This window comes from Pseudomonas sp. LS2P72 (assembly GCF_054897865.1).
The window spans coordinates 3,717,473-3,948,158 of record NZ_CM142708.1 but is presented as its reverse complement, the minus strand read 5'-3'; the positions used below and the strand labels follow the sequence as shown (position 1 = coordinate 3,948,158).

The following is a 230,686-nucleotide window of genomic DNA, read 5'->3' as shown; positions in this document are numbered from 1 at the left end:
CGCTTGCTGGGTCTTGAGTTGCTGCTGAGCCTCGTTGAAGCGTTCATCGAGTTCCGCGCGTGCTTCTGGCGACAGCGGTGTCACACCGGTGGCTTGATCCTGCAGAAGCTTGTGGGTTTCGCGAGCCTCTTTGGTCTTGTCGAACGCCCGGCGACCGAGGCGCGTATAGAGCGCGGTGTCGGTGAGTTTTTCCAGCAGTTCGCTCCGTTCGTTGTCGTTAGCCTTGAGGAACGCACTGAATTCGCTCTGGGCCAACAGCACCGCGCGGGTGAATTGCTCGAAGTTCAGGCCCAGTACGGATTCGAGCTGGGTTTTGAATTCAACTTTCTGACTGGCCAGCAATTGATCCAGATCGATGTCACGCAAACTCTGACGGCTGGCTTGCAGCTTGCCGCCGGCCTTCTCGCGGGCGCGATTGGCCTCCCAGCGAGCGCGGTAGCGACGGCCATCGATGCCAACGAAATCTACTTCGGCATAACCTTCGCCCGTTCCACGACGCAGCAGCGTGCGGGGGTCGCCAGTGCTGATCTCGCCGTCGGCGTCTGGCGCTTTGGCAGACACCTGAGCATTGCTCAGCCGAGGCACAGCACCGAACAACGCCAGGCACAAGGCGTCGAGCAAGGTGCTTTTGCCGGCGCCGGTCGGCCCGGTGATCGCGAACAGACCGGCGCTGGCCAACGGCTCAGCGGTAAAGTCGATTTCAAAGGGCCCGGCCAGTGAGGCTAGATTTTTCAAGCGGATCGCGAGGATCTTCATGCTGGTTCGCTCTCCATCTGCACGTCTTGCAACAGCTCGGCGAAGTCCTTGAGTGTTTGTTCATCGACCTCGCTGCCGTAGTTGTCCTGCCAGGCGCGGCTGAACAGTTCCTGAGGTGAGAGCTGGTCTAGTTCGATCAAGGTCGTGCCGTCATCGACGCCATCGCGGCTGCCGTTACCGGCGTATTCAGCGGCGATCCGCACCAGGCGCACGGCTTTGCCTTGCAGGGCGGTTTCCACTTGATAACGCAAGTCGGGTTGCGGCTCATCGAGGCGCACCCGAACTTCCAGCCACGGCTGGCGTTGGATATCGGCCAGCAGGTCGATGTTCGGCAAGTCGGCCAGTTGCAGCAGGATTTCCGCCAGTGGCGCGGAACCGATGCGTTGCAGATTCACCGCCCGGGGAATCAGTCTGGGTTCGACGCTGACCAGGGTTTCGCCTTTCAGTTGGATGTCGAGAATCTGGTGCTGATAGCCAATCTCGGAGAACGACAACGGAATCGGCGAGCCGCTGTAGCGGATGCGCTCTTCACCATTGACCTTCTGCGGCTTGTGCAAGTGACCGAGGGCGACGTAACTGATGCTCGGCCCGAACAGGCTGGCGGGCAGCGCTTCGGCGTTACCGATGATCAGGCTGCGCTCGGAGTCTTCCGAGACCGAACCGCCGGCCATGTGCGCGTGGCTGATGGCGATTAGCGCCTGGCCCGGTTTGCGCTTGGCATTGGCCGCTTCGATCAGCCATTCGTGAACCTGACCGATGCCGCGCAGGTAGTTGTCACCCAAGTGCGCGCCGGTCACTTCGGCGGGTCGCAGGAACGGCAGCGCCAGGCACCAAGCGACGGTTTTGCCCTTGGCATCCGGTAATGGCAGCAACAGGCGTTCGGCGTCGAGTTGACCGTCATCCAGCCACAGCACACGACCCAGCGCATGCGTGCGCAAACGCCGCATCAACGGCGCGGGCAGTTCAATGCGCGAGCCGGAATCGTGGTTGCCGGCGATCATCACAATGGTCAGCTTTGGCTGTTGTTCATGAGCGCTGACGATGAAATCGTAGAGACGCTCCTGGGCTTTGACCGGCGGATTGACCGTGTCGAAGATATCGCCGGCGATCAGCAGCACGTCTGGCTGGTCCAGCTTCAGCTGGCGCAGCAGCCATTCGAGGAAGCAGGCGTGTTCGAAATCGCGTTCCTGGCCATGCAGATTTTGCCCGAGGTGCCAGTCGGAGGTGTGAAACAGACGCAAGGTGAACTCCGTAGGAAATAAGGTGATGGCCGCGAGGAAAATGATGGCGGCTAAAGGGGAGGGAGTTTACTGGCAAAAGACCGGGGATGCTGAAAGCCTTGAAAGATTGCCTGTCGATTGGGTGGTGCAGCTTCAGTATGGTGGAGGGCAGTCGAACGCTGTTGCGCAGCATCAGGGAGTTTTAATGTTTAAGGAGGCGTCATGACCCAACGGTTACTTCAACTCGATCAAGTGTCGTTCAACCTGCCCGACGGGCGCGTTCTGTTCGATCACTTGAACCACACCTTCAGTACCAGGGCCACCGGCATCGTGGGCGCCAATGGCTGTGGCAAGTCCTTGCTTGGTCGGCTCCTGACGGGGGAACAACTGCCCACCAGTGGCATCGTCCGTCGAGAAGGGCGGGTTTATGCCGTGGCACAGTTACTGGAACCCGAGCGCTATCCCAGCGTTGCCGCACTGGCCGGGGTCGCCCCTATTCTGGCGGCACTGGATCGCATTGCTCAGGGCAGCGTCGACGATGACGACCATTCGCTGGCGGTCGATCAATGGGATTGCGCCACCCGCCTTGAGGCGGAACTGCAGCAGATCGGCCTGGGTCATTTGAATGCCAACGCGCGCACCGACGCACTCAGTGGTGGCGAACGGCAACGGGTGGCGCTGATGGGGGCGTGGTTGTCCAGGGCCGACTGGCTCATTCTGGATGAGCCCAGCAATCACCTGGATATTGATCAGCAACACAAGTTTGCGCAGCAGATCGCTCGCTGGCCCAACGGCCTGGTGTTGATCAGCCACGACCGGGGCCTTCTGGAGCACGTGAACGAAATTGTTGAGCTTTCACCCTTGGGGCTGGCGGTTTATGGCGGCAACTACAGTCAGTATGCGGCGGCACGCGAGCAAGAACAGCAGTCGTTCCAGTCGGCATTGCAAGGTGAGCGGGCGCAGGCCAAGCGCGAGCAACGTGAGATGGCCGTGCAGATAGAGCGTCAGCAACGGCGTAATGCGCGCGGCGACCGTCAGGCCCGTGACGGCAATCAGACCAAGCTGATCACCAACGCCCAGAAAGAGCGCAGTGAAAACAGTCAGGGAAAATTGCGCCTCAATCAACAGGTGGCCCGGGAGCAGCAACAACAACGTATCGCCGAGGCACGTGCGCGGTGCGCGCCGGACATTCAACGCATGATGTTGTCTCCAGAAAGCGTAGTGCCCAATGGCAAGCTGATTGTGCAGCTCAACGACGTCATTCTCCCGTTCGGCTACGCGGCGCCGGTCAATCTGACGCTGACGGGGCCTATGCGCATGGCAATCCTGGGCGCGAACGGCAGCGGCAAGTCGACCTTGCTGCGAGTGATCGCCGGCCAAATGCCGGTGCGCGAAGGCGAACTCATCCGCAGTTGCCATGTTGGCTGGCTGGATCAACACGCCGGATTGCAGTACCCCGAACGCACCGCGGTGCAATGGCTCTACGAGAGTAATCCGGAGTTGCCCGAAGCCGAGGCGCGAACCCGGTTGGCGCAGATGGGCATTGATGCGGATCGTGCGATGCTCAAGACCTGTCAGTTGAGCGGCGGCGAACGCCTGAAAATAGCCCTGGCTGCGCAGCTGTATGCACAGCGGCCACCGCAATTGCTGTTGCTGGACGAACCGGACAACCATTTGGACTTGCCCAGTAAAATTGCGCTGGAGCAGATGCTCAATCAGTACCAAGGGGCATTGATCGTGGTCTCTCACGACAGCGCTTTTTTACAGGCCATTCATCTGGACGCCGAGTTCCATCTCGACAGCTAGGGACCGTTACTTCGGATAAAGCGGCGGCAGGCCACTGTCGCCAACCGGGTCCTGAACCCGCTCGGCAATCGGAATCGCCTTGATCGCCCGCCACAAGTCTTCACCTTGCCAATGCTGGCCGGTTTCGCTGTAGAGCGCGCCGTTCAAGCCGTCGAGGGCGTCGGACAACGGCACAAACCGCGCCGCCATGTCGGCCAGGGTTTCCGGTTGTTGCCGGGCCCAAGCGTCGAGGGCCTGGCGGGTGGCGTGGGAGTCGTTGGCCTGACAGGCGCGCTTGAGATCGTCGAGTACGGTGCGCGGGCTCGGGCCGGTCTGCGCGGCGCGCAGGATTGCCGGTTGCCAGCGGGCGCGCCACCAGAGGCCGAAGCCCAGCAGGGTGGTGCAGGCCAGGATTAAGGTGCTGAGTTTCCACCACCAGAGGGCTTCGTTGTCGGCCGCGGTAAAGACTTGGGGCATGCCGGCCGGGGTGTCGACCATCAGGCTCGGATTGTTCGCCACTGGCAGGGTTCGGGCCGGCAGGCTGCTGTGATCCAGATGGTCCTCGAAGGTGTTCCACCAGATCACTTCAACCGCAGGCAACTCGATTGCGCCGCTACGCGTCGGGACGAGCGCTTCACGGTCTTCGCGACTGCCGATCAGTCCGCGTTCGCTGTTCTGGTTGCCCAGCACCGGTTGATCCGGGTAGCGCCGCAAGCCGTTGCCATCGGTGGCGGGCAGCGGTGGCAATTGCGAACTGTCCAGGCCTTCAGCCTTTACCGTCAGGCTGCGGGTCAACGAATCACCCACCTGCGCATGATCCGGTTCCGGATTCCAGCTTTCGCTCAGGCTGAGGCTACGGGCCGGTAGCCATGGCACGTCGGCCGGGTAGGTGGCGGGTTTGGCCTTGACCGTCAGCAGAATCTCGGCGGAGCTGACCCGCATCAATTTGCCGGATTTCGGTGCCTGGGCGGCGGCGTCCTGAGCGGGTTGTGCCTCCACCAGTGCGGCATTGAATATCTGTGGCGGAATGATCAGCTCACCGCTGTGTTGCGGGTAGATCGCGTAGCGCTTCTCGATCACGCCGTGGCGCAGGCCATTGATGTCTTTCTCGTAGGTGCGCGCCTCACCCAGTTGCTCGATGCGCACATCGGGGATTTGCAAAGGAGGCAGGCTGCTGTCGTCGTACAGCGACACCGAATGGTAGATGCGCAAGGTCAGGATCGCCTGGGCTTGTACGTACACGCTGTTTTGATCGAGGCTGGCGTCGATGAACACCGGAGCCCGTTGAGTCGGGCTGTCCTGGGTTTCGGTCTCGACCACTTGCACGGTGATCGGCTGGCTCTGTACGTCACCCAGTTGCAGGGACGGAATCACCACGCTGCCGTTCTGCCGAGGCAGCAGGGTGATGATCCAGCGGGTGGTCGCACGGTTGTCGCCGTTCAGGGTGGTCAACTGGTTGACCTGACGGCTGCCGCGCACTTCGAACAGCGACTCCAGCGGTGTCAGATCAGGCTTGCCGAACTGCGTCACGTCGCTGGATTCGAGGGTCAGTTCAATCGTTTCGCCGCTGTTCAGGCGACTGCGATCCACACTGGCGACCAGTCCCGCAGCCTGGGCCTGAAAAGTGAAAAGCAGCAAAGCGAGCAAGAAAGTGGTGAAGCGGGTCATCGAGTTTTTTCCTGATCCTGATGTTGTTGCTGTTCGTACCAGAATTTGCGTCTGAGCAATTCCCCCGGATCGTCCGGGATCTTGCGCAGCCATTGCTCCAGCGCCTGGCGCTGTTCACCGTCGATGCTGTCGCTGGCCGGACGCATCGGTGGGCGGGTGGTGTCTTCGTTCCCCAGCTCGCTGCCCGGGACTTCATTGGTGCCGGGTTTCGACGGCGTTTTGCTCTGTTGGTCGGAGTCCGTCGTGGTTTGTTGGCCGTCGGTTTTCGGTTCGCCATTGTCCGACGGTTGCGTGGCCGCGCCCGGCGGCGGTTCTTGCGTGGGGGGCTCGGTCTCGTTACCGGCGTTTTTGTCCGGCGCAACGGGCGGTGGAGTGTTTTTCTGCTTCAGCAGACTTTCCACCAGCGCCTTGTTGGTCAGGGCCGGGCGCAAATCCGGTTGACGCTCCAGCGCCTGTTCGTAGGCATCCAGCGCGGCTTCCAGCTCACCGCTTTTGGCCAGGGCGTTGCCACGATTGTAGTGGGCGTGGGCGTTGCTGCTTTCGGCGAACCGCTGGGCGGCGCCGCTGTAGTCGCCTGCCTCGTAGAGCGCCACACCTTGCCATTGTCGATCTTCGAAATGCTGCGCGGCCTCGGCCGGGCGCTTCTGCTTGAGCAAGTGCAAACCTTGTTGATCGGGGCGCAGCCACAAATCGTTGAAGTCGAAGGCATAACTCGGTTGTGGCAGCAAAAACAGCAATGGCAAGCAGAACAGCCAGCCGCGACGACCGGCGCACGCCGCCAGCAGCAGCAACGGCAACAACAGCCAGTAACCCTGATCGGCCCACGTATCGAGGCGCAGGGTCTGGCCGTCGTTGCGCAGCGCGCGGGGTCCATCGAGCAAGCCCAGTGCGCGTAGGTCAGTGTCGTCCAGGCGTGCGTGGCGATAGCTTCCGTCCAGGTCGTTGGCAAAGGTTTTCAGGCCTGGTTCGTCCAGATGTGGCACCAGAATCGCGCCCTGGTCGTCCTTCAGAAAACTGCCGTCCTCCTGAGTGATCGGCGCGCCTTCGGCAGTGCCGATACCGAGCATCAGAAACTGTGTCGACTTGCCATCCAGCGCCTGCTGAATCCCCTGGCGTTCCAGTTCGGTCAAGGTCGACCCGATCAGCAGGATCCGCCCGTCACCGAGGGCGCCCTGATCAAGCAAGGCAAGGGCCTTGGTCACCGCCAGATCGGCGCGATGCCCCACTTGGGGCATCAGCGAAGGTTTGAGGGCATCCAATAGATTGCGGCTGGTCGACAGGTCATCCGACAGTGGCACCAGCGTGTGAGCGCTACCGGCGTAGACGACGATCGCGGTCTGGGCATCGCTGCGGTTCTCCAGCAGGTCGAACAGCTTGCGTCGGGCCTGTTCCAGCCGGTTGGGTGGTACGTCGGTGGCGAGCATTTCCGGGGTCAGCTCAAGGATCACGACCAGCGGGTCGGCGGGTTTCTGGCTGGCTTGCTCGACACGTTCCCAGCTCGGCCCGAGCAGCGCCAGAACGGTCAGCACCCAGGCACAGCCAAGGATGACCCACGGCAATTTGCTGTCGCGACCGTTGCCACCACTGAGCAACGCCGCATGGAAGGCCGGTGGCAGAATCATCTGCCAGCGCCCGGCGCGCTTTTGCCGATGCCAGAGTTGCCAGAGCAACCAGCCGAGCAATGGCAACAACAGCAACCACCAGGGGCGGAACACGTACGGCCAGAGTGCACTCATCGGCGTCTCCGCAGGCGCAGGCGTTTAAGCCGCTGGCGCCAGTCGGGCAGTTGCGATTGCAAAAACAGATCCTTGGTAAACAGTCGCCGCAACGGGTTGTCCGGCCAGCGCTCGCGAACCACCAACAGCATGCTCAACAGCAACGCTATCGCCAAAGGCCAGTGGTACAACGCCTGCGCCGGGCGGGCCTGAGTCGGTTGCTGGGTCACCGGTTCCAGTTTGTCGAGGGTGTCCTTGATCGCTTGCAGCTCCTTGTCATCGTGGGCGCGGAAATACTGGCCGCCCGTGGCTTCGGCGATCGCGATCAAGGAGGGTTCATCAAGGTCGAGGCTCGGGTTGACCCCCAGGAAACCCAAGGTGCCACTTTCCTCCGGATCGGCGCCGATACCGATCGGGTAGATTTTCACGCCTTCGCTCGCCGCCAGCCGCGCCGCCGTGAGCGGGTCGATTTGGCCACCGTTGTTGGCGCCGTCAGTGACCAGAATCAGTACGCGACTGTGTGCCGGGCGTTGGCGCAGGCGTTTGAGGGCCAGGCCGATGGCATCGCCGATGGCAGTGTTCTTGCCGGCGATGCCGATCCGCGCTTCGTCGAGCCACACGCGCACCGTGTGCCGGTCGAACGTCAGCGGTGCTTGCAGATACGCCTGGCTGCCGAACAGGATCAGGCCGACGCGGTCGCCATCGCGACTTTCAAGGAAGTCACCGAGCAAATGCTGAACCAGTGTGAGTCGACTGACTTCTTCGTCCTGCCACTGCATGTCGGGATAATCCATCGAGCCAGACACGTCGACCGCTACCAGCAGATCGCGACCGCTGGCGGCGATGGGCAGCGGTTCGCCAAGCCATTGCGGGCGCGCCGCGGCGATCAGTAACAACAGCCACAGCAGAATGAACGGTGCCTGTTGGCGCCAGGCCGGCAGGTTGGCCCGGGCGCGGCGACGGACCAGACCTTCGAGGTCGCCGAGGAAGCTGACTTTGAGCGCCGGTTCGCCGCTGTCGGCCACAGGCAGCACGATGCGCATCAGCCAGGGCAGCGGCAGCAGGGCAAAGATCCACGGCCAGGCGAACTCAAACATGTTTACGAATCCAGGTGTCGACCGCTTGAGTCAGGCCGGCAATGGCCTTGTCGTCGAGTTTGCATTCGGGTTTGTAGGCGCCTTCGACCAGTACCATCCAGCGGGTCAGGCCGGCGGCCGGGCAGCGATTGTCGAGGAATGCCAGCCATTTGCGCCCGTTGAGGGTATGACTCTGGCTATAGGGGTAGTGGTTGCGGCACAGGCGTTTGAGCAAACCGTTGAGTTGCTGCAGCCAGGCACCGGCCGGAGCGCCGTCGTAGGGTTTGGGCATCCGCGCCAGTTCGGCCAGCGCGGCGAGCCGCACCGGGTCCAGCGGTTGCTCGACGCGCACGATCGGGTGCTTGTTCGCAAGGAAGCGCCTTGCCTTCCACAGACCGAAACCGATCAGCGGCAGTAACACCAGCAACAGCCACCAGCCCGGTGCCGGTGGCCAGAATTCGATCGGCGGTGGGGAGATCAGCGGTTGCAGTTGATCGAGGCTGCTCATCGGCCTTTCCCCGGTTTCTGTGGGTTCAGGTATTCGCGCAGTTGCTCGACCATCTCACTCTGGGTGCTCAGGGGCATCAGCAATACCCGCAGCTTCTGCGCCAGCAATTCCCAGCGAGCGATGCGTGCTTCGGCCTGTGCGCGATAGGTCTGGCGCAGCTCGAAATTCAGGGTGTCGAGTTCCAGTTGCGCACCGCGTTCGGCGAAACGTAAAAGTCCGGCGGCGGGCAGGGCGTGATCGAGAGGGTCAGATACCGGCAGCAGCAATAGATCGCAATGCCGCGACAACAGGCTCAGCTGTTGTTCGGCGCCCTCGGTCAGGGTGCGTTCGTCGCAGATTATGATCACCAGGCTGCCGGGGCGCAGGACTTCCCGGGCGCGGCGCAGGGCAATGTTGAAGGCGTCCCGGTCCGGCTCGTTTTCCGTGTGCAGCGACTGATTGACCCGCACCAGACGGTTGAGCAACTGCAGCAGGCTCTGTTTGCTGCGTCGTGGCTTGATTTCATAGTGTTCGTTGTTGCCGAACACCAGTCCGCCGACCCGATCGTTATGACCCAGTGCGGCCCAGCCAATCAGGCTCGCGGCCTGGGCGGCGAGTACCGATTTGAACATCAGCCCCGAGCCGAAAAACAGTCGGCGACTTTGCTCGACCATGATGAAAATCGGCCGCTCGCGCTCTTCATGGAACAGCTTGGTATGGGGTTCCTGGGTGCGGGCGGTGACGCGCCAGTCGATGCTTCGCACGTCATCGCCGGCCTGATAGACCCGCACCTGATCGAAGTCCACCCCGCGCCCGCGCAGTTTGGAGTGGTGCAAGCCGATCAGCGGGCTGCGCTGGCTCGGTGTGGAAAACAGTTGCACTTCACGCACGCGATGGCGCATCTCGATCAGCTCGGCGAGGCTGACACGGATGCCCGGCTCGGGCGGCAGGAGGGCGTTCATCGGGGTCAAGCGACGGCTACGACGTCGAGAATCCGCTGGACCACCCGGTCCTGGTCGATGCCCGCGGCTTCGGCTTCGAAGGAAAGAATGATGCGATGACGCAGCACATCGAACAGTACGGCTTGAATGTCTTCCGGGCTGACGAAGTCGCGACCGGCCAGCCAGGCGTGGGCTCGGGCGCAACGGTCGAGGGCGATCGAGCCACGCGGGCTGGCACCATAGGCGATCCACTCGGCCATCTCCGGGTCGAACTTGGCCGGGGTGCGCGTGGCCATGACCAGTTGCACCAGGTATTCCTCCACGGCGTCGGCCATGTACAAACCGAGGATTTCCTTTCGCGCGGCAAAAATCGCCTGCTGGCTGACCCGACGCTCGGGCTTGGTTTCGCCATTCAACGCTTCGCCGCGGGCCTGTTGCAGGATCCGACGTTCGACGGCGGCGTCCGGGAAGCCGATTTTCACGTGCATCAGGAAGCGGTCGAGCTGAGCTTCGGGCAGCGGGTAGGTGCCTTCCTGCTCGATCGGGTTTTGCGTGGCCATCACCAAAAACAGTGGCGACAACTCGTAAGTACTGCGCCCGACGCTGACCTGGCGCTCGCCCATGGCTTCGAGCAGGGCCGACTGAACCTTGGCCGGGGCGCGGTTGATTTCGTCCGCCAGCACCAGGTTGTGGAAGATCGGGCCTTGCTGGAACACGAAACTGCCGGTTTCCGGGCGATAGATTTCCGTGCCGGTGATGTCGGCGGGCAACAGGTCGGGGGTGAACTGGATGCGATGGAACTGAGCTTCGATGCCTTCGGCGAGTTCTTTGATGGCCTTGGTCTTGGCCAGGCCTGGAGCGCCCTCGACCAGCATGTGGCCGTCGGCAAGCAAGGCGATGAGCAAGCGCTCGATGAGTTTTTCCTGGCCGAGAATCTGCGTTGAAAGAAAGGTTCGCAGCGCTAGCAGCGCTTCACGATGTTCCATCGATGACTGTTCCTGGAAAGGGTGACCGAAGACGTTCGAATAACGCCAGGGCTGGGGGCGTTACTTTAATCTATCGCGGGGGGCGGCGACTAACGGCATTTTGTGCAAAGTGAGGGAAATGGGGAAGGGTGGGACTCTCGGGCCTCTTCGCGAGCAGGCTCGCTCCCACAGGGGATCTCCAGCGGACGCGAAATTTGCATCCGGCACAATTCCAATGTGGGAGCGAGCCTGCTCGCGAAGGGGCCGGTGCAGGCGCAGAAAACTCAGAGCTCGCTTATATAAGTGCCAGTCCCCTTGAGAATGTTCTGCAGTGTTTCTTCCACTTCGGCCAAATCCGCCGCATCAGTGCTGTGAATGATTTCCAGTGAATCATCGCCATTCAGCGCATCGGCGTCAGCGGCGGCGATCTCGATCAGCAAGCGGGTAGGGCTGAGGGTGACTTTCACGCCGTCCAGGGTCGAAGGCTCGTCGCCGAGGCTGATGTCCAGCGCGTCCTCGTCCGGGTAGCGGGTCATCAGGAACATATCGCCCTGATCACTGTGGCAGCAGAGCATGGCCATGTTGTCTTCTTCGTCGTCGCACGGGTTGACGATCAAGAGGGCGGTGGTCATTTGCATGGGAAATTCCTGGCTCGACGAGCGTTGTGAAGACGAACAAAGGGCGATTCTGCCAGCAGAAGGGAATTTCTGCTCGCCTGAGTGTCAGAGGATGTGTCGTGAGCATCTGGGGTGTTGCTGGTCATTTCTGGCACGGATGTGCCGCAAAACCGGGCCTAAACCCACCGTTTTGCCGTGCGGCTGCTAGTGTTGTTCGATGCACAAGGCGCAAGCTGCGTACCGATGACCGAATATGTCGCAGCGCTGCAAGCACGGGGCTTGCCGCACTGGTTAAGCTGCGCAACGGATGAGCACCTGTAAAGGCATTGCGCTGTACCTTGCCCAGTCGTTTTTGCAGATGCCCATTCATGGAAGGTGAATGTGACCTGAGTGTCTCGTCCAGCTTCACCCACCTGTCATCCTGTTTCCTCTGCCCGAGAATCAGGAACAGGGTGACGGATTGCCCCGAAAGGGGTTTGCACGCGACGCTTCCATCAATAACAAGCCCAAGCGGAGTACCACAGATGGCGTTCTTCACCGCAGCCAGCAAAGCCGACTTCCAGCACCAACTGCAAGCGGCACTGGCCCAGCACATCAGTGAACAGGCACTGCCACAAGTGGCGCTGTTCGCGGAACAATTTTTCGGCATTATTTCCCTGGACGAGCTGACCCAGCGTCGGTTGTCCGACCTCGCCGGCTGCACCCTTTCTGCGTGGCGCCTGCTTGAGCGCTTCGATCACGCGCAACCGCAAGTGCGCGTCTACAACCCCGATTACGAACGCCACGGCTGGCAGTCGACCCACACCGCGGTCGAAGTGCTGCACCACGACCTGCCATTTCTGGTGGACTCGGTACGCACCGAACTGAACCGTCGCGGTTACAGCATCCACACCCTGCAAACCACTGTGCTGAGCGTGCGTCGCGGCAGCAAGGGCGAGCTGCTGGAAATCCTGCCGAAAGGCACCCAGGGCGACGACGTTTTGCAAGAGTCGTTGATGTACCTGGAAATCGACCGTTGCGCCAATTCGGCCGAACTGAATGTCCTGAGCAAGGAACTGGAACAGGTTCTCGGTGAAGTCCGCGTCGCGGTCGCCGATTTCGAACCGATGAAAACCAAGGTCCAGGAAATTCTCACCGGCCTGGACAACAGCCAGTTCAAGGTTGATTCGGAAGAAAAAGCCGAAATCAAAAGCTTCCTGGAATGGCTGGTGGGCAACCACTTCACCTTCCTCGGCTATGAAGAGTTCGTGGTTCGCGATGAAGCCGATGGCGGCCACATCGTCTACGACCAGGACTCCTTCCTCGGCCTGACCAAATTGCTGCGCACCGGCCTGACCTACGATGACCTGCGCATCGAAGACTACGCCGTGAACTACCTGCGCGAACCGACTCTGCTGTCGTTCGCCAAGGCTGCGCACCCAAGCCGTGTACACCGTCCGGCTTACCCGGATTACGTGTCGATCCGTGAAATCGACGCCGACGGCAAGGTCATCAAGGAATGCCGTTTCATGGGCCTGTACACCTCCTCGGTGTATGGCGAGAGCGTGCGGGTCATCCCGTACATCCGTCGCAAGGTCGAAGAAATCGAACGCCGTTCCGGCTTCCAGGCCAAGGCTCACTTGGGCAAGGAACTGGCGCAGGTGGTTGAAGTGCTGCCGCGCGATGATCTGTTCCAGACCCCGGTCGACGAACTGTTTGCCACCGTGATGTCGATCGTGCAGATCCAGGAACGCAACAAGATTCGCGTATTCCTGCGTAAAGACCCGTACGGCCGTTTCTGCTACTGCCTGGCCTACGTGCCGCGCGACATCTATTCCACCGAAGTGCGTCAGAAGATCCAGCAAGTGCTGATGGATCGCCTGAAAGCCTCGGACTGCGAGTTCTGGACTTTCTTCTCCGAGTCCGTGCTGGCACGCGTGCAGCTGATTCTGCGCGTCGATCCAAAGAACCGTCTGGACATCGACCCGGTTCTGCTGGAAAAAGAAGTGGTGCAAGCCTGCCGCAGCTGGCAGGACGACTATGCGAGCCTGACGGTTGAAAGTTTCGGTGAGGCCAGCGGCACCAACGTGCTGGCCGACTTCCCGAAAGGCTTCCCGGCCGGTTACCGCGAGCGTTTTGCCGCCCACTCGGCTGTGGTCGACATGCAGCACTTGCTGAGCCTGAGCGAAAAAAATCCACTGGTCATGAGTTTCTATCAGCCATTGGCTCAGGTTTCCGGTCAGCGCATGCTGCACTGCAAGCTGTATCACGCCGATACGCCGCTGGCGCTGTCCGACGTGTTGCCGATCCTGGAAAACCTTGGCCTGCGCGTGCTGGGTGAATTCCCGTATCGCCTGCGTCACAACAATGGCCGCGAGTTCTGGATTCACGATTTCGCGTTCACCGCGGCTGAAGGCCTGGAACTCGACATCCAGCAACTCAACGACACCTTGCAGGACGCGTTCGTCCACATCGTGCGTGGCGATGCCGAGAACGATGCGTTCAACCGTCTGGTGCTGACCGCCGGCCTGCCATGGCGCGATGTCGCGCTGCTGCGTGCCTATGCTCGTTACATGAAGCAGATTCGCCTGGGCTTCGATTTGGGGTACATCGCCAGCACCCTGAACAACCACACCGACATCGCTCGCGAGTTGACCCGGTTGTTCAAAACCCGTTTCTACCTGGCCCGCAAGCTCGGTACTGACGATCTGGAAGACAAGCAGCAACGTCTGGAACACGCGATTCTGAGCGCACTGGACGACGTCCAGGTGTTGAACGAAGACCGTATCCTGCGTCGCTACCTGGACCTGATCAAGGCTACCCTGCGGACCAACTTCTACCAGACCGACGCGCACGGTCAGAACAAGTCCTACTTCAGCTTCAAGTTCAACCCGCACCAGATTCCAGAGCTGCCGAAGCCAGTACCGAAGTTCGAAATCTTCGTGTATTCGCCTCGCGTCGAAGGCGTGCACCTGCGCTTCGGCAACGTTGCTCGCGGTGGTCTGCGCTGGTCTGATCGTGAAGAAGACTACCGCACCGAAGTCCTGGGCCTGGTAAAAGCCCAGCAAGTGAAGAACTCGGTCATCGTGCCGGTGGGCGCCAAGGGCGGCTTCCTGCCGCGTCGCTTGCCACTGGGCGGCAGCCGTGACGAGATCGCGGCCGAGGGCATCGCCTGCTACCGCATCTTCATTTCGGGCCTGTTGGACATCACCGACAACCTGAAAGACGGCGTTCTGGTACCGCCGGTCAACGTCGTGCGTCATGACGACGATGACCCGTACCTGGTAGTGGCAGCGGACAAGGGCACTGCAACCTTCTCCGACATCGCCAACGGTATTGCCATCGACTACGGCTTCTGGCTCGGCGATGCATTCGCATCGGGCGGCTCGGCCGGTTACGACCACAAGAAAATGGGCATCACCGCCAAGGGCGCGTGGGTTGGCGTTCAACGTCACTTCCGTGAACGCGGCATCAATGTTCAGGAAGACAACATTACTGTGGTCGGCGTCGGCGACATGGCCGGTGACGTGTTCGGTAACGGCTTGTTGATGTCCGACAAGCTGCAACTGGTCGCAGCGTTCAACCACCTGCACATTTTCATCGACCCGAACCCGGAGCCGGCCAACAGCTTCGCCGAGCGTCAGCGCCTGTTCGACCTGCCGCGTTCGGCCTGGTCGGATTACGACACCAGCATCATGTCCGAAGGCGGCGGGATCTTCTCCCGTAGCGCGAAAAGCATCGCGATTTCCCCGCAGATGAAAGAGCGCTTCGACATTCAGGCTGACAAGCTGACCCCGACCGAACTGCTGAACGCCTTGCTCAAGGCACCGGTGGACCTGTTGTGGAACGGCGGTATCGGTACTTACGTCAAAGCCAGCAGCGAAAGCCATGCCGATGTCGGCGACAAGGCCAACGATGCACTGCGCGTGAACGGCAACGAACTGCGCTGCAAAGTCGTGGGCGAGGGCGGTAACCTCGGTATGACCCAGCTGGGTCGTGTCGAATTCGGCCTCAATGGCGGCGGTTCCAACACCGACTTCATCGACAACGCCGGTGGTGTGGACTGCTCCGACCACGAAGTAAACATCAAGATCCTGCTGAACGAAGTGGTTCATGCCGGTGACATGACCGACAAGCAACGTAACCAGTTGCTGGCGAGCATGACCGACGAAGTCGGCAACCTGGTTCTGGGCAACAACTACAAGCAGACTCAGGCCCTGTCCCTGGCGGCCCGTCGTGCCTTGCCGCGGATTGCCGAATACAAGCGTCTGATGAACGATCTCGAAGGCCGCGGCAAGCTGGATCGCGCCATCGAGTTCCTGCCGGCTGAAGAGGCGATCAACGAGCGCGTCGCGGCGGGCCATGGCCTGACCCGTGCTGAGCTGTCGGTGCTGATCTCTTACAGCAAGATCGACCTCAAGGAAGCGCTGCTCAACTCCCTGGTGCCGGACGACGATTACCTGACCCGCGACATGGAAACCGCTTTCCCGCCGAGCCTGGTGAGCAAGTTCTCCGATGCCATGCGCCGTCACCGTTTGAAGCGAGAAATCGTCAGTACCCAAATCGCCAACGATCTGGTCAACCACATGGGCATCACCTTCGTTCAACGACTGAAAGAGTCGACCGGCATGAGCCCGGCGAACGTGGCCGGTGCTTATGTGATCGTGCGTGACATCTTCCATCTCCCGCACTGGTTCCGTCAGATCGAAGCCCTGGATTATCAGGTATCGGCCGACGTACAACTGGAGCTGATGGATGAGCTGATGCGTCTGGGCCGTCGCGCTACGCGCTGGTTCCTGCGCAGCCGTCGCAACGAGCAGAATGCTGCCCGTGACGTCGCGCACTTCGGTCCGCATCTGGCCGCGCTGGGCCTCAAGCTCGACGAACTGCTGGAAGGCCCGACTCGCGAAGGCTGGCAGACCCGCTATCAGGCTTACGTCGCGGCTGGCGTACCTGAGTTGCTGGCGCGCATGGTTGCAGGCACCACTCACCTGTACACCTTGCTGCCGATCATCGAAGCGTCCGACGTGACCGGTCAGAACGCCGCCGACGTGGCGAAGGCTTACTTCGCCGTGGGCAGCGCGCTGGACATCACCTGGTACCTGCAACAGATCAGCGCTCTGCCGGTTGAAAACAACTGGCAGGCCCTGGCCCGTGAAGCGTTCCGTGACGATGTCGACTGGCAACAGCGTGCGATCACCATCTCCGTCCTGCAACAGGGCGACGGCACCCAGGACGTGGAAACCCGTCTGGAGCTGTGGATGGAAGAGCACGACGGCATGATCGAACGCTGGCGCGCCATGCTGGTAGAAATCCGTGCCGCCAGCGGCACTGATTACGCCATGTATGCGGTGGCCAACCGTGAGTTGCTGGATCTGGCGTTGAGCGGTCAAGCGGTAGTGCCAGTCACTGCCACTAGCACTGCCAGCGCTGAGCTGGAACCGGCGGCCTGATCAGGCGCTGAATGAAGAAGCCCCGCAATGAGAGTTGCGGGGCTTTTTTTTGTCTGAAGGTTTTGTACCGTCTCGTCGGGCCCCATCGCGAGCAAGCTCGGCTCCTACAAGTTATGTGTCCAACACAAAACCTGTAGGAGCCGAGCTTGCTCGCGATGGGGCCATTTGCCTCAATACAACTTCCGGTCTGTTTTATTATCGATCATCGACACTTTATCTGTCGGCCTGGTCAATAAATTACTGAGCGACTGGTCAAACTTCTGCAAGGCCCGAACTTGCACATTCTGTTGTTCGTTAATGTCGGCAACTATCTCTTCGCTGCGTTTATAGTCCGCCCATACCGGACTCAGTTCTTTAGCGTCATGCCCTTGTGCAGTACCGATGTAATTGAAGTTCGAATCGTAGAACGCTGCGCTGACATTCGCGCTGATGTCCGAACTGCGCGACGTCATCAGTTGACTGCGGGTATCGACAATAGCGACCACATCCGGTTTGGCGGCCATGAGACTTTGCATGTCCGGATACACCGTCACCGAGCCAAACTGACGTTGCAAGGACGCCTTGACCCAGTCCACGGCCAGGTCGGGTTTGGAGGTGGCGACGTAGGCGTCGTGAATCGACTGCACCAGCAGGCTCTGGCCGAAACCGGTGCCGGCATTGGCCTGGTAATCCTGAAGGTAGGCGCGGTTGGTCTGAGTGTTGCGGCTGTAGACGATGCCCAGGGACACGTTGCTGCCATTGCTGACATGCGTGGCGCTGCTGCGGCCCACCGGCTCGGTGAAGACGCCGTCGAGCGAGGAAACAGCCTTCGGTGCAGTGGGTATTGAACAGCCGGTTAAAAGAATCGTCATCGTCATGGTGCTGACAAGTGCAAGTTTCATGGTGTTTCTCCCGTGAAACAATTTGAGTCGGAAAGTTAATAGGCCGGACGCAGTCGGCGGAGATTCCAGACTAAACCTGTCGACGCTGAATGAAATGGCCAGTCACCGCACTTGTCAGGTGGCTACTAGTTTTGTTTGGTTTAAAAGGGCCCGGTTAATTGCGCCGAGAAATAAACAGGCCTGAATTGTTAATTCGGGCCTGTTTATTTATGGCTGGCGCAACAGCTATCAGTTTTCCAAAGGGATCAATATTTTTTCTTCTGGCGCTAACACCATAAACACCAACAGTTTGGCGGGTTTGGTGGTACTGGCATTTTTCGAGACCAAATGCTCCGAACCGGCTGGCTCGTACCAATATTCGCCGACCTTGTAAGTGATCGCCTTTTCACCTTTGACCTGGGAAATGATTTCTCCCGAAATCACGTAAGCCATGGCCGTGCCCTCGTGCTTGTGGGCGATGGACGATTGGCCGGGCAGATAGTCGACCTCGATCATCAGCGCTTTTTTATCGGGCACGTTTTTCAACATCTGGTCCTGCAACACGGTGACCTTTTCCGAAGGCGCGGCTTCATGAGCGAATGCCGAGGCGGAAAAGGTCAGGGCCAGGGCGGCGAGGGGCGCAGCGCAGTAGCGGAAGGCGTTCATGGGTTATCACCTGCTGTGGTTAGTTGTCAGGGACCACAGTAAGTCTCGGCCGAGGCCAATCAAACAGCCAATTTTCGTGAAGGCGAGGGGACCAATCATGCGCGTTGAAAAAACAAGATCGCCACCTCCAGCTACTTCTGCAGGGGTACCCATAGCCCTGTAGGAGTAGCCGAAGGCGACGACCTAATTTTTAAACGATAGGAAAACTGTTGAAGTCGACGCTGTTGGCCAGGCGGCTGTCGATCAGGCCGATAAAGCCTTGTACTTCAGGGCAGTTGAAATGCATTTGCATGGCCGCTTCCGATTGCCAGCGGGCGCTGACCGTCCAGCGGTTGTCGTCCTCGGGGCAGCGGTCGACCATATAGGAATCACAGCCCGGTAGTTCGCGCAGGGTGTCGACAATCTTTTGCAGTTGCTTACCCAGTTCGTCCGAGCAGCCGGCGGCGGCCTGCACCTTAACGGTATTGATCACTTCGTTGGACATTGCTCACACTCCTGAATCAGGCCAGACGAATCCTGCTCATTGAGGGATAACGCTTATGCAGGATAGGCCTGCGTCCCCGGACCACCAATAGCCAATCGCGGGATAAAAACGCAGACCAATCCGTCAGGCGACCTGCTGCAAAATGTCCCGCAGGCGGTCCAGGGCGATGTCGATGTCGAGGGTTTCAATGGCGCCAAAACCGAGGAAAAGTCCGGCCTGCGGCGCTTGCTGATAGTAAAAGCTGTCGATGGGGTACACCCCGACTTCGACCTTTTTCGCCAGTTCGATCACCAATGGAATATCGATAGACACTTTGCACATAACCACCATGTGGAACCCGGCGGTGGTCGGGACAGCCTCGAACCACGGTGAAAGATCGCCGGCCATGCGCTCGAGGATCCGCTCACGACGCCCGGCATAGATCGTATGGCAGCGCCGAATGTGCTTGAGCAGACAGCCTTCGGCGATGAACTTGGCCAGCGCCCATTGGGGCAGGGTGGAGGTGTGCAGGTCGGTGAGCTGCTTGGCGCGAATGACCGCTTCGAGTATTGCCGGCGGCAGGATCGCATAACCCAGGCGCAGCTCCGGCAGCAGGGTTTTCGAAAAGGTCCCGACGTAGGCGACGATGCCGCGTTCGTCCATGCTTTGCAGCGAGTCGGTGGGTCGGCCTTCGTAACGAAATTCGCTGTCGTAATCGTCCTCGATGATGATCGCGCCCAACTCATAGGCACGCTCCAGCAGCGCCACCCGGCGCGCCTGGCTCATCGGCATGCCGAGCGGGAACTGATGGGACGGCGTGACGTAGATCAGCCGGGTACCAAGGGGGATTTTGTCCACCTGAATACCTTCCGCATCCACCGGGACGCCGATCACCGTGGCGCCGTGGGTACCGAACAACAGGCGTGCGGGCGGATAGCCGGGGTCTTCCATGGCGACAAGGCTGCCGGGGCGCGTGAGCACCCGGGAGATCAAGTCCAGCGCCTGTTGCGCGCCGTTGCACACCACCACGTCTTCGTCCTGGCAATTGACCCCGCGGGAAAACGCGATGTGCCGGGCAATCGCGTTGCGCAGTGCCGGCAAGCCTTCGGGCAGACTGTAGAAGCCCTTGGACGCGGCGATCTGACGCAAGGCGTGAGCGGTGCAGCGCCGCCAGTCATCCTGGGGAAACTGGCCCTTGCTGGTGGCGCCGCCGATGAAGTCGTAGCGCATCGAGCCTTCCAGCATCGGATGGCGCAGGAACACCGGGAGGTTGCGCCAGGACTCGATGACCTCGGCACTGGCCAATTCCGAATGGCTCTGTTTACGGATGAGTTTCGCCGGTCGGGCGTTGACGTAGGTGCCTTTGCCGATGACCCCGGTGAGGAAGTTTTCGTAGGTCAGTTGGGTGTAGGTGTCGGAAATGGTCTTGCGCGAAATGCCCAGTTGTTCTGCCAGCAAACGACTGGGCGGCAGTTGCGTCCCGGCTGCCAGACGACCGGATTCGATGGCGCTGCGCAGTTGGGTGTACAACTGGCCTGCCAGGTCCTTGCGGCCGTTGATGACAACGTGAAGTTCCATACCGGCGAGGCTCCTGGGGCGATTGAGGCGCGTGTGCGTCGGGCCAGATTACCCGCATGAGCGCCTGCGCAAAAGTTGCGTGGGCGAAAAACCTCCGATTGGTCTGGTGCCTGAGTGGTCCACGGGTATTTCGTAGAATTGGATCTGTAACGCCTGCGTATCAACGCCTACCTTGAGGGGTACACATTCGGCACGAGGACACTCCATGAACGCCCGCCTGGATTACTACAGCGCATCGCCAAAAGCGATGAAAGCGATGATTGCCATGGAGGCGTTGACCAGCAACCTCAGCATCGAGCCGGCCTTGCTGCACTTGATCAAAATCCGTGCGTCGCAACTCAATGGCTGCGCTTTCTGCACCGACATGCACTCGGTGGATGCCCGGCGACTCGGCGAGACCGACCGCCGTTTGTATTCGATCGTGGTCTGGCGCGACAGCGGCTTCTTCAATGCGCGAGAACGCGCGGCGCTGGCCTGGACCGAAGCCGTCACCTTGCTCTCTGAAAGCCATGTGCCGGACGAGGTCTACGCGCAGGCCCGGGAGCAGTTCAACGAAGGCGAGATGGTCGACCTGACCATCGCCGTCACCTCGATCAACAGCTGGAATCGACTGGCGGTGAGTTTTCGGCAAACCCCTGGAGGCTGAATCGATTTTCCGCCCCGAGTGTCACATCAGGTTCATAAACGCTGCGCAGGATGAGGCTTTCAAGGACAGATCGACAGGGAGTCAGCGATGCCATTCATGGAAACCACAGGTCGTCAGCAAGTTGCCGAGTACCGCTCGCCCGTAGAAAAAATCTCATCCTGGCGCACTCTGGCGGCAGGGATCGATCCGGTGCTGGCGCAGTCTTTTCGGGTCAGTGCCCGTTGCGGCTGTTTCATGCAAGCGGCCCGCAGTCTCAACATCAAGACCACCCAGCTGCGCAAACAATTGGCGCAGCTTGAAGCGCAGCTGCAGTGTTCGCTGTTCAGCCACTCAGAGAATGGCGTTGCCCTCAGTCGTGACGGCTTGCAGCTGCAATCGCAGTTGATTGCTTTGGCCCACGAGCGCGATTTGCCGGTAACCGAACAGCCGTTGATTCGCCTGGCCGTCGCCGAATCGATCCTGCATGACATTCTCGGTCGTGATCTGGTGGCCTTGTTGCGGCGCAACGCCAGCGTGCGTCTGGACATCATCACCCTGGACAGTGAACTCTCCGTGCAAGCGGTCAGTGCCGATGTGGTGCTGTGGCTGGCCGGCACCGATTCACCGCTGCCGGGCCCGAGTTTTGCGGTCAGCGAGCCCCGGCGTCTGGCGCGGCTCGACTACTTGCCCCACATCGCCAAACGTTATTCGCGGGTCGCGTCGCGGCCAGACAGCCTCGACGACCTGACGGATTTCCTGCTGGTGCAATGGCAGCATGACCGTCAGGTCGACAGCTTTCGGCCGTGGAATACCCTCGTCGACCAGCGCCTGGCGGGGGTGGTGCAGTTGCATTCCTATCAGCTGATGCTGGAGATGATCCGTTGCAGTGCCTGCATTGGCCTGCTGCCCGGATACATCAGCCGCTTCGACCGGGGCCTGATTGAATTGCCGGGGCTGTTCAGTCAACCGATGCAGCGCCAGGTATGGATGGCGGTCAATGCCGAGTCCGAGGGGCAATCGCAGGTGCAGATGATCGTCGAGCTGATCCAGAACACCTTCAATGAACGGCGGGAGTGGTTCGAAGGCTGAACACTGTCGAATAGGTGGGAGCGAGCCTGCTCGCGAAAGCGTCGGCAAATCCGGCATTGATGTGACTGATAAACGGCCTTCGCGAGCAGGCTCGCTCCCACAATGGTTCTCGCCGCACTGGAAGATTGCGGTATAGAGTGGGCGGCCATGTCTGTATCAAGGATGAATCACCCATGCCCGCCACTGACGCTGTCATCACCCTCGAACGTTTCAACGAATCCCACATCGACGGCATTACCGCGCTCTACAACGACCCGGCCATTACCCGTCAGGTGCTGCAAATGCCGTTTCAGTCCGCGGAAGTCTGGCGCAAGCGCCTCGCACCCGACAAAGAGCGTGTGGTGCAGCTGGTGGCGCTGCATCAAGGGACGGTCATCGGCAATATTGGCCTGGAGCAGTTTTCGCGGATCCGCCGCAGCCATGCTGGCAATCTCGGCATGGGCGTCGCGGTGGCTTGGCAGAGCAAGGGCGTTGGCTCGAAGCTGTTGGCGGCGGCGCTGGACATCGCCGACAACTGGATGAACCTGCAACGGCTCGAGCTTTCGGTGTACGCCGACAACGAAGCTGCCATCGGGCTTTATCGCAAGTTTGGCTTCGACACCGAAGGGCTGTTTCGCGACTACGCCGTGCGTGACGGCGTGCTGGTCGATGCCTTGAGCATGGCGCGTCTGCGTCGTACGCCCAAGGCCGGTTGAGTCACTCGCCCAAGGCGAACGCCACTGCCGCTTGAGCATGCAGTTCGGTGGTGTCGAGCAAGGGCAGGGCGCTGTGTTCGGGTTTGATCAGCAGGCCGATTTCCGTGCAACCGAGGATGATGGCCTGGGCGCCGCGTCGGGTCAGTGACTCGATGACCTGCTGATAGACCTTGCGTGACGCCTCGCTGATCACCCCGACGCACAACTCGTCATAGATGATCCGGTGGATGGCCTGACGTTCATCGGCCTCCGGCACCAGTACGGTCAGCCCCATTGAAGTCAGGCGTTCCTTGAGGAATTCCTGCTCCATGGTGAACGCTGTGCCGAGCAATCCAATCTTCAGCGCGCCGGCCTCGACGGCAGCCTGACCCGCCGGGTCGGCGATGTGCAGAAACGGAATACTGATCGCCGCCTGAATCTGCCCGGCCACCTTGTGCATGGTGTTGGTGCACAGCACCACACAATCGGCGCCACCCGCCTGCAGCCGCTGCGCCGCATCCACCAGAATCGCCGCCGCATCGTCCCAGCGCCCGGCATGCTGGGCCTGTTCGACAGGGCCAAAGTCGACGCTGTACATTAGCAATTTCGCCGAACGCAACGGCCCGAGCCGGTCGCGTACCTGTTGGTTGATGAGACGGTAATATTCGGCGCTGGACTCCCAGCTCATGCCGCCGATTAGGCCGATGGTGCGCATGTCGTGCTCCTGTTGGTGGCAACCCTTTGTTTTTGAGCATGCCTTTATTTGAGAGTACCCGTGGGTCTTCATAGCGATCTATCAGGAAATTTCACATGCCAACGGTGCTGAGCCAGGAGCTGCTGGGCGGGAGACTCTGCCTGCAGCTTTTACCCCGTGCGGCTTACAGTGCGCGCGACCCTGTGCAGTGGCAAACCCTTGGGGTGACGCTGGAACGTCAACACGGCGTGCATGCCATCGATTCGGATCACCGGGTGGATTTCGACACCTTGCCTGGCGTACTGGCTTACACCCCGGTCGGCGTGGAAGTGTTTTCCGAGTCGGCCAGCGGTGGCGAATACCTGCTGATGCGACTGGACGAGTCGTTGGCCCATCAGCATTTACCCTCGGTTGACCACCGTATTCAGTCTTCAGGCAATCGCCGTGCGCTGATGCTGGGCCGGGAACTGCGGCGCCTGTTGCTTGCTCCGCAACCGGACAGGCTGGCGCTTGAGCAAAGGGCGGTGGAATTCGTTGGTTTGGTGAGTTCAAAGGCAGATACCGCGCAACGTGCCACACCCAGGGTTTTCACCCGAGTGCTGGATCAGATCGCCGAGCAGTTCCACCAACCCCTGACCCTTGGACAATTGGCCGCCACCTACGGGCAAAACGAGCTGCGCTTTCTGCGCGATTTCACTCGGGCGATCGGCCTGACACCCCACGCTTACCTCGTTGAAGTGCGGCTTCAGGCGGCACGCCGGATGATCGAACACACCAGCCTTTCCCTGGCCGACATCGCCCTGGACGCCGGCTTCGCCCATCAGTCCCACATGGGCAGTGCCTTTCGCAAATACCTGGCCATGACCCCCAGCCAATACCGTTCACGCTTTTAGTCGTACGCCGGCAGCGCGCATCTGCCATGCTCAAAGTCCGCAGCACCGTTTCAACAAAGGAACACCGCAATGGACGATGTACAGCAACTGGGTGAGATGCTTCGCCATTACGCAGAAAGCGAAGCACACAAGAAGCAACTGTTCGAGTCGCAATCGGCCGTGTGGGCGACGCGCATTGGTGAACTGTTCGATCAGATCCAGCAATGGCTGGAACCGGTCCAGGCCCCTAATCTGCTGGAGGTGAGCCGCGAGGCGTATGTCGCCTCGGGGCCGAGCGTTCCGGTCGAAACGTCGACCTTCAAGACCGAGAAGCTGTCCATTGTGATCGCCGGTAAACCGGTTGAATTTGTGCCGGATGTGATGGGTGCCGGTGGTCAGATTTCATTGGCCGTGATGGGCCTGACGGCCGCGCGCTACGGCAGCATTTCGCTGGTGTGCCTGCCGCCGTCCAGCAGCTGGCAATGGCGCAAGACCAATGGCTTGAAAGACCCGGATACGTTTGCCTTTGATGCGAACTTTTTGGCGCAGCAGTTGCAGAGCCTGATCCCCCGCGAGCGTAGCTGAACCCTCTGACCTGACACATACCCCTGTGGGAGCGAGCCTGCTCGCGATGGCGGTGTAACAGTCAACATAGATGTTGGATGTTATGGCCTCATCGCGAGCAGGCTCGCTCCCACAATGGATCAGTGTGGCTTCAGATATCGAGGTTGCTCCAGCCCGATTTTGCCTCTTCCGGCGCCACCGCCTTCACGGTCTTCCCCGTCGCCAACTCCACCCGCCGCGCCACCTCCGGGTCATCCGCAAACGGCATCAAACTGGCTTCATCCAGACTCTCTGCAGTCTGGTGTTTCAAGCAGTATTCAACCGCCAGCCAAAGCCCCACCACGCCGAGCACATTCAACACGACCTCAATCATCTCAAGCCCCTTGCCTCAGGCAATCTGCGCTTCTCGGTGGGCCATTTCGACGTCCGCAACCCGCACCGTGCGCCAGACGTTGTAAGCCATCAGCAACATCCCGCTGAGGAAGAACACCCCGCCAGCGAAGCGCACCACGAACCCTGGATGGCTGGCTTGCAAGGCTTCGACGAAGGAATAGGTCAGCGTGCCGTCATCGTTGATCGCACGCCACATCAAGCCCTGGGTGATGCCGTTGACCCACATCGAGGCGATGTACAACACGGTGCCGATGGTCGCCAGCCAGAAGTGCAGGTTGATCAGCGGCGTGCTGTACATCTGCTCGCGACCGAAGACTTTCGGGATCATGTGGTAGAGGGCGCCGAAGGTGATCATCGCCACCCAACCCAGAGCGCCGGCATGGACGTGGCCGATGGTCCAGTCGGTGTAGTGGGAGAGGGCGTTGACCGTCTTGATCGCCATCATCGGCCCTTCGAAGGTCGACATGCCGTAGAAGGCCAGGGACAACACCAAAAAGCGCAGGATCGGGTCGGTGCGCAATTTATGCCAGGCTCCTGACAGCGTCATCATGCCGTTGATCATCCCGCCCCAACTCGGTGCCAGCAGGATGAGCGACATCGCCATGCCCAGTGACTGCGCCCAGTCCGGCAGCGCGGTGTAATGCAAGTGGTGCGGGCCGGCCCAGATGTACAGGGTGATCAGCGCCCAGAAGTGCACGATCGACAACCGATAGGAATACACCGGCCGCCCAACCTGTTTCGGCACGAAGTAATACATCATCCCCAGGAACCCGGTGGTCAGGAAGAAACCCACTGCGTTGTGCCCGTACCACCACTGCACCATGGCGTCGGTCGCCCCGGAATACACCGGATAGGACTTGAACCAGTCCACCGGAATCGCCAGGTGATTGACCACGTGCAGCATCGCGATCACCACAATGAACGCGCCGAAGAACCAGTTGCCGACGTAGATGTGTTTGGTCTTGCGCTGCACCACGGTGGTGAAAAACACGATGGCATAAACGACCCAGACCACCGTCATCCACACCGCGCCGGAGAATTCTATTTCGGCGTATTCCTTGGTGGTGGTGTAGCCCAGCGGCAGAGTGATCAGCATCACCACGATCACCGACTGCCAGCCCCAAAAGGTGAATGCCGCGAGCTTGTCCGAAAACAGCCGCACCTGGCAGGTGCGCTGCACCGCGTAGTAGCTGGCGGCGAATTGCGCGCTGCCGGCAAAGCCGAAAATCACCAGGCTGGTGTGCAGCGGGCGCAAGCGGCCGAAGGTGGTCCACGGCAGGTCCAGGTTCATCTCGGGCCACACCAGTTGCGAGGCGATCCACACCCCCATCGCCATCCCCACGACACCCCAAACCACGGTAGCCACGATGAATTGGCGGACGACCTTGTAGTTATAGGCCTGTCCAGTTGTTGCTGTGCTCATGGTCAATGCTTCCACGGTTGCAAAGTCTTGCCAGGCCACCCGGACTGGCATGTCGCCCACTGTAGAAACCCTGCTGGAAACAAAACAGACTCAGAAAAACCGAGTTTATGCGGATCAGATTAAGCGCATGCCTGCGGTGATCAGCCGCAGTCTGATACGGTTTTTTAGTATTTAGCTGAATCTGTAACGTACTGCGCCGCAGGTCCATAGTCGCTACCACAAGCACCGCCAAACCCGTAGCAGCTGTCGAGCACAGCGGCTACGGGGCAGAACAAATGATCGACCCCCGGCCGCTGGCGGAAATCCTCCGGCAGTGGTCGACCATCAACCCGGAATTCCTGTTTCTGCCGCGCAAGTTCAAGATCGCCATCTGCTCGGCGGAACAGGACCGGGCGGCGATCATGATGCATGACATCGGCCTCTATCTTTACCCGGGCACCGACGGGCAAATGCTGCTGCGGGTTATCGTCGGCGCGGGTCTATAACCGACATGGCCGGCGGGACAACAAGTACAAGGCGCGGATCAAAATTCTGGTCAAGGCGCTGGGCATCGGCGCGGCCTAAGTGAGGTGACGGCATGAACAATTTGCTGCGGCTGGAGGAGGGTGTTGCGCGGATTGTCGCTGATGATCCCTGGACCCTGGTCAGGGATGTCAACGATGAATGGCCGGTGGGTGCAGTGATTCTGCCGTTGGCTCGTTGGCTTGAAGGTCCACCGCAAAAGGGTGTCTGGTTGGGGCCGGACGATGAGGTGGAAAGTCTCAAGCCGTGGTTTTCACACGTGCCGCTGATTGTCCTGGATTTTCCGAGTTTCCGTGATGGTCGCGGTTGCTGGACGGGCGAGTTGCGCGCCGTCGGCGATGTGCTGTATGGGCGTTCGGTGATTGAGCCGCGGCCGTTGTTTCGCCGGCGTCAGTAGAACCCCGGTGAGGATGGCGCATCCTGTAGAGCAGGATGCGCCAAGCGCTGTCAGTTGATACGGACCAGAGCAGCTCGATCGCTTGGAGAAAGCTGATCGATTTCGAGCAGTGTCAGGTTTTTTGGCGCTTCACCAGCCAATGGGTTGCCAAGATTGCCCGCGGCATTCTCGGGCAGTTTGTACATCGCGCCAGTCAGCGGGTCGACGACCAGCATGCCAATCAGGCCACCGAACACGATATTGCCCCAGTACCAGCCGCTCATGCTGGTTTCCAGTGTGGCGCTGGCATCGGCATAACCTTCTTTCTTGAAGGTAATGGTGTAGGCCTCGCCCTTGAAGTAGCCACGACCTGAAGGCAGCGTCACGGTATTGGGCGTGGAACCGTTATGAACGACCACACCGGCCTTGTTCTTGATGGTGAAGTCAGCACCGCTTGGAGTGCTCGACACGTTCACCGGGTATTTGCTGTCGCCAACGATGCTTGCACAACCCGAAGTCAGCAGTGTGGCGGTCAGGGTTGTAGCGGTGAACAGCGTGCGGAGAGCTTTCATTGATGATCCTTGAGACTGGGAGTTGCCGTCATTGGCCGAGGCGCGCTCATGCCGCCTCGTTGCGATGATTGAGGGCTGATTGCGCGGCGCGGACTCTAGCACTAATGGCATTGCGCCACCATCCAGATTTCAAGCTAATTCGAGTTAGTTGCACGACCGGGGAGATGTTGCGCGCAGGGCCAGGCATTTGGACTTGGGTCGATGATGGCTCTTTGGTAGAGTCCGCACCTCATAGGGAAGTCGTACCGAAAGGAGTCTGGTTTGAGTGTGGGCAAGAAGATTTTAGGGTTAACCGCGTTTCTGCTGATGTTGACCCTGTGGGGCGGTTACTTTTATGTGTTTCAGGAAAACCGCGGCGGGCAGTTGGGTGGTGCGTTCGACAGTTACGCCTGGTGCGGCACGCCACCGGCCGCCGATGCGCTGTCGCTGGGCAAGGATCAATTGACCCTGCGCATCACCAACAACCTGCGTGGCGAGTTCATGCTCAGCGGCGCGGTGATTGTTTCCGAGCGCACTTTCAACCGCTACGACCTGGGCCGAAACGAGCTGCGCCTGCGCCTGGAACCGCTGCAATGGTCCTACGGCACCACGCCGATTTTCCTCGAACAGGTCAGGATCAAACCCCTGAGCCGTAACCTCGCCTCTGACAACAAAAGCGCTTACGCGGAGCTCGAGTCGCGACCGATTGGCGTACAGGGGCGCGCCACCGAGTTTCCCTTCGACACCTACCGCTACGGCTACAAACCGGTGCTGTATTACCTCAAGGGCAATGAGCGCATCGATTTGCGCTTTCGCCACATCACCACGCTGATGGAGATGTCGAACACCTTTACGCCCATTCAGAAGTACAACCGGGCCGAGTACATCAATGAGAAAAACTCGTTGGTGCGCGACGAGGATTACAAGCCTTACGCCGCCAACGAATGTGCGTTCAGCGTCGAGCGCAAGGGCTCGTTCAAGGTGATTGTATTGCTGTTGCTGCTGGTGATTTGCCTGCCGCTGATGCACGTGTTTTATCGCGACGAGCCGGGCATCGATTTTCTCGCCACGCTGGTGAGTATCGGGGCGATCCGGGTGTTTCTGGTGGGGCCGTTGCAGGACTTCCAGTTGTACAACATCGACTTCCTGTTCGGCGCGGCGATTTTGCTGGTGGGGACGGTGTCGTTGATCAAGGCGATGCGGGCCAATAGTCGGCGGGAGTTGGCGTTGAAGAGTGGGTCGTCATGGTGAAGATGTGGGGTGTCATATAGATCCACCCCTCACCCCAACCCTCTCCCCACGGGGGCGAGGGGAAAGGGAGCCGATCTTCAAGCTTTTCAAACCTGAGTTCGACTCGGAATTTCAGGTCGATGTAGCTCGAAAAAAACACCTCGGTCAGTCCCCTCTACCCCTTGGGGAGAGGGTTAGGGTGAGGGGTGGATTTCAAGGATGCACACCATCAATTACTTCAACGCCGGATCCCCCATGTTCATTTTCTTCCAGCCCTGCAACAGCACCTGCGCCTTCGGCTCCTGCCCGTTTTCCAGGTAGTACTGAATCAACGACAACCGCGCATTGCGATTGGCCGGCTGCACTTTCAACAATCGCTCCAGCTCTTGGCAGGCCTCATCGACCTTGCCACTGTCGTGCAACGCCACCGCCAACACGTAACCGTACTGGGCGTTCTGAGGCTCCAGTTGTGCGGCCTTGCGCAGGGCCGGCATGGCCTGGGCGGATTTGCCCGCGCGTACCAGCGACAGACCTTGAGTGTGTTGCAGCAGGGCGGCATCCGGATGTGCTTTCAGGCTCTGCTCCAGCAGCGTCTGAGCTTCCTGACTGCGTCCGTTCGCCTCCAGCCATTGCACCAGCGTCACCAGCGCCGGGTGGAAATCAGGATCGCGCTTGAGGGCTGTGCGCAGCAGCGCTTCGACTTCGCCGCTACGACCGTTGGCCTGATAGAGCATGGCGAGATTGAGGTTGGCTTCGGCGCGTTCGGCCAGGCTTTTCTGGACCTCCTCATACTCGGCGATGGCCGCATTCCAGTGGTCCTGGGCGTTGCCCAATCCATTACGGGCCACGCTCAGCAGATCCCGAGCCACGACGATCCGCACAGCCTTCACCGGATCATGCAGCAACGGTGTCAACAGCGCCGCGCGCTCCGGTGGCGGCAGGAACGCGCTGATCGCCCGAACGGCGCTTTCACGCACTTGCGGGGCCGGGTTATTCAAGTCCAGGGTGGCCAGTTTCAATGCCTGTTCGCTTGGGTACAGCGGCAACTCGGCGAGCAGGGTCGCGCGCTGAATCGCTGGCAAATTGTTGCGTTGGAGCTGCTCGTACAAGGCATATGCCGCCCCGGGCTGACCGTTGCGAATCAGCCACAGGCTTTCGTCGTAACGCGGTGCCTGCGCGGTGGCGGTGTTCCAGAGCTTGAATTGCTCGGTGACCTTGTCGCCAGCCTTGCCCTGGTGACAGGTCAGACAAGCGTCCGGTGTGCCGAGTTTTTTCGCTCGCTCAGGGTTGGGGATGCTGAAACTGTGGTCATGCCTGAAGTCATTGCCCATGTAGAACTTGCCGGGCATGTGGCAATCCACGCACTGCGAACCCGGTTGGCCCATGGTGTGGCGGGTGTGTTCGATGGAGTCGTAATTCTTCGCTTGCAGGCCCTGGCCATCGACGCCTGCCGCCGAGGTCTTGCCGGCGGTGTTGTGGCATTGCAGACAGACACCGTTGCCCGGTGCTTTGAGCTCGGTGCTGTGCGGGTTGTGGCAGTTGCTGCAGCGCACGCCCTTGTCGAACATTTTGCTCTGGGCGAAGGAGCCGTGTTCGAATACTTCGTCCTTGATTTTGCCGTCCAGCGCATACAACTCGCGGGTCAGGGGACTCGGCAGGTAGTCATCCATCAGGCGCTTGCCGGCGGTGAAGCCGTCGCCCAATGGCGCGCGACGCGAGTGGCAGCGGGCACAGGTTTCGATTTCGACGGTGGCATTCTTGTCCTTCAGGTCGACGGCAAAACCGGCATGGACCAGGTCAGCTTTTTTTGCTGTCCATTCCAAGTGATTGGAGGCCGGACCGTGGCAGGCCTGACAGCCGACACCGAGGCTGTTCCAGTGACTGTCGAAGGTGTTTTTCGCGGCATCGAAATTGCGTTTGTAGCCGGTGGTGTGGCATTCGACGCACATGAAGTTGGCGTTCTGGCTCGGCTTGCTCCAGTGCAACGGGTCCTTGAAGTTCACGCCCTGGCCTGGATAAAGGTGAAACCAGCGGTGCTTTTCGGTATCCCAGGCTACGCCGAGGGCTTGCAGCCGACCTTCGCCGACCTCGATCAGGTATTGCTGCAACGGCGCGATGCCGAAGGTGTAGGCGACCTTGAAGTCGGCATTCTTGCCGTCAATGCCGGGAGTGTTAACCCAGAATTCGTTGCCCTTGCGCGAGAAACGGGAGGATTCGTTTTCCGCTTTGAAGGTGACGTTATTGAAGTCGCCCAGCATCGTTTCGGCATTGGCCTCCTGCATCGCCAATTGGTGATGGGAACCTTGCCAGTCCTTGACCTGCTCGCTGTGGCAGCCTTGGCATTGTTGCTCATCGACCATCGTTGCCGGCGCCACGGCGACCGGTTGCGGTTTGGCCGGCTGAGCGACCGGCGTACTGACTGGCGCATAAGTCGCGGGCGCCGGTTTGCTGCTGAACAGAAACCAGCCGATGCCCGCTATGGCCAGCAGCAGGACGCCGAGGGTGACGGGAAACAGGTAACGGTTAATCAAGGTCGGTGGCGAATCAGGGTTTGTCTGTAGCGCTTTATTTTTATGTTTCGGCATTGCGACTTCCATAGTCCGGGTGCGTTTGCCGTCAGGCGCGCGTTCAAGCTCGACGCAGCTTTGCCGGATGGCCGGCGTCTGTCAAATGACGGTTGTGGTCTACTCCCTGACAAACCACCGGAAATACGGATTCCCCCCATCCCCGCGCATCACCTCGCGAATATCCCTAGCCCACGCGTCTCGGTCACCGTCATACGCATGCAGACTCGCCCGGTAGAACTGCATCAGGCGTTGCTGGTGTGTGTTCATCCGCTCGTTGAAACCCGCATCCGCATTCACCAGCGGTGGCGCTACACGCAGGTCAAGCAGGGCCGGCAGTACGCGGCTGATCTCCTTGGCCCGCACCCATGGAGCATATTCGATACGCGGCTGATCGTCGGTGACCGGTTGGGCGTCGGCAGCGAAACGCTCCAGGCCTGCACGATCGGTGACCCAGGTCGAGAGCAACGCTGCAGCGGAGCCAATGCCCACGTCCTGTAAGGTGCTACGCACGGTGTCCTGTTGGAAGCGTTGGCTGATTTTCGCCGCATCCAGTTCGATCGGTTCCATCGAGCCCACCAGCAGCATTTCGTGGAACTCACTGGTCCACAGGGTGGCGTAGGGGAAGACGTCGAGAAAGCTGCGCACCAGTGAGCGCGAATCGTCGATGTTCTGGGTGGGCAGCGGCAACCACTGAGCGACCAGGCCTTGTTTCTCCAGGCGGCTGGCGGCCAACTGATAGAAGTCCCGGGAATACAGATTCACCACGCCCGCCGCGGAGGGCGGTGGTGGTTCGAGGGTGATCAAGTCGTAGCGTTGTGGGTTGCGCAGCAGTTCCTGTCGGCCATCGTGCAGGCGTACGTCAACGCCGGGGTCAGCGGCCGCATTGAAGTTGCCTTTGAACAACGGCGCGGCTTTGACCACCGATGGCAGCAGTTCGGCCACGACACGGTGCTCCAGCCCCGGATAGCGCGTCAGGGCGCCCGCGGTGATGCCGGTGCCAAAACCGATCACCAGCGCCGAGCGCGGTTCGCCGTTGTGGATCAGCAGTGGCAGCAACGCCTGGATACGCATGTAGCGCAGGGACGGCATGGCGTCGCCGGTGTTGGAGACGCCCTGAATGTACAAGCGCTGGAACGCTTTTTGTCCTTTGCCCTGAGTGACCACGGCCACAGTCCCGCCGCGTCCTTCTTCGTAGAACGCCAACGTCGCGTTGCGAGCGCCGGGAAACAGACTGGCGAGTTTGTTCACCGGCGTGAAAACCGCCACCGCAATCGACACCAGGCCGATAGCGACCACAGCCTGGCGCCGGCCTTTCTTGACCCCATGACCCTTGCGCACCGCGAAGTAACCAATCCCGGCGGCGACAATCGCCAGCAGACCCAGGGTTCGGACCAGCCCCAGCAACGGGATCAGCACAAACCCGCAGAGCATCACCCCGACAATCCCGCCCAGCGTATTGAACGCCACCACCGCGCCGACAGCCTGACCGACCCGCTCGCGGCCGACGCTCAAACGCAGGGCCAGTGGAAATGCAGCACCGAGCAGCAGAGTCGGTACAAACACGATGCTCACTGCCGTCACCGCAAACCGTGCAGTCATACCCAACAGATCACTCGCACCCAATGACAACACCCAGGTTTCGGCCAGGCTTTGGGCGACCACCAGCCAGCGTCCGAGCAGGGCGATTTCCAGCAACGCGACGAGCCCGGCACCGGCGATCAGCAAACCGAACACACCCCAGGGGTCGCGAATGCGATCAACCCGACGGGCCAACAGGATGCTGCCGAGAAACAGCCCGGTGAGGTACGTCGCCAGCACCACCGCAAAGGCGTAAGTACGGGTGCTCATGAACTGCACGATGGATTGCGACCAGACCACTTCGTAGCCGAGGGCCACGCCACCGGCAATTGAGTAAAGCCACAAGGCAACGCGATCAGGCGCTTTATCGGCGTGGTGCTTGACCGGCGCCTCATTCGGCAACGAGCGGTGGCGTTGGAACCACAAGGCGCCGACGGCGGCCAGCAGGTTCAGCATGGCCGCGGCCAAGGCACTGCCGCGTACACCGAGGGTCGCAATCAACACAAACGCGGCGAGCAAGGTGCCGGCAATGGCCCCGGCGGTGTTCGCCGCATAGAGCTGACCGCCGGCCTTGCCCAGCTGTTGCGGGTTCGTCGCCAACGAGCGAACCAGCACCGGCAGGGTGCCGCCCATCAGCAGCGCCGGAATGCCCACCAGCGCAAACGGCAACACCCAGGCCAGCAGGCCGACTTGCTGTTCCAGCCAGGCAAACGGGCTGGCCGCGAGGCTCATGGCGAAGGTCGCACCGACACCGAGCACGGCCACCAGCACTTCCAGCCCTGCGTAGAGCAGAACCGGCCGCTGCAAGCGATCGGCCCACCGGCCAAACAGCAAACTGCCTAATGCCAACCCTGCAAAAAAGGCGCTGATCCCAGTGGTGATGGCGTACACCTCCACGCCGACCACCAGCGACAACTGCTTGATCCACAGCACCTGATACACCAGCGCCGCGGCACCGGAGACGAATAGCAGCAGGGCGGGAATCAGCAATGCCGGGGCTTTGCTCTGAGTGGCTGGGATGGCCGACGACTTGCTGGCGACACGTGAGGACATTGCGGATTGCCTTGTTCCAATGTGAAAAAACCTTCGGCCGTGCGGGCCCCTTCGCGAGCAGGCTCGCTCCCACATTTGAAATGCGGTCCCCTGTGGAAGCGAGCCTGCTCGCGATGGGGCCGACGCGGTCTCAAGCCAAAAAAAAAAAGGGCCGCTCACCGATGAAGGCGAGCGGCGGTCAAGCGGTCTTACTGCGCAGCTTTCATTTTTTCAGCGATTTTGGCATCTACCGCAGCACGGATCTGATCGATGCTGAAGCTGGCCGGTCTCTGGCTGGGTGGATAGTCGATAAAGGTCTGGAGGAACTTCGCCGCTTTCATGGTGGCGATCTCGAACAGGTAGACGTTCTTGGTGGTCCAGTCGTAATACTGATCGGACACTATGTCGGCACGTTCATACGGGTCCATGCGCAGGTTGAAGACCTTCGGTACACGCAGGCACACGAACGGTTCGCTCCACACTTTGAAGCCGCCTGGCGCGCGTTGTTCGCAAAACACTGTTTTCCAGTTATCGAAACGCATGGAAACCAGCATGCCGTCATCGTTGAAGTAGTAAAACTCCTTGCGCTCGCCTTTAGGCTGCTGCCCGGTCAGGTACGGCAGTTGGTTGTAACCGTCCAGATGCACTTTGAAGTTGGTGTCGCCCGCGGTGGGTGCCCAGCCTTTAAGGAGTTTGTCCTTCACACCGGTGTCACCGGCAGCAGCCAGCAGAGTCGGGAACCAGTCCAGGCCCGAGAACATCTCGTTGGACACTTCACCGGCCTTGATCTTGCCCGGCCAGCGCACGATCGCCGGTACCCGGAACGCGCCTTCCCAGTTGGAGTTCTTCTCGTTACGGAACGGCGTGGTTGCCGCGTCCGGCCAGGAGAACTGGTTCGGGCCGTTGTCGGTGGTGTAGACGACAATGGTGTTGTCGGCGATTTTCAGGTCGTCGAGGGTTTTCAACAGTTTGCCGACGTCACCGTCGTGCTCCAGCATGCCGTCCGCATACTCGTTGCCGGGCATGCCGCTCTGGCCCTTCATCGACTCACGCACGTGGGTGAACAGGTGCATGCGGGTGGTGTTCATCCAGACGAAGAACGGTTTGTCCGCCTTGGCCTGTTTCTCGATGAACGCTTGCGCAGCCGCCGTGGTTTCGTCGTCGATGGTTTCCATGCGCTTGGTGTTCAAGGCGCCGGTGTCTTCGATCTTGCCGTCGGCAAAGCTGTGAATCACGCCACGCGGAGAGTTGGCCTTGACGAATTCAGGGTCGTCCTTGGGCCAGTACGGACGCTCGGGCTCTTCCTCGGCATTGAGGTGGTACAGGTTGCCAAAAAACTCGTCGAAACCGTGATTGGTTGGCAAGTACTCGTCACGGTCGCCCAAGTGGTTCTTGCCGAACTGACCGGTCGCATAGCCCTGCGACTTGAGTGCCTGGGCGATGGTGATGTCGCGTTTTTGCAGGCCGACCGGTGCGCCTGGAATGCCGACTTTCGACAGGCCGGTACGCAGCGGCGTCTGGCCGGTGATGAACGAGGACCGTCCGGCGGTGCAGCTGTTCTCCGCGTAATAGTCGGTGAACATCATGCCTTCTTTGGCGATGCGGTCGATGTTCGGCGTCTTGTACCCGACCACGCCCATCGAATAAGCGCTGATGTTGGTCTGGCCGATGTCATCGCCGAAGATCACCAGGATGTTGGGTTTTTCAGCGGCTCCGGCCGTTGCCGAAATCGCCATCACCGAGGCTGCCACCAGGGCGAATTTCGGTAGCCACTTGTGTATGCGAGTCATCTGACTTGCTCCTTTGTTCACTTGCGTCGCTCAAGCGCGACAAACGTTTTTTGCAGTCCTGCGTTACGCTTTTTTATTGCACTTGCTCGGGTGTGGCGGCCTCGAAGGGATAGATCCGGCGCCATTCGGCGGCCATATCCACGATAGTCCAGCCACGGGTTTTTGCTTCGTCCAGGGCCTTGTCCAGGCGGCCGATCTGCGATTGACGGTCATAGGCCCATTCGCGTTTAGCGTCGGTGTGATGCACCAGCCCCATGAGGCGTTTGCCCGGCCCGGCGGCGGTCCACTGCAACATTTGCAGGTCGCCGTCGGAGTTGCCGAACGCGAGGATCGGACGCCGGCCGATGACCGCGTCGATGCTTTCCGGTTTGCCCGGGCCATCGTCGTTGTGGGCCAGTTTGGCGGTGCGCAGGATCGACGGTTGGCCGTCCTTGAGCTGGTAGGCGGTGACAAACGTGGTGCCGATGACTTGTTCCGGCGGGATGCCATAGACCTTCTCGGCGAAGGCGCGCATGAACGCGGTGTCGCCGCCGGAGACGATGTACGTCTTGAAGTTCTGGCTGCGCAGGTAATCGAGCATTTCCAGCATCGGCTGGAAGATCATCTCGGTGTACGGCTTGCCGGTTTTCGGATGGCGCGCCTGGGTCAGCCAGGTTTTGGCGTAGTCATCGAAGGCTTCGGTGGTCATGCCGGTGTGGGTGGCGCCGAAGATTTTCAGGATGCCATCCATGCCCGACTCGCCCAGGGCCTTGTGATCATTTTCAAGCACTGCCTTGAAGGGCTGGGTGGTTTTCCACTCCGGGTGCTGCGGTGCGGTGCGCTTGACCTCTTCCAGGGCAAACAGCAATTCGAAGTACATCGGCTGCTCGCTCCACAGCGTGCCGTCGTTGTCGAACACGGCGATACGATCGGCGGGTTTGACGAAGTCCTTGCTGCTTTGATCGGTCACCGCCTGGACGAACTCGATGATGTTCTTTTTCGCCGGGCCGTCGTTCCACGAGGGCAGGGGTTCGCTGGTCTGGGCCAGCGCAGGGAGGCTCAGCGCAAGGGTCAACAGCAACGTCAGCCCGTAGCGGTGGCGCAGCGATATCGGGTTCGTCATGGGAAATCCTTCTCGTGAGCGGGATTGAGTGGACGCAGTGCAGGTGCGGCTGACGCTGTGTCGCGTTTGGCCTGACTATGCAGCGTAGCCAAGGATTGCTTGAGGTGGTGCAGCGCCTGTTCTTCGGTGGGTTGACGGCTGTAACAGGCGCGTAACAGGTCTTGCAGGCGCGGGCCAAGATTTGTCAGTTTCAGGCCCATGCGGCTGCGTCTGGCCCACAGGTACAGGGCGCTCAACTGCGCGGGGCTGGCGTCGATTTGCGCCGGAATTTGCCGCCAGGCGTAGTCGGCGGACTCCAGCCACGCAGCGCGTCGGGCGCGGCGTCGGGCCTGCCATTGAAGGTACGTACGATGGACGAACGGACGGGTAAGCCAGCCGAGCAACGTCACGACCAGCAGCACCGCTAAAAGCACCAGCCAGTGCCCAGAGAGATGCATGCGTCCTTGCTGGCCCAGGTTTTTCAGGTCTTCGGTGATCGAAAACACCGGCCGATAAGCGCTGTTGGCGGCGGCATCGAAGGTCACGGCCGGGACTTGGGCCGTTCGGGTCTGTCCGGTGCTGGTGTCCCACCATTTCAGCTCGATCGCCGGCAGGTTGTGGCGGCCTTCGGTATCGATCCGATAGGTCACGGTGTCGATGCGCTGGCCGCCGTTGAAATGGCCGCGACCGTCGTCGAGGTTGCTGATTTGCGCGGCTTTCGGATAACGGCTGAGGCCGGCGACATCCTCCAGTGACGGCGCGGGCAGCGACATCGCCAAGGCGTCGTCGGCCTGTAACGTCAGTTGCCGGGTGAGGCTGTCACCGACCTTCAGGGGTGTCGCCGAGTTGGCGACTGTTTGCGTGAAGCGCAGTCCTTGGGCCACCAGCACCGGCTCGCCAGGTTGGAATCCCGGCGGTTGTGTGGCAATGAAGTGCAGTGGCTGGCTTTGGGCGGTCAACGGCGTGCTTGCCTGACCGGGTGTAGCGCGCACCGTCAATGCCGGGATGTCGAAACCCTGGGGCAGATTCGGGGTGATCCGGTAGCTGTAGCGCATGCCGTTGAACGATTTGCCGTCGAGCGTCTGGTTCAGGTGTTCGGCATGGCCGTCGGGCGGCATCACCAGTGCGCCGGGAAGCTTCAGGTCGGGCAGGATGGGCGCGTCGGTGAACCAGCTGTCGGTGAGGACATCGAGTTGCAGTTGCAGAATGCCGCCGACCATGACCGAGTCGGCGGGTTGCAGGCGGGTCTGCACCCGGAGTTCAGGTTCGGCGGCCAAGGCGCTGGTGCTGATCAGGGAGAGGATCAACAAAGTGCCGAGTTTAGTGGTGAATGATCTGACGCCATCGCGAGCAGGCTCGCTCCCACAGGGGATTTGCAGCGCACACAGATCAAGTGTGGGAGCGAGCCTGCTCGCGATGGGTGCGACTCGGTCTATCAGCCGGATCATGGCTTGCCTCCCGCCTGATCCTGCAAGCTGAATTTCTGCTTCAGGAATTTCGCCGGTGACGTACTGAGGTTCTGCAACCACAGCGCATCCGACGCCGCTTGCTCGGTCTGCACCGCTTTGCTCTGGCCCTTGCCCGGCGCTTTGTCCATTTTGATGTCGTCGGGTTTGACCTCCGGCGCGTTCTGTTCGGCGCTGTCGGTGTCTTTCTGCAAGGCGATGGCCAAGGCCAGGTTGGCGGTGGCTTCAGGGAAGTGCGGTTGCACCTTCAACGCCTGGGTATACGCGGCGATGGCCTGATCAAACTTGAAGCGGCGCACGTAAATATTGCCGAGGTAGAAATACGCCTGCGGGGTGTCGAGTCGCGCAAAACTGGCCAGTGCCAGGTCGTAATCGGCGGCGTTGTAGGCGGCAATGCCTTTCCAGTAAGGATCCACGAAGTGCGCGGCAGCTTGCGGGAAGTGCCCGTGCTCGAAGGCCCATCGGCCTTGCTGGTCCGGGGTGAAAAAGGCATCGGTCAAGGCGTTGGCTTCGGCCGATGCCGGTTGCAAGCCAATGCCCAGTGCCAGCAACCACCCGGCCATCCAGTTCAGGCTCCAGCCCTTGCGTACGCTGAAGAAGGCGATCAGCAGCAGTGGCCAACACAGCCAGTAACCGGCGTCCTTCCAGTGCAGTTCGCGCTGTTCATCGCTGGCACTCTGGAAATGCTGCTGTGCGTGCAGCTCGATCCAGTCCAGGTCGTCGTCATTGAGCGTCAGGCTACCCAACGGCGCATCCAAGGTTGATCCAAGCTGTTTGAGTGCGGCCTGACCAAAACTGCCGAGTGCCGGACGACCATTGCTGTCGGTACGTGGCTGGCCGTTGGCGTCGTGGATGATCCCGCCGTCCTCGCTGCCGACGGCCAGAATCAGCACTTGCAGCGCGCTGTCGTCCAGTTTTTTGTCCAGACTGGAAAGTGATGAGGTGTCGGCGCCGTCGGTGATCAGCAGTAGGGTTGCCGGCGTCTTCTCGGCGATCAGCAGGCGTTTGGCTTGCTCGATCACCGCGCCGACATTTTTCCCCGGTTTGCTGATCAGGTCGGTGCTCAGGGCCTGAATGAAGGTGTCGAGCAGGGCCGGATCGTCAGTCGGTGGCAGTACCAGATGCGCGCTGCCGGCGTAGGCGATCAACCCGCTGCGAGCACCAGCGCGACGCTGGATCAGGTTATGCAGCTTGTGTTTGGCCGCTTCCAGACGACTTGGCTGGACATCGGTGGCGTCCATGGACGGCGACAGGTCGATGGCGATGATCAGTGGCGCGCGATTTTCCAGAAAGTCCGGACGGTCCTGTTCCCATGTGGGCCCGGCAGCGGCGACGGCGCCCAGCATCAACAACACGCACGCCAGATGCACGGGCCGAAAGCGCTGCTGATCCTGCGGCGTAATCAACAAATGCAGCAACAAGTGTTCGGCAATGTTGCTGCGCAAGCGCCGTTGCACATCACGGCTGCGGCGCCAGAGCCAGGGCAGCAGGGCACCGAACGGCACCAGCAACAGCCACAGTGGACGCAGGAAATGGAAGTCACTGAGATTGATCTCCATCTCAAGCCTCCTGCCGCTGACGCGTGAGTGACAGATGCGGACGGAGCAGGGCGCCCAAATGATAGAGCGCGAGCAAACCGATCGCGGCCCCCATTGGCCACCAGAACAGATCCTTTTTTGGCTGATGACTGAGGGTTTTCACTTGATGCGGCGTGAGCTTGTCGAGGGTGCCGTACACCTGATCCAGCGCATTGCGATCCTCAGCACGGAAGAACTTGCCGCCTGTGGTCTCGGCGATCTGCTGCAAACCCTGAAGGTTGACCTTGGCTTCGCCCGAAGCGTCAGGGTCACCAATGCCGATGGTGTGAATGACCACGCCTTTGGCGGCCGCCATGGACGCCGCGTGATCCGGGGTGATGGCGCTGCTGGTGTCGTTGCCATCGGTGAGCAGGATCAGGACTTTTTCCTGTTCGTGGGCCTGGTCGAGCAGTTTCAGGCTCAAACCGATGGCGTCGCCGATGGCGGTGTTGGGACCGGCCATGCCGATGCCGGTGTCGTCCAGTAACAGCGACAGACTGGCGTGATCGAGGGTCAGCGGCGCCTGCGGGTAAGCACCACTGCCGAACACGATCAGGCCCAGCCGATCCTCTTTACGCTTGTCGATAAAGCCATGAACCACGTCCTTGACCGCCGCCAGACGGTTGATCTTCTGGCCGTTGGCGTCGGTGAAATCGGTGGTTTCCATGGACTGTGAAATGTCGATGGCCAGCATCAGGTCACGCACCGGTTGCTGGCGCTCGATTGGCTTTTCGACGAACACCGGGCGCGCGGCCGCCAGTAGCAACAGTGCCCAGACCAGCAGGTTCAGCAGCAACTGCCAGCGATTGCTGCGGGTGCCGGCCTGGCTGGGTGCCTGGCCGACTGCTCGGCTCATGGCAGCGAAAAACGGTACGCGCACGGCGCTGCGGGCTTCGCGGTAATCGGGCAGGTAGCGGTAGCCGAACCACGGCAGCGGCAAAAGGATTAGCAGCCAAGGGTAATCAAGCTGCCACATGGTGATGCTCCACCCAGTGTTTGCAGGTGGCGAACAGGTGTTGGCGCTGTTCAGTCTTAAGCGCCAACAATGCGGCATCAGGCGCATAGGCCAGTTGCGCCAGTTGCAGGCTGAAATCCGCCGGTAGCGGCTGAGCACTGTGCAGTTCCAGGAACGCCTGCCAATCTTTCCCGCCTAACGCCGTCACCTGTGGGAGCGAGCCTGCTCGCGATGGCGTCCGGTCAGTCGACATCAATGGTGAATGTAAAGGCCTCTTCGCGAGCAGGCTCGCTCCCACAGGTTTTTTGTTCCAATCGGTGGGCATCGACAGGGCCACGCGTTTGAGTAGCTCTGGCAGTTCGCGCAGGGCTTGCAACTGATCATCGCTGTTTTGCAGCTCAGCCAGCCGCACCAACGCCTCGCGCCGATAGCGATCCCGCCGCCACTGCCAATACTTCCGTGCGCTGACCCACAAAATGGCAATCACCAACAGGCAGAGCAACACCCACCAACCCCACGTCTGCGGCGCATAACTCACCGGCGCGGGCAGGGCGATCTCCTTGAGCTGCTCGATGCTCGGGATGTTCGGGTTCATCGCCGACCTCTGCCGAGCTTGCCCAGTTCGGCGCGCAATTGTTCCTGCGCCTCGGTGGCGGTGCTGAACATCATCAACGGCACCTGACTGCGGCGCAGCAAAGTGGCGACGTCCTTGAGCCGACCACTGAGAAAGTCCCCCAGCGGCTGATGAACGCTGCGTTGCTCGACGGCCAGTTCCACCTGCAACTGGCCTTGAGTGACCAGCAAGCGGCCATTCTTCGGCAGGTTCAGCGCCAACGGGTCGTAGACCTGCATGGCAATCACATCGTTGTGAGCCGCCAATTGGCGCATCAACTGCAAGGTGCGCTCACCGGCGCCGGCAAAGTCGCTGACGATGCAAATCAGGTGATCGTGACCGGCCACCGCCAGGCAATGCTGTAACACCTTGTCGAGTTGGTCTTCGCCTTCGGCGTCCGGATTGGCCGCATTCAGTTGCTGATTCTGCTCAGCGATGCGACTGCATAGCGCTTCGACACGTTTACGGCTACGCAGCGGGGCAATGGCCTCGATGCGCAAATCGTTGAACACCAGGCCGCCGACCCGATCTCCCGCGTGGAACACCATCCACGCGGCCAACGCGCCAAGTTCGGCGGCAATGGCGGATTTGAAACTGCGCTGGGAGCCGAAGAACATCGACATGCGCTGATCGACCAGAATCAACGCCGGGCGGTCGCGTTCTTCGGTGAAGGTACGAACCACCGGTTTGCCGGTGCGCAGCGACGCCCGCCAATCCAGATGACGCAAGTCGTCCCCCGGCTGATAGCGGCGCAGCTCATCGAAGTTCAAACCACGGCCCCGCAGGCGCGAGGCATGGTTGCCGGCGAGGATGCTGCCTTGCGGCTGACGTGCGAGGAAACTCAGGTCACGCGCCTTGAACTCCAGGGCCATCAACTGCGCCAGAGAGACATAGACCAGACCGTCCGCACTGTTCATTTTCAATCTCAGGCCGGAATTGCGACTTTGTCGAGCAGGCGATCAAGCACCTGATCGGCCGTGACGCCGTCAGCGACCGCGTCATAACTCAGTTGCAGACGATGACGCAGCACCGGATGCACCACGGCGCGAACGTTATCCGGCGAGACAAAATCCTGCCCCTGCAACCAGGCATCGGCCCGGGCGCAACGATCCAGGCCGATACCGCCGCGAGGGCTGGCGCCGATGGCGATCCACCGACCGAGGTCGGCATCGTAATCGGCCGGGTGGCGGGTGGCATTGATCAGGTCGATCAGGTAGCGGTCGATGGCCGGGGACACGTGAACGGCGCTGACTTCCCGACGCGCCGCGAAGATCACCTCCTGGGAGAGCGCGAAGCCTTGCACCGCAGCCGTTTTCGCGCCCAGCGCAAACTCTTCTTCACGTAACAGGCGCAGCACCTGGCTTTCGTTCTCCGCGCTCGGGTAATCCAGCAGAACCTTCATCAGGAATCGGTCCATCTGCGCTTCCGGCAGCGGGTAGGTGCCTTCCTGTTCAATCGGGTTCTGCGTCGCTACCACGATGAACAACTCCGGCAGCCCATGACTGTTGCCGGCCACGGTGATTTGCCGTTCTTCCATGGCTTCCAGCAACGCGGCCTGAACCTTGGCCGGAGCGCGGTTGATTTCGTCGGCCAGGATCAGGTTGCCGAACAGTGGGCCCGGCTGGAACTGGATCTCGTTTTTGCCATCGATCTGATGCAGCACTTCGGCGCCGGTGATGTCCGACGGCAGCAGGTCGGGGGTGAACTGGATGCGGCTCATCTTCGCGTCCAGGTGTTTGGCCAGTGCCTTGACCGTGCGGGTCTTGGCCAGGCCGGGCAGGCTTTCGAGCAACAAGTGCCCGTTGGCCAACAGGCCAAGGATAATCTGGCGGATCACCTGATCCTGGCCGAGTACGGCTTCGGCGATGCTGGCTTGCAGGGCGTTGAGGTCTTGGAGCGCAGTCATGGGATGTTCCTCTCCTAGAAAAACGCCAACGTCAGGTTGACGCTGATGCCATTGCCTTCAGGGCGGTTCTTGGTGTCGAACTCCGGCACCCAACGCGCGCTGACGCTGGCCTGGGCATCGGCAAATTTACCGGCCCAGCCCACCACCGGACCGGCGCCCACCGAGCGGCCGCGAAAACCGTTGAGTGAATCGGCGGTCTGGCCCTTGTCATCGGTGACCTGCTGTACGTAACCGCCGACAACGCCAGCGCTCCAGCCATTGCCGAAACCGTGGGTCCACAGCGCATCGAGGGTGAAAATGTTGCCGTTGCGATAATCCGTGGCGTCGTTCTCGGTGTAGAACTCCAGGCCGCTCGACAGGGTGAACTCGCCGCCCTTGCCATCCAGATGGGTGAAGGCCGCGGTGGGCATGAAGGTGTAAGTGTTCTGGCCGGGGTTGGCCAGACGATCGTCGTTATAGGCGCCGGTCGGCACGTAGATCGGCAGGGATAACGAGAGGTGGTTGACCTCGTCGAAGTGGTAGCCGGCGGCGATCGGCGTGATCAGCATGTCGGCGAACTGTGTGCCAGTGTCTTCGTCGCCCAGTGTCCGGCCGCGCGGGCCGGTAATGCTGATGTTGACGTCGGTGTACTGCACCGGCACGCCGATGGCCGAGGCGTAGTTCCAGCGCCCCTTGCCGGTGTCCCAGATATGGGTGAAGTTGGCCATGGTGTAGGAGACTTTCATGTCCAGATCCGCGCCGATCTCACCGGAAATCGGCACACCCTTGCTGCCCTTGAGGTCACCGTCGTACCAGATGCTGGTCAGCGACATGACCCAGCCAGGTTCCGGCGGCACGATCCCGGCATTGGAAAATACCTGTTGTCCGGTGATCGGCCGGCCGACACCGCCCTCGGCCGCGAGCGCCAACGGGCTTGCACCGAGCACGCACAGGGCCACAAAAGGGCGCACAACATAAGGCCAGACCATACCGAACTCCGTTTATTGTTTTGGTTGATTGACGGGCGTCAGCAGCGGCATTTTCCATTCGCCACTGGTGACTTCCGGCATGCGGTTATTCATAAAACTTCCTTATAAAACGCTTGGGCGTCATTCCACGGCCGTGATGTCGTCGAGTTTCCAGCTTTTATCGAAATAGGCTTCGGTGGGCGCGTACAGCCGGAAGTAGCTGAACCAGTGTTTGCCCGGCACGGTTTGCACCCAGTTGCTCTCGAAATCTTTGGGCGCGGTCGGGCCGAAATACAGGTCCACCGAGCCGTCGGCGTTCTTTTTCAGATCCTGACGGGACGACAGGTCGGCCTTGCGCTGTGGGTTGTCGATCAGGCAACGGCTGTCGATGTCATAGACGGTCATCGACCAGAACTGCTTGGCCGGCGGGTTGGCGCCGACGTGCAGGCGATAACTTTTGCCGCCGTCGAGCCAGTGGCCCTTGGCGTCGGTGTAGGCGCCGAGGTAGGTCTGGCCCAGGCCCGGTGTCCTGGAAACCATGCCCTTGGTGTTGGTCACCGCTTCGTAGAACCAGGCACTGCGCTCCCACAACTGGTCGTAATAAGCCACGCGCTGCGACGGCTCGGCGATGTTCAGCACGGTGTCCCATTGCCGGTCTTTCCAGTACTGGGCGTCTGCAAAACGCTTGGCGAAGGTGTTGGCCTTGGCGATCAACTCGCCGACTTGCGCACCTTGTTCCAGTGCCTTGCGTTGGTTGTCGTTGGGGTTGAAGGGTCTGTCTTTTTCGATGCCCAGGCTGGCCAGCATGGCCATGTAGAAACGGTCCCGTTCGTTGACTGGCTCTTTCTGAATGATCTGGTGCAAGCGTTGCCAATATGCCAGGCCACGCGGCTGAGTGCCGGACCAGGCTTTGCCGCCGGGGGAGAGCAGTTGGGTCTTGCCCGGTTCGGCGCGTTTGGCGTACGGGTACATCTTGAATTGTTCGACCAGCGCCTTGCCCTTGGCCGGGTCCGGATCGAGGACGCGAAAACCCACCAGCACGTTCATCGTTTCCGACTTGGCGAGGTAATACTTGCCGGCGTCGGCCGGTGGCTCGGCACCCGGTGGCAGCACCAGATACTTGCCACCCTTGCCTTTGTCCGGGCCGGTCTGGCCCATGTCGATGATTGCCCGTTGCCAGAAATCACCCACACCGCCAGCCGTCGGGCCGGGCGGCAGTTCGATCACCAGCGGGCCGGTTTCATTGAGGTCGACGAAGCCAAGGATGTACGGCGTGGTGGCGTTGGCGGTGATCACGCCCAGTTTGTCTTCGTAGCTGTTGAGCACCATCAGGTCGCCGCCGTGGGCGCCGAGCTTGTCGCGAAATTCTTCCTGCCATTGCGCGTAGGACACCAGCGGCAAGGCCCACAGGTAACTCTGGGTCGCCTGTTGGAAATCCAGCTCGGCGTAGAGTTTGGCAATCGATTCACGTGCCGGCAGTTCGCCTTCCATCGCGATCTTGCCGATCCGCGTATCCAGCTCCTGGGCGCCGACCCCGCAACTGACGAACATGGTCATCAGGCTGAAACCGGCTGCGCGAATTGCACCGTGCATTTGAAAGTCCTTATTTGCCAAACGTGACGTTGATCCCGGTGAACAGCGTGAACTGCGGCAGGCCATCGCCTTTGCGTTCCACGGTCCACTGCGGTTCGACGAATACGTTGAGAATATTTGTCCCGGATTTCCACACTTTGCCGCCACCGAAACCGATGGGGATGTAATGGGTGTCGTTTTTCAGGTCGAACGTCCAGGTACCGGTCGAACGCAAATACCAACCTTTGGCCAGGTTATGAATGATGAAGGGCTGCATCGTTGCGGTTTCCACGTGAGCGCGATCATGGTCGCCGGCGAACGAACTCTGGTATTGCACCAATGCGCCGAGCAGGCCGCGCGGCGATGAATCAATCGCAATGGCCGCCAGGCCTGCCTGCCATTTGCCGGTGCCGAGTTCGTCTTGATCGGCGGTGGGTGCAGTGATCATTGGACCGATGCCCAGCTGCACACCGTCAGTCTTGAGCAAGAAGATGTCGAAAATGTTCAGATCACCTTCGCCGGTGCTGTAGCCGCCGTTTGGATCGGGCCGAGTGCTGATCGGCACGGTGGCGCGCAGCAATTGCGGCACACCAATGAAATCGTTGGGTGCGATGGGCAAAGTACCGCGCATCAGGACGTCGTTGGTGTGGGCATTGGTGTCGTAAAGCTTGGGTGTGTAGTAGTCCTGAAGATTGGCGCCGGGAGCCAGGTTCAGCGGGTTGTTACTTTTGTTGGCCGTCTCGGCGTTATCCGCGTGGGCATAAACGGCAGACGCCATTGAAGCCGCCAATAGAAAGGCGTGTGCTCCCGCATTCTTCGACATGAATCCCCCGTTCCTTCGTGGCTCATTGGACGACTCGGCACTTGACGGCCGTTACTGCGAAATCTCTTTCCTATCAAGCCTGTAGGACACGTCTGTTGACGCTAGCAGCTAACTCGGGGTTCGCCAGTCGAAGGGGGGAATCTTTGGTTTTTTTGTACACGTTTGCGTGAATTTGTGTGTACTAAAAAGTTAATTCGAAACAGGGGGTTAAGGAGGCGGGAGGCTAAAAAGCAATCGCGGGTAAGCCTCGCTCCTTTGGGAGACCGACATTTTGATCATTCCCACGCAGGCGCGTGGGAATGATCCGCTATTCAGGGCTTTTTCACCTGCGCACGCAGCCGTTCTTCCTGCTCCCGCAGCTCCGGTGTGAACTCGTCCCCGAAGTCTTCGGCCTCGTACACCTGGCGAATCTCGATCTCGGCGTCGGTGCCCGGCATCGGGTTGGGGCAGCGCTTGACCCACTCGATCGCTTCCTGTTTCGACTTCACCTGCCATATCCAGTAGCCGGCGATCAGCTCCTTGGTTTCGGCGAACGGACCGTCGATCACCGTGCGCTGGTCACCCGAGAAACGCACGCGGGCGCCTTTACTGCTGGGTTGCAGGCCATCGCACTCGATGAGGATGCCGGCTTTGACCAGCTCCTCGTTGTAGTTGCCCATCGCGGTCATCAATTCCTCGCTGGGCATCACACCGGCCTCGGAATCCTGGCTGGCTTTTACAATGATCATGAATCGCATGGTCTTATCTCCGCTGGATGTGAGTGATTCACAGGCTAGTCGAATGGCCGTCGCCTGGATCGACAGCTTCTTACGGAAGATCGCCGAAAAGCAGATTTGTTTCTCGACACTAAACTCGCTATGCGGTGAGGGGGCGGGTTGTATCCAATGTGTGCGACGACACTTCACAATTTGTATCTGGGCATAGGTCGTCGGGCCATTTCGTGGTTAACTTCGGCCTCTTCAAAATTCTCTACAACAACGTTCAGAAGGACTCCGTTCATGGCTCAAGTCACTCTTAAAGGCTCCCCGGTTCAAGTCAACGGCCAACTGCCACAAGCCGGTTCCAAGGCGCCAGCCTTTTCCCTGGTTGCCGGCAATCTGTCCGACGTGACCCTGGCGAGCTTCGCCGGCAAGCGCAAAGTGCTGAACATCTTCCCAAGCGTTGACACCCCGACCTGCGCCACGTCGGTTCGCAAGTTCAACGCCCAGGCCAGTGATGTCGCCAACACTGTCGTGCTGTGCATCTCCGCTGACCTGCCGTTCGCTCAAGCGCGCTTCTGCGGCGCCGAAGGCCTGGAAAACGTACAAAACCTGTCGACCCTGCGCGGTGCCGAGTTCATCGAGAACTACGGCGTGGCCATCGCCGACGGCCCGCTTAAAGGCCTGACCGCCCGTGCCGTCGTGGTTCTGGACGAAAATGACAACGTTCTGCACAGCGAACTGGTCAAGGAAATCGCTGAAGAACCGAACTACGAAGCAGCACTCGCCGTTCTGAAGTAAGCGTCGTTTTACAATTGTTAACGGCCTGGCCCTCTCCAGGCCGTTTTCATTTGTGCTTCAGTGCCTTAGATACATCTCCTGTTACGTAAGCCGAAGGTAAATTGCCGGTAAAGGCGCTTTGCTAATCAGCCTCCAGTGCTTATCGTTCAGCCTCCCGTAGAAGAAGCCCACGCGCCCAATGGTTGATCATTCCATGCAATCCTCCGTTTCCCGTAGTCCCCGTCGCTGGCTGTTTGGCCTGCTTGTCCTGTTGGTCATCGCTGGCCTGTGCTGGAAATTCTGGCCCGCCGGCACTGCCCAAAAAGAGGGCGCAGGGCAAAAAGCCGTTGCCGGGCAAACCGGCAGGGCGGGGGGAATGCGTCCCGGTTTCGGCGGGGCGACCGGGCCGGTTCCAGTGCGTGTCGCGCCAGCGGTCAAGGGTGACTTCCCGCTGTACTACAAGGCGCTGGGCACCGTGACGGCGCTGAACACCATCAATGTGCGCAGCCGCGTCGGAGGTGAGCTGATGAAGATCTCCTTCGAGGAAGGGCAGATGGTCAAGGCTGGCGATCTGCTGGCTGAAATCGACCCGCGTCCTTATCAGAACGCCTTGCTTCAGGCCGAAGGCACGTTGCTGCAGAACCAGGCACAATTGAAAAACGCCCAGGTCGATGTGGAGCGTTATCGCGGGCTGTATCGCGAAGACAGTATCGCCAAGCAGACCCTGGACACCGCCGAAGCGCTGGTGGGCCAGTATCAGGGCACGGTCAAAACCAATCAGGCGGCGGTCAACGACGCCAAGCTCAATCTGGAATTCACCAAGATCCGCGCCCCGATTGCCGGGCGTGTGGGCCTGCGTCAACTGGATGTCGGCAACCTGGTGGCGGCCAACGACACCACCGCGCTGGTGATCATCACCCAGACCCAACCGATCAGCGTTGCCTTCACCTTGCCGGAAAACAGCCTGGAGACCGTGCTGGCCCGTTATCGCACGGGCGCCAAACTGCCCGCCGAAGCCTGGGACCGTGGCGACACCAAGTTGCAGGCCACCGGCGTCTTGCAAAGCCTGGACAACCAGATCGACGTCACCACCGGGACCCTGAAATTCAAGGCTCGTTACGAGAATCGTGATCAAGCGCTGTTTCCGAATCAGTTCGTCAACGTCCACCTGCTGGCCGACACCCTCAAAGACGTGGTGCTCGCACCTTCGGCAGCAATTCAGTTCGGCACCAACGGTACGTTTGTCTACGCGTTGGACGGCGACAAGAAAGTCGCGATTCGTCAGTTGAAAGTTGGCGCCAGTGACGGTGAAAACACCGTGATTACCGAAGGCCTGGCGCCTGGGGATCGCGTGGTCCTTGAAGGCACCGACCGCTTGAAGGAGGGCAGCGAAGTGGAAGTGGTCAACGACACCAAGGATGTACCGACCACCCCGACCGGCCACCTGCAAGGCAAATCGGCCGCCACGGCACCTGACGCGACGACCACCGACAAGGTGAAAAAGGGCGGCGCATGAACATCTCGCGGCTGTTCATCCTTCGCCCGGTCGCCACGACCCTGAGCATGCTGGCCATTATCCTGGCCGGTGTGATCGCCTATCGGCTGTTGCCGGTGTCGGCATTGCCTCAGGTCGATTACCCGACCATCCGCGTCATGACGCTGTACCCCGGCGCGAGCCCGGATGTAATGACCAGCGCCGTGACCGCGCCCCTTGAGCGTCAATTCGGGCAGATGCCCGGCCTGACCCAGATGGCTTCGACCAGTTCCGGCGGCGCTTCAGTGCTGACCCTGCGTTTCAGCCTCGACATCAACATGGACGTTGCCGAGCAGCAAGTGCAGGCGGCGATCAACGCCGCGACCAATTTGCTGCCCAAGGACCTGCCGGCGCCGCCGGTGTACAACAAGGTCAACCCGGCGGACACCCCGGTGCTGACGCTGGCCATCACCTCCAAGACCATGCTGCTGCCCAAGCTCAATGACTTGGTCGACACGCGCATGGCGCAAAAAATTGCCCAGATCAGCGGCGTCGGCATGGTCAGCATTGCCGGCGGCCAGCGTCAGGCTGTGCGGATCAAGGTCAACCCCGAAGCCCTGGCGGCCAACGGCTTGAACCTCTCCGACGTACGCACCTTGATCGGCGCGTCCAACGTCAACCAGCCCAAGGGCAATTTCGATGGCCCGACCCGGGTGTCGATGCTCGATGCAAACGATCAACTGACCTCGCCCAAGGACTACGCCAACCTGATTCTCGCCTACGCCAACGGCGCGCCGTTGCGGTTGAAGGACGTGGCAGAGATCGTCGATGGCGCGGAAAACGAACGTCTGGCGGCGTGGGCCAACGAAAGTCAGGCCGTGCTGCTGAACATCCAGCGTCAGCCTGGCGCCAACGTCATCGAAGTGGTCGACCGGATCAAAGCCCTGTTGCCGAGCATCACCGACAACCTGCCGGCCGGTCTCGAAGTCACTGTGCTGACCGACCGCACCCAGACCATCCGCGCCTCGGTCACCGACGTGCAGCACGAATTGTTGATCGCCATTGCGCTGGTCGTGATGGTGACCTTCCTGTTCCTGCGTCGGGCCAGCGCCACGATCATTCCGTCGGTCGCGGTCCCACTGTCGCTGATCGGCACCTTCGGCGTGATGTACCTCGCGGGTTTCTCGGTCAACAACCTGACCCTGATGGCGCTGACCATCGCCACCGGTTTCGTGGTGGACGATGCGATCGTCATGCTGGAAAACATTTCCCGATTTATCGAAGAGGGCGACAGCCCCCTGAATGCGGCGCTCAAGGGCGCCAAACAGATCGGCTTCACCCTGATCTCCCTGACCCTGTCGCTGATCGCGGTGCTGATTCCGCTACTGTTCATGGCCGACGTGGTGGGGCGGTTGTTCCGCGAATTTGCCATCACCCTGGCGGTGGCGATCCTGATTTCCCTGGTGGTGTCCCTGACACTGACGCCAATGATGTGCGCGCGGCTGCTCAAGCGTGAGCCCAAGGAAGCAGAACAGGGCCGTTTCTACCGCTTCAGTGGCGCCGCAATTGATTGGATGATTGCGGCTTACGGGCGCAAGTTAAAGTGGGTTCTCAAGCATCAACCGCTGACCCTGATGGTGGCCATCGGCACGCTGGCGTTGACCGTGTTCCTTTACATGGTGGTGCCCAAAGGCTTCTTCCCAGTGCAGGACACCGGGGTGATCCAGGGCATTTCCGAGGCGCCGCAGTCGATTTCCTTTGCGGCGATGAGCGAACGTCAGCAGGAACTGGCCAAAGTGATCCTGGCAGATCCGGCGGTGGAGAGCCTGTCGTCCTACATCGGCGTCGACGGTGACAACTCGACGCTGAACAGCGGTCGTCTGCTGATCAACCTCAAGTCCCACAGCAATCGCGACCTCAGCGCCACCGAGGTGATCGCGCGCCTGCAACCGGAACTGGACAAGCTCACCGGCATACGCCTGTTCATGCAGCCGGTGCAGGACCTGACCATCGAAGACCGCGTCAGCCGGACTCAATACCAATTCAGCATGTCGTCGCCGGATTCCGTGCTGCTCAGTCTGTGGAGCGGTCGTCTGGTGGATGCGCTGGCCCAACGGCCGGAGCTGACCGACGTTGCCAGCGATTTGCAGGATAAAGGCCTGCAGGTGTATCTGGTGATTGACCGCGATGCGGCGTCGCGGGTCGGTGTGTCGGTGTCGAACATCACCGATGCGCTGTACGACGCCTTCGGTCAGCGGCAGATTTCCACCATCTACACCCAGGCCAGCCAATACCGCGTGGTGCTGCAATCGCAGGCCGGCGAGAAGATCGGGCCGGATGCGCTGAACCAGATTCACGTGAAAACCACCGACGGCGGGCAAGTGCGCCTGTCCAGCCTGGCGCATATCGAGGAGCGTCAGGCGCAACTGGCGATCACTCATATCGGTCAGTTCCCGGCAGTGATGATGTCGTTCAACCTCGCGCCCGGCGTGGCGCTGGGGCATGCGGTGGAAATCATCGACCAGGTGCAGAAAGACATCGGCATGCCGATCGGCGTGCAGACCCAGTTCCAGGGCGCGGCGGAGGCATTCCAGGCCTCGCTGTCGAGCACCTTGCTGCTGATTCTGGCGGCGGTTGTCACCATGTACATCGTGCTCGGCGTGCTTTACGAGAGCTACATACACCCGATCACCATTCTCTCGACCTTGCCCTCGGCGGCGGTCGGCGCCTTGCTGGCGTTGCTGTTGAGTGGCAATGACCTGGGCATGATCGCGATCATCGGCATCATTTTGTTGATCGGTATCGTGAAAAAGAACGCGATCATGATGATCGACTTCGCCCTCGACGCTGAACGCAATCAGGGCATGGACCCGGAAACGGCAATCTATCAGGCGGCGCTGCTGCGTTTCCGGCCGATTCTGATGACCACACTGGCCGCGTTGTTCGGCGCAGTGCCGCTGATGCTGGCGACCGGTTCCGGCGCGGAACTGCGTCAACCGTTGGGGCTGGTGATGGTGGGTGGCTTGTTGGTGAGTCAGGTGCTGACGCTGTTTACCACTCCGGTCATCTACCTGTATTTCGACCGCCTCGGTCGGCGCTGGGGTCGCAAGCCTGAAGCCGTGGAAGCGGCAGAACAGCCATGAACCTGTCCGGACCTTTCATCAAGCGCCCGGTCGCGACGATGTTGCTGAGCCTGGCGATCATGCTGCTGGGTGGCGTGAGCTTCGGCCTGTTGCCGGTGGCGCCGCTGCCGCAGATGGATTTCCCGGTGATCGTGGTCCAGGCGAGTCTGCCCGGTGCGAGCCCGGAGGTCATGGCCTCGACCGTGGCCACGCCGCTGGAACGCTCTTTCGGCGCCATCGCCGGGGTCAACACCATGAGCAGCCGCTCCAGCCAGGGCTCGACCCGGGTGATTTTGCAGTTCGACCTGGACCGCGACATCAACGGCGCGGCGCGGGAAGTGCAGGCGGCAATCAACGCCTCGCGCAATTTGCTGCCGAGCGGGATGCGCAGCATGCCGACCTACAAGAAGATCAACCCGTCCCAGGCGCCGGTCATGGTGCTGTCGCTGACCTCCGACGTACTGGAAAAAGGCCAGCTCTACGATTTGGCCTCGACGATTCTGTCCCAGAGTGTGTCTCAGGTGCAGGGTGTCGGCGAAGTGCAGATCGGCGGCAGTTCCTTGCCGGCGGTGCGCATCGAACTTGAACCGCAGGCGCTCAACCAGTACGGCGTGGCGCTGGACGATGTGCGCAACACCATCGCCAACGCCAACGTGCGCCGGCCCAAGGGCTCCGTCGAAGACGGCCAGCGACTGTGGCAGGTTCAGGCCAACGATCAACTGGAAAAAGCCAAGGATTACGAGTCGCTGATCATTCACTACGCGGACGGCGCGGCCTTGCGCCTGAAGGATGTGGCCAAGGTCAGCGACGGCGTCGAAGACCGCTACAACAGTGGTTTCTTCAACAACGACGCGGCGGTACTGCTGGTGATCAACCGCCAGGCCGGCGCCAACATCATCGAGACGGTCAACGAAATCAAGGCTCAACTGCCGGCGTTGCAGGCCGTGTTGCCGGCCAGCGTCAAACTGAACGTGGCGATGGACCGGTCGCCGGTGATCAAGGCGACCTTGCACGAAGCGGAAATGACCCTGCTGATTGCCGTGGCGCTGGTGATTCTGGTGGTGTTCCTGTTCCTCGGTAACTTCCGCGCCTCGTTGATTCCGACCCTTGCGGTGCCTGTGTCGCTGGTCGGCACCTTTGCGGTGATGTACCTCTATGGTTTCTCCCTGAACAACCTGTCGTTGATGGCGCTGATTCTGGCCACCGGGCTGGTGGTGGACGACGCCATTGTGGTGCTTGAGAACATTTCCCGGCACATCGATAAAGGCGTACCGCCAATGAAGGCCGCATACCTGGGTGCGCAGGAAGTCGGCTTTACCTTACTGTCGATGAACGCCTCGCTGGTGGCGGTGTTCCTGTCGATCCTGTTTATGGGCGGGATCGTCGAAAGCCTGTTTCGCGAGTTTTCCATCACGTTGGCGGCGTCCATCGTGGTGTCGCTGGTGGTCTCGCTGACGCTGACGCCGATGCTCTGCGCCCGCTGGCTCAAACCGCATACACCGGGTGAGGAAAACCGTTTGCAGCGCTGGAGTCAGCGCGCCAACGAGTGGATGGTCGGCAAATACGCCACAAGCCTTGACTGGGTGCTGCGTCATCGCCGGTTGACCTTACTTAGCTTGATTGTGACAATCGGCGTTAACATTGCACTGTATGTCGTTGTTCCTAAAACATTTATGCCTCAGCAGGACACTGGTCAGCTGATCGGTTTTGTGCGCGGCGACGATGGGTTGTCGTTCAGCGTGATGCAGCCAAAAATGGAAACCTTCCGCCGCGCCGTGCTCAAGGATGACGCGGTGCAAAGCGTCGCCGGCTTCATTGGCGGCACCAACGGCACCAACAACGCCTTCATGCTGGTGCGGCTGAAACCGATCAAGGAACGCAACATTTCTGCGCAAAAGGTCATTGAACGCCTGCGTAAGGAAATGCCCAAGGTCGCCGGTGCGCAGTTGATGCTGATGGCCGATCAGGACCTGCAGTTTGGTGGCGGTCGTGAACAGTCCACGTCGCAGTATTCCTACATCCTGCAAAGCGCCGACCTTGGCGAGTTGCGCGAGTGGTACCCGAAAGTCGTTACCGCACTCAAGGCTTTGCCGGAGCTGACCGCGATTGACGCCCGTGAAGGGCGCGGCGCCCAGCAGGTGACCCTGATCGTCGATCGTGATCAGGCCAAACGCCTGGGCGTCGACATGGACATGGTCACCGCGGTGCTGAACAACGCCTATAGCCAGCGGCAGATTTCGACGATTTACGACAGCCTTAACCAGTATCAAGTGGTGATGGAGGTCAATCCGAAATATGCCCAGGACCCGATCACCCTCAAACAGGTTCAGGTGATCACCGCCGACGGCGCGCGGATTCCGCTCTCGACTATCGCTCATTACGAAAACAGCCTGGAAGACGACCGCGTCAGCCACGAAGGCCAGTTCGCCTCCGAGAGCATTTCCTTCGACATGGCTGAAGGCGTGACGGTGGAGCAGGGCTCGGCGGCCATCGAGCGGGCCATCGCCAAATTGGGCATGCCGGAAGACGTGATCGTGAAAATGGCCGGCACCGCCGACGCCTTCGCCGCGACCCAGAAGAGCCAGCCGTGGATGATTCTCGGGGCGCTGGTGGCGGTGTATCTGGTGCTCGGTGTGCTGTATGAAAGCTACATCCATCCGTTGACCATTCTTTCGACCTTGCCGTCGGCCGGGGTCGGCGCATTGCTGTCGATTTACGCGCTGGGCGGTGAGTTCAGCCTGATCTCGTTGCTCGGGTTGTTCCTGCTGATCGGCGTGGTGAAGAAAAACGCCATTCTGATGATCGACCTGGCCTTGCAGCTGGAACGGCATCAGGGCATGGCGCTGCTGGAATCGATTCGCAGCGCTTGCCTGCAACGCCTGCGGCCGATTCTGATGACCACACTGGCGGCGATCCTCGGCGCATTGCCGTTACTGCTGGGCCGCGCCGAAGGTGCGGAAATGCGTCAGCCGCTGGGCCTGACCATCATCGGCGGGCTGATCTTCAGCCAGGTGCTGACCCTTTACACCACTCCGGTGGTTTACCTCTATCTGGACAAACTGCGCCATCGCTTCAACCACTGGCGTGGGGTGCGTACCGATGTTGCTCTGGAAACTCCGCTATGACTGACCATTCGCTTATCACTCTGGCTGCACCGTTGGTAACGGCTCGAGGCTCGCGTTTGTTGAGCCTGGCGCTGTGCGTGGCGATGCTCAGCGCCTGCGCCATTGGCCCGGATTACCAGCGCCCGCAAGCGGCTGCGCCGGCGCAATACAAGGAAGCGGCCGGCTGGCGTCAGGCCAATCCCAGTGATTCCCTGGCCCGTGGCGCCTGGTGGGAGTTGTATGGCGATCAGCAGCTCAATGGCCTGATCGAAAAACTCAACAGTGCCAACCAGACGGTCGCGCAATCCGAAGCCCAGTACCGTCAGGCCCAGGCCTTGGTACGCAGTGCCCGTGGCGCGTTTTTCCCCACTGTGGACCTGACCGTCGGGAAAAACCGCTCCAGCCAGGGCACCGGCAGCAGCAGTTCGAGCCTGACCAGTTCTTCCAGCGGGATTCGTGACACTTACACCGCGCAGGCCGGAGTCAGTTGGGAGGCCGACGTTTGGGGCAAGTTGCGCCGAGGATTGGAAGCCGACACGGCCAACGCCGAGGCGAGTTATGCCGATCTGGCGGCGATGCGCTTGAGCCAGCAGTCGGAACTGGTGCAGAACTATTTGCAATTGCGGGTGATCGACGAGCAAAAACGCCTGCTGGAAGCGACAGTCGAGGCCTATCAGCGCTCGCTGACAATGACCGAAAACCAATACCGCGCCGGTGTTTCCGGCAAGGATGCGGTGGCGCAGGCTCAGACTCAGCTCAAAAGCACCCAGGCTGACATGGTTGATCTGATCTGGCAGCGCGCCCAATTCGAGAACGCCATCGCCGTACTGATCGGGCTACCGCCGGCCGAGTTCAGCCTGGTTGAAACCAATAACATTCCTGCGTTGCCCGAGATACCGCTGAGCCTGCCTTCGCAATTGCTCGAGCGCCGCCCGGACATCGCCTCCGCCGAACGCTCGGTGATGGCCGCCAATGCCAACATCGGTGTGGCCAAGGCGGCCTATTATCCGGATTTCACCCTGAGTCTGAACGGTGGTTACAGCAGCAGCACCTCTTCCAACTGGATCAGCGTGCCGAACCGCTTCTGGTCGGTCGGACCGCAATTGGCCATGACCTTGTTCGACGGCGGCCAGCGCTCCGCGGAAGTTGACCGCAGTGAAGCGGCCTACGACGAGACCGTGGCCAAGTACCGCCAGACCGTGCTCGATGGCTTCCGTGAAGTGGAAAACTATCTGGTGCAGCTCAAGGTGCTGGAAGACGAAGCGGGCGTGCGCCAGGAAGCACTGGACGCGGCGCGAGAGTCCTTGCGCCTGACCCAGAACCAGTACAAGGCCGGCGTGATCGCTTATCTGGGTGTGGTGGTCGTTCAGGCCACCGCGTTGAACAACGAACGCAGCGTGCTGAGCCTGTTGCAGAGCCGGTTGATTGCCAGTGTGCAGTTGATCGCAGCATTGGGTGGCGGCTGGGATGGAGCGTTGCAAGTAAGTGAAAAAGAGTAGGAACCCATTCCCTGACGGCAACTCGATACTGTGGCGAGGGGATTTAGCGAAACGTCGCACCGCCCCGTTCGGCGGCGAAGCCGTCGTAAAACCTGTATCTGCGGTCTACCTGAAACACCGCATAGTCTGATCTCACGACTGCTTCGCAGCCGAACGGGGATAAATCCCCTCGCCACGTTGCGAGTGTCAACAAGTGTTTCATCGGCTTGATGGCCATTTGCTTATTTTGTCAGTGCGTTCTTTTGCGCAATCAGTACAATCGCCCGATTTGCCCCCCGAGAGCGGAGGGCTGTCACGAGTAGTCTCATGCTTATCGGTAGCTATTCCCCCACGCTGGTTGTCATCTCCCTTTTTGTGGCGATTCTCGCCTCCTATACCGCGCTCGACCTGACCGAACGCATCGCCACGGCCAAGGGCCGGGCTGTGCATTTATGGACGGCTGGCGGCGCGTTTGCCATGGGGGTTGGCGTTTGGTCGATGCATTTCATCGGCATGCTCGCGTTCACACTGCCCATCGATCTCGGTTACGACGTCGGCATCACGTTGCTGTCCTTGCTGACTGGCATCCTGTCCTGCGGCTTTGCCCTGTGGCTGGTCAGTCAGCCAAAATTGCCAGCCTGGCAATTGGCATTCGGCGCACTGGTCATGGGTTCCGGGATCAGCGCGATGCACTACACCGGCATGGCCGCCATGCGTATGCAGCCGGGTATCGATTACGATCCGACGCTATTCGGCGCCTCGCTGCTGATCGCCGTACTCGCCTCGGGCGCTGCGTTGTGGATCGCTTTCCGCCTGCGCCAGCACACACCTTATGTCGGCCTGATCCGTGGCGGTGCGGCGGTGATCATGGGTTTCGCGATCGTCGGCATGCATTACACCGGCATGGCGGCCGCGCGTTTCCCGGATGGCAGCTTCTGTGGCGTGGCCGTCAGCGGCCTGAATGGTAAGGGCCTGGACAATCTGGTGCTGATCACCACCCTGGCAGTGTTGAGCCTTGCCTTGTTGACCTCGATCCTCGATGCGCGCCTTGAGGCCCGCACCGCAGGCCTTGCCCACTCATTGACCGAGGCCAACCGCGAACTGACCCAACTGGCCCTGCATGACACCCTGACCGGCCTGCCGAATCGCGTGTTGCTGGCTGACCGCATCGATCAGGCGATGTCGATGGTGCAGGAACAGGGCGGTTGTTTCGCGCTGATGTTCATCGATCTGGACGGTTTCAAACCCGTCAACGATGCCTTCGGTCACCATATGGGCGATCTGTTGTTGCGTGAGGTCGGCTTGCGCTTGCGCGAGGATTTGCGCAGCCATGACACCCTGGCGCGGATCGGCGGTGATGAGTTCGTTTTACTGGTGCAACTCGGCGAGCAGAATGACGCATTGAACCTGGCGGCCCGTCAGGTCGGGCTGATCGGGCGTTCGTTCCGGGTCGGCGAACATGACTTGCAGATTTCCGCGAGCGTCGGCATCGCGATTTTTCCAGGCAACGGTGAAACCGCCGAGGAATTACTGATGAACGCTGACGCGGCGATGTACCACGCCAAGGGCACCGGTAAAAACGGCTACAGCTTCTTCGATGCCTCGATGAACAGCAACGCGCGCAAACAGCTGCAGTTATTGCAGGACTTGCGTATCGCCATTGATCAGCAGCAATTCCGTCTCTATTACCAACCCAAGTTCGACGCCAACAACGGCCGGCCGGTCGGTGCCGAGGCGTTGCTGCGCTGGGTGCATCCGACCCAGGGCATGCTGCTGCCGGACAAGTTCATCGAACTGGCGGAAAAAACCGGGCTGATCATTCCGATTGGCGAGTGGGTGCTCAACGAAGCCTGCCGTCAGATGCGTGAGTGGTACGTGCTCGGATACACCGACTGGCGCATCGCGGTGAACCTTTCAGCCTTGCAGTTCTGCCATGCGGGTCTGGTCCAGAGCGTCGCCAAAGCCTTGGCCACTCACCACTTGCCGGCCAACAGCCTGACCCTCGAGATCACGGAAACCACCGCCATGAGCGATGCCGATGCGAGCATGACGGTGCTTCAGGAGCTTTCGACAATGGGTGTCGACCTGTCGATCGACGACTTTGGCACCGGCTATTCGAGCTTGATGTACCTCAAGCGCTTGCCGGCCAACGAACTGAAAATCGACCGTGGTTTTGTCCGCGATCTGGAACGTGACAGCGATGACGCCGCCATCGTTTCCGCCATCGTTGCTCTCGGCCAGGCACTGGGGTTGCGGATCGTTGCGGAAGGGGTGGAGACCGACTCGCAGCAAGACTTCCTGACGCAACTCGGTTGTGATTCGCTGCAGGGCTATCTGCTCGGGCACCCGCTGCCGGCCGACCGCTTCATGGTGGATATTCTGCGTGCAGAGCAATTGGCGGTGAGCTGAGAACACTGTGATTGATGTGAGCCCATGCAAAAGCCAGCGATGGCGGTTATTCTTGGCCCCGACTGCTAACGCTTGGAATGGGGGATATTTCGCATGGACAAAGTTATCGTCATCACTGGCGGCAGCCGCGGTATCGGCGCCGCCACAGCCCTGTTGGCCGCCGAACAAGGCTATCGGATCTGCATCAACTACCTGGCTGACGAATCGGCTGCGCAAACTGTGCTGGAACAAGTCCGTGCCCTCGGCGCCCAAGCCATCGCAGTGCGCGCCGACGTCAGCATCGAAGATGAAGTGATCGCGCTGTTCCACCGCGTGGACACTGAGTTGGGCCGGGTCACGGCACTGGTGAACAACGCCGGCACCGTCGGGCAAAAGTCCCGGATCGATGAAATGTCCGAGTTCCGTATTCTCAAAATCCTCAGAACCAACGTCCTGGCGCCGATCCTCTGCGCCAAACACGCGATCCTGCGCATGTCGCCCAAGCATGGCGGGCAGGGCGGCAGCATCGTTAACGTGTCCTCGGTGGCCTCACGCCTGGGCGCGCCAAGTGAATACGTTGATTACGCAGCGTCGAAAGGTGCGCTGGATACGTTCACCATCGGCCTGTCCAAAGAAGTGGCCGGCGAAGGCATCCGCGTCAACGCGGTGCGCCCGGGTTACATCTACACCGATTTCCACGCATTGAGCGGCGACCCGGATCGGGTCAGCAAACTGGAATCGGCGATTCCGATGGCTCGGGGCGGGCGGCCGGATGAAGTGGCTGAGGCGATTGTGTGGTTGCTGTCGGACAAGGCTTCCTATGCGACCGGAACATTCGTCGACCTCGGCGGCGGGCGTTAACCCTTCAGATTTGCACTGTTTGGTCTGGCCTCATCGCGAGCAGGCTCGCTCCCACAGGGATTGGTGTTGTTCACAATTATTGTGTTCACATCCATCCAATGTGGGAGCGAGCCTGCTCGCGAAGGCGGTAGACCAGACGCCATCAAACCTTCAGAACGACCGCACAATCCGCCCCAACGTCTCCATCGCCTTCTCGGCTGTCTCATCCCAAGGACTGCCGTAATTCAGCCGAATGCAATTCCTGAAGCGCTGGGTCGGTGAAAAGATCGGCCCGGGCGCAATGCTGATCCCTTGCGCCAAGGCCATTTGAAACAACTTCAGCGAATCCATCTGCGGTGGCAATTCCAGCCACAGGAAATAACCACCGACCGGTTGGCTGACGCGGGTTTGCGCCGGGAAGTAGCGCGCGATAGCGGCGAGCATGGCGCTTTGCTGTTCTTCCAGGGCGTAGCGCAGTTTTCGCAAGTGCCGGTCGTAGCCGCCGTGTTGCAGGTAATCGGCAATGGCCGCCTGGGCCGGCATCGACGCGCACAGCGACGTCATGAGTTTCAGCCGTTCGATCTTCTTCGCATAACGCCCGGCGGCGACCCAACCGATGCGGTAGCCGGGGGCCAGGCTTTTGGCGAACGAACCGCAATGCATCACCAGCCCTTCGGTATCAAAGGACTTGGCCGGTTTCGGCGCCTGTTGGCCGTAATACAGCTCTGCGTAGACATCGTCTTCGATCAGCGGCACTTGATGGCTGCGCAAAAGCTCAACCAGTTCCTGTTTCTTCGCCTCGGGCATCGTCGCGCCCATCGGGTTCTGGAAACTGGTCATGCACCAGACAGCCTTGATCGGGTGCCGTGCCAGGGTTTGCGCGAGTACGCCAAGGTCGATGCCATCGCGCGGATGCACAGGGATTTCTAAGGCTTTGAGCTTCAGCCGCTCCAGTATTTGCAGGCACGCGTAAAACGCCGGGGCTTCGATGGCCACCAGATCGCCGGGCTCGGTGACCGCTTGCAGGCACAGGTTCAGCGCTTCCAGTGCACCGTTGGTGATCAGCAGTTCTTCCATGGGCAGCATCAGCCCGCCGACCATGTAGCGCAGGGCGATTTGTCGACGCAGTTGCGGGTTGCCCGGCGACATGTCGGTGACGACCATGCGCGGGTCCATCTCGCGGGCGGCGCTGGCCAGGGAACGGGACAGGCGCTGCAACGGGAACAGGGTCGGGCTTGGGAAGGCCGAGCCGAAGGGCACGGTGTTCGGGTCCTTGATCGAGTCGAGTACCGAAAACACCAGTTCGCTGACGTCGACTTCGGTGGACTCGTTGACCTGGCTGCTGATCACCGGCTCGGAGAAAGGGCTCGGTGCATGCGCATTGACGAAGTAGCCGGAACGCGGGCGAGCGCGGATCAAGCCTCGGCGTTCGAGCAGGTAGTAGGCCTGGAACACCGTGGACGGGCTGACCCCGTAGGTCTGGCTGGCATAGCGCACGGAAGGGACACGCTGGCCGGGGCCGAGAACACCGGAGCGGATCAGTTCAGCGATGTCGTCGGCGAATTTTTCGTAGCGTTTCATCTAAGTCCCGCAATCGAATAGGTTCAATTAGCTGTTGTGGCGAGGGGGCTCTTGTGGCGAGGGGATTTATCCCCGTTCGGTTGCGCAGCAGCCGTAAAACTTTGGGGCCGCTTCGCGGCCCAACGGGGATAAATCCCCTCGCCACAGGGGGCCCGCTTTCCACAGGGCACCGCAGTCTAAGGGATCATCGATTCATCGGCGCAACAAACCGGCTCTTCGCCACGCTATAAATCTCTGGCTCATCGCTGTCGACAATCTTGAAGCTGATCGTCTGCGAACTGCTGCTCGGCCGCTCCGTGGTCATCGCCACCGACACCGGCACATCCACAATCTCACCCGGTGCCAGGCTCAGTTCGGTCTTGCCTTGCAACTGGAAGCCTTCGCCATCGACCAGAGTCAGGCGGTAGTCCTGACGTTGCTGGGTCTTGTTGATGACTTTCAGGCTGTAGATGTTTTCGATCTGCCCCTGACTGTTCTCGCGGAACAGGCCACGGTCCTTGCTCACGTCCAGCGACACCATCGGCCGCTCCACCAGGGCCTGGGCAAGCGCACCGATCATCACCAACAGGATCGCGACGTAGCCGATCAATCGCGGCCGCAACAAATGAGTTTTGCCACCCTGCAATTGATGCTCGGAGGTGTAGCTGATCAGCCCACGGGCGTAGCCCATTTTGTCCATGATCGAGTCACAGGCGTCGATACACGCGGCGCAGCCGATGCATTCCATCTGCAAGCCGTCGCGGATGTCGATGCCGGTCGGGCAGACCTGCACGCACACCTGGCAGTCGATGCAATCACCGAGGCCGACTTCAGCCGGTGCCACGTCACGTTTGCGCGGGCCACGGTTTTCGCCACGGGCCACGTCGTAGGAGATGGTCAGGGTGTCTTTGTCGAACATCACGCTCTGGAACCGTGCATACGGACACATGTGCATGCACACCGCTTCACGCAGCCAACCGGCGTTGATGTAAGTCGCGCCGGTAAAGAACAGCACCCAAAACAGGCTGACGCCGCCCATCTGCAACGTCAGCAGTTCTTCGGCCAGCGGCCGGATCGGGGTGAAATAGCCGACAAAGGTCAGGCCGGTCAACAGGCTGATGGCCAGCCACAAGGTGTGCTTGGCCGAGCGGCGGATCAGTTTGTTCAGGCCCCAGGGTGCGGCTTGCAGCTTGATCCGTTGGTTGCGTTCGCCTTCGGTGAGCTTCTCGCACCACATGAAGATCCAGGTCCAGGAGCTCTGTGGGCAGGTGTAACCGCACCAGACTCGCCCGGCGAACACGGTGATCGCGAACAGGCCGAACGCGGCAATGATCAGCAGCGCCGACAGCAGGATGAAATCCTGGGGCCAGAAGGTTGCGCCGAAGATGTGGAATTTGCTTTCGGAAAGGTCCCAGAGCACAGCCTGGCGGCCGCCCCAGTTCAACCACACCGTGCCGAAAAACAGCAAAAACAGAAACCCCGCGCCGCTCATGCGCAAGGTGCGGAATAAACCGGTGAAGCTGCGTGTATGGATCAGGTTGTCGCTGGACTTGGCCTTCATCTTTGGACGCGAAGGCTCATAGCTCTGCACTGAAGGGTTCTTTACTAAAGGGGCGGTTTCTACGGTTCGGACGGGGATTCTATCGCTCATGGTCTTTCGCTCATCAGCCTCCATCAGGCCTGAGCACTATGAGCGGTGATCTGTTTGCATAACAGACTCACCTAATGCAATAAAAAGCGGATCAGATGGGCATTGATCCGCTGCCTGCGACAAGTTGATGCACCCGCAGCAGCGGGACGCAGACGCCTATATCAAGCGTCTGCGGGGGTTGTTGATCCGGGTCAGTCAAATCACCGAATCACTGTCGGTGGCCTTCAAATGCCTACGCCCGTCGACTGCGCCTGCTACGGTCAATGCGTCGGCTTCTGCTTCGGTAATGTAGAAGCGCTGGCCATCGAGCTCCACCGCCGACATGGCTTTTTCGGGGTCGGTAATGATGGTGACGTCGGGACACAAACGAATTTCTTCGCCGTTCTCGGTAATGAAGAAGCAGGTCTGGTTTTCGATGCGCACAGTCATGGAGGTATCCTTTTTTCTGCGGGTTCTAAAGTGTTAGGGCACAGCCGAAGATCATCGTTCTGTGCAACCGATTAATGGTCGGCGCGGTCCATCCTCAATAGAGCAACTTTCTATTCAGTCATCACAAGGACAACACCATGAACGCCTGGTGGCATGAGGTTTGGGTGACCCTGCAAGCGGAGTTCGCCGACATTGGCGACGCTTCACAACTGACGCGCATTACCGTGCGCTTGCTGATGGCAGCGGTGTTGGGCGGGATTCTCGGCTTCGAACGCGAGCAGAAGGGCAAGGCCGCCGGGGTGCGCACCCACATGCTGGTGGCCCTCGGCGCCGCGCTGTTCGTGCTGGTGCCGCAAATGTCCGGCTCGCAGGCCGATGCGATGAGTCGGGTGGTGCAGGGCGTGATCGCCGGGATCGGCTTTCTTTGCGCGGGGACTATTCTGAAAAACAACGAGGGCGACGAGGGGCACGTCAAAGGCCTGACCACCGCCGCCGGATTGTGGATGACCGCCGCCATCGGCGTCTCGGCCGGGTTGGGGCGAGAGGCGACGGCGGTGCTCAGCACGTTGCTGGCGTTGGCGATCCTCGGTGTGATGCCCTTCGTTGTGCGAATGATCGACAAGGACAAGGATCAAAATTCGTAAATTACTCCGGTGTAACGATCACCGGCGGAATCGTCTCTGGCGGGTCTTCGCGCGGAGGCGGGGTGGTGCCGGGGGGCTCTTGCTCAGGCACAGGTTCAGGCTCGGTCGGCGGAATGGTCGGGCTGTCGATGTTTGGATCAGGCGTTTCGGCAGGGATCGGAATGCTCATGAAATTCAGCCTCCAGTGGCACATGGCGTAAGTCGTGCTTAAGTGTGTTGACCACCGTGCAAAGGAATTGATTCCGCCGAAAGCCCAGGCAATTTCTCGTGAACTTTTACCGGCGCCAGTCGCTCGGAACCTAAGTGAGTTCATTCCGGGGCGGACGATCCTGCGGGATGGCTACCCTGTCACAAGCCACAGACACAAGAGCGTCCATGGGGCGTTAAGGAGAGATGCTCGATGACTGCTGAAAAACCCACAGAGCTGAACTACAACCCTCATATGCCGCTGTCGCAGGCTTTACTGCTACCGCGCATCGCCATCGAAAACACCATGCCGACCCTTGATGGCGGGCAGTTCGCCGTCAAAGCCATTGTGGGTCAGGACGTGGTGGTGACCAGCAAAGTGTTCGCCGACGGTCACGACAAATTGGCCGTGCGCGTACGCTGGCACGCCGAGGGTGAGGAAACCTGGCAAAGCGAAGTCATGGCCGAGCTGGGCAATAACGGTTGGCAGGGCCAGTTCCGGGTCGCGTGTCAGGGCCGTTATGTGTTTTGCATCGAAGCCTGGATCGATCAGTTCGCCAGCTTCTGTTATGACCTGGAGAAAAAACACGCAGCCAGAGTGCCGATCAGCCTGGAACTGCAGGAAGGACGGACGCAAGTCCAGCAAGCCGCCGAACGCACGGAAGGGCAGCTGAGCGAGCAACTGGCGGCGCTGCACCATGAATTGTCGGGTCTGCTCGAAATCGAGCAGGTCGAGCTGTTTCTGCACCAGCGTAGCGCCGAGCTGATGACGCAGGCCGATCATCGTGCCTATTTGAGCATCAGCCCCGAGTACCCGCTCGACGTCGAGCGGAACCTGGCGCAGTTCGCCAGTTGGTATGAATTGTTTCCGCGTTCGATCACCGACGATCCGGCCCGTCATGGCACCTTCAACGATGTGCATTCGCGGCTGCCGATGATCCAGGACATGGGCTTCGATGTGCTGTACTTCCCGCCGATCCACCCGATCGGCCGCAGTTACCGCAAGGGCCCGAACAACTCCCTGACCGCCGGGCCGGACGATCCGGGCAGTCCGTATGCCATTGGCAGCGAAGAGGGTGGGCATGAGGCGATTCATTCGGAGCTGGGCACGCGCGAAGACTTCCGGCGTCTTGTCGCGGCGGCCGCTGACCACGGACTGGAAATTGCCCTCGACTTCGCGATTCAGTGTTCCCAGGATCACCCGTGGCTGCAGCAGCATCCGGGCTGGTTCAACTGGCGTCCCGACGGCACGATCAAATACGCCGAGAACCCGCCGAAGAAATACCAGGACATCGTCAACGTCGATTTCTATGCCACCGATGCGATTCCGAGTCTGTGGGTCGAGTTGCGCGACATCGTGGTGGGTTGGGTCGAGGAGGGCGTGAAGCTGTTTCGCGTCGACAACCCTCACACCAAACCGCTGCCGTTCTGGCAATGGTTGATCGCTGATGTGCGGGCGCTGTACCCCGAGGTGATCTTCCTGGCCGAAGCCTTCACCACCCCGGCAATGATGGCGCGGTTGGGCAAGGTCGGTTACTCCCAGAGCTACACCTACTTCACCTGGCGCAACAACAAGTCCGAGTTGGCCACTTACTTCACCGAACTCAACGAATCGCCGTGGAGCGAATGTTTCCGGCCGAACTTCTTCGTCAACACACCGGACATCAATCCGGCGTTTTTGCATGAGTCGGGGCGTGCCGGATTTCTGATCCGCGCCGCGCTGGCGACCATGGGCTCTGGTTTGTGGGGCATGTATTCAGGCTTCGAACTGTGCGAAGCGGCACCGGTGCCCGGCAAGGAGGAGTACCTCAATTCCGAGAAGTACGAAATCCGCCCACGGGACTTCAACGCGCCGGGCAACATCATTGCCGAAATCGCCCAGCTCAACCGCATCCGTCGGCAGAACCCGGCACTGCAGACGCATCTGGGCTTGAAGGTCTACAACGCCTGGAACGACAACATTCTGTATTTCGGCAAACGCAGCGCCGATGGCAGCAATTTCATTCTGGTGGCGGTCAGCCTTGATCCGCTTAACGTCCAGGAAGCGAATTTCGAATTGCCGCTGTGGGAAATGGGCTTGCCCGACGACGCCAGCACTCAGGGCGAAGACTTGATGAGCGGTCATCGCTGGACCTGGCACGGCAAGTACCAATTCATGCGGATCGACCCGGCGCATCAACCGTTCGGGATCTGGCGGATCAGCATTTCCTGAGACTGCTTTTGTGGTGAGGGGGCTTCTGTGGTTAGAGGGCTTTTGTGGTTAGAGGGCTTTTGTGGCGAGGGGATTTATCCCCGTTGGGCCGCGAAGCGGCCCCCAGATAAACCAGGCAACCCATTCCTCCCGTCAGATTTGGATTCACAGCATTTAGGACTGCTTCGCAGCCCAACGGGGATAAATCCCCTCGCCACAGAGGCCGCCTCACCAAAATGAGTGGCGGGCCCAGTAGCTTTATCGAATTCAACAGGAGTTTCAAATGGCGAAGAAACCCAAGGCAGCCACCTTTATCAAGGACCCGCTCTGGTACAAGGATGCGGTGATCTACCAGGTTCACGTTAAGTCTTATTTCGACTCCAACAATGACGGGATCGGCGACTTTCCCGGTCTTATCGCCAAACTCGATTACATTGCCGATCTGGGCGTCAACACCATCTGGCTGTTGCCGTTCTATCCCTCGCCACGACGCGATGACGGCTACGATATTGCCGAATACCGCGGCGTGCATTCTGATTACGGCACCATGGCCGACGCCAAGCGATTTATCTCTGAAGCCCACAAACGTGGCCTGCGGGTGATTACCGAACTGGTCATCAACCACACCTCTGACCAGCACGCCTGGTTCCAGCGTGCGCGCAAGGCCAAGAAAGGCTCGGCGGCACGGGATTTCTACGTCTGGTCCGATGACGATCATAAGTACGACGGCACCCGCATCATCTTTCTCGACACCGAAAAATCCAACTGGACCTGGGACCCGGTGGCCGGCCAGTACTTCTGGCATCGCTTCTATTCTCACCAGCCAGACCTGAATTTCGATAACCCGCAAGTGATGAAAGCCGTGCTGTCGGTGATGCGCTACTGGCTGGACATGGGCATCGACGGCTTGCGTCTGGACGCGATTCCGTACCTGATCGAACGCGACGGCACCAACAACGAAAACCTGCCCGAGACCCACGACGTCCTCAAGCAGATCCGTGCCGAAATCGACGCAAATTACCCGGACCGCATGCTGCTGGCCGAGGCCAACCAATGGCCGGAAGACACTCAGCTGTACTTCGGCGACACCGACGCCAAAGGCCTGAACGGTGACGAATGCCACATGGCGTTCCACTTCCCGCTGATGCCGCGCATGTACATGGCGCTGGCCCAGGAGGACCGCTTCCCGATCACCGACATCCTGCGTCAGACCCCGGAGATCCCGGCCAACTGTCAGTGGGCGATTTTCCTGCGCAACCACGATGAGCTGACCCTGGAAATGGTCACTGACAAGGAGCGCGATTATCTGTGGAATTACTACGCGGCCGACCGTCGGGCGCGGATCAATCTGGGCATTCGCCGCCGTCTCGCGCCGTTGATGGAGCGCGACCGTCGTCGCGTGGAGTTGCTGAACAGTTTGCTGCTGTCGATGCCCGGCACGCCGACCCTGTATTACGGCGACGAAATCGGCATGGGTGACAACATCTACCTCGGCGACCGTGACGGCGTGCGTACGCCCATGCAATGGTCGATTGACCGTAACGGTGGTTTCTCCCGCGCCGACCCGGCGAGCCTGGTGCTGCCACCGATCATGGACCCGCAATACGGTTACCTGTCGGTCAACGTTGAAACCCAGGCCGGCGACCCGCATTCGCTGCTGAACTGGACCCGGCGCATGCTCGCCGTGCGCAAGCAGTCCAAGGCCTTCGGTCGCGGCACGCTGAAAATGCTCTCGCCGACTAACCGACGGATCCTGGCCTACACCCGGGAATTCACCGGACCGGACGGCAAGCACGAAATCATCTTGTGCGTGGCCAACGTGTCCCGAAGCGCGCAAGCGGCGGAACTGGATCTGTCGGCCTACGTCGGCATGGTGCCGGTGGAGATGCTCGGCGGTAACGCCTTCCCGCCTATTGGTCAGTTGAATTTCCTGCTGACCCTGGCGCCTTACGGCTTCTATTGGTTCGTGCTCGCGTTGGAAAACCAGATGCCGAGCTGGCACGTGGAACCGGCGCAAAGCTTGCCGGACTTCACCACGCTGGTGCTGAAAAAACGCATGGAAGAACTGCTCGAAGCACCGTCCCGCGGCACGCTGGAGCAGGGCATCTTGCCGAGCTGGCTGCAGAATCGCCGCTGGTTTGCCGGCAAGGACGCGGCCATTGAGCACGTCAACATTGCATACGGCGTACGTTTCGGCGATCCACAACATCCGGTGCTGTTGAGTGAAATTGATGTCACCAGTGGCGGCCAGACCAGCCGCTATCAGTTGCCGTTCGGTTTTATCTCCGAAGATCAGGTCGGTCCCGCGTTGCCGCAGCAACTGGCCTTGTCTCGGGTCCGGCGCGTGCGTCAGGTCGGCTTGATCACTGACGCCTTCAGCCTCGACACCTTTGTGCATGCGGTGTTGCAGGGCATGCAAAGTAATACCGTATTGCCATCCAGTGCGGGCGACATCTGTTTTGAGCCCACATGGGAGCTGGCGAAACTCGGTCTGACCGGGGAATCGGAAGTGCGTTACCTGTCCGCCGAACAGTCCAACAGTTCGGTGGTGATCGGCAACAGCCTGGTGCTGAAACTGATCCGCAAGGTCGCGTCTGGCGTGCACCCGGAACTGGAAATGAGCGCGTTCCTGACTCACGCCGGTTTCCGCAATATCTCGCCGCTGCTGGGTTCGGTGGTTCGCCGCGATCCGGCGGGTGAGGAAAGTCTGCTGATGATTGCCCAAGGCTACTTGAGCAATCAGGGCGACGCCTGGGAATGGACCCAGAACAACCTCGAACGGGCGTTGCGCGACGAACTGGCCGACGCCATGTCCGAGCAGGAGCAACACTACAACGCCTTGGGCGAACTGAGAGACTTCGCCGGTATGCTCGGTCAGCGTCTGGGTGAAATGCATCAGATCCTGGCGGCGCCCAGCGACAACCCGGACTTCACCCCGAAGGTCACCACCCAGAAAGATGCCCTGGCCTGCGCCAAGGACGTGTCGGCGCAACTGGAACACGCGTTAAAGTTGCTCAAACAGCATCAAAGCGAGTTGAACCCGGCAGACAAAGCCTTGGTCAGTCGTTTACTGGACAACAAAAAAGTCATCCTCAGCCATGTTCAGGAGCTGGGAAAAAAAGCCGTTGGTGGTCTGCGCATTCGCGTCCACGGCGACTTGCACCTGGGCCAGGTGCTGGTGATCAAGGGCGATGCCTACCTGATCGACTTCGAAGGCGAACCGGCGCGGCCACTGCACGAACGACGGGGCAAACACAGCCCGTACAAAGACGTCAGTGGCGTATTGCGCTCCTTTGACTACGCTGCGGCGATGGCGATCAACGTACACAACGTCGACTACACGGCCGATGCCCAAGCCGCTCGTCAGCGTGTCGCTGATCGCTATCTAAATGAAGCAAGACAAGCATTTGTCGACGCTTATCGGCTGGCGGCAGCTAGTCTTGCTCATGCATGGCAAGATCCGGAAGGCGAGGACGCCGCATTGGCGTTGTTCGGCCTGGAGAAGGCAGCGTATGAAGTGGCCTATGAGGCAGAAAATCGGCCCACATGGTTGCCCGTGCCGTTGCACGGTTTGTATGGGTTATTGAGTGGGCTTACACCCTTTTCCGATCTTGGTGGAGAGTAGTCATGAGTTTCTCGAACAAGGAACAGGGTCACGCTAAAGAAGCGTTGCTGCCCAGATCGCGGGACATCGACGCACTGGTACGCGCCGAACATCACGACCCCTTTGCAATTCTTGGCCCGCACGGCGATGGTGCCGGCGGGCAATTCATTCGGGCCTATTTGCCGGACGCCTTGAGCGTGCAGGTACTGGCCAAGGACTCCGGGGAGGAACTCGGCAACCTTGAAGCCACCCAGACGCCGGGCCTGTTCGTCGGGCACTTCGATCGGGCGCAGGCGTATCTGCTGCGAACCCGCTGGGCCGGCGGCGATCAGGTTTCCGAAGACCCTTACAGCTTTGGCCCGTTGCTCGGCGAAATGGACTTGTACCTGTTCGCCGAAGGCAATCACCGCGATCTCAGCGCTTGCCTGGGCGCGCAGCTGAAAACGGTCGACGGTGTCGATGGCGTGCGATTCGCCGTGTGGGCGCCGAACGCCAAAAGGGTCTCGGTGGTGGGTGACTTCAACAACTGGGACGGTCGCCGGCACCCGATGCGCCTGCGTCATCCGACCGGCGTTTGGGAAATCTTCGTCCCGCGCATGCAAGCGGGGGAAACGTACAAATACGAGATCCTCGGCACCCACGGCATTCTGCCGCTCAAGGCCGACCCGATGACGCTGGCCACCTCGCTGCCGCCGGACACCGCGTCAAAAGTCGCTTCGCCGCTGAACATCGATTGGCAGGACCACGACTGGATGCAATCGCGGGGTGATCGTCATCGGGTGAGTGCGCCGCTGTCGATCTACGAATTGCATGCCGGGTCCTGGCAATGTGAGTTGGACGATTTGGGCGAAGTTTCGCGCCTGTACACCTGGTATGAGTTGGCCGAGCGGCTGATTCCTTATGTGAAGGACCTGGGTTTTACCCACATCGAGCTGATGCCGATCATGGAACACCCGTTCGGCGGGTCCTGGGGCTATCAGCTGCTGTCGCAATTCGCCCCGAGCGCTCGCTACGGGTCGCCGGATGACTTCGCCGCGTTCGTCAATGCCTGCCACCAGGCCGATATCGGCGTGATCCTCGATTGGGTGCCAGCGCATTTTCCGACCGATACCCACGGCCTGGCGCAATTCGACGGCACGGCGCTGTACGAATACGGCAACCCGCAGGAAGGCTTCCATCAGGACTGGGACACGCTGATCTACAACCTGGGTCGCACCGAAGTGCACGGCTACATGCTGGCCTCGGCGCTGCACTGGCTCAAACATTTCCACGTTGACGGTCTGCGGGTCGATGCCGTGGCTTCGATGCTGTATCGCGATTACTCGCGCAAGGCCGGCGAATGGGTGCCAAACCGTCACGGCGGCCGGGAAAACCTCGAAGCCATCGACTTCCTGCGCCATCTTAATGATGTGGTCGACCTCGAAGCCCCCGGCGCGCTGGTGATCGCCGAAGAATCCACTGCGTGGCCGGGTGTCAGCCAGGGCACGCAACAGGGCGGACTGGGCTTCGACTACAAGTGGAACATGGGCTGGATGCACGATTCACTGCATTACATCCAGCAGGACCCGGTGTACCGCGCTCATCATCACAACGAACTGAGTTTCGGCCTGGTGTATGCCTGGTCCGAGCGCTTTATCCTGCCGATCTCCCACGACGAAGTGGTACACGGCAAGCACTCGCTGATCGACAAGATGCCCGGCGACCGCTGGCAGAAATTCGCCAACCTGCGCGCCTACCTCAGTTTCATGTGGGCGCATCCGGGCAAGAAGCTGTTGTTCATGGGTTGCGAGTTTGGCCAGTGGCGTGAGTGGAACCACGATCAGCAACTCGACTGGTACTTGCTGCAGTACTCGGAACACAAAGGTGTGCAGAAACTCGTCGGCGATCTCAATCGGCTGTATCGCGAAGAGCCGGCGCTGCATGATCAGGACGACGCGCCGCAAGGCTTCCAGTGGTTGATTGGTGATGATGCAATCAACAGCGTCTACGCCTTCATGCGCTGGAGCAGGGAGGGGCGACCGGTGTTGGTGGTGGCCAACTTCACGCCGGTGCCGCGTGAGGGTTATCGCATCGGCGTACCGATTGAAGGGCGTTGGACCGAGGTGATCAACAGCGATGCGGCCACTTACGCCGGTTCGAACTATGGCAACAGCGGCGGGGCGTTTACCGAGGAAGAGCCGAGTCATGGCCAGCCACTCTCGCTGGTATTGAACCTGCCGCCGCTGGCGGTGTTGATGCTGCGTCCGGGGGGTTGATCTAACACCGAGTCGCTCCCATCGCGAGCAGGCTCGCTCCCACAGTGGTTTTGTGTACGACATCAATCCACTGTGGGAGCGAGCCTGCTCGCGAAGGCGTCAGCCCTGACAAAACATTTCTTCAAGCCTGATCTCACCACCGCATCCGCACACCCAAACTTCCAATCAACCCATTCAAATCATTGTCATCCACATCACTGCTGTAGTCGGCGCTGACGTACAGACTCACGGCGGGCGTCACTCTGGCCACCAAGCCTAAACCCACTTCAACGGTCGATGAATAGCGGCTGCTGCTGATCTTCTCGACCTGATCGAGGTTCACGGTATTGCCGGTGTACACGGTGTGCCACACGTTGGTTCGCACATAGGGTTCGACCCCCAGGCCGTTGATGTCGTAACTACCTTTCAACCGTGCACCGACCCGGCCGCTCCAGGACGTCAGATCGCTGGACGAGGCGTTGCCTGAGCCGGAATACGGGGTGTCGAGGGTAATGCGTTGATTGATCAATTGCGCCTGGGGTTCAACCACCCAGTTTTCGCTCAGGCCAATGGGGAAACCACCTTCCACCGACAGTGTCACCGCGCTGCCCTCGGTCGCCAGTCGGGCGCCCTGGTCATTGCGGGTATAGCCGTTGACCCGACCGCCGCTGGCCGTAAAGTCCACGTGCCAGCCTTGGGGCCCGGTCAAACTCCAGTAGGCGCCGAGGCTCTGGCCTTCGAGGTTGAGGGTGTCGTGGCTGGGGTCAGCAAGGGCGCGGCCGGTCAGCAGCCCGTTGCTGTTGCCTTGTAACTGAGTCATGCCGCTGACCAGTCCGACCCGCTGGGTATGACCGCTACCGCTTTGCAGCGTCAGAATCGCCGGCCCTTTGAATTCGCTACTGCCAGGGATCGCAAACCCCTGAGCCAGAACATCGGTTTGCGCCTGCCGCGAAGCCTGTCCATACACCTGATCCCAGGCCGAAGGCGAAGCATCCTCGATGGTCAGGCGCGAACTTCTTGTATCGGACGCGGCGCTGAAGCGGCCGGAGTAGGGGGCGCTGAAAGTGACGGCGGGCAAGGTCATGACCGGAACGTCCTGACGGTACCAAGGCGTGGTTTGATCCTCTGTCGGCCCTGCCTGTACTTCCATGGACGAGCACAGGAGGAGTGAACTCGAGACAGTGCAAAAAGTAACTTTGATCTCTTGTTGGGTGAATGAAGTTTTCATGGAGGTTTACCTTGCAATCGCATGCCGTATCTCGCTCTGGCGTCTCTCCTACCCCGAATGAGGGGCGACCGAATGTAGTGGGGCAAGCCTCTGGCCGCCCGTTTTTGCGGGAGTCTTGGGGTTTGCCCCAGGTGAATTTCCGGGGGTAGTAACGTGTAGCTAAGAAGACCCTTGACATCGCGTCAAGAAAATGGCCGATAAGTGGTATGTGTATTTTAGGACTCGCAAGTGACTGATTTACGCCGCACATCTAAGTTCTTGTTTGTTCGAAAAATCGTCAAAAAATCCGCGTTCCAGAGCGGTTTTAATAGTGGACTACCGGTTTACCAAGTCACCCTGACACCGAGATTTGCGGCCGTTGCGCGCAGCTGATTGCTGTCGATATTGCTGGTGTAGTCGACCCCGCCATACACGCTCACGGTTTTCGCGAGACTAAGCACAACCCCCACACCGAGGTCAGCCGATGACGATTTTTGCTCGGTATCGATCCGGTCCGCGCCGTCGAAGGTTACCGAGTCGGTCCCGGAAAGGGTGTGCCACAGATTGGCTCGCAGGTAGGGTTCCAGCGGTCGTCCACTGACTTGGTAACGGCCTTTGAGTCGAGCGCCGAGGCGACCGGTCCAGGCACCGTCGGAGTCGAACGAGACGCGGGAAATGCCGTCGTCCTGGCTGTCCAGCGAGACTTTTTGATGGATGACCTGTGCCTGCGGCTCAACCACCCAGTTGCCCGTCACTTGAATCGGATAGCCGGTTTCCGCCGAAACAGTCAAGGCGTGGCCTCGGTTATCCAGTTTGAGACCGCGTTCGGAGTGGCTGTCACCGTCGAGCCGGGTGCCCATGATGACGGTGTCGACGTACCAGCCTTTGGGGTCGGTCAACGTCCAGTACACGCCGTAACTGTCGCCTTCAAGTTTGACTTTGCCAGCGCGCTTGTCTTCAAAGCCTTGGTTGAAACCGTCGACATCGCCCTGCAAACGCGTATGCCCGACAAAAAAACCAGTGCGCTGGGTCTGTCCATTGGCAGTCAGTGAGCTGTACACATCGTTACCCACCTGGAAACCGCTGAGCGAACCGTCGAGCCTTGGCGTTACGGTGCCGGCCCAGGTCTGATCGACGTTCTTGCCGTAGACCCGACCCCAGCCAGCGCCAAAGGCCCCGGTTTCGTTGAGCAGGCGCTGATCGCCCTGGCGCTCATGGAAAGTGCCGAGCGCATTCAGGGTCAGTTGCGCGGCAGCGGGTGGCAGTACCGACCAGGTCGGGACCTCGGGGCGGTACAGCGGAATCGGTGATGCGCCCGGTACGGCTGCCGGTAAAACCGCTAGCGGTGGACTGCCGGCGGGAGCGAGTGCGGCTACCGGCATTGCGACAACCGGGACGACAATCGGTGGCAAGGCCGGATCCGGGTTTGGGAGGGTGACGGTCGCGGGGGCCACAACGGCAGAGCGCAAATACCAACTGTTTTCGCTGCCTGCGCTAACGCCCCCCTTGAACAGGTAGTAATCGAAGGCACCCGCAGATACCGGAGCTTTGAGCGCAAACGCATCGGCGGTGCTGACAGCAGCGCCTTGAGCCTGCACCAACTCAATACCGTTCTGCTGCGTCAACCCGCCGGTTCCGCCCAGATTGGTGACCGTGATCGATGTGCTGCCGGTCAATGTCCCATCGTTCACCACCAGTTTGTCGCTGGGGGAGTTGTCGTTTCCTACCAGGCTTTGCAACAGCAACTGGCCGCCGTTGCCCGCGTAATTGCCTTGCACGCTCAGGGTGTCATTGGTGCGGGTATTACCGCTGCCGAGGTCGATCCGCCCGGCGTTGTTCAAGGTTGCACGCTCACCGGCAGTGAATGGCGTGATGCTGCCCTGGGTTGACGTCAGCGTGCTGCTGCCATCGATATTGAACACACCGGTGCCGCTGGCACTGTCGCCCAAGACAAAGTTGCCGGCCAGGTCCAACTGCGAACCGTTGTTCAGGTTGACCGTTTCCCAGTTGATGTACCGGGCAGCGCCCGCTGAGGTGGTGTGATTGAAGGTCAGCAGGTCTGTGCCGTTTCCACCGTCGATGCTCGGCGTGAGGGCGAGGGTGCTTTCGCCGAGATTTCTCAGGGTGACACTGTCGTTGCCGGCGCCCATGAGGATGGCCGAGCGGATGATACCGCCACCGTCCCACACCAACGTGTCGTTGCCGACGCTGGCGCGGACCTCGCCGCCGATCTCGCCACCCGTCACCGTGATGCTGTCGTTGCCGCCGCTGACACTGACGTTGCCGCCAATTCGCCCGGCGGACACGATGACGGTATCAGTGCCGAAACCGGTCACCAGGTTGCCGAGGATCTGCCCGCCGGACATGTCGAACGTGTTGTCGTCGAGTTTCATGTTGACACGACCGATCGTGCCACCCGTCATCTGCGCAAAGTCACCATCTTCAAAGCCGTCGACAATCGTGCCGCCGCTCATCAGGAATTGGTCGAAACCATCGCCCTGCGCCAGGGACTCAATACTCCCGCCATTCATGATGAAGGTGTCGATGCCGCTGTGCTGGTGGACTTCGCCGGTAATCTGCCCGTTGTCGATTTGCAGAATATTGTCGCCGTCGCCCTGATCGAGTACGCCTGCAAGGGTGCCCGAACCCATGAGCACCCGGTCGACACCCGCGCCGAAGGTTACGTCGCCATTGATGATGCCGGTGCCATTGGCGGGAAAGGTCAGGGTGTTGTTGCCCGATAAGTCGGTCAGCGGGCCACTGCTGGCGCTGTCGCACACGTAGTTGTCGTTGCCGGCGCCAGGAGCGAGCGTACAAGCCGCCTGGGCGGTCTGGGACCAGCCTATCCAAAGCCAGAGAGAAACGGCGCAGGTTGAGTAACGGTACTTGGGCGGTTCTGTCCAAAACATCATGCTCGTCTCCACGCATCGATTGGCGCCCGATCCCTTCACTCGTCGTAAGTGGAAAAGTGTCAGACGTCCTTGGCAGCGCGAATGGCGAGACGACATCGGTAATACAAGTACCCGAACTGGAAAACCTTCGGCAACGTTGGCTGCTACGGTTGATGCCCGTACATGCAACGGTTACGGGCATGCGCACCGTAACAACAGCTTGTGAAAGGCGCTACTGTCACAAATAACAGGTAGGGCCGCGAATTTCCCGAATTCAACGAAGCTGCAGGTGTTTCAAAGATGCACTTCCACCGCCAACGGCAAGTGATCCGACAAATGCGTCCAGGGCTTATGCCCCAGTATTCGCGGTTCATGACTGCTGGCATTGCGCAGATAAATCCGATCCAGGCGCAGCAGAGGAAAGCGCGCCGGATAGGTTTTCGCCGGGCGACCGTGGTGGCGTTCGAAGGCTTCATGCAGGTAGTCGCGTCGGGCGAGGGCGGTGTTGCCTTGCAGCTGCCAGTCGTTGAAGTCGCCGGCGATAATCACCGGCGCATCGTCGGGCAAGGATTCGAGCAGTTGGCAGAGTAGCTGGAGCTGCAACTGGCGATGGCTTTCCAGCAGACTCAAGTGCACGCAGATCGCATGGACTTCAGTGTGGCCCGGCACATCCAGCACGCAATGCAGCAGGCCGCGGCGTTCGGGCCCGGTGATCGAGACGTCGAGGTTGCGGTGTTCGCGGATCGGGTATTTCGATAACAGGGCGTTGCCGTGGTGACCGTTGGGGTAGACCGCGTTACGGCCATAGGCGAAGTCGCTCCACATGCTGTCGGCCAGGAACTCGTATTGTGAGGTCAGCGGCCAATCGTTGTAGCGAGCGGAATGACGGTCGTGTTCACCGACGACTTCCTGCAGGAACACCAGGTCCGCCGACGTACTGCGTACCGCTTCACGCAGTTCCGGGAGAATGAAGCGTCGGTTGAGTGCGGTAAAACCCTTGTGAGTGTTGACCGTCAGCACTCGCAGTCGATGAATCGCCAGGGGCGAGTTCAATGGAGATGATCCGACGGCCTGCCACTTGGAATCACTGGTCACGTTCACTCCTCTGAATCAGGACTGGTTATGTATGCGACTGATGCTGCGGCGGGCAGTTCAGAGCGATTCGTCGCCAGCAGCCTCCACACCAAAATGTAGCAGCTGTCGAGCTTGCCGTGGCGAGGGGATTTATCCCCGTTGGGCTGCGAAGCGGCCCTGTTTTTCAGCCACAAAGCGTCCAATGGATTACGACGGCTTCGCCGCCGAACGGGGATAAATCCCCTCACCACGGCAGGCTCGACAGCTGCTACAGAGTTGTGTCAGACGAAGACAATTTCGTAGGGTAACCGTATCCGTTCCAGAAGCACCGGGGGCAGCAGTGGGGCGAGGCCGATGGCCGGTTCGCCGTCGAGCTGGCTGGCATAGGCGTGGGTGGCGTGGCTTTTGCGCGCGACAGTCCATGTGTCCAGTCGCACTTTGCGCGCGCGATGCCAGGGGATGAGCCCTCGATCACGCGTTGGCCAGTGCCAGGCCCAGACCGGTATTTCGTTGAACGTCGCGCCGACCATGGCCGCGGCCTTGGCACTGGCACGGCCAACGGCGTCATGGTCGACAATGCCATCCTCGCGCCAGGTGCTGAACACCACATCCCCGGGGCGCAAATAACGGGCAATGAATTGAGTCATCTGAAACTCGCGTTCGGCCAGGGCGTTGTCGGTGAAGCCGCCACGAATCCATTTGAGGCTGTGCATCGGCAATCCGAGTCGGCGCAAGGCTTCGAGGCTTTCCTGGGGCCGGAACACGCTCAAGCGTTTCTCCGACCACTGTTGCGAGCCCGGATGGCTGGCGCTGCCGTCGGTAATCGAGATCAATTGCAGGGGATGACCCAGGGCGCTGAGCAACTGCAGCAGGCCGCCACAGGTCACGACTTCATCGCCGGGATGTGGGGCAATCAACACGGCGCGTGCGCCGGCGGGAACCAGGGTCTGAGTGCTGATGACAGGAATGTTGTCCAGTTGCGGGGCACTGTTCCAGATTTGTACGGGCAGGCTGCTTTCGCTGATGGAGACCGTTTTCATGGCTACGTCCTTGTTCACGTTGATAGCAATGTGCGGCGCTCCAAACCCTGGATTGCCGCGAGCAGAGTATTGCTCATGTCACGCTATTCGTCGCCCCGATGTTCCATCTGTTACGTTTTTGGGCTGGAAACCCTGAAGATTCAATTCAGTCTTCTTCCTCACGCTGCAATTCGAACAGCAGCAGTGAACGGCCAGTGACCGAATACTCGTGATCGAACTCGAAGCGTTCCTGACCCCGGATCGACGGTTGATTGGTGTCGATCATGCAGGTCCAGAAACTGCCGTCAGGCACTTCCGGAAGCAGGAAATTGACGATGTCGTGATGTGCGTTGACCACCAGCAGCAGGGTGGCATCGGCACCTTTACGGCGGATACCGGTTTCCTGGGCGCGGCCATCCATCAGCATGCCGAGGCAGCGGCCATGGCCTTCCTCCCATTGTTCGATGGACATTTCGCTGCCATCCGGCGCGAGCCAGGTGACGTCCTTGACGCCGATGTCCTCATTGTAATTGCCCACCAGAAAGCGGCCGCGACGCAGGATCGGGTAGGCCAGGCGCAACTTGATCAGCCGTTTGACGAACTTGAGCAGGGCCTTGCCGTCTTCGCTCAGGTCCCAATTGACCCAACCGATCTCGCTGTCCTGGCAGTAGGCGTTGTTGTTGCCTTCCTGGGTGCGGGCGAATTCGTCGCCGGCCACCAGCATCGGCGTGCCTTGGGACAGCAGCAGCGTGGCAAAGAAATTGCGCATTTGGCGCTGACGCAGCGCATTGATCTCGGGATCGTCGGTCGGGCCTTCGACGCCGTGGTTCCAGGACAGGTTGTTGTTGCTGCCGTCCTGATTGTTCTCGTCGTTGGCTTCGTTGTGTTTGTCGTTGTACGACACCAGGTCGTTCAGGGTGAAACCGTCGTGGGCGGTGACGAAATTCACCGAGGCGTAAGGCCGCCGGCCACGCTGATTGAACATCTCGCCGGAGGCGGTCATGCGACTGGCGAAGTCCGCCAGTTGGCCGTCGTCGCCTTTCCAGAACGCACGCACGGTGTCGCGGAATTTGTCATTCCACTCGACCCAACCCGGCGGAAAGTTACCGACCTGATAGCCGCCGGGGCCGCAATCCCAGGCTTCGGCAATCATCTTCACCTGGCGCAGCACCGGGTCCTGACGGCAAGCGACAAGGAAGCTGTGACGTTCGTCGAAGCCATCGTGGTAGCGCCCGAGAATGGTCGCCAGGTCGAAGCGGAAACCGTCCACGTGCATTTCCGAGGCCCAGTAACGCAGGGAGTCCGTGACCATTTGCAGCACGCACGGGTGACTCAGGTCCAGGGTGTTGCCGGTGCCGGAATCATTGATGTAGAAACGCTTGTCCTCGGGCATCAAGCGATAGTAGGAGGCGTTGTCGATGCCGCGCATGGACAGGGTCGGGCCTTGTTCGTTGCCCTCGGCGGTGTGGTTGTAGACCACGTCGAGGATGACTTCAAGATTGGCTTCGTGCAGGTGCGCAACCATCTCCTTGAACTCGGCAATCTTGCCGCTGGCCAGGTAACGCGGGTCGGGGGCGAAAAACGCGATGCTGTTGTAGCCCCAGTAATTGGTCATGCCTTTGTGCAACAGATGCTGGTCGTTGACGAAGGCGTGAATCGGCAGCAATTCCACGGTCGACACGCCGAGCTTGCGGATGTGTTCCAGCACGTCATCGACCATCAACCCGGCGAAGGTGCCGCGCACATTCTCGGGGACGGAGGGGTGACGCATGCTGATACCGCGCACGTGCGTCTCATAAATGATGGTCTTGTCCCACGGCACGCTCACCCGATGATCGTGACCCCAGGTGTGGGCCGGGTCGATCACCTTGCACTTGGGCACGAACGGTGCGCTGTCACGTTCATCGAAACTGAGGTCGGCGTCGGGGTGGCCGATGGTGTAGCCGAACAGTGCTTCGGACCATTTCAACTGGCCGACCAGTTGTTTGGCGTAGGGGTCGATCAGCAACTTGTTGGGGTTGAAGCGATGACCGTTCGCCGGGTCGTACGGGCCATAGACACGGTAGCCGTAGATCATCCCCGGATGCGCGTCGGGCAGGTAGCCGTGATAGATCTCGTCGGTGTATTCCGGCAGTTCGATGCGTTCCAGTTCGACTTCGCCGGCATCATCGAAGATGCACAGTTCGACCTTGGTGGCATTGGCGGAAAACAAGGCGAAGTTGACCCCCAGGCCATCCCAGGTCGCGCCCAGCGGGAAGGGCAAGCCTTCACGGATTCGCGAGGCCTCGGCTTGAGGTTCTGGCGCGGCTTTCTTCGGACTGGTCATAGGTGCTCCTGCAAAGGGGGGGACATTCTTGGCTCTGGTTTTTTTTGAGGGCGAGCGAACCCTCCGTGGCGAGAAGGCTCGCCACGAGGTCAATCAGGACACAGGTAGAGGCGTCAGACAGCGGGCGGTTTACGCGCTGCTCGAGGCTTTTTCTCGTTGGCTTTTTCGCCCGGCGGGATGACCTTGGAGGCAGCGGCGGGCTTGGCTTTGGTTTTTTCCTGCGGCGCCTTGCCATTGGCTTTGCTGACAGGGGCCTTGGTGCCGGTGGTTTTGCTGCCAGCACCTTTGGGCGATTTGCTCGGTGCCAGCGCTTCGGCTTCAGCCAGTTTGCGGGCCATCTCCCAGTGGCGAGCGTCCTGGCCCTCGGGTTTTCCTTCCGATTCCCAGATCTGATAGGCGAACTCGCGGATGCGTTTATCGTTAGTGCTCATCGCAGTGCTCCTGAACTGAACTCAAGTGTGGGTATTTTGGATAAAAAGATTGACCGGGAAATCCCCCAGCGCGTCGCTGATGTTCAGTTCCCTTTGGGGTGTGACTGTTGTGCTTGAAAAAAGTCCCTTCAAATTTTCATCAGGGACGGTGAACGGTAATTTGACCCGTGTATCGCCCCACAGCGGCGCGTCAATCCGGGGATCGGCACTGTTTTTCAGCAGCTCGGCGCAGCGTATCGGCACGATCACGATGGCGCGTTTCCCTTCCAGCGAGCGAGCAAATGCGAGCACCCGGTGAGCCTGGCTGCCGACGACTTCAAGGGCTTGATACGTCCCTCGTCGAAACAGCTCGGTGTGCTCGAGCCGCAGGTTCAGAACATGGGTGATCAGCGCTTGTTTAATGCGTCCGTCGCGCCAGTCAGCCAACAGCTCGGGCAGTGCCAATGGCGCCTGCATCGACTGCTCACGGCTGGCGTAATCCACTGGCCGGCGGTTGTCAGGATCGACCAGCGAGAAGTCCCAGTACTCGTTACCCTGATAGAGGTCCGGTACCCCCGGCACAGTCATGCGCAGCAAGGTTTGCGCCAAACCATTGAGGGCGCCGGGGACGGCGATGCTCTGGGCTGCTTTGCCGAGGGCCGCGCGTAGCACTTCACCTTCGGGACCCAGCAGCAGACGTTGCAGGAATCGCTGAACCGCTTGTTCGTAAGCCTCGTTCGGCGCGCTCCAGCTGCTTTGCAACTTGGCTTCGCGCAAGGCTTTCTGTTGCCACTGCCACACACGTTGAGTGTAGTTCTCCAGGGCTGCCTGATCGTCACTGCGCAAATCGAGCGGCCAGCTGCCGAGGATTGCTTGATAGAGAATCAACTCATCGCCCGCAGTGGGCACCTGGTCGTCGTCGCGCAGGGGGCGGGCGAGGGTTCGCCAGAACGGGACTTCCTCGGCGTACCAGGCACTGCGCTCGCTCAGCACCGCCAAGCGCGCGCGGGTGTCTTCGCCGCGTTTGTGGTCGTGGGTCGCAGTGGCCAGCAAATTATCGGGGAAGGCTTCGAGACGGTTGATGCAAACCGCATGGAAATCGGCCACCGGCGCGCTGAACTGTTCGGTACTGAAGCCCACGTCATTGCGCGACAGCAACGTCGCCGAACGATAGAACGCGGTGTCTTCCACGGCCTTCGCCGCCGCCGGCGATGTCAGTTGCTGAAACCGCACGCAGGCATGCTTGAGCATCTTGCGCGCCCGGCCCAACGAGCGTTTGCGCCAGGATTCACCGCCCAGCCAGCGGGCCAGGCAATCGAGCACCGGCCAGTCGGCCTCGCCGAGGGTTTGCCTGGCACCGTCCATGGCTTGCTGGAAAAACACATCGTCTTCAGCCGAACGTCCACGCGGGCTGATGTAGGTGCGGTACACCGGGAAATGCACAATCAGTTCCTGCAACGCCCGACGAATCGCACCGAGGGTCAGGTCGCGGGTCATCAGGTCATCCCGGGCCACTTGCAACAGGGCCTGGGCGACGCTTTCAAAGTCGCCGGCGAGGGAGCCGTTGAGGATCTGCTGGCGGGCCAGTTGCGCTTCCTGACGGAAATCCGCAGGCCGTTCGCTGTAGCGATTCCACAGTTCGCTCAAGGGGCCGGCGCCTTCGGGCGCGTGTTGCAGCAGCGACAACTGATTCATGAACTCGTAACCGGTGGTGCCATCCACCGACCAGTCACGGTGCAGGGTTTCACCTTCGCCGAGGATCTTCTCGACGTAGATCGGCAGGTGCCGATCCGGCGACAGGCTGTCGACCCGCCGCCGCAATTTGCGGCAGTAACCCCGGGGGTCGGCGAGACCGTCGATGTGGTCGATGCGCAGACCGTCAACCAGGCCTTCGGCCACCAGCTCGAAGATTTTCGCGTGGGTGGCTTCGAACACGGCCGGGCGTTCGACCCGCAGGCCGCCCAGTTCGTTGATATCGAAAAAACGCCGCCAGTTGATGTCATCTGCCGCCGTGCGCCAACTCGCCAGGCGATAGCTTTGCTGTTCAAGCAACAGGTGCAGGCGCTGGAAACCTTCGGGCGTGAGCGAGTCGTAAGCGCTGAGGTTGTGCTGGATCGCTTGCAGAATCACCGGATCGCCGGCCAGATCACGCAGCTCTGTTTTCAGCGGTATCGCCAGGCTGTGGGCGTCGGTCTGGTAGCTCAAAGTGCTGAAACGGTCTGCCAGCGACTTGAGCGATTCGGCACTCAGCGGGTCATCGGTCCTGAGCAGTTCGCCGTAACTCGTCGGGCAGATCGGGAAGTGATGCTCATAGTGCTCGACATAAAATGCACCCTTTTGCGCATCGAAGCGCAGGGGCAGGGTGCCGTCCTGCAAGGCGATGCCGTAGTCGCTGCCGAGGAAGGGCAGCAGCAACTGGCCTTCCATCAACGGGTCGGGTGAATGCCACTGGATATCGAAGAACTCACCGTAAGGGCTCAGGCGTCCCCATTCCAGCAAGTCCTGCCACCAGGGATTATCGCCACCGCCGACGGCCATGTGGTTGGAGACGATGTCGAGTATCAGCCCCATGTTCAGCTCGCGCAATGCGCTGACCAAACGCCGCAGTGCCGCTTCGCCGCCCAGCTCCGGGTTGACCGTGGTCGGGTCCACGACGTCGTAGCCATGCATGGAACCGGCGCGGGCACTCAGTAGCGGTGACGCATAGACATGGCTGATGCCGAGGCGGGCGAAGTACGGCACCAGCGGCACCGCATCGTCCAGCGTGAAGTCTTTATGGAACTGCAGCCGCAGGGTGGCGCGTAGCGGTTGGATAAGCGTTTGCTTCATTGGTCACGCTCGGCCGCCTGAAGCCGCGCACAGGCGAGCAGTTCCAGGCGTCGGGCGGCGTCCGCGTCATCGAGTAACGCTTCACTGTCGCCGCGCAGGCGTCGGGACCAGTTGGGGTGCGTGTCGGTGGTGCCGGGCAAGTTGGCCTGCTGTTCAATGCCCAAGGCATCTTCCAGCGGCAGCAACACCAGTGGCGCACGGGTATGACCGAGGAAACGTATCGCGGCGTCGAGCACCTGATCGGTTTCATGGGACTCTTCGCGAAAGTTTTGTGGGTCTTCGCTCAACACCCGGCGCAAGCCTTCACGCTCGCGTTCGCGGTGGTGACGCCATTCGATTTCACCCGGGGCGTTGACCAGGCCGAGTCGGGCGTTCCAGTCGATATCGCGGCCATGCCACCAGCCATTGAGCGTCGGCAGGTCATGGGTGCTGGTGGTCGCGAGGGCGTTGTCCGGCCAGTCGAGAATCGGCTTGAAGTGCGCGTTGTCCTGTTCGAACAGCAGCACGCGCATGCCGAGGATCGAGCGGGCGATGAGCTTTTCTCGCAGACCGTCAGCCACGGTGCCGAGGTCTTCACCGAGGACGATGGCCTGATGCCGATGGGACTCGAGGGTCAGCAAACGCAGCAGGTCATCTACCGGGTAATAGAGGTAGGCGCCGTCGGCAGGCGACGCGCCATTGGGGATCACCCACAGCCGTTGCAGGCCCATGACGTGATCGATGCGCAGGCCACCGGCGTGGGCAAAATTGGCGCGGAGCATTTCGATGAAGGCACGAAAGCCATTGCGCACCAGACCCTCGGGCGAGAACGCGGAAATTCCCCAGCCCTGGCCGGTGCGATTGAGAATGTCTGGTGGCGCACCCACGGTCAGCGAGGCGAGCAATTCGTCCTGACGACTCCAGGCCTGACTGCCACCGCCATCGGCACCCACCGCCAGATCGGCGATCAGGCCAATGCTCATGCCTGCGCTGCGGGCCGCGGTTTGTGCGCGTTCCAGGCACCGCGTGATCAGCCATTGGCAGAAGGCAAAGAAGCCGATGCGCCCGGCGTTCTCTTCGGCGAATTCGGCCAGGGCCGCGCTGCGCGAGTTTTGCCATTGCTCGGGCCACTGCCGCCAGTCGAGGCTTTCACCCTTGGCGGCGCGTGATTCTTGAATGGCTTCAAAGCGGCAGTGGTTTTCCAGGGCTTCGCCAGCGGCGTGGCGGAAGCTGCCGAAGTCGGCATGCAACGGGTGTTCGCCCTGCACAAAGCCTTCGTACAACGCCTGCAACAGACGATGTTTGGCTTCGGCCGCCACCGGCCAATCAATCAACGGCAAGGCTTCAAGGTGCTTGAGTTCCGCGGCCAGGCCGGTGGCATCAATCGCGGTGCGCATCGCTCGCTCACCGAGGATGGCACCCGGTGCGGCGTACAGGCTGTTGAGAAACAAGCGGCTGGACGGCGAATACGGGCTGTAACGTTGGGTGTCGCTGCCGAACATCGCATGCAGCGGACTGATTGCCAGCGCTTCGGCGCCGCGTTCGCCGGCCACTCGGGCCAGGTCTTCCAGCGCCTGGGTATCGCCGAAACCGCCATCGCCCGGACGACGCAGCGAGTACAGTTGCACGCTCAGGCCCCAGGCGCGCGGGATCGCACTGTCGACGGCATCTCCGACGCTGTAGCAGCGTGTCGGTGCCACGGCCAGCGTAAATTCCTGTCCGTCGATGCTGACGTGCTGATAACCGACCGGGACCAGGCCGGGCAGTATCGCCTCGGCATCCAGTTTTAAATGAAGTCGCGAGCCATCTTCAAGGTGGATCTCGCACGGTGTTTCGGGCTCAAAGTAATGCGCCAGGCTCAGCCCGACACCGAAGTCTGCGGTCAGCAGCGGCGGCAGGTGTCGGGTTTGTTGCACCTGCAGCAGTTCCTGCAGGCTGGCGTCGATTTCCTGAGCGCTGCCGGCCGGGTGGCCGAGTCCGGTGAGGACGTTGCGTAGCACTGATGGCGCGACTTTCTGTGGGCGGCCGTTGGCGTCGATCCAGTCGACTGCCAGGCCAGCTCGGCTGGCCAGTATTTCCAGTTGCGCATCGCTCATTGGCGCTCTCCATCCGGGGGTAGCAAAGGGGCTGCGGCCGTGAGGCTGACTAGCGCGCAATACGGGGCAAGCGTGCCCTGATCCAACAGGCCGGCTGACTGTGGCGGGTATTCGAACAACAACGAAGCGTCGGCCTGTGGGGAGTGGACCACCGGCGTGTCGCTGAGGTTCAGGTCAATGCACAGCAGACTGCCATCGCCCAGTCGCCAGCGCGCCGTTACCGCGCCTGTGCCCAGCACCTCGGCGCCCAGTGCTTGCGCGCCGGGCAGGCGAGGAATGATCTGCTGGTGGCGGATCTGCAGCAGTTGGTGATACAGGTCGTGCATGGCGGATTTTCGGGTTGATGTGAGCTCGGGGCGTGAAGCCTCGAAGGTCTGGCGCGCGTTGGGGTCGGGAATCTGCTCGCGTTTGTGCGGATCAGCAAACGCGCTGAACGCTGCAAACTCGTTACGTCGTCCCTCGCGAACCAGTTCCGCGAGTTCACCGTGATGGCTGGTGAAGAACAGGAACGGTTGCTCGGCGGCGAACTCGTCGCCCATGAACATCAGCGGGATCATCGGTGACAACAGCAGTAATGCCGTGGCTGCCTTGAGCGCATCGGGGTTGGCCAGTTGATGCAGCCGTTCACCCAAGGCGCGGTTGCCGATCTGGTCGTGGTTTTGCAGAAACAGCACGAAAGCACTGGGCGGCAAATGACCGCTGGGCTCGCCACGGGTTGTACCGTGACGGGTCACGTGGCCCTGAAACACAAAGCCCTGGCTCAGGCAGCGGGCCAGTTGTTCGGTGGGGTTTTGCGCGTAGTCGGCGTAATAGGCGTCAGTTTCGCCGGTCAGCAGCACGTGCAAGGCATTGTGGCCGTCGTCGTTCCACTGCGCGTCGAAGCCTTCTTCGAGCAGGCTGGCCTGGTTGTGTTCGTTTTCCAACGTCAGCCAGACATGTCGCGCCGGATCGGTTTGCTGGCGGACCTTTTGCGCCAGTTCCTGGAGAAAGTCCGGGTCTTCGATGGCGTGTACCGCGTCCAGGCGCAAGCCATCGAAGCGGTACTCCAGCAACCACATCAACGCATTGTCGATGAAGAAGTCCCGCACCTCGCGCCGCCGGAAGTCGATGGCCGCACCCCACGGGGTGTGCTTGTCTTCGCGGAAGAAACCCTTGGCGTAGCGATGCAGGTAATTGCCGTCCGGGCCGAAGTGGTTGTAGACCACGTCGAGAATCACCGCCAGGCCATAACCGTGGGCGGTGTCGATCAGGTGTTTGAGTTGTTCGGGAGTGCCGTAGGAGGCTTGGGGCGCATAGGGCAGAACCCCGTCGTAACCCCAATTGCGATCACCGGGAAACTGCGCCAGCGGCATCAATTCGATCGCGCTGATGCCCAGCTCCACGAAGCGCGCCAAATGCTGCTCGACTTCGCTGAAGCCGCCGAGCGCACCGACGTGCAGTTCGTAGATCACCGCCTCATTCCACGGCCGCCCGAGCCAGGCGCTGTGTTGCCATTGATACGCAAGTGGATCGACCACCACGCTGTGGCGGTCGATATCACCGGCCTGCGCGCGGGAGGCCGGGTCGGGCACCGCAAGCTCCCCGTCGATGTTGTAGCGGTAACGCGTGCCGGCGGGGCAACGGGTGTTGATCACGAACCAGCCATCTGCCTGGGGCAGGAGTGGCAAGGACTGTCCATCTTCCAGTTCGACACTGACGTAAAACGCATCTGGCGCCCACAAGGCAAAACGCGTGTGTTCTGCGTCCAGCATGATTGCGCCGTGGGGCCAGGTCTCAAGGGTCCGTAACGGCATCTATGAAAACCTCTTAATGTTTGCCCGATTTACCCAGCGCTTTGGTCACCAGTTTTTCGTAGAGTTCGGCGTATGGTTCGACCGCCTTGCACCAGTTGAAAGGCGCGGCCATGGCCCGGCAGCGCATGGCATGGAGCAGGTCGGGGAAGGCAAACACCTTGAAGGCCCGGCTCAGGGCCTCCTCGTAACTTTCGGCCGTGGACTCGTCGAACAGGAAACCGGTCACGCCGTTTTCAATGGTGTCGGCCAAACCACCGGTATTGCGTGCCACCGGCAACGAACCGAAGCGCTGGGCGTACATCTGGCTCAGGCCGCAAGGCTCGTAACGCGAAGGCATCAGCAGGAAATCACTGCCGGCGAACATGCGCCGGGCGTCGGTCTCGTTGAAACCGATGCGCACGCCGATCTGGCCTGGAAAGCGCAGGGCCAGCTCGCGCATGGCTTGTTCTTCTTCCGGCTCGCCACGTCCGATGATCGCGATCTGCCCGCCAGATTTGACGATGTACTCGGAGACGGCTTCGGTCAGGTCCAGGCCTTTCTGATAGACCAGTCGCGAAACCACGGCGAACAGCGGACCTTCGCTATCGTTCAGGCCAAACAGCTTGCGCACGTGGGCGGCGTTGACCGCTTTGCCTTCCCAATCGCCAATTTTGAAGGGGCGGAACAGGTGCGGGTCGGTGGCGGCATCCCAGCTTTCATCGATGCCGTTGGGAATACCACTGAGCAGACCTTGCTGGGTTTTGGCGGCAAGAAAACCGTCGAGACCGCAGCCGAAGGCCGGGGTGGTGATTTCCTGGGCGTAGGTGGCGCTGACGGTGGTGATGTGGCTCGAATAAGCCATGCCGGCCTTGAGGAACGACATCTTGCCGTAGAACTCCATGCCTTCCTGTTGCAAGGCATGCATGGGAATACCCAGTTCCGGGCACGACCCAAGACTGGTCACGCCCTGATAGGCGAGGTTATGAATGGTGAACAGCGTCGGGGTGCGCTGTCCACGCCAGTGCATGTAAGCAGGCGCCAGACCGGCAGGCCAGTCATGGGCGTGCACCAGGTCCGGGCACCAGTGAATTTGTGCAAGATTGGCGGCGATATCGGCAGCGGCCAGGCCCAGACGGGCGAAACGAATGTGGTTGTCCGGCCAGTCGCGGCCGTTGTTGGCGCCGTAAGGCGAACCTTCGCGCTCGTAGAGTTCGGGGCAGATCAACACGTAAATGACCAGACCGTCGGGCATGTCCATGCGCCCGATCTTGCAGGGGGGCAACGCGGCGTGACCGCCGAGTTCACCAATGATATGAATCGGGTTTTCGCTGTTCAGCACTTGCGGGTAACCGGGAATCAACACTCGCACATCGTGCAAGTGAGCCATGGCTCGCGGCAACGCTGCGGAAACGTCGCCCAGACCTCCGGTTTTCACCAGATCGGCAATCTCCGAGGTGACGAACAGGACTTTCTTCTTGTTGGGATTCTGACTGGCCACCGGTGCCAGCGTCTTGGTGCCGGGGACGCTGATCGATTGGTGACTGGGGGCGTTCACAGCGCTCGTTTCGCCGACCTGCTGATGTGCACGTTCTCCCTGAATATCTAAAGCCGCACTGATCATATGAATCTCCCGTGTTGTTGATCTAATTCTTAGGTCTGGCACAAACGGTGTTTCGTGGCCAATTCCTGTGGCCGGGCGCAAACGCGCTACGCATCGGTGAGCAAGCGCCGCCAATACGATGAAGCAGAATGGCTATACGGATCGTTGCAAGGATTGCACCAGTCTCAACGCACCTCCTTTTAAGCGGACCCGTCACGACCGGCAAAAGTTTCGACTTTTTTTCCGCTTTGTGACCGACCGGTTTCCCCCCGCGAAACTGAGTCTAGGCCAGAACTTAGAGCGGGAGAGGCCAGATGGCAAAATTGTTCGACAATCGGTTTAAAGAGGTACGGACGTTCCGCTTGGAGAAAGAAACGCACCGACGAAGGGCATGTTTTTTTACGTTTTTGCGTCAAGAAGTATTCGAGATGTCACATGAATGTGCGAAGCGCGGCGTTGCTCGTGCACCGTTGCAGTGCGCAGGTTGGTCCCGTCTTTGGCCGAACCGCTGCCTTACGGTCCGCCTTGATGCCTTGTTATAGTTCGGGCCTCATTTTCTGCCCGGTAAAAGGATCACTGCCATGTCTCAGTACACTGCGTTCACCGTCGAACTGGCCGATAAAATCGCCCATGTGCAGATCAACCGGCCGGAAAAGATCAATTCGATGAATGCCGCGTTCTGGAGCGAGATCATCGAGATTTTCCAGTGGGTCGACGATACCGACGAAGTCCGGGTGGTGGTGCTCAGTGGAGCGGGCAAGCATTTTTCTTCTGGCATCGACCTGATGATGCTGGCTGGCGTAGCCAATGAACTGGGCAAGGACGTGGGTCGCAATGCGCGCCTGCTGCGCCGCAAGATCCTCGCCCTGCAAGCGTCTTTCAATGCTGTCGACAATTGCCGCAAGCCGGTACTGGCGGCGGTTCAGGGTTATTGTCTCGGTGGCGCCATCGATCTTATTGCTGCCTGCGACATGCGTTACGCCGCCGAAGACGCTCAATTCTCGATCAAGGAAATTGACATCGGCATGGCGGCCGACGTTGGCACTTTGCAACGCTTGCCGCGGATCATCGGTGACGGCATGCTGCGTGAACTGGCTTACACTGGTCGCACTTTCGGTGCCGAAGAAGCGCGTGGCATGGGCCTGGTCAATCGTGTTTACAGCGACACCGCCAGCCTGCTCGACGGTGTCATGGGCATAGCCCGCGAGATCGCCAGCAAGTCGCCGATTGCGATCACCGGCACCAAAGAGATGATCAGCTACATGCGCGACCATCGCATCGACGACGGCCTCGAATACGTCGCCACCTGGAACGCCGCGATGCTGCAATCCACCGATCTGCGCGTGGCCATGGCCGCCCATATGAGCAAACAGAAACCCGAATTTCTGGACTGATTAAAAATGATTTCACGCTGGACCACTGCAGTACTGGACACCGATCAACCCGGCGGCTGGGCCGTGGCGCGCAGCCCCGAAGGTTTTCTGTTCGATGACAATGGCGCGCTGTTCCCGCGCGAATGGCTCAAGCGCCAGGACCTGTCGATCCTTGCTGAACATGGCATCGGTCACCTGGACGGCGAACCGGTCTATTTGTTGGAACTGCGCAGTCACAGCGACGTGCCGGGCTGCAACTGGAAGGGGCTGCGGGCGTTCATGCTCGAAGGCGACCATACGGTTTACAAGGTGCTCGGTTATGCCGCGCAAATCGGCACCTGGGCCCGCGAACACCGCTTTTGCGGTAACTGCGGGCAGGCGATGACCCAGGTGACCCGGGAACGGGCGATGTATTGCGAACCGTGTGATTTACGCAGCTACCCGCGCATTTCGCCGAGCATGATTGTGCTGGTGACCCGTGGCGATGAAGTCCTGCTGGCCCGTTCGCCTCGCTTTGTCACCGGCGTCTACAGCACGTTGGCGGGGTTTGCCGAACCGGGCGAATCGGCCGAAGACTGCCTGATTCGCGAAGTCCGCGAAGAAGTGCAGATCGAGGTCAAGAATATCCAGTACATGGGCAGCCAGTGCTGGCCGTTCCCGCATTCGATGATGCTGGGTTTCCATGCCGAATACGCCGGTGGCGAGATCGTGTGTCAGGAAGATGAGATCGAAGACGCCCAGTGGTTCAACGTTCATGAGCTGCCGCCGTTGCCGGCGTCGCGCTCGATTGCCCGTTACCTGATCGACGTCTATGTGGCGCGGCGCTTAGGCCACGCTGAACCAGTGTTGCCAGGCTAACCGCACGGTCAAGCCCAGCACCACGGTGATGAATACCGGGCGAATGAACTTCGCACCGCCGCTGATGGCGGTGCGAGCCCCGAAGAACGCCCCGACCATCACCGACAGGCCCATGCTCAGGCCGATGATCCAGTCCACCTGCCCGGAAAATACGAACACCGACAGTGCCGCAATGTTGCTGACGAAGTTCATGCTGCGCGCCACACCGCTGGCCTTCACCAGATCGATGGGGTACATCAGCATCGTGCTGACGGTCCAGAACGCGCCGGTGCCGGGGCCGGCCACGCCGTCGTAAAAACCGAGGCTGAAGCCTTGGGTCGATTGCCACTTTTTCTTGATCGGTGCGTCGCTGTCCAGCGGCGCCTTCGGCGTGCCGCCAAACAATAGATAGAGGCCACAGGCGAAAACGATCACCGGGAGCATCTTGTTCAGCCATTCCGCGGGCAGGTAGTGAGCGACTACGGCACCGGTCAGCGCGCCCACCAGCGTGCCGACAATGGCGTGCATCCACTGCCTTGGATGGAACAGCTTGCGTCGGTAGAAGGTGAAACTGGCCGTGGCCGAGCCGAACGTCGAACTGAGTTTGTTAGTGCCCAGCACCAGATGCGGCGGCAGGCCTGCGGTCAGCAGCGCCGGGGTGGTCAACAAACCACCGCCGCCGGCAATGGCGTCAATGAAACCGGCAATGAAAGCAACGAGGGCCAGAACGGCCAGGGTGGTGAGGTCAACACTGAGTTCAAATGGCATGGAATCGGCTTATTCGGCGGGGTGCAGGACAGGGCTGCGGGGAAGGGCCGATATCTTACCTATATCCAACTTCTGCGGCGACCGCTCTGGCCTCATCGCGAGCAGGCTCACTCCCACATTTGATCTATGTCGCACCGAAGATCCCCTGTGGGAGCGAGCCTGCTCGCGATGGCGTCAGCCCAAACAACCCATCACTTTGGCTGCGGCCCATTGCCGATCTGCCACACAAACGGCGGCTCGGTCCCGTTGATCGCCCAATCCCCGACAATCCGTGCCTTGTAGATCACCGGGTTGTGCGACGACACGGTCCGCGCATTGCGCCAGTGCCGGTCCAGCGATTTACCCACGCGAGTATCCGAAGCCCCCAGCGCGTTGAACAGTTGCGTGGTCGCTCGCTGGATCAGTTCCGACACCACCACCTGCGCCTTGGCCGATTCGATTTCCGCCGCGACATTCGCCTCATGTTCCAAGGCGTCATCACCCGAGAATCTCGCCAGATAAGCCCGCTGCGCCGGTTGCGCAGCCCTCAAGGCGCTGGCCTCGGCCGCATACACCAGGGCCGCGATTTCACCGACCACTTGCTGCACCTGCGAATCCTGGCTGACATGCTGCGCATTGCCATGGCTGTAGATGCGTTTACGTTCACGCACCTGATGAGCCACATCGCGCAATGCCGCACGGCCGATCCCGGCCAGGGTCGCCAGCAGCACCAACTGATAAAACGCGGTCTGGTATTTGAAACGGGTGGCGAAGTCGATGATGTTCTCGGCCTCCACGTCGGCATCGATAAACCGTGAAGTACCACTGCCGGTAGTGCGTTGGCCGAAACCGTCCCAGTCGTCGCTCTGCACGATGCCCGGCTGACGAGTGCGGACCGCAGCAATCACGTCGTCGCCGGTGTCGCTGCGTTGCGCGTACACGTCGATCCAGTCGGAGAACAGGCTGCCGGTGCTGTAGAACTTCTCACCGTTGAGCCTCCACTGATCGCCGTGAGGCGAGACTTTGGTGATGACATCGCCGATCGCCACGCTGCCAATCTCGGTCCAGGCATTGCCGGCGATATCACCCTCGACGAAGCGTTTGAACCAGAGGTCCCGGCCCGGACCCTGCGGGGAATTCAAGCGATCCTCGGCGAAGGCGAAGTGCCCGCGCAAGGCCTGAGGTACGTTGGAATCGGCTTCGGCCAATTCGATCAGCAGCTCAAACAGTTGTGGGACAGAGGCGCCGCCACCGCCGTATTCAACCGGAATCCGTACGGCGCCGAAACCGGCGTCCTTGAGCCACTGAATCGGTTCGTACGGAAGGCTGCGGGACTGTTCGCGCTCAACGGCACCGGCGGCGATGCGTTGGAAGATCGGCCGGAACCTTGCGGCCAGCGCTTCATAGTCAGCGCCGGTGGACAGCGGATTGATTACCTGGTGTTCGGTCATGGGACGGCTCCTTGATTCGGCAGTGGATGCCACTGGGGATTGCACGGACCATGCCGAATTCAAAGGCCTGTCATTACGGGCATGCACGGGTTTGCCCCGACTGCAACTGTTGCAGCGCCAACAGTGCATCAGCAAATTGCTCAGACACACCCGGATCCCTGTAGGAGCGAGCCTGCTCGCGAAAGCGGTATGTCAGCCAACGAAGATGTTGAATGGCACACCGCTTTCGCGAGCAGGCTCGCTCCCACAGGGTTCTCGCCCGGCTCAAGACACTCGTGCCACACGCCACGTTTCAGCGCTGGCACGGTTGCTGCTCTTACCTCAGGACTTTCCTAAAGTCCCGAGGACATGCCAATGAGTCAGCAAGCCGTCAAATTTGCCTACTGGGTGCCGAACGTCAGCGGCGGGCTGGTGGTCAGCAAGATCGAGCAACGCACCCACTGGGGCATCGACTACAACCGCAAACTGGCGCAACTGGCCGAGGAGGCAGGGTTTGAATACGCCCTGACGCAGATCCGCTTCACCGCCGGTTACGGCGCCGAGTACCAGCACGAATCCGTCGCCTTCAGCCACGCGTTGCTGGCCGCCACGACCAAACTGAAAGTGATCGCCGCGATCCTGCCCGGCCCTTGGCAACCGGCGTTGGCGGCCAAGCAATTGGCAACCATCGACCAGCTGACTAACGGCCGGGTGGCGGTGAACATTGTCAGTGGCTGGTTCAAGGGTGAGTTCCAGGCGATTGGTGAACATTGGCTGGAACACGACGAGCGTTATCGCCGCTCCGAAGAATTCATTCGCTCGCTGAAGGGCATCTGGAGCCAGGACAACTTCAGCTTTCGCGGCGACTTCTACCGCTTCGACAACTACAGCCTCAAACCCAAACCGCTCGGTCAGCCGGAAATCTTCCAGGGCGGCAGTTCCCGCGCGGCTCGAGACATGGCGGCACGGGTGTCGGACTGGTACTTCACCAACGGCAACACCCCGGAAGGCATCAAGGCCCAGGTCGATGACATTCGCACCAAGGCGGCGGCGAACAATCATTCGGTGAAAGTCGGCGTGAACGCGTTTGTCATTGCCCGCGACACTGAAGAAGAAGCGCGAGCCGTGCTGGCGCAGATCATCGATCAGGCGGACCCCGAGGCGGTGAATGCGTTTGGCGATGCGGCGAAGCAGGCGGGCAGGGCGTCACCTGAGGGTGAGGGCAATTGGGCCAAGTCGACCTTCGAGGATCTGGTGCAGTACAACGACGGTTTCAAGACCAACCTGATCGGTACGCCGCAGCAGATTGCCGAGCGGATCGTCGCGCTGAAAGCGGTGGGCGTGGATCTGGTGTTGGCGGGGTTTCTGCACTTTCAGGAAGAAGTGGAGTATTTCGGCAAGCGGGTATTGCCGTTGGTGCGTGAGCTGGAAGCAAAAGCGCAGGTGAAGCAGGCCGCCGCGGTAGCCTGAACACCACCAAACTCCTGTGGGAGCGAGCCGGCTCCGGGCGGCGTTCCGACGATGGCGCCAACAAATTCAACATCAATGTTGACTGATAGTCCGCTATCGTCGGAACGCCGCCCGGAGCCGGCTCGCTCCCACATTGGATCTCGGTGAAGTTACAGACCCAGGTCAGACAAGCCTGGATGATCATCCGGCCGACGGCCCAGCGGCCAATGGAACTTGCGGTCGCTTTCCTTGATCGGCATGTCGTTGATGCAGGCAAACCGATTGGCCATCAAACCGTTCTCGTCGAACTCCCAGTTTTCGTTGCCGTAGGAACGGAACCAGTTGCCCGAGTCGTCGTGCCATTCGTAGGCATAACGCACGGCGATGCGGTTGCCGGTAAAGGCCCAAAGTTCTTTGATCAGGCGGTAATCCAGTTCCTTGGCCCATTTGCGCGTCAGGAAACCTTTGGCTTCTTCGCGGTTGTAGGCAAACTCGGCGCGGTTACGCCATTGGGTGTCCAGGGTGTAGGCCAGCGACACGCGTTCCGGGTCGCGGGAGTTCCAGCCGTCTTCGGCCAGGCGTACTTTTTCGATGGCCGATTCACGGGTGAATGGCGGCAATGGCGGACGAACTTTGGCATCAGACATTAATAGTTTCCCTATCAAAGTAAAGTTCTAGCAAGTTGTCGGGCTTGGTTTAAGTGTTACAGGTCCAATAACTTTCGCGCCATGCATTGCGCATTATCGGCGGCACTGTGATCACCCATGACAAGCGCCACGGTAATGGCACCGTCGATCAGGATCAGCAGCTGTTTGGCCAGCGTCTCCGGGTCTGTGGCGCCATGTTCGGTGCAGAGCTCGCGCACGTAGTCGAGCAGCTTCTGTTTGTGGTCTTTGGCGACCAGGCGAACCGGGTCTTGCGGGTCGCCGGTTTCGCCGCTGGTGTTGATGAATGCACAGCCACGGAAACCTTCAGAGGCGAACCAGGCCTTGAGTACGGTAAACAGGTTGAGCAGCCGGTCGGCCGGTGTTTCAGCCTGGTCGACTTCGCTTCTGTACCAATGCATCCAGCGCACATCACGGCGTTGCAGGGCCGCGACGGTGAGCTCCTCCTTGTTGGCGAAGTAGCGGTAAATACTCTTTCTGGAGACGCCGGCGGTTTTCACCAGAAGATCCATCCCGGTGGCAGCGATGCCACTTTTGTAGATCAACTTTTCGGTGACGTCCAGAATGATGTCGCGTGTGTCGTTGCTGGTTATGTCGTTCATGGCGCCACAGTAGAACGATCGTTCTCCTTGGTCAAGCAGGTATTTTTGTCGCCTACAAAATTGCTATCGCGAGCAGGCTCGCTCCCACAGGGGAATGCATTTCAATGTGGGAGCGAGCCTGCTCGCGAAGGGGCCTTTACAGACACTCACAAGACCCAAGGCAATCCATGGTGTAAGCTCTCGGGTTCTTCGGATTCGACCTTTTTGCGAGCCTTATGCCGTCGCTCTTCAAACGCTCTCTGCTGCCCAAACTGCGCAGTTTTCCGCTGACCGCCGATGCCGTCACCATCATTTCCGGCGCTGCCGAGTTTCGCCGTTGCCTGCTGGAAAAAATCGCCAGCGCTACCCGGCGCATTTATATCGTCGCGCTCTATCTGCAACAGGATGAAGCCGGCCAGGAAATTCTTGATGCCTTGCACGCGGCCAAACTGGCGCGTCCGGAACTGGACGTGGTAGTGGTCGTTGACTGGCTGCGCGCTCAGCGCGGCTTGATCGGCGCCGGCAAGCAGCCGGGCAACTCGGCCTGGTATCAGGAAACCACCCGGACTCATGCCAGTGAAGTGCCGGTGTATGGCGTCCCCGTGCAGACCCGAGAGCTGTTCGGCGTGCTGCATTTGAAAGGCTTCGTGATCGATGACTGTGTGATCTACAGCGGCGCGAGCCTGAACAACGTCTATCTGCACAAGTTCGACAAATACCGCTACGACCGTTATCACGTGCTGCAGAACAGCGCTCTGGCCGATTCGATGCAGCACCTGGTCCAGCACGGTCTGATCGCTTCCAAAGCGGTGCATCGTCTTGATTTGCCGAACCTGCCGACCACCCGCAGCCTGCGCAACGACATCGGCGACTTGCGCAGCCGCCTCAAGCACGCGGCGTACGACACCACGACTGGCACCACGCAAAAGGGTGGTTTGTCGGTCAGCCCATTGCTCGGTGTCGGCAAGAACAACCCGTTGAGCCGGGTGATTTGCGAGTTGATCGCCAGCGCTCAACATCAACTGACCATCTGCACGCCATACTTCAACCTGCCGCTGAGCGTGACCCGGGAAATCAACCGGGCACTGGCGCGTGGCGTGAAGATCGACATCATCGTCGGCGACAAGACGGCCAACGACTTCTACATCCCGCCGAGCGAACCGTTCAAGGTAATTTCGGCGCTACCGTACCTTTACGAGATCAGCCTGCGGCGTTTCGCCAAGCGTCATCATCGCAGCGTCGACAGCGGCCAACTGAACCTGCATCTGTGGCGTGACGGCGACAACACCTACCACCTCAAGGGCATGTGGATCGATCAGCGCTACACCTTGCTGACCGGCAACAACCTCAACCCGCGGGCGTTCCGACTCGACCTGGAAAACGCCTTGCTGATTGATGATCCGAAAGGCGAGCTGCTGGAGCCGCGTCGTAAAGAGCTGGCGGAGATTTTCGAGAACACCCGCCGGATCGAGCGTTATCAGGAACTGGAAACGCTGCTGGAATACCCGGCGGGGGTGGCCAAGTTTCTCAAGCGCGTGAGTCGTGTGCGGATCGAGCGGTTGTTGTACCGGATTTTGTGAGCATGGCGGGGTAGGTGCGTCGCCCTCCAAAATGCCTTCGCGAGCAGGTCAGATCGCCGCACTGGATTTGTGATCGACACAACCCCCTGTGGGAGCGAGCCGGCTCCGGGCGGCGTTCCGACGAAAGCGGCGTGTCAGGCGACATCAATTCTGACTGGTACGGCCCCTTCGCGAGCAGGCTCGCTCCCACAGGGTTCTGCGCTAAGATGCCGGCACTCAAACAAGAACAAGGCTTGCCTCGGTCAATGTCGGAAAAAGACACCATCTCCATTCAACTGGTGCGCGAAGCACTGTTGCAAAGTTGCGCCCCCGGAGCGGCCACCGATGAGGTGTTGAACAAGGTCGGCATCGATCCGGCGCTGCTGGAAACCACCACTGCCCGCGTACCGGCCACCGCTTACGCAAGGCTGTGGCGCTTGTTGGCACGGCGTCGGGACGATGAGTTTTTTGGCATGGACCCGCGCAAACTCAAATCCGGCAGCCTGGAGTTTCTCTGTCGCTGCTCCATGGTCCAGCCGAGTCTGGCTGCCGGCCTGACCTCGGGTTTGAGCTTTTTGTCGTTGATGCTCGAACACCTGCCCGCGCAGTTGGTTCGTCAGCAAAGCCTGGCGGAAATCGTCCTGCTCGAAGACGACCAGGACCCGCGCCGCGCCTTTACCTATTTCACTTACTGGATGATCGTGCACGGCGTCGCCTGCTGGCTGGCGGGGCGGCGGATTCCGATCCTGGCCATCGAATTGCGTTGCCCGACACCGGACTTCTGCGATGACTATCAGGTGATGTTTTCCGAGAATTTGCGTTTTGACCGGCCGCGTACGCGAATGATTTTCTCGGCCGAGAGCCTGGATCTGCCGATCAAGCGCAGCCCGGAAGAACTCAAGCGTTTCCTGGCCCATGCGCCGGCCAATATTCTGGTCAAGTACCGCGACCCGGAGAGCCTCGCCAGCCGGATCAAGCACGATTTGCGGCAACTGCCCGCCGAACGCTGGCCGGAAACCGACCCCCTGGCACAGCAGCTGTGCATGTCGGCTTCCACCCTGCGTCGACGTCTGGCCGAAGAGGGCCAGACTTACCAGGGGCTCAAGGACAGCGTGCGCAAGGAGCTGGCGATTGTCTGGCTGGCAGAACCGACCATCAGCTTCTCCGAGATCGCCACGCGGCTGGGGTTTGCCGATACCAGCTCGTTCTACAAGGCGTTTCGCAAGTGGTCGGGGTCAAATCCCGGGCATTACCGCAGCCTGATTCTCAACGAAGCTGACTGATCTGAAGCCTGTGGTGTCTGGGCTGACGCTATCGCGAGCAGGCTCGCTCTTACATTTGGAATGCGTTTCCCTGTGGGAGTGAGCCTGCTCGCGATGGGGCCCTTACAGGCGCCATATCTCTCGAATCTTGGCCAAACCAGTCACGCAACTTGATAGCTTTGACCATTGTCCCGCGCCCCGCGCAGAGCGAGTATTTCCCTGTTAATCGAGGTTCCCCCAGCCTAATAAAAAAACAAAGGGATTCTGGCAATGCGCGATTACTTGTCTGCTACATCACAGTTCAATTATCAGCACACCGTCGACGCCGCACTCGCCGGCGATTTGACTGCCCTCAATGCCTGTGTCGAGTGTTGCGACCGGCATGCCTTGCCGGGGCGCATCGCGCTGTTCTGGGAAGGCCGCGATGGCGCCAGCGCGACCTACACTTTCAGCGACTTGCAGGACAAAGCGGCGCGGTTCGCCAATTTCCTGCTGGCCCAGGGCGTGAAAAAAGGCGACAAGGTGGCCGGTCTCCTGCCACGTAACATCGAACTATTGATCACCGTCTTCGCCACCTGGCGCATCGGCGCGGTCTACCAGCCGCTGTTCACCGCATTCGGCCCGAAAGCCATCGAACACCGCCTCAGCAGCTCGGGTGCCAAAGTGGTGGTCACCGACGCGGGCAATCGCTCCAAACTCGCTGAAGTCGCCGACTGCCCGACCATCGTCACCGTCGCCGGTCCCAAAGGCCAAGGCATCGTCCGTGGCGATTACAGTTTCTGGGCCGAACTGGCCAATTATTCTGCTGAATGCGAACCGGTCCTGCTGACCGGCGAAGACCCGTTCCTGCTGATGTTCACCTCGGGCACCACCGGTCCGTCGAAAGCGCTGTCCGTTCCGCTCAAGGCCATCGTCGCGTTCCAGAGCTACACCCGTGACGCCGTGGATTTGCGCCCCGAAGATGCCTTCTGGAACGTCGCCGATCCGGGTTGGGCCTACGGCATTTATTTCGGCGTCACCGGGCCGATGGCCATGGGGCATCCGATCACCTTTTACGATGGCCCGTTCACCCTCGAAAGCACTTGCCGGGTGATCAACAAATACGGGATCACCAACCTCACCGGTTCGCCGACGGCCTATCGCCTGTTGATCGCGGGTGGCGACGAGTTCGCCCGCTCGATCAAGGGCAAGCTGCGCATCGTCAGCAGCGCCGGCGAGCCGCTGAACCCGGAAGTGATTCGCTGGTTCGCCGACAACCTCGGCGTGGTCATTCACGACCATTACGGCCAGACCGAACTCGGCATGGTCCTGTGCAATCACCATGGCCTCGAGCATCCGATCCACATGGGCGCCGCCGGTTTCGCCTCGCCGGGCCACCGCATCGTGGTGCTGGATGACGAGTACAAAGAACTCGGCGTCGGTCAGCCGGGCATTCTGGCCATTGATCGCACCCAGTCGCCGATGTGCTGGTTCGCCGGTTACGAAGGCGCACCGACCAAGGCCTTCGTCGGCAACTATTACCTGAGCGGCGACACCGTCGAGTGGAACCCGGACGGCAGCATCAGCTTCGTCGGCCGCAGCGACGACGTGATCACCACCTCCGGTTATCGCGTCGGTCCGTTCGACGTGGAAAGTGCGTTGATCGAACACCCGGCCGTGGTCGAAGCAGCCGTGGTCGGCAAACCCGATCCGGAGCGCACCGAACTGGTCAAAGCCTTTGTCGTGCTCAGCGCGCAATACCGCGCCGCGCCGGAACTGGCCGAAGAACTGCGCCAACACGTGCGCAAACGACTGGCCGCGCACTCGTACCCCCGTGAAATCGAATTTGTCAGCGAATTGCCGAAAACCCCTAGCGGCAAATTGCAGCGCTTTATCTTGCGCAACCAGGAAATCGCCAAGGCTCAAGAGGCCGCCGCGAAGAACGTTTCAGCTTGAATCCAAGGAAACAATGATGCAGATCGAAAACAAGGTTTTTCTCGTCACCGGCGGTGCGTCCGGCCTCGGTGCGGCCACGGCTGAAATGCTGGTCGCGGCGGGCGCCAAAGTGATGCTGGTGGACATGAACGCCGAGGCTGTTGCGGCCCAGGCTGAACGTCTCGGCGCACAAAGCGTGGTGGCGGACATCAGCAACGAAGCCGCGGCGCAAGCCGCTGTGCAGGCGACGGTCAAAGCCTTCGGTGGCCTCAATGGTCTGGTCAACTGCGCCGGCATCGTGCGCGGTGAGAAGATCCTCGGCAAGAACGGCCCACACGTGTTGGCCAATTTCAGCCAGGTGATCAACGTCAACCTGATCGGCAGTTTCAACATGCTGCGCCTGGCCGCTGCGGCGATTGCCGAAACCGAAGCAGATGCCGATGGCGAGCGCGGCGTGATCATCAACACCGCCTCGGCTGCAGCCTATGACGGCCAGATCGGCCAGGCCGCGTATGCCGCCTCCAAAGGCGCGATCGTCAGCCTGACCTTGCCCGCCGCCCGTGAACTGGCGCGCTTCGGCATCCGCGTGATGACCATCGCCCCGGGCATTTTCGAAACCCCGATGATGGCTGGCATGACCCCGGAGGTCCGCGCCTCCCTGGCGGCTGGCGTGCCGTTTCCGCCACGTTTGGGCAAACCAGGCGAGTATGCCGGGCTGGTCAGGCATATCATTGAAAACAGCATGCTCAATGGCGAGGTGATCCGTCTCGACGGTGCCTTGCGCATGGCCGCCAAGTAAGGAGGATTTGTCATGACTATTTCCAACGATCCCATTGTTATCGTCAGCGCCGTCCGCACCCCGATGGGCGGTTTCCAGGGCGAACTGAAAAGCCTGACTGCACCGCAACTCGGTGCTGCGGCAATTCGCGCCGCCGTCGAACGCGCCGGTGTGGCGCCAGACTCGGTTGAAGAAGTGCTGTTCGGTTGCGTCCTGTCCGCCGGCCTCGGCCAGGCCCCTGCGCGCCAGGCCGCACTGGGCGCCGGGCTGGATAAATCGACCCGCTGCACCACCCTGAACAAGATGTGCGGTTCTGGCATGGAAGCAGCCATTCTGGCCCACGACATGCTGGTGGCCGGCAGCGCCGACGTGGTTGTCGCCGGCGGCATGGAAAGCATGTCCAACGCGCCGTATCTGCAGGACCGCGCCCGCAGCGGTTATCGCATGGGCCACGGTCGCGTACTCGACCACATGTTCCTCGACGGCCTGGAAGACGCTTACGACAAGGGCCGCTTGATGGGCACCTACGCCGAGGATTGCGCCGAAACCAACGGTTTCACCCGTGAAGCTCAGGACGCATTTGCCATTGCCTCGACCACCCGCGCGCAGCAGGCGATCAAGGACGGCAGCTTCAAAGACGAGATCGTGCCGCTCACCGTGACCGTCGGTAAAGAGCAGGTGCTGATCAGCAACGACGAACAGCCACCGAAAGCCAAACTGGACAAGATCGCTTCCTTGAAACCGGCGTTCCGCGACGGCGGCACGGTGACGGCGGCGAACTCCAGCTCGATCTCCGATGGCGCCGCGGCACTGGTGTTGATGCGCCGTTCCGAAGCTGAAAAGCGCGGCCTGAAACCGCTGGCAGTGATTCACGGCCACGCGGCGTTTGCCGACACGCCGGGCCTGTTCCCGGTGGCACCGGTGGGCGCGATCGAGAAGCTGATGAAGAAAACCGGTTGGTCGCTGGACGAAGTCGATCTGGTCGAAGTCAACGAAGCCTTCGCTGTGGTCAGTCTGGTCACCATGACCAAACTGGAAATTCCCCACGAGAAGATCAACGTTCACGGCGGCGCTTGCGCCCTTGGTCACCCGATCGGTGCGTCTGGCGCGCGGATCCTCGTGACCTTGCTCTCGGCCCTGCGCCAGAAAGGCCTGAAACGCGGCGTTGCAGCGATCTGCATCGGCGGCGGTGAAGCCACGGCCATGGCCGTTGAATGCCTTTACTAGGCCAACCTCACCCCTGTGGGAGCCAGCCTGCTGGCGATGACGGTGTGTCATAAAAGTAGACATTGACTTGACACGACGCCATCGCCAGCAGGCTGGCTCCCACAGAGTTCTGTGTCGTACCCCGGATTTTAAGGATTTGGCATGATTCCCAATGACGAACAACTTCAGATCAGCGAAGCGGCCCGGCAGTTTGCTCAGGAACGGCTGAAACCGTTCGCCGCCGAGTGGGACCGCGAGCATCGCTTCCCCAAGGAAGCCATCGGCGAGATGGCGGAGCTGGGCTTCTTCGGCATGTTGGTGCCGGAAGAGTGGGGCGGTTGCGACACCGGTTACCTGGCCTATGCCATGGCCCTGGAAGAAATAGCGGCCGGCGACGGCGCCTGCTCGACCATCATGAGCGTGCACAACTCGGTGGGTTGCGTGCCGATTCTCAAGTACGGCAACGACGACCAGAAAGAACGCTTCCTCAAACCTTTGGCCAGTGGCTCGATGCTCGGCGCTTTTGCCTTGACCGAACCGCAGGCCGGCTCCGACGCCAGCGGCCTGAAAACCCGTGCCCGTCTGGAAGGCGATCACTACGTGTTGAACGGCTGCAAGCAGTTCATCACCTCCGGGCAGAACGCCGGGGTGGTGATCGTGTTCGCCGTGACCGACCCGAGTGCCGGCAAGCGTGGCATTACGGCGCTGATCGTGCCGACCGATTCGCCGGGCTACAAAGTCGCACGGGTCGAAGACAAGCTCGGTCAGCACGCCTCCGACACCTGCCAGATTCTGTTTGAGGACGTGAAGGTGCCGGTGGCCAACCGGTTGGGCGAGGAGGGCGAAGGTTATCGAATCGCCCTGGCCAACCTCGAAGGCGGCCGTGTCGGCATCGCTTCGCAATCGGTGGGCATGGCCCGCGCTGCGTTCGAAGCGGCCCGCGACTATGCCCGCGAGCGTGAAAGCTTCGGTAAACCGATCATCGAACATCAAGCGGTCGCGTTCCGCCTGGCGGACATGGCCACCCAAATCGCCGTCGCTCGGCAAATGGTGCATTACGCGGCGGCGCTGCGTGACAGCGGTAAACCGGCCTTGGTCGAAGCGTCCATGGCCAAGCTGTTCGCCTCGGAAATGGCTGAGAAGGTGTGCTCCGCAGCCTTGCAAACCCTCGGCGGTTACGGTTACTTGAACGATTTCCCGCTGGAGCGGATCTACCGCGACGTGCGCGTTTGCCAGATCTACGAAGGCACCAGCGATATTCAGCGCATGGTCATTTCGCGCAATCTTTGAGAAGGAAGCTACTTGTGAACTACGAAACGATTTTGTTGGAAACCCATGGTCGCGTCGGCCTGATTACCTTGAACCGTCCGCAAGCGCTGAATGCGTTGAACGCTCAGATCGTCAGTGAGCTGAACCACGCCCTCGATGGCCTGGAAGTCGATTCGAACATTGGCTGCATCGTGCTGACCGGCTCGAAAAAAGCCTTCGCGGCCGGCGCCGACATCAAGGAAATGGCCGAGCTGACCTACCCGCAGATCTACCTCGACGACCTGTTCAGCGACAGCGATCGCGTGGCTAACCGCCGCAAGCCGATCATTGCCGCCGTCAACGGTTTCGCCTTGGGCGGTGGTTGTGAACTGGCGCTGATGTGCGACTTCATCCTGGCCGGCGACAATGCCAAATTCGGTCAGCCGGAAATCAACCTCGGCGTACTGCCAGGCATGGGCGGCACCCAGCGCCTGACCCGCGCGGTGGGCAAGGCCAAGGCCATGGAAATGTGCCTCAGCGGTCGCTTGATCGATGCGGTGGAAGCGGAGCGTTGCGGGATTGTCGCGCGGATTGTTCCGGCTGATGAGTTGCTGGAAGAAGCGTTGAAAGTCGCGGCGCTGATTGCCAAGAAGTCGCTGCCGATTGCAATGATGATCAAGGAAAGCGTCAACCGCGCGTTTGAAGTGAGCCTGTCGGAAGGTGTGCGTTTTGAACGTCGGGTGTTCCATGCGGCGTTTGCTACGCAGGATCAGAAGGAAGGGATGGCGGCGTTTATTGGTAAGCGTGAGGCCGAGTTCGTCGGAAAGTAATTCGGCGTATTCGATGACGCCATCGCGAGCAAGCTCGGCTCCCACAGGATTGCGCATAACCTGTAGGAGCCGAGCTTGCTCGCGATGCTTTTAGGCATCACACCAAATAGTGCTTCAGCTCCCGAGCAATCACCATCCGCTGTATCTCGCTCGACCCTTCATATATCTGCGTAATCCGCGCATCCCGGTAGTAACGCTCCACCGGGTAATCCTCCAGATACCCATACCCGCCATGAATCTGCATCGCCGATGAACACACTTTCTCGGCCATCTCGGATGCAAACAGTTTGGCCTGTGAAGCCTCCGACAGACACGGCTTGCCGGCACTGCGCAACCGCGCGGCATGCAAGATCAGCAGTCGTGCCGCGTTCAACCGGGTGTGCATGTCGGCCAGCATGTTGGCGATGCTCTGGTGCTCGATGATCGGTTTGTCGAACTGCACCCGATCCCGGGAATAGGCCAGCGCCGCTTCAAATGCCGCGCGGGCAATGCCCAGCGCCTGCGCCGCGATGCCGATGCGGCCACCTTCAAGGTTCGACAGGGCAATCGCCAGTCCTTTGCCGCGCTCACCCAGCAGGTTGGCTTCGGGAATGGTGCAGTTGCTCAGGGTCACCGCGCAGGTATCGGAAGCACGGATGCCCATCTTGTGTTCGGTGCGATCAACGATGAAACCCGCGGTATCGGTTGGCACCAGGAACGCCGAGATGCCGCGCTTGCCCAGGTCTGGATCGGTCACCGCGAACACGATGGCCAGTTTCGCCCGTTTGCCGTTGCTGACGAATTGCTTGGCGCCGTTGATCACCCACTGGCCATCGCGCAGTTCGGCGCGGGTGCGCAGGTTGTGGGCTTCGGAACCGGCCTGGGGTTCGGTCAGGCAAAAGCAGCCGATGGCCTGACCGCTGGCGAGGTCCGGCAGCCAGGTCTGTTTCTGTTCTTCAGTGCCGTAGTTGAGGACCGGACCGCAGCCCACGGAGTTGTGAATGCTCATCAGCGCGCCAGTGGCGCCGTCACCGGCGGAAATCTCTTCCACCGCCAAGGCGTAAGCGACGTAGTCGACGTAGGTGCCGCCCCATTCCTCGGGCACCACCATGCCCAGCAGACCCAGTTCGCCCATCTTCGCCACCAGACCGTCATCGATCCAGCCAGCCTTTTCCCAGGCCTGGGCGTGGGGTGCGATTTCGCCGCGGGCAAAGTCCCGGGCCATGTCGCGGATCATGACTTGCTCTTCGCTCAATTCGATATCGTGCATGGCTCAGCTCCCGCTTTGGTCAAAACCCGTGAAGAAACTCGCGACGTGCTCGGCGTCCAGCGCCTGCAAGGTCGACGGGTTCCAGCGCGGTTTCTTGTCTTTGTCGATCAGCAAGGCGCGCACGCCTTCGATCAGGTCGCCGCGCTCGAACCACTGACGGTCCAGGTGCAGCTCAAGGGCGAAGCAGTCTTCCAGACTCAAGTGCCGGCCGCGACGGAGCATTTCCAGGGTCACGCCCATGGCCAGCGGTGAACGGCTTTCCAGCAGGTCGGCGGTGGTCGTAGCCCACTCGTGGCTGTCGGCGACCGTTACTTCACGCAGTTGCTCAACAATACTCGGCACATCGGGCAGGGCGAAGAAGTGATCGATGGCCGGGCGCAACGCGCTCAATGGCGCGTCGGGCAGCTGTTGCACCGCGAGTTTCGCCAGCAGACCTTGAAGGTCCTTCAACGGCGTTTCGTGCCATTCGAGCTGATCGAGTTGCTCGTCCAGGGTGCCCAGCCTGTCGCTTTCCAGATACCAGTCGGCCAGGCCGCAATAGAGCGCATCGGCCGCACGGATCTGCACGCCGCTGACGCCGAGGTAAATACCCAGTTCACCGGGAACGCGCGGCAGGAAATGGCTGCCACCGACATCCGGGAAATAACCGATCGCCACTTCCGGCATCGCCAGACGGCTTTTCTCGGTGACCACTCGCAAGTCAGCGCCTTGCACCAGACCCATGCCCCCGCCCAGGACAAAGCCGTCCATCAAGGCGAGCACCGGTTTGCGGTAATGGTGAATCGCGAGGTCGAGGGCGTATTCCTCGACGAAGAAATCTTCGTGCAGCGTGTCGCCGTTCTTGAAGCTGTCGTACAGCGAGCGAATGTCGCCGCCGGCACAGAATGCCTTCTCGCCAGCACCGCGCAATACCACTGCGTGTACATGCGGATCCAGTGCCCAGGCGTCGAGCTGACGCTGGAGGTTGCGCACCATGTCCAGGGTGATGGCGTTGAGTCCAGTGGGGCGGTTGAGGGTCAGGTGGCCGATGTGGTTGCGAACCTCGGCCAGCACTTCGTTTTGCGTGGCATCCATGGACGAAGTCGCCTTCGATGAAACCTGAGCAGTCATCACTAACTCCCTGCTTTTATTGTTCTTTATAGAGATGCTCGCGCGCGAGCGATGCTGGATCGTATCAGTGCAAATTTGTGATGTACAACCGGCATATGTGCAGGGTTAGTTTGCGTTTTTGCCTTAAAGCAAGATCAAAAGATCGCAGGGTGCGATCTTTTGATCTTCAACCCTTACTGGAAAACACATCGCCAATGCTGCGCCGTTTGGCATGCAGCTCACTGGCATGGATCAACTGTTCGAGGTCTTCGGGGGTGACGTCGAAGAAGGCTTCCATGTCCGCCAAAGCCAGTTTCAGGTCTTGGGCGGTGATCGCCTGGCTGTCGGTGGGCGGTCGATCGGCCGGCACCCTGGACACCGGTTCGCTGGCGCGTTTTGGGTAACGAATGCGCGTCAGGTTGTTGTAGGCCAGGGCGCTGAGCAGCAGGGTCGATCCGCTGAGCATCACCGGGCCGAGGGCTTTCCAGTCCAGGGCAATGGTCGCCGGGTCTGCCAACACCAAAAGCAATGCCAGCGCCCCGGCCGGTGGATGCAGGCAACGCAGCCAGCACATCAGAATCAGCGCCATGCCGGCCGCCAGGCAAGCGCTGCCGAGAGTTCGTCCGAGCACGTGAGCGACCAGCAGCGAAACCACCCCGGCGCTGAGGTAGCCGCCAAGAATCGACCAGGGCTGGGCGAGGGCGCCGGAGGACACTGCGAACAACAACACAGCCGATGCGCCCAGCGGACCGATCAGGTGCTGTGCCACTTGCATGCCGAATACCTGACTGCACAGCCAGACGCTGAACATCGTGCCCAAGGACATGCCGATCGCGGCGCGGCTCCATTCGGAGGGGCGGGTGTTAATGGCGGCGGGAAACCAGCGAGCGAACATGAGGCAGACGATCCGTTGAAAAAACCGAGGCAAAAAAAAGGCTTAGCTGGGATACCCAGAAAGCCCTTGAAGTTGTTCCAACTATTGGGGGAGGAACGGGCACAGTGTGCCGTTCATTCCTGATGCTGACAAATTCATATTAATGCAGTTTTAGTGCATTAATTTTGCTGTAAGGCCACACGACGACCGCTCATGAAACACAGGAAACCACCCATGGCGGTCAGTGCGCTCAGGGCATAAAACATCGTTGGTGCGGGGGTGTGCATCAGCAGGAAACCGCAAATCACCGGGCTCAGGGCACCGCCGAGGGCCGCGAGGTTTTGCGCGCCGTAATAGCTGCCGCGCAGCTCTTCCCGTCGCCGAACGCAGCCTCGCAGGCTCGACTGCTGCTACAAGGGATTGAGGTGCAGCAGGGCGTAATCGTTTTTGTCGAAACGGCCGCTCAAAATGGGCGGCAATGCACGCAAAGGCGTGCCCTGCAGGGTGCGATAGTGTCGACGGCAGTTAAAATTGATTAGGCTAGCTCATTCCATGAGCTAACTATCTTTTATTGTTCTTTCCTTGTAGCGCCTCCTGAAGTTTTTTAGGGAAAGCTACCAAAAAATAAACAGATAAGCCGGCAAAGCAAATAACGCCCATTAGCCTGGCAATCATATAGTTTACTTCTACGAAGTAAGAAATTACGAATAAAATGACTACAGTGTAGAAGCCGGCACAAGAAATCAGTAATAAATAAATGCGGACGAGAAGTATGATTTTTCTGATTTTGTCGATAATCATTGATTGGGCTCATCTTTGATTTTCCATTCTTTATATATTCCATTTGTGGTTATTGCATCAGCGCTGTGCTCCAATACAAATACAGGGATGGGTGTATTTTGGTATGCGCGTACATAGTCTGCTCTAACATGTCGAAATAATCGCCACGAGTCAGGTTTCAATACAAGTCTTCCAGCTCCATATATCGACATTCCTACATCGAAGGAGCCATAGGCAATGTTTCCTTCTCGCTTCGTATATTTAAATGACTGTGCCACTGCTTGGTATGTTTTTCTTACCGGACCTACTGTGTCAGTGCGATTCTCTAGGATATTGCGTCCGTTTTCATAAACATTATTTGCGCCATGGGCCATCATTGGCGCCCCGAAGAAAAGGCACAACGTACCCGCTGATCCGTAGCAAATCCCAGCACCTGTCGCGACTTGAAGTGCTCCTGCAATTGCTCCGACACCTTTCTGTGCAACCTCCGATGCTTGGCTCAGCAAACTACTCTGTTCGCTCTTTATCTCTTTCAAACCTTGTTCAGCACTCTTTCGCCCCTGCGCCACATCATTAACAATCACTCTCGCGTAATAAGAAACTTCGCGATTGAATTGCAGGCGCAACGTCCCGTCATTGATATGACGGGCGCCCAATGTGCAGGCTTGTTGGGTCAAGTTAGCTGCGGCCTTGCTGATCGCCCAGTAATCACAACTACTTTCTTCGCAGCGATCCTTCAACTGTCCCATTCGTCATTTCCCCATGAAGCGTACCCGCTGGTTCCTGCGAGGTGGTGCCGCCACGTGATTTCACGATAACGAATAGCAACATGCTCTTGGGGTTCGACGTCATTCTGTAAAACCACATGGGGCATATCAAGTGTCAGGTCGGCAATAATGCCGCCTTCAATTTCAATGCTGAAAAATTTCTCCTGAAGACCAAACGAAGAAATCCGATAGAAACTTATCGCGCAGTTAATTTCCTCTCTACTGGATAGCGCTTGCGCGAGTAAGGGAGATGACTTATCGACATTTTTTGTGATGACGAGCGGGCGGTGCGTCGGCTTATTAATGTTCCCTATATTGGACATGTTGTGGCTGTAAGACAGCACCATGATTTCATCTGCATGGCCTGTTTGGCATTTATTGCCAATAGAATCTTGAGTTGAACAACCCGCCGATATCAGTCCTTGAGTCTTACCTGTGATGGTCATATAGCCGTGATTAGCCATGTAGGCGCCGCTCCTTTTGTCGATGGGGCACCTTATTGAAAACGTCTTCGAGTATATGTAGGGATTTTCCGGGTGTCCGGTAGGACGAGAGCGAATTTGCGGGCCTAACGGCGTTACAAGGTGGAATGCAGCAGGACGTAATCGTTCTTATCGAAACGGCCGCTCAAAATGGGCGGCAATACACCCCGGCGCTGAACAATAGCAACGCCGACAGCCCTGGCCCCAGGGACTGTCGGCGGATCTAACGTCGCAATCAAGCGACGACCGAAGCGGCCGGCCATTGCTGGTACGGAATCGGCAGATTGCGCGATTCACCACGACCCATCGGGAAGTACATGAACCCAGCGCGGGCCAGGCGATCGGCGTCGTACAGGTTGCGTCCGTCGAAGATCACCGGTGCGTTGAGCCGCTGCTGGATCAGGCTGAAATCCGGGGCCTTGAACTGCTGCCATTCGGTGCAGATGATCAATGCGTCAGCGCCGGACAACACCGACTCCGGTGTGCCCATCAGCATCAATCTCGATTCATCGGGATACAGCTGCTGGGTTTGCTGCATGGCTTCCGGATCGAACGCTCGGACATTGGCCCCGGCCGCCCACAGCGATTCCAGGAGCACCCGGCTCGGCGCATCGCGCATGTCGTCAGTGTTCGGTTTGAACGCCAGGCCCCACACGGCAAAGGTCTTACCGCGCAAATCGCCCTTGTAGAACGCGTTGATGCGCTCGAACAACTTGTGCTTCTGACGCTGGTTGATCGCTTCCACCGCCTGCAGCAGATCGCTGGAGCAATGCGCCTCTTCAGCGCTGTGGATCAGCGCGCGCATGTCCTTCGGAAAGCACGAGCCGCCATAACCGCAGCCGGGATAAATGAAGTGATAGCCAATGCGCGAATCGGCGCCGATACCCAGGCGCACCGATTCGATGTCGGCGCCCAGGTGTTCGGCCAGTTCGGCGATCTGGTTGATGAAGCTGATCTTGGTCGCCAGCATGCAGTTGGCGGCGTATTTGGTCAGCTCGGCGCTGCGCAGGTCCATGAACATGATCCGGTCATGATTGCGGTTGAAGGGCGCGTAGAGGTCGCGCATCACGTCACGCACCTCATCACGTTCGCAGCCGATGACGATCCGGTCCGGGCGCCGGCAATCGGCCACGGCAGAGCCTTCTTTCAAAAACTCAGGGTTGGAGACGATATCGAATTTCAGCAAGCGGCCGACCTTGATCAGGCACTTGTCGATATGCGCGCGCAAGGTGTCACCCGTGCCTACCGGTACCGTGGATTTCTCCACCAGAATCACCGGTTGTTCACGGTGACGCGCCACGGCTTCTCCCACCGACACCACATAACGCAGATCCGCCGAACCATCGTCCCGGGAGGGCGTACCGACGGCGATAAACAACACCTGGCCATGCTGCACTGCAAACTTCTCGTCAGTGGTGAACTGTAGCCGTTTGGCTTCCAGGCTTTCGCGTACCAGGCTGGCGAGCCCCGGTTCGAAAATGCTCACGTGGCCTTGTTGCAGCAGTTCAACTTTCTTCTCGTCATTGTCCATGCAGACCACGTCGTGGCCAACTTCAGCCAGGACGACCGCTTGCACCAGGCCAACGTAACCGCAACCAAATACACTGATTTTCATGAGGCACTCCTGAGTTCGGACGCGGGAGCAGGGCGAGAGTTGATGGTGATGACGCCGAGGCGACTCGCTACTGTTCGCCGTCAGGATAGGCAAGGCCATATTTCAATTAGCCTATCGTGTTGTACAACGCCACGTCCGCGCGTTTCAGACGCCAGGCCAAAGCCGCGGCGGCGCCGAGGTCGTTGCTCGGGGCGTAAGCCGACCTTCAGCGTAAATGGCGAAAGAAACGTGATTTCAATTATTTAGCTAACTGCCAGGCACACGCTGTATTTGACTTTTACAGCCGTGGTCGGCAGGTTGGGAGCCCATCGAGGCTCACCGTATTGATTGAAGGTTATGTCAGAGAAACATGAAAATCCGGTGGCCGAATCGTTGATCTGGTAGTCATACAGCCACTGTTCAGAGTTCTGCCGTTCATCGAGTTTTTTAGTAGGCAGTCCTACAGAAGTGTCCCGTTTTATATGAAGGATGTTTCAATCCTTAGTTGTTTAATGAACTGTTTCCACATTAAGGCCGTTTCGTTTGATTGACTTACCCGCTACCGACTCAATCCCTTCAAAGATCAATCCGCTGACCCTGTACCTGGCACGCCTGGCGCCCTCCAGCCAACTGACCATGCGTTATGTGTTGCAGGACGCCGCTGACCGCTTGGGCTTCGAAGACATGAACGTCGAGGAGATTCCCTGGCACAACCTGCAACCCGAAGATGTCATCGCGCTGGTGGCCACCTTGCGCACCGACGGCTACGCGCCGAACACCTCTTCGCTGTACGTCAACGCGGTGCGCGGGGTGATGAACGAAGCGTGGCGCATGAGCCTGATCAGTCAGGAACACTTGCTGAAAATGCGTTCGGTGAAAGGGATTGCCGGCACTCGATTGTCCCAGGGGCGCAACCTCAGGCGCACGCTGATCCAGGAATTGATGGCGGTCTGTGCCGCCGATCCACGGCCACAAGGGTTGAGGGATGCGGCGATCATCGGGATTTTATATGGCTCGGGCATGCGCAAATCGGAATCGGTGAACCTGGACCTGAACCAGGTCGATTTCGCCGAGCGCAGCCTTCGTGTGACCGCCAAGGGCAACAAGCAATTGATCAAGTACGCACCGGCCTGGGCGTTCGCCAAGCTCAATGACTGGTTGGAGCTGCGGCGCTCGCTACTGAAGGAGGGTGAAGTGGACGATCCGTTCCTGTTTAACCGCATCCGCCGCGGCAGTCACATCACCCGCGAGCGCATCACCAAACATGCGATCTATTACATCGCCCGACAGCGGGGCGCGCAGGTCGGGGTGAAAATCATGCCGCATGATTTTCGACGTTCGTTCATTACCCGCGTGATTGAGGAATATGACTTGTCGATCGCGCAGAAACTCGCCCATCACAGCAACATCCAGACCACGGCCAACTACGATGTGCGCGATGACAACGAACGGCGTCGGGCCGTGGACCGATTCGATCTTTGATGGATGGGGTTCAGGATTCGCTCAGTACGTGGGCATGGCCGATCGTCGAGACGTGAACCGCACTGCCGGCGGGTGGCGCATACAGGCCCGAACTGCGCACCATTAATGATCGACCCGGCTGTTTCCCGGAAACCAACGACTCCAATTCCACCGTCAACGTGCAGGTATTGCCGCTGAAATCCCGCTCGGTCACGACGGCGCGGCACCCGGTAGCCTTGGTCGGGCTGGGCTGGATGCTGACGAGTTGCAGTTGTTCGGGACGCAGCATGATCTGCGCCGATTTATTGTTCCGGTGGTTGTTCACCGGTATCCGACCGAGTTCGCAATGGGCCCAGCCGGCTTCGATTCTGGCGGGCAAGACCACGGCATCCCCCAGAAACACCGCGGTTTGTTCATCCTCGGGGTAGCGGTAAAGGTCCAGCGGATGGCCTGACTGCACCAGCCGACCATCGCGCATCACCGCCAGCTGATCGGCAAACGACAAGGCTTCACTCTGGTCATGGGTGACCAGAATGGTGGTCACACCAGCGTCTGTCAGCAGCCGTGCGACCATTTTGCGCATGGCGCCTCGAAGTCCGGTGTCGAGGGCCGAAAACGGCTCGTCCAGCAACATCAAACGCGGCTGTTGCGCCAACGCCCGGGCCAGCGCCACGCGCTGTTGCTGGCCGCCGGACAGTTCATGGGGCCAACGGTTGGCCATGTTTGCATCCAGCGCCACGCTGTCCATCAATTCTGCGACTCGCTGCTGTTTTGCACCGCCCTTGATCGAAAGCCCGAAACCGATGTTGGCGGCCACGGTCATGTGCGGGAACAGGGCGCCGTCCTGCGGAACATAACCAATCAAACGCTGATGCGCCGGGACTTCATGGGTGTTGTCGACGAGCGTTTGACCATTGAGTGACAGACGGCCCGTGTCCGGGAATTCGAAGCCGGCGATCATCCGCAACAGCGTGGTTTTTCCTGAGCCGGACGGGCCGACGATGACCGTTCGGCTGCCCGTTGGCACCGACAGGTTGATGCTCTCCAGCGCTTGATGGGCGCCGTAGGATTTGGAAATGGAATGTAGTTCAAGAGCGTTCATCGGCCAGCCGTTCGTTTGGATTGGTGATAAAGAAGTCCGGTCAAGGGAAGCGACAGCAAAATCATCAGCAAGGCATAGGGCGCAGCCGCGGCGTAGTCGATTTCGCTGGTCATGGCCCAGAATCCGGTGGCCAGGGTGCGCGTGCCGTTGGGGGCGAGCAGCAGGGTGGCGGTCAACTCATTGGTGATCGCCAGAAACACCAGCGCGGCGCCAGCGGCAGCGCCCGGCGCGGCCAGGCGCAGGGTGATCAGCCACAACGCCCGGGCGGGCGAGCGGCCGAGGCTGCGGGCCATGTTTTCCAGCTCAACCGGTGCCTGGGCGATACCGGCGCGCAAACTCACCAGGGCGCGGGGCAAAAACATCAGCAGATACGCCAGCAGCACCGTAATCGTGGTCTGGTAAATCGGCCGGGCGAAATGGATGGTGACGGTCACCAAGGCCAGGGCTACCACGATCCCGGGCAACGAACTGGTGATGTAGTTGCAGCTTTCCAGTACACGTTGCAACCGGCCCGGAGAGCGAATCGACAGCCAGGCAATCGGGATGGCGGCGCAGGTGGTGAGGGCGGCCCCCGCAACGCCGAGCAGCAGCGTCTGTTCCAGCGCCGGCAGAAGTTCGTCCATCTGCCAGACCTGCGTACCGCCGGCGATCAGCCAGTTACCTAAAGTCACCAGTGGCACGCCCAACGCCAGTGCGCAGGTCGTGACTTGCACGGTCAGGGCGAGGAGGGTGGTTGCGGGTTTCAGGCGCACCACCCGCTGTTCACGAGCGCTTCCCGACCCGACCCGGGCGTAACGCGCCGTACCGCGAGCGGCCGATTCTGCGGTCAGCATCACCAGGCAACACAGGGCGAGCACGCTGGCTAGCATGTGGGCGGCGGGGCCGTTGAAGGTGGACTTGAACTGATCGAAGATGGCCGTGGTGAAGGTGTCGAAGCGGATCATCGCGTACAGGCCATATTCGGCCAGCAAGTGCAGGCCTACCAGCAACGCGCCGCCGCAGATGGCCAAGCGCAGTTGCGGCAGCACCACGCGGAAAAATATCGCCCAGGGTTTTAGCCCCAGCGATTCGGCAACGTCTTCGATGGCCGGATCGAGCCTGCGCAGGGTCGCTGCAATCGGCAGATAGAGGAACGGGAAGTAGGCGATGACCGAGACCAGAACCCCGGCAAACAGCCCGTGAATCGGCGGGACCAGACTGACCCATGCATAGCTGTGGACGAACGCCGGCACCGCCAGCGGCGCGGTCGCCAACAACGACCACCAGCGCCGCCCCGGCAGGTTGGTGCGTTCTGTCAGCCAGGCCAGAGACAGGCCTAACGTGACGCACAACGGAATCGTGATCACCACCAGTAAAACGGTGTTGATCAATAGTTCAGCGACCCGCGGCCGGAACACCAGTGGCACAAGGGTCGCCCAGCCTGTCTGAAACGATACGCCGATGACGAAGGCAATCGGCACCAGCGACAGCAGCGAAACCAGCACCGACAAGCCAATCACCCACGCGCCACCACGTCCCGCGAAGAGGCCGCGGGATCGTCGTCGCAAATGTGCGGGTATCGTCTCGGCGACACCCGCCGGCAAGGTTTCAGGCATCAATTAGAGCAGTCCCGCCTGAGTCATCAGCTCCACGGCTTTTTTACTGTCGAGTTTTGAAGCATCGACTGTCGGCGCGTCGAGTTGCTGCAAAGGCACCAGTTTTGGATTGGATTCAGCGTTCTTGCCCACGGCGTATTCGAACGATTTGCCGGTCCTGAGGATCGCCTGGCCATCTTTGCCGGTAATCCATTTGAGGAACGCCTGGGCTTGTTCCTTGTGTTTGCTGGACGCCAGCACGCCGCCACCGGAGACACTGACAAACGCGCCCGGATCCTTGTGCCTGAAGTAGTGCAGGGCGGTGTTCTTGCTGTTCTCGCCGGTCTTGGCCTGGTCGCCGAAGCTGTAATAGTGGTAGATCACGCCGCTGTCGATCTGCCCGGCGTTGACCGCTTTGAGCACGGCGCTGTTGCCCCGGTATGCGGTAAAGTTGGTTTTCATCCCTTTCAGCCACTCCAGGGTCGCGGCTTCACCCTTGAGTTCCAGCACGGCGGCGACGATGGCCTGGAAGTCGGCACCGGCCGGCGACGCGCCCCAACGACCTTTCCAGTTCGGGCCGGCGAGGTCCATCAGCGCCTTGGGCAGCTCGGCTTCGGGCAGTTTGCTCGGGTTATAGACAAACACCGTGGAGCGCGCGGCGATCCCCACCCATTTGCCATGGGCCGGGCGGTAAGCATCGCCGACCTGTTCCAGGGTGGCCGGCGCAACCGGTGCAAACAGCCCCGCGTTGTCGACCAGCACCATGGCCGGGGAGTTTTCGGTCAGGAACACGTCGGCCGGGGAGGCGGTGCCTTCCTGCACGATCTGATTGCCCATCTCGGTGTCGTCACCATTGCGCACGGTGACCTTGATGCCGGTTTCCTTGGTAAAGCCCTCGATCCAGGATTTGGTCAGGCTTTCGTGCTGGGCGTTGTAGACCACGATGCCATCGGCCTCCGCCGCATACACGTGACCGGCACTCAGCAGTGCGGAGGCCAGCAGTGCTGTTTTCAGGAAAGAAGGGAGGTTGGGACTCATGCGTTGGCAGCTCCTGTTTTTTAAGATCGTGCGCGCAGACTCGGCAGAATCGACGGCAAGGGTCGTCGATCAGTGTAGATCAATACGAATCATTTGCATGTTTGAGACGCGGCAAATGTAAAGTGCCAAATGAGAAAAAAGCGTCAAAATGTAGCAGCCGGCGAAGCCTGCTGCTACGGATCGCGTTATGGCTTAATTAAGCCGATGGACACCCTTTTTGTGTTCCGCCCGCGGCCTGGCTGATAAGCGCGGCCAGGCGTTTGACGTTGTTTTGTTGAGCCGCCACCAGCTCATCGATGGACGGCCCTGAAGGCGTCTGCAAAGTGCTGCGGCAGGTGAGTAGCGCCGCATCACCTTCGCTCAGATTGCGCAGGCGCCACTTGACGTCGATCAACGCATATTGACCGGGAATCGAATCAAACCGCTGCACGTCCAGCCGCACCGATACGTTGCGTCGAGGATTGCTGTTGACCATTTGATCGACCAGGGCGCTGCGCAATTCATCCACCAGACTTGCACCCCACCACTCGGTCTCGAGGATCGCCATGCCACTGTTGCCCTGGCGAATGACGATCTGCGGACGATCGACCTGGGGCGGCACGCTGATGCCCTCGATCTGGATCTCCGCAGCACTGGTCCTTGAATTGCCGCTCGGTTGAGCCGGGGTCAGGGTGTGGAATTGAATCGGATCACCGCGGCAAGCGGCGAGTAGCAACAATGCAGTGACCAAGCTGATTTTCAGCGGATAAACCATGAGTGTGCTCCTGTGGTCATTTGCGCGGCGGCCCTTGCAGGTCGATCGGCGCGGCATTGTCGGGACGACCGCGAATCAGTGATTCCGGATGCCGTCCCAGGTAATCCGAGAGTTCACGCAAGGAGCGCGACATGCGCCCGAGTTCGTCGAGGGTCTGACCTAATTGTTCGCGTTGCGGCGAGTCTTCGGCCAAGGTCGAACTGGCCGATTGCAGCGTCTTGCTGACATCCGCCATGGTGGTCTGCACGCCGGGCAGGGTCTTGGCGTTGAATTGCACCAGACCTTTGCGCAGTTCGACGAGGTTGCTGTCAAGGTTGCCAGCGATGCGCTCGATCGGCAGTTGGTTGATCTTGTTGACCATGCCCTCCAGTTTTTCCTGCAATTGTTCGAGGCTGCCAGGAACGGTCGGGATAGAGACTGGGCGGGCGGTCGGATCGAATGCGACTTTCTCCGCTTTGGGGTAGAAGTCGAGCGCGATGTAGAGCTGACCGGTCAACAGGTTGCCGCTACGGGCCTGGGCCCGCAGACCGTTGTCGATGAAACTGCCGATCAGGCGTACGCCTGCGGCTTCGTCGTTGGGGTCGTGCTTCAAGACCTCGAGCATTTTGATGTGTGCCTGGCCGAGGCGTTGCGGGTAGATCACGATGCCGACATTGACCGGGAAACTGCGCTTTTTCACGTCGAAATCCAAAACGACCGACACGACTTTGCCGAACTCGATGCCAAGGAATTCCACCGGCGCGCCGACCCTCAGCCCGCGCAAGGCCTGATCGAAACGCAAACTCAAGAATTGCCCCTTGCCACTGGGCGGGGCGAGGGCGGTTAGCTGGTCTTCGAACAGGTCGTAAGTTTTGTCCTCGGTAGCCGGTTGATCGTTGGGGCTGTATTCCGGAGCGCGGAAGGCGATGCCGCCCACCAGGATCGATGACAGCGATTCTGTTTTCACCGAGAAGCCGTTGGCGCCGACGTTCACGTCGATCCCGCTGGCGTTCCAGAAGCGGGTGTTTTCAGTGACGTAGGCATCGTTGGGCGCGTGGATGAACACTTCAATGTTGACCCCTTTGCCGTCGGCGTCCAGGGCATAGGCCACCACTTGACCCACCGGAATCTTGCGGTAATAAACCGGAGAGCCAATGTCCAGCGAACCGAGATCCTGGGTGTGCAGAGTGAAACGTTTGCCCGGCTCACCATAGGTAATCGGCGGCGGGTTTTCCAGGCCGATAAAGTTTTTTGCACGAGCGTTGGCCTGGCCGATGTCGGCGCCAATGTAATCCCCGGACAGCAAGGTATCGATACCCGACACCCCGCCGGCGCCAATACGCGGGCGCACGACCCAGAATTGCGAGTCTTCGCGGGTGAAACTTTCCGCCTGCTTGGACAGTTTGATGGTGGCGTTGACGCTCTTCTGATCGTTGCTCAACTCCACGTCCGAGACATGGCCGATCACCACGTTGCGGTACTTCACTTCGGTCTTGTTGGCCGTCAGGCCGCTACCGGTTTTGAACGTGACGGTAATGGTCGGACCTTCCTGCATGATGGTGTGTACGACCAGGGAAATCCCCACCAGCACCGCGACGATCGGCACGATCCACACCAGCGAAACGCTGAAGCGGCGGGTGGTCTTGACAGGGGCCTGCCCAGGGGCTTGCGGCCCGTCAGTGGCTTGCGACTTCATCCATGACCTCCTCGTTTTGCGGATTTTTCCGCTCTTTATCCCAGATCAGGCGTGGGTCGAAACTCATCGCCGACAGCATGGTGAAGACCACCACCAGGCCAAAAAACAGAATGCCCGGGCGCGGTTCGATATCGGCCAGGGCTTGAAACTTCACCAGTGAGGCCACCAGGGCGACCACGATCACATCGAGCATCGACCAGTAACCAATGAGCTCGACGAAACGGTACAGCGTTGACCGTTGCTTATTCGCCCATTGGCTGTCGCGCTGAACGGTCACCAGTAACAGCGTCAGGGCGACGAACTTGATGCCCGGCACCGCGATGCTGGCGATAAAAATAATCAGGGCAATGTCCCAGGCGCCGTGCTGCCAGAACTCCAGTACACCGCTCATGATCGTGCTATCGGCGCCGTTGCCGACCATCTGGGTGTTCATCACTGGCAGCAGATTGGCCGGGACATAAAACGCCAGGGCAGTGAACATGTAGGCCCAGGTCCGGGCCAGTGAGTTGGTTTTGCGCCGATGCAGCGGCGCGCCGCACCGTGTGCATTCGTGAGGTTCATCGGTCATGTCACAGGCCAGGCCGCAGCTATGACACAGGCACAGGTTGAGTTCACTCGCCACCGGAGGCCTGTTCATAAGATGTCCCATAGATCACGGATGTCGCGTCCGGCGATGCGGATCATCATCAGACTGAGAATGGCCAGGGCAAACAGGCCGATGCCGGGCAGCACATCCAGCAATCCGGCGAGTTTGATGACCGCGACCATCGCCCCCAGCAGACAGACCTCCAGCATGCTCCAGGGCCTGAGGGTTTCCAGCCAGCGCATGCAGAACCTGAAGCCGGGCGAGCGCTGGTGGGCGAGGGCGAAGCTCAGGACCCAGATAAGCAGCAACAGCTGGAAAATCGGCGCGATGATTATCGCGATCGCCGCCACCATGGCGATGAACGTGATCGGCCCCAGACTCAGGGCCAGCACCGAATCCCAGAGTGTTGCGCTGTTTTTAAGGCCTTTGAGGCTGATGCTCATGACGGGATAGAAGTTGGCGAAAATCCACAGCATCAACGCGGTGAAGGTCAACGCCAGACGTTGCTCCACCGTCAGACCGTTATAGCGCTGAAGCACGCCGCCGCAGCGCGTACACAGGGTTTTTTGATGTTTGGCGAGCGTGACTTTTTGATACACGCAGTCGCAGTGCTCGCAGATGATCAGTGGGTCAGTCGTAGCCATAGGCTGCACTCGCCAGGACGCAGGGAAGTCAGAGCACTCCCTCAATATAGAAGGACCTCGCAATTGAGCAAATTAAAAGGTTATTCAATGGGATGCGGACGGACGGTGATCCTGTAGGGGGCGGTCAGCCGAGCAGTTCGCGCAGGCGATACCAGAACATCCCGAGCGCCAGTAGCGGGGAACGCAGCATCGGCCCGCCGGGAAAGGTCATGTGCGGCACCGCGCTGAACACGTCAAAGCCCTGACTGTGTCCGACGTGGATCGCTTCGCCCAACAGCTTCGCGCACCAGTGGGTCACGTTCAGGCCATGACCGGAGTAGCCCTGGGCGTAAAACACATTAGGGTGCTGGCTCAAGCGCCCAACCTGGGGGAAGCGATTGGCGCTGATGCCAATCATGCCGCCCCATTGATAGTCGATGCGCACGTTGGCCAGTTGCGGGAAGACCTTGAGCATGTGCGGGCGCATATAAGCTTCGATGTCCGCCGGATCACGCCCGGAATAATGACAGGCCCCGCCGAACAGCAAGCGTCGGTCTGCCGAGAGCCGATAGTAATCCAGACCGACTTTCTGGTCGCAGAGCGCCAGGTTATGCGGGATCAACTGCGCTGCAACGTCGGGTGCCAACGGCTCGGTGGCGATGATGTAGCTGCCCGCCGGAAGGACCTTGCCGCTCAGTTTCGGTTCGAGTTCTTCCAGGTGCGCGTTGCACGCCAGCACCAGACTGCCGGCGCGCACCGTGCCGCCGGCACAGCGAACCTGCGCCGTGCTGCCATGGATCAACTCCAGCACCGGGCTCTGTTCGAAGATCCGTACGCCGAGAGATTCGGCTAGCCGCGCTTCACCGAGCACCAGATTGAGCGGATGCAAATGACCCGAGCCCATGTCGACCAGACCACCGGCATACACGCCTGAGTTCACCACCTGCTGACGGATCTGATCCGGTCCGACGAGGCGTGTTTCATGGGCGTAACCGGATTCGGTCAGACCTTCTTGCTCAGCCTTCAATGCAGTGAATTGCGCCGACGTGTTGGCCAGTTCACAGAATCCCCAGCGCAGGTCGCAATCAATCCCGTGCTCACGAATGCGGCTGCCCACAAGCGCAACCGATTCGACACCCGCACGCTCAAGGTAGCGCACGCCTTCTTCACCGACATGACGGGCAAAACCGCTGACGTCATGGCCGATACCGCGGATCAACTGCCCGCCGTTGCGCCCGCTGGCGCCCCAGCCGATCCGTCGGCCCTCCAGCAAAATCACCGAGAGCCCGCGCTGCGCCAGTTCGATCGCGGTGTTAACGCCGGTAAAACCGCCGCCGATCACACAGACGTCGGCTTCAAGGTTCTCGGCCAGTGTGGGGTAGGGCGCCATTCCATTGGCTGACGCCGCGTAATAGGAGCGAGCATGTTCGTTGCTGTACTGGTTCATTGGTTGGACTTCACTTTGCTCCAGGAACGGGTCATCAAACGCATGATCGCCTGGGGCGGGGTGGTCGAAATGTAGAGCTTGTCGAGGACTGCCTGGGGCGGATAAACCTCAGGGTTGTTGACCAGCTCAGGGTCCATGTCGTGCTTGGACGCCGGGTTGGGGTTGGCGTAACCGACTGACTCACTGACCTTGGCAATCACTTGCGGATCGAGCAGGTAATTGATGAAAGCATGCGCCTCTTTCTGGTTGCTGGCATCTGCGGGAATCGCCAACAGGTCGAACCACAAGTTACTGCCTTCCTTGGGAATCGCGTAGGCGATGTTCACGCCGTTCTTGGCTTCCTTGGCCCGGTTCGCGGCCTGGAACACGTCACCCGAGTAACCGAAAGCCACGCAGATGTCGCCGTTGGCCAAATCTGAAACGTACTTCGAGGAGTGGAAGTAGGTGATGTAAGGGCGGATGGTCAACAGCTTCGCTTCAGCCTTTTTGAAGTCTTCAGGGTTTTCGCTGCGCGGGTCCATGCCCATGTAATTGAGCACGGCCGGGAACACTTCATCGGCCGAATCCATCATCGACACGCCGCACTGGCTGAGTTTCTTCAGGTTCTCCGGTTCGAAAAACACCGCCCAGGAGTCGATGCGGTCAATGCCGAGCACTTGCTTGACCTTGTCGACGTTGTAGCCGATGCCGTTAGTGCCCCACAGGTAGGGGACCGAGTGTTCGTTGCCCGGATCGTTTTTCTCCAGCAGCGCCAACAGTTTCGGGTCGAGGTTCTTGAAGTTGGGCAGTTGCGAACGATCGAGTTTCAGGAACGCGCCGGCCTTTACCTGGCGAGCGAGGAAGTGGTTGGACGGCACCACCACGTCATACCCGGTGCGACCAGCGAGCAATTTGCCCTCCAGGGTTTCGTTGGAGTCGAACACGTCGTAGATCACCTTGATCCCGCTTTTCGCCTGGAAGTCGGCGAGGGTGGTCTCGCCGATGTAATCGGTCCAGTTGTAGACGCTGACCGTTGGCTTAGCCTGCGCAACGGCGCTGAACAATAACGCCAGTGCGACCGGCACCACGGATTTCAATAGACGCATACGACACCTCTTCTAATTGTTGGATTTTTCAGGCGTTTTTTGGTGTTCTGACGGCCGCCTTCGTCGGAACGCCGCCCGGAGCCGGCTCGCTCCCACATTTGGAATGCATTCCCCTGTGGGAGCGAGCCTGCTCGCGATGAGGCCCTCACGGGCAGCGCAGATCTCAAACGCTGAGCAGCAGGAACTCTCGCTCCCAGGAGCTGATCACGCGTTTGAAGTTCTCGTGTTCGGCGCGCTTGACCGCGACATATCCGCGGACGAATTTGCTACCCAGATAACGCCCGATGGTTTCGCATTCTTCCATCTGCGTCAGGGCGTCTTCGATGGTGATCGGCAGGCGCAAGTTGCGACGTTCGTACGCACGGCCCTGGACCGCAGCGCTCGGTTCTATGCGCTCGACCATACCCAGATACCCGCACAACAGGCTCGCAGCGATCGCCAGATAAGGGTTGGCATCGGCGCCCGGCAAACGGTTTTCCACGCGCATCGCGTCCGGCGTTGAAGTCGGCACACGCAGGCCCACGGTACGGTTTTCTTCGCCCCATTCCACGTTCACCGGTGCCGAAGTGTCCGGCAGGAAGCGGCGGAACGAATTGACGTTCGGCGCAAACATCGGCAGCACTTTGGGGATGTACTTTTGCAGGCCGCCGATGTGGTGCAGGAACAGCTCGCTCATCTGCCCGTCGGCATTGGCAAAGATCGGCTGGCCGGTGGCGATGTCGACGACGCTCTGGTGGATATGCATGGCGCTGCCGGGTTCATCGCCAATCGGTTTGGCCATGAAGGTTGCGGTGACGTTGTGCTTGAGCGCCGCTTCGCGCAGGGTGCGCTTGAACACAGTGATCTGGTCGGCCAGGTCCAGTGCGTCGCCGTGACGGAAGTTGATTTCCATCTGCGCCGGGCCGTCTTCGTGGATCAAGGTATCGAGGTCCAGGCCTTGAAGCTCGCACCAGTCGTACACGTCTTCAAACAGCGGATCGAATTCGTTGGCGGCGTCGATGGAAAAAGACTGACGGCCACTTTCCGCACGGCCCGAACGCCCCAGCGGTGCCTTGAGCGGCAAGTCCGGATCTTCGCAGCGCTGGGTCAGGTAGAACTCCATTTCCGGCGCGACAATCGGCCGCCAGCCTTTGTCGGTGTACAGCTGCAGGACTTTTTTCAGCACGTTGCGCGGTGACAGTTCGATCGGGTTGCCGAACTTGTCGAAGGTGTCGTGAATCACGATGGCGGTGGGCTCGATGGCCCATGGGATCACGTACACCGCATCGGAGACGGGCTTGCACACCATGTCGATGTCGGCCGGGTCGAGCAGGTCGTAGTAGATGTCGTCGTCGACAAAGTCCCCGGTTACCGTTTGCAAAAGCACACTTTCCGGCAGGCGCATGCCTCGCTCATGCAGGAACTTGTTGGTGGGTGCAATTTTGCCGCGTGCGATGCCGGTCAAGTCGCTGACCACACACTCGACTTCGGTAATCTTGTGATCTTTCAGCCACGTGAGCAACTGATCGAAAGGGACATTCATAAAGACCTCGTTATTGGTTTTATTAACGCCGGGGAGGCTGGTTTCATCCACCACACACTTCCCCTGTGGCGCGTTGACGACTATCTTGGGCGAGCCTTGACGTTCCATCTATCCACTTTCAGCAGCACCAAAACGCACCAAACGAGTGCGTAAGGTCACCCATGACAACGTGCAATCCCCTGCAAGTCCAAGCGTTCAACACCGCCGATGTCGCCGAGCAAATCCGCGCCACGCCGGGTTGGGTGCAGCATTACCAGCAAATGTCACCGGGGCATTTCGCCGGGCGCGTGCGCTACCTGGACCTGCAAGGCGTGGAGATTTACGAGGAACAGATGAACACGCGGGTCGAGCAGAATTTCAGCGCGCCCGAAGGCTCGCTGGCGTTCTGTTTCGATCGCAGCGACAACGCGCTGTACGTGTTGAATGGCGAAAGCCGCAACATCTGGATCACCCCGGAGAACTACCAGGAAATCGCCGTGGTGTTCGGTCCGGAGTTCGTGCAGCGTCACGGTTTGAACGTGGCCAGGCTCGAAGGCCTGTTCATGGCGCCACTGAATTCGGGGCAGAACGCGTTGTTCAGCCGCTGGCTCAGCGGGACATTGACCCGACTGGCGCAGACGCTCGATCCGCCGAGCAGGGACGCGTTGACCCAGCAGTTGCTGGAAGACTGCCTGTACATCCTCGACAACGCGTGTGTTTGCCTTGATCGCGGCGGTTTACAGCGCCGCGCCGAAGAGCGCGCTGTGATGAAACGCATTGGTGAATGGGCGGCTGATGCGCCGGAAGACACCCTGAATCTGCTTGAGCTTTCACAAGTCGCCGGGGTTTCACTGCGGCAGTTGCAGCATGCGTTCAAAGCCTATACAGGGATGACCCCGACCCATTGGCTGCGCTTGCGCCGACTCAACAGCGCACGCCGCGAGTTGCTCAGCCGCACAGCGATGGATACCACCGTTGCCGAAGTGGCGATGCACTGGTCGTTCTGGCATTTGGGGCGTTTTTCCAGCAGTTATCGCGCGTTGTTCAACGAACTTCCCAGTCAGACGCTCGCCCGCAAACCCTGTAGCGCAGCAGGTCGCGGGTAAGCCGTGGGCCACCTCAGATGGGCATTACGCGGGAGGAACAGGCTTGGCCAATTCAATGCCGGCCGCACTCAATCGCTTCAGGATCTCAAAAAGCAGATCGCTCTTGGTCGTGCTGACAATTCTTGGGCTGCTGACATAGCCGGTGATGGTCAAGGTGATGCCATCAGGGCTCAGATTGCTGAAACGGACAACGGGGGCGGGTTTGTCGAGGATGGTTTCATGCTCTTGATAGGCGGTGTACAGCAGGGTTTTGACTTGTTCGGGGTCGATATCCAGAGGGAACACCAGCTCGAGGGTGGCCACCCCTTGGGCGCTGCCGCCCATGGTCACATTGCGCAGGTTCTGGGAAATAAGCTGCGAGTTGGGCACGATCACGATCGAGCGGTCACTGAGCTGTATCTCGGTGGCCCTGACATTGATCCGTCGGATATCGCCTTCGACCCCGCTGATGCTGATCAGGTCGCCGACCTTGACCGGACGCTCGGTGAGCAGGATCAACCCGGACACGAAGTTCTTGACGATCTCTTGCAGGCCGAAGCCGATCCCCACTGACAACGCACTGACGATCCAGGCCAGATTCGTCCATTGGACGCCCAACGAAGACAACGCCAGCAGAATGACCAGTACGTAGCCGATATTACTGAACAGGGTACTCAGCGATGCACCCATGCCGGGGTCCATATCGGTTTTCGGCAGGAACTCGTTATCCAGCCATCTGCGCAGCGATCGAATCAGGTAAATACCGATCAACAGCGCGAGGAACGCATTCAACAGATTGCCCGGAATGATGTTCAGCTTGCGCAGGCCATCGCCGCCGAGGATCGCTGAAACCCTGTCAGTCAGTTGGCCAAAGGTCGCTCCAATCCCGCCAACAATCGTTGTAATCGCGGCAATCAACAGTAAGGCCGCTCTGCCAATACCCGCCACGACAACCTCGATTTGTTCAAGCCGTACGTCGCCGATACCCAGCAGCTGTTTGATCGTTTTGCCGCTGGGGTGCTTTGGCGAAAACAGGTAATCGCACGAGTCCCTGAACAACTGCGTCAGCAAATAGAAGCTGGCAATAACGATGTAGAGCCAGACAATTTCGTAAGTGATGAATCGGGCCAGGGAGATGTAACCGACCAGCAGGCCAAAAATCGAGATCAACATGGCGATACTGACGCCGGTATATATCAGCCCCGCCAGCGTAGTACCTGACTCAGGGTGTTCCCCGGCAATGACCATCGCTCGGCGGGTTCTACTGACGCGTAGCAATAGCGCACCGATAATCATGATGACGACTAATGAAACGACGCCCCGGCTGAAGAGAACCACTTGCGTACTCATACCTGTCGCATTGGTGACTTGTACCAGCGAGATAAGTATCAGCATTGATCCGGCCAGCAGCGCCGGAAATGGGTTGATTGCAAGTGCCACTTCATCGGCGATGCCAGGCAGCCGCCATGAGGGATTGCGTTTAGACAGCAGCGCCCGACTCAAACCGATAATCAGAGCGCAGGCGTAAGCAACTTTCTCGACATCGTCAAAGTATCCTTGCAGTGGCTGCGGCAATGCTTCAAACCGGGTAGCGGCAGCGGAGATGAGCTGTATTGCGCAACCAGCGCTCAACATCGTGGCAACTACCGTCGCTATCGCCAATGAACTTCTGCGCAGGCGACCTTCCGGTACTCGATGGATGCAGACCCATGTCAAACCACGTTCAGCCAGTCTTCGCCCCAGCGTCCAGAAGGCCAGGGCCAGCAATAACAACGTCGCGGTCGCGGCACGCCGGCCGGGTTGCCAGGCGGACTGAATGACACTGTTGGACTGATCGATCACAAACCTCAGACGATTTTTATCCTCCTCCAGTGGAGAAAACAGCGGTAACCAGAACCGGGGGTTGAGGAAGCTGGCTGTGCGCTGGGCCAGTTCGGTTTCCAGTTGGGTACGCCGCATGCTGGCAATCTGAGTGATGAGGTTAGTAGCGCCTTCTTTGATGGCCTGCAGTATCTTGAGGTCGCCATCCACTTTGTCTTTTTGTGCAGTGAGATAAGACCTTTGTTTCACCAGATCGGACTTTTCCATGGCCTCGCTGGTGGCGGATGCCGTGCCGAGTACACTGAGTTGCGCTTGCAATTGCGCTTGCTCGGGAAGTAACACCGCCGCCAACTTGTCCGCATCACTGAGGAGCAACTGAACGTTGTCCTGAAAGCCTATCAACTGTGTGTAGTTACTGGTCAGTGAGGCCTTCTGCTTAAGAGTGTCCAGCCTTAGTTGCAGTTCTTCCAGATCGCTTTTTGACACCGTAGCGGTAGCGCTGGCCTCACTGTTGCTTGACGTGTTGGGTAGTTCGTCCGCCGACAGTTCGCGGATGTTCGCTCCCATCAGCGCGAACACAACGAATATGAGTAATTTCAATGCAGGACGCATAGGCATGCCTCCAGCGGCTTTAGCCATTCAGGTTAGGTCATGGCGTGTGCAGGCGCGAAAAATAGTTCTGCGATACGGAGGAAGAGGGAAGGGGAGCGGGTGAGAAGGGGTGATCTACAATCTTTTATGCTAAACCGCGCTCAGGATCACGAGGTGTGACGTATTGAGCGGTCTGTCTTATCGACCCAGTGTGCTTACAGAGTGCCGGGCCCCTGTCGGAGGTCATCATGAAAAGGTTGTCATCCATTAGCCTGTGCATCTCACTGTCGGTTTCCTGGACCCAGGGGTGGGCGGAAACGGTCGTGCCGATGAAAGGGCAGAGTTCGCAACAAACTCAAACGGACATGACCGAATGCCACAACATCGCGGCCGGTCAGAGCGCCTCGACTGCACCGCCTGCTAGCGGTGGAAGGCTGAAGGGGGCCGCGGCGGGCGCTGCCGCCGGTGCGGCGGGGGCGCAGGTGCGGGGACGTCAACATGACGAGTTCTATGATCGTGTCGACGATGACGTGAAGCAGGACTATCGGCAGAATCGCGCCAAAGAAACCGCCGTGGCCGGCGCGGTCGTCGGAGGCTCGCGTCAGCGTCAGGAACGCCGGGCGCAAGATAAAACCAGTGCTGCGACCAGTTCAACGGCCTATACCAGTTGCCTGCAGGGTAAGGGATATCAGGTTAACCCTTGAGCACTTTCCTGCCGTTGATCGAGCAGATGAACCATCAGGCAGGCATACAGCGTCACGAGAATGAACAAGCCCATGCGGATGGCGAATGCTGTGTAAACGTCTTTGCCTGCTGCGCTGTCCTGTACCGACTGACCCAACAGGATGATCAGCGTGATCAGGGTATTGAGCCAAAACCCCGGGGTAAACCGCGTCGGGCTCAGGGCATATAGCTTGCGCGCCATCACCAGGCCGAACAGCAGCATCCACAGAAAGAACATCCACAGATGCACAAACAGGCTGAGCGCACTCCAGAACAGGATCGCCAGCAGGCCTGCAAGCAAGGTTGAGCCGAGCAACTCGCGACCGGCGTTGCGGGCGTTCGTCGTGGAGCTTTGCTGTCCCAGGCCGACGGCCTTCAGGATGATCGGCAGATAACCGGCCGGGTCGATCAGCGCCAGCAGGAATGCCGGCAGCACGATCAGGGTGGCACGCAGCGCAATCCGACTGACTTCTTCTGCCGGCAGACGTGGAGCAGCCGGCGGGGAAGGTGCATTGGGTGGATCCGGAAATAGCCCATGACTGAACGCCACGACGATAACGGCAAGCAGCAAACCCTTGACCAGTGCGCCGATGACCATCGCTGCCAGATCGTATTCGGCGATACCGGCCGAGGAAATCATGGTCAGGCCAATCACCAGGAAGGTCATGATCAAGGTGTTGCCGCCGCGCAGGCCATAGCGGAAGGCAAGGAACAGACCGACGCTGATCAATAGCACGCCGCTGACGGGGTAATAACGCAGGACCGGGATCAATAGCAGGCCAATGCCGGTGGTCAACATGGCGGCCAGTGCGAGAACCAGTCCTGCCTTGAACGGCAGCGGGCGATTGACCGAGGCCAGCAATAGCAGGCAAAGCACCGGCGCCATAAAGGGAATCGGCAAGCCGAGGCCGAAACTCGCGGTGAGGCTCAACGCCGTGCCAGTGGCCAGACGCAGTGCGCGTTGATTCCGTGGCGTGCGCTGAGACGACATACCCTTAATAGGCATAGCTCAGCCAACTCATGAACCCCACAAACACTCGACCGAGTGGGTTCAGCGGATTGCCCTCGGTGGGGAAGGCCATGACTTCGGCCTGCCCACCGGCACGGATCCCCCGACTGACACGCAACGTGTTCAATGAGTCAGGTGAAAACTCGATAACGACTGGAAAACGCTGGGCCGGACGCAACCAATCGCGGCTGTTCTGCACGCTGGGCAAGGTTCCAGGCGGGGGTGTTTGCCCCACGCTGACGCCGTAACCGACACTGCGTACGCGCCCCTCGAAGACCTCGCCCGGCAGAGCATCCAGAACAATCGAAACGGGCGTGTCGAGCTTTACCAGACCGAGGTTGTTCTCGGTCATGTCCGCACTGATCCACACATCATGAATGGCGATCAGGGTCATGACCGGGCTACCGGCAGCGGCGAATTGCCCAGCGTCAGTGCGCAGATCCGTGATCAGCCCGGCCGAGCGAGCGCGAATCTGCGTGTTGGACAGATCCAGTTCGGCTTTGGACAACGCCGTGGCGGCGCTGCGCAGCAAGGCGTTGTCTTCCTCGCTGCCACCTTCCTGCTCACGCGCGCGCTGCACTTCGGCGCGGGCAGCGGCGACCTGACTCACAGCCTGTTCGCGGTTGGCGCGAGACACTTCGAGCAGGCGTACGGAAATGGTGCCCGGGTCTTCGCGATACAAACCTTCGAGTCGCTGATTGTCCTGGCGCGCCTTGAGCTCATTGGCCTGGGCGGCCCGCAGATTGGCTTGGGCCGAGGCTATTCCAGCGGTGCTCGCACCGATCTGTCGGCGGGTCGATTCAAGGTCGGCACGTGCACGGTCGACGGCAATCTGGTACGGCTGCGGGTCCACCTCGAACAGGATTTCGCCAGCCTTGACGTCCTGGTTGTTGCGCACGCTCACCCGGATCACGCGGCCCGCCACTTCCGAGGCAACGGGAATCACAAAGGCACCCACCCGGGCCTGCTGTGTATAGGGTGTGAAACGATCCGCCAACAGGTACCAGGTCAGGCTCAGGAGGATCAGTAACAGCACCCACTTGATGCCTTTTTTCGCCGGGTCGGCAGCCGTTGCTGGTGCCTGGGCGACTGCTGGGGGCTCGGACGAGGAAGGGACGGTTTCACTCATTGGTCTTTTACCTTGTAAGACATTGGAATGGCAGGCTGTGCAGTGCTGGGCTCTTCCAGCAGATCGCCCCAGTCGGTGCGTTTTTCCATTTGCTGGCGGGTGGCTGGATCAACTTTCGGCTGGGCGCTGTACCAGCCACCGCCCACGGCTTTGTACAAGGCAATGACGTTACTGACGGCATTGCTGCGGGCGACCAGATAATTGTCCTGTTGTTCGAGCAAGGCACGCTGCGCATCCAGCACCCTCTGGAAGTCTGAATAACCTTCGCGATATTGCGCGCTGGCCAACACCAGCGAACGTTTGGCCGCCACTTCGGCCTCACGCAGGATCCTTTCGCGCTCCAGGGATTTGATCAGGCCATAGGCCGCATCGTCTGCCTCGCGTGCCGCCTGGCGAACCTTGTCGCGGTAAGCCTCGATCAGTTGCTGCAACCGCGCATCCTGCACGCGCACGTTGTTGCTGATCTGGCCGTGATCGAACAGATTCCAACGCAGACTGGGGCCGCCGATCAAATCCAGACTCCGAGGCGTGCCACTGAGCGTGTCGGTGGACCAGACGATGCTGCCGAGCAAGGTCAGCGACGGATAGAAATCGCTCTCGGCCACACCGATCAGTGCTGACTGAGCGGCGACATTAAGCTCGGCGGCGCGCACGTCGGGCCGACGCAGCAGCAAATTGGCCGGTACATCTTGCAACACTGCACGGTCGACCAGCGGGATCAATCCCACGTTCTCGACCAGTTGCGGCAATGCGCCGGGCGGCTGGCCGATTAGCACGGCCAACGCATTTCGGGTGCGCTGAAGCTGATCTTCGAAGTTGGGGATGGTGCTCAACGTGCCCAGGTACTGGGTTCTGGCTTGTTGCAGGTCGAGCTCGGCAGTTTGGCCACTGTTGAAGAGCTTCTCGGTGATCTCGAAGTTGCGCTTTTGCTGTTTGGCGTTTTCCTGGGCGACGCGTAAACGGGCTTCGGTGGTGCGCAGTGAGAAATAGGTATCGGCCACTTGCGCGCGCAGCAGGACGAGTACGTCTTCATAGTTGGCCTGGGCGGCGAAGTAGCTGGCATCGGACGACTCGATGGCTCGACTGAAGCGGCCCCAGAAGTCCAGCTCCCAACCCACGTCGAACCCCGCGCTGTGCTGCCAGAAATGGCTGTCTTGCGGATTGGTCCCGCCAGATTGCCTGCGGTTAAAGTAAAGACTGTCGACACTGGCTTGCTGCAGTTGCGGGTAAAGACCGCTTTGAGCAATGCCGAGTTGGGCACGGGCTTCGATGACGCGCAGGCCAGCGATTTTGAGGCTGGAGTTGCGTGCATCCGACTCGGCTATCAAATGATTGAGGACCGGATCGGCGAAGACTTGCCACCACTGACGAATGTCCGGGTTCAGGCTGCGCTGGCTGGATTGCTCGAGGGCAGGGGTGGTCCAGTGTTTGACCCATTCTTCGCTGGGCGGCTGGAAGTCCGGCCCAAGTCGTACGCAGCCATTGAGGCCTAGTAAGCCAAGCAGCACGAGCCGGCCTGGCCAATTCAGCAGGGTTGTACCTGGAGGCATTACGCATTTCCCGACCAACAAACATCACTGGAGCATAGCCGTCCAAATGGGCACATGGCTGCTACGCTTTTTAAGCGCCATCAAATCTACTGCAATCGGTTAAAAAGGTACGACGATTATGAATAACACCCCGGGTGTCGTTGAAGCCCATTCAGCTGGCTGGCGCTTTAAGTTGGGCATAGCCATCATCTGCTTGATGCTGGGCTCCTGGCTGTTGGTGCCACTTGCTGCGGCAGCGGATGTGGCGGGTTCAAAGATCGCTGCACTGACTGGTGTGCTGTTCATCAGCAACAAAGTCCTGTTGATCATCGTTATTGCGGTGATGGGCAAAGCCGGATTCCAACAGTTAAAACGCAGCCTGTTCGGATATGTGTCCTCACTTGCTCCTAGCACGGAAGTCGAAGTGGGCCCATGGCGTCACAGAATAGGCATTGTTATGTTCTTTGTGCCGCTAATTTCCTCCTTTCTTGAACCCTACGTCGACAGCATTTGGCCTGGACTCAGGCCCAACCTCTGGCAAGCTCAAGCGCTGGGTGATGTCATGCTGATCGGCAGCTTTTTTGTATTAGGGGGAAATTTCTGGGAGAAAGTGCGCGCCTTGTTTATTCGCACTGCTCGTGTCGCAACCCCAAGTGCGGCGTGAATAACAAAAGTAGGCGAGGGTATGAGTACTCGTGCGCTCCTTGGTTGTTGCGAAATGGCCGGTGGCCGATGGGCCGGGTTCACCCCAGCGCAGCGCGGTCCCGGCGTCGAGGTCGAACAGGTCGAGGACACGGCACTTCAAGTCGTCAATCTCCGTTAGAACGTTGGCGGGGTAATCACCCAGATCACCACCGCATCCACCTCGCCAGGGTTGCCGTAGCGGTGCGGTTCCTGGCTGGAAAAGCTGAAGCTGTCGCCTTCGTTGAGCTGGAAGTAGCGCTCGCCGACCCACAATTCGAAACTGCCGGACAGCAAGTAACCGGCTTCTTCGCCTTCGTGGCTGTAGCTTTGCTGGCTGTAGGTGCCGGGCGGAAAGCGCGAGTGGAGCATTTCCAGTTGCCGGTTGGGTGGTGGGGTCAGGAGCTGGTCGACGATGCCGTCTTCGTAATGCACGCTCAGACGACTGTTTTTGCGCACCACTACGCCATCGTCCTCGGGGGCGGTGTTGGCTTCGCTGGCGAAGAACCACTGGATGGTCACACCGAGGCTACGGGCAATGTTGAACAGCGCCGGAATAGACGGGTAAGCGAGGTTGCGTTCCAGTTGGCTGATGTAGCCCGCTGTCAGCTCACTCAATTGCGCCAGTTTCGCCAGGGTCATGCCCCGGCGTTTGCGCAGGCCGCGAATCCGCGTGCCCAGAAAGTGCGGTTCGGCGGTGCCGGTTGTGGGCGGTGTATTGCTATTGTTGCTCATGGTGAGTTCCGAACCGGGTCGAACGTGAACCCCGTAGGAGCGAGCTTGCTCGCGATAGACTCACCGACGCCGCGTTCAACCAGTAAGCACGCATTAGGGAGCATCGCGAGCAAGCTCGCTCCAACAGGGTAAAAGCCCCGGAGTATAAACGGGCTTAAAGCGCCCAAGCGACTTTCAAACCCTCATAAATCGCTTCTTCGGCGGTGCGCGGCGCCAGGCAATCGCCGATGCGTCGAAATTCCACCAGGCCTTGCAGTTCCGCGCCAAGTGTATCCACTGGTTGATGACCCTGACACAACACAAGCGTGTCGATATTTTCCAGCAACATGGGTTCGCCACTGGCGGTGTGTTGCAAGTAAACGGTGTTGTCGTCACAACCGTACAGCCGCGCGTAGGGGATGATGGGAATGCCCAGTCTGTGCAGCTCACCGGCCAGTTGGTCACGCACATACAGCGGCAGGTTTTCCCCGCAATGGGTGCCATTGACCGCCAGTTGCACTTGATGGCCGGCACGGGTCAGACGCTCGGCTATGCCGGGGCCGATCCAGTCGCAACGCCAATCGACCACCACCACCGAACGGCCGATTTGCACTTCGTCGCGCAGCACCTGCCAGGCATCCACCACCTGCAATTCACCCCCGCGTTCGAACGCCGGCCAATATGGCTCGGCACCCGTGGCAACAATCACCATCTCCGGTTTTTCCCGTTCCACCAATGCCCGGTCGACCCGGGTGTTGCGCACTACTCGTACGCCGGCCAATTCCATTTCCCGTTGCAGATTGGTGCTCGCGCCACCGAATTCGCTGCGCCGTGGCAGCAATTGCGCCAACAGCACTTGGCCGCCAAGTTGTGAACTGGCTTCGTACAGCGTCACGTCATGCCCGCATTGCGCCGCCACCGCAGCGGCTTTCATCCCGGCCGGACCACCGCCGGCAATCATGATGCGCTTGCGTGCCGGCGCCGGTTGCCGCGCTCCAAAGATCAACTCGCGACCGGTTTCAGGATGCTGGATGCAGGAAATTGGCAAACCTTTGTGAAAGTGCCCGATGCACGCCTGATTGCAGGCGATGCAGGCGCGCACGTCTTCGGCGCGGCCGGCATTGGTCTTGTTGGGCATTTGCGGGTCGCAGATCAACGCCCGGGTCATGCCGCACACATCGGCCTGACCCCGGGCCAGAATCAGTTCGGCTTCCTGGGGTTGATTGATGCGCCCGGTGACGAACAGTGGAATGCTCAATCCGGCCTTGAAGGTGCCAGCCTCTTTGGCCAGGTATGCCGCTTCAATCGCCATCGGCGGCACAATGTGCACCGCGCCCCCCAGTGACGCTGAGGTGCCGGCGACGATGTGCACGTAATCCAGTTGTGGTTGCAGCAATTGCACGGCAGCCAGGGATTCGTTTTCGGTCAGGCCTTCCGGGTCGCGCTCGTCGGCGGAGATGCGCAGGCCGATGATGAACTGCTCGTCAGTGCTGGCTCGTATCGCGGCGATGACTTCGCGCAGGAAGCGCAGACGCTGTTCCAGCTCACCGTTGTAGCCGTCGGTTCGGCGGTTGACCCGGGGGTTGATGAATTGCGCAGGCAGGTAGCCGTGACTGGCGACCACTTCGACGCCATCGATCCCGGCCTGATGCAGACGCCGGGCGGCAGCGGAATAACCGGCGACAATCTCGTCGATCATCGGCTGATCCAGTGCGCGCGGCATCACCCGGAAACGTTCATTGGGCACCGCCGAAGCGGAGTAGGCCACGGCCAGCAGGCCATCGCTGGACTCCATGATCTCCCGCCCCGGATGGAACACCTGCGACAGCACCAAGGTGCCGTGAGCGTGGCAGGTTTGCGCGATTTTCCGGTAGCCATCGATGCAGGCATCGTCGGTGGCCATCAGCACATGGGAGGTGTACCGCGCGCTGTCATGCACACCGGCCACTTGCAGCACGATCAGCCCGACCCCACCTTCAGCGCGCGCCCGGTGATAGGCGATCAGCTGTTCGTTGACCAGATTGTCGGTGGGCATCGAGGTGTCATGACCGCTGGACATGATGCGGTTTTTCAGGCGTTTGCCACGGATCTGCAAGGGTTCGAACAGGTGCGCATAAACTGGGGTCGGGCTCGGCATGGTACGGATACTCCGGCAGGCTGGAGCCGAAAGGCGGGTTTCGGCGTTGTTGTTATTCACCTATAGAAATTTACCTACAGTAAAAAATCAACTTGTTTTTTTACTGTGGCATACAGTAGTTTCGTTGCGAGCCCGCTCCTGGGGCGAACCTCACCAACAATAAAAAAGGGCTATGCCGACCGATATTCGGCTTTGCACCTGTACGAGGAACCACTGATGAAATCGAATACGCTCAAGCACGGTTTTTATCCCTTGGTGTTGACCCTGGCCATCGGCCTGGGCAGCGCTCAGGCAGCTTCGGACATGGTGGTGGTCGGATACGGCGGGGCCGGACAAAAAGCCCAGGACGTGGCGTTCTTCCAACCGTTTAGCGCAGTGGAACAAAGCAAGGTCATCCAGAGCGAATACAACGGCGAAATGGCCAAGATCAAAGTCATGGTCGACACCGGCAATGTCGATTGGGACGTGGTGCAGATCGAAGGCCCGGACCTGATGCGCGGCTGCGAAGAAGGCATGTATGAACGTCTGGACTGGACCCGCCTGGGCGACGCCGGGCAGTTGATCCCCGAAGCCGCGCAGGAGTGCGGTTCAGCGGCGCTGGTGTGGAGCGTTGCGATTGCCTACGACACCGACAAACTGGCCAAGGCTCCGACCTCATGGGCCGATTTCTGGGACGTGCAGAAAATTCCGGGCAAACGTGGCCTGCGCAAACGCGCGGTGTACAACCTGGAGTTCGCCTTGCTCGCTGACGGGGTGAAGGTCGAGGATGTCTACAAGGTGCTCAATACCCCACAGGGCGTAGACCGGGCGTTTGCCAAACTCAATCAGATCAAGCCGTACATCCAGTGGTGGGAAGCGGGCGCACAACCGGCGCAATGGCTGACCGCCGGCGATGTGGTGATGACTTCAACCTACAGCGGACGCATCGCCGCCGCCGCGCAAAGCGGCAGCCATCTGGGGCTGGTCTGGCCCGGCAGCCTGTATGGCATGGACTACTGGGCGATCATCAAGGGCTCCAAACATGTCGATCAGGCCCAGCGCTTCATCGCCTTTGCCAATCAGCCGGATGCCCAGGTCAAGTACGTGCAGCAAATCCCCTATGGCCCGACCAACACCGAGGCCGCTGCGCGACTGGACAACAAACTCGCGCAATGGGTGCCGACTGCGCCGCAGAACCTCAAGGGCGCGCTGTCGATGGACGTCGGTTTCTGGGTCGACCATGGCGAGGAGCTTGAGGAGCGCTTCAACGCCTGGGCGAGCAAGTAACTGACTGCGGCTGGACGTCCATGCGCGTCCAGCCGTACTGACTGCCCGAACCGATCAGCCTAGAGAACCATAACGATGAATGAGATCGCGACCTACCTGACTGCGCGCAGCGCTACCGAACAGCGCCTGCGCGAAGAACTGGCAGCCTGTTATCGCTTGATTGCACATTTTCGCATGACCGACCTGATTTTCACCCACATCTCGGTGCGCCTGCCGGGGCCGGAACATCACTTTCTGATCAACCCCTATGGGCTGATGTTTGATGAAATCACTGCATCCAATCTGGTGAAAATCGACCTCGAAGGCCGGGCCGTTGAACTGTCACCGTACCCGGTGAACCCCGCCGGTTTCGTGATTCACAGCGCCATTCACGGTGCCCGCGAAGACGCACAATGCGTGCTGCATACCCACACCAAATCCGGTTGCGCAGTCGCCGCATTGAAATGCGGGTTGGTGCCGGTCAATCAGATTTCCATGGAGTTCTACGGTCGCGTTGCTTACCACGACTACGAAGGCGTGGCGCTGGACATGAGCGAGCAACAACGATTGGTGCAGGACTTGGGCGACAAACCGGTGCTGATGCTGCGCAACCACGGTCTGCTGACGGTTGGCGAGACGGTGAACCAGGCATTTTTGCGCATGTACTATTTGGAAAAAGCCTGCGAAATCCAGTTGGCCGCGCAAGCTGCCGGTGAGCTGGTGTTACCCCCGGCCGAGGTGTGCGAACACACCGAGCGCCAGTTCAACGACCCTGGTCGGCCGCTGGATGACGGCGAGCTGAGCGACCCGGATGCAATGCAGTTGGCCTGGGCGGCACTGTTGAGGTTGCTGGATCGGGTGGCGCCGGGTTATCGGGACTGATCGAGACCCAGTGTTGTATCGTGTGGCGCCTTCGCGAGCAGGCTCGCTCCCACAGGGGATATGCGTTGTGGCACGAATTTGGGCTCCACGCTGGCCAAGTGTGGGAGCGAGCCTGCTCGCGAAAGCGGTCTTTCAGGCGTATGACTGCTGGAGACATGCCACGCTCTTGCTGTACAGTCGTTCAGCTCGCCGGCAATACGCGGGCCCCATGATTGGATCCAGGAGCGTGTCGTCATGAATCAGGAAGCCCGTTTTTCTCGCATGGAACCGGAGTTGCGCAAGGCCAATCTGATCGAGGCGACGTTGGTGTGTCTCAAGCGCCATGGCTTCCAGGGCGCTTCAATCCGCAAAATTTCCGCTGAGGCAGGTGTGTCGGTCGGCTTGATCAGCCATCACTATTCCGGCAAGGACGAACTGGTGGCCGAGGCCTACATGGCGATCACCGGGCGCGTCATGACCCTGCTGCGCGAGGCCATGGAACAGGCGGCGCCCAATGCCCGCGAACGGTTGTCGGCGTTCTTCCGTGGTTCGTTTTCCGCCGAATTGCTCGACCCGCAGCTGATCGATGCCTGGCTGGCATTCTGGGGCGCAGTGAAAACTGCCGAGGCGATCAATCAGGCTCACGATCAGTCCTATGGCGAATACCGCGGCATCTTGCGCAAAGTGCTGATGGAACTGGCGCTGGAGGAGGGCTGGGAAAACTTCGACGCCGATCTCGCCGCCATCAGCCTGAGCGCCTTGCTTGACGGTTTGTGGCTGGAGTTGGGCCTCAACCCCGGCACCTTCACCCCGGAGCAGGGCATGCAGATTTGCGAGGCTTGGGTCGATGGTTTGCAGGCCGGCGGTCGCCAGCGCTTTTGTGTGCAGACGAGCAGCTGTTGATCGCTTGTTCAACAGTGGATACTCTCTGGCGCAGATGCAACAAAACACTCTAATAAGAAATAAGCCTTCGGGCCTGTGCAGGACACCAAGCAATGACTCCTCGGGTACTGATCGTCGATGACGATCCGCTGATTCGCGAACTCTTGCAGGCCTATCTTTCCCGGGAAGGCTACGAGGTACATTGCGCCGCCACGGCGGAACTGGCCGAAACCTTCCTCGCCAGTCAGACCGTGGACCTGGTCATGCTCGATATCCGTTTGCCCGGCAAGGATGGCTTGACCCTGACCCGGGAGCTGCGGGTGCGTTCGGAAGTAGGGATCATCCTGATCACCGGGCGCAATGACGAAATCGACCGCATCGTCGGCCTCGAATGCGGCGCCGATGACTACGTGATCAAACCCCTCAATCCACGGGAACTGGTGTCCCGGGCGAAAAACCTGACTCGGCGGGTTCGGCATGCGCAATCACCGCAGCCCGTGGCGGCTGTGTCCAAACCGGTCAAACAGTTCGCCGATTGGGCGCTGGATACCGATCGCCGGCGCCTGATCGATCCAGCCGGCAGTGAAACCCTGCTGACCCACGGCGAATACCAGTTGCTCAGCGTGTTCCTGCGCAACAGCGGCCACACCCTGAGCCGCGACCAGTTGATGGACCAGATTCGCAACCGCGAATGGGTGCCCAACGACCGCTCCATCGATGTGCTGGTTGGCCGCTTGCGCCGCAAGTTGCACGACGATCCCGCCGAACCGCAGTTGATCATCACCATCCACGGCGCCGGTTACCTGTTCACTGCCAGCCTGGCGGCGTGACGGTTGTGAGGCGACTGCTTTGGCTGATGCTGGCGCTGGTGGCCGGCAGTACCCTGGCGGCCGAAAAGGTCCGTTATTGCGATTACCCGGTATACCCGCCGATTTCCTGGAGCGACGGCAAACAGGTTCGGGGTCTGGCGCCGGGCGTGGTGAAAAAGCTGTTCAGTCAATTGGGCTACGAGGTCGAGATGGTGGTGCTGGGCAACTGGAAGCGCTGCCTGCTGGATGCCGCTGAAGGCAGGGTCGACGTGGTGCTGGCCTACAGCAACGCGCAACGGGAACAGAGCATGCTGTTTTCCACGGTGCCGGTGCTGCGCGAAGAAGTGGCTTTGTTCATCAATCGCCAGCACCCGGTGAAATTCGAACGGCTGCAAGATCTGGCCAAATACCGTGGCGGCTTGCTGTTCGGTGAAAGCTACGGCGTGGAGTTCGATAGCATGGTCGCGCAAAACAACAACATCGAATGGGTCTCCGACAACCGCCAGAACTTCGGCAAGCTGATTCGCGGGCGCATCGATTTCATTGTCCAGGAGCGTCGCACCGGTCAGTTGTACATCGCAAACCTGCCCGGCGCACAAGACATCGTGGCCTTGCCCGATGTATTGAGCATGGACCATCTGCGGGTGGCCGTTTCGCGTCTTTCGCCGCTGGCCAGGCATATGCCGCAAATCAATGCGCAGCTGCAGCGCATGGTCGATGCCGGTGATATCGAGCGTCTGCTCAATGAAAGCGAAGTCACCTACCGCGACATGATCAACCTGCCGGCCAACACACAATGATCCGCGCCCGCCCCGGTGGACTATTGCGGCGTCTGCTGCTGTTCATTCTGTTGTTCAGCCTGTGCTTCACGGTGCTGGCCAGCAGCGTGCAGCTATACATCGAATACCGTCGGGAAATGCGCGAGATCGACTCGCGCATGGAGTTGATCCGCGCCGGTTATCTGGCGAGCCTGGAGCGCAGTCTGTGGGATCTGAACCAGGAGCAGTTGAACGTGCAATTGCGCGGCCTGGTGGGTTTTTCCGACGTGGCGCGGGTGCACCTGACCAGTCCGGACTACGACTTGCTACAAGGCAATCCCAACCCGGTGGGGCCGTTGCGCATCGAACGTTTTGCCCTGCGCTATCTACCGCCATCCGGCCCGTTGCGCCAGCTCGGCGAACTGCAAGTCAGCACTGATCTGGGCGCGGTGCATCAGCGCCTGTATGCCACCGGGTTGACCAGTTTGTTGTGGATGGGCGTATTTCTCTGCGGTTTGGCGGTGGCGCTGTCCGGCTTGTTCTATCGATTGGTCACCCGCCACTTGCGAGTCATGGCCGAATTTGCCCGGCGCATCGCCGCCGGTAAATGGCACGAGCCGTTACGCCTGGACAAGCGGCGCAACGCTCAAGAAGATGAAATCGACACCGTGGCCAACGCACTGGATGACATGCGCCGGGCGATCCTCATTGATATCGACCGCCGGGAAACCGACCGCCTGGCCTTGCAGGACAATCGCGATGAATTGCTGCGCAGGGTCGAGCGGCGCACCGCCAGCTTGATGCGCGCCAAGGACGAAGCCGAAGCGGCCAACCAGGCCAAGTCGCGGTTTCTGGCGACCATGAGCCACGAGTTGCGCACGCCACTCAACGGTATTCTCGGTATGGCTGAGTTGCTGCGCGGCGCCAGCCTGAATCAGCAGGACAGCAAGCGCCTGGATGCCTTGCACAAGGCCGGTGAGGGCTTGCTGGCCATCCTTAATGAAGTGCTGTATTTCGCCAAGCTGGAGGAGGGGGCGAGCCTGCCAGAGCCGGTGGATTTCTCGATTCGCCAATTGCTCGACGAAGTGCTGACCCTGGTGGAACCCAAGGCGCTGAACAACGACACGATTCTCACTTGCCGGGTCGATCAGCGGGTGGCTGAACATCACCACGGCGCGGAACAATTTTTGCGCCAGGTCTTGAGCAACCTGTTGGCCAATGCGATCAAGTTCACCGAAGGCGGCGAGGTCGGCGTGGAAGTGGCGTTGCTCGCGCCGACTGAAGGGCAGAACGGGCAGCACTTGCGGGTGAGTGTCACTGATGACGGCATCGGCATTGCCCCGGCGATGCAGGCGAAGATTTTCGAGCGCTTCACCCAGGCCAGCGAGGAAGTGGCGCAGCGCTTTGGCGGCACCGGGTTAGGGTTGGCGATCTGTAAGAATCTGGTGGAGCACATGGGTGGTTGCATCGGTGTCAGCAGCGAAGTCGGGCACGGCAGTTGTTTCTGGTTCGAACTGGCCCTGGAGCCGGCCAACGATGTCATCAACGTAACGCCGCTTCCCGAGGAGGGCCCGGAACTGGACATTCTGGTGGTCGAGGATGTGGCGCTCAACCGTGAAGTGGCCGAGGGGCTGCTGCTACGGGATGGGCATCAGGTGTGGCTGGCCATCGATGCTCAACAGGCGTTGTTGCAGTGTGCGACACGGGCTTTTGATCTGATTCTGCTGGATGTGCATCTGCCGGGGATGAGCGGCGTCGAGCTTTGCTCACAGATCCGTAGCACCGACGGGCCGAATTGCCAGACGCGCATTTTCGCCCTGACCGCCAGCGTACAACCGGCGTTGGTACGCGGTTACCTGGACGCCGGCATGGACGGCATTTTGGCCAAACCGCTGAAGCTGGACAGCCTGCGCCAGGTGCTGGCGGGGCAGACGATTGTCAAAAAACCCTTGGTGGCTGGCGGGACGATGGACTGGGCGTTGCTGCAAACCCATCGCACCTTGCTCGGTGAGCAAAAGGTGCAGGGCCTGCTGGCATTGCTGCACGACTCGATCCTTCAGCACCGAGATGCGCTGGACGAAGCAATCGAGGCCGACGATTGCACAGAGGTAGCGCAACTGGCGCATCGCCTGTCCGGCAGCAGCGATTCATTGGGTTTTCGTGGATTGGCTGAGGTATTGCGCAGGCTGGAAACAGCGGCGCTGGGCAACGACGAACCGGCAATCCGTGAGCTGGCGCCGACCGTTCAAGCGCAAATACAACGGGCGCAGCAAACCCTGGAAGATCTGTTGCAGCACAGATGAACAAGCCGCTCTTACAATATCGTTACGATTTTCTACAACTTAGATCGCTGCGTACAACGCGACCTTACATGGCGTTCCAATAATCGACGCAGCCGCCGCAGCGCGGTCTTCGAAGCTTCTTGGAGACAATAATAATGAATTGCCTAAAGCTGATCCTTCCCCGCGCCATGATCGCCTGTCATGCGTCGCACACCTCACTGACCGCTGAGGTGCCGACATGAACGAAAGCACTGAACGCAAAGGCATCCATCTGACCCGAGCCCTGAAAAGCCGGCACATTTTCATGCTGTCTCTGGGCGGCGTGATCGGCACCGGTCTGTTCATGGGCTCCGGGGTGATCATCAACCAGGGCGGTCCGATGGGGGCGATTCTGGCGTACCTCGTCGCCGGTTTCCTGATGTACCTGGTGATGGTCTGCCTGGGCGAACTGTCGGTACACATGCCGGTATCCGGTTCGTTCCAGACCCACGCCACCCGATACATCGGCCCGGCCACCGGGTTCATGATCGGCTGGGTGTACTGGATGAGCTGGGCCACCACAGTCGGCCTGGAATTCACCGCAGCCGGGATGCTCATGACCCGCTGGTTCCCGGCGGTGCCGATCTGGTATTGGTCGGCGCTGTTCGTGGTGGTGCTGTTCGGCCTCAACGCCCTGGCGACCCGCGCCTTCGGTGAGGCGGAATACTGGTTCTCCGGGATCAAGGTCGCGGCGATTCTCGGCTTCATCGTGGTCGGCGTGCTGGTGATCTTCGGCGCGATTCCCCTGACCAGTGGCGCACCCGCGCCGATGATGAGCAACCTGATCGGCGACTCGTTGTTCCCTCACGGCCTGTCGGCAGTATTCGCGGTGATGATGACCGTGGTCTACGCCTTCCAGGGCTGCGAGATCATGGGCGTGGCCGCTGGCGAAACCGACCAGCCGGAAAAAAGCATCCCGCGCGCCGTGCGCAACGTGGTGTTCCGGGTGCTGATTTTCTATGTGCTGGCGATTATCGTGCTGTCGGCCATCGTACCGTGGCAGCAGGCAGGGCTGATGGAAAGTCCATTCGTGCAGGTGTTCGACATGGTCGGCATCCCGTACGCCGCTGACTTGATGAACTTTGTGATCCTCACGGCGATTTTGTCGGTGGGCAACTCCGGCCTTTACGCGTCGACCCGCATCCTCTGGGCCATGTCGAAAACCGGCATGGCGCCCAAAGGCCTGTCGGTACTGAGCAAACGCGGCGTGCCGTTGCGCGCCCTGAGCATCACTTTGTGTTTTGCCCTGGTGTCGCTGATGACCAGTTTCGTAGCGGCGGACACGCTGTTCATGGTGCTGATGGCGGTGAGTGGCATGTCTGGCACCGTGACCTGGATTGTCATCGCTCTGGCGCAATACAAGTTCCGCAAAGCCTACCTGCGCGATGGCGGCAAACTCAGCGACCTGAAATACCGCGCCCCGTGGTTCCCGGTGCTGCCATTGATGTGCATCACGCTGTGCTGCTCGTTGTTCGTGTTCCTGGCACTGGACGAAACCCAGCGCCCGTCGCTGTATTGGGGCTTTGGATTCATCGCCCTGTGCTATGGCGCGTACTTTGTGTTTCATCGCAAACGCGAAGCGGTGTTGGCGCCGAGCTTGCCGTAAGCCCCAGAAAAAAATCCAAACCCTGTGGGAGCGAGCTTGCTCGCGATAGCGGTAGATCAGTCAGCAGATATGTTGATTGTGATGACGCCATCGCGAGCAAGCTCGCTCCCACCGTTGTTCCGCAAATCCCGTAGGAGCGAGGCTTGCCCGCGAAGGCGTCCCAGATATCACAGCAATGTAGGCAGTTGTTCGAAGTTGTAACAGCGCCACCGCCCCACGATCGCTTGTCGAGCGATAACCCATATAAAACAATAGCTTAAACAAATCTCAAGTCTGTTACAGCGCATTTCACCTTCGATTGCCGCCTTGCTGAACACTCGTTTAGTATGACCTCAGTCGCATCACCTCACGCCAAACACAATAATTCGAGGACTCGCATGACTACTCACGATTCTCTGCTAAGTCAGGTCGAAGCAGGCGTTGCCTGGATCACCCTCAATCGCACCGCCCAGCGCAATGCGCTGGACATCCCGACCCTGAAAAATATCCACGCCTTGCTCGACGGTTTCAACGCCGATCCTGCGGTCCGCGTTGTCGTGCTGACCGGCAGCGGTCGCAGCTTCTGCGCCGGTGCCGACCTCGACGAATGGGCCGCCGCTGAAGCCTGTGGTGCACTGGAAAGCTACGGCTGGACCGAAACCGCCCACGCCCTGATGAGCCGTTTGTATAGCCTGGAAAAGCCGACCATCGCCGCCATCAACGGCACCGCCGTCGGCGCGGGTATGGACCTGACCCTGTGCTGCGACCTGCGCATCGCCGGACAGTCGGCGCGGTTCAAGGCCGGCTACACCAGCATGGCTTACTCGCCGGACGCCGGCGCCAGTTGGCACCTGCCACGTCTGATCGGTGCCGAGCAAGCCAAGCGCCTGTTGTTCCTCGACGAATTGTGGGGCGCCGACCGTGCTCTGGCCGCTGGCCTGGTCAGCGAAGTTTGCGCCGACGATCAATTGCAGAGCGTCGCCAGAGAGCTCGCCGCACGCTTGGCCGCAGGGCCGACCTTTGCCTTTGCCCAGACCAAAAAACTCATGTGCGAAGGCGCCGACCGTACCTTGTCCGAGCAACTGCAAGCGGAACTGGCCGCCGGCCTGTTGTGCGGTCGCAGCGAGGACGGCAACGAAGCCCTGCGCGCGGCCATGGAAAAACGCCCGGCACGCTTTATCGGTCGTTGAGCCTCGGTACACCTCTATCAGCATACGAACAACAGGTAGCACCATGAATTTCCAACTGACCCAAGAACAAGAAATGTTGGTGGACGCGGTCCGCAGTTTCGTCGCCAAGGAACTGCTGCCCTATGAAGATGAAGTCGATCGCGCCGACGAAGTCTCCCCGGAGCTGGCGGCGCAGATTCGCGGCAAGGCGATCGCCGCCGGTTTCTACGCCTTCAACATGCCGGAAGAGGTCGGCGGTGGTGGTCTGGATTACCTGTCCCAGGCGCTGATCGAGCGTGAGCTTTCCAAGGTGTCCTGGGCGCTGCATGTCTTCGTTGCGCGGCCATCGAAAATTCTCATGGCCTGCACCGGCGATCAGATCGACGACTACCTGTTACCGTGCATCCAGGGCGAGAAGATCGACTGCTTCGCGTTGACCGAACCGGGCGCCGGTTCCGATGCCAATGCAATCCAGACCCGTGCCGTGCGTGACGGTGACGACTTTGTTCTCAACGGCAGCAAACACTTCATCAGCCACGCCGGCCACGCTGACTTCGCCATTGTCTTCGCTGTCACCGACACCTACGAACACAACGGCCGCAAGCGCAACGCCGTGACCTCGTTCCTGGTCGACCGCGACACCCCGGGCATGACCATTCGCCGTGGCCCCAAGTGCGTGAGCAACCGTGGTTATCACACCTTCGAAATGTTCTTCGATGACTGCCGTGTCCCGGCCTCCAAAGTGTTGGGCGAAGTCGGCAAAGGCTGGGAAGTGGCCAACGCCTGGTTGACTGCCGGCCGGGTGATGGTCGCCGCCAACTGCGTCGGTCAGGCGCAACGAGCGCTGGACGTGTCGCTGCAATGGGCGGCCGATCGCAAGCAATTCGGCCAGCCGATCGGCACCTATCAAGGGGTGTCGTTCAAGCTCGCGGATATGGCCACGCAGATCCGCGCAGCGGAGCTGCTGACCCTGCATACCGCCTGGAAAATGGACCAGGACACCATGACCGATGGCGACGCCGGCATGGCCAAGCTGTTTGCCAGCGAAGTGCTGGGGCGCGCGGCCGATGAGGCGGTGCAGATTTTTGGCGGTATGGGCCTGATGGACGAAGGTCCGGTGGAACGTATCTGGCGTAATGCGCGGATCGAACGGATCTGGGAAGGCACCTCGGAAATCCAGCGCCACATCATTTCCCGCGAGCTGCTGCGGCCACTGCTGCGCTGATCGCCCCGGAGAATTCCCATGTCGCCAACGATTCGTGACAACCTCAAACGCATGCTCGCCCCGCGCCACGTGGCGTTCGTCGGTGGCCGCAGCATGGCCCGCGCGCTCAAGCGCTGTGCCGACGGCGGTTACCCAGGGCAAATGTGGCTGGTCAACCCACAGTTCGACAGCCTCGAAGGTGTACCTTGTGTGCGCAGCATTGCCGACTTGCCGTGCGGCCCGGATGCGGTGTTCATCGCGACCAACCGTGAACTGACCCTGACCTGCATCGCCGAACTCGCCGCCATTGGTACCGGCGGCGCGATCTGCTACGCCTCAGGGTTTGCCGAGACTGGCGCCGAGGGCCAAGCCCTGCAACAGCAACTGCTCGAAGCCGCTGGCGACATGGCGCTGCTCGGCCCCAACTGCTACGGGCTGCTCGACTACCTGCACAGCTGCGCACTGTGGCCGGTGGCCCATGGCGGCAATGCGGTGGAGAAGGGCGTGGCCGTGCTGACCCAGAGCGGCAACTTCGCCTACAACCTGTCCATGAGTGACCGCTCGCTGCCGGTGGCCTACATGGCCTCGGTCGGCAATCAGGCGCAACTGGGCGTGGCCGAATTGATGGACGTGTTGCTTGATGAGCCACGGGTCACCGCCATCGGCCTGCATATGGAAGGCTTGAAAAACGTACCGGGTTTCGCCCGCGCCGCGCACAAGGCTCTGGAGAAGGGCATTCCGATCATTGCTCTGAAAACCGGCGTGTCGCAGATCGGCGCCGAACTGGCCCTGAGTCACACCAGTTCGTTGTCCGGTTCCGATGCGCTGTACGACGCTTTGTTCGCAAGGCTCGGAGTGATTCGCGTCAGCGGTCCGGTGAGTTTTGTTGAAACCCTGAAAGCCGCGGCGTGCGGCAATCTGCCGGCGGGCAACAGCCTGATTGCGCTGGCCTGCTCCGGCGGTGATGCCGGGTTGATCGCCGACTACGCCGAACGCAATGAACTGGCCTTGCCGAAACTCGACGCTGGCCAGGTCGATGAGCTGGCACAGGTGCTGCCAACCTACGCCAACCTGGTCAACCCGCTGGATTTCACCACGGCGATCTGGGGCGATGGCGAAGCGCTGAACCGCATGCTCGACAGCGCCCTGCGCACCGAAGCCGATGCAGCGATGCTGGTGCTCGATTACCCCTCGGAATTCACCGGCGAGCGAAAGGAATGCGACCTGCTACTGGACCTGTACTGCAAGGCACTGGTGCGTCACGGCAAGACCGGTTTTGTCACTTCGGCATTTCCCGAACTGCTGCCGGCCCATGCCCGCGAGCGTTTGCATCAGCAGGGCGTAGCGGCATTGCAAGGTGTCGAAGACGGGTTGGCCGCGTGGGGCCGCATCGCCGACTACCAACGCAATCGTCTGGCTTTGCTGGCGCTGGGCGAATCGGCGCTGGTGCCGTTGTGCCCGCAAGCGTTGAAAGGCGAAGGACAGTTGCTCAACGAATGGGATTCCAAGCAGGCCTTGCGTGAATTTGGCTTGCCAACCCCCAACGGTGTACTCAGTTCTCCGGCCAAAGCCGTGCAAGACGCCAACGCATTGGGCTATCCGTTGGTGCTCAAAGCCGTCAGCGCGCAACTACCGCACAAGACCGAGGCCGGCGCCGTGGCGCTCAACCTCAAGGACGACGCGGCCCTCAGCGCGGCACTGGAAAAAATGCGCACGAGCATTGCCGCTTACGCACCGGGCGTGGCCTTGGATCAACTGCTGCTTGAGCCGATGGCCAAGCCGCCACTGGCGGAATTGATCGTCGGCATCAAGCGTGAAAACGATTTCGGCCTGGCCCTGGTGATTGGCGCCGGCGGCATTCTGGTGGAGTTGCTCAAGGACAGTCGCAGCCTGTTGCTGCCGACCACCGACGGGGCCATTCGCCAGGCCTTGCTGAGCCTGCGCAGCGCGGCGTTGCTGCAAGGTTTTCGCGGTCGCGAAGCGGCGGATCTGGATGCGTTGGTGGCGGCGATCCGTGCCGTGGCCGATTACGCGTGTGAAAACGTCGCGCAGTTGCTCGAACTCGATGTGAACCCATTGTTGGTCGGTGCCGATGGCACGACTGCGGTCGATGCGTTGATTCGCCTTGGCCATGCGTGAGGATCTGAACATGCAAAGCATAACCTTGACCGGCGGCCAGGCGCTGGTGCGTCTGCTGGCCAACTACGGCGTCGACACTGTGTTCGGCATTCCCGGCGTGCACACGCTTGAGCTGTATCGCGGCTTGCCCGGCAGCGGCATTCGCCACGTGCTGACCCGTCATGAGCAGGGCGCCAGTTTCATGGCTGACGGCTATGCGCGGGTCAGTGGCAAACCCGGCGTGTGCTTCATCATCACCGGCCCCGGCGTGACCAACGCCGCCACCGGCATCGGCCAGGCCTACGCCGATTCGATTCCGATGCTGGTGATTTCCAGCGTCAACCACAGCGCCAGCCTCGGCAAGGGTTGGGGCAGCCTGCACGAATGTCAGGATCAACGCGCGATGACCGCGCCGATCACCGCGTTCTCCGCAGTGGCTCTGAGCGCCGAAGACCTTCCGGAGCTGATCGCACGCGCCTATGCGGTGTTCGATAGCGAGCGTCCGCGCCCGGTGCATATTTCGGTGCCGCTGGACGTGCTGTCGGCACGGGTGGCTCGCGACTGGAGCAATGACGTAGTGCGCCGCCCGGGTCGCGGTACGCCAGCGGCCACCTCGCTGGATCAGGCCGTAACCAAGCTGCATGGCGCCAAACGACCAATGATCATCGCCGGTGGTGGTGCCTTGGATGCCACGCAGGAACTGCATGATCTCAGCACTCGACTGGCCGCGCCGCTGTTCACCAGCGTCGCCGGCAAAGGCTTGCTGCCACCGGACGCGCCGCTCAATGCCGGTTCGTCGCTGTGCGTGGAGCCGGGCTGGAACCTGATCGCCGAAGCCGACGTGGTACTGGCGGTGGGGACGGAAATGGCCGACACCGATTTCTGGCGTGAGCGCCTGCCACTCAACGCGGAACTGCTGCGAGTGGACATCGATCCGCGCAAATTCAACGACTTCTATCCATGCGCGGTGCCGTTGCACGGTGATGCGCAACAGACCCTGAGTGCATTGCTGGAACGTCTGTCGCCGGATATCCGTGACGCCGGCGCCGCCATCGCCAAAGTGACCGCACTGCGTAACGCGATTCAGGCCGGCCATGGCCCGTTGCAGTCGATCCATCAGGCGATTCTGCAGCGCATCGCCGCCGAACTGCCGGACGACGCTTTCATCAGCACCGACATGACCCAATTGGCCTACACCGGCAACTACGCCTTCAACTCCCTGGCGCCACGCAGCTGGTTGCATCCGACCGGCTACGGCACCCTGGGCTACGGCTTGCCGGCCGGCATCGGCGCCAAGTTCGGCGCGCCGCAACGTCCGGGCCTGGTGCTGGTCGGTGATGGCGGCTTCCTCTACACCGCGCAGGAACTGGCGACAGCGGTCGAAGAACTGGACAGCCCGCTGGTGGTCTTGCTGTGGAACAACGACGCCCTGGGGCAGATTCGCGACGACATGATCGGCCTGGACATCGAGCCGATCGGCGTGCTGCCACGCAACCCGGATTTTGCTGCTCTCGGTCGCGCATTCGGTTGCACGGTAACCCAGCCGCAGAACCTCGCGGAACTGCAAACCGACTTGCGCCACGGCTTCAACCGCAACGGCGTCACCCTGATTGAACTCAAGCATGCCTGCGTTCGCTGAGGGTTCAACCTTGTTTTGTGGGTTTTTTTAAGGGGTAGGGCCATGCGCTTTTCCGATCTGACCCAACGCATAGCCGGTGACGGCGCTGCGGCCTGGGATATTCATTACCGCGCGCTGGCATTGCGCGAACAGGGCGAAGACATCCTGTTGCTGTCGGTTGGCGATCCGGATTTCGACACGCCGCAACCCATCGTGCAGAGCGCCATCGATAGCCTGTTGTCCGGCAACACCCACTACGCCGAGGTGCGCGGCAAGCGTGCCTTGCGTGAAGCCATTGCCAAGCGTCATCGGCAACGCAGCGGTCAGGCTGTTTCGGCGGATGAGGTCACGGTACTGGCAGGTGCGCAGTGCGCGCTGTTCAGCGTGGCTCAATGCGTACTCAATCCGGGCGATGAAGTGATCGTCGCGGAACCGATGTACGTCACCTACGAAGCGGTGTTCGGTGCCTGCGGCGCGGTGGTGGTGCCGGTGCCGGTGCGTTCGGAAAACGGCTTCCGGGTTTTGCCGGAGGATGTCGCCGCGCGCATCACCCCGCGCACCCGTGCGCTGGCACTGAACAGCCCGCACAACCCGTCGGGCGCGAGCCTGCCGCGACGCACTTGGGAAGCCTTGGCCGAACTGTGCATCGCCCACGATCTGTGGCTGATTTCCGATGAGGTCTACAGCGAACTGTTGTTTGAAGGCGAACACGTCAGCCCGGCGAGCCTGCCGGGCATGGCCGAGCGCACCGCGACGCTCAACAGCCTGTCGAAATCCCACGCCATGACCGGTTGGCGCGTGGGTTGGGTGGTGGCGCCGCCCTCGTTGTCCGCGCATCTGGAAAACCTTGCGCTGTGCATGCTTTACGGCTTGCCGGACTTCATTCAGGACGCCGCGGTGGTGGCGCTGGAAAGCCTACTGCCAGAACTCGAAGCGATGCGAGAAGCCTATCGCCAACGCCGTGATCTGGTCTGCGAAAGCCTGGCCGGTTGCCCCGGCGTGCGTGCGTTGAAGCCTGATGGCGGCATGTTCGTGATGGTCGACATCCGCGAAACCGGGCTCAGCGCCCAGGCGTTCGCCAACCGCTTGCTCGATCGACACGGAGTTTCGGTACTGGCCGGTGAAGCGTTCGGTCCGAGCGCTGCCGGTCATATTCGCCTCGGGCTGGTGGTGGGCGCCGCGCCGTTGCGCGATGCCTGCCAGCGTATTGCCCGTTGCACTCAAGAACTGATGGAGACTCAGGTTCATGCTTAATCACAAGGCACTGTTTATTGATGGCCGCTGGCAAATCCCGTCGGGGCAGGGCATCGCCGAGGTGATCAACCCAGCGACCGAAGAAGTCGCCGGCAGCGTGCCGCTGGGCGATGAACGCGATGTCGACAATGCGGTGGCGGCGGCGCGCAAGGCCTTTGCATCGTGGTCGCGTACGCCGTCCAGCGTGCGCGCCGGCTTCATCCGCGCACTGGCCGATCAACTGCGGGCCCGCGCCGACGAAATGGCCGCGGTGATCACCACTGAACTGGGCATGCCGGTGCAGTGGTGCCGTTCGGTGCAAGTCGACGGGCCGATCGTGGGCCTTGAGCAGTACGTCGAACTTGCCGGGGTGATGGGCGAAGTGCGCGAGGTCGGCAACTCGTTGGTGTTCCGCGAGGCGGTGGGTGTCTGCGCGTTCATCAACCCATGGAATTACCCGCTGCACCAGTTGATCGGCAAGCTCGGCCCGGCGCTGGCCGCCGGTTGCACGGTGGTGGTCAAGCCGAGTCAGGAAACCCCGCTGCACGCGTTTCTGCTGGCACAAATGGTCGAAGACATCGGCCTGCCGGCCGGGGTGTTCAACCTGGTCAGCGGGCCGGGCTCCAAGGTCGGTGAAGCCCTGGCCAGGCACCCGGACGTGGACATGGTGTCGTTCACCGGTTCCACCGGCGCCGGCGTGCGGGTTGCGCAAGCAGCGGCGCCTTCAGTGAAACGGGTGTGTCTGGAACTGGGCGGAAAGTCGCCGCTGTTGGTTGCCGAGGATGCGGATCTGGAGGCGGCCGTGCGTTACGGCGTGCAGGACGTGATGATCAACTCCGGGCAGACCTGCACCGCTCTGACCCGCCTGTTGCTGCCGGCCAGCCGTTATGCCGAAGCCGTGGAAATCGCCCTGGCAGAAACCTTGAGCCTGCGCATGGGCGATCCGCTCGATCCGCAAAGCTTTCTTGGCCCGATGTGTTCCGCCGGGCAACGACGCACCGTGCAGGACTACATCCGTCTCGGTCAATCGGAAGGCGCGCGCTTGTTGTGCGGCAGCGATTCAGCACCGGCGTACGAGCGCGGCTATTACGTCAACCCGACGCTGTTCGCCGACGTCGACAACCGCATGCGCATCGCCCAGGAAGAAATCTTCGGCCCGGTGCTGTGCCTGATTCCCTATGCCGATGAGGCGCAGGCGATCCAGATGGCCAACGACTCGCCGTTCGGTCTGTCCAGCGGGGTGTGGGCCGGCAGCACCGAGCGGGCCTTGCAATTGGGCCGACAATTGCGCGCGGGCCAGTGTTTCCTCAACGGCGCGGCGTTCAATTATCAGGCGCCGTTCGGCGGCTACAAACAATCGGGCAATGGACGTGAATGGGGGGAAGAGGGGCTTAACGAATTCGTCGAAGTGAAGGCGATCCAGGTGTGACAGTCAACGTTCCAAGGATTGTTAGCACCGGGCCATGGCCCGGTGTCTTGCGTGGTTTTGAACCGGCATTTCATTAGCTTTTGATCAGGGGCAAATGCACATGAGCGATAACAAAAACAAGATTACTCAAGCGAACCACGAATTCAGTTTTCCGCGCCGAGACTTTCTCAAGTTCAGCGCGACCGCTGCCGCGGTGGCCGGCGCGTTCTCCGTGGGCCTGCCGTTTGGCGCTTTCGCCGCAGAACCCACGCCAAAACCGGGTGGTGTGTTGCGCCTGGGCCTGGCCGGTGGCAGCACCACCGATTCCCGCGATCCGGGCTCGTGGAGCGACACCTTTACCTTCGTCGGCTTCTCGGCGGTCTATAACACCCTCAGCGAAATTGCCGTCGACGGCACGGCGATTCCCGAGCTGGCCGAAAGCTGGACCTCGACCCCGGACGCACGCGTCTGGACCTTCAAACTGCGCCAAGGCGTAACCTTCCACAACGGCAAGTCCCTGACCGCCGATGACGTAGTGGCGTCGATCCGGCATCACCTCGGCGAGAAATCCACTTCGGCGGCCAAGACCGTGCTGGGCGATGTGGCTAACGTCAGCGTCCATGGCAGCGACAGCGTGGTGTTCGAGCTGCATTCGGGCAACGCCGATTTCTCTTACGTGGTGGCCGACTATCACTTGGTGATCATGCCGAGCAAGGACGGGATTGCGGACTGGCAGGCGGGTGTCGGCACCGGCGGTTATCGCCTCAAGGACTTCGAACCCGGCGTGCGTATGACCCTGGAACGCAGCCCGGATTACTGGAAGCCGGGCCGCGCGCATTTCGCCAGCGCCGAGCTGATCGCCATCGCCGATGGCGCGGCGAGAGTGAATGCGCTGGTCACCGGGCAGGTCGACGTGATCAACAAGGTCGACCTGAAAACCGTGGCGCTGCTCAAACGCAACCCGAAGCTGGTCATCGAAGAAACCAAGGGCGCGCAGCACTACACCTTCCCGATGCTCACCGACAGCCAGGTGTTCCAGAACAACGACGTGCGCATGGCGATGAAGCACGCGATCAATCGCGAAACGCTTTTGGCTTCGGTGCTGTACGGCTATGGCCTGGTGGGCAACGATCACCCGATCCAGCCCGGCAGCCGTTTCATCAACACCTCCCTGGAACAACGCACCTACGATCCGGACAAGTCGCGTTTCTACCTTAAAAAGGCTGGCCTGGATTCGCTCAAGGTACGCCTCCAAGCCTCCGAGGCGGCGTACACCGGTGCGGTCGATGCCTCGGTGCTGTTCAAGGAACAGGCGCGTGCGGCCGGGATCGACATCGACGTGGTGCGCGAACCGGCCGACGGTTTCTTCTCCAATGTCTGGATGAAACAACCCTTCACCACATCGTTCTGGTACAGCAGCCTGACCGCCGACCGCATGTTCAGCATCGGCTACGCCAAGGGCGCGGCGTGGAACGAAACCCACTGGGACAATCCACGCTTCAACCAACTGCTCAACGCCGCCCGGGGCGAAATGAACGATCCGTTGCGCCGCGAGATGTACAACGAAATGCAGTCGCTGTGCCGGGACGATGGCGGGGCGATCGTGCCGCTGTTCGCCAGTTCCGTGGCGGCCCGTTCCAACCGGGTCATGCATGGCGGGCAGACTGCGCCGTATGGCGAACTGGATGGACTGCGCGTGATCGAGCGGTGGTGGCAGGCGTAAATCGGGATAGTTAAAACACTGAAGATCAAATGTGGGAGCGAGCCTGCTCGCGAATGCGGTGTGTCAAACAGCATCAATGTTGACTGAGATGACGCATTCGCGAGCAGGCTCGCTCCCACAATAGTCGTGGTGGTCTTCACCAGCGTGCCGAATTCAAGGAACTGCACGATGAATAGTATTTTCAAGCTGCTGTTGCAGCGTTTGGCACTAGGCCTGTTATCGCTCTTCGCGGTATCAGTGATCATTTTTCTCGCCGTCGGGATGCTGCCGGGCGATATTGCCCAGGCCATGCTCGGCCAGTCCGCCACGCCGGAGACTGTGGCGGCGTTTCGTGCGCAACTGGGTCTGGACCTGCCGCCGCTGACCCGCTTCGGGCACTGGATCTGGCAACTGTTGCACGGTGACCTCGGCGTATCGCTGGCCAACCAGCGGCCAATCGCTGATCTGGTCACTACGCGCCTGGGCAACACCTTCAGCCTGGCGCTGCTGGCGGCGCTGGTGTCGGTGCCGTTGGCCTTGCTGCTGGGGATGCTTGCCGCGTTGTATCGCAACAGCTGGTTCGACCGTTTGCTCAATACGTCGGCATTGAGTGCGGTGTCGTTCCCCGAGTTCTTCGTCGCCTACATCCTGATCCTGGTGTTCGCAGTAAAACTCAACTGGTTCCCGAGCATTTCCAACCTGGCACCGGACGCGTCCCTCGGCACGATCCTGGAGCGATCGGTGCTGCCGGTGGCGACCCTGAGCCTGGTGGTCATCGCGCAGATGATGCGCATGACCCGGGCCTCGTTGATCAACCTGCTGGCCAGCCCGTACATCGAAATGGCCCGGCTCAAGGGCATCAGCCAGTCGCGGATCATCTTCCGCCACGCCTTGCCCAACGCGCTGGCGCCGATTGTCAACGTGGTCGCGCTGAACCTGGCGTACCTGGTGGTCGGCGTGGTGGTGGTTGAAGTGGTGTTCGTCTATCCGGGCCTCGGCCAGTTGTTGGTGGACTCGGTGGCCAAGCGCGATATCCCGGTGGTGCAGGCCTGCAGCCTGATCTTCGCCGCGACTTACATCCTGCTCAACACCAGCGCCGATGTGCTGTCGATCGCCAGCAACCCACGCCTGATGCATCCGAAGGGGTAGACCATGATCCTGTTCAAACAATTGTTACGGGCGCCGCTGAGCGCGAAATTCGGGCTGCTGGTGATCGTGCTGTACATCCTGGTGGCGCTGTTCGCCCCGGTGTTGGCGCCCTTCGGCGAAACCCAGGTGGTGGGCGAGGGCTTCGCGCCGTGGGGTGGGCAGTTTCTGTTGGGCACCGATAACCTGGGGCGCGACATGTTCAGCCGCCTGGTCTATGGCGCGCGCAACACGTTGGGCATTGCCTTCCTGACCACGGTGTTGGCGTTCCTGCTCGGTGGCCTGAGCGGACTGATCGCGGCGATCAAGGGCGGTGTGATCGATCAGGGCCTGTCGCGGGTGGTGGACATCCTGATGGCGATTCCGCAACTGATCTTTGCCTTGCTGATCCTCAGCGTGGTCGGCACCACCGCGACGTCGCTGGTACTGGTCATCGCGCTGCTGGATGCGACCCGAGTGTTTCGCCTCTCAAGGGCCGTGGCGATGAACGTGGTGGTGCAGGACTTCGTCGAAGCCGCGCGCCTGCGCGGTGAAGGCCTGTGGTGGCTGGTGACCCGCGAAGTGCTGCCGAACGCGGCGGCGCCGCTGATTGCCGAATTCGGTCTGCGTTTCTGCTTCGTGTTCCTGTTCATCAGTGCGCTGTCGTTTCTCGGCCTGGGCATCCAGCCGCCGACCGCCGACTGGGGCAGCATGGTGCGCGACAACGCCGTACTGATCACCTTTGGCGACATCAGCCCGTTGCTGCCTGCCCTGGCGGTGGCGTTGATCACGGTCAGCGTCAACTTCGTCGTCGACTGGATGCTGCACAAATCCAGCGGCCTCAAGGAATGCTGAACATGACGACATCCAACACTTTGCTGGAAATCCGCGACCTGCACATCGAAGGTCACTACGAAGACGCCTGGCATCCGCTGATCAAGGGCATCGACCTGACCCTGCAACGCGGTGAGGTACTGGGCCTGATCGGTGAGTCGGGGGCGGGCAAGTCGACACTCGGCCTGTCGGCCATGGGCTACACCCGCGATGGCTGCCGGATCACCGGTGGCTCGGTGCATTTCGACGGTATCGACCTGCTCAAGGCCAAACCCGAAGCCCTGCGTAAATTACGTGGCTTGCGCATCGCCTACGTCGCGCAGAGTGCGGCGGCTTCTTTCAACCCGGCCCATAGGCTGATCGACCAGCACGTGGAAACCGCGGTGAAAAACGGCGGAATGAGCCGCGCCCAGGCGATGAGCGAAGCGGTGGAACTGTATCGGGTGCTGCACCTGCCCAATCCCGAGCAGATCGGACAGCGTTATCCGCATCAGGTTTCTGGCGGCCAGTTGCAGCGGGTGATGACCGCGATGGCGATGGCTTGCCACCCGGACCTGATCATCTTCGACGAACCGACCACCGCACTGGACGTCACCACCCAGATCGAAGTGCTGGCGGCGATTCGCAATGCGGTGTCGACCTACGGCAGTGCCGCCATCTACATCAGCCACGACCTGGCGGTGGTGGCGCAGATGGCTGACCGGATCATGGTGCTGCGCCACGGCAAACGGGTGGAAGAAGCCGAGACTCGCAAGATGCTCGGCGACCCGCAGGAGGACTACACCAAGTCGTTGTGGGCCGTGCGCAGTTTCCGCACCGAACCCAAGGACTTGCCGCAGCAAGAACAACCGCTGCTGGAATTGCGCAACAGCTGCGCCAGTTATGGGCATCAACCGGTGCTGCACGATGTTTCCCTGAAGCTGTACCGGGGCCAGACCCTGGCGGTGATCGGCGAGTCAGGCAGCGGCAAAAGTTCGACAGCGCGTTTGATTACCGGCCTGCTGCCACCGACTGCCGGACAAGTGTTGTACGACGGCAAGCCGCTGCCCGCGGACTTTCGCCAGCGCAGCAAGGAACAATTGCGGCGCATCCAGATGATTTACCAGATTCCGGACACAGCGCTCAATCCGCGCCAGCGCATCGTCGACATCATCGGCCGGCCGCTGACGTTCTACCTCGGGCTCAAGGGCAAGGCCATGCGCGCGCGGGTCGCCGAGTTGCTGGAAATGATCGAACTGGACCCGGCGACTTTTATGGAGCGTCAACCCCGCGAACTGTCCGGCGGCCAGAAACAGCGGGTGTGCATCGCCCGAGCGCTGGCGGCCGATCCGCAACTGATCATTTGCGACGAAGTCACCTCGGCACTGGATCAACTGGTGGCCGAGGGCGTGCTCAAGTTGCTCAACCGTATTCAGCAGCAACTGGGTGTCGCCTACCTGTTCATCACCCACGATGTCGCCACCGTGCGCGCGATTGCCGATGAGGTGCTGGTGATGCAGCGGGGCAGGGTGGTGGACCACGGTTCGCGCAGCGCGATCTTCACCCCGCCGCACCAGGATTACACCGGACTGCTGTTCTCATCGGAACCGCAAATGGACCCCGACTGGCTCGACCGCTTGCTGGCAAGTCGCGCCGCCCCGAATTCAAACCCTACGCTGGAAAAAGTCTAAGGAATCGCCATGAAAGTACTGATCGTCCACGCTCATCCCGAGCCAAAATCCTTCACCGCGGCCCTGCGTGATCAGGCTGTTGCTACCCTTGAAGCCCAGGGCCACGAGGTGCAGGTCAGTGACCTGTACAAGATGAACTGGAACCCGGTGGCCAGCGCCGACGATTTCTCGTCGCGGGAAAATCCCGAGTACTTGGTGTATGCGCTTGAGCAACGTTTGGGTGCGAAAAGCCAATCGTTGGCGGCGGATATCCATGCTGAACTGGACAAACTGTTGTGGGCCGATCTGTTGATCCTCAACTTCCCGATTTTCTGGTTCTCCGCCCCGGCCATGCTCAAGGGCTGGATCGACCGCGTGCTGGTGTCCGGCATCTGTTACGGCGGCAAGCGTTTCTACGACCAGGGTGGCCTGAGCGGCAAGAAAGCGCTGGTCACCGTCACTTTGGGCGGTCGCGACCACATGTTCGGCGACGGCGCAATTCACGGTCCGCTGGAGGACATGCTTCGGCCGATCCTGCGCGGCACCTTGGCGTACGTCGGGTTTGATGTGCTGGAACCCTTTGTCGCCTGGCATGTGCCGTACATCAGCGACGAGGCGCGCAAAGAGTTCCTGGTGGACTATGCCAAGCGCCTGGAACATCTGAATGACGAACAACCATTGGTGTTTCCGAAGCTGTCGCAGTTCGATGAAAGGCTCTATCCACTAAGCCATCCCGTTGCCGTGGATGTCTGAAATGACACTACGCAAAAACGCCAGGACTGTCGTAAAAACGACCTGTTTACGCTGAACGCGAACCCTGAGAATTTTTCTGTTGAACGAGTGTTCAGCTTGGTCTATGTTCGTTTCACATTCTCTCTCCCGGTTGGTTGCGGGCTTGCGTTTCTTCACTTCGAACGAGGCACTGGCATGCGGTTTTCACCCTTTGTTGAGCGAATCTCAGGACAAGGCGTTGCGGCCTGGGATATCCATTACGCCGCGTTTGAAGCACGACGCCGTGGCGAGGATGTAATCATTCTTAGCGTCGGTGATCCGGACTTCCCCACGCCTGACTTCATCACCGATGCCGCCATCCAGGCGTTGCGCGAAGGTGACACCCACTACACCGAAATCGCCGGTCGCATGGCCTTGCGCGAAGCCATCGCCGCGCGCTACGGGAAGCTGTTCGATCGCGAGTTGCAAGCGTCAAACGTCATCGTCGTGGCCGGGGCGCAAAACGCGCTATTTGCAGCTTCGATGTGCCTGCTCACTGCTGGCGACGAGGTCATCGCCCTCGATCCGATGTACGTGACCTACGAAGCAACGCTCAAGGCCTCCGGCGCCACGCTGGTGCGGGTGCCCTGCTCGGCGGATGATGATTTTCGCGTCGATGCCGCCATGCTGGCCAAGGCAATCACCCCGAAGACCAGGGCGATGTTCTTCTCCAACCCGAACAACCCCACTGGCGTGGTGATGAACCGCGAAGAGCTGCAAGCTATCGCCGATCTTGCCATAGCCAATGACCTGTGGGTCGTGGTCGATGAAGTCTATGAAAGCCTGACGTTCGAGCGCGATCATCTGAGCTTGGCGGCGTTGCCCGGCATGGCCGAGCGTTGCGTGGTGATTGGCAGTCTGTCGAAATCCCATGCCATGACCGGCTGGCGCATTGGCTGGATCGTTGCCGATCAGGCATTGGTCGCGCATGCCGAAACCCTGGTGTTGAGCATGTTGTACGGTTTGCCGGGGTTTGCCATGGAGGCCGCGCTCAAGGCCGTGCAGGCCCATGAAGAAGTGACTCACGGCATGCGCGATATCTATCGTCGTCGACGTGATCTGGTGGTGGCAGGTCTTTCGGATTGCCCGGGGATTTCAGTGCTCAAACCCGATGCCGGCATGTTTGTGCTGGTGGATGTACGCGGCACCGGTCTGACCTCGCTGGAGTTCGCCTGGCGGCTGTTGCGCGAGGCGCGCGTCTCGGTGCTGGACGCGGCCGCCTTCGGCGAACCTGCACAAGGTTTTGTGCGTCTGTCGTTCACCCTCGCAGAAGAGCGGCTGGCCGAGGCCTGTCAGCGTATCCGCGATTTCGTCCTGGTGCTCAACGGCGAAGCGCCGCGGCCCATCATTGCACACGTGACCCGTGAAGCCGTGGCTGCGCCCGTTGGGGCCCGGACCATGATCGAGGTTGAGCAGCTGCATAAACGCTTTGGCAACATCGAGGTGCTCAAGGGCGTGTCCCTGACCGCCCGCGAAGGGGAGGTGATCTCGCTGATCGGCGCCAGCGGCTCGGGTAAAAGTACCTTGTTGCGCTGCATCAACATGCTCGAAGTGCCGGACCAGGGCCGCATTCTGGTAGACGGCGAAAGCATCCACCTCAACCAGACCCGCCCCGGTTTACCGCTGGTGTCGGACGCCAGGCAACTGGTTCGTATCCGTTCGAGCCTGGGCATGGTGTTCCAGAACTTCAACCTCTGGCCCCATCGCACGGTGCTGGAAAACCTTATCGAAGCGCCAACCCAGGTCCTGCGTGAAAGCCGTGCCGAAGCCACTGAACGGGCAGAAGCCTTGCTCGAGCGTGTCGGGCTTGCAGCCAAGCGTAACGAGTACCCAGCGTTTCTTTCCGGGGGACAGCAACAACGGGTGGCCATCGCCCGTGCCTTGGCCATGCGGCCCAAGGTCATGCTGTTCGATGAACCCACCTCGGCACTCGACCCGGAACTGGTCGGCGAAGTGCTGCGGGTGATCCGCTCTCTCGCCGAAGAAGGCCGGACCATGATCCTGGTGACCCATGAAATGGCCTTCGCACGTGATGTCTCTTCCAAAGTCGCCTTTTTGCATCAGGGGCTGATCGAGGAAACCGGTTCGCCGGACGAAGTGTTCGTACACCCACGCAGCGAGCGTTGCCGACAATTCGTCAACGCTCATCAGACTCGCTAATAACAACAAAAGACGGGGAAAAATCATGGGAAATCGACGTTTGGCAAACTGGTTGACCGGCGTGGCGTGCGTAATGCTCGCCGGGATGAGCGCGGCGCAAGCCCAATCGATCCGCTTCGCGGTCGCGGCCGAACCCTATCCGCCGTACACCGAGAAACAGGCCAATGGTGAATGGAAGGGCTTTGAAGTGGACCTGATCCACAAGCTGTGCAGCGAAATGAAAGCCGAGTGCGAGATCAAGGAAGTGGCGTGGGACGGAATCATTCCGTCGCTGCTGGCGAAGAAGATCGACGTGATTTTCTCCTCGATGTCGGTGACCGAAGAGCGTGAAAAACAAATCGCGTTCAGCAAGGCGTATTACGACTCGGTGATTGCGATTGTCGGACCGAAAGATGCTTCGGTGAAAAAGTATCCGGATGATCTCAAGGGCAAGACCATCGGTGTGCAGAACTCGACGGTGAGCGCCAGTTACCTGAAGACTTACTACGAAAAAATTGCCGACGTTAAGTATTACGACACCCAGGACTCGGCCAACGCCGACATGATTGCCGGTCGCATCGACCTGATGATGGCGGATGGCACGGCCATGATGGCCTTCGTCAAGACCCCCGATGCCAAGGACCTGGCGTACCTCGGCGCGGTGCCTTATGACCCAATTTTCGGCAAAGGTGTGGGCGCCGGCCTGCGCAAAGATGACACCGAACTCAAGGCCAGGCTCGACCAGGCCATCAAGACCTTGCTGGCGAGCAAGGACTATGACGACTTGTCCCAGAGCTACTTCGGTACCAGCGTGAAGCCGACGTTCTGACAGCAGAAGCGCACAACATCCCTTGTGGGAGCGAGCCTGCTCGCGAAAGCGTTGGGTCAGCTTGCATCGACGTTAGATATTCGGACGTCTTCGCGAGCAGGCTCGCTCCCACAGGATCGCGTCAAGTTGATGTGAGCTAAGCGGAGACTGAAATGCCAACAATGTTCGAGATGATCGGTTTCAGCGAACAGGGATGGGGCTGGGCGCTGCTGAAGGGGCTCCTGATGACCCTGCAGATATCGGCTGGAGCCTTTATGGTCGGACTGATCGTCGGATTGGTAGTCGCCTGCCTCAAATTGGGTGCGCCCAAGCCGATTGCGGCACTGGCGCGTGGTTACACCACGTTGTTCCGCGCCGTACCAGAGTTGTTGATGATCCTGTTGCTGTTCTATGTCGGATCCATGCTCCTCAATTCGTTGATGGAGTGGTTGGGTTACGGCGCAGTGAATGTCAGCGGGCCACTGGCGGCGATTGTGGTGCTGGGATTGGTGCAGGGCGCGTACGCGTCGGAAATTTTCCGGGCGGCGATACAGGCGATTCCTTATGGCCAGATCGAAGCCGGGAAGGCGTTCGGCCTGCACGGCTTTGGACTGTTTCGGCGTGTGACGCTGCCGATCATGGCGCCTTATGCAATGGCGGGGATGTCGAACCTGTGGATCAACCTGATCAAGGACAGTGCGTTGATCAGCGTGGTCGGCACCAACGAGTTGTTGTACACCGCCAAGCAAGCGGCGGGGTCGACACGCCAATATCTGTTGTTCTACCTCACGGCCGCGGCGCTGTACTACGCAGTGACTCTGGTGTCCAACTATCTGTCGGGACGGCTAGAGCGACGTATTCGTCGCTGGATGCCTTTGGCTGAGTGAATGAAATGATTCCAGCGTGGGCAGTTGAATACGCATCGTTGTTGATTCGAGGGTTGCAGACAACCATCGAAATTCTGTTGATTTCCTCTGTGTTCGGTTTCGTGCTGGCGGTGCTTGTGGCGCTGGCCCGGATTTCAAAAAACAAAGTGATCGCCAAGGTCAGTCTGTTCTATACCAGCGTGACGCGCGGTACACCGTTGCTGATCCAGATCTACATTTTCTACTACGGCCTGGGCAGTCTGTTTGCGCAGTTTCCGCTGATACGGGGCAGTTTTTTCTGGCCTTATCTGCGCGACGGTTACTGGTACATCGTGTTCGCCCTGGTGATATCGGTGGGTGCGTACGTGGGCGAAGTGATTCGCGGTGGCCTGCTGGCGGTGCCCAAAGGCGAAATGGAAGCCGCTTCGGCGTTTGGCATGACGGCGCGTCAAGCTCTGTTGCGGGTGCGTTTGCCCCGGGCGCTGCGCTTGCTGTTGCCAACCTTGGCCGGGGAAACCGTGATGCTGCTCAAATCCACGGCACTGGCATCGACCATCGCAGTAATCGACTTGCTGGGCGCGGCCAACGTGGTGCGGGCCCAGACGCTGCAAGTGTATGAGCCGTTGCTGCTGGTGGCCGGCGTGTACGTCTGTCTGACATTCCTGATCGAGGCGTTGTTTGCGTTTGCCGAACGGCGGGGAACGCCAGTACGCAGGTCCGCATGATGAATAAGCCACTGGTTGACCGCTCGCTGCAAGGCATTGGCCTGTGCACTTTGGGCTACGCATTTCTGTCCTTGCAGGACGCGGGCATCAAGTGGCTGGTGGACGATTATTCGGTGTTCACGATCCTGTTCTGGCGCGCGGTTGTGGTAACGGTCGCTTGTTTGCTGGTGGGCCGCCTGCAATTGGTTCAACGGGCATGGTGCTCGCCCAGTCGGCGTTTGCTGGTGGTGCGCGGCTTGCTGTCGATCGCCGCATGGCTGATGTATTACACAGCGGCCAGGGACCTGACGCTGGCGGAGATGACCACCCTGTATTTCTCGGCACCCATCATGGTGACGGTGCTGGCGACGGTGATTCTCAAGGAGCGCGTCACCGGTTGGCAGTGGTTTACCCTGATTATCGGGTTTGTCGGTGTGGTGATTGCCTGTCGCCCCAATAACATGGTCGATCCGTTGCCGATTGTTTTGACGCTGTTGGCGGCGATGTGCTGGGCGTTTACCTACATCCAGTTGCGCCAGGTGGATGACCAGACCTCGGTGCTGGAACAGATGCTGATCACCAATGTGGTGTTTGTCATCTGCATGACGGTGGCGTTGCCCTGGACCTACACCCCGACACCGATTCCCGCCTGGTCAGGCATGCTCGGCGCAGGTGTGATGGGCGGTATCGGGCAGTTCCTGTTGTTCGCCAGCTTCCAGCGGGCCACCGCGACCGTGCTGGCGCCGTTCGAGTACACCGGACTGATCTGGGCGTTCCTGCTGTCGAGCCTGATCTGGGGCACGCTGATGGATGTGTCGCTGATGATCGGCGCCGGTCTGATCGCGGTCAGCGGCACCCTGGCGATGATCTTCGGGCGGCACCCGTCACAGGACGTCGTCGGCTCCGAATGCTCCGTGTCGCAGCCCCTTTATCCAGCAGCGGCAGATATGGAGGCCGTTGGCGGGGCTGAAGGTCCCGGGGTTCAGGCACCACTCGATCCAGAGGCCGTCGAGCATCGCCGATAAACCGATGGCGGCCAGGCGGGTGTCGTGGATCGTGAGACCTTCGCTGGCGGCCAGGTCATCGAGCAACTGACGCAGCAGGTCGAGGTAAGCACCATAGCTTTTTTCGTGGGACTTGCTGACGTGCTCGGAGTGGCGGATCAGGCTCCAGAACACCACCCAGGCACCCAGCAGTTTCGGGTCCATGACTCGCGGCGAAAAAGAACCGACCAGGAACGCATCCATCTTTTGCGCCGGTGTCCCGGCCTGGTGGATTTCGTGGAGCAGGGCAGTGGTGAGCTCGCTGGCAAGCTTTTGGTAGGTGTCGGCGATCAGCACATCGATGCTGCCGAAATGGTGATTGAGCAGGCCAACGGACACTCCGGCCTCGGTAGCGATGCGCCGCACGGAAATCCCGGCGTGGCCATCGCGAACCAGACAGCGCAAGGTCGCTTCAACCAGCAGTTCGCGGCGTTCGTCGGGATCGGCACGGCGGTTTTTCGGGGCGAGGGTGGTCACAAAGAATTCCTTGGAGTAGTTCCACGCTGGCGAGCTTAGTTGGACAGGCGTTCAATATCCAGTATCGGCAGCGACGATGTTTAACAGTCATTACTGGAGGGCAAACACATGGTGCAGGACGTTTCGTTCAACGTACTCAACAATAACGGCGACGCGGTGCAGGTCAGTGCCTGGCGCTTCGTGGGCGACGGCCACGGGCCGAAGGTGCATTTGCAGGCCGGGGTGCATGCCGACGAAATCGCCGGGATGCTGGTCCTGCACTTGTTGATGCAACGTCTTCACGTGGCGCAAGCACAGGGCCGGTTCAAGGGCTGTGTGACCGTGGTGCCACAGGCCAATCCCCTAGGCATCGGGCAGTTTTCCCAGGGGCGGATCCTCGGGCGATATCACGATGCGACCGGACAGAACTTCAATCGCGGATTCGACCGGTCGGCGGCGATGGAACGACCTTCAACCAACGTTCAGCAGTGGCAAAAAAAACTGGTGCAACTGGCGGCGTCGGCGGACCTGATGCTCGACCTGCACACCGATGACGAAGCGCTGCCATACCTCTATGTACACCGCAGTTTCTGGCCCCGTGGCCGTGAATTGGCGGCGGCGATGAAGATGGACGTGGCGATCATCTGGGACGACGGTGCCGATGGCTCCTTCGAAGAGACCATCATTGCGCCGTGGCTGCGCGACGGCACCGCCGATCAGCACATGGCAGCGACCCTGGAGCTGCGAGGGCAGGGCGACGTCTGCGATCGATTCGCCGAGCAGGATGCCGAGGGGCTGTATGCCTGGCTGTGCGCAAATGGGGTCATCGACGATGCGGTATCACCGGCTGACTGGCCCGTCGAAGCCGTGGATATGGGACACATGGAGACCATTCTTGCACCGCAACCGGGGGTGCTGATCTTTGAAAAGGAACTGGGCGATGTCGTCGAAGAAGGGCAGCGTTTTGCGCGAATCCTGCGTCGACCGGGTGATCCGAGCTCCGAAGTGGTGCTGTTCGCCGAGCAAACCGGGCGCCTGCTGACATGCTATCGGGATCGTTTGATTTCCCAGGGCATGGGGGTGGCGAAGTTCACTGGCAATCGTCCGTCGCGGAATTGGAGCGGAGGGTTGCTGGACCCGAACTAGGGCCGGCAGGACCACCCTTTGTAATTGAATGGACTCGCCCAAGCACAATCGCACCACCCTTCATCACCACGGGGAGGGCCTCAAGAATGGAAATATCAGCAACCGGATCGCCGTCGACCGCGATCATGTCGGCGTAGCGACCCGCGCTGACGGCACCTACATCCTCCTGCCAATTGAGCAAATCGGCGGCGACCACAGTGGCGGACTGGATCCCTGCATTGGCGTCATTCCGAACTTCACCATGTAGGTGAATTGTTTGGCATTCGTACCAATTCTCATTAATCAGTGGAAATCAGTTGATGTCGGGTCTTAAGAGAAAATCAAGGGAGTTGGATGTAAGGCGAAGAGCTTTCGAGGGCAATTTGGAGAGGTGTTGCGCTTGAGTCTGGTTCTACTGTTGCTTTCTATCTTGCGGTTAACCGAACAGCAGAACGAGCGATCATCGTAGAGCAGGCCGGGCAGGATTGAGATATTTGTGTCCAGTTTAATAGCTCAACTAAATAGATGTTTAGTTGAGTTAGCTAATGACTTCACGTAAAGGTCGTTAGGTTGCCATTGGCGGTAGACCACCTTTAAGAGCACATATCGCTCGTCAGAAACGCGCTCTGATGTAGTCCAATAATCTTGCGGGGCCAAAAACTGGAAGTCTGCGGCTGACAGACCAGCGCTAGCAATAATAAGTGTAACCGTTCCATGCGACAATTCCGGAGTTGGAACAGCATTACGGAGCTTTAAAATCTCAGATGCGCCAGGTAAATAAAGGCTAACACTCAGGGGCAAAAACACTCTGTAAACCTGTTTTCTGACTTGTTAACCACCGTAGTTAACAAGTCAAAATTGTGGTTAACAACGGTACCGGATTGGCATTTTTTTCTAAGCTTTTATCTGGCTAGGTTCAAGAGAGCTCCCAGGGTGTTTGGTGGGAGGAAAGCTCAACAGCCTTCAAGCGCAAGGTGTTCACCGTCCAAACTGTCAGCATTTGCAAGTAAATCAGGCGACGCTTTTCACGTGTGGCAGCCCTTGAAATCAGCGCACCAACACCACGCTGAACGCTTCAGCTTTCACGCAGCGACGTGTTTTCGGATCGACTCGCCGCGTAAGTAATACCGTAAACGAGCGAACTGGTCGCAAAAAAGCTCCTTCAATCAAACGAATAGGCGAATCCGCATACGATGCGCGATCACTCTCATCAAGGGCGACATTTCTGGATCCGCTGCTCATCACGTAGAATCATGAACGATGACGGTCACAAAGGCCGCGCCAGAGCCTGTAGCGCCCTGATGATTGCCGGACAAGTGATCTGCAAGCAAATCCGTGAACGTGAGGCGAAAGGCTCGATTTACACGATTACTTCCCATTTTTTTACACGATTACTTCTGAGAACTCAGGTAGAGGTAAATTCTTTTCCAGGCGGCTAAACGGCTATGCACGAAATTTAGTTCTCGAAATGAAGAGAGATTACTTCCGAGAGCTGGTTCAAAGCGCCCAAAGCAGCGTGTCGAGCCCCACAAAGAGAATCCTTAGATTCGCATAATGTATATTATGTTAAATGATGTGTCAGAGCGGAACTTTTACAAAAGCTCCTCCTGCAATTGTGAGCACTGAGAAATAATAGGACTGATGAACAGTTAATCGGACTCCTCTCGCGATCAGTCGTTTAGCGAGGCTTTGTCATAATTTACGTTAGCTTTCTCTTCTTCCGATCTCATCGACATTCAGCATATAAGCGGACTTTTCCGGATCATAAAGAACAGTAATTAGTCGGATTACCGAAGAGAAACTTAGATTGTTTATCGGACTCCAGAAACTTTTGACGTGACAGCTTATCAATAGGGGTTTTAGATTATCAATCTGGACAGTCCCTCAAGTAAATAATTAGACTTCAGATTCTCTCGAACGAAATCGCTCGTTACTGCTTTCATTAAGCCGGCGCCCGGTTTACGCTTGCTGAACAACAGCACCCGGTTCGCATCAATGATTACTCCTCGACCACTGTTCATTACTCCATACGACCCCAACGTCGAGACATTTTCTGTATGTTCAGATGAGAGTTGTTGTATAGAAAAATACTTGCTGAGCTTGCCGCCCCAATGCCATGCGCTGCGCTCTCACGACACCATTTCAAATCTTTTAACTTTGCTCGGCACCAGCTCTAGCATCGCGTTACCCTATTTTGAAAGGTTTTTGCTGTGGTGCTTTTGTATTAAACAAAAGCCCGTAGCGTCTCTGACAGCGTATGATATGAATGAATATTTACGATTTTATCAAAATCCCGAATCAGACTGGATTAACTACGAGGGCCGTCAGCCTCGGTTCTTCGTGCCGAAAGATAAAGCAGCGGTGTTCAATGAAGAGTGGAAGCCTTTTCCCGTTAAAATATCTAAAACGTTGGGAGCAATGCATAGCTACCTCTGCTTGGTCGCTGACTTCGTTAGTGGAGATCAGAGAGCTACAATACGTCCACCTAAGCTAAGCCATTTCCAAGATATAGTCACAGAGCTCTCATATAAAGAGGTTGTAGAGCAATCATTAATATATTTGACATGGCTAGTTGATATATGTCCGCACACAAAAAACGCAGAAAAAAAATTATTCTTGTTCGCGACTTGTTTCCACTTAAAAATGGCTTCGAAAGATCTTTCTGCATCACTTCCATTTTTCTCTAAAGCCTGTTTTGCCTCGCAGGAAGATGCGATTGTATTTCAAATTCCAACAAGGAGAGGCATATTAGTACGCAGAGCTCCTGAAGAGTACATGGAATATTTCGATCGATATTGCAAATATGCCGAGGGGCTAGCTCGTCGTCAAATTGGCCATAATGAACCACTTGTGGATCGTCGTGTAGCTAGACACTCCATCGGTTTTCCAGCAATGAACAATACGTACGCCTCACCAACAACTTTGTTACGCATTAATGCGAAGCACTATGATGACCTTGACGTTTCCTTAGCTCAGAAGGCGGCGATATTCTCAGTGCACAAACAAGAGACTTGCAATATTAATAGGCTCCGTCAATTCTCTAGAATCAATCTTAACAAGCGTCTGGACACGCTATACGCCGAGGCTTTAGTTGAGCAAATTAAAACCGAAACCCGACCGATTCCGCTTTATAAATTCCCCATCAATATTGAGCGCTCCGATGATCACTTAAATCGCGCGGGTGCTTGCAGAATGGTAGTTAACAATGCGTTGGCGCTCTTCAAGGATCAACATTTGCAAGAGATAGAAGACTTTTTCACATTTGCTGCTTCAGAGGATGGTTCCGGAGCTAGGCTGCGACTAAAGGCCTATGAAACTGCGCTGCTATGGTCTGTACTCATTAAGCGCCGCCCGCTATCAGATCTAATGCCAAAAGACATCGAACAATTCTATAAATTTTGCATCTGTCCTCCCAAAACATGGGCTTCAAATAGTCGCCCGGTTAGAAGATTTTTACGTGCTGACGTGCATCACGAAAATTTAGCATGGAGTCCTTTTCTGGCCATGTCCGCAGGGGAAAACGCAAACGCTGTCAAAGCTCAGGCTGGACGTGCCGTCCTCGGGTGTTATCGCGTACAACAGGCGCTCATCGAAATGGGGCTATTAGGTGCGAACATATTTGCCCCGCTATCTCGTGATATTTGGAGTTTGAGGCCTCTCAGGTTTTGAATATTTCCCGATGAAAATCTCCGCTCGCCCTCATACCCCAGATTCTGAATTGGGCACCCTTCCCCTCTCAGCAAGGGTCTTGAGGTCGGGACGGATGCGATGCCCAAGCTCCAAGCCTTTCAAGCTAGGACTGGCGTAAATCCTGCCCAGCCTGTACACCAAGCATCAAGGGCTCCAATACGGTAGATTTGAAACCTCCGCCTTCTCTGCGACGATCGCTACGCTCTGCTGTGAACGAGTCACAGCGACGTAAAAAGCAGCCGCTGGCCCTGGTTCCAGCGAAACTCCTTTATGCAGAAAATTGAGTATCGGAGTGGTAGGGACAATTAAAACTCGCTCATAGGTAGCGCCTTTAGATATCTTGAAATTCAGGAAATCCAAATCGTAATCCTTGCCAGAGCTCGCAGCATTACGCAGGCATTGCGGCCGGAATTGGGCTACGTAACTGTCTACGTGCTTTTTCTGCAAAAGAAACACTCCGTCGTGTTCCGTCCTGGTTTCATTCAATGAAACGGTCGCGGGAAACAACCAGCTGGCGTCAAAAATGGTGTCGGAGAATGCGGCGATTCCTGGGTGACATCGCCAAGTGGTAACCCTTTCAGTGATTTCCAAAAGACCTTTTTTCTCACGCTCCCTGAACCAATGAATAGCCTCGGTATACGCGTACTTTCGGTTCTTCGAACCACGTGGATTTGTGGCCAATACTGACTGGCGAATATCGCCGACCATTCGGATGTCGATGGATGAATGAAGCAGTACGTCGAGAATTTCCCAGTCGTAGCTGCTGAGGTCTTGCACCTCATCAATGAGGATCTCGTCATAGAGGCACTCCAGCCTGTGAAGCAGTGCTCCCCTACTCTCTTCTATTAACTCGAAAGCCAGGCGCCCTAGCTCACATGCGTATGCCGCGCCCTTGGAATTTAAATATCGCTTGAGCCCTTTTACCATCATGGGCGGACGGCCCTCGAAATCAAATCCGAGAACACGTTTGCCAGGATACTTAAAAGGCAAGAAAGGTTTAGCGAAATGGCGGAGAAGAAAGGTGTACCAACCCAACACCTCTATACCCTGATGGTCTCCTGCATACATCGCCAGTCGGTGTCTAAGCTCCTCCTGATTAGTCTGGGTAAACGTAACAACCAACGCACGACGGGTCGGAGGGAGTTCTGCGCAGTGGTCGACGACTCCTTGAGTTTTGCGGGATCCGGCCACTGCCAACGTCAGATGGTTAGCCATGGATAAACTCAGCAGCAGCGACCATGTAAGCCGGCGGGACTAGCGCAAGCTTCGACTGTGCGATCCGAAGTGCTCCCTCAGTTTTCTCTCTCTGCATCCAGGTTTCGAGACCTGCTGAATCCTTGATGCCAAGAATTTCACGCATGGCTTTCTCGCCATTGTGCGATATCAGTTGCGGCTCCAGCGTTCTCCCTGTCTCCACCGTTCCTATAAACAGCTCTCGTCTGTCGGCGGTGAGCAAATGCTCCACTGGTGTCCGTAGCTTTTCGGGATCAATCCCATCATTGTCACGTAGGACAGCAACCGGCTTGTCGAGCGCTGCACATAGCTCCAAGCAACGAGTAAGCGCAAGGCCGCGCATGCTCAGAACGTCAATTCCGCATGCCATTGGATATTCGCCATACCGATCATAAAAGATGCGTTCGAAAACGATCTCATCGGATGGCCCTTCAACGAGCACGATTTTTTTCGCAAGAGCCATCCTAAGCGTGTCGTAACCGGGAAGGCGCTGGAAATAGGACACTGTTGTAGGATCCAGCTCAGTAATTTTTGCTGCTGCGCTGCGACCAATCAAAATCAATGAGCCCAGGCCCAGTCGGTTTAATACAAATGTGCTGTGGGTTGTGATGAACAGTTGTTGTTGATCACCTGCCAATTTCTCTATGCGAGCCAATAGTGTGGTTAAGCTGGTGTGTGACAGGTGGTTCTCTGGTTCCTCGATCATCACCATATTCGCTTTGTCAGCATGACGGCCCATTGCCAGCGAAATCTTGATGGAGGCCTGTTCGCCCTGCCCTGACATTGAAAATGGCACGTCGTTAACGTGAGGCGTCACTGCGGCCTCCCAAGACGTCCTTGAGCTCTGATCCATCGCCAAAGACATCGGCTGCTGCTGCAGAGACGCCTCCAGAACGCCCAAGCGCTTGTTCACATCCTTGAGCGCGTTATCGGACATGGAAGCTTTGACATCGCGATACGCGAGTGAGATCGACGCTTTCTCGGCCGGCTCAAGGTGATCACTGAGAATCTGTCGAAGATGGTAATCGACGCCGCTCGATGATCTAACTGTCCTGGAGTCGATGATGCCTACAGCGAGCTGCCTTGGCCGTTTGGTGAGCGGCTGGTCAGCAAACGAGCGCCATTCGACGGTGTAGTACTCAACGGGTAACAATGCCGATGGAGACTTAAGCCACTCATCCAACTCTGGGGCGTACTCGGGATTTGGCAAGATTTTTAGCGACACCCCTGGGCACGCATTGGTGGGGACGTCGCTGTTGATCGCCCCACAAAGCGATTGGAGATCAGCCCTGTTGTCAAAAAATAACTCGATTGAAATCTCTGGCAGCGCAACACGTTCACCTGCGCGACGCGCGTTGAGAAAATCGGCAACCAATGACGTATTGAACCAATAAGGGTTTAGCTCCTCTGTAGCTGTTCGCCCTCCGACACGCCCCGTTAGCGCCAAAGCTACAGCTTCCATCAGGGAAGACTTGCCCGCCTCATTTCCTCCAACCAGCAAGTTCAGCTTTGGGTTTGGCAACAACACAAAGTCTTTGTAGATTCGATAACCGTGGATTTTTATTTTGGTGATCAATGCCGTCATCCTTTGAGGCAGAACGTTGTGATGACAAATCAAAGAGCCACAAGCAGGTCATCACACACTGCAGCGTCTGAGCATAGCCCTAAAATATAGGTATCAGCTGTCGCAGTTCGGCGGGCCATTCTTCGTCGCGCCTCCCTTCGGGTCGGCTCGCGTGCCACTTGGGTTTAAGCTGAGTCCCACACACCCTCTTGGCTTCAATCCTCACGCCTGCGCGACCCTCGTGGCCGCTGTAGAGCACTATCAGGCATGACCCCGTAGTATCGCCATTAACCACCCGGTGGCCAGGCTCCTGCAAACTAGCAGCAGCCTGGGGGAAGGAACTCTGCCCCCGCTACTTCTTAGCTACCTTCGAAAGCGGGAAAGAAGGCACGCTGAATGAGCAGAAGCAGCCCAAGAAGACTGGAAGCCTCAGCCTTGCGATCTTCTATAGCCTCCTCGAGCAGGGCCCGGGTGTCTTCCTGTGTGAGCTTTAGCGAACCGGTGGCCAGCGCTGCGGCGAACTCAAGGGCCGCATCGCCATAGGTTCTCTCCCACCGAGCAAACACCTTGGCGATGAATTCCTTCATCAGCTTGCTGAGCTCTGGACTCGCTGAGTAATCAAGCTCCGAGGGGAGACAGGCCCGCAAGAATGAAGCCTGGAGGATGTTGTCGTTGAATCGAAGAAAACACTCAGGCGACAACACCACGGACTCGTATCCCGTCGGTTGAAGGCGCAGCTGATGATCGTCGTGTTCGCGAGCAAATTGCAAAACGGCTGCAATCGTGAAGAACACCGTACTTTGCGGAACATTTGGACAGTCCCGACCTACATTGCTCGATGCTTCAAAGAACAGGAATCCATCGGACAAGGCGAGCGCGCTTCCATCATGTTTTGGAAGAAAGCTGTGCTTGTGTTCCTCCACAAGTTCAGTGGCCATATCAATCGAATCATGGCGAACACTTTCCTCGACATTGGGCGTGAAGCCGGCATCATCGACCTGCCCAGCAGAGCCTATTAGAACCAAGCGATTCCAAGCGTTCTCCTTCCCGTCATCACCAATCGGTAGACACAGCCAGTTGGAAAAGCCGTAATCCCGGGGTGTGGGGTTTTTCATCAAGAAGCTTTTGAGGAGCGTCCAAGCTCTGCCGCTCTGCGGAATTCCGATCGGGGCAAGGAAACGGCGTGGCACACTCGCGTCCATGTAAGCCCGCAAATCACGACTGATCTCCCTCAGAATCCCTCCGTCGCGCGCCACCACCGTAGTAACAAGAACCCCGGTAACGGTACCGAAATCAACTTCATCAAGCTGGCTGTAAGGTACGCACTGGATAGACTTGGTCGCTCCCCATTTCTGGCTGAGCAGCTCATGTGTCAACTCGCCAAGTTTTTTTGAACCGGGATCGTCGGCGTACACGATGAGGTTCGTCGCCATTGAAACAGACCAGTCGATTTCAGCGGCAAGCCATCGCTTGAAGTCGTCGTCCGCCAGCAGCAGATCGGGATCAAGCGTTAATAGCTTGTGAGGCCGACTTGACCTATTGAACCCAATAATTCCACCCATGCCGAAATACTTGTGGAACTTGGACAACGGCTTTGGCCCATGCTTCATGGAGATGGTGATCGATTTAGGCGGCTTTGATTTTGCCGAAAAATTTTCCCCTATGATCTCGATCAGCGTACAGCCCTCCTCCGCTTTGACAGGCAGTGGATATCCAATATCGTCCAACGCGACCAGGACACGACCATATCGGTCATCAGCGGTGCGGTCGATCAGCGTGGCAACGCAATCATTACTGAAGGACTGCTCCCCCATTTTTTTTGCCATCCCGCCGGATGTGGAAGCGGACACCACGCAGAAATAATCACTCGTCGGGGGGAACATCGTCTTGAGCCGGTCGTAGGAGTGAAAGCTCATCACTTCGGCTTTGCCATTCAAGCGTCCGAGCGCATTCTTCACGAATGCATAGATACCCATGGTGTCAATGAACACCTTGTCTGCTGGGCGCAGCCTGGCACCGTATTCCAATGCGATCGCATACCCCACCACGCAGACTTCGGCCTCGTCGCTCGCCAGCTCCCTGGCCTGGATGAACACATTGTTCAGCGTGCCGGAGGGATGTTTGAAGGAATGTGAAGACGGTGCCGAATGTATGACGTTGTTCTTTTCAATCAGCGTTTTTAACCCGTGCTTCAGGAGCACGCTCGGATCGTGGCGATAGGTGATTTCGCGCCCGCCCAGCACATGAGTGTTAAAGGTCTCACCATTCCATTCCAGGAATACGTACTCATGGACACACACACGCTCATTTTTTACGCCACGTCTCAGGAGGTTAGCCAGGCGCCCTTGATCGTCAGCCCAACCGTTGTTAAACACCGCCAACTGATCAGACGTGCCCAGGATGTACACGCAGTCTGGCAGATGTCGTTGAGCCTTCAACGCCATTTCGATGTCTGAGAAAACGTGTTGTACCGATAGCTCCGAATCGTTGTAGCAGATGACCAACGCCTCGTGACTTCCACTGGCGTTGCTGGCCTCAGACATCCATTGATAGAAACGCTCCATTACATGCCCCTCAATGGAATCATGATGGTGACAACGGCCCCTGCAACGGGCGCCAAATCGGCGTTGTCCCAATCCCTGAAATCGCCAAGATCGCGCTGGACATCGTTTTCTTCGAACTGGTTGTAGATGCACAAGCGGCCAGAGCGGATACGGATTAACCCGCCAACTCTGCATAGCTCATTCAGGATGGCAGGGAGACCTATGCCTGCGGCGTCCAGAGTCTTGCTGGACTGGCGCGGCTGTAAGCATTTGAGCAGATATTCCCGCTCTTCCTGGAGCGACATATCTTGCACCGCCTTGCCGCTCATTCTGGAGGCGAACCCAGGGCCGGAGTCGAAGAAACTGATGTGCAACGCGCGCAAACTGGTCTTGTTATTGTCTGTGGTTGAAGACTCGCGCTGCCAGTAACGCCTCAAATCCTCACTGCCGTCAAAATCCTCAGCAAAGATCTCGTCCTCCAGCCGCCTCCAGCCGACCATCACGCCTTCCACGTGGGCAAGATACGGGAGGCCAAGATGGTCGGAGGTCGCGTGCTCCTGGGTGTTGGATACAAGCTCAGTGCAGAAGAGGCCCAGGCTTTCTATCAATGATTCCGGAACGCTGGTACGTCCGCTCTGTTTGTTGACGAAGTCAATGAGCCTGCGAATCTCAGCGGCCATTTCGGATGGAGGCTTTACCTGACCTGAGGCGCGAAATAGAGGTCGCAAGTGCTGAACCTTCGATCCCGCTACACAAATCAAATCGACGACCCGGCCGTTGACGACGTCTTCGTACTTTCCGGCGTCCATAGCCTGCATCCTTTCTACAGACTCCTGGAAGACCTCTCGCCGATTGAAAGTCTGTTCGCCAAGCCGGATGCCCTTGGAAAGACGTACCGCTGCTATGCCTGGTGAGCAATTACCAAGGTTGCGCAGCAATGTTTGAACATCGGCCTGCGCGTTGAAATCGAGGTAGCCACTCTGCTGCTGCCGGGCCAGTGTGACGCTAAGCTGGAGGCGTGCGGCATCGTGCATGGCGCCGCGCCGCGCGCTGAGCATGTCTGCCTGAATGAGGAATCTCCTCCCAGGGTTCTCACAGATCTTGCGAATGGCCGCCTCGATCTCTCTGAGCGTACGGGTCTTGCCAAGAGTGGTTGGTTTCAAGCCTGGTTCTCCGATCACGCGTCCGCTTTGACCTCGAAGCCCAGAAGCAAACTCTGGATCTTGGGCTCAGGTTTCCAATAGTTGGGGCCTTTAAGGAACTTGCCATTTTCGTCGTAGATGGGCTTGCCGTCCGCTCCGAGCTTGCTCTCGTTGCTGTCCATGATGATGTCCAGTACTTCCTCCAGCGGCAAGCCGTACTTCAGAGCTTCAGACCTGCAATAAACAATCACGTCGCCAAGCAGGTCGGCGATGGCAACCTTCACATCAATTTCAGTCTCGCCATTCTCGATTTTTTCGACGATTTCATCGATTTCATTCACTTCGGCCATCAGGGTCGCTTTGAATTTCTTGAGTTTGTCCGCGGGATCGGCCAGTAGCTTAGGCGCGCTGCTGATGGGAAGTTTGTACATCTGATTCATGGCGTAGATTCGGTCTTTGAACGGCTTACTCATGGATGCTTCCTTCTCGATAAGTCCAGAATGGCAAGTGTGCTTGGCGTGACGCCGAACTCAAAATATTCCATCGATGTGGCCTGAGCTTCACGATCGCAGGAGCATGCAAGCGGGATGGGGCCGTGCTGCGTCCGGGCTCCCCGCAGACGCTGAAGGCGCGGGGCTACGCGGAGTGAGGCTAGGGAGGGTTTATAGAAAGGGCAATCGCTGTTCGATCGACAACTCATCGTCTCCTGCTACTCCATTAGCTAATTTGGCCAAGGTACCAGAAGCATACCCCAGATGTTTCGCGGAGCTTGGTTCCGAGGTTGAACAGTACCTCACCCGCGGCGGGTTGGCTGCTCTGTGCTGCACCACCGCGAAAATTCGAAGCTCGAGCGGGTCAACCGCTCAGGTCGCTGGTCACCCTCTCTTTTTATTACTGAGGTGAGCACATCAGGTTGCGCTTTAGCTGCCACGTTGCAGATCTCACGTGCAAGACGACGCAGCAAGGTGCCGAAACTAAAGTATGAGCCGCAACTTCGCCGCAGATACACAGCATGGAAGCTTGCATTTGAGGATTTAGAGATTCCATCACCGGATGGAAGCGAGCCGCCATCATATGTCTGCGTCCGGCCTCACGCCGTCGACGATGTACAGGCCGAACGCTAACGGGCACTGTCAGCTCACCCCATGCGTGGCCCCCTAGAGTTTCGAGGTTTGGGAGGCTGGAAAGTGGTTCTGTCCAACCAGCTTTTTAGCTCACGGACAGAGGGAAAATCCATGAGAATCAATTCATCCTCGACGCTGTCATCGACCATGAGTTCGATTCCCGAAGGATCGCTGTCTTCTAAACCCATCAGCCAATCGGTGTATTGCTCAAAGCTTTGGAAGTCCATTCCTAGGTTGCCCGATAAGAATTCATCCGCGAGACGCCCAGCTCTGAGTCTTAAATCGTCGCTTGGGGTGTCTCGTTTGAGCTTAGAATATTCTCCAAAAATGCTGCAGTTGCAGACCTCGTCGTAATAGCCGTTAAAATTGACAAAACGCTTTCCTTGCGACGTTGGTTTCATCTCTTCCGACCAAGCCACATAATGGCACTGGGAGCTCAAGCCTCTCCAATCGTCATTATCATCCAGTATACGGCAGAGTTTCAGTCGTCGAGGCTTGAGGGCCTCGTGTTTCAAATCAGACTCTTCATACTTGAACTCGACCATCAGAAAATTTGTGTGGTTGGTGAATACATAATCTGCCCCAAGAATTGAATCTTGGCCATCGAATGAGCAACGGGTAATTTGCCGCCCGGCGGCTTGTGCTTTTCGTACGATAAAATTCGAAAAACCATCTATCACGGACTGCTCGTGTTTTCTTAACACCGTTTTTCCTACGTCAGTTAGATGCCAATGTCACCGGCCCAATGAGCCATTACGGAAGGGCTCGATTGTCGTTCCTGTGAAGCTCATCTGCTGCATATCAAGACACCAGGGAGAGGCTTACTGGATTAGACTCTCACCGCCTACCTTGATGACGGTGCAACGGACGACAATCGAATCTGGAGCCAGCGGCATGCGGCTGCATAATCGAGTCAGGTGACCGAATGCCTCAACCCTTTTTATGAGCATTTTTTCGACAAAGCCTATTCAATTTTTCAGAGGCCCTAGGTCGATCGCGATACAGCGAAGGTCATTGATCTGCGTGATCATGGTGTCGCTGGCCTCATCATGCGTAAATGCGCCGATAAAATAGAAGGTGAAGTACCTCACCGCCCCTGCTTGGTCGAGGAGTTCATTTAGGTAGCGTCTTGATCGGTATTGGGTCATGACCTCATCGGAGACCTGGAGAAATGCGTCCTTGTCCGCAACTTGGTCGTAGAACTTGAAGACGAAGCCAGCCCCCTCTCTGCGCACGATCCGGCCGCCACCGTTGTAGACGCAACCCGCTGTGCCAGGCTTGGCCCAAGCCACTTTCTTGAAGTACGAACGCAGCGATATCTCGCCCCGCCCCGCCACGTTGAGGGTCACTTCAGAAAATAGATCTCCAAGGGTCTCGCGTGCGTCGTGGTAGTAATCCACAAGCTCTCGGAGATCTCCACTCCGGTGCTTGCGGTCGGCTCGCGTAACTTCCGTGCCACCGCCCCGCTGACGACCTGGCCCCGCCTCTTCACCGTTGCCCGGAACGGCTCGCGGGGGACGAACTATCGGCTGCTCTTGTTGCGTTGGGGGAATAAAGATATCGATGACTGCACTGAGTTGCCGTTTAGCCAGACGGGTGCGCGTCTGCTGTTCCGTTTCTCCTGGCAGCGGTGCATCGCTATCCTCGTCCTCATCGGGCAACACCCACTCGCACTCTGCATGATGCTCATAGTGCTCGTTGTCCTTGAAGTGGGGAGATTTGACGCGCGCTGTCTCGGTTGGGTGGATGTCGTAGTTGACGGCTGTGATCTTGGGAGCCACCTTGAGCATCCTGCACTCAGGCGAGGAGCACTGAAACAAGAACCGGTTGCGCGGCTGGCCTTGGTTAAAATACGCCTGACGTGCACCGCCGATGGTCAATTCCTCGCCCAGCTCAAAACAATACGCCCGAGTAATTCTTCGCTTCGTTCGCATGTCCTACCTCAACGCAAAAGTTGGAGACTAACGCGCTGGGCATGGGACGCCAAGGCCTGAGATAGAGCTATCAGCTAAGATTTTTGTCGAGCCATACTCCGTTGAGAGCAACTGACATAAGTTAAAGATTTGGCCAGATAGCTGGTTACGCCCTTCACCTGAGGCAGGCCAGTGAGAATGCGTTTGGCTCCGGTAGATCGACTGCCACGCCTTCGCCATCTCCAGTAGCCGGTTGTGCATCGGCTGCGGCTTCACGGTTTTGGGCCCACTGGGCCCAGTGAACCATCGCAACCCACTCCAACATGAACCACCAAGGGTAAACGACAACCACCGAGCAGAAATCACTGTCGTTCATCACGATCGTAAGCGAATGCGTTGCGCAGGTTGGGCCCAAATACTCTGCAGCACAGAGTCTCATCTCGTGCACGATATCGACACCGAAAATCGCCTCGATACACTAGGCGCCCATGGGGTGGCGACTGGTAACGGGTGTCGCGCTTGGGCGTGATCTGCCCTCTATTTCCATCCATGCAGCAAATCGTGCCGTTATAAATCCGCAGGATAGCGAGTAATTGCCATTTGCCACCACACGGATCAGAATAGCGTCCCTAAGGACTCCAACGGCCACGACGATCTGGGCAAGGGAATGACAGTTTCAGGAAGAATCTTTTGCGAGCACGGAAAGTCGCACCACAATCGTGTGTTAACGCATCGCTCCCGATGCCATCTGCCCCAGAGCGCGAATAGCGGCAGCCGCAGTCTCCGTATTGTTTGCGCGAACCTACGATCCCGCGTTGCCGCCCAGCTCCACCGGTTAATGGCATATTCTTTAGCACGCGCCCCGTTAGAGCGTGCGGTCGATGCCCCGCTAGGGTACCCCCCCCTGCTAGCGCCAGGTTTGCTACTGTCGACCCGTGGGCGTCAACGGCTTCCTTTACGGAGGGTGGGGCGATGCACCACCCTCTTCCTCTCTCTACTGCTCGCCAACCATAGGCCGCATCATGAGTTCTGCGATACCTGACTCTCAGCGCGGCGAAAAGCCGGCTGACCGTTACAGCGCTAGGGAACAAGGCTTGGGCTACATTTTTCAGCCCCGCTTTGCGTTATTCCAAGCGCTGGATCTTCCTGAAGACACTGCCATCGTCATCGAGAAAGAAGACGACCTGGATTTTGAGGATGCTTCGGGCACCAAAACGCTGGCGTCATTGAAGCACAAAGCGGTCGGTGACCGGCTGAATGACCTATCGGTCGACTTCTGGAAGTCCGTCAATATATGGCTTACCCGATATACCGGTAACGGGAGGATCGAATCAAATTTCCAATTTTTTTTGTTCACGACTTCGACGGTAGCACCTGGATCCTTCCTAGAGTTTTTCCTTCACGGCGCCGATACCACTGACGCTCTGCCCAGTGTTTGGGAGGTGACTCAGGCAACTCTCCACTCCAGCGAGTCTAAAGCGCTACTGAAGGTGAAAGGGCTGCTCTCAACCCTGTCCGACCCGGAGAAGGAAGACTTCGTCTCGAGGATTACCATCGTGGACGACGTTCCGCGGATTCAAGACCTGCCGGCACTGATTAAGGGGCAGAAGATGCGCGTTATCCGCCCTGAACATCGGGAAGCGGTGTTTGAGCGTCTGGAAGGCTGGTGGAACGACATGATCATCCAGATGCTCTGCGATCCTGACTTTGATCCGATCACCGGCTCTGATGTGTCGGAGAAGCTTCATGCATTCAGCGAGGAGTATCGAGCCGATAACCTCCCCATCACCTTCGAAGACGCAGAGCCCGAAAAGCCGATTGAAGTAGCCACCGACAACCGGCTGTTTGTTCTCCAACTTCGACATTTGCACCTCAGTCCGAGTCGGGTCAGAAACGCAATACTCGATTACTACCAGGCCTTTGAACAGCGATCGGCTTGGGCGCGGCAGCGTCTTACAGGTGCAGAAGAAATCGAGGCGTACGAGCAACGTCTGACCAATGAATGGAAGAGACACCGGGACATCATCTTCGACGAGGCATTCGAAATGTCGGAAGAAGATTGCTCTGACTCTCGCCTCGTAGCTGCGGGGAAGAAGCTCTACACCTGGGCAGAGATCGAAGCACAGAAGCTGGAACATCTTAAGATCCGCGCCCGTGTTACAGCTCCTTATGTAGTGCGCGGCAGCTATCAGATCCTCGCGAATAAACGACCGCACCCAGCCGTTTACTGGCATCCGAGACTCCTAGATCACCTTGCTAACAGTACAGGAGATTCGGAATGAACCGGTGGGATCAGCGTCCGTTTGAGACCAAAAACCTCTTCAATCCGGCCTTCTGTGCAGTAATCCTGATGCGCTCGATCAAGGCCTACGCCGCGGAGGATTCCCGAGGAATGCCGTTTTCACTTTCACTTCTGGTACTGCCGCTGGCGCTTCAGGAGGAGTCGCGAACAGTGCTCCTTCAATACGTCAGAAGTTACTTGCTCAAGGCAGTCTCAGTGCACCCCCAATTGCTGATCGGGTTCCCAGAGCGTGTAGCAGAGATGATGCCTTATGCATTCGAGGCCTTTGGGATTGCGCATCAGGCGGGCTGTTTTGAAGTCACGCCCGAGGGTCGTCTATTGCCTAAGGCGCGCCGGCTCAAGTCGACAGTCGAAGGCACTGAAGAGTCAGTGGCATGTCAGCAGGCAGCCATTTTGCTGGGCAAAGAGTTCGCCCGAATCGCGGACAGGGTAACGGTCTACACGGCATTTGGGATCCGACCATGAAAATCAGCTCCATCCACATCTACAGCCATGATGGTCAACGTCGTGATGTTAACTTTGAGGTCGATGGCCTCAACGTGATCACCGGGCGCTCTTCGACGGGTAAATCGGCGCTTTCTGACATCATCGAATATTGCATGGGCCGCTCCGAATTCAACGTGGCCGAGGGTGTGATTCGGGACAAGGTGTCCTGGTTCGCTGTCATCTACCAATTTGAAGATGTTCAAGTACTGGTGGCCAAACCTGCGCCTCCTAGGGGAGGCGACAGCTGCCGGATGGCAATGACGCGGACGGGGGAATTCGTTTCCCCTCCCGACTATGCCGAATTGATCGCAAATACAGATGACATCGCAGTCACGTCGCTGCTGTCCCGCCATCTTGGCATCCCAGAGAACCGCACTGAGGTTGCTGAGCAGCACACCCGGGTCAGCTACGAAGCTTCGATCAAGCATGCCTACTACTACCTCTTTCAGAAGCAGGGCCTGGTCACCAGTAAAGACCAGCTCTTCTACCGTCAGAGTGAGGCCTTCCAACCCCAGGCAATCAAGGACACGCTGCCCATCTTGTTGGGAGCTTCAACGAATGAGCGATATGAATTGCAGACGAAGCTGCGCACCGCTCAACGTGATCTTAGGGCTCATGCAAAGCTGGTCGATCAATCTAAGCAAGTGATCGGGAACAGCCGTAACATGGCCATTGGGTTGATTGCCGAAGCCAAGGCCGTCGGCGCTCTGCCAGCCGATCTTCATGCCGATGAGATTGATCACATCCTGGTGGCTCTCCGCACGGCTGCCCAGTGGGTGCCTGTGGCAATGCAACCTCAAGCTGAAGATAAAGCACCGAAGCTGGAGCTGGGGTTGGCGAAACTTCGGAAAGCTCGGCGCGAAATCAAGGCAAAAATCGAAGCAGGGCAAAACTTTGAACGCAGAACTGGTGGGTTCGAGCGTGAAGCTGCTGAGCAAATCGACCGCTTGGCGTCCATCAAAGCCCTGCCCAAAAACAGCGCAACCGGTCAATGGCAGTGGCCTTTCGCAGAAAAGAACCTGGGTATGGATACGCCCATTGCCAAGGCACTGATCAGTGAGTTGACGTCTCTCGAAGTCGAAATGCAGACGGTAATGGGCCAGCGCCCTCACCTGCAGGACTACCTCGCAGAAGAAACGCAACGGCTGCGAGATACGAATCAGCTCATCACGGAGCGAGAAGCTGAGTTAGCAGCAGTGATCGCTGCGAATACGTTGCTTGCTCAAGCGCAGAAGCAAAGTGACGCAGCCAAATACGTGGCAGGTCGCGTCAGCCTCTTCCTGGAAGGCTACGTGCCGGACAATTCCCTGAAGCAGCAACAGGCTGAGCATCGGCGCAAAGAGCTTCGGGTCGAGGAGCTCGAGAAAGCATTGGCAGACATCGATGTCGATGATCGCTTGGCCTCGATCCTGAACAGCATTTCGGCCCAGATGGGCGTCTACAATAAACGCTTCCAATCCGAGTTTTGCAATCTACCGGCACGGCTCGACCTGAAGCGTCTGACAGTCGTGTTTGATCGGCCTGAACGACAAGTGCCGATGTCCAAAACGGGAGGTGCTGAAAACCATCTCGCTTACCATCTATCTGCGTTGCTGGCGCTTCACTGGTACTGCGCCGAGAGCAAAAGCCCGATGCCTCGTTTCCTGATGATCGACCAGCCCACGCAGGTGTACTTCCCATCCGAGGAGGTCTACAAGGCCGCGGACGGGTCAGTAGAAACGACCGAACAGTCCGATGCTGACATGGACTCGGTACGCAAGCTATTCAACCTGCTTTACAAGTTCACGGTCGAGGATGTGCCTGGATTCCAGATCATTGTGACTGAACACGCGAACTTACGAGATGATTGGTTCCAGCAGTCGCTTATAGAGGAACCCTGGAGTAAACCACCAGCACTTGTGCCAGAGGATTGGCCACTGAAGAGCCCAGCAGCGCAGTAAGCCCCACCCGCCTCTCTTGGCCCATCAAGGTAGGCGGATTAACCAACCCCCCCCTTCTTCTTTTGATAATGGATGAATTATGGCCCTTTCAGCAGAACAGTTGTTTGAGCAGTTGAAGCTAGCGATCGAGCGCTCGGTCGCGGAGGAGGCTTTCGCAATAGCCACATCGGCAGCGGAAGCTGGAGGAATGGTAGGAGGCGAAAAGAATGGAAACGTCACAACATTGGAGTACCAATACCAGTATACCGACTCCGCCCAAGCCCAAGTTATCCTGATAGTAAAGTCTTGGGATACCAGCTCTCCATTCCAGATCAAGCCCGACCGCAATAAGATGACCGTGGAGTTGATGCGCGGCGGTCGTACTGAGCAAAGCTTCACAGATTTTTACGAGGACTGATTGACGCTCGTTGTGCGCAGAGGCCTGACCTGGAATCCCGGCATACACCGGATCGAGCGTCATTGATAGCAGGGTCGGTCGCCTCGCGAGCCTACACACGTTGGAGAGATGACAAATAAGCATCAACCTCGTGCACATGGCCTGCCGCTTATAATCAGCAAACGCTGGCGACTTACCCTCAACTTCGAAAAGTTAGCCCCAAGACATAGATTCCAACCTCAGCGGGATCGGCGGTCAAATCTTCTTTGTCCGCTTCGCCGTTAGATCTTTGGGTGCCCCAAGTTTGTCTTCAGTACACGCAGCCCGGTGTCAGGATCATTTCTCGAAAGTAGAATGACCTCTACGAGCGGATCTTCAGGGTCAACGCTCAGGTCATTCACCGACAGCAAACGCTTGATGAACGGAAACGCTATCCTCTTAGGAAGCGGTACGTGGAGGTTTTCTTGCTGAAACTTGCGGTACTCCTCCTCTCCCCGGCTCTGAAATACCGCATCCGAAGCCACCAAGTCGAACACGGCGCTGGATGCCACGCCTATTACCAAGCGGTTTTCTAGGTCATAGGGCATTCTTATCACTCATCTAAAAATCAGGTTTACCCGGGTTAAGTCTATCTGCGTCATTTAAGCAGCCTCTCGTTAACGCGCAGGATTTAAGTGGTTGTTTGTATATATGACACTTTGCGCTTGTCAAGCGAAAGTCTCTTGCAAAGTAAAAATCTAACATGCTAGCTTGTTCATACAACAATAAAAAAGGGGTTATGCAATGGAGTCTTATTCCATCCACGTTGAACATTCAGAAAACACAAAAATGGCTTTCGTGATATTTAATGACTTAGGTGAAGTTCCGCAGTCAGTGCGCGAGTGCAGATTCCAAACTATCGGATGGATATTAAATGTGTTCGACAAAATGCGAGCGCTCGTTGATGAGTGGGACGAAATTGTCCGTGAAAGCAATGTTTCCGATGCATTGAGAAACCTGGCGTCGTTGGACTGGGAGACTGCCTGTGCTCTTGTGCGAGCTGAAACTTGGCGGGAGCGTTTCAACCTTATCTGGCCGCTATTGAGCTATCAAGACCAAATACTTGCACTCGGGTATGACTATGACGACGAGGAAAATAAAAATTATTGGCCTGGCTTCGACTCGTTCAACATGATGTTTCACGATTTTATTCGGAAATCCCCACTCCGGAATCGTAGGAAAGCATGCACCGAAGCGAACTGCTAATAAAATGAGGATCTGATCATGCCTACCTTTTCCATCGATGTTCGTCTATTACAAACTAATGCTGGCCGTGTGCTAGAAACAGAGCACACCACAGAAAAAAAGAGTCGATCACACGTTCGATTTTTCAAGGCATCGGCTTGCTCTATCACATGGCCGACGCAGTTGCCCTGCGCCAACCAAACTATGCTCACGTTGGAATTGAGTTTTTCAATTCTCGACTGTACGGGTTAGGAGGAAAGCTTGATATAGGCGATGTTTTGCTCTCTGCTGATAGCTGGGAAGAGCGAATGTATTACGCTTGGATTGTTATCGACAAAAAATCAAGGGCAGAGGCGTTAAAACTAGACTATGGGAAGTTCCAGAACTATTGGCCAACACTTGATTTTTGCGCTAAAGGTTGGAACTCCCAAGTCGAGAAATGGATGAATGAACCCGATTAACTGGATTGGCATCAGATAGAAGCCCATAAAGCCGGGTTGAAATCTCATGACCTCCGATTGCGCTTGAATGCAATCAGTGCCTGAAGCGCACGGTCAAGACTCATGCCCTCCCTCTCCTTTTCGACGATAAAATCCGCAACGAAGGTCGCCGGGTCATCACCTGTAAAATCTGGATAGCCCGCCGCAGCTGATTTGCGCGCATTATCGATGACTGATTGCAGCCCTTCGCGTTCTGCTAGTGTTTTTCCAGAGGATTTCATTTGGTGGTTACCTAGAAACAAGAGCTCCGATGCTCGCCTGAGTTCGAGAATAACCCCAGCCGGGAATGCACGTCAGCAGCCGCCTTCGAAAGCTCCAATTCGCAAAGATCGATGCGCCGTTCTGCTCATAACGTTACTTAGGAAGCCCGGCCAACACATGCATCAACCGCGGGTATACTCCTGCTGTCGCACAGAAAAGCACTAAAACAGAGTACCTCCAACCATCATCAATGGGTCTCTAGAGAGTCTGAAAATGAATTATGTTGAGCTGGTGCAACACCAGGCCGAGCAGGTATTTGGCAACAAAGCGAAAGCGGATATTTGGCTGAACCAACCGAAAACTGCCTTCGATGGAAGCACACCATTGGAGTTTGCTCAAACGGAAGCGGGATACGAACTCGTAAAGGCTGAGCTCGAGAGAGTCAGTCACGGGTACGTCTGTTAGCACGAGTCTTATCCTCCATACCCTAAAATGAGTGTGATGGGTATTGACCTTAAAACCACCGACAGCGAAGCACTTCTCCGGTAGGTTGAGGAGTGCGTAGCGAAGTCAGGCCATGCCCACGAGCACTTCTCGATCGTGATGCGTTTATTGAGAATCTAGGCGGGCGGTACCCGGGCGGGCTGCTCACGTTGGGCGACGCTGGCGAGGCACCGGTCGATGAACTGAAGCTCCTCGCCGAGCTCCACCGCACGCTTTTCAAGGGATTTCAATACCGCTTGATGCTCCTTCTGCACCTCTTCCGGCGCCCTAGCGAGCCCTGCCAGCCTTCTCCGGCTCCTCTCGATTTTTTCATTAACCTCGGCAAGGTACTTCTCCCCAGACTCTTTTTTCCTTCCCGTGAAGAGCTGGCATTCCAGGAAGCGGATGGCATCGTAGATTCTCAAGACTTCACTGCTGGTCTTCGAATGCACGAAGTTCAGGCTACCCTCATCGAAGGCGTGATGCTCCTGGTTCTGTCCACCCCAGTTCACTAAATCATTCTTAATGAAATTGAAGTGCGACAAGTCGTAGTCAATGAACGGCTCAACCAGCGCGAAGGTGTGCTCTAGGCTGACTTGAAGGTACATGTTCTTCTTAAGCTGCGATTTATTGAAGTTCGCGGTGACTTTAACGCTGTTTTCGATGCAGAACTCAAGCACCATAGATTCAAACCAGATACGGCAATACAGCAACGCCTGGCGAACGTCGAAGACCGACAGCGCCACATGCACTTTCTTCTGAAAACCACCCGCGTGATCAATAACCACGACGCCTTTATTCGTGTATCAGCGTAGCCGGACTAAAGTCAGAAAGCCATTACCACACGCCTTGAAGGTATTTAGGGAATGGGGATGCCCGCATCCTCGAGTCGCTTATGGAGTATTTCATAAAACGGGACAGCTACTATCTAGACCTCGATCGACCAACCTCCGTCATCGGAGACATAGGCCTGGGGATCAATCCAATACAACCTGGCGAGCTCCTCGAAATTGGCTTGGACAGTAGCACTTCGCTGTGCGCAGATATCTACGATCTGCCTCACTCAACCAGTGATTTGATCCGCGAACTGATGAATGTAATGACGGCCACACCTACGAACCTGGCCCAAAGGGGGTCTAAAAAAGCATAGATGTCTTCACTGAACCACACTCTGAGGGCGGGCATCAGTGCCAGCCAAGACAGCCCCAGGCATACAGGCCACGTGTAATTCAGAGGAAATGCCAACAAGCCCATCATCCAGGCGATTCCCCAGATGCCCCCAAGGTACCAAACCACCAGAAACATTGTGCCAGCATCAAGCCGCACCAGGTTCGCCAGGGTGGTGCCCATGCTAAAAATCACCAGACCTACCGTGATGAAACCGATTACCCAAGGCAGCGCACCGCCAGATCTTTCACTCATTGCATTACCTTCACCAAGACTTTGGCCTATCAGATTGCCATCAGTCCACGGTGGCTCGCAATCCAACTTGGTGTCGCGAAATCACGGCCTGCGCCGCTCCAGCTTGAGGCAAGCCGCGTAAACTGCGCATAGCCACGTCGAAGCCACTGACTCACACATCAGCGAAGGCCACGCGATGCTTGGGCAACTGTCCCCCTCCTTACTATGAATACTCGGAGCGGTATCCATCATTCACCGCTCACAGACTGCAAAAAGACGCCTCTCGAAGTATGAGAAAAGGCAGATATCGAAGCCTAGCGACCCCGCTGAAGAGGCGCGATGACGATATCCCAGAGTGCTGCTGCGGCGCCTTCTTCAGACAACTTCTGATCTCGCTGGCTGCGAAACGACGCCATCCCCATGCTGCGCCAGTACAGTGTTTGGTCATCTGATTCGACATGAAGCGCCTCGTTAAAGGAGCCCCCGCTGAATGAGTCGCCCTGACTGTAATAGATGCCCGCCCCCATCTGGCCCCCTACGAAGACGGTAGCCCTGGCTACGTCTCGGCCATCTTTGTAAATGGTTGCGGAGAACCGGCTTTCATTGACCCGACGAAACACGCCTTGATAGCCGACGTTTAGGATCGTAGCCACCGGATCCGATGATCAACTGGCTCTGAATACTTACGTGACCATCGCCACTCGATGTGGTTATGTCGAGGACGCTGTCGAGGCAGCCGAAAAGGCTCTTGAAACTGCAAAGTCCAGAAAGGATCAGCTCGAATGCGTAAAGCTGCTGTTCACGCTGATTCAATTCGCCGATCCGACGAGCAATAGGCTTATTGAACTCGCCCTTCGGGCCGGTGACCTGGTTGATCAGAACGTAGAGAGCCAGGAAGGCGCCTACTTGATGATGCACCTGAGTTCCTCGCTGGGAGGAGAAACTGACCTAGACCTCGCCAGTGATCGAGAACAATTCCGCGCACGCGCTGACGCATTTTTCAAGAATTTCCCCAATTCTCGGATGCTCAGGAGAGGAGAAATTAGAGAGGGCTCCTCTGACACAGAATTGATTGAAAGCTTGAAGGCGTTAACTGGTCTAACACCCGATCGAGAGGCGTTCCAGAAACGGCTCGAATACGCCTTGCAGCAAGGATTCAAAACCATTCCTTTCTCATGGCGCCCGCGACTTGTCCTTTCCTCGATCTGCGATGTCGTGCACCTCTGGGAAACTGCCAAGGTGTCGAGCCGTGATGATCGACAGTTCCATCTCACAATGCTAACCGAGCTTGGCTGGCAGCCACCCGGTGCAGATGCCCTACGTCAACGCGTACCCTTGCTTGATTGGACGGCGCTGTTAGTCCTCTACGACTTGGGGCTGATCGAAGTAGTAGTCACTTTCTTTGGCACAATTGCGGTCTCTAAAGCCACCATGGAGGAGCTCGCAGAGTTTACAAATCCTCTGTTCGGAAGCCCGTTGCGAGGTAAATGCTTGGGTCTACAAAAAGCCTTGAGGCCTCACCTCGCTTCGATTCTACAACCGTCACCACCGGAAGGAGCGCACCAGGCGTCTACCCCAGCATCAATTGGCCGAAGCAATGCTCAAATTGCGGAGATATGCGCTACAGATCCCGAACGGTTCAGGCTCTACTCTGATGACTATGCGTTCCGAATTTTTTGCGCCGGAGAGTCCGAAGTCGATGGAGTCTGCACGCTTGATATCTTGGCCGCCCTAGTAGAAGTTGGGGGGCTCACTCCCATTGAGAAAGCTCAGAAAATTGCCCAGCTTTGTGAATGGCGAGTCGGTGTAGTCGTGCAGCTACCTGATATTTTGCTGTTGCTCCCTCCAGCGCTCCAATCGGCAAGAACTGTACGCCAAGGTGTAGAAATCCTTGATGCCGAACATGGGTTTGTCTCTGTGATTTCTGCACTATGGGACTATCGCTCGCCATTTGAACAGACCCTAGGGCATGCCGCAGCGGTGCTCCGCACTCTCATAGAAGAGAAATTACTTTCAGACATCGGGTTAGCAGCGCTGCTGCGGCAGTGGTATGTCAAAGCAGCCATGAAGAAGGATGCTCCATCGCGTGGCCTTGAAACGATTACTCTGTTGATCCTCACTGCCGCAATGATGGGGGACTTGCCAAAGCCTTCAGCGAATAGAGCGTGGAGGATCTACTTGTTGCTTGTAGAGGCCCATCACGGCCCCAGGATGGACGAACGCCTTGAGAGGGAAGCTATCAGGCTTTTGGCGGCACAGTGTGCCAATTTAGAGGCCATTGAGACTGGAGAGGGTCTGAGAATCTACTCTGCTTTTAACGAAAGCTTAACGCGCGGTACGGTCGACCAGTCTGAATTCTCTTCAGCGTATACAGCTGCGCGGATAGCCTCTCAACGACCAACGGGCAGGTGATGACTCGGCGATGAGTGAAATCTCAAATACGCGTCCACCATCAACATCCCTGGGGCGACGTCGAGCCCCCCTAGGCGTGCCATAAGCACCGTCGAGAGCAAGCTGGTGTATGCACAGAGGTACAACACCATTTCGATGGCATGTATAAGTTGGAGTGATGCCAACCCTACTTGCCCCAGTTTTTTGGACACGCCAGGCATCTTGAACACGAGTAGCCCTCCCGACTGCTACGCTCACCTCTTTACAAGGAGGTTCCCCGATGTCGAATGCAGATCTACTCCCTTCACTTCTCTTCAAAATCAACCAGAACCAACTGGCTCTCGAGGCCGCGATTATGGAGCTCACGCTTTGGGTCGAGCAGCGTAAGCGTCCGCCGAAGTCACCTTGCATGACTCTGGCAGATACCCACTGATGCGGCAGCAGTTGGTCGATCTCACTCGCTCGCTGCATCGGCAACCGCGTCAGCACATCTTTGAGATAGGCATACGGATCATGCCCATTCATACGCGCTGACTGGATCAAGCTCATGATCGCCGCCGCTCGTTTGCCGCTGCGAAGCGACCCGGCAAACAACCAGTTTGAACGCCCGAGCGCCCACGGCCGGATCTGATTGTCGGGTAGTCAGACGCGGTTGCCCGCGTCCAACCCCCTAAGAACCGTGCATGCGAGTTTCCCAGCACACGGCTCAAGCCTCTACTAAGGCGCTATTGGGCACCCGGTTGTACATCGTCGACGTTGGCAAATTGCACATCCCTTGGGCACCGCAGGTGGTAGATCTCAAGATTGGCGGCCGCATCCGTCCCTCCGTCACTCAGCTTCACAACATGGCGGCTATGCCATGGTGTGTCTTTGGTGACCGGTTTAAGGCATGCGCAGCAGCGACCACCTTGCTGTAGCCACACCCGATACAGCTTGGCTCGACCCTTTGGGGAGATAAGCATTCTTTTGCCCCATCGGGATTCGAAGTACTCATCCCATTCAGGGTCGTGAGGGTTGGCAGCAGCCTTGATCTTGATATGTCGCACAATTGGCGTGTCCGAGGCGTCCAATAACGTGTACTGACGCTTCCGACCATCGGCGGATTTTTCAGCACATGAGAATACCCATCGACGCGCCCCTTGTACTTTGAAATACCGATCCTTCACCCATCGGCGTGTCTTGCGAGGGTGGCGGCGTACCGCCCATCGCCAGAGCATTTCCCATACTGCACTGTCCACCTGGTTGAAGACCTTCTTGGCGACGACATGACTGTGATAGTTCGCCCAGCCCCGTAGAACCGGGTTGAGCAAACCTATCAAGTTAGCCTGCCGTATCGTTTTGTTGGTCTTGATCAACTCTCGCAGCTTGGCAAGTAGAGCCCCGATGTTCGCCTTGGACGGCTTGATCAGGAGCTTGCCGTTGTACTTGCGCAGGTTCCATCCGAGGAAGTCGAACCCGTCCCCTATGTGCGTTATTTTGGTTTTTTCCGGAGAGAGGACAAGTCCACGCTCTGCCAGGAAATCAACCACAGCGGGCCTGACTTCATTCTCCAGCCACTCTTTCGAACAGCCTGTGATGATGAAGTCATCTGCATAGCGCACCACGCGCATTTTTCGGGCTGTCCACTTTGCATTGGGAAACCTCTTCGCCAGCATCGCCTCCAACCCGTCCAGCGCCATGTTGGCCAACACCGGGGATATGATGCCTCCCTGCGGGGTTCCGGCGTGGCTGGGGAACAGTTGATTCTGGTGGACATAACCGGCCTGGAGCCATTTCTGCAAAATCGCCTTATCCATGGGAATGTTGGCGATCAACCAGTCATGGCTGATATTGTCGAAACAGCCTTGAATGTCGCCCTCTAACACCCACTCCGCGTTTGCTTTTCGTGACAGCACACCAAAGCACTGCGCGGCGGCATCCGCAGTTGAGCGTTCCGGCCTGAATCCATAAGAGTTCGGGTCGGCGGTGGTCTCCGCTATCGGTTCCAGAGCCAGCAAATGAAGTGCCTGCATGGCCCGGCATTTCATCGCGGGAATTCCGAGAGGTCTAGTCTTGCCGTTTTTCTTCGGAATAAGCACTCTCCGAAGCGGAAGCGGCGAGTAGCCTCGCCGCTTCAACGACTCTATCGCACCGATCTTGGCCCTAGGCGTATTCCAAGTGACCTTGTCCACACCGGGGGTATTTTTGCCTTTGTTTTCAGACACACGTTTCACAGCTAAAGCTTTGCCGCTGAACGAGTGAGTCAGCAGCCATTGCAAGGCTCTCGCCTTGTTATGCCTGCCGTCTTGTACAGCCTTCACAATACGCGCTTGCAGCCCTTTGACACGACGTTGTAAGGCGATCCAATCGATGCCGTCCCACGACGTGCCGGAAGGTGCACACGCCAATGTTGCTGCGTTCATTTGCTCTCCTTCCGCTGAAAGGGTTCTACCTACTCTCGTGTGAAGAGAGACCATGAGGACGTCTGCCCGCTTTCGCGTGAAGTGATGTTTCAACCTCTATCCAACCCATTACAGGATGGCGTTCGCTTTTTCCTCGTTCCTTCGCCCGCACCGCCATGGGCAGTTTTTACAAACGGCTTTCCCTGACGGGAGCGATACGGGATTTCCACGTTCCGCCTACTGAAGTACGTCGGGTTAGGTGCCTGCTATCGACCGGGAGGCATGTGGGTCACGAACGCGTAGTCGAAAGACGCTATTCCCACCTCCATTACCGTTTTGGTTCGAGCGTGTAAGCCATTTCCGCTCGTTCAACTTAACGATCGTTGCGCAGATTCACATGCGTTCACCATACCGACTATCTAGTCCTTGTCCGGCTATGGCTGCCAGAAGAGTACGCCTCTCACGATTGATACCCCGCACCTTGCAGTGCCTCGTTCCATTGTCGAAGGCGCTCTTGATTCAGCCTTCTAGATTCACCCGGTGACACGGATGGTTCCCGCAGGGGGGAACAACTTCATTAAGCGACTTCGTGTCGCACCTCGACTGGGTTGTTGTCGATGGGCACGGCCCCATCTTCCAGGTAGCGCGTCAGCGCGACCCAGCGTTTAAGGCTGTAATCCAAGGCTTTGGCCGTCGCTGATCCGTTGGGTACAAGATCGCGCTGGGCCAACATCCAGTCGTGCAGCGCTTTCGCTAACGGCGCAGCTTTTTCTTGCCGTATCCGCCAGCGATCCTCATCACTCATCTCGCACGCTTGGCGTTCAACTTCGTACAAGCCGCCAATCGAGTGCAGTGCCTGTGCTGCCAACTGACTTTTATTCGCCACGTGCAGATCGAAAAACTTGCGGCGTGCGTGGGCCATGCAACCAATTTCGGTCATGCCCTTCTCGAAACCGGCTTTGTAGCCAGCAAAATCGTCGCACACCAGCTTGCCGTTCCACGAGCCGAGGAAGTTACGTGCATGCTCACCGGCGCGGCTCGGGCTGAAGTCATAAACCACTGCCTTAAGCGCCGAGAACGGCGTGGTGCAGTAAGCCCAGACATAAGCGCGGTGAGTTTTCTTCTCTCCGGGCGCAAGCATCTGCACCGGAGTTTCGTCAGCATGGACAACTCGTTGGGCCAGAACAGCTTCTCGCAAGGCATCAACCAATGGCTGAAGCTGTACACCGGTCTGCCCAACCCATTGCGCGAGAGTTGAACGCGCGATGGCTAAGCCGGCGCGGCCAAAGATTTTCTCCTGCCGGTACAGCGGCAAGTGGTCGGCGAATTTCGCCACCATTACGTGAGCGAGCAGACCTGCGGTAGGTATTCCCTTGTCGATTACCTGGGCCGGCACCGGTGCCTGGATCAGTGTTTCGCACTGACGGCAGGCCCATTTTCCACGCACATGCTGTTCGACGGTGAACACGCCCGGCGTGTAATCCAGCTTCTCGCTGACGTCCTCGCCGATGCGCTGAAGTTGGCAGCCGCAGGCGCACTGGGTGTTTTCCGGTTCGTGATGAATTACGGTGCGTGGAAACTGCGGTGGCAGCGGCGCGCGCTTGGGTTGCTGGCGCTTCTCTTCTGGAGCGGGAGCTGGTCGGAGGGCCTTCAACTCGGCGTCGATAGCCTCAAGATCAGTGTTGAGCAGATCGTCGAGCAAGTTGCCTTGCTCAGGGCTGATCTGCTCGCTGCGCTTGGCAAACCTGTGCCGCTTGAGGATGGCGATCTCGTGGGTCAGCTGTTCGATGATGGTTTGATCGCGGTGGATCTTTCTGCCCATGGTGTCGACCTTCGACATCAACTGCGCAGCGAATGCACGCAGTTGGTCGGGGGTCATCTGATCGATATTGGGCGAAGAAGTCATGCCTTGGATTTTACCAAAGCAGATCGCTTGCGGCAGTAGGCCAAGAATCTAATTACAGTTTTTACAGCAGTGTGATTGTGCCGGCAGCACCAACACGCTGCCAAGGCAAACCTAATACCAAGGCCTGAAGTTGCTCGGTATCCAGCTCCATCTCACAGCCGTGCCGAATGCCTGGCCAGTGGAATTTGCCTTGGTTCAACCGCCGTGCAGCCAGCCAAACACCAATCCCGTCATGAACCAGGACTTTCATTCGGTTAGCACGTCGATTGGCAAAGAGATAAGCACAGTGCGGCTTCGCCGCACCGAATACTGCAATCACTCTGGCCAACGCGGTCTCGGTACCTGCACGCATATCCATGGGCTCGGTGGCGAGCCAGATGGCATCAATGCGGATCACTGGGCAAGCTCGCGGACAAAACGAGCACACCCGTCAGGATCTGAGGATGGCCACTTCACAGTGAGTTTTTGCGGCCCGAAAGGAACCTCGATGTTGACCGACATCTGCTGATCGGGCTGGGTTGCGGGCGCAAGCTTCATCGGAACAAAAGCAGGCAAAGCCGGCGCCTGATGATCACGATAAGCAGGTATCCACTTTCGAACCAGGTTGGCGTTAATGCCGTGACGCAGGGCCACGCTGGCCATCGACACGCCAGGTTGCAGGCATTCTTGGACGATCTGGGCTTTAAAGGGTTTGGGATAAGAGGTTCTTTGGCGCATGGCAATCCTGATGATAGGGGCGATAGTGTCCACGTATTTTTAAGTGGACAACATCGCCCTTATCGCTGGGATCGGGTAGGTGACTTCGCCGGACGCTTACCGAGCAGCGCGATTCGGGTGAGGTTGGAGGCAACGTGCGCGGCGCGCTGGCAACCCTCAGCAGAAACGAAGAATTCATCAATATGACGCTCGCAGTGCTGATGACGCCTGAGTAAGTGGATTGCAGGTAGGAAGGCCGGGCATCACTGGCCCGATTGCATAAGCCTTGGTAGATTCCCCGCAAGAGCCCCGGCCTTCTTAAACTAGGGGCTCTAGACTCTTGCTCTTACATTTTGAACCGCTATCGCTCTACTTGAGAGTTCCTAGCTTTTGTCCTAGCGTGCGCTTGATGCTGACGTCGATGTGGTACCGCGGCAATACTGCAGCGGTCAGTGCATTTTCATCCCAGAGTCTGCATGCCTCTTCAGTACTCCACTTACCGCCTTTTCTTAGCGCATGAGCGCTCATCACGGTTTCGATCAACTGTTGCTCGAACCATTCGCGGACGACTTGCTCAATAGCCCCGCCACGGCCTCCCGCGCCCGGAACATTGGCGTAGCGCTGTTCCCAACGTTCCACCATGTCCGTGACGACCCGAAAGTCGGCGTTTACCTTGATGAGATTACTATCGAAGATGTAGTTTGCTGCCCGATCGTCCATTTCCTCTTTAGCTCGTGAGCCATCTTCAGTGCTCACCCAGGCCACTTCAGGCTCCGTATTCTGATCTATGAATTCAGCCTGCGTCCCCTCTTCCGCCGTGAACAATGCGTACAGATCACCCTGACGCCCCCCTTTTCCACCTGATGAACCCGAACCACCAGCCGATTGACCTCCCTTTGCAAGAGGTTCTCCCCCAGCGTTGTTGGTGTGAGAAATCGCATAGTTTCCCTTCGGATTTGGACGGTAACGACCAAACTTGAACAGCTCCTTGATAGCTTTCAATCGCTCGCGAATCGCCGCGCGGTGGTCGCTACCCTTGGCTTTATGTCCTATTTGATCCTGGAAGGTCGCCAACTCTTGAGGCATGTTCTCCCTGAATTCTGCGGCATATGCTGCCCAATCCAGTTGCTCACCTTTAATTAAAAGCGCCGTGCGTGCGGTGTTTGCCGTAACCGCTGACTCATTATTCGGTTGGATGTAAACAACTACGCGCTCACAACCGAAGATCACACCAAACGACTGGAGACGAGCGTAACCGGCGTTGCTCATCACAACCTCGTACAATTCGTCGTGATACAACGCAGCCACCTGGCCAGGCGGTGTGAAATGCCCGCTGTCTGTATCGACGTCATCTTTCACGATGTACCAAAAGGCCGTCGCATCGCTATGGGGCATTTTGAATTCTCCCCTCGCTTGGCTATTAGACTCCAGCCAAGGGGCCATTCCAGTTACGGTACGTAGAAACCGGTGCTGATCATGCGGAGGATTTTCCCATCCCTCAACCGCGGAAACTTTGACATTCTCGGGGAATCTGAAGAATCGGGAGTTGAGATATCGCACGATCCACTTGCGTGGCATGCGGACATTACCTGGTGGCTCAACCGTGTTATGGGTGGAGTGCTTACCGAGCAAAACCACCATCGTGCCATGCTGTTTGATGATGTCCGGCTTTGGGTCGTCCGTAATGCGTGTCCAGAACTCCCCAGTGGGAAAACGTTGAAGACCATATTGACCATCACTATCTCGGTGCAAATGGATCATGTAGCCCTGTCCATTTACCCAGCTCAAGTAAACCAATCCTTCGGGGTTCGCCGGTGCGGCAGAGATTTTGGCGCCCACGCCGAAATTTCCCGAGGTGGATTGCTGGCTGATTGAGGAGCTTAGGTGATTGATGTATTTAACCATCTCATTCCCGGTCATACCGACCCCGGTATCGATGATACAAAGCTTCTGCTCGCCCGTAAGTGCCTCTCTCTTCTCATCCACATTCCATCTGATCACACCTGAACCAGTGCCCCGTAGAATGCTCTCTATAGAGTTGCAGGTTAGCTCGCGCAAGAACTGTAAGGGCGAGCAATCTTGGTGAAGGCGGTCAATAAGGAATGCCATATTGGCCACTTGCATCGGGGAGAAATCAGGATTCAGCGCCGGTGCGCCGGATGCTTTGCTTCCGCTCATGATAGTCACCTCTTCCTTCGGGAGCGGTGTTAGGGGCTCCCGATCTCGTAAGGTTGGCGGCTTTGAAGGACAGAAAATTGTGCGACTTGGCCGTCGACTGTATCCCTACTAGGGATAGGTAAAGAATAGCTTTGGCGCTGTGCTAACGGATGCTTGTCGGATAGAAGGAACGGCGCTTACGACCCTGACATATGAACGTTGTACGGGGAAAAGCCTTAGCGTCAACGCTGTCGCAAGCCACCCCGCGCCAAACGTCCCGCGAGGTTCAACACGCAGATTCCTGATAAAGCGGGATAGGCCCGAACAGCGCTGCCACGTATCGAGCTTCTGTTTAAAGCCAGCTTTCAGTTTTCAAAATTGTGTACTCCCAACCTTTTTCCGTAAGGACTAGTGCTTCCACCACACGCTCGGCTTTGTCTGTCTGTGGTAGTGAAGAACAAAGCAAATCCATATATTTCTTCTTAAACCGCGCTGCAGGCATCGTACTAAACGAAATGTTTTCAAGGGTTGGGCCGCGCACTAAATTTGCGGAACCGCTCAAAAGCTCAACTTTCTCAGAAGAGCAGCCTGCAAAAAACTTCGCGTGAAAATTCTGTATGGCCACTCCCTTGGTTATAATGTTATCTTGCAATCCATAGCGCTCAAGTTTTTCATATGGCATTTCTGACTCATTATAAGCTGCTTTTAATTCCGCCCATGTATCCCCTTTTGTAATCACTGTGACTTTTCGCGGGTCAGAGTTTTTGAAAAGCCACTTCCAAATGTCCAGTATTTCCTTTGTGGATAAGCGTTGATGCCCCACAAACGGGCTAGCGATAATGATTCGATCAGAAATGAAGTGCCATCGAATAAGTAGCTTTTCAAGTAAGGCCATCACCTCGGTTTTACTAGCGAGGCAATTTAATCTATCTTCGAGGCTCGCAGAGCTGATATCTATCAGTAAGCAATGATCAACAAGATTCGAAGGGATATGACTCAGCAGTGTTGGGGCGCCAAATGTGGCCCGATGACGTTTTCCACAATTACAAGAAATTTCAAGCTGGACAAGTATTTTTTCCATCGCCGGAGCTCTGGTACCTTTTGCCGATATCCAGCTGTGCCATTTAACCCAGACGGCTTGTAAGCGCTCGCGCTCTATCTCCAATGCCTTGTACGCAATAAGGTCTAAATCTGTCTGATCGTGATCGCAGCGATAAAGCGCTGGGGCTTTTTTGTCGTATTTGAAATTTAGGGTTACTGAAGGAATTTTGTGTTCAATGACATCGGTTGCCAACTTCAGCATAGCGGTATTTTCCTCGCTATCTGAATGTGTGATTTGAAACATATATTCGGTGTAGGAGCTGTATGGGTCTCGAATCTTAATCTTGTAACGATCATCACAGCCCATGCATTTCACTATCCATTCACCTTTTGCAACGCGGCTAGACTCGGCACGCTCTACAAAATGAAAATCTGTATGGCACATAGGACACAGGGCGACGAGCGAGCGATGTATGGATGTCATAGTATTTGCGTAATTTTTGAAGTTAATCTAACAGTCTCACGATATAGGTGGCGTATCTTGCTGCGTCGGAGCGGTCGTTACGCTTTTCTGAGTATCCGAATTTTCTTTTGCTAAGTTGCTCATAATGTTAGGCACGAGCATTTCGATAAAACCAGAAACCATGGCGATCATGTAAAACCCGGAAAAATCAGGTGCTTTCGATACAAAGGAAAATGCAACGTCAGTTTTGATTGCAAAGTATGAAAAAATTGCCGCTGTGATGGCGATTAGTATTCTTGAGCAACCTATCAGGCAATTAACAGTTCTGCTTGCATCTAAGTCTATTTCCAGAGACGAAAAACCCAGAGCTATGGAAAGTACTCCTCCTAGACCACCGCATAATGCGACGTTGAGCAATATGGGTGCGCTTGCCATGCCAAAAAAAAGTGAAAAGATAAATACAAACAAAACCAGTATGAAAGCACTGAGCGTATATTGAAGTCTACCCTCTATCGTTTTTAGCTTTACGATTCGCTGTTCGGCTTGCGCCAAAATAGCCTTTGCAGCTTCTTTGTTGCCGGAAGCATTTGTAGTAATGGCGCGACCAACCAAACGATTTATTGATTCAGAGCCTGACAATTCTTCCGGTAGCCACGAGTATATTCGGGCAAGATCGACGCTAAGACTCTGATGATTGCTAGCATAGGTATTGCAAAGTTCGTGATCATCATCAATGTCAATTCTAATTGCGTTGTCTGTTCTGTAGACGGTATAGCCTGGTAGTTTTGAATAAATCTTTCTAATAGGAAGGTTGTCGTTGTCATCTTCGCCAATTTTATAATCGTAAGGTTTGAGTTGCTTTACGGTTGGCTCAACAACTTTAGCCTCTGGGCTTTTTACAGTCACAAAAGTCGCCTATTAATTTTAGTTTCGCGTGTTTATATTTGCTAAAAATCTGCCAGTCTGACAGTATCCACTCGCTATGTTAGTGTCATCATAACATAAAACGATATCAAAACGACATCATGCATCGGTGATGGGCGTATCAAATACTCCACGTTTTGCCTCATCCCCCATTAACATCAAACTGCCCCCTGCCCCCTGCCCCCTGCCCCATCCACCTGACACCAAGCTCACCGCGTTCATGATGGATGTCGCCGCTGTACGTGTTTCAACACCAAGCTTCACGTACACATGCTCCAAATGCTTATCGACAGTGCGGGTGCTGAGCTCAAGAATCTCTGCGATATCGCGATTCGTTTTGCCGAACGCGACCCACTTCAAGACCTCGGATTCCTTAACCGTCAGCTCATATCGATTCGACAGAATTTTCTGAATTTCAGTGGCGCTCAACGGCGTATGGCTTTGAATAGCGTTTGTAAGGGCAGCCTGTCTCGACACCGCGTTGTTGATGTGTGCCTTTAAACGCGCTATTACCTCAATCAGCTTCAATGGCTTGGTGACGTAATCGATGCCCCGCTGCAAACCCTTCGACTACGTATTCGCTCTCGCTTAAAGCTGTCATGAAGATAATCGGAATATCCGCATACGGCGGTTTAGCTTTGATCATCCTGCAAGTCTCGAATCCATCGATCCCGGGCATCATCGCATCCAGCAGAATGACGTCAGGGGCGCGTCTCTCAATGCTGTCCAATGCTTCCAAGCCACTCAACGCTACGAGGACGGTATATCCCTCCTGATCAAGTGCACTTGAGAGAAAGCCCAGGTTATCCGGGGTGTCATCAACAATCAGCACCACCCTGCCCTGCGCCACGTCATCGTTACTCATGAGCTATCTCCTGCAGACGGCGATTGAAATCATGCAGTTTAAAGTTCTCCATCAGTGACCGAAGGCTGAGGATGAAAGCAGCCTGTTGAGGCTCTTCAATCATTAACTCGTCCAATTTTTTTAAGATCCCCTTCACATACCCTTGCTTGGACAATTCGATCAGCTCATCGACATCAATCAGGCCGATCAGGGAGCGATGAGCTAGCGAAGTACGATCTCTCGTAAACTGCATTCGGCCAACATCACCTCATTCAGCCCCGCTTTGGATTGAACATGACTGACTTTTTTCCCTCTCGTTTGATAATCGATGATCGCCAGATAGTGGTCATTTTGGACACCGCGCCCGCGCGAATTCTTGGTGAGCAAGAAAACTGCCCGCAGTGGGCAGAAACATTCGCAAAGATGGCGCGAGACGGCTATTGCTTCTCTCTAGCTGACGGAACATTTGTAGAGCTTGTGAATCAGCGTAGCCGTGGATCGATCACGGCTGTCGAATTTCATCGCATGTGCACCCGGCTAACACGGTTCATCAGCACCGAGCTTCCAGTGGCTCCGGGTCGGAGTGATTTGTTGGGAATGATCCAGCAATCCAGCGAATCTTGGAGCGAACAGGAATGTCGCTCACAATCGCTGGCTGCTTGGGCGGAATTGCTTCGCTGCGCAAACGTAGGATATGTCCCCCGCTCAACTGAACAGCTTCTAGAGGAGGAGCGGAATTCATGGAGAGCGATGCTTGCTAACTTCCAGGAAAAGGTCGATATCTTCAAAAAAAGAGAACAACTTAAAGTCGAGATTCTGCATGCTTTGGATGAGTCCGGACTGCTGCACGCTTTACGCATTGTTCCGGAGCCGGAATCGCTGAAGGCTCTGGAAGCCCTGCACACACTTCATTCGTGCCCGGTCGAGGAACTGTTGAATATCCTCAACCTTATTCCAAGGCCCGTCCTACAGAAAGTAATCCAGTCATTAGAGCCATTGAACAAGGGCGATCTGCGAGGTGTACTGGATCTGGCAAAAAAATACCGACATCAGAAACAATGCATAACCGATGCTGAGGCTGACCCCACTCTTGCCTGGAAAGCATGGACGGATCAGCAGATCAGTTGGAAAATCATAGGCCCTCAAATTTTCGAAGGCTTCTCTAAGGCGTTCAAAAGTTCTGGATCGACTGTATTCACGATGAAAATGCGCAGCCATTTGGAGCTGCTTTATTGCTGGACACAGTTTTCAAGCATGCAGAAAGCCAAGAGAGCTTATGACCCAAACTCCGTAAACAGTCGCAACGACGGCATCGATTTCGATCTTTATCGCTTTCTAAAGCTCCCCGCATTTGTCGTCACTCTGGACAAGGGCTTTCTTGAGGGACTCATCGATATCAAAAGCTACCAAGCCGCCTGGTTTTTCAGGCCACAGGAGTTGGCTGACAGCTGGAGCGCCGGTGATCAGCCCAAGCCGAGCTGGCCGACCGCCAAGGACTTGGCAAAACGATAACTGCGTTAGTTGTATCACCGCGGCTTGCAAACGTTCGACATCGTCTATCAATGTCTATGCCATCAATCTTCGCAAACAAAAAGGGCCCTCTCGGGCCCTTTTTAAACTCAAGCCAGTATCACTTGGCCAGCCAGGACTCGACTTTATCGGCGCCGTATTTAGCTTTCCACTCTTTCAAAGTTTTATGGTTGCCACCCTTAGTTTCCACGATTTCGCCAGACTCAGGATTTTTGTAGACTTTCACTTGACGAGGCTTTCGAGTGCCCGATTGCGGCTGGAGTGCTGTCGTGCGGCGACCAGCTTGTGGATCAAGCAGGCTGATCACGTCTTTCAAGCTGTAGCCGTATTTTGCAAGCAACTCACGCAGTTTCGATTCGAATTCGATTTCTTTCTTGAGACCAGCATCGCCTTTCATTGCTTCAAGCTCAGCAAGCTGAGATGCAAGTTGTTGTTCGAGTTTACGGAACTCAGCAAGACGGGACATTTGATGCTCCAAAAAGGTTTTAGTGAATGTAAAAGGTGACCTCTAGCATACACATTTGAATGAATAGAGTAAGCACCCTGAACCAAGGCAGTGTATCGATGTGCGGATCCTGCGCGTAAAGATCAATCCTTGCAAACAACCAAATCGCATCAAATGGCACGGTTGTGCAAATGCTTGCTTCACCGCGTATTGTTATTGCCACAGTCGGCTAGGTATGGCGAAATCATACATTTCCAACATCTGTAATTTACTGAACACAGCGACGTGCTCCGCACTGAATCAGGGAAGTGTCTAAATGTCCGAAAGCATGCTCGTTCGTGCCAGCCGCGATGGCGATCAGTTTCATTATCTGTGGGCAGCACGCCGCGCATTGCGTCTACTCACACCGGAAAGCGGTCTTGTAGCTATTACGATTGAGGGGGCGGCAACCGACGAGCTTCCTGGTGTCGAGCCCGTTGAGATCGGCGAGCAGCTCATCGACATAGCTGAGTACTACGGCAGCACTGTGCTAGAAAGCGCAACGCTGGTTCGCTACATGCAGCTCAAGCATTCGACGGTACGTGTAGACGAATTGTGGCAGCCGAGCGGTCTGGAAAAGACCATCCGTGGTTTTGCTGAACGCTATGACGCGCTTCAAAAAGAACTTCCAGATGTCCCGTTGTCCGAAAAACTTGAGTTTTGGTTCGTCACGAATCGCCCTATCAGCGCCGATTTTATTGCGGCAATCGAGGATGCTGCTGCGCAGAGTGAGCCTCGACATCCTGGCAACCTCAAAAAGCTGGAGACATTCACGTCACTGGATGGAGAAGCGCTCGCGACATTCTGCCGAATGCTTCGATTGGACGGTACGCATGATAATTACTGGACTCAACGAAACATCCTTTTCCAAGATGTCAGCGGCTATCTCCCGGATATGGATGTCGACTCTCCCATTAGGCTTAAGGAGCTGGTCAACCGTAAAGCGTTGTCAGAGAGCGCCGCTAATCCCGCAATCACCAAGATGGACGTGCTCCGAGAACTGCGCACGGATGAATCTCAACTATTCCCTGCGCCATGTCTGATTGAAGAAATTGCAGAGCTGATACCACGCCAGCAAGAACAGGCAATTATCCGCTCCATCATTGAAGCCGCTGGTAAACCCGTAATCGTGCACGCTGATGCAGGCGTCGGGAAATCAGTCTTCTCGACCAGGATCTGTCAAAACTTGCCTGACGGATCGGCCAGCTTGCTCTATGACTGCTTCGGGAACGGCCAGTATCGCAGCGTAACGGGCTACCGGCATCGCCACCGAATTGCCCTAGTTCAACTAGCGAACCAACTCTCTGCACTTGGACTCTCTCACCTCCTGATTCCGACAATGAATGCAGACAGTGCCGCCTACATGCGAGCGTTCATGCATCGTGTTGGACAGGCCGTGTCGATGCTTCGGGCTAAGAGTACAGACGCCCTGCTTTGCATCATCGTGGACGCCGCAGATAATGCGCAGATGGCCGCTCAAGACATCGGTGAATCTCGTTCATTTGTTCGCGACCTCCTGCGTGAAGCTCTACCTGAAGGGGTTAGACTCGTCGCCCTTTGTCGTCCTCATCGGGAATTCATGCTCGACCCTCCTCCCTATGCGCTGTCGCTTGAGCTAGACGCATTTACTGAGGAGGAAACCGCTGCGCACCTGCGTCAAAGGTTCCCCCGCGCTACTGAGCACGATGTCGCCGAATTCCACCGGCTAAGTTCACACAACCCTCGGGTTCAAGCACTCGCGCTCTCTCGTAAAGCCACACTTCCAGAAATGCTTCGTTTGCTCGGCCCGAATCCGACAACCGTGGACAGCGTAATCGAAAGCCTTTTGGAAAAATCCATCGCGAATTTACGCGATGCAGCCGGCAATCCTGAGAAATCGCAAATTGATTTGATTTGTGCTGGTCTTGCCGCGTTACGCCCGTTGATACCAATACCAGTTCTCGCAGCGATGTCTGGCGTGAGCCAAGCGTTGATCAGAAGCTTTGCGCTCGATCTAGGCCGGCCTCTTGTCGTCAATGAAGGCACCATTCAGTTTTTCGATGAGCCCGCAGAGACCTGGTTCCGAGAGCGATTCAAACCTGATGCGTCAAAACTAGGAGAGTTTATTGCGCACCTGGCAAACCTAAGTTCATCCAGTGCGTACGTAGCGGGTGTATTACCACAATTGATGCTCGAAGCCGGGCAGTTTTCAGAGCTTGTAGATCTGGCCCTGACCTCAAGTGGCCTTCCCGATTCAGGGCCAGTTGAACGTCGTGATATCGAGCTTCAGCGTCTTCAATTTGCCTTGAAGGCAAGCTTGCGGAGTCAGCGTTATCCCGAGGCGACCAAGCTCGCTCTAAAGGCTGGCGGCGAAAGTGCCGGTGATGAAAGGCAACGTGCTCTCCTACAGGAGAATGCGGATTTGGTCTCTTCATTTATGGACAGCAATGGCGTCCAAGAAATTGTTTCGCGTCGCACATTTGGCTCCGGATGGATCGGCTCTCACCATGTATACGAGGCCACAATTCTTTCGGGCTGTGTCGACTTAATCGGCGAGGCTCGTAGTCGTCTTCGTATGGCGGAAGAGTGGCTGAACAATTGGAACAAATTATCGGCCGATGAGCGACAGCATGAGCTAATCGAAGATGCGGATTTGGCCATGATGACGATCGCGCACCTCAATATTAATGGCGCAGCGTCCGCCGCGAACAGCTTACGTAGGTGGAGCCCACGTTCGATATCGTTCACGGCGGGCCGTATCGTGGCCAGGCGCCTGTTAGATCATGGGCGATATCAGCAGCTAGATGAGCTCGCGATAGCAGCAGGTGATGACCTAGGGTTAGTGCTTGCGTTGGCGGAAGAGGCACGGAATTTAAACCGTTTGCTGCCGATGGAACCGATAGAGCGGATATTCAAGCTTCTTGCCCGCTCGCAGATTCAGGCTGGTCAGGGCACCTCGAATAGCGCACCTACGTTATCAGCGGTTGTGGCAGTGATTGAGACCGCATACTGCCACGGTATTTGCGATGCGGCTGAAGCGTGCGATCTGATAGCACGGTATCTTCCTTCTGAGGCTCCAGTTCATCTTTCAGCTCGCTTCGGCGGTAGCCCGACGTCTTACCTACGGGCCTGCGCCTTACGCGCTGCTCTCTTAGGGACATCTCTCGAAATTATTGATGTTGCTGCACCGGCACTAAAAAAAGAGATGCAGGCTAGCAAACCACAGAGCAAGTCGCAGGAACTGCGGGAGTTTGAGGCTGAAATTGGCGCATTGCTTCCATGGGTTAATTTATGGGCACAGTCTTTTGTGAGCCCGTTAGTGAAAACTCAACTGGACGAGGCTCTCGCCCAAACCAAATCAACGTTTACGCAATCGCAGGGGTATCGCTATCGCGAACACGCGCACACCGCCAACGAAATTGCGAGTCTATGGATAGACATTCTCCTGGTCTCTAAGGCAGCTGACCACAACACCATAAAAGAGTTGGTGGACTGGACAACAACTTTGAGCCGCCAGTTATTCACCCCGACTCTCAATCGTCTTACGCGTCTATTCGCCAATGTCAGTGGCGCGGAGAACTATGCTTTTGAAATGGCTGAGACAGCGGCCTCGCTGCACCGAGCAGAACGTTCCGATGCGCGACACCAGGTGGAAGGACTCGTTGAAGTCGCTCGTTCTTTGCTCGCGATCAGCCCTGGCGATGCACAAGTTTATTTCAACGAGGCCGTCGATGTTGCAAGTAAAATTGGTGACGAAAACCTCGCTCGCTGGGATTCCCTCATTCATCTGGCGGAACGCGCTGCGAATGAAAAACGCCCGGCACCAGAGGTCGCTTACAATTTTGCCCGTTGTGCGGAACTGACCTATGAATACGTAGAGCGTGATAAGCACTTTGCGTGGAACGCTACGATCGAAGCCTTGGTGAGTTTGTGCCCTTGCTCTTCGTTAGTCATCGCGAGTCGTTGGCGTGATCGGCACTTTGGCGATGACAGCAGAATATTGGAAGTCGCGATTCGTGCACTGCTCGGCAAAAAAAATGTAAGTCCATTAGACGCATTGCCGCTGATTGGCTTTCGCGCCGAGTGGAGTGAAAACGCACTGGTTGCGGCGGCAATTCAAGACTGTGCGGAAATGCAGCTAAAGGAGACTGCCCTTAAGCTTGCCTACCGGTACATGACATTGAAAACGCGAACAGCCGAGCAGTGGCAAGTGCTGGAGTCCATCGCGAATTCCGCGGCCGTGACCATACCGGGATTGAGCTCGCGCATTTCCGAGACCATCCAATGCGAAGCAGCAAATGTAAAACGTCAAGCACCTGAGCCTGACTATCAAACGAGTATCTCCCACGATAAACGCGACTGGGACGAAGTGTTTGCCGGTTGCGACCTGTCGACATCAACGGGGATTTCGACGGCCCATAAAACGTTCAGGAGCGGTGAGCCCCCGTTCTACACGGACGCGTTCTTCAGCAAAGCATTCGGACGCATTCAGTTCGGCAAGGAAGCTTCGTTCATTACGGCCTTCGCAAACGCAGCGGAGTTCGACCTGAGGGACTTACGCAGCTTTCTGGAAACGCTGCCACCGCAATGGAAGGCCAGGCTCGCGCTCCGTAATGCGCTTGTCAGCATGCTGAAGATTGTTTGCCGACGACATTGCGTGGAAATCAAGCGCAGCCGGTACTACGAGGTAATGCCGTTTGATCTCGCCTACGAATCATCCGGTATCAGCAAGCATGAGTTACTGAATACAATTTTGGGCGCAATCGCCGAATCAGCTGAGCCTGCGGGATCGGAGCGTCTCTTTAGCCTTGTCGGACTGCTCGCTGAAAAGCTGAATCAAGACGAAGCCCTGGGTGCCCTATCCTACGGTTTGGAATTGTTCAACACTGTACTTGAGGAAAATGACGGTGATGGACGTTGGTCTCAACAGCTTGCACCACCCGCTGCTGTTGAGGATGCACTAGCGGGCTACGTATGGGCTGCTCTGGCCTCGCCTATCGCGGCGACGCGATGGGAAGCGGCCCACACTGTGGTTGCGTTATGTGCGCTGGATCGAAAACGTATTGTCGATGGGCTTTTGGCCCATGCAGTCAGTGACACACAAATGCCGTATGGAGACATCAGCTTCAAATTTTACAGCCTGCACGCTCACCAGTGGTTGTTAATAGCAACATCACGTGCAGCCTTGGAACATCCAGGTGCCCTGGTTTCTCATATTGACTACTTCCTCGCGAAGGCTGATCTGCACCAGCCTCACGTGCTCATTCGACTGTTTGCAGCCCGTACCATAATGACTTTGGTTAGCCAGGGGCTTGTCACTCTTCCATCCGGAGCTCAGCAACAGCTCGCAAATACACACGCTTCGGCCTTCCAAAGCATAGAAAAAAACGCACCTTCGACGTCGAGCATATTTTCAGATGATGAAGACTCCACGGAAGGCGACCGGTACTTCTTCGGGGGAGACTTTGATCAGTATTGGTTAGCCCCCCTAGGACGCAGTTTCGGGATGAAGCAATCTGAGATTTGCTACGAGACACAAAAGACTCTTCGTAACGAGCTAGGTTACACAGGGACACATCGCTGGGATGCTGACGAGAGAAACCAAGCTAAACTTTTTCAGTATGAGGATACGAATTGCAGGCAGGGCATCTATCCACGTGTGGATGATCTAAGTTTCTATCACTCCTATCACGCAATGATGATGACTGCCGGACGACTTCTGTTGACCCGGCCACAGGTCAAGCCTAGCGAGGAGTCGAATGAAGAGAAGTTTTCTGACTGGCTAACTCGTCACGATATCGCACGCCAAGATGGAAGATGGGTTGCCGATCGACGTGACCCAGAACCAGTGAGTCGCAATGACTGGCCGCGACGCGCTGAGGCTGATGATTGGCTTAAATCCATCGCTATCCATGACTTTGACCGGGGCCTATACCCCAGTTCGGGGCTGATTACAGTTTGGGGCCACTGGACTCAATTCGATGTGAATCACTCGGAGTCAATAACGGTGCATTCAGCTCTGGTATCACCGACCACTTCTTCGGCGCTTTTACGCGCCATTCAAACCGTTGAACACCCACACGACTTTCGAATACCAAGCGCTGGCGACGAGTTGGAGTTCGACACACCACCGTACGTACTTGAGGGTTGGATAAAGGATCAGCACACCGAAAATGGTATAGACAACAGCGATCCATGGGCGGGCAATGTACGGTTCCCGGTTCCCGAACCCGCGGCGTTCGTTGTTGATCTCATGAATATGTCGACCGATGCAGATCGCAGAGAATGGGTGCTACCTTCATCGCCAATGTTTGTAATGCGCTCCCATACATGGGGGTACTTCCAAGACAATGATAGATCTGAGCAAGCCACAGGTGTTCGGCTAGACGCTACCATTCCCTTTGTTATTGAGTTTTTGAAAGCAACAGGCAAGGATCTGGTAGTGGAGGTCGAAATCCAAAGAAACGCTCGCCACCAAAATTATCGAAACCGAGACGAAGATGAGCTCCAATACACTACCCCCAGTAACCGAATTTTCATTCTCAAGGGTGACGGAACCTTCCGAACACTCTGACGCGATAGTGGCCCTCGGGAAAAAGCTGGTCACAGAACAAGGATTTGATGGTTCAGTGGATACGCTTGGCCGTTGGATGGCTCATCACATCGCCGAGCTTATTACGGAGGCTGAATCGGCAAGTGGTGATGACCGCACTGCAAAGATGGCAAACGTGCGTGAAGCGATTTTGGCCCTGTGGGCACATAGGCATGTACTGCCCTCTGGGCGAAGCCCTTTCGCAGACATGGAGCCCATTTTCAATGCACTGGAAAGCCTCGACCCGGACACACCTCACTTTCGATACTTTTCGCCGTCTTTAGCCCCCGGCGTCAGCGACGAAGAATCCGAAGAGGTACAACGATACGTTGAAATGGCGAAAGCGATTGATCGAGCATCAAAAGTAATCGTCAATTTTTGCATAGCTGAGGCGGCGCAGAAAGCGCTCGACACCTCCAAGGAGTGGGTACAGCTCGCAAGTAAGGCTGAAGCGAATGAAGGTTTGGATATCACCTTGATAAGGATCATCACGGACAGAAGTGACTTGATAAAGGCACCGAATCCTGCTGCCGATCGTCGACGTATCCTGAATGACCGAAAACAAAAAATAGAAGCTTTGCTCGTCGGCGCAGCAGATCTTCTAAACCGTATCGATGTGCAGCTGGAAGAACTGCCACCTGACGATCAAGACGATCAAGACGAGTCAGAGATTATCTTAAAAATAGGCGATGATTGACGCCGTTCGTTGCTCTATCACTCTAGAGCATGCGTCCAAGCGAACAAGGTAGCACTAGGAGAGCTCGGCCCAGTTTGGTGGGACGATGGCAGCCCTGATTTCAATAGATACCAGGTTGCCAATACACCGTATGCGGACTGGTACCATTCATTGAGTATCAAAAACGCTTCTGCGAGTTGACCCGCAAACGACGCCGCCAAATTATGGTCTGGCAAAAATTATCGCTGAGCCATAATTTCGAATAATTGATTCAGATTAATCTGACGCCTCTAACAATCGGTATGGGCTACCTGCAATACACAGTCCAAAGCTGATCAACCCTCGTCGTAAAGCTCTGACTCATCATCTCCCTGCGCATGCCCCAATCCGGATCCGTCGGCACACTCGCCAAGCGTACTGTCCCCCTGCCCCACCTGCCATTGATGGCATCCAAAACGCTCATCACTTTCTCGGTTGCTTCCGGCTGGGAGACCGAGAAGAGATCTTCGGTGTACTCACCCTTTTGACAAAGGTTAACCAGAAGCACCTCAGCTTTGCTGTACTTGAAACCTGGGCGATAGACGCGATCCACCGCCTCCACCGCTGCCTTTGTCATCAATCGAACATCGTCAGTGGGGTAAGGCAGCTCCACCAGAACGCCATTGGCGTATTTGGCTTCCTCCGGATTGAACATCCCAGTGCGTATGCTCACCCGAATTTTCTTGCACAGTGAATGCTGGGCTCGGAGCTTCTCTGTGGCCCGCATTATGTAGGTGGCCACAGCTTCTTTGATCGGGGCAATATCGGTGAGACGCTTGCCAAACATTCGGGAACAGCAAATCTCTTGCTTCGGTGGATCAGGTTCATCGAGCTCAAGGCATGGCGTGCCGGCAAGCTCACGAGCAGTCTTCTCGATCACCACGCTGAATTTTTTGCGCAACATCCAGGGATCTGTTTTGGAGAGATCCCAAGCTGTCTTGATGCCCATCCCCTCCAGATGCAAAGTCATCTTCCGCCCTACTCCCCAGACATCAGAGACCGAGCATTTTTTTAGCACCCAGTCGCGCTTGGTTTGGTCGCGGAGGTCAACGACTCCGCCACTTTGCGCCTGCCACTTTTTCGCAGCGTGGTTGGCGAGCTTGCTGAGGGTTTTCGTACCAGCAATCCCAACACCGACTGGGATACCAGTGCTCTGATAAACCTGTGCACGGATCCGACGACCGAGTGCCTCTAGATCACCTGGTACACCCGCCAAATCCGCGAACGCTTCATCGATGCTGTAGACCTCCACAGCGGGCACCAGCGCCTCGATCACGCTCATCACGCGCTCGCTCATGTCGCCGTAAAGTGCGTAATTCGACGAGAAGGCGACGATGCCATGCTGCTTGAGTTTGTGTTTGATCTGGAAGTACGGCTCACCCATTTTTACGTAGGGCTTACTGTCGGCTGAGCGGGCGATCACACAGCCGTCTGAGTATCTGAATGACTCTAACAGTTAGTAAATTGCAAACCATTGATTTATAACGATATTACACCACTAACATTTTTCGATTATTTTTCCTCCGATTCTGATGGTGATACCCTCCGCTAAGCTAATACCGAGGCATAACTTACACAAAGCAAGGCAGCAGGTCGCAATCGACGGTTGCTTCGCTGTATACTTCTGGCTCCGCATACCCCTTGAAGCTACAGGAACACCAGCATGACTGTACTCCAAACGCTCTACTGGCAGCCTACGCCGCCTTAGCGCTACGCCCCCTCGCAACACCTCGCCTCCGCCAGTTTCGCTCGCGGCTGCGTACTGCTGTATGCCCGGTTCTTACACCCAAAGCACACAGCAAAATAATCCTCACAATTTGAATTCGTATCGACGCGCTCGCCATTTTCCTGGCGTGCGTGCGGTGCATTGTTTTGGATATTCTGATGCTACAAACACTCAAACAAACGTGGTTTTCCAACGTCCGTGCAGACGTGCTCGCGGGTCTCGTAGTCGCCCTGGCGTTGATCCCGGAAGCCATTGCTTTCTCAATCATTGCCGGCGTCGATCCCAAGGTCGGTCTCTACGCCTCCTTCTGTATTTGTGCTGTCATTGCCTTCGTCGGCGGTCGCCCCGGCATGATCTCGGCAGCTACCGGCGCCATGGCGCTACTCATGGTCACTCTGGTTAAAGAGCACGGGCTTCAGTATCTGCTGGCAGCCACCTTACTCTGTGGGGTTCTCCAAATACTCGCTGGCTACATGAAGCTTGGCTCATTGATGCGCTTTGTTTCGCGGTCGGTGGTCACAGGCTTTGTGAATGCATTGGCGATTCTGATTTTCATGGCGCAGTTGCCTGAACTCACCAACGTCACCTGGCACGTCTACGCCATGACCGCAGCGGGCCTCGGAATCATCTACCTGTTTCCGTATGTACCGAAGATCGGCAAGCTGATTCCTTCGCCGCTGGTGTGCATTCTGACCCTGACTGCAATCGCGATTTACCTGGGGCTGGATATCCGCACCGTAGGTGACATGGGCCAACTGCCGGACACGCTGCCGATTTTCCTGTGGCCTGAAGTCCCGCTGAATTTTGAAACCCTGCGCATCATCTTCCCGTACTCAGTTGCCTTGGCCGTAGTGGGTCTGCTTGAGTCAATGATGACCGCGACCATCGTCGACGATTTGACCGATACCACCAGCAACAAAAACCGCGAATGCAAGGGTCAGGGTGTGGCCAACATCGCTGCCGGGATGCTCGGCGGCATGGCAGGCTGCGCCATGATCGGCCAGTCAATCATCAACGTGAAATCCGGTGGCCGCACCCGTCTCTCGACGTTATGCGCCGGTATTTTCCTGCTGCTGATGGTGGTGTTCCTCGGTGAATGGCTCTCCAAGATCCCTATGGCGGCACTCGTCGCAGTCATGATCATGGTGTCCATCGGCACCTTTAGCTGGGATTCCTTGCGCAATCTGAAAGAGCATCCGCTGTCGACCAACCTCGTCATGGTGGCGACCGTCGTGGTCGTCGTGGCCACTCACAACCTTGCATACGGCGTACTGGTAGGTGTGCTGCTGGCCTCCCTGTTCTTCGCAAACAAGGTCGGGCACTACCTAGATATCAAGAGCACTCTGGAAGAGACGGAATCGCATCGGACTTACCACGTCGTGGGCCAGGTGTTCTTTAGCTCTGCGGACAAGTTCACTGAAGTTTTTGACTTCAAAGAAGCGCTCAACAAGGTCACCATCGATATCACACAGGCGCATTTCTGGGATATCACCGCCGTCGCAGCGCTAGATAAGGTCGTGATCAAGTTCCGCCGCGAAGGCGCTGAGGTTGAAGTGCTGGGTCTCAATGAAGCCAGCGCAACAATCGTTGACCGCTTTGGCGTGCATGACAAACCCGGTGCCATCGACAAGCTCATGAGCCACTAAGGAGAACGACAATGACCCACGTAATGGCATGCATTGATAACTCACAATCCTCATTGGCGGTCTGCGATTACGCAGCATGGGCCTCGCAACGACTCAGGGCTCCCCTGACCTTGCTTCATGTGCTGGATAAGGAGAAATATCCTGCATCCGCTGACCTCAGCGGCAATATCGGTCTCGGTAGCAGAGAGCATCTACTGGACGAGCTGGCCACGCTGGATGCGCAGCGTGCAAAACTGGCCTTGGAGCATGGGCAGCACATGCTTGAAAAAGCTCGCGAGCGGACAGTCATCTCTCGCGCCATGTCACCTGATCTGAAGCAGCGCCATGGCCATCTCGTCGAGAGCCTGAGCGATCTCCAAGACGATATTCGATTACTGGTTATTGGAAGAGTCGGTGAGGACAGCACGCGCAGTGCCCAAAGTCTTGGCAGCCAGATTGAAGCGGTAGTCCGAACTATCCACCGCCCCATCCTGATTACAACCAGCCATTTCAGGAAACCAGAAACGGTCATGGTGGCATTTGACGGCAGCGCTACTGGCCACAAGACCGTACAGATGCTTGCTTCAAGCCCGCTGTGCGAAGGCCTGCCAATTCATATCGTCATGGTTGGAACGGACTCTGAAGAAAACCAGAACGAGCTGGAGAAAGCACGAGCCACACTTGCCTCTTCTGGCTCGCTGGTGCATGCCGTGATCCTCCCAGGCGAAGTAGAGTCGGTACTGCATGCGTATCAGGCAGAGCACGGCATTGACCTCCTGATCATGGGAGCGTACGGGCACTCACGCATCAGGCAGTTTCTGGTAGGCAGCACGACCACGACGATGCTGCGAACATCCACTCTACCCGTATTGCTGCTTCGCTGAGCCCGTTTCCTCGGCCACAGTATTTCCATGACTGCGGAAATGTTGTGGCCATGCTGGACGATGATTAACTGATCTTGCCCTAACGAGACCACATGCAACTCATAACCGAAATTGTTCACCCCGAGCTGAAATCGAAACAGGGCAGAGTATTCCGTCGACATGCAGCACGCGGCATCGTGATGCGGGATGAACAGATCCTGTTGCTGTTCACCGAGCGCTATAACGACTTCAGCTTTCCTGGAGGCGGCCTTGATGGTGGCCGGACGGTTACGACGTTCAGAGAGGCCCCGTCAGATAGCTGATGAACAGACGAAACAGCTCAGCATTCGTGGAAATATCGAGTCGCTGGTAAATATTGTGCTTGTGAACCTTAACCGTGCCTTCCGATATCTTCAGAACAGTAGCGATTGACGTACTGCTGTGACCCTGCAATATCAATTTGGCTATGTAACGCTGTGTTTCCGTGAGTTGTCCTTTGAGGATGTGGACGAAAGCGTCCTCCGATCTGGCATCCGTGCTCTCTGTGTCTGTATAAAAATCGCTGAGCCTTAGCCGGCAGTGCAATTCCAGCAAGGAATTGATCACCGGTGCCAGCGTTTCCAACGCCTTCATTTCACCCGTCAGAAAAGCCCCATTCTTCAAGCTCCTCATCAGCGAATAAACAATCGCGACCCGTGACTGGACGGGAATGATGAAACCTATTTCTTCAATTAGTGTCCCGTGCTCCGACGACACACACGGGTGTAAATCCTTGGATATTGAAAAGCCCGACGAAAAGAAACTGTCGGGAGCCAGGTCGCTCATCCGCCATAATCCGGCCGGGTGATTGTTAATGCAGGCGACATAGAAAGGGTCGAGCAGGTAGCCACCGCGAATGTAGGCATTCAGCGTTTTTTCAGGAACCGACTTGTTGTACCCGTTGTGAATCAATATGGGCGGCTGATTGAAGCGGAAGAGATAACCGCAACTCATATCAAACCCCAATGTGCCTCTCAGGGCCGAATCGATGGACGCTCCCAGACGATCCGAACCGACGTCCCCTATCAGGGTTGATAGCATTTTTGCGTCACAAGCTTTCATCTTCATTACACTTCTGGTTCAGAAAATAGTGCCGCCCTGGCGGTTTGAAGGAAGCCGCACGATAGCTAACGCAACCATCCAGCGATACTTCAAACTCACCGGGCGCACTGACATTACGCAGCCATCAGGTCAATTCAGGGGCGACGTTCCTCCCCTCCTCTGCGATATCCTTCTCGCCAAGTTCCAGCGCCTTGGGCACAGCAAGCCAATAAGCGAGCATCATGCCAATCAAGCCACCGCTGAGCTTCCCAATGATCAGTGGAAGAATGAGAGACGGTTGAAAGTTGGCGGAATAGGCCAAGTGGTCGCCGAAGGTGAACGCAGCGCAAACCGAAAAGGCGATCACCAACACTTTGTCCTTGGGCGGCATGTCGGAGACCAATCGAAACATCGCCAATATGTTGGCCGATGCCGCGAGCAGACCTGCGGCGCCCACAGGCGAGAGTCCCAGCAGGGAAGCCACCTTTTCAATGGGTCTGGAAAGAAAACGCTTGATCAGGTAGACCATTGGAAAGGCACCGCACAGCATGATTCCGACGTATCCGGCAATTTCCAGAGCTCGGAATTGATCCTCTTTGTCGGCAATGATGGGAGCGAAACCCCAGGTGCCAAACACCGAACTGAAAAACGAAGTGAAATATTCGACGATGGAGGCCACCAGTACCAATGTCACGGCTCCGTACACAATCTGGCCAAGCCTGAGGAACAGCAGCACCATTAGGTTTGGCAAGTAGCGCAACGCTGCGGCGAGCGCGACGCAGAACAGAATCAACGGCATAAGATTCCGAACCAGCATCCCAAGATTGAAATTCAGCGCTTGCGTGGCTTCACCCGCAGTCGCTATGTCCGGCCGTACGCCCAGTCCAAGAAACTGCATACCCATCGCAATGATGATGATACTGATCGGAATACTCAATAATCCCGCCATGATGCCCAGGGCCATATACTTATGATCGGCCTTGGCCAGCATCGCCAGGCCCACGGGTATGACAAAGATCACGGTAGAGCCGGATTGGAAGCCGGTAATAAGGCCTAGAATCCAGCCTTCGGGGCTTTGTGACAGGGCATGAGCCAGTTGATATCCACCAAGATCGGAGGCAATGAATATCGGCCCGGCAATGCCGGCATCCGCGCCCATGGCGAGAAAGATCGGCGCCAGAATCTGGCTGATGAAGCTGGATATAAAGGGGATGGCGGCCATGATGCCCGCCACGGGCAAGAAGATCGGGCCAATGCTGTTGATGCCGGCGTTGAATTCCTTTGCGAGCTCAGACTCTGCATTAAAGATGGATGCCAGACCGCCTATAACGGCGCACACCATAATGATATAAATTACATACGTGCCTATATGTTCCATTGCTGCCTCTGCTATTAGGAGTTTATTGTTTGGCAGAATTGCGTTGCAGAAGTTTTTATTATTAGCGGTCAGTATTCTGACTTAGAGTGCGGTATATCCGTTATCGACAAAAAGATGGGTGCCATTGACGAAGCTGGAATCATCGCTGGCTAGAAACAGCGCGGCGGATGCGACTTCGGAGGGCTCACACAGTCGACCCTGCATTGCACCGATTGCCTCATCGGAAGCGTCCACGCCAAAACTCCGCAGCAAATCAAGCTCGCGCTTGCCATGAGCTGTACCGATAAAGCCCGGACAGATGGCGTTGCTGCGTATATTTCGATCACGGAACTCCACCGAAATGGCCCGCGAGAACATATGGCACGCCCCTTTGGTGGTGCAGTACAAGACTTCCATGGGCGTACCGACCACCCCGGAGATAGACGACGTTGAGATGATGCTGCCGCCTCCCGCCTCTATCATTCCAGGCAGGACAGCTTTCGTGACGAGGAACATGCTTTTGACGTTGATGCTCATCAGGCGATCCCAGTCCGCCTCATCCGTTTCCAGGAAAGGCCCGGCGGAAATCGTACCGGCATGATTCATCAACACGGTGATCGCTCCAAAGCGCTCTTCGGCTTGCCTGACCGCGCGATGAACCTGATCGGCAACAGAAACATCGCCAGGCAGGAAACATGCAATTCCGCCGGCAGCATTAATACGCGCAGCGATCGCTTCGCCTTGGCTGACTGGAAGATCCAGAATCGCGACTTTCGCCCCTTCTTTGGCAAACAACTCCGAAACGGCCAGACCACAGCCCCCTGCCCCACCACTAATCAGCGCCACCTTGCCTTCTAGTCGACCCATTTCGTTTTCCTTAGTGATAACCCAAATCAAGGTTTGTCATTTCAAGCTAAACGTCGACATAGGCAGTGTCCATATATCCACCGATATACATGTTCACAACCAACTGTTTTATATGGACTTTTAATGCCATTGCGGCATTAACGACATCGAGAAATGGCTGCTAATCTTCCCTCGCCGCTCGACTAGCGGAGCAATCGCTAGAGAATCACAGCTTTCCTAAACACACAGCTCTGCAACGCTGCATTGGAAAAGAAAAATAGCTTCCGAATCGCTCCGGAAGCAAACTGGGTGACCAAACCGCAAGAAAACGACTGCTGTTTTTCAGCGTGAATTTTGCTTGCGTGTCCAAGCAGAGATAAATCCCGTAGACCTTGACACACACTCATCTCGACCTCCTTGTTGGATAACCGAGATGAATGTGCATCCCTGCGATATCGAAGTAGTGCCTTACTCAGATACGTCAATCCAGATCGTCTTGATCTCGGTGTACTGATCGTGCGCCCAGATCGATTTGTCGCGCCCGCCAAAGCCAGACTCTTTGTATCCGCCAAACGGTGTCGAGGCATCGCCCTCACCGAAGCAATTGACTGTCACGATTCCTGCGCGTATTTCACGCGAGAGCTTGATAGCGTTACGCAAGTTGTCGGTGTAGACCGATGCCGCCAGGCCATACACCGAGTCATTGGCTAGGGTGATGGCTTCGTCGATAGTGGTGAACGTCGTAACGGCGAGCACCGGGCCGAAGATCTCTTCCTGGAACAGTTTGCTATCAGCACCCACGCCATCTACGACGGTAGGCTCAACAAAAATATCGCTCTCGGTGTTGCCGCCAAAGACAACCCGTAGTTTCTCAACGCCAGCCTGTTCAAGGTAAGAACGGACTTTCTCGAAATGCGATTTGCTGACCATCGAGCCGATACGGTTTTCCGGATCCAGTGGGCTGCCCATTTTCCATTCCAGCATCTGGACGCCGATACGCTTCAGCAGTTCGTCCTTAACATCGGCATGGACGATCAAGCGCGAAGAGGCCGAGCAGTTTTCACCCATGTTCCAGAATGCGCCATTGACCACATGGCTCGCGACCGAATCCAGATCCTCTACATCATTCATCACAACAGCCGGGTTCTTGCCACCGCACTCCAGCACAATGCGTTTGAGGTTCGAATCTGCCGCATAGTTCAGGAAGCGGCGACCGGTCGCTGTCGAGCCTGTAAAGCTGACCATGGAAACATCCATGTGCCGGCCAAGCGGCTCACCTACTTCACTGCCACCGCCCGATAGCACGTTGAAGACACCGGCTGGCACACCGGCTTCGTATGCCAGTTCCGCGACACGCAGGGCTGTCAGCGTGGTTTCCTTGGCGGGCTTGACGATGATCGAGCAACCTGCGGCCAGCGACGGGCCTATCTTCCACGCCAACATCAGCAATGGAAAATTCCAAGGCAGAACCAGGCCCACAACACCGATGGCCTCTCGCACCACGAGGCTCAATGCGCCGGAACCGACCGGTGCGGTACTGTCGTAAATTTTGTCGATCAGCTCTGCATGCCAACGGATCATATGAATGGTTTCAGGAACGTCCGTGAGTTGGCATTCACGAACGGGTTTTCCGCTATCCAGGCTTTCCAGGACAGAAAGCTCGTGGGAGTTCTGCTCCAGCAGATCGGCAAAGCGCAGCAACACCTTCTTGCGTTCGCCGGGGCTCAGTTTATGCCAGCGACCATCTTCGAAGGCCTCCTTGGCTTTGGCCACTGCGAAGTCAACGTCTTGAGCGTTGCAGGCGGTAACTTCGGCCAGGACGTCATTGGTCGCCGGGTTCGTTGTCGTAAAAGTCTTACCCGACACCGATGTGTAAGACTCACCGTTGACGAACGACTGAGTCGGGAACTTCAGTTCCCGAGCGATGGTGGCATATTCTGCCGCGCTGAGAAGGCTAGTCATTTTGCGCTCCCGGTCACCTGGGCGACGTCACGTTTCAGAGTGGTGATGATGTCCTGCAAGGCCTGCTTTTCGTGTTCGTATAGAGGTTGCAGAGGCGAACGTACCCCGCCGGTGCGAAGTCCATTCAGTTCGCAGCCAACCTTGATCGACTGAACGAATTTCCCGCTTTCCAGGAAGTCCATCAGAGGCATGAAGGCACTCATGATCTTGCGACCTTTATCGAAGTCTTTTTCGATCACGCAGGCTTCATACAACGCCACGTGTTCGCGCGGGATGAAGTTGGAGCCGGCACACACCCAACTGCGGGCGCCCCAGGCAAAGAACTCCAGCGCTTGGTCATCCCAGCCGCAGGACAGGCTGATGTTCGGGTATTCCCGTGCCAGGCGGTGAACCTGCGCCATGTCGCCGGAGCTTTCCTTGATGGCGACGATGTTCTTGCTCTCGGCCACCGCAGCAAAATACTCCGGGCCCATGCTCACGCCCATGCGCGCAGGGTAGTTGTAGAGCATGATCGGCAGATCGGCGGCACGGTCGACAGTCAGTGCATGGATGGCGTTTTCCTTCTCAGTTGGTAGTGCATAGGGTGGCGAACCAACCAGGATGGCATCGGCCTTGATGGCCCGGGCGGCCTTGGCATATTCGACCGAGTCTTCAGTGCGGATGGCGCCGGTGCCGATCACCAGAGGCAGGCGTGTGCCGATGACATCCTTGGCCTGGGTCGCCAGTTCGATGCGCTCTTGAGCCGTATGCGCGTAGTACTCGCCGGTGGAACCACCGATGATAATGCCATGCACTTTCGACTCGACCAGGTACTCCAGCACGTCGGCGAAAGCGGCCTTGTCGATTTCACCGCTCGCGGTCAAAGGAGTGATTGCCGGGGTATAAATGCCTTCGAATTTCATGATTGCCTCTCCATCACTAAGGGAATGTTATTCAACCTGGCGTCCACCGCCATTTATCAGGGACAACTCATTGCCTACGGCTCAGTTGCAACTTCTCAAGTGCTCAGCGCCGCTGCGTCGCGCAAATTCAACGAACGTGTTTCAGGTGCCATGGCCCAAGCCGCCATCAGGCCGATAAAGGTGACCACGGCAGCCACATACATCGTGTTGCCGATACCCAACGTCTGTAGCGAAACAGGTACCAGGTAAGTGCCAACCGCTGCTCCCACACGGGAAAGGGAAGTTCCAATGCCTACGGCAAATGCTCTTATCTCTGTAGGGAACAACTCGTTTGGATAAACAAGCTGCAGAACTTGTGCTCCACCGATAAATACCGCGTAGGCGCCGAACAGGAAGAGCACCAGCACTTCATTGCTGTGTGAAAAGGTCGCCAAGCCCAACAGAGCCAGACCCGACCATAGAAAGCTGTGAATAAGCATGCAGCGCCGGCCAATCGTGTTGATCAGCCTTGTCGCGAGCACACAACCGACCACAAACAGCATCGTGATGATCATGGAACCGTATGAGGCCCACTCCCCTTTCAAATTCAACGCCAGGAGAACCTTGGGGGCGAACCCATAGACTGCAAAAACAGGAATAATCGAGCATGACCAAAAGATGGAAACAAAGAACAAGCGTTTCCCATACCCTGAATGAAGCAAATCCAGGAAAGACGTTTTCTTCTGGTCTGGCTCCTCAGGGAGATCGCGAAGCGAATAGTGCTGACCGTACACATGCTTGATCACGCGTTCTGCGTCAGCCTCGCGCCCCTTGCTCAAGAGCCAGCGCGCGGACTCAGGGGTGCCGACACGTAGCAATAGCAGCAACAGCCCGATTACGGAGGCACTCGCCAGCGCATAACGCCAGGCGTCATCTCCTCCCACATTGAGGATTGAAGTACCAACAACGTAGGCAAATGCCGCACCGGCAAACCACAGGATGGTCAGTGCCGCGAGCCTGGGGCCGCGCTGTTTTTTCGGCAGGAACTCGACCAGTAATGACGTGGCCACCGGGTATTCAATGCCCACCGCCAGACCGATGATAAATCTGAGGGCGAACAAAACTGGCGCTGATTCAACCCAAAACTGTGCCAACGAGCAAATGATGAACAGCGTAGGCCCAACGAAATAAACCTTTTTGCGACCCAACCTGTCGGTCAACCAGCCACCGATGAAGCCGCCAAAAAACACTCCCATGAGTGCCGATGCGGCAATCATTCCTTGCCAGAACTCTGACAAGTTCAGTGCGGATGTTATTTGCATCATCGCTATACCGACAATGCTCAGTACATAACCGTCTACAAATGACCCGCCCCCGGAGCGGGCTGTCAGTAACCGGTGAAAATTATTGAGAGGCACATCCTCAATAGAGGTATTAGGACTTGTCATTATTGTCTCCCATTTCGCTTCGGTCATTCAGAGGGCTGAAGCGCAAACCCAAAATCCAGGTGAATCAATGCCGCCACGATAAGAAACCATAAGTCTTAATGGACTAGCCAATAAACCAAGAACTTCTAACCAATTATTTAATGTGTAACTTGCCTGTCAGAGTGTTGCGTAATCAGCTTTCTTTTCCTGCCCGGCACTGTCCCCACAGCAAGTTCATATTCACGCCTGCTGAAAGTAAGGGTTCAGGTGGGTTTCTGTTAGGCCCCGGGGACTCCAACAGAAAATCGATAAGTGGATCGTTCTTACCCGCCAGCCAGTCGGCCAACAGGGTTCCTGTCACCGTGCCACGGGTTACACCCAATCCATTGCAGCAGAGTGCACCATAGACGTTGTTGGCCAGCTGCCCGAAGTGCGCCATGTGGTTGCGCGACAACGCCAGCGACCCGCCCCAGGTGTATTCGAAATTGACATCGGGGAGCATGGGAAACCTGCGCGCAAACGAATCCTTGTGTCGTTGGCTAAACCGTTCCAGGTATTTTTGATGGCTACGTCCATCAGCATTGAAGCTGAAGCTGTTACGCACCAACAGCCGGTTGTCTGTTGTCCGGCGCAAGGTAGTGCCGAAAGGATCGGCAGGAATCACGCCCCAATAGGGTTTGCCGCCCAGACGTGCTTGCTCATCTTCCGTTAGCTGCCGGGTCAGGCTGCCGTAGGTGAAGATCGGCAGCATGCGCCCTTTTAGAAAACCGAAGCTCATGGCGAACGCGTTATTGGTCAGTAACAATTTGTCGGCAACAATACGACCGTTCTTATGGGTGAGGATGGTTTTGTCGCCATACTCCACTTCAGTAATCGGCGTGTTTTCATAAAGCGTCACATTGGCCGGCAGGCTGTCGGCCAGGCCCTTTACCAAGGCGGCCGGTTGGATGAGTGCCGTGCCCGGGGTGAACAGAGCTTTGCGATAGAAATGCGTGCCGATGTGATCCGGCAAGTCCTTCTCTTCGATCACTTCGTATGCTTGACCGAGCTTGTCCAGACCACGGCGATAAGCATCCAGAACCGAGATACCCCGGTCTTCGATGGCAGCTTGATACTTCCCGCACATGCGCAACTGGCAGTCGATTCCGTATCCTTCCACGAGATCCCTCAGAATGCTTTGACCTGTCAGGTTCAACGCCATGCTGATTTTTGCCGTCTTGATATCGCCGATATAGTCATCGGCACCGATATCGTGTGGCAGATCGATGGCGAAGCCGGCATTTCTGCCGGAGGCCCCGTAACCGACCTCCTGGGCCTCGATCAGGACAACCTCGTCATCCGGAAAATTCAGCGCCAACTGGCGAGCTGCCGCAAGCCCGGTAAACCCGGCACCTAGCACGACCCAGCGGGCCGAACGGACGCCGGAGTGGGACGGACGGGCCACTCTCGGCTGGCTGAGGTGGAACCAGCCGCATGTAGAGTCATCTGCAGGTGTGTATCTGATTTTTGCCATTTTTCGCGACCTGGGCTCTTTTATATTTGTAGTTACTAAAAGCGTCCCTTCTGCACGTTCTCGTCACACGGTTCATGCAAGTGGCATCGGTACTGCTTTAGTAGGTAAGTGCTACATCCAATCCTTCCGGAGCGGCGTATTCGGACATACGACGTCGCGACAATTCCAGATGTGCGCGCACGATATCTCCCGCCAGAACCTGATCATGGTTTTCAATGGCACTGATCATGTCGTCATGCTGTTGCGCCGCCACTTCCAGGTCTTCTTGCATATCCACCGTCGTGGGATGGCGATAGAAGATCTTCCCCAACCGCGCATGGTCGATCAGCAAGCGTTGCAGGCTTGGCATCAAGTAAGCGTTGTGCGCCATCTTGCCGATCTGCAGATGGAACTCGTCGTTATAGAGCACGCGCTTCTCTACATCTTTCTCTTCGATGGCCGTGCGGAAGAACGCCTGAATGCGTTTCAGCTCTGCAATCTCCGATGGCGTTGCATGGGCAGCCGCCAATTGGGTGGTGGCGATGTAAATCAACGGTGCTGCCAGGAAAAAGCTTCTGAGCGACTGGTAGCTCATCGACGAAACGCGGGCGGCGCGATTCGCTTCAAGATCGATGTATCCCTCGGCCGCCATCTGCCGCATGAGCTCGCGCACAGGTGGACGGGAAAGGCCAAACTCGTCGCACAAGGCCAGTTCGTCAACGACTGCACCAGGTGCCAGCTCCATGCTCAGGATCCGGCGGCGCAACGCCTCTCCCAGCACAGCTTTACGGTCAACGGGCAGATCCGCGATGGCCTGCAGATCGAGTTCTTTGGTAGCCATTTATTAGAAACCTTTGTACGGGTGAGTGAACGCTGTCTACTACCTGTATTCTCACTATAAAACAACATTATTCTTTGTGTCTACAATTAAAATACACATTCAAAACAACCTTTATTTCGAAGCGACGGATGGTTCTGGCAGACGGATAACGAAGGCGTCAGAGCGCCGGATTTTGGCGAAAACAGGCGTCAGAGCCGCTTCGCTTGCGAGATCAGGGGGGTGATCGTCGTGACGCCGCCCTGGCATGTCCCTGAGTGTGTTGGCCTCACGAATGGCGGTTGTTCAATGAAGGCTTCTTTACTTGACCAGCCGGACTTCCTTCGACGGGCGATAGCCAAAGTATGAGCTGTAGCACTTGCTGAAATGGCTGGGCGAAACAAAGCCACAGGCAACCAGCACATCGACTTGCGAGAGCTCGGTATGCTGCAGGAGCCGACGCGCTTCAGTGATTCGCAACTCCAGGTAATAGCGTTGCGGCGTGGTGCCCAACTGCTCCCTGAACAGGCGCTCGAGTTGCCTGCGTGAACGACCGGCGTAGACCGCCAGTTGCTCCAGCTCCAGCGGCTCTTCGAGGTTGGCATCCATCAGCTTGACCACCTCCCGTAGCGGAGCACTCAAACAGATGTTTTCTGTTGGCTTAATGCGCCGGTAGCGAGACTCTTCAAAAGCAAGAATATCCTCGATGCCTTCGACCAGCGCCTTATCGTGCAGCCCCTTGATCCAGTCCAGCGCCATGTGGAATGCCCCGGAAGGACTGGAGGCTGTAAGCCGGTCTCGGTCAATCACATAGGGCTCACTGCTGACCTGAGTTGCCTTGCGGAACTCGGCAAGTGCAGGACGGTGTTCTGGATGAATGGCACATCGGTAGCCCGTAAGTAACCCGGCGCGCCCCAAAAACCATGCGCCATTCCACAATCCAGCTAGTGTGATGCCTAGACCTGCGGCTGTTTTGAGTAAATGGATGAACTCATCGGAAGCCCTGAGCTCTGTTCTGTAACCGCCACAAATCACCAGCAGATCCAGGTCTTGAAGCACTGAACAATTGATATGGGTATCTGGCCGGATAACCAGGCCGAGATCACTGACGACCTCCCCATCGTTCAGGCCGAACGTCTTGGAGGAGAATAGCTTGGGACGCAGGAGATTCGCGGTGACAATCGTATCCAGCGCCTGGGTGAACGCGGGTAGCGAGAAATGCTCGAGCAGCAAGAATCCTGCTCTAACCATTTGCGCCGACTGGTTGGGGTTGTCATTCACATAGCGAAGATTCTTCCCCTTCATGCCTCCGCTAAACTGGCGTCTCTCGATCAATCTTCAATCCACTCTTTTACGTTTGAGAATGCGTCATTTGTAGCGTTGCGAATTCCCAAAGCAAAACAAACAACGCCCCTCATCCTGACTCCAAGCCGATCTGCTCAGGCAAGTTGAAAACCGTGACGCAGGGGATCTTTGTCGTCGACAAAGATCGTGTTGTGTCCGGTGATTTGTGCCCAGCCACCGATACTTGGCCTAATTCCGTCATACGCACCCACTTTCACAGAGGCTTCGACTTTTCCTTCGAAGATCGTACCGATCAGGCTTTCGTTGCGGTATGTCTCCCCGATCTTCAACCTTCCTTTGCCAAACAGTTGCGCCATTCGTGCCGAAGTCCCTGTACCACCGGGAGAGCGATCAATCGCCTTGTCACCGTAAAATACTGCGCCGCGCCCGTCTGCTGCGGTCGAGTGCTGCTCGTCACACCAGATGACATGGTGAACGCCGCTGATTCTGCTGTTCTCTGGATGCACGGGGTCACTGAGTTCAGCAAGGGCCGTGCGCAACCTCTGACTCAGACTGACGATGTCTGCCGTCGTCAACCCGCTCAAGCCCGACCAGTTTTTCTGTGGTTCAACCACTGCGTAAAAATTGCCGCCGTAGGCAATGTCCACGATGAGCTCGCCAATGCCAGGCACATCCACCACCACATCGGCACTGTGTAGATAGCTGGCCACGTTGAACAGGCGGATGGAGTCAACATATTCACCGTTCATGGTGTAGTCGACATCCACGCGACCTGCCGGGGTCTCTATGGCCAGCCGGCCAGGTTCGCGAGGTGTGACCAGGCCTTCCTCAATGACAACCGTGGACAACCCGATAGTGCCAGCTCCGCACATAGGCAGACACCCACTGACCTCGATAAACAAGGCACCGAAGTCGCAATCCTCACGGGTGGAGGGATAGATGATCACGCCGGACATGATGTCGTGCCCACGCGGCTCGAACATCAATGCCGTGCGCACCCAGTCATGATCACGAACGAAGATCTCGCGTCGCTCGGCCATTGAAACGGAGGGCAACAGAGGCCCACCACCTGTCACTACCCGAACCGGGTTCCCGCACGCATGTGAGTCAACACAAAAAAAGCTACGTCTCATTCCGAAAATCTCTCAAACCAGTTTGCGTGGGGAATGACGCTGCAACGCTCCGCGTGACAGTCGATCCAGAAGCAGTGCCACAGCGACAATTGCCAGGCCTGCCCGAAGGCCTAATCCCATCTCCATCCTTGTGAGGCCACGGGTTACTTCAGCACCAAGGCCACCAGCCCCCACCAGACCTGCCAGAACCACCATCGCCAAAGAAAGAAGGATGCATTGGTTCAGCCCAACCAGCAGCGTCGGAGCGGCAGTCGGTAATTCGATCTTGAAAAGAATCGACCTCGGCGATGCACCGATAGCTTGCCCCAGTTCGAGGAACTCCTTGGGCAGTTGCTTGAAGGCCAGGGTTGTCAGCCTGAGCATCGGCGGGATGCCGTATACGATGGTCGCGATGATTGCCGGTACTCGACCAAGGCTGAACAGCATCACGGCGGGAATCAGATAAACCCAAGGTGGGACCGTCTGCATGATGTTGAGGATTGGCAAAAATGCGTCATCAACCTTTTTTACACGAGCGGCAAGAACACCGAGCGGAAAAGCGATTGCAACCGAGATCAGCACCGCAACAGAAACCAGCGCAATGGTCTGCATCGACGCAACCCAGAGCCCAGAGAACAAGCAAAATGCCAACATCAAGGCGGCAAACACCGCGACTTTCTTGTTAGCAAAAAAGAAAGCTAGCAACGCCACACCGCCGATCATGGCGTAAGGATGCGGCGCAAGCAGCGCGCCTTCAACTCCGCCAAGTACCGCTTCAATTACCTGGCTAATAAGCTTGAACAATCCATGCCAATTAGCGTTTAACCAATCGACTGCGGGCGCCAGGAACTCTCCTGGAGAAAAATGGATTTCTGCTGAAGTCATTGGGATTCTCCCATCCGAGAACGCGCAGCGCTCTGCGCTAATCGATCCAGAATCATGGTCAAAATCACGATGGCAATTGCCGCATTTATCGATTTGGCGATATCGAGTGTGCGAACGGCGCCGTAGATCGATTCACCAAGGCCACCGGAACCAACGATGCCAGCGATGACGACCATGCCAAAAGCCATCATCAGGCTTTGGTTCACCCCTGCCATGATGCTTGGCATGGCGAACGGTAAACGGATCTTGAAGAACATCTGCAATCCGGTGACGCCGCTGGCCTCCCCTAGTTCGATAAACTCTTTGGGAGTCATTCGAATGCCAAGAGAGGTCAGACGCATGGCAGGTGGCACAGCAACGATAAAGGTCGCCAAAAGTGCTGTGGCCGTGCCATAGCCAAGCAGCGCAATAGCCGGAAGCAGATAGATATAAGGAGGCATGGTTTGAACCAAATCCAGGCACGGATCCACGACTCGATCAAACGACGGAGCGAGCCCTGCCAGCACGCCCAATGGTATAGCTACGACTAACGCGAGCACGGTGGCTGTCAGCACCAAGGCGAGAGTACTGACCGTTTCTGGCCACAATCCCATGACATCGCAGAACAATATCGCTAAACCTGTAAGAATCGCGAACCGCGCACCCACGGCGCGCCAGCCAATCAGGGCCATGGCAATTGCGATTACGTAATACGGGGGATAGGAGATACACCATTGCACGCCTTCAAAAATCCCCTTCAACACCTTATTAGCCGTGTCGAATACAAACTCGCCGTTATCCATAAGCCATTCCAGGCTCGAGTCGATGGCTGCGTCGAATTGATTAGAAAAGTCAGGAATGCTCATGTCGACGCCTCCAGAACTGTGCCTGCAGGTGAAGCCGCGAATTCGTTCGGAATGCCTTGAACGCCACGAAGCAAATCACGGGGTGTGATAA

Annotated in this window: 174 protein-coding genes and 11 pseudogenes (2 of these 185 cut by a window edge); 74 read left to right on the top strand and 111 right to left on the bottom strand. The window is 58.2% G+C overall.

What is annotated here, in order from left to right:
- Both ACYZUA_RS17930 and ACYZUA_RS17925 read right to left on the bottom strand, forming a co-directional pair.
- Window positions 1-756: the start of an AAA family ATPase gene (locus tag ACYZUA_RS17930; RefSeq protein ID WP_461959946.1), read on the bottom strand. 2,886 nt of this gene lie to the left of the window's left edge; the window shows 756 of its 3,642 coding nt (coding positions 1-756); the start codon lies at window positions 754-756; its stop codon lies beyond the left edge, outside the window.
- Window positions 753-1,997: an exonuclease SbcCD subunit D C-terminal domain-containing protein gene (locus ACYZUA_RS17925; RefSeq protein WP_461959945.1), complete on the bottom strand. Its 1,245-nt coding sequence runs from the start codon at window positions 1,995-1,997 to the stop codon at window positions 753-755. The genes ACYZUA_RS17930 and ACYZUA_RS17925 overlap by 4 nt, the downstream gene beginning before the upstream one ends.
- Window positions 1,998-2,198: 201 nt before the next feature.
- Between ACYZUA_RS17925 and ACYZUA_RS17920 the strand changes: the two genes are divergently transcribed.
- Window positions 2,199-3,782 carry an ABC-F family ATP-binding cassette domain-containing protein gene (locus ACYZUA_RS17920; RefSeq protein WP_461959944.1) on the top strand — a complete coding sequence of 528 codons (1,584 nt, stop codon included), beginning with the start codon at window positions 2,199-2,201 and terminating at the stop codon, window positions 3,780-3,782.
- Window positions 3,783-3,788: 6 nt separating this feature from the next.
- Here the strand turns inward: ACYZUA_RS17920 and ACYZUA_RS17915 are convergent, their stop codons facing one another.
- The 7 genes from ACYZUA_RS17915 to ACYZUA_RS17885 form a co-directional block, all read right to left on the bottom strand.
- On the bottom strand, window positions 3,789-5,429 hold the full coding sequence (locus ACYZUA_RS17915) for a BatD family protein (protein ID WP_461959943.1): 1,641 nt from the start codon (window positions 5,427-5,429) through the stop codon (window positions 3,789-3,791).
- Window positions 5,426-7,165, bottom strand: coding sequence for a vWA domain-containing protein (locus tag ACYZUA_RS17910; protein ID WP_461959942.1), 1,740 nt, complete (start codon window positions 7,163-7,165; stop codon window positions 5,426-5,428). Before ACYZUA_RS17910 ends, ACYZUA_RS17915 begins: the two co-directional genes overlap by 4 nt.
- Window positions 7,162-8,241 (bottom strand): vWA domain-containing protein, encoded by a 1,080-nt coding sequence (locus tag ACYZUA_RS17905; RefSeq protein ID WP_461959941.1) that lies wholly within the window; start codon window positions 8,239-8,241, stop codon window positions 7,162-7,164. Before ACYZUA_RS17905 ends, ACYZUA_RS17910 begins: the two co-directional genes overlap by 4 nt.
- Entirely contained in the window at window positions 8,234-8,728 is a 495-nt protein-coding gene (locus ACYZUA_RS17900) for a DUF4381 domain-containing protein (protein ID WP_461959940.1), read from the bottom strand. Before ACYZUA_RS17900 ends, ACYZUA_RS17905 begins: the two co-directional genes overlap by 8 nt.
- Window positions 8,725-9,669, bottom strand: coding sequence for a DUF58 domain-containing protein (locus ACYZUA_RS17895; protein WP_046053621.1), 945 nt, complete (start codon window positions 9,667-9,669; stop codon window positions 8,725-8,727). The genes ACYZUA_RS17900 and ACYZUA_RS17895 overlap by 4 nt, the downstream gene beginning before the upstream one ends.
- Before the next feature lie 5 nt (window positions 9,670-9,674).
- Window positions 9,675-10,634 (bottom strand): AAA family ATPase, encoded by a 960-nt coding sequence (locus ACYZUA_RS17890; protein ID WP_008150800.1) that lies wholly within the window; start codon window positions 10,632-10,634, stop codon window positions 9,675-9,677.
- Window positions 10,635-10,897: 263 nt separating this feature from the next.
- Window positions 10,898-11,251: a hypothetical protein gene (locus ACYZUA_RS17885; RefSeq protein WP_033054675.1), complete on the bottom strand. Its 354-nt coding sequence runs from the start codon at window positions 11,249-11,251 to the stop codon at window positions 10,898-10,900.
- Between the two features lie 503 nt (window positions 11,252-11,754).
- On the opposite strand from ACYZUA_RS17885, the gene ACYZUA_RS17880 reads away from it, so the two are divergent.
- Window positions 11,755-16,662, top strand: a complete 4,908-nt coding sequence (locus ACYZUA_RS17880) for an NAD-glutamate dehydrogenase (RefSeq protein ID WP_461959939.1) — start codon at window positions 11,755-11,757, stop codon at window positions 16,660-16,662.
- Between the two features lie 170 nt (window positions 16,663-16,832).
- Here ACYZUA_RS17880 and ACYZUA_RS17875 read toward each other — a convergent pair whose 3' ends face one another.
- From ACYZUA_RS17875 to pdxR, 4 genes are all read right to left on the bottom strand, one after another.
- Complete coding sequence (locus tag ACYZUA_RS17875) at window positions 16,833-17,543, bottom strand: ATPase (protein WP_461959938.1); 711 nt, start codon at window positions 17,541-17,543, stop codon at window positions 16,833-16,835.
- A gap of 228 nt (window positions 17,544-17,771) precedes the next feature.
- On the bottom strand, window positions 17,772-18,188 hold the full coding sequence (locus tag ACYZUA_RS17870; protein WP_461959937.1) for a cupin domain-containing protein: 417 nt from the start codon (window positions 18,186-18,188) through the stop codon (window positions 17,772-17,774).
- Window positions 18,189-18,378: 190 nt separating this feature from the next.
- The gene (locus tag ACYZUA_RS17865; RefSeq protein ID WP_033054681.1) at window positions 18,379-18,672 is read right to left on the bottom strand and encodes a putative quinol monooxygenase; all 294 of its coding nucleotides are present in this window, start codon (window positions 18,670-18,672) and stop codon (window positions 18,379-18,381) included.
- Window positions 18,673-18,795: 123 nt separating this feature from the next.
- A complete protein-coding gene (pdxR, locus tag ACYZUA_RS17860) occupies window positions 18,796-20,229 on the bottom strand; it encodes a MocR-like pyridoxine biosynthesis transcription factor PdxR (protein ID WP_461959936.1) in 1,434 nt (477 codons plus the stop codon).
- A 205-nt stretch (window positions 20,230-20,434) separates the two neighbouring features.
- Between pdxR and ACYZUA_RS17855 the strand changes: the two genes are divergently transcribed.
- The 3 genes from ACYZUA_RS17855 (at window position 20,435) to ACYZUA_RS17845 (ending at window position 22,638) form a co-directional block, all read left to right on the top strand.
- Window positions 20,435-20,875, top strand: coding sequence for a carboxymuconolactone decarboxylase family protein (locus ACYZUA_RS17855; protein ID WP_461959935.1), 441 nt, complete (start codon window positions 20,435-20,437; stop codon window positions 20,873-20,875).
- A gap of 87 nt (window positions 20,876-20,962) precedes the next feature.
- Window positions 20,963-21,943, top strand: coding sequence for a LysR family transcriptional regulator (locus ACYZUA_RS17850; protein ID WP_461959934.1), 981 nt, complete (start codon window positions 20,963-20,965; stop codon window positions 21,941-21,943).
- A 173-nt stretch (window positions 21,944-22,116) separates the two neighbouring features.
- Window positions 22,117-22,638 carry a GNAT family N-acetyltransferase gene (locus tag ACYZUA_RS17845; protein ID WP_461959933.1) on the top strand — a complete coding sequence of 174 codons (522 nt, stop codon included), beginning with the start codon at window positions 22,117-22,119 and terminating at the stop codon, window positions 22,636-22,638.
- 1 nt (window position 22,639) lies between these two features.
- Here ACYZUA_RS17845 and ACYZUA_RS17840 read toward each other — a convergent pair whose 3' ends face one another.
- Window positions 22,640-23,332 (bottom strand): aspartate/glutamate racemase family protein, encoded by a 693-nt coding sequence (locus ACYZUA_RS17840; protein WP_461959932.1) that lies wholly within the window; start codon window positions 23,330-23,332, stop codon window positions 22,640-22,642.
- Between the two features lie 95 nt (window positions 23,333-23,427).
- Between ACYZUA_RS17840 and ACYZUA_RS17835 the strand changes: the two genes are divergently transcribed.
- Complete coding sequence (locus ACYZUA_RS17835) at window positions 23,428-24,204, top strand: helix-turn-helix domain-containing protein (protein ID WP_461959931.1); 777 nt, start codon at window positions 23,428-23,430, stop codon at window positions 24,202-24,204.
- 69 nt (window positions 24,205-24,273) lie between these two features.
- Window positions 24,274-24,768, top strand: coding sequence for a hypothetical protein (locus tag ACYZUA_RS17830; RefSeq protein ID WP_046046933.1), 495 nt, complete (start codon window positions 24,274-24,276; stop codon window positions 24,766-24,768).
- Window positions 24,769-24,898: 130 nt separating this feature from the next.
- Here ACYZUA_RS17830 and ACYZUA_RS17825 read toward each other — a convergent pair whose 3' ends face one another.
- Both ACYZUA_RS17825 and ccoN read right to left on the bottom strand, forming a co-directional pair.
- Window positions 24,899-25,120: a cbb3-type cytochrome c oxidase subunit 3 gene (locus ACYZUA_RS17825; RefSeq protein ID WP_461959930.1), complete on the bottom strand. Its 222-nt coding sequence runs from the start codon at window positions 25,118-25,120 to the stop codon at window positions 24,899-24,901.
- Window positions 25,121-25,135: 15 nt separating this feature from the next.
- Window positions 25,136-26,563 (bottom strand): cytochrome-c oxidase, cbb3-type subunit I, encoded by a 1,428-nt coding sequence (gene ccoN, locus ACYZUA_RS17820; RefSeq protein WP_461959929.1) that lies wholly within the window; start codon window positions 26,561-26,563, stop codon window positions 25,136-25,138.
- Between the two features lie 278 nt (window positions 26,564-26,841).
- Between ccoN and ACYZUA_RS17815 the strand changes: the two are divergent.
- Together ACYZUA_RS17815 and ACYZUA_RS17810 are read left to right on the top strand one after the other, a co-directional pair.
- Window positions 26,842-27,109 (top strand): annotated as a pseudogene (locus tag ACYZUA_RS17815) (nitrite/sulfite reductase); the annotation flags it as partial.
- A gap of 31 nt (window positions 27,110-27,140) precedes the next feature.
- Window positions 27,141-27,482 carry a DUF934 domain-containing protein gene (locus ACYZUA_RS17810; protein WP_461959928.1) on the top strand — a complete coding sequence of 114 codons (342 nt, stop codon included), beginning with the start codon at window positions 27,141-27,143 and terminating at the stop codon, window positions 27,480-27,482.
- Window positions 27,483-27,532: 50 nt separating this feature from the next.
- Here ACYZUA_RS17810 and ACYZUA_RS17805 read toward each other — a convergent pair whose 3' ends face one another.
- Entirely contained in the window at window positions 27,533-28,033 is a 501-nt protein-coding gene (locus ACYZUA_RS17805; RefSeq protein WP_461959927.1) for a peptidase associated/transthyretin-like domain-containing protein, read from the bottom strand.
- A 261-nt stretch (window positions 28,034-28,294) separates the two neighbouring features.
- Between ACYZUA_RS17805 and ACYZUA_RS17800 the strand changes: the two genes are divergently transcribed.
- Window positions 28,295-29,263 carry a hypothetical protein gene (locus tag ACYZUA_RS17800; RefSeq protein WP_461959926.1) on the top strand — a complete coding sequence of 323 codons (969 nt, stop codon included), beginning with the start codon at window positions 28,295-28,297 and terminating at the stop codon, window positions 29,261-29,263.
- 212 nt (window positions 29,264-29,475) lie between these two features.
- On the opposite strand, the gene ACYZUA_RS17795 is transcribed toward ACYZUA_RS17800, so the two are convergent.
- From ACYZUA_RS17795 to ACYZUA_RS17730, 14 genes are all read right to left on the bottom strand, one after another.
- Window positions 29,476-31,827, bottom strand: coding sequence for a tetratricopeptide repeat protein (locus ACYZUA_RS17795; protein WP_461959925.1), 2,352 nt, complete (start codon window positions 31,825-31,827; stop codon window positions 29,476-29,478).
- A gap of 99 nt (window positions 31,828-31,926) precedes the next feature.
- A complete protein-coding gene (locus tag ACYZUA_RS17790) occupies window positions 31,927-34,440 on the bottom strand; it encodes a fused MFS/spermidine synthase (RefSeq protein ID WP_461959924.1) in 2,514 nt (837 codons plus the stop codon).
- A gap of 188 nt (window positions 34,441-34,628) precedes the next feature.
- Window positions 34,629-36,209, bottom strand: coding sequence for an arylsulfatase (locus ACYZUA_RS17785; protein ID WP_461959923.1), 1,581 nt, complete (start codon window positions 36,207-36,209; stop codon window positions 34,629-34,631).
- Window positions 36,210-36,282: 73 nt separating this feature from the next.
- Window positions 36,283-37,311, bottom strand: coding sequence for an HAD family hydrolase (locus ACYZUA_RS17780; protein WP_461959922.1), 1,029 nt, complete (start codon window positions 37,309-37,311; stop codon window positions 36,283-36,285).
- Entirely contained in the window at window positions 37,308-38,738 is a 1,431-nt protein-coding gene (locus tag ACYZUA_RS17775; protein WP_461959921.1) for a hypothetical protein, read from the bottom strand. Before ACYZUA_RS17775 ends, ACYZUA_RS17780 begins: the two co-directional genes overlap by 4 nt.
- Window positions 38,735-40,315, bottom strand: coding sequence for a VWA domain-containing protein (locus tag ACYZUA_RS17770; protein WP_461959920.1), 1,581 nt, complete (start codon window positions 40,313-40,315; stop codon window positions 38,735-38,737). Before ACYZUA_RS17770 ends, ACYZUA_RS17775 begins: the two co-directional genes overlap by 4 nt.
- A 1-nt stretch (window position 40,316) precedes the next feature.
- Window positions 40,317-41,309 carry a vWA domain-containing protein gene (locus tag ACYZUA_RS17765; protein ID WP_461959919.1) on the bottom strand — a complete coding sequence of 331 codons (993 nt, stop codon included), beginning with the start codon at window positions 41,307-41,309 and terminating at the stop codon, window positions 40,317-40,319.
- Window positions 41,296-41,883 (bottom strand): DUF4381 domain-containing protein, encoded by a 588-nt coding sequence (locus ACYZUA_RS17760; RefSeq protein WP_461959918.1) that lies wholly within the window; start codon window positions 41,881-41,883, stop codon window positions 41,296-41,298. The genes ACYZUA_RS17765 and ACYZUA_RS17760 overlap by 14 nt, the downstream gene beginning before the upstream one ends.
- A complete protein-coding gene (locus ACYZUA_RS17755; protein WP_461959917.1) occupies window positions 41,880-42,818 on the bottom strand; it encodes a DUF58 domain-containing protein in 939 nt (312 codons plus the stop codon). Before ACYZUA_RS17755 ends, ACYZUA_RS17760 begins: the two co-directional genes overlap by 4 nt.
- An 8-nt stretch (window positions 42,819-42,826) precedes the next feature.
- On the bottom strand, window positions 42,827-43,807 hold the full coding sequence (locus ACYZUA_RS17750) for an AAA family ATPase (protein ID WP_461959916.1): 981 nt from the start codon (window positions 43,805-43,807) through the stop codon (window positions 42,827-42,829).
- A gap of 14 nt (window positions 43,808-43,821) precedes the next feature.
- Entirely contained in the window at window positions 43,822-44,775 is a 954-nt protein-coding gene (locus ACYZUA_RS17745) for a SphA family protein (RefSeq protein ID WP_461959915.1), read from the bottom strand.
- Between the two features lie 120 nt (window positions 44,776-44,895).
- Window positions 44,896-46,347 (bottom strand): DUF1254 domain-containing protein, encoded by a 1,452-nt coding sequence (locus ACYZUA_RS17740; RefSeq protein ID WP_461959914.1) that lies wholly within the window; start codon window positions 46,345-46,347, stop codon window positions 44,896-44,898.
- A gap of 10 nt (window positions 46,348-46,357) precedes the next feature.
- The gene (locus ACYZUA_RS17735; protein WP_461959913.1) at window positions 46,358-47,149 is read right to left on the bottom strand and encodes a hypothetical protein; all 792 of its coding nucleotides are present in this window, start codon (window positions 47,147-47,149) and stop codon (window positions 46,358-46,360) included.
- Window positions 47,150-47,460: 311 nt separating this feature from the next.
- On the bottom strand, window positions 47,461-47,886 hold the full coding sequence (locus ACYZUA_RS17730; RefSeq protein WP_461959912.1) for a YciI family protein: 426 nt from the start codon (window positions 47,884-47,886) through the stop codon (window positions 47,461-47,463).
- Window positions 47,887-48,147: 261 nt separating this feature from the next.
- Between ACYZUA_RS17730 and tpx the strand changes: the two genes are divergently transcribed.
- From tpx to ACYZUA_RS17695, 7 genes are all read left to right on the top strand, one after another.
- Complete coding sequence (gene tpx, locus ACYZUA_RS17725; protein WP_008150862.1) at window positions 48,148-48,648, top strand: thiol peroxidase; 501 nt, start codon at window positions 48,148-48,150, stop codon at window positions 48,646-48,648.
- A gap of 178 nt (window positions 48,649-48,826) precedes the next feature.
- A complete protein-coding gene (locus tag ACYZUA_RS17720; protein WP_461959911.1) occupies window positions 48,827-50,143 on the top strand; it encodes an MdtA/MuxA family multidrug efflux RND transporter periplasmic adaptor subunit in 1,317 nt (438 codons plus the stop codon).
- On the top strand, window positions 50,140-53,244 hold the full coding sequence (locus tag ACYZUA_RS17715) for an MdtB/MuxB family multidrug efflux RND transporter permease subunit (RefSeq protein WP_461959910.1): 3,105 nt from the start codon (window positions 50,140-50,142) through the stop codon (window positions 53,242-53,244). Before ACYZUA_RS17720 ends, ACYZUA_RS17715 begins: the two co-directional genes overlap by 4 nt.
- The gene (locus tag ACYZUA_RS17710) at window positions 53,241-56,348 is read left to right on the top strand and encodes an efflux RND transporter permease subunit (RefSeq protein ID WP_461959909.1); all 3,108 of its coding nucleotides are present in this window, start codon (window positions 53,241-53,243) and stop codon (window positions 56,346-56,348) included. Before ACYZUA_RS17715 ends, ACYZUA_RS17710 begins: the two co-directional genes overlap by 4 nt.
- On the top strand, window positions 56,345-57,826 hold the full coding sequence (locus tag ACYZUA_RS17705; protein WP_461959908.1) for an efflux transporter outer membrane subunit: 1,482 nt from the start codon (window positions 56,345-56,347) through the stop codon (window positions 57,824-57,826). Before ACYZUA_RS17710 ends, ACYZUA_RS17705 begins: the two co-directional genes overlap by 4 nt.
- 306 nt (window positions 57,827-58,132) lie before the next feature.
- Complete coding sequence (locus ACYZUA_RS17700; protein WP_461959907.1) at window positions 58,133-60,214, top strand: putative bifunctional diguanylate cyclase/phosphodiesterase; 2,082 nt, start codon at window positions 58,133-58,135, stop codon at window positions 60,212-60,214.
- A gap of 93 nt (window positions 60,215-60,307) precedes the next feature.
- Window positions 60,308-61,054, top strand: a complete 747-nt coding sequence (locus tag ACYZUA_RS17695; RefSeq protein WP_461959906.1) for an SDR family oxidoreductase — start codon at window positions 60,308-60,310, stop codon at window positions 61,052-61,054.
- Window positions 61,055-61,204: 150 nt separating this feature from the next.
- Here the strand turns inward: ACYZUA_RS17695 and mapR are convergent, their stop codons facing one another.
- From mapR to ACYZUA_RS17680, 3 genes are all read right to left on the bottom strand, one after another.
- Complete coding sequence (gene mapR / locus ACYZUA_RS17690) at window positions 61,205-62,614, bottom strand: GntR family transcriptional regulator MpaR (RefSeq protein WP_461959905.1); 1,410 nt, start codon at window positions 62,612-62,614, stop codon at window positions 61,205-61,207.
- A gap of 184 nt (window positions 62,615-62,798) precedes the next feature.
- Window positions 62,799-64,244: a cytochrome c oxidase accessory protein CcoG gene (gene ccoG / locus ACYZUA_RS17685; protein ID WP_461959904.1), complete on the bottom strand. Its 1,446-nt coding sequence runs from the start codon at window positions 64,242-64,244 to the stop codon at window positions 62,799-62,801.
- 195 nt (window positions 64,245-64,439) lie between these two features.
- Window positions 64,440-64,673 carry a DUF3203 family protein gene (locus tag ACYZUA_RS17680; protein ID WP_461959903.1) on the bottom strand — a complete coding sequence of 78 codons (234 nt, stop codon included), beginning with the start codon at window positions 64,671-64,673 and terminating at the stop codon, window positions 64,440-64,442.
- Between the two features lie 137 nt (window positions 64,674-64,810).
- On the opposite strand from ACYZUA_RS17680, the gene ACYZUA_RS17675 reads away from it, so the two are divergent.
- Entirely contained in the window at window positions 64,811-65,317 is a 507-nt protein-coding gene (locus tag ACYZUA_RS17675; protein ID WP_461959902.1) for an MgtC/SapB family protein, read from the top strand.
- A 1-nt stretch (window position 65,318) separates the two neighbouring features.
- Here the strand turns inward: ACYZUA_RS17675 and ACYZUA_RS17670 are convergent, their stop codons facing one another.
- Window positions 65,319-65,486: a hypothetical protein gene (locus tag ACYZUA_RS17670; RefSeq protein ID WP_461959901.1), complete on the bottom strand. Its 168-nt coding sequence runs from the start codon at window positions 65,484-65,486 to the stop codon at window positions 65,319-65,321.
- A 231-nt stretch (window positions 65,487-65,717) separates the two neighbouring features.
- On the opposite strand from ACYZUA_RS17670, the gene ACYZUA_RS17665 reads away from it, so the two are divergent.
- The 3 genes from ACYZUA_RS17665 to glgB all read left to right on the top strand — a co-directional run bounded on the left by ACYZUA_RS17665 (window position 65,718) and on the right by glgB (window position 73,553).
- Window positions 65,718-67,715 (top strand): alpha-1,4-glucan--maltose-1-phosphate maltosyltransferase, encoded by a 1,998-nt coding sequence (locus ACYZUA_RS17665; protein ID WP_461959900.1) that lies wholly within the window; start codon window positions 65,718-65,720, stop codon window positions 67,713-67,715.
- Between the two features lie 262 nt (window positions 67,716-67,977).
- On the top strand, window positions 67,978-71,319 hold the full coding sequence (gene treS / locus ACYZUA_RS17660) for a maltose alpha-D-glucosyltransferase (protein ID WP_461959899.1): 3,342 nt from the start codon (window positions 67,978-67,980) through the stop codon (window positions 71,317-71,319).
- A 2-nt stretch (window positions 71,320-71,321) separates the two neighbouring features.
- Complete coding sequence (gene glgB, locus ACYZUA_RS17655; protein ID WP_461959898.1) at window positions 71,322-73,553, top strand: 1,4-alpha-glucan branching protein GlgB; 2,232 nt, start codon at window positions 71,322-71,324, stop codon at window positions 73,551-73,553.
- A gap of 133 nt (window positions 73,554-73,686) precedes the next feature.
- Here the strand turns inward: glgB and ACYZUA_RS17650 are convergent, their stop codons facing one another.
- From ACYZUA_RS17650 to glgA, 10 genes are all read right to left on the bottom strand, one after another.
- On the bottom strand, window positions 73,687-74,760 hold the full coding sequence (locus tag ACYZUA_RS17650; RefSeq protein WP_461959897.1) for an autotransporter domain-containing protein: 1,074 nt from the start codon (window positions 74,758-74,760) through the stop codon (window positions 73,687-73,689).
- Window positions 74,761-75,083: 323 nt separating this feature from the next.
- Window positions 75,084-77,651, bottom strand: a complete 2,568-nt coding sequence (locus ACYZUA_RS17645; RefSeq protein WP_461959896.1) for an autotransporter family protein — start codon at window positions 77,649-77,651, stop codon at window positions 75,084-75,086.
- A 273-nt stretch (window positions 77,652-77,924) separates the two neighbouring features.
- On the bottom strand, window positions 77,925-78,725 hold the full coding sequence (locus ACYZUA_RS17640) for an endonuclease/exonuclease/phosphatase family protein (protein ID WP_461959895.1): 801 nt from the start codon (window positions 78,723-78,725) through the stop codon (window positions 77,925-77,927).
- A gap of 260 nt (window positions 78,726-78,985) precedes the next feature.
- Complete coding sequence (locus ACYZUA_RS17635) at window positions 78,986-79,744, bottom strand: PIG-L deacetylase family protein (protein WP_461959894.1); 759 nt, start codon at window positions 79,742-79,744, stop codon at window positions 78,986-78,988.
- A 145-nt stretch (window positions 79,745-79,889) separates the two neighbouring features.
- Window positions 79,890-82,049: a glycogen debranching protein GlgX gene (glgX, locus tag ACYZUA_RS17630; protein WP_461959893.1), complete on the bottom strand. Its 2,160-nt coding sequence runs from the start codon at window positions 82,047-82,049 to the stop codon at window positions 79,890-79,892.
- A gap of 113 nt (window positions 82,050-82,162) precedes the next feature.
- Entirely contained in the window at window positions 82,163-82,480 is a 318-nt protein-coding gene (locus ACYZUA_RS17625; protein ID WP_461959892.1) for a DUF2934 domain-containing protein, read from the bottom strand.
- A gap of 21 nt (window positions 82,481-82,501) precedes the next feature.
- On the bottom strand, window positions 82,502-85,288 hold the full coding sequence (locus ACYZUA_RS17620) for a malto-oligosyltrehalose synthase (protein WP_461959891.1): 2,787 nt from the start codon (window positions 85,286-85,288) through the stop codon (window positions 82,502-82,504).
- Window positions 85,285-87,363 carry a 4-alpha-glucanotransferase gene (gene malQ / locus ACYZUA_RS17615; RefSeq protein ID WP_461959890.1) on the bottom strand — a complete coding sequence of 693 codons (2,079 nt, stop codon included), beginning with the start codon at window positions 87,361-87,363 and terminating at the stop codon, window positions 85,285-85,287. Before malQ ends, ACYZUA_RS17620 begins: the two co-directional genes overlap by 4 nt.
- Window positions 87,360-89,156, bottom strand: coding sequence for a malto-oligosyltrehalose trehalohydrolase (gene treZ, locus ACYZUA_RS17610; RefSeq protein WP_461959889.1), 1,797 nt, complete (start codon window positions 89,154-89,156; stop codon window positions 87,360-87,362). Before treZ ends, malQ begins: the two co-directional genes overlap by 4 nt.
- A 13-nt stretch (window positions 89,157-89,169) precedes the next feature.
- Window positions 89,170-90,756, bottom strand: coding sequence for a glycogen synthase GlgA (gene glgA / locus ACYZUA_RS17605; RefSeq protein ID WP_461959888.1), 1,587 nt, complete (start codon window positions 90,754-90,756; stop codon window positions 89,170-89,172).
- Between the two features lie 560 nt (window positions 90,757-91,316).
- Between glgA and ACYZUA_RS17600 the strand changes: the two genes are divergently transcribed.
- Both ACYZUA_RS17600 and nudC read left to right on the top strand, forming a co-directional pair.
- Entirely contained in the window at window positions 91,317-92,129 is an 813-nt protein-coding gene (locus ACYZUA_RS17600) for a crotonase/enoyl-CoA hydratase family protein (protein WP_461959887.1), read from the top strand.
- A 6-nt stretch (window positions 92,130-92,135) separates the two neighbouring features.
- Window positions 92,136-92,966 carry an NAD(+) diphosphatase gene (gene nudC / locus ACYZUA_RS17595; RefSeq protein WP_461959886.1) on the top strand — a complete coding sequence of 277 codons (831 nt, stop codon included), beginning with the start codon at window positions 92,136-92,138 and terminating at the stop codon, window positions 92,964-92,966.
- On the opposite strand, the gene ACYZUA_RS17590 is transcribed toward nudC, so the two are convergent.
- Both ACYZUA_RS17590 and ACYZUA_RS17585 read right to left on the bottom strand, forming a co-directional pair.
- A complete protein-coding gene (locus ACYZUA_RS17590) occupies window positions 92,934-93,713 on the bottom strand; it encodes a TSUP family transporter (RefSeq protein ID WP_461959885.1) in 780 nt (259 codons plus the stop codon). The two genes, nudC and ACYZUA_RS17590, sit on opposite strands and share 33 nt — an antisense overlap.
- Window positions 93,714-93,904: 191 nt before the next feature.
- A complete protein-coding gene (locus ACYZUA_RS17585) occupies window positions 93,905-95,143 on the bottom strand; it encodes an acyl-CoA dehydrogenase family protein (RefSeq protein ID WP_461959884.1) in 1,239 nt (412 codons plus the stop codon).
- Window positions 95,144-95,497: 354 nt separating this feature from the next.
- Between ACYZUA_RS17585 and sfnG the strand changes: the two genes are divergently transcribed.
- Window positions 95,498-96,592, top strand: coding sequence for a dimethylsulfone monooxygenase SfnG (sfnG, locus tag ACYZUA_RS17580; protein WP_461959883.1), 1,095 nt, complete (start codon window positions 95,498-95,500; stop codon window positions 96,590-96,592).
- A 149-nt stretch (window positions 96,593-96,741) separates the two neighbouring features.
- Here the strand turns inward: sfnG and ACYZUA_RS17575 are convergent, their stop codons facing one another.
- Both ACYZUA_RS17575 and ACYZUA_RS17570 read right to left on the bottom strand, forming a co-directional pair.
- Window positions 96,742-97,218, bottom strand: coding sequence for a nuclear transport factor 2 family protein (locus tag ACYZUA_RS17575; RefSeq protein WP_461959882.1), 477 nt, complete (start codon window positions 97,216-97,218; stop codon window positions 96,742-96,744).
- Between the two features lie 56 nt (window positions 97,219-97,274).
- Window positions 97,275-97,838, bottom strand: a complete 564-nt coding sequence (locus ACYZUA_RS17570; RefSeq protein WP_461959881.1) for a TetR/AcrR family transcriptional regulator — start codon at window positions 97,836-97,838, stop codon at window positions 97,275-97,277.
- A gap of 215 nt (window positions 97,839-98,053) precedes the next feature.
- Here ACYZUA_RS17570 and pssA point away from each other — a divergent pair, with 215 nt between their 5' ends.
- From pssA to ACYZUA_RS17535, 7 genes are all read left to right on the top strand, one after another.
- On the top strand, window positions 98,054-99,397 hold the full coding sequence (pssA, locus tag ACYZUA_RS17565) for a CDP-diacylglycerol--serine O-phosphatidyltransferase (RefSeq protein ID WP_461959880.1): 1,344 nt from the start codon (window positions 98,054-98,056) through the stop codon (window positions 99,395-99,397).
- A 245-nt stretch (window positions 99,398-99,642) separates the two neighbouring features.
- Window positions 99,643-100,659: an AraC family transcriptional regulator gene (locus ACYZUA_RS17560; RefSeq protein WP_461959879.1), complete on the top strand. Its 1,017-nt coding sequence runs from the start codon at window positions 99,643-99,645 to the stop codon at window positions 100,657-100,659.
- Between the two features lie 249 nt (window positions 100,660-100,908).
- Entirely contained in the window at window positions 100,909-102,573 is a 1,665-nt protein-coding gene (locus tag ACYZUA_RS17555; RefSeq protein ID WP_461959878.1) for an AMP-binding protein, read from the top strand.
- 16 nt (window positions 102,574-102,589) lie between these two features.
- Window positions 102,590-103,351, top strand: a complete 762-nt coding sequence (locus tag ACYZUA_RS17550; protein WP_134421544.1) for an SDR family NAD(P)-dependent oxidoreductase — start codon at window positions 102,590-102,592, stop codon at window positions 103,349-103,351.
- 12 nt (window positions 103,352-103,363) lie between these two features.
- A complete protein-coding gene (locus ACYZUA_RS17545) occupies window positions 103,364-104,557 on the top strand; it encodes an acetyl-CoA C-acyltransferase (RefSeq protein WP_461959877.1) in 1,194 nt (397 codons plus the stop codon).
- A 141-nt stretch (window positions 104,558-104,698) separates the two neighbouring features.
- Window positions 104,699-105,826: an acyl-CoA dehydrogenase gene (locus ACYZUA_RS17540; protein WP_008152693.1), complete on the top strand. Its 1,128-nt coding sequence runs from the start codon at window positions 104,699-104,701 to the stop codon at window positions 105,824-105,826.
- Between the two features lie 14 nt (window positions 105,827-105,840).
- Complete coding sequence (locus ACYZUA_RS17535; protein WP_461959876.1) at window positions 105,841-106,614, top strand: enoyl-CoA hydratase; 774 nt, start codon at window positions 105,841-105,843, stop codon at window positions 106,612-106,614.
- A gap of 97 nt (window positions 106,615-106,711) precedes the next feature.
- Here ACYZUA_RS17535 and ACYZUA_RS17530 read toward each other — a convergent pair whose 3' ends face one another.
- The 8 genes and pseudogenes from ACYZUA_RS17530 to ACYZUA_RS17495 form a co-directional block, all read right to left on the bottom strand.
- Window positions 106,712-107,863 carry an acyl-CoA dehydrogenase family protein gene (locus tag ACYZUA_RS17530; protein WP_059402381.1) on the bottom strand — a complete coding sequence of 384 codons (1,152 nt, stop codon included), beginning with the start codon at window positions 107,861-107,863 and terminating at the stop codon, window positions 106,712-106,714.
- 3 nt (window positions 107,864-107,866) lie between these two features.
- Window positions 107,867-108,973 (bottom strand): enoyl-CoA hydratase/isomerase family protein, encoded by a 1,107-nt coding sequence (locus ACYZUA_RS17525; protein ID WP_461959875.1) that lies wholly within the window; start codon window positions 108,971-108,973, stop codon window positions 107,867-107,869.
- A gap of 166 nt (window positions 108,974-109,139) precedes the next feature.
- Window positions 109,140-109,847: an HPP family protein gene (locus ACYZUA_RS17520; protein ID WP_461959874.1), complete on the bottom strand. Its 708-nt coding sequence runs from the start codon at window positions 109,845-109,847 to the stop codon at window positions 109,140-109,142.
- 158 nt (window positions 109,848-110,005) lie between these two features.
- Window positions 110,006-110,200, bottom strand: a pseudogene (locus tag ACYZUA_RS17515) (MFS transporter); the annotation flags it as partial.
- A gap of 423 nt (window positions 110,201-110,623) precedes the next feature.
- Window positions 110,624-111,355, bottom strand: coding sequence for a DUF4225 domain-containing protein (locus ACYZUA_RS17510; RefSeq protein WP_461959873.1), 732 nt, complete (start codon window positions 111,353-111,355; stop codon window positions 110,624-110,626).
- Window positions 111,343-111,837, bottom strand: coding sequence for an Hcp family type VI secretion system effector (locus ACYZUA_RS17505; protein ID WP_461959872.1), 495 nt, complete (start codon window positions 111,835-111,837; stop codon window positions 111,343-111,345). The genes ACYZUA_RS17510 and ACYZUA_RS17505 overlap by 13 nt, the downstream gene beginning before the upstream one ends.
- A gap of 253 nt (window positions 111,838-112,090) precedes the next feature.
- Window positions 112,091-113,470 carry a UDP-glucose dehydrogenase family protein gene (locus ACYZUA_RS17500; RefSeq protein WP_461959871.1) on the bottom strand — a complete coding sequence of 460 codons (1,380 nt, stop codon included), beginning with the start codon at window positions 113,468-113,470 and terminating at the stop codon, window positions 112,091-112,093.
- Window positions 113,471-113,579: 109 nt separating this feature from the next.
- Window positions 113,580-113,657 (bottom strand): annotated as a pseudogene (locus ACYZUA_RS17495) (hypothetical protein); the annotation flags it as partial.
- A gap of 335 nt (window positions 113,658-113,992) precedes the next feature.
- On the opposite strand from ACYZUA_RS17495, the gene ACYZUA_RS17490 reads away from it, so the two are divergent.
- On the top strand, window positions 113,993-114,931 hold the full coding sequence (locus tag ACYZUA_RS17490; RefSeq protein WP_461959870.1) for a site-specific integrase: 939 nt from the start codon (window positions 113,993-113,995) through the stop codon (window positions 114,929-114,931).
- 10 nt (window positions 114,932-114,941) lie between these two features.
- On the opposite strand, the gene ACYZUA_RS17485 is transcribed toward ACYZUA_RS17490, so the two are convergent.
- The 10 genes from ACYZUA_RS17485 to ACYZUA_RS17440 form a co-directional block, all read right to left on the bottom strand.
- Window positions 114,942-116,012: an ABC transporter ATP-binding protein gene (locus tag ACYZUA_RS17485; RefSeq protein WP_461959869.1), complete on the bottom strand. Its 1,071-nt coding sequence runs from the start codon at window positions 116,010-116,012 to the stop codon at window positions 114,942-114,944.
- A complete protein-coding gene (locus ACYZUA_RS17480) occupies window positions 116,009-117,607 on the bottom strand; it encodes an ABC transporter permease (protein WP_461959868.1) in 1,599 nt (532 codons plus the stop codon). Before ACYZUA_RS17480 ends, ACYZUA_RS17485 begins: the two co-directional genes overlap by 4 nt.
- A 3-nt stretch (window positions 117,608-117,610) precedes the next feature.
- The gene (locus tag ACYZUA_RS17475) at window positions 117,611-118,624 is read right to left on the bottom strand and encodes an iron ABC transporter substrate-binding protein (RefSeq protein WP_461959867.1); all 1,014 of its coding nucleotides are present in this window, start codon (window positions 118,622-118,624) and stop codon (window positions 117,611-117,613) included.
- 196 nt (window positions 118,625-118,820) lie between these two features.
- Complete coding sequence (locus ACYZUA_RS17470; protein WP_461959866.1) at window positions 118,821-119,378, bottom strand: PqiC family protein; 558 nt, start codon at window positions 119,376-119,378, stop codon at window positions 118,821-118,823.
- A 16-nt stretch (window positions 119,379-119,394) separates the two neighbouring features.
- A complete protein-coding gene (locus ACYZUA_RS17465; RefSeq protein ID WP_461959865.1) occupies window positions 119,395-121,053 on the bottom strand; it encodes a PqiB family protein in 1,659 nt (552 codons plus the stop codon).
- Window positions 121,034-121,690, bottom strand: coding sequence for a paraquat-inducible protein A (locus tag ACYZUA_RS17460; RefSeq protein ID WP_461959864.1), 657 nt, complete (start codon window positions 121,688-121,690; stop codon window positions 121,034-121,036). Before ACYZUA_RS17460 ends, ACYZUA_RS17465 begins: the two co-directional genes overlap by 20 nt.
- Entirely contained in the window at window positions 121,687-122,283 is a 597-nt protein-coding gene (locus tag ACYZUA_RS17455) for a paraquat-inducible protein A (RefSeq protein ID WP_461959863.1), read from the bottom strand. The genes ACYZUA_RS17460 and ACYZUA_RS17455 overlap by 4 nt, the downstream gene beginning before the upstream one ends.
- Window positions 122,284-122,407: 124 nt before the next feature.
- The gene (locus tag ACYZUA_RS17450) at window positions 122,408-123,709 is read right to left on the bottom strand and encodes an NAD(P)/FAD-dependent oxidoreductase (protein ID WP_461959862.1); all 1,302 of its coding nucleotides are present in this window, start codon (window positions 123,707-123,709) and stop codon (window positions 122,408-122,410) included.
- On the bottom strand, window positions 123,706-124,794 hold the full coding sequence (locus tag ACYZUA_RS17445; protein ID WP_461959861.1) for a polyamine ABC transporter substrate-binding protein: 1,089 nt from the start codon (window positions 124,792-124,794) through the stop codon (window positions 123,706-123,708). Before ACYZUA_RS17445 ends, ACYZUA_RS17450 begins: the two co-directional genes overlap by 4 nt.
- A gap of 163 nt (window positions 124,795-124,957) precedes the next feature.
- Complete coding sequence (locus tag ACYZUA_RS17440; protein ID WP_461959860.1) at window positions 124,958-126,316, bottom strand: glutamine synthetase family protein; 1,359 nt, start codon at window positions 126,314-126,316, stop codon at window positions 124,958-124,960.
- A 161-nt stretch (window positions 126,317-126,477) separates the two neighbouring features.
- Between ACYZUA_RS17440 and ACYZUA_RS17435 the strand changes: the two genes are divergently transcribed.
- Window positions 126,478-127,401: a helix-turn-helix domain-containing protein gene (locus tag ACYZUA_RS17435; protein WP_461959859.1), complete on the top strand. Its 924-nt coding sequence runs from the start codon at window positions 126,478-126,480 to the stop codon at window positions 127,399-127,401.
- Window positions 127,402-127,425: 24 nt separating this feature from the next.
- Here the strand turns inward: ACYZUA_RS17435 and ACYZUA_RS17430 are convergent, their stop codons facing one another.
- Window positions 127,426-129,813, bottom strand: coding sequence for a DUF3772 domain-containing protein (locus ACYZUA_RS17430; protein ID WP_461959858.1), 2,388 nt, complete (start codon window positions 129,811-129,813; stop codon window positions 127,426-127,428).
- 227 nt (window positions 129,814-130,040) lie between these two features.
- Here ACYZUA_RS17430 and ACYZUA_RS17425 point away from each other — a divergent pair, with 227 nt between their 5' ends.
- Entirely contained in the window at window positions 130,041-130,496 is a 456-nt protein-coding gene (locus tag ACYZUA_RS17425; protein WP_461959857.1) for a hypothetical protein, read from the top strand.
- On the opposite strand, the gene ACYZUA_RS17420 is transcribed toward ACYZUA_RS17425, so the two are convergent.
- The 3 genes from ACYZUA_RS17420 to ACYZUA_RS17410 are packed head-to-tail and all read right to left on the bottom strand — an operon-like array spanning window position 130,481 to window position 134,203.
- Window positions 130,481-131,521 (bottom strand): DUF2955 domain-containing protein, encoded by a 1,041-nt coding sequence (locus tag ACYZUA_RS17420; protein WP_461959856.1) that lies wholly within the window; start codon window positions 131,519-131,521, stop codon window positions 130,481-130,483. The two genes, ACYZUA_RS17425 and ACYZUA_RS17420, sit on opposite strands and share 16 nt — an antisense overlap.
- On the bottom strand, window positions 131,511-132,653 hold the full coding sequence (locus ACYZUA_RS17415) for an HlyD family secretion protein (protein ID WP_461959855.1): 1,143 nt from the start codon (window positions 132,651-132,653) through the stop codon (window positions 131,511-131,513). The genes ACYZUA_RS17420 and ACYZUA_RS17415 overlap by 11 nt, the downstream gene beginning before the upstream one ends.
- Window positions 132,650-134,203: an efflux transporter outer membrane subunit gene (locus ACYZUA_RS17410; RefSeq protein WP_461959854.1), complete on the bottom strand. Its 1,554-nt coding sequence runs from the start codon at window positions 134,201-134,203 to the stop codon at window positions 132,650-132,652. The genes ACYZUA_RS17415 and ACYZUA_RS17410 overlap by 4 nt, the downstream gene beginning before the upstream one ends.
- 118 nt (window positions 134,204-134,321) lie before the next feature.
- Here ACYZUA_RS17410 and ACYZUA_RS17405 point away from each other — a divergent pair, with 118 nt between their 5' ends.
- A complete protein-coding gene (locus ACYZUA_RS17405) occupies window positions 134,322-134,846 on the top strand; it encodes a transporter suffix domain-containing protein (RefSeq protein WP_461959853.1) in 525 nt (174 codons plus the stop codon).
- A gap of 155 nt (window positions 134,847-135,001) precedes the next feature.
- On the opposite strand, the gene ACYZUA_RS17400 is transcribed toward ACYZUA_RS17405, so the two are convergent.
- Together ACYZUA_RS17400 and ACYZUA_RS17395 are read right to left on the bottom strand one after the other, a co-directional pair.
- Complete coding sequence (locus ACYZUA_RS17400) at window positions 135,002-135,598, bottom strand: cupin domain-containing protein (protein ID WP_461959852.1); 597 nt, start codon at window positions 135,596-135,598, stop codon at window positions 135,002-135,004.
- 154 nt (window positions 135,599-135,752) lie between these two features.
- Window positions 135,753-137,714 carry an oxidoreductase gene (locus tag ACYZUA_RS17395; RefSeq protein ID WP_461959851.1) on the bottom strand — a complete coding sequence of 654 codons (1,962 nt, stop codon included), beginning with the start codon at window positions 137,712-137,714 and terminating at the stop codon, window positions 135,753-135,755.
- Window positions 137,715-137,930: 216 nt separating this feature from the next.
- Between ACYZUA_RS17395 and ACYZUA_RS17390 the strand changes: the two genes are divergently transcribed.
- From ACYZUA_RS17390 to ACYZUA_RS17280, 23 genes are all read left to right on the top strand, one after another.
- Window positions 137,931-138,980: an ABC transporter substrate-binding protein gene (locus tag ACYZUA_RS17390; protein ID WP_461959850.1), complete on the top strand. Its 1,050-nt coding sequence runs from the start codon at window positions 137,931-137,933 to the stop codon at window positions 138,978-138,980.
- 75 nt (window positions 138,981-139,055) lie between these two features.
- Window positions 139,056-139,841: a class II aldolase/adducin family protein gene (locus tag ACYZUA_RS17385; protein WP_461959849.1), complete on the top strand. Its 786-nt coding sequence runs from the start codon at window positions 139,056-139,058 to the stop codon at window positions 139,839-139,841.
- Between the two features lie 234 nt (window positions 139,842-140,075).
- Window positions 140,076-140,723, top strand: coding sequence for a TetR family transcriptional regulator C-terminal domain-containing protein (locus ACYZUA_RS17380; protein WP_201181884.1), 648 nt, complete (start codon window positions 140,076-140,078; stop codon window positions 140,721-140,723).
- A gap of 92 nt (window positions 140,724-140,815) precedes the next feature.
- Window positions 140,816-141,532 carry a response regulator gene (locus ACYZUA_RS17375; protein WP_461959848.1) on the top strand — a complete coding sequence of 239 codons (717 nt, stop codon included), beginning with the start codon at window positions 140,816-140,818 and terminating at the stop codon, window positions 141,530-141,532.
- A gap of 26 nt (window positions 141,533-141,558) precedes the next feature.
- The gene (locus tag ACYZUA_RS17370) at window positions 141,559-142,311 is read left to right on the top strand and encodes a substrate-binding periplasmic protein (protein ID WP_461964030.1); all 753 of its coding nucleotides are present in this window, start codon (window positions 141,559-141,561) and stop codon (window positions 142,309-142,311) included.
- On the top strand, window positions 142,308-144,572 hold the full coding sequence (locus tag ACYZUA_RS17365) for an ATP-binding protein (RefSeq protein WP_461959847.1): 2,265 nt from the start codon (window positions 142,308-142,310) through the stop codon (window positions 144,570-144,572). Before ACYZUA_RS17370 ends, ACYZUA_RS17365 begins: the two co-directional genes overlap by 4 nt.
- A 217-nt stretch (window positions 144,573-144,789) precedes the next feature.
- Window positions 144,790-146,196 carry an amino acid permease gene (locus ACYZUA_RS17360; RefSeq protein ID WP_461959846.1) on the top strand — a complete coding sequence of 469 codons (1,407 nt, stop codon included), beginning with the start codon at window positions 144,790-144,792 and terminating at the stop codon, window positions 146,194-146,196.
- A gap of 377 nt (window positions 146,197-146,573) precedes the next feature.
- On the top strand, window positions 146,574-147,365 hold the full coding sequence (locus ACYZUA_RS17355) for an enoyl-CoA hydratase/isomerase family protein (RefSeq protein ID WP_461959845.1): 792 nt from the start codon (window positions 146,574-146,576) through the stop codon (window positions 147,363-147,365).
- Window positions 147,366-147,408: 43 nt separating this feature from the next.
- The gene (locus tag ACYZUA_RS17350; protein WP_461959844.1) at window positions 147,409-148,569 is read left to right on the top strand and encodes an acyl-CoA dehydrogenase family protein; all 1,161 of its coding nucleotides are present in this window, start codon (window positions 147,409-147,411) and stop codon (window positions 148,567-148,569) included.
- Window positions 148,570-148,587: 18 nt separating this feature from the next.
- Entirely contained in the window at window positions 148,588-150,687 is a 2,100-nt protein-coding gene (locus tag ACYZUA_RS17345; RefSeq protein ID WP_461959843.1) for an acetate--CoA ligase family protein, read from the top strand.
- Window positions 150,688-150,697: 10 nt separating this feature from the next.
- Window positions 150,698-152,305, top strand: a complete 1,608-nt coding sequence (locus ACYZUA_RS17340; protein ID WP_461959842.1) for a 5-guanidino-2-oxopentanoate decarboxylase — start codon at window positions 150,698-150,700, stop codon at window positions 152,303-152,305.
- Window positions 152,306-152,347: 42 nt separating this feature from the next.
- Window positions 152,348-153,538 carry a pyridoxal phosphate-dependent aminotransferase gene (locus tag ACYZUA_RS17335; RefSeq protein WP_461959841.1) on the top strand — a complete coding sequence of 397 codons (1,191 nt, stop codon included), beginning with the start codon at window positions 152,348-152,350 and terminating at the stop codon, window positions 153,536-153,538.
- Window positions 153,531-154,946, top strand: a complete 1,416-nt coding sequence (locus tag ACYZUA_RS17330; RefSeq protein WP_461959840.1) for an aldehyde dehydrogenase family protein — start codon at window positions 153,531-153,533, stop codon at window positions 154,944-154,946. Before ACYZUA_RS17335 ends, ACYZUA_RS17330 begins: the two co-directional genes overlap by 8 nt.
- A gap of 100 nt (window positions 154,947-155,046) precedes the next feature.
- Complete coding sequence (locus ACYZUA_RS17325; protein WP_461959839.1) at window positions 155,047-156,648, top strand: ABC transporter substrate-binding protein; 1,602 nt, start codon at window positions 155,047-155,049, stop codon at window positions 156,646-156,648.
- A 168-nt stretch (window positions 156,649-156,816) separates the two neighbouring features.
- The gene (locus ACYZUA_RS17320; protein ID WP_461959838.1) at window positions 156,817-157,776 is read left to right on the top strand and encodes an ABC transporter permease; all 960 of its coding nucleotides are present in this window, start codon (window positions 156,817-156,819) and stop codon (window positions 157,774-157,776) included.
- A gap of 3 nt (window positions 157,777-157,779) precedes the next feature.
- Window positions 157,780-158,607, top strand: coding sequence for an ABC transporter permease (locus tag ACYZUA_RS17315; RefSeq protein WP_461959837.1), 828 nt, complete (start codon window positions 157,780-157,782; stop codon window positions 158,605-158,607).
- Between the two features lie 2 nt (window positions 158,608-158,609).
- Complete coding sequence (locus ACYZUA_RS17310) at window positions 158,610-160,256, top strand: ABC transporter ATP-binding protein (protein ID WP_461959836.1); 1,647 nt, start codon at window positions 158,610-158,612, stop codon at window positions 160,254-160,256.
- Between the two features lie 9 nt (window positions 160,257-160,265).
- Entirely contained in the window at window positions 160,266-160,988 is a 723-nt protein-coding gene (locus ACYZUA_RS17305; protein WP_461959835.1) for an NAD(P)H-dependent oxidoreductase, read from the top strand.
- A 174-nt stretch (window positions 160,989-161,162) separates the two neighbouring features.
- Window positions 161,163-163,166 carry an aminotransferase class I/II-fold pyridoxal phosphate-dependent enzyme gene (locus tag ACYZUA_RS17300; protein ID WP_461959834.1) on the top strand — a complete coding sequence of 668 codons (2,004 nt, stop codon included), beginning with the start codon at window positions 161,163-161,165 and terminating at the stop codon, window positions 163,164-163,166.
- Between the two features lie 25 nt (window positions 163,167-163,191).
- On the top strand, window positions 163,192-163,974 hold the full coding sequence (locus ACYZUA_RS17295) for a transporter substrate-binding domain-containing protein (protein ID WP_461959833.1): 783 nt from the start codon (window positions 163,192-163,194) through the stop codon (window positions 163,972-163,974).
- A 152-nt stretch (window positions 163,975-164,126) separates the two neighbouring features.
- Window positions 164,127-164,840, top strand: a complete 714-nt coding sequence (locus ACYZUA_RS17290; RefSeq protein ID WP_461959832.1) for an ABC transporter permease — start codon at window positions 164,127-164,129, stop codon at window positions 164,838-164,840.
- 5 nt (window positions 164,841-164,845) lie between these two features.
- Window positions 164,846-165,544: an ABC transporter permease subunit gene (locus tag ACYZUA_RS17285; protein ID WP_461959831.1), complete on the top strand. Its 699-nt coding sequence runs from the start codon at window positions 164,846-164,848 to the stop codon at window positions 165,542-165,544.
- The gene (locus tag ACYZUA_RS17280; protein WP_461959830.1) at window positions 165,544-166,548 is read left to right on the top strand and encodes a DMT family transporter; all 1,005 of its coding nucleotides are present in this window, start codon (window positions 165,544-165,546) and stop codon (window positions 166,546-166,548) included. The genes ACYZUA_RS17285 and ACYZUA_RS17280 overlap by 1 nt, the downstream gene beginning before the upstream one ends.
- Here the strand turns inward: ACYZUA_RS17280 and ACYZUA_RS17275 are convergent.
- Window positions 166,504-166,932: pseudogene (locus ACYZUA_RS17275) on the bottom strand (TetR family transcriptional regulator C-terminal domain-containing protein); the annotation flags it as partial. The gene ACYZUA_RS17280 and the pseudogene ACYZUA_RS17275 overlap by 45 nt on opposite strands.
- A gap of 219 nt (window positions 166,933-167,151) precedes the next feature.
- On the opposite strand from ACYZUA_RS17275, the gene ACYZUA_RS17270 reads away from it, so the two are divergent.
- A complete protein-coding gene (locus ACYZUA_RS17270) occupies window positions 167,152-168,168 on the top strand; it encodes a M14 family metallopeptidase (protein ID WP_461959829.1) in 1,017 nt (338 codons plus the stop codon).
- Here the strand turns inward: ACYZUA_RS17270 and ACYZUA_RS17265 are convergent.
- Window positions 168,113-168,364 carry a hypothetical protein gene (locus ACYZUA_RS17265; protein WP_461959828.1) on the bottom strand — a complete coding sequence of 84 codons (252 nt, stop codon included), beginning with the start codon at window positions 168,362-168,364 and terminating at the stop codon, window positions 168,113-168,115. The two genes, ACYZUA_RS17270 and ACYZUA_RS17265, sit on opposite strands and share 56 nt — an antisense overlap.
- 1,778 nt (window positions 168,365-170,142) lie before the next feature.
- Here ACYZUA_RS17265 and ACYZUA_RS17260 point away from each other — a divergent pair.
- Entirely contained in the window at window positions 170,143-171,816 is a 1,674-nt protein-coding gene (locus ACYZUA_RS17260) for a hypothetical protein (protein ID WP_461959827.1), read from the top strand.
- Between the two features lie 165 nt (window positions 171,817-171,981).
- Here the strand turns inward: ACYZUA_RS17260 and ACYZUA_RS17255 are convergent, their stop codons facing one another.
- The 7 genes from ACYZUA_RS17255 to ACYZUA_RS17225 all read right to left on the bottom strand — a co-directional run bounded on the left by ACYZUA_RS17255 (window position 171,982) and on the right by ACYZUA_RS17225 (window position 181,377).
- Entirely contained in the window at window positions 171,982-173,052 is a 1,071-nt protein-coding gene (locus ACYZUA_RS17255) for a UvrD-helicase domain-containing protein (protein ID WP_461959826.1), read from the bottom strand.
- A complete protein-coding gene (locus ACYZUA_RS17250) occupies window positions 173,045-174,655 on the bottom strand; it encodes an ATP-dependent nuclease (protein WP_461959825.1) in 1,611 nt (536 codons plus the stop codon). The genes ACYZUA_RS17255 and ACYZUA_RS17250 overlap by 8 nt, the downstream gene beginning before the upstream one ends.
- Before the next feature lie 338 nt (window positions 174,656-174,993).
- A complete protein-coding gene (locus ACYZUA_RS17245) occupies window positions 174,994-177,198 on the bottom strand; it encodes a hypothetical protein (protein ID WP_461959824.1) in 2,205 nt (734 codons plus the stop codon).
- Entirely contained in the window at window positions 177,198-178,358 is a 1,161-nt protein-coding gene (locus tag ACYZUA_RS17240) for a hypothetical protein (protein ID WP_461959823.1), read from the bottom strand. Before ACYZUA_RS17240 ends, ACYZUA_RS17245 begins: the two co-directional genes overlap by 1 nt.
- Entirely contained in the window at window positions 178,355-178,792 is a 438-nt protein-coding gene (locus ACYZUA_RS17235; RefSeq protein ID WP_461959822.1) for a pyrophosphatase, read from the bottom strand. Before ACYZUA_RS17235 ends, ACYZUA_RS17240 begins: the two co-directional genes overlap by 4 nt.
- A 665-nt stretch (window positions 178,793-179,457) precedes the next feature.
- A complete protein-coding gene (locus ACYZUA_RS17230) occupies window positions 179,458-180,123 on the bottom strand; it encodes a hypothetical protein (protein WP_461959821.1) in 666 nt (221 codons plus the stop codon).
- A gap of 288 nt (window positions 180,124-180,411) precedes the next feature.
- Window positions 180,412-181,377 carry an ATPase gene (locus tag ACYZUA_RS17225; RefSeq protein WP_461959820.1) on the bottom strand — a complete coding sequence of 322 codons (966 nt, stop codon included), beginning with the start codon at window positions 181,375-181,377 and terminating at the stop codon, window positions 180,412-180,414.
- Between the two features lie 1,001 nt (window positions 181,378-182,378).
- Here ACYZUA_RS17225 and ACYZUA_RS17220 point away from each other — a divergent pair.
- From ACYZUA_RS17220 to ACYZUA_RS17205, 4 genes are all read left to right on the top strand, one after another.
- Window positions 182,379-183,638, top strand: coding sequence for an ABC-three component system protein (locus ACYZUA_RS17220; RefSeq protein ID WP_461959819.1), 1,260 nt, complete (start codon window positions 182,379-182,381; stop codon window positions 183,636-183,638).
- Window positions 183,635-184,123, top strand: coding sequence for a three component ABC system middle component (locus ACYZUA_RS17215; RefSeq protein ID WP_461959818.1), 489 nt, complete (start codon window positions 183,635-183,637; stop codon window positions 184,121-184,123). The genes ACYZUA_RS17220 and ACYZUA_RS17215 overlap by 4 nt, the downstream gene beginning before the upstream one ends.
- Window positions 184,120-186,084 (top strand): DUF3732 domain-containing protein, encoded by a 1,965-nt coding sequence (locus ACYZUA_RS17210; protein ID WP_461959817.1) that lies wholly within the window; start codon window positions 184,120-184,122, stop codon window positions 186,082-186,084. The genes ACYZUA_RS17215 and ACYZUA_RS17210 overlap by 4 nt, the downstream gene beginning before the upstream one ends.
- A 79-nt stretch (window positions 186,085-186,163) precedes the next feature.
- Window positions 186,164-186,481, top strand: a complete 318-nt coding sequence (locus ACYZUA_RS17205; protein ID WP_461959816.1) for a hypothetical protein — start codon at window positions 186,164-186,166, stop codon at window positions 186,479-186,481.
- A gap of 284 nt (window positions 186,482-186,765) precedes the next feature.
- On the opposite strand, the pseudogene ACYZUA_RS17200 reads toward ACYZUA_RS17205, so the two are convergent.
- Window positions 186,766-187,047: pseudogene (locus ACYZUA_RS17200) on the bottom strand (5'-nucleotidase); the annotation flags it as partial.
- Between the two features lie 196 nt (window positions 187,048-187,243).
- Here ACYZUA_RS17200 and ACYZUA_RS17195 point away from each other — a divergent pair.
- Both ACYZUA_RS17195 and ACYZUA_RS17190 read left to right on the top strand, forming a co-directional pair.
- The gene (locus ACYZUA_RS17195; protein WP_461959815.1) at window positions 187,244-187,705 is read left to right on the top strand and encodes a hypothetical protein; all 462 of its coding nucleotides are present in this window, start codon (window positions 187,244-187,246) and stop codon (window positions 187,703-187,705) included.
- A 149-nt stretch (window positions 187,706-187,854) separates the two neighbouring features.
- Complete coding sequence (locus ACYZUA_RS17190) at window positions 187,855-188,145, top strand: hypothetical protein (protein ID WP_461959814.1); 291 nt, start codon at window positions 187,855-187,857, stop codon at window positions 188,143-188,145.
- 44 nt (window positions 188,146-188,189) lie between these two features.
- On the opposite strand, the gene ACYZUA_RS17185 is transcribed toward ACYZUA_RS17190, so the two are convergent.
- Complete coding sequence (locus tag ACYZUA_RS17185) at window positions 188,190-188,405, bottom strand: hypothetical protein (RefSeq protein ID WP_461959813.1); 216 nt, start codon at window positions 188,403-188,405, stop codon at window positions 188,190-188,192.
- Between the two features lie 253 nt (window positions 188,406-188,658).
- Here ACYZUA_RS17185 and ACYZUA_RS17180 point away from each other — a divergent pair, with 253 nt between their 5' ends.
- The gene (locus ACYZUA_RS17180; protein WP_461959812.1) at window positions 188,659-188,850 is read left to right on the top strand and encodes an antitoxin Xre/MbcA/ParS toxin-binding domain-containing protein; all 192 of its coding nucleotides are present in this window, start codon (window positions 188,659-188,661) and stop codon (window positions 188,848-188,850) included.
- Between the two features lie 155 nt (window positions 188,851-189,005).
- Here ACYZUA_RS17180 and ACYZUA_RS17175 read toward each other — a convergent pair.
- Both ACYZUA_RS17175 and ACYZUA_RS17170 read right to left on the bottom strand, forming a co-directional pair.
- Window positions 189,006-189,674, bottom strand: a pseudogene (locus tag ACYZUA_RS17175) (AAA family ATPase); the annotation flags it as partial.
- A gap of 253 nt (window positions 189,675-189,927) precedes the next feature.
- Entirely contained in the window at window positions 189,928-190,290 is a 363-nt protein-coding gene (locus ACYZUA_RS17170; protein WP_461959811.1) for a hypothetical protein, read from the bottom strand.
- 666 nt (window positions 190,291-190,956) lie between these two features.
- Between ACYZUA_RS17170 and ACYZUA_RS17165 the strand changes: the two genes are divergently transcribed.
- A complete protein-coding gene (locus ACYZUA_RS17165) occupies window positions 190,957-192,681 on the top strand; it encodes a hypothetical protein (protein ID WP_461959810.1) in 1,725 nt (574 codons plus the stop codon).
- A 405-nt stretch (window positions 192,682-193,086) separates the two neighbouring features.
- On the opposite strand, the pseudogene ACYZUA_RS17160 reads toward ACYZUA_RS17165, so the two are convergent.
- The 10 genes and pseudogenes from ACYZUA_RS17160 to ACYZUA_RS17115 all read right to left on the bottom strand — a co-directional run.
- Window positions 193,087-193,296 (bottom strand): annotated as a pseudogene (locus tag ACYZUA_RS17160) (transposase domain-containing protein); the annotation flags it as partial.
- A gap of 89 nt (window positions 193,297-193,385) precedes the next feature.
- The gene (gene ltrA, locus ACYZUA_RS17155) at window positions 193,386-195,062 is read right to left on the bottom strand and encodes a group II intron reverse transcriptase/maturase (protein ID WP_461959809.1); all 1,677 of its coding nucleotides are present in this window, start codon (window positions 195,060-195,062) and stop codon (window positions 193,386-193,388) included.
- A 577-nt stretch (window positions 195,063-195,639) separates the two neighbouring features.
- A pseudogene (gene tnpC, locus ACYZUA_RS17150) lies at window positions 195,640-196,947 on the bottom strand (IS66 family transposase); the annotation flags it as partial.
- A gap of 61 nt (window positions 196,948-197,008) precedes the next feature.
- Window positions 197,009-197,344, bottom strand: coding sequence for an IS66 family insertion sequence element accessory protein TnpB (gene tnpB / locus ACYZUA_RS17145; protein WP_461959808.1), 336 nt, complete (start codon window positions 197,342-197,344; stop codon window positions 197,009-197,011).
- Window positions 197,341-197,664: an IS66-like element accessory protein TnpA gene (tnpA, locus tag ACYZUA_RS17140; protein WP_461959807.1), complete on the bottom strand. Its 324-nt coding sequence runs from the start codon at window positions 197,662-197,664 to the stop codon at window positions 197,341-197,343. The genes tnpB and tnpA overlap by 4 nt, the downstream gene beginning before the upstream one ends.
- Window positions 197,665-198,012: 348 nt before the next feature.
- Complete coding sequence (locus ACYZUA_RS17135; RefSeq protein ID WP_461959806.1) at window positions 198,013-199,821, bottom strand: ATP-binding protein; 1,809 nt, start codon at window positions 199,819-199,821, stop codon at window positions 198,013-198,015.
- Window positions 199,822-200,152: 331 nt separating this feature from the next.
- Entirely contained in the window at window positions 200,153-201,103 is a 951-nt protein-coding gene (locus ACYZUA_RS17130) for a phospholipase D-like domain-containing protein (protein WP_461959805.1), read from the bottom strand.
- 258 nt (window positions 201,104-201,361) lie between these two features.
- Window positions 201,362-202,210 (bottom strand): hypothetical protein, encoded by an 849-nt coding sequence (locus tag ACYZUA_RS17125; protein ID WP_461959804.1) that lies wholly within the window; start codon window positions 202,208-202,210, stop codon window positions 201,362-201,364.
- A gap of 117 nt (window positions 202,211-202,327) precedes the next feature.
- Window positions 202,328-203,093: pseudogene (locus ACYZUA_RS17120) on the bottom strand (response regulator).
- On the bottom strand, window positions 203,086-203,325 hold the full coding sequence (locus tag ACYZUA_RS17115) for a hypothetical protein (RefSeq protein ID WP_461959803.1): 240 nt from the start codon (window positions 203,323-203,325) through the stop codon (window positions 203,086-203,088). Before ACYZUA_RS17115 ends, ACYZUA_RS17120 begins: the two are co-directional and overlap by 8 nt.
- A gap of 41 nt (window positions 203,326-203,366) precedes the next feature.
- Between ACYZUA_RS17115 and ACYZUA_RS17110 the strand changes: the two genes are divergently transcribed.
- Complete coding sequence (locus ACYZUA_RS17110) at window positions 203,367-204,584, top strand: hypothetical protein (RefSeq protein WP_461959802.1); 1,218 nt, start codon at window positions 203,367-203,369, stop codon at window positions 204,582-204,584.
- Window positions 204,585-204,702: 118 nt separating this feature from the next.
- Here ACYZUA_RS17110 and ACYZUA_RS17105 read toward each other — a convergent pair whose 3' ends face one another.
- Window positions 204,703-205,068 (bottom strand): histone-like nucleoid-structuring protein, MvaT/MvaU family, encoded by a 366-nt coding sequence (locus tag ACYZUA_RS17105; RefSeq protein WP_461959801.1) that lies wholly within the window; start codon window positions 205,066-205,068, stop codon window positions 204,703-204,705.
- Between the two features lie 295 nt (window positions 205,069-205,363).
- Here ACYZUA_RS17105 and avs3a point away from each other — a divergent pair, with 295 nt between their 5' ends.
- Both avs3a and avs3b read left to right on the top strand, forming a co-directional pair.
- Window positions 205,364-211,639 carry an AVAST type 3 anti-phage nuclease/ATPase Avs3a gene (avs3a, locus tag ACYZUA_RS17100; RefSeq protein ID WP_461959800.1) on the top strand — a complete coding sequence of 2,092 codons (6,276 nt, stop codon included), beginning with the start codon at window positions 205,364-205,366 and terminating at the stop codon, window positions 211,637-211,639.
- Complete coding sequence (gene avs3b / locus ACYZUA_RS17095; RefSeq protein WP_461959799.1) at window positions 211,566-212,354, top strand: AVAST type 3 anti-phage proein Avs3b; 789 nt, start codon at window positions 211,566-211,568, stop codon at window positions 212,352-212,354. The genes avs3a and avs3b overlap by 74 nt, the downstream gene beginning before the upstream one ends.
- A gap of 286 nt (window positions 212,355-212,640) precedes the next feature.
- Here avs3b and umuC read toward each other — a convergent pair.
- A pseudogene (gene umuC / locus ACYZUA_RS17090) lies at window positions 212,641-213,807 on the bottom strand (translesion error-prone DNA polymerase V subunit UmuC); the annotation flags it as partial.
- A gap of 449 nt (window positions 213,808-214,256) precedes the next feature.
- Between umuC and ACYZUA_RS17085 the strand changes: the two are divergent.
- From ACYZUA_RS17085 to ACYZUA_RS17075, 3 genes and pseudogenes are all read left to right on the top strand, one after another.
- The gene (locus ACYZUA_RS17085) at window positions 214,257-215,744 is read left to right on the top strand and encodes a SulP family inorganic anion transporter (RefSeq protein ID WP_461959798.1); all 1,488 of its coding nucleotides are present in this window, start codon (window positions 214,257-214,259) and stop codon (window positions 215,742-215,744) included.
- 11 nt (window positions 215,745-215,755) lie between these two features.
- Window positions 215,756-216,607 (top strand): universal stress protein, encoded by an 852-nt coding sequence (locus ACYZUA_RS17080; protein ID WP_461959797.1) that lies wholly within the window; start codon window positions 215,756-215,758, stop codon window positions 216,605-216,607.
- Between the two features lie 92 nt (window positions 216,608-216,699).
- Window positions 216,700-216,876 (top strand): annotated as a pseudogene (locus ACYZUA_RS17075) (DNA mismatch repair protein MutT); the annotation flags it as partial.
- A 7-nt stretch (window positions 216,877-216,883) separates the two neighbouring features.
- Here ACYZUA_RS17075 and ACYZUA_RS17070 read toward each other — a convergent pair.
- The 13 genes from ACYZUA_RS17070 to ACYZUA_RS17010 all read right to left on the bottom strand — a co-directional run.
- The gene (locus tag ACYZUA_RS17070; protein WP_461964028.1) at window positions 216,884-217,687 is read right to left on the bottom strand and encodes a LuxR C-terminal-related transcriptional regulator; all 804 of its coding nucleotides are present in this window, start codon (window positions 217,685-217,687) and stop codon (window positions 216,884-216,886) included.
- A 124-nt stretch (window positions 217,688-217,811) separates the two neighbouring features.
- A complete protein-coding gene (gene eutH / locus ACYZUA_RS17065) occupies window positions 217,812-219,044 on the bottom strand; it encodes an ethanolamine utilization protein EutH (protein WP_461959796.1) in 1,233 nt (410 codons plus the stop codon).
- Between the two features lie 81 nt (window positions 219,045-219,125).
- Window positions 219,126-219,890: an SDR family NAD(P)-dependent oxidoreductase gene (locus ACYZUA_RS17060; RefSeq protein WP_461959795.1), complete on the bottom strand. Its 765-nt coding sequence runs from the start codon at window positions 219,888-219,890 to the stop codon at window positions 219,126-219,128.
- Between the two features lie 447 nt (window positions 219,891-220,337).
- On the bottom strand, window positions 220,338-221,831 hold the full coding sequence (locus ACYZUA_RS17055; protein ID WP_461959794.1) for an aldehyde dehydrogenase: 1,494 nt from the start codon (window positions 221,829-221,831) through the stop codon (window positions 220,338-220,340).
- The gene (locus tag ACYZUA_RS17050; protein ID WP_461959793.1) at window positions 221,828-222,733 is read right to left on the bottom strand and encodes a dihydrodipicolinate synthase family protein; all 906 of its coding nucleotides are present in this window, start codon (window positions 222,731-222,733) and stop codon (window positions 221,828-221,830) included. The genes ACYZUA_RS17055 and ACYZUA_RS17050 overlap by 4 nt, the downstream gene beginning before the upstream one ends.
- 95 nt (window positions 222,734-222,828) lie before the next feature.
- The gene (locus ACYZUA_RS17045) at window positions 222,829-224,160 is read right to left on the bottom strand and encodes an MFS transporter (RefSeq protein WP_461959792.1); all 1,332 of its coding nucleotides are present in this window, start codon (window positions 224,158-224,160) and stop codon (window positions 222,829-222,831) included.
- Between the two features lie 172 nt (window positions 224,161-224,332).
- Entirely contained in the window at window positions 224,333-225,652 is a 1,320-nt protein-coding gene (locus ACYZUA_RS17040) for an NAD(P)/FAD-dependent oxidoreductase (protein WP_461959791.1), read from the bottom strand.
- Between the two features lie 97 nt (window positions 225,653-225,749).
- Window positions 225,750-226,472 (bottom strand): GntR family transcriptional regulator, encoded by a 723-nt coding sequence (locus tag ACYZUA_RS17035; RefSeq protein ID WP_461959790.1) that lies wholly within the window; start codon window positions 226,470-226,472, stop codon window positions 225,750-225,752.
- A gap of 297 nt (window positions 226,473-226,769) precedes the next feature.
- On the bottom strand, window positions 226,770-227,753 hold the full coding sequence (locus tag ACYZUA_RS17030) for a GlxA family transcriptional regulator (RefSeq protein WP_461964026.1): 984 nt from the start codon (window positions 227,751-227,753) through the stop codon (window positions 226,770-226,772).
- 134 nt (window positions 227,754-227,887) lie between these two features.
- A complete protein-coding gene (locus tag ACYZUA_RS17025) occupies window positions 227,888-228,886 on the bottom strand; it encodes a 4-hydroxyproline epimerase (protein WP_461959789.1) in 999 nt (332 codons plus the stop codon).
- A gap of 12 nt (window positions 228,887-228,898) precedes the next feature.
- Entirely contained in the window at window positions 228,899-229,750 is an 852-nt protein-coding gene (locus ACYZUA_RS17020) for an ABC transporter permease (RefSeq protein ID WP_461959788.1), read from the bottom strand.
- Window positions 229,747-230,595, bottom strand: coding sequence for an ABC transporter permease (locus tag ACYZUA_RS17015; RefSeq protein ID WP_461959787.1), 849 nt, complete (start codon window positions 230,593-230,595; stop codon window positions 229,747-229,749). Before ACYZUA_RS17015 ends, ACYZUA_RS17020 begins: the two co-directional genes overlap by 4 nt.
- Window positions 230,592-230,686, bottom strand: the 3' end of a protein-coding gene (locus tag ACYZUA_RS17010; protein ID WP_461959786.1) for a quaternary amine ABC transporter ATP-binding protein. 1,024 nt of this gene lie beyond the right edge of the window; the window shows 95 of its 1,119 coding nt (coding positions 1,025-1,119); its start codon lies beyond the right edge, outside the window; its stop codon occupies window positions 230,592-230,594. The genes ACYZUA_RS17015 and ACYZUA_RS17010 overlap by 4 nt, the downstream gene beginning before the upstream one ends.

Coding starts and splice junctions, on each gene's coding strand:
- ACYZUA_RS17920 (WP_461959944.1), top strand. CDS start 2,199: ATGACCCAACGGTTACTTCAACTCGATCAAGTGTCGTTCAACCTGCCC.
- ACYZUA_RS17915 (WP_461959943.1), bottom strand. CDS start 5,429: ATGACCCGCTTCACCACTTTCTTGCTCGCTTTGCTGCTTTTCACTTTT.
- ACYZUA_RS17910 (WP_461959942.1), bottom strand. CDS start 7,165: ATGAGTGCACTCTGGCCGTACGTGTTCCGCCCCTGGTGGTTGCTGTTG.
- ACYZUA_RS17905 (WP_461959941.1), bottom strand. CDS start 8,241: ATGTTTGAGTTCGCCTGGCCGTGGATCTTTGCCCTGCTGCCGCTGCCC.
- ACYZUA_RS17900 (WP_461959940.1), bottom strand. CDS start 8,728: ATGAGCAGCCTCGATCAACTGCAACCGCTGATCTCCCCACCGCCGATC.
- ACYZUA_RS17895 (WP_046053621.1), bottom strand. CDS start 9,669: ATGAACGCCCTCCTGCCGCCCGAGCCGGGCATCCGTGTCAGCCTCGCC.
- ACYZUA_RS17890 (WP_008150800.1), bottom strand. CDS start 10,634: ATGGAACATCGTGAAGCGCTGCTAGCGCTGCGAACCTTTCTTTCAACG.
- ACYZUA_RS17885 (WP_033054675.1), bottom strand. CDS start 11,251: ATGCAAATGACCACCGCCCTCTTGATCGTCAACCCGTGCGACGACGAA.
- ACYZUA_RS17880 (WP_461959939.1), top strand. CDS start 11,755: ATGGCGTTCTTCACCGCAGCCAGCAAAGCCGACTTCCAGCACCAACTG.
- ACYZUA_RS17875 (WP_461959938.1), bottom strand. CDS start 17,543: ATGAAACTTGCACTTGTCAGCACCATGACGATGACGATTCTTTTAACC.
- ACYZUA_RS17870 (WP_461959937.1), bottom strand. CDS start 18,188: ATGAACGCCTTCCGCTACTGCGCTGCGCCCCTCGCCGCCCTGGCCCTG.
- ACYZUA_RS17865 (WP_033054681.1), bottom strand. CDS start 18,672: ATGTCCAACGAAGTGATCAATACCGTTAAGGTGCAGGCCGCCGCCGGC.
- pdxR (WP_461959936.1), bottom strand. CDS start 20,229: ATGGAACTTCACGTTGTCATCAACGGCCGCAAGGACCTGGCAGGCCAG.
- ACYZUA_RS17855 (WP_461959935.1), top strand. CDS start 20,435: ATGAACGCCCGCCTGGATTACTACAGCGCATCGCCAAAAGCGATGAAA.
- ACYZUA_RS17850 (WP_461959934.1), top strand. CDS start 20,963: ATGCCATTCATGGAAACCACAGGTCGTCAGCAAGTTGCCGAGTACCGC.
- ACYZUA_RS17845 (WP_461959933.1), top strand. CDS start 22,117: ATGCCCGCCACTGACGCTGTCATCACCCTCGAACGTTTCAACGAATCC.
- ACYZUA_RS17840 (WP_461959932.1), bottom strand. CDS start 23,332: ATGCGCACCATCGGCCTAATCGGCGGCATGAGCTGGGAGTCCAGCGCC.
- ACYZUA_RS17835 (WP_461959931.1), top strand. CDS start 23,428: ATGCCAACGGTGCTGAGCCAGGAGCTGCTGGGCGGGAGACTCTGCCTG.
- ACYZUA_RS17830 (WP_046046933.1), top strand. CDS start 24,274: ATGGACGATGTACAGCAACTGGGTGAGATGCTTCGCCATTACGCAGAA.
- ACYZUA_RS17825 (WP_461959930.1), bottom strand. CDS start 25,120: ATGATTGAGGTCGTGTTGAATGTGCTCGGCGTGGTGGGGCTTTGGCTG.
- ccoN (WP_461959929.1), bottom strand. CDS start 26,563: ATGAGCACAGCAACAACTGGACAGGCCTATAACTACAAGGTCGTCCGC.
- ACYZUA_RS17810 (WP_461959928.1), top strand. CDS start 27,141: ATGAACAATTTGCTGCGGCTGGAGGAGGGTGTTGCGCGGATTGTCGCT.
- ACYZUA_RS17805 (WP_461959927.1), bottom strand. CDS start 28,033: ATGAAAGCTCTCCGCACGCTGTTCACCGCTACAACCCTGACCGCCACA.
- ACYZUA_RS17795 (WP_461959925.1), bottom strand. CDS start 31,827: ATGCCGAAACATAAAAATAAAGCGCTACAGACAAACCCTGATTCGCCA.
- ACYZUA_RS17790 (WP_461959924.1), bottom strand. CDS start 34,440: ATGTCCTCACGTGTCGCCAGCAAGTCGTCGGCCATCCCAGCCACTCAG.
- ACYZUA_RS17785 (WP_461959923.1), bottom strand. CDS start 36,209: ATGACTCGCATACACAAGTGGCTACCGAAATTCGCCCTGGTGGCAGCC.
- ACYZUA_RS17780 (WP_461959922.1), bottom strand. CDS start 37,311: ATGACGAACCCGATATCGCTGCGCCACCGCTACGGGCTGACGTTGCTG.
- ACYZUA_RS17775 (WP_461959921.1), bottom strand. CDS start 38,738: ATGATCCGGCTGATAGACCGAGTCGCACCCATCGCGAGCAGGCTCGCT.
- ACYZUA_RS17770 (WP_461959920.1), bottom strand. CDS start 40,315: ATGGAGATCAATCTCAGTGACTTCCATTTCCTGCGTCCACTGTGGCTG.
- ACYZUA_RS17765 (WP_461959919.1), bottom strand. CDS start 41,309: ATGTGGCAGCTTGATTACCCTTGGCTGCTAATCCTTTTGCCGCTGCCG.
- ACYZUA_RS17760 (WP_461959918.1), bottom strand. CDS start 41,883: ATGAACCCGAACATCCCGAGCATCGAGCAGCTCAAGGAGATCGCCCTG.
- ACYZUA_RS17755 (WP_461959917.1), bottom strand. CDS start 42,818: ATGAACAGTGCGGACGGTCTGGTCTATGTCTCTCTGGCGCAGTTGATG.
- ACYZUA_RS17750 (WP_461959916.1), bottom strand. CDS start 43,807: ATGACTGCGCTCCAAGACCTCAACGCCCTGCAAGCCAGCATCGCCGAA.
- ACYZUA_RS17745 (WP_461959915.1), bottom strand. CDS start 44,775: ATGGTCTGGCCTTATGTTGTGCGCCCTTTTGTGGCCCTGTGCGTGCTC.
- ACYZUA_RS17740 (WP_461959914.1), bottom strand. CDS start 46,347: ATGCACGGTGCAATTCGCGCAGCCGGTTTCAGCCTGATGACCATGTTC.
- ACYZUA_RS17735 (WP_461959913.1), bottom strand. CDS start 47,149: ATGTCGAAGAATGCGGGAGCACACGCCTTTCTATTGGCGGCTTCAATG.
- ACYZUA_RS17730 (WP_461959912.1), bottom strand. CDS start 47,886: ATGCGATTCATGATCATTGTAAAAGCCAGCCAGGATTCCGAGGCCGGT.
- tpx (WP_008150862.1), top strand. CDS start 48,148: ATGGCTCAAGTCACTCTTAAAGGCTCCCCGGTTCAAGTCAACGGCCAA.
- ACYZUA_RS17720 (WP_461959911.1), top strand. CDS start 48,827: ATGGTTGATCATTCCATGCAATCCTCCGTTTCCCGTAGTCCCCGTCGC.
- ACYZUA_RS17715 (WP_461959910.1), top strand. CDS start 50,140: ATGAACATCTCGCGGCTGTTCATCCTTCGCCCGGTCGCCACGACCCTG.
- ACYZUA_RS17710 (WP_461959909.1), top strand. CDS start 53,241: ATGAACCTGTCCGGACCTTTCATCAAGCGCCCGGTCGCGACGATGTTG.
- ACYZUA_RS17705 (WP_461959908.1), top strand. CDS start 56,345: ATGACTGACCATTCGCTTATCACTCTGGCTGCACCGTTGGTAACGGCT.
- ACYZUA_RS17700 (WP_461959907.1), top strand. CDS start 58,133: ATGCTTATCGGTAGCTATTCCCCCACGCTGGTTGTCATCTCCCTTTTT.
- ACYZUA_RS17695 (WP_461959906.1), top strand. CDS start 60,308: ATGGACAAAGTTATCGTCATCACTGGCGGCAGCCGCGGTATCGGCGCC.
- mapR (WP_461959905.1), bottom strand. CDS start 62,614: ATGAAACGCTACGAAAAATTCGCCGACGACATCGCTGAACTGATCCGC.
- ccoG (WP_461959904.1), bottom strand. CDS start 64,244: ATGAGCGATAGAATCCCCGTCCGAACCGTAGAAACCGCCCCTTTAGTA.
- ACYZUA_RS17680 (WP_461959903.1), bottom strand. CDS start 64,673: ATGACTGTGCGCATCGAAAACCAGACCTGCTTCTTCATTACCGAGAAC.
- ACYZUA_RS17675 (WP_461959902.1), top strand. CDS start 64,811: ATGAACGCCTGGTGGCATGAGGTTTGGGTGACCCTGCAAGCGGAGTTC.
- ACYZUA_RS17670 (WP_461959901.1), bottom strand. CDS start 65,486: ATGAGCATTCCGATCCCTGCCGAAACGCCTGATCCAAACATCGACAGC.
- ACYZUA_RS17665 (WP_461959900.1), top strand. CDS start 65,718: ATGACTGCTGAAAAACCCACAGAGCTGAACTACAACCCTCATATGCCG.
- treS (WP_461959899.1), top strand. CDS start 67,978: ATGGCGAAGAAACCCAAGGCAGCCACCTTTATCAAGGACCCGCTCTGG.
- glgB (WP_461959898.1), top strand. CDS start 71,322: ATGAGTTTCTCGAACAAGGAACAGGGTCACGCTAAAGAAGCGTTGCTG.
- ACYZUA_RS17650 (WP_461959897.1), bottom strand. CDS start 74,760: ATGAAAACTTCATTCACCCAACAAGAGATCAAAGTTACTTTTTGCACT.
- ACYZUA_RS17645 (WP_461959896.1), bottom strand. CDS start 77,651: ATGATGTTTTGGACAGAACCGCCCAAGTACCGTTACTCAACCTGCGCC.
- ACYZUA_RS17635 (WP_461959894.1), bottom strand. CDS start 79,744: ATGAAAACGGTCTCCATCAGCGAAAGCAGCCTGCCCGTACAAATCTGG.
- glgX (WP_461959893.1), bottom strand. CDS start 82,049: ATGACCAGTCCGAAGAAAGCCGCGCCAGAACCTCAAGCCGAGGCCTCG.
- ACYZUA_RS17625 (WP_461959892.1), bottom strand. CDS start 82,480: ATGAGCACTAACGATAAACGCATCCGCGAGTTCGCCTATCAGATCTGG.
- ACYZUA_RS17620 (WP_461959891.1), bottom strand. CDS start 85,288: ATGAAGCAAACGCTTATCCAACCGCTACGCGCCACCCTGCGGCTGCAG.
- malQ (WP_461959890.1), bottom strand. CDS start 87,363: ATGAGCGATGCGCAACTGGAAATACTGGCCAGCCGAGCTGGCCTGGCA.
- treZ (WP_461959889.1), bottom strand. CDS start 89,156: ATGCCGTTACGGACCCTTGAGACCTGGCCCCACGGCGCAATCATGCTG.
- glgA (WP_461959888.1), bottom strand. CDS start 90,756: ATGATCAGTGCGGCTTTAGATATTCAGGGAGAACGTGCACATCAGCAG.
- ACYZUA_RS17600 (WP_461959887.1), top strand. CDS start 91,317: ATGTCTCAGTACACTGCGTTCACCGTCGAACTGGCCGATAAAATCGCC.
- nudC (WP_461959886.1), top strand. CDS start 92,136: ATGATTTCACGCTGGACCACTGCAGTACTGGACACCGATCAACCCGGC.
- ACYZUA_RS17590 (WP_461959885.1), bottom strand. CDS start 93,713: ATGCCATTTGAACTCAGTGTTGACCTCACCACCCTGGCCGTTCTGGCC.
- ACYZUA_RS17585 (WP_461959884.1), bottom strand. CDS start 95,143: ATGACCGAACACCAGGTAATCAATCCGCTGTCCACCGGCGCTGACTAT.
- sfnG (WP_461959883.1), top strand. CDS start 95,498: ATGAGTCAGCAAGCCGTCAAATTTGCCTACTGGGTGCCGAACGTCAGC.
- ACYZUA_RS17575 (WP_461959882.1), bottom strand. CDS start 97,218: ATGTCTGATGCCAAAGTTCGTCCGCCATTGCCGCCATTCACCCGTGAA.
- ACYZUA_RS17570 (WP_461959881.1), bottom strand. CDS start 97,838: ATGAACGACATAACCAGCAACGACACACGCGACATCATTCTGGACGTC.
- pssA (WP_461959880.1), top strand. CDS start 98,054: ATGCCGTCGCTCTTCAAACGCTCTCTGCTGCCCAAACTGCGCAGTTTT.
- ACYZUA_RS17560 (WP_461959879.1), top strand. CDS start 99,643: ATGTCGGAAAAAGACACCATCTCCATTCAACTGGTGCGCGAAGCACTG.
- ACYZUA_RS17555 (WP_461959878.1), top strand. CDS start 100,909: ATGCGCGATTACTTGTCTGCTACATCACAGTTCAATTATCAGCACACC.
- ACYZUA_RS17550 (WP_134421544.1), top strand. CDS start 102,590: ATGCAGATCGAAAACAAGGTTTTTCTCGTCACCGGCGGTGCGTCCGGC.
- ACYZUA_RS17545 (WP_461959877.1), top strand. CDS start 103,364: ATGACTATTTCCAACGATCCCATTGTTATCGTCAGCGCCGTCCGCACC.
- ACYZUA_RS17540 (WP_008152693.1), top strand. CDS start 104,699: ATGATTCCCAATGACGAACAACTTCAGATCAGCGAAGCGGCCCGGCAG.
- ACYZUA_RS17530 (WP_059402381.1), bottom strand. CDS start 107,863: ATGCACGATATCGAATTGAGCGAAGAGCAAGTCATGATCCGCGACATG.
- ACYZUA_RS17525 (WP_461959875.1), bottom strand. CDS start 108,973: ATGACTGCTCAGGTTTCATCGAAGGCGACTTCGTCCATGGATGCCACG.
- ACYZUA_RS17520 (WP_461959874.1), bottom strand. CDS start 109,847: ATGTTCGCTCGCTGGTTTCCCGCCGCCATTAACACCCGCCCCTCCGAA.
- ACYZUA_RS17510 (WP_461959873.1), bottom strand. CDS start 111,355: ATGGGACAGTTGAAGGATCGCTGCGAAGAAAGTAGTTGTGATTACTGG.
- ACYZUA_RS17505 (WP_461959872.1), bottom strand. CDS start 111,837: ATGGCTAATCACGGCTATATGACCATCACAGGTAAGACTCAAGGACTG.
- ACYZUA_RS17500 (WP_461959871.1), bottom strand. CDS start 113,470: ATGAAAATCAGTGTATTTGGTTGCGGTTACGTTGGCCTGGTGCAAGCG.
- ACYZUA_RS17485 (WP_461959869.1), bottom strand. CDS start 116,012: ATGAACGCTCTTGAACTACATTCCATTTCCAAATCCTACGGCGCCCAT.
- ACYZUA_RS17480 (WP_461959868.1), bottom strand. CDS start 117,607: ATGCCTGAAACCTTGCCGGCGGGTGTCGCCGAGACGATACCCGCACAT.
- ACYZUA_RS17475 (WP_461959867.1), bottom strand. CDS start 118,624: ATGAGTCCCAACCTCCCTTCTTTCCTGAAAACAGCACTGCTGGCCTCC.
- ACYZUA_RS17470 (WP_461959866.1), bottom strand. CDS start 119,378: ATGGTTTATCCGCTGAAAATCAGCTTGGTCACTGCATTGTTGCTACTC.
- ACYZUA_RS17465 (WP_461959865.1), bottom strand. CDS start 121,053: ATGAAGTCGCAAGCCACTGACGGGCCGCAAGCCCCTGGGCAGGCCCCT.
- ACYZUA_RS17460 (WP_461959864.1), bottom strand. CDS start 121,690: ATGAACAGGCCTCCGGTGGCGAGTGAACTCAACCTGTGCCTGTGTCAT.
- ACYZUA_RS17455 (WP_461959863.1), bottom strand. CDS start 122,283: ATGGCTACGACTGACCCACTGATCATCTGCGAGCACTGCGACTGCGTG.
- ACYZUA_RS17450 (WP_461959862.1), bottom strand. CDS start 123,709: ATGAACCAGTACAGCAACGAACATGCTCGCTCCTATTACGCGGCGTCA.
- ACYZUA_RS17445 (WP_461959861.1), bottom strand. CDS start 124,794: ATGCGTCTATTGAAATCCGTGGTGCCGGTCGCACTGGCGTTATTGTTC.
- ACYZUA_RS17440 (WP_461959860.1), bottom strand. CDS start 126,316: ATGAATGTCCCTTTCGATCAGTTGCTCACGTGGCTGAAAGATCACAAG.
- ACYZUA_RS17435 (WP_461959859.1), top strand. CDS start 126,478: ATGACAACGTGCAATCCCCTGCAAGTCCAAGCGTTCAACACCGCCGAT.
- ACYZUA_RS17430 (WP_461959858.1), bottom strand. CDS start 129,813: ATGCGTCCTGCATTGAAATTACTCATATTCGTTGTGTTCGCGCTGATG.
- ACYZUA_RS17425 (WP_461959857.1), top strand. CDS start 130,041: ATGAAAAGGTTGTCATCCATTAGCCTGTGCATCTCACTGTCGGTTTCC.
- ACYZUA_RS17420 (WP_461959856.1), bottom strand. CDS start 131,521: ATGCCTATTAAGGGTATGTCGTCTCAGCGCACGCCACGGAATCAACGC.
- ACYZUA_RS17415 (WP_461959855.1), bottom strand. CDS start 132,653: ATGAGTGAAACCGTCCCTTCCTCGTCCGAGCCCCCAGCAGTCGCCCAG.
- ACYZUA_RS17410 (WP_461959854.1), bottom strand. CDS start 134,203: ATGCCTCCAGGTACAACCCTGCTGAATTGGCCAGGCCGGCTCGTGCTG.
- ACYZUA_RS17405 (WP_461959853.1), top strand. CDS start 134,322: ATGAATAACACCCCGGGTGTCGTTGAAGCCCATTCAGCTGGCTGGCGC.
- ACYZUA_RS17400 (WP_461959852.1), bottom strand. CDS start 135,598: ATGAGCAACAATAGCAATACACCGCCCACAACCGGCACCGCCGAACCG.
- ACYZUA_RS17395 (WP_461959851.1), bottom strand. CDS start 137,714: ATGCCGAGCCCGACCCCAGTTTATGCGCACCTGTTCGAACCCTTGCAG.
- ACYZUA_RS17390 (WP_461959850.1), top strand. CDS start 137,931: ATGAAATCGAATACGCTCAAGCACGGTTTTTATCCCTTGGTGTTGACC.
- ACYZUA_RS17385 (WP_461959849.1), top strand. CDS start 139,056: ATGAATGAGATCGCGACCTACCTGACTGCGCGCAGCGCTACCGAACAG.
- ACYZUA_RS17380 (WP_201181884.1), top strand. CDS start 140,076: ATGAATCAGGAAGCCCGTTTTTCTCGCATGGAACCGGAGTTGCGCAAG.
- ACYZUA_RS17375 (WP_461959848.1), top strand. CDS start 140,816: ATGACTCCTCGGGTACTGATCGTCGATGACGATCCGCTGATTCGCGAA.
- ACYZUA_RS17370 (WP_461964030.1), top strand. CDS start 141,559: ATGCTGGCGCTGGTGGCCGGCAGTACCCTGGCGGCCGAAAAGGTCCGT.
- ACYZUA_RS17365 (WP_461959847.1), top strand. CDS start 142,308: ATGATCCGCGCCCGCCCCGGTGGACTATTGCGGCGTCTGCTGCTGTTC.
- ACYZUA_RS17360 (WP_461959846.1), top strand. CDS start 144,790: ATGAACGAAAGCACTGAACGCAAAGGCATCCATCTGACCCGAGCCCTG.
- ACYZUA_RS17355 (WP_461959845.1), top strand. CDS start 146,574: ATGACTACTCACGATTCTCTGCTAAGTCAGGTCGAAGCAGGCGTTGCC.
- ACYZUA_RS17350 (WP_461959844.1), top strand. CDS start 147,409: ATGAATTTCCAACTGACCCAAGAACAAGAAATGTTGGTGGACGCGGTC.
- ACYZUA_RS17345 (WP_461959843.1), top strand. CDS start 148,588: ATGTCGCCAACGATTCGTGACAACCTCAAACGCATGCTCGCCCCGCGC.
- ACYZUA_RS17340 (WP_461959842.1), top strand. CDS start 150,698: ATGCAAAGCATAACCTTGACCGGCGGCCAGGCGCTGGTGCGTCTGCTG.
- ACYZUA_RS17335 (WP_461959841.1), top strand. CDS start 152,348: ATGCGCTTTTCCGATCTGACCCAACGCATAGCCGGTGACGGCGCTGCG.
- ACYZUA_RS17330 (WP_461959840.1), top strand. CDS start 153,531: ATGCTTAATCACAAGGCACTGTTTATTGATGGCCGCTGGCAAATCCCG.
- ACYZUA_RS17325 (WP_461959839.1), top strand. CDS start 155,047: ATGAGCGATAACAAAAACAAGATTACTCAAGCGAACCACGAATTCAGT.
- ACYZUA_RS17320 (WP_461959838.1), top strand. CDS start 156,817: ATGAATAGTATTTTCAAGCTGCTGTTGCAGCGTTTGGCACTAGGCCTG.
- ACYZUA_RS17315 (WP_461959837.1), top strand. CDS start 157,780: ATGATCCTGTTCAAACAATTGTTACGGGCGCCGCTGAGCGCGAAATTC.
- ACYZUA_RS17310 (WP_461959836.1), top strand. CDS start 158,610: ATGACGACATCCAACACTTTGCTGGAAATCCGCGACCTGCACATCGAA.
- ACYZUA_RS17305 (WP_461959835.1), top strand. CDS start 160,266: ATGAAAGTACTGATCGTCCACGCTCATCCCGAGCCAAAATCCTTCACC.
- ACYZUA_RS17300 (WP_461959834.1), top strand. CDS start 161,163: ATGCGGTTTTCACCCTTTGTTGAGCGAATCTCAGGACAAGGCGTTGCG.
- ACYZUA_RS17295 (WP_461959833.1), top strand. CDS start 163,192: ATGGGAAATCGACGTTTGGCAAACTGGTTGACCGGCGTGGCGTGCGTA.
- ACYZUA_RS17290 (WP_461959832.1), top strand. CDS start 164,127: ATGCCAACAATGTTCGAGATGATCGGTTTCAGCGAACAGGGATGGGGC.
- ACYZUA_RS17285 (WP_461959831.1), top strand. CDS start 164,846: ATGATTCCAGCGTGGGCAGTTGAATACGCATCGTTGTTGATTCGAGGG.
- ACYZUA_RS17280 (WP_461959830.1), top strand. CDS start 165,544: ATGAATAAGCCACTGGTTGACCGCTCGCTGCAAGGCATTGGCCTGTGC.
- ACYZUA_RS17270 (WP_461959829.1), top strand. CDS start 167,152: ATGGTGCAGGACGTTTCGTTCAACGTACTCAACAATAACGGCGACGCG.
- ACYZUA_RS17260 (WP_461959827.1), top strand. CDS start 170,143: ATGATTACTCCTCGACCACTGTTCATTACTCCATACGACCCCAACGTC.
- ACYZUA_RS17255 (WP_461959826.1), bottom strand. CDS start 173,052: ATGGCTAACCATCTGACGTTGGCAGTGGCCGGATCCCGCAAAACTCAA.
- ACYZUA_RS17250 (WP_461959825.1), bottom strand. CDS start 174,655: ATGACGGCATTGATCACCAAAATAAAAATCCACGGTTATCGAATCTAC.
- ACYZUA_RS17245 (WP_461959824.1), bottom strand. CDS start 177,198: ATGGAGCGTTTCTATCAATGGATGTCTGAGGCCAGCAACGCCAGTGGA.
- ACYZUA_RS17235 (WP_461959822.1), bottom strand. CDS start 178,792: ATGAGTAAGCCGTTCAAAGACCGAATCTACGCCATGAATCAGATGTAC.
- ACYZUA_RS17225 (WP_461959820.1), bottom strand. CDS start 181,377: ATGCGAACGAAGCGAAGAATTACTCGGGCGTATTGTTTTGAGCTGGGC.
- ACYZUA_RS17220 (WP_461959819.1), top strand. CDS start 182,379: ATGAGTTCTGCGATACCTGACTCTCAGCGCGGCGAAAAGCCGGCTGAC.
- ACYZUA_RS17215 (WP_461959818.1), top strand. CDS start 183,635: ATGAACCGGTGGGATCAGCGTCCGTTTGAGACCAAAAACCTCTTCAAT.
- ACYZUA_RS17210 (WP_461959817.1), top strand. CDS start 184,120: ATGAAAATCAGCTCCATCCACATCTACAGCCATGATGGTCAACGTCGT.
- ACYZUA_RS17205 (WP_461959816.1), top strand. CDS start 186,164: ATGGCCCTTTCAGCAGAACAGTTGTTTGAGCAGTTGAAGCTAGCGATC.
- ACYZUA_RS17195 (WP_461959815.1), top strand. CDS start 187,244: ATGGAGTCTTATTCCATCCACGTTGAACATTCAGAAAACACAAAAATG.
- ACYZUA_RS17190 (WP_461959814.1), top strand. CDS start 187,855: ATGGCCGACGCAGTTGCCCTGCGCCAACCAAACTATGCTCACGTTGGA.
- ACYZUA_RS17185 (WP_461959813.1), bottom strand. CDS start 188,405: ATGAAATCCTCTGGAAAAACACTAGCAGAACGCGAAGGGCTGCAATCA.
- ACYZUA_RS17180 (WP_461959812.1), top strand. CDS start 188,659: ATGAATTATGTTGAGCTGGTGCAACACCAGGCCGAGCAGGTATTTGGC.
- ACYZUA_RS17170 (WP_461959811.1), bottom strand. CDS start 190,290: ATGAGTGAAAGATCTGGCGGTGCGCTGCCTTGGGTAATCGGTTTCATC.
- ltrA (WP_461959809.1), bottom strand. CDS start 195,062: ATGAACGCAGCAACATTGGCGTGTGCACCTTCCGGCACGTCGTGGGAC.
- tnpA (WP_461959807.1), bottom strand. CDS start 197,664: ATGCGCCAAAGAACCTCTTATCCCAAACCCTTTAAAGCCCAGATCGTC.
- ACYZUA_RS17135 (WP_461959806.1), bottom strand. CDS start 199,821: ATGAGCGGAAGCAAAGCATCCGGCGCACCGGCGCTGAATCCTGATTTC.
- ACYZUA_RS17130 (WP_461959805.1), bottom strand. CDS start 201,103: ATGCTGAAGTTGGCAACCGATGTCATTGAACACAAAATTCCTTCAGTA.
- ACYZUA_RS17115 (WP_461959803.1), bottom strand. CDS start 203,325: ATGCAGTTTACGAGAGATCGTACTTCGCTAGCTCATCGCTCCCTGATC.
- ACYZUA_RS17110 (WP_461959802.1), top strand. CDS start 203,367: ATGACTGACTTTTTTCCCTCTCGTTTGATAATCGATGATCGCCAGATA.
- ACYZUA_RS17105 (WP_461959801.1), bottom strand. CDS start 205,068: ATGTCCCGTCTTGCTGAGTTCCGTAAACTCGAACAACAACTTGCATCT.
- avs3a (WP_461959800.1), top strand. CDS start 205,364: ATGTCCGAAAGCATGCTCGTTCGTGCCAGCCGCGATGGCGATCAGTTT.
- avs3b (WP_461959799.1), top strand. CDS start 211,566: ATGAGCTCCAATACACTACCCCCAGTAACCGAATTTTCATTCTCAAGG.
- ACYZUA_RS17085 (WP_461959798.1), top strand. CDS start 214,257: ATGCTACAAACACTCAAACAAACGTGGTTTTCCAACGTCCGTGCAGAC.
- ACYZUA_RS17080 (WP_461959797.1), top strand. CDS start 215,756: ATGACCCACGTAATGGCATGCATTGATAACTCACAATCCTCATTGGCG.
- ACYZUA_RS17070 (WP_461964028.1), bottom strand. CDS start 217,687: ATGAAAGCTTGTGACGCAAAAATGCTATCAACCCTGATAGGGGACGTC.
- eutH (WP_461959796.1), bottom strand. CDS start 219,044: ATGGAACATATAGGCACGTATGTAATTTATATCATTATGGTGTGCGCC.
- ACYZUA_RS17060 (WP_461959795.1), bottom strand. CDS start 219,890: ATGGGTCGACTAGAAGGCAAGGTGGCGCTGATTAGTGGTGGGGCAGGG.
- ACYZUA_RS17055 (WP_461959794.1), bottom strand. CDS start 221,831: ATGACTAGCCTTCTCAGCGCGGCAGAATATGCCACCATCGCTCGGGAA.
- ACYZUA_RS17050 (WP_461959793.1), bottom strand. CDS start 222,733: ATGAAATTCGAAGGCATTTATACCCCGGCAATCACTCCTTTGACCGCG.
- ACYZUA_RS17045 (WP_461959792.1), bottom strand. CDS start 224,160: ATGACAAGTCCTAATACCTCTATTGAGGATGTGCCTCTCAATAATTTT.
- ACYZUA_RS17040 (WP_461959791.1), bottom strand. CDS start 225,652: ATGGCAAAAATCAGATACACACCTGCAGATGACTCTACATGCGGCTGG.
- ACYZUA_RS17035 (WP_461959790.1), bottom strand. CDS start 226,472: ATGGCTACCAAAGAACTCGATCTGCAGGCCATCGCGGATCTGCCCGTT.
- ACYZUA_RS17030 (WP_461964026.1), bottom strand. CDS start 227,753: ATGAAGGGGAAGAATCTTCGCTATGTGAATGACAACCCCAACCAGTCG.
- ACYZUA_RS17025 (WP_461959789.1), bottom strand. CDS start 228,886: ATGAGACGTAGCTTTTTTTGTGTTGACTCACATGCGTGCGGGAACCCG.
- ACYZUA_RS17020 (WP_461959788.1), bottom strand. CDS start 229,750: ATGACTTCAGCAGAAATCCATTTTTCTCCAGGAGAGTTCCTGGCGCCC.
- ACYZUA_RS17015 (WP_461959787.1), bottom strand. CDS start 230,595: ATGAGCATTCCTGACTTTTCTAATCAATTCGACGCAGCCATCGACTCG.